At 36.1% G+C, this 230,686-nt stretch carries 198 protein-coding genes, 1 tRNA gene, 22 pseudogenes, 1 CRISPR repeat array and 4 other annotated features (2 of these 226 cut by a window edge); of the genes and pseudogenes, 38 read left to right on the top strand and 183 right to left on the bottom strand.

Features of this window, described 5'->3' with window-relative positions; genetic code table 11:
- From smc to AADV52_RS01790, 14 genes are all read right to left on the bottom strand, one after another.
- Positions 1 to 1,734 carry the 5' end (the start) of a chromosome segregation protein SMC gene (gene smc / locus AADV52_RS01855; RefSeq protein ID WP_014918601.1) on the bottom strand. The gene continues 1,836 nt to the left of window position 1, outside the view, so only the first 1,734 of its 3,570 coding nucleotides appear in the window; it begins with the start codon at positions 1,732 to 1,734; the stop codon falls past the left edge of the window.
- A 15-nt stretch (positions 1,735 to 1,749) separates the two neighbouring features.
- Positions 1,750 to 2,436, bottom strand: a complete 687-nt coding sequence (gene rnc / locus AADV52_RS01850) for a ribonuclease III (protein ID WP_003627561.1) — start codon at positions 2,434 to 2,436, stop codon at positions 1,750 to 1,752.
- 113 nt (positions 2,437 to 2,549) lie between these two features.
- Complete coding sequence (locus tag AADV52_RS01845; RefSeq protein WP_014918600.1) at positions 2,550 to 4,319, bottom strand: oligopeptide ABC transporter substrate-binding protein; 1,770 nt, start codon at positions 4,317 to 4,319, stop codon at positions 2,550 to 2,552.
- Positions 4,320 to 4,459: 140 nt separating this feature from the next.
- Complete coding sequence (locus AADV52_RS01840) at positions 4,460 to 5,866, bottom strand: ISLre2 family transposase (protein ID WP_126096175.1); 1,407 nt, start codon at positions 5,864 to 5,866, stop codon at positions 4,460 to 4,462.
- A 265-nt stretch (positions 5,867 to 6,131) separates the two neighbouring features.
- Positions 6,132 to 7,901 carry an oligopeptide ABC transporter substrate-binding protein gene (locus tag AADV52_RS01835; RefSeq protein WP_014918599.1) on the bottom strand — a complete coding sequence of 590 codons (1,770 nt, stop codon included), beginning with the start codon at positions 7,899 to 7,901 and terminating at the stop codon, positions 6,132 to 6,134.
- 224 nt (positions 7,902 to 8,125) lie between these two features.
- The gene (locus AADV52_RS01830) at positions 8,126 to 9,055 is read right to left on the bottom strand and encodes an ABC transporter permease (RefSeq protein ID WP_014918598.1); all 930 of its coding nucleotides are present in this window, start codon (positions 9,053 to 9,055) and stop codon (positions 8,126 to 8,128) included.
- A gap of 14 nt (positions 9,056 to 9,069) precedes the next feature.
- Complete coding sequence (gene opp4B, locus AADV52_RS01825) at positions 9,070 to 10,029, bottom strand: oligopeptide ABC transporter permease (protein WP_012212411.1); 960 nt, start codon at positions 10,027 to 10,029, stop codon at positions 9,070 to 9,072.
- A gap of 2 nt (positions 10,030 to 10,031) precedes the next feature.
- Positions 10,032 to 11,018, bottom strand: a complete 987-nt coding sequence (locus AADV52_RS01820) for an ATP-binding cassette domain-containing protein (RefSeq protein ID WP_014918597.1) — start codon at positions 11,016 to 11,018, stop codon at positions 10,032 to 10,034.
- 3 nt (positions 11,019 to 11,021) lie between these two features.
- Positions 11,022 to 12,056, bottom strand: a complete 1,035-nt coding sequence (locus tag AADV52_RS01815) for an ABC transporter ATP-binding protein (protein ID WP_014918596.1) — start codon at positions 12,054 to 12,056, stop codon at positions 11,022 to 11,024.
- A 121-nt stretch (positions 12,057 to 12,177) separates the two neighbouring features.
- Positions 12,178 to 12,420, bottom strand: a complete 243-nt coding sequence (gene acpP / locus AADV52_RS01810) for an acyl carrier protein (protein WP_014918595.1) — start codon at positions 12,418 to 12,420, stop codon at positions 12,178 to 12,180.
- 30 nt (positions 12,421 to 12,450) lie between these two features.
- Positions 12,451 to 13,452 carry a phosphate acyltransferase PlsX gene (gene plsX / locus AADV52_RS01805; protein WP_014918594.1) on the bottom strand — a complete coding sequence of 334 codons (1,002 nt, stop codon included), beginning with the start codon at positions 13,450 to 13,452 and terminating at the stop codon, positions 12,451 to 12,453.
- 20 nt (positions 13,453 to 13,472) lie between these two features.
- Positions 13,473 to 15,503 carry an ATP-dependent DNA helicase RecG gene (gene recG / locus AADV52_RS01800; protein WP_014918593.1) on the bottom strand — a complete coding sequence of 677 codons (2,031 nt, stop codon included), beginning with the start codon at positions 15,501 to 15,503 and terminating at the stop codon, positions 13,473 to 13,475.
- 1 nt (position 15,504) lies between these two features.
- Positions 15,505 to 17,166 carry a DAK2 domain-containing protein gene (locus tag AADV52_RS01795; RefSeq protein ID WP_014918592.1) on the bottom strand — a complete coding sequence of 554 codons (1,662 nt, stop codon included), beginning with the start codon at positions 17,164 to 17,166 and terminating at the stop codon, positions 15,505 to 15,507.
- 21 nt (positions 17,167 to 17,187) lie between these two features.
- Complete coding sequence (locus AADV52_RS01790; protein WP_003547910.1) at positions 17,188 to 17,550, bottom strand: Asp23/Gls24 family envelope stress response protein; 363 nt, start codon at positions 17,548 to 17,550, stop codon at positions 17,188 to 17,190.
- Positions 17,551 to 17,705: 155 nt separating this feature from the next.
- Between AADV52_RS01790 and rpmB the strand changes: the two genes are divergently transcribed.
- Positions 17,706 to 17,891 (top strand): 50S ribosomal protein L28, encoded by a 186-nt coding sequence (rpmB, locus tag AADV52_RS01785; RefSeq protein WP_014563392.1) that lies wholly within the window; start codon positions 17,706 to 17,708, stop codon positions 17,889 to 17,891.
- Between the two features lie 105 nt (positions 17,892 to 17,996).
- Here rpmB and AADV52_RS01780 read toward each other — a convergent pair whose 3' ends face one another.
- The 25 genes from AADV52_RS01780 to AADV52_RS01660 form a co-directional block, all read right to left on the bottom strand.
- The gene (locus AADV52_RS01780) at positions 17,997 to 18,302 is read right to left on the bottom strand and encodes a hypothetical protein (protein ID WP_014918591.1); all 306 of its coding nucleotides are present in this window, start codon (positions 18,300 to 18,302) and stop codon (positions 17,997 to 17,999) included.
- A 41-nt stretch (positions 18,303 to 18,343) separates the two neighbouring features.
- Positions 18,344 to 19,030, bottom strand: a complete 687-nt coding sequence (locus tag AADV52_RS01775; protein ID WP_014918590.1) for a thiamine diphosphokinase — start codon at positions 19,028 to 19,030, stop codon at positions 18,344 to 18,346.
- Positions 19,030 to 19,680: a ribulose-phosphate 3-epimerase gene (gene rpe / locus AADV52_RS01770; RefSeq protein ID WP_014918589.1), complete on the bottom strand. Its 651-nt coding sequence runs from the start codon at positions 19,678 to 19,680 to the stop codon at positions 19,030 to 19,032. Before rpe ends, AADV52_RS01775 begins: the two co-directional genes overlap by 1 nt.
- Before the next feature lie 12 nt (positions 19,681 to 19,692).
- The gene (gene rsgA, locus AADV52_RS01765) at positions 19,693 to 20,583 is read right to left on the bottom strand and encodes a ribosome small subunit-dependent GTPase A (protein ID WP_014918588.1); all 891 of its coding nucleotides are present in this window, start codon (positions 20,581 to 20,583) and stop codon (positions 19,693 to 19,695) included.
- Entirely contained in the window at positions 20,584 to 22,599 is a 2,016-nt protein-coding gene (gene pknB, locus AADV52_RS01760; protein WP_014918587.1) for a Stk1 family PASTA domain-containing Ser/Thr kinase, read from the bottom strand.
- A complete protein-coding gene (locus AADV52_RS01755; RefSeq protein ID WP_014918586.1) occupies positions 22,589 to 23,344 on the bottom strand; it encodes a Stp1/IreP family PP2C-type Ser/Thr phosphatase in 756 nt (251 codons plus the stop codon). Before AADV52_RS01755 ends, pknB begins: the two co-directional genes overlap by 11 nt.
- 4 nt (positions 23,345 to 23,348) lie before the next feature.
- A complete protein-coding gene (gene rsmB / locus AADV52_RS01750) occupies positions 23,349 to 24,713 on the bottom strand; it encodes a 16S rRNA (cytosine(967)-C(5))-methyltransferase RsmB (protein ID WP_080588351.1) in 1,365 nt (454 codons plus the stop codon).
- On the bottom strand, positions 24,664 to 25,608 hold the full coding sequence (gene fmt, locus AADV52_RS01745; RefSeq protein ID WP_014918584.1) for a methionyl-tRNA formyltransferase: 945 nt from the start codon (positions 25,606 to 25,608) through the stop codon (positions 24,664 to 24,666). Before fmt ends, rsmB begins: the two co-directional genes overlap by 50 nt.
- Before the next feature lie 13 nt (positions 25,609 to 25,621).
- Positions 25,622 to 28,021: a primosomal protein N' gene (priA, locus tag AADV52_RS01740; protein ID WP_014918583.1), complete on the bottom strand. Its 2,400-nt coding sequence runs from the start codon at positions 28,019 to 28,021 to the stop codon at positions 25,622 to 25,624.
- 49 nt (positions 28,022 to 28,070) lie between these two features.
- The gene (gene rpoZ, locus AADV52_RS01735; RefSeq protein ID WP_014918582.1) at positions 28,071 to 28,295 is read right to left on the bottom strand and encodes a DNA-directed RNA polymerase subunit omega; all 225 of its coding nucleotides are present in this window, start codon (positions 28,293 to 28,295) and stop codon (positions 28,071 to 28,073) included.
- Positions 28,296 to 28,297: 2 nt separating this feature from the next.
- A complete protein-coding gene (gene gmk / locus AADV52_RS01730; RefSeq protein ID WP_014918581.1) occupies positions 28,298 to 28,912 on the bottom strand; it encodes a guanylate kinase in 615 nt (204 codons plus the stop codon).
- A gap of 137 nt (positions 28,913 to 29,049) precedes the next feature.
- Positions 29,050 to 29,490 (bottom strand): ASCH domain-containing protein, encoded by a 441-nt coding sequence (locus tag AADV52_RS01725; protein WP_014918580.1) that lies wholly within the window; start codon positions 29,488 to 29,490, stop codon positions 29,050 to 29,052.
- Positions 29,483 to 31,165, bottom strand: a complete 1,683-nt coding sequence (gene recN / locus AADV52_RS01720; RefSeq protein WP_014918579.1) for a DNA repair protein RecN — start codon at positions 31,163 to 31,165, stop codon at positions 29,483 to 29,485. The genes AADV52_RS01725 and recN overlap by 8 nt, the downstream gene beginning before the upstream one ends.
- Before the next feature lie 10 nt (positions 31,166 to 31,175).
- Complete coding sequence (locus AADV52_RS01715) at positions 31,176 to 31,988, bottom strand: TlyA family RNA methyltransferase (protein WP_014918578.1); 813 nt, start codon at positions 31,986 to 31,988, stop codon at positions 31,176 to 31,178.
- The gene (locus AADV52_RS01710) at positions 31,989 to 32,858 is read right to left on the bottom strand and encodes a polyprenyl synthetase family protein (protein WP_014918577.1); all 870 of its coding nucleotides are present in this window, start codon (positions 32,856 to 32,858) and stop codon (positions 31,989 to 31,991) included. It abuts the gene before it with no gap.
- Between the two features lie 2 nt (positions 32,859 to 32,860).
- Positions 32,861 to 33,103, bottom strand: a complete 243-nt coding sequence (locus AADV52_RS01705) for an exodeoxyribonuclease VII small subunit (RefSeq protein ID WP_014918576.1) — start codon at positions 33,101 to 33,103, stop codon at positions 32,861 to 32,863.
- A gap of 2 nt (positions 33,104 to 33,105) precedes the next feature.
- Positions 33,106 to 34,449 (bottom strand): exodeoxyribonuclease VII large subunit, encoded by a 1,344-nt coding sequence (gene xseA / locus AADV52_RS01700; protein ID WP_003627596.1) that lies wholly within the window; start codon positions 34,447 to 34,449, stop codon positions 33,106 to 33,108.
- Entirely contained in the window at positions 34,439 to 35,287 is an 849-nt protein-coding gene (locus AADV52_RS01695; protein ID WP_014918575.1) for a bifunctional methylenetetrahydrofolate dehydrogenase/methenyltetrahydrofolate cyclohydrolase, read from the bottom strand. The genes xseA and AADV52_RS01695 overlap by 11 nt, the downstream gene beginning before the upstream one ends.
- 59 nt (positions 35,288 to 35,346) lie before the next feature.
- Complete coding sequence (nusB, locus tag AADV52_RS01690) at positions 35,347 to 35,739, bottom strand: transcription antitermination factor NusB (protein WP_014918574.1); 393 nt, start codon at positions 35,737 to 35,739, stop codon at positions 35,347 to 35,349.
- Between the two features lie 7 nt (positions 35,740 to 35,746).
- Positions 35,747 to 36,172, bottom strand: a complete 426-nt coding sequence (locus AADV52_RS01685; protein ID WP_014918573.1) for an Asp23/Gls24 family envelope stress response protein — start codon at positions 36,170 to 36,172, stop codon at positions 35,747 to 35,749.
- A 17-nt stretch (positions 36,173 to 36,189) separates the two neighbouring features.
- The gene (efp, locus tag AADV52_RS01680) at positions 36,190 to 36,759 is read right to left on the bottom strand and encodes an elongation factor P (RefSeq protein ID WP_041808691.1); all 570 of its coding nucleotides are present in this window, start codon (positions 36,757 to 36,759) and stop codon (positions 36,190 to 36,192) included.
- A gap of 83 nt (positions 36,760 to 36,842) precedes the next feature.
- Positions 36,843 to 37,952 (bottom strand): M24 family metallopeptidase, encoded by a 1,110-nt coding sequence (locus AADV52_RS01675; RefSeq protein ID WP_014918571.1) that lies wholly within the window; start codon positions 37,950 to 37,952, stop codon positions 36,843 to 36,845.
- Between the two features lie 109 nt (positions 37,953 to 38,061).
- Positions 38,062 to 38,352 (bottom strand): 50S ribosomal protein L27, encoded by a 291-nt coding sequence (gene rpmA, locus AADV52_RS01670; RefSeq protein ID WP_007125344.1) that lies wholly within the window; start codon positions 38,350 to 38,352, stop codon positions 38,062 to 38,064.
- Positions 38,353 to 38,370: 18 nt separating this feature from the next.
- Positions 38,371 to 38,682 (bottom strand): 50S ribosomal protein L21, encoded by a 312-nt coding sequence (gene rplU / locus AADV52_RS01665; RefSeq protein WP_003627604.1) that lies wholly within the window; start codon positions 38,680 to 38,682, stop codon positions 38,371 to 38,373.
- A gap of 14 nt (positions 38,683 to 38,696) precedes the next feature.
- Positions 38,697 to 38,777: a sequence feature (ribosomal protein L21 leader region), on the bottom strand.
- Positions 38,778 to 38,848: 71 nt separating this feature from the next.
- Entirely contained in the window at positions 38,849 to 40,216 is a 1,368-nt protein-coding gene (locus tag AADV52_RS01660) for a DUF2325 domain-containing protein (RefSeq protein ID WP_014918570.1), read from the bottom strand.
- Between the two features lie 138 nt (positions 40,217 to 40,354).
- Between AADV52_RS01660 and AADV52_RS01655 the strand changes: the two genes are divergently transcribed.
- Positions 40,355 to 41,380, top strand: a complete 1,026-nt coding sequence (locus AADV52_RS01655; protein WP_014918569.1) for a branched-chain amino acid aminotransferase — start codon at positions 40,355 to 40,357, stop codon at positions 41,378 to 41,380.
- 111 nt (positions 41,381 to 41,491) lie between these two features.
- Here AADV52_RS01655 and AADV52_RS01650 read toward each other — a convergent pair whose 3' ends face one another.
- The 6 genes from AADV52_RS01650 to AADV52_RS01625 form a co-directional block, all read right to left on the bottom strand.
- Positions 41,492 to 42,769 carry an ISL3 family transposase gene (locus AADV52_RS01650; RefSeq protein WP_108468180.1) on the bottom strand — a complete coding sequence of 426 codons (1,278 nt, stop codon included), beginning with the start codon at positions 42,767 to 42,769 and terminating at the stop codon, positions 41,492 to 41,494.
- A gap of 139 nt (positions 42,770 to 42,908) precedes the next feature.
- Positions 42,909 to 43,571 carry an HI_0552 family protein gene (locus AADV52_RS01645; protein WP_014918566.1) on the bottom strand — a complete coding sequence of 221 codons (663 nt, stop codon included), beginning with the start codon at positions 43,569 to 43,571 and terminating at the stop codon, positions 42,909 to 42,911.
- A 65-nt stretch (positions 43,572 to 43,636) separates the two neighbouring features.
- Positions 43,637 to 43,816, bottom strand: coding sequence for a 2-hydroxymuconate tautomerase (locus AADV52_RS01640; protein WP_003547962.1), 180 nt, complete (start codon positions 43,814 to 43,816; stop codon positions 43,637 to 43,639).
- A 70-nt stretch (positions 43,817 to 43,886) separates the two neighbouring features.
- Entirely contained in the window at positions 43,887 to 45,683 is a 1,797-nt protein-coding gene (locus AADV52_RS01635) for a DUF2207 domain-containing protein (RefSeq protein ID WP_014918565.1), read from the bottom strand.
- A gap of 122 nt (positions 45,684 to 45,805) precedes the next feature.
- On the bottom strand, positions 45,806 to 47,011 hold the full coding sequence (locus AADV52_RS01630; RefSeq protein ID WP_014918564.1) for a GH25 family lysozyme: 1,206 nt from the start codon (positions 47,009 to 47,011) through the stop codon (positions 45,806 to 45,808).
- 230 nt (positions 47,012 to 47,241) lie between these two features.
- A tRNA-Arg gene (locus tag AADV52_RS01625) sits at positions 47,242 to 47,315 on the bottom strand.
- Between the two features lie 153 nt (positions 47,316 to 47,468).
- Between AADV52_RS01625 and AADV52_RS01620 the strand changes: the two genes are divergently transcribed.
- Both AADV52_RS01620 and AADV52_RS01615 read left to right on the top strand, forming a co-directional pair.
- The gene (locus AADV52_RS01620) at positions 47,469 to 48,365 is read left to right on the top strand and encodes an alpha/beta hydrolase (RefSeq protein ID WP_014918563.1); all 897 of its coding nucleotides are present in this window, start codon (positions 47,469 to 47,471) and stop codon (positions 48,363 to 48,365) included.
- An 8-nt stretch (positions 48,366 to 48,373) separates the two neighbouring features.
- A complete protein-coding gene (locus tag AADV52_RS01615) occupies positions 48,374 to 48,730 on the top strand; it encodes an arsenate reductase family protein (RefSeq protein WP_012212044.1) in 357 nt (118 codons plus the stop codon).
- Positions 48,731 to 48,781: 51 nt separating this feature from the next.
- Here the strand turns inward: AADV52_RS01615 and AADV52_RS01610 are convergent, their stop codons facing one another.
- Positions 48,782 to 49,042, bottom strand: a complete 261-nt coding sequence (locus tag AADV52_RS01610; protein ID WP_014918562.1) for a hypothetical protein — start codon at positions 49,040 to 49,042, stop codon at positions 48,782 to 48,784.
- A gap of 84 nt (positions 49,043 to 49,126) precedes the next feature.
- A complete protein-coding gene (locus AADV52_RS01605; protein ID WP_014918561.1) occupies positions 49,127 to 49,729 on the bottom strand; it encodes an SHOCT domain-containing protein in 603 nt (200 codons plus the stop codon).
- A gap of 151 nt (positions 49,730 to 49,880) precedes the next feature.
- On the opposite strand from AADV52_RS01605, the gene AADV52_RS01600 reads away from it, so the two are divergent.
- Complete coding sequence (locus AADV52_RS01600) at positions 49,881 to 52,262, top strand: Xaa-Pro dipeptidyl-peptidase (RefSeq protein WP_014918560.1); 2,382 nt, start codon at positions 49,881 to 49,883, stop codon at positions 52,260 to 52,262.
- A gap of 51 nt (positions 52,263 to 52,313) precedes the next feature.
- Here AADV52_RS01600 and msrB read toward each other — a convergent pair whose 3' ends face one another.
- From msrB to AADV52_RS01535, 13 genes and pseudogenes are all read right to left on the bottom strand, one after another.
- The gene (gene msrB, locus AADV52_RS01595; protein WP_014918559.1) at positions 52,314 to 52,736 is read right to left on the bottom strand and encodes a peptide-methionine (R)-S-oxide reductase MsrB; all 423 of its coding nucleotides are present in this window, start codon (positions 52,734 to 52,736) and stop codon (positions 52,314 to 52,316) included.
- Positions 52,729 to 53,010, bottom strand: a complete 282-nt coding sequence (locus tag AADV52_RS01590) for a hypothetical protein (protein ID WP_014918558.1) — start codon at positions 53,008 to 53,010, stop codon at positions 52,729 to 52,731. Before AADV52_RS01590 ends, msrB begins: the two co-directional genes overlap by 8 nt.
- 115 nt (positions 53,011 to 53,125) lie before the next feature.
- A pseudogene (locus AADV52_RS01585) lies at positions 53,126 to 53,990 on the bottom strand (GRP family sugar transporter).
- Positions 53,991 to 54,163: 173 nt separating this feature from the next.
- Positions 54,164 to 54,928, bottom strand: a complete 765-nt coding sequence (locus tag AADV52_RS01580; protein ID WP_014918556.1) for an LPXTG cell wall anchor domain-containing protein — start codon at positions 54,926 to 54,928, stop codon at positions 54,164 to 54,166.
- Positions 54,832 to 55,422 (bottom strand): mucin-binding protein, encoded by a 591-nt coding sequence (locus tag AADV52_RS01575; protein ID WP_014918555.1) that lies wholly within the window; start codon positions 55,420 to 55,422, stop codon positions 54,832 to 54,834. The genes AADV52_RS01580 and AADV52_RS01575 overlap by 97 nt, the downstream gene beginning before the upstream one ends.
- Before the next feature lie 24 nt (positions 55,423 to 55,446).
- Positions 55,447 to 56,079 carry a mucin-binding protein gene (locus tag AADV52_RS01570; protein ID WP_126096174.1) on the bottom strand — a complete coding sequence of 211 codons (633 nt, stop codon included), beginning with the start codon at positions 56,077 to 56,079 and terminating at the stop codon, positions 55,447 to 55,449.
- Positions 56,045 to 56,239: a YSIRK-type signal peptide-containing protein gene (locus AADV52_RS01565; RefSeq protein ID WP_014918553.1), complete on the bottom strand. Its 195-nt coding sequence runs from the start codon at positions 56,237 to 56,239 to the stop codon at positions 56,045 to 56,047. The genes AADV52_RS01570 and AADV52_RS01565 overlap by 35 nt, the downstream gene beginning before the upstream one ends.
- A 324-nt stretch (positions 56,240 to 56,563) precedes the next feature.
- Complete coding sequence (carB, locus tag AADV52_RS01560; protein ID WP_014918552.1) at positions 56,564 to 59,752, bottom strand: carbamoyl-phosphate synthase large subunit; 3,189 nt, start codon at positions 59,750 to 59,752, stop codon at positions 56,564 to 56,566.
- On the bottom strand, positions 59,745 to 60,830 hold the full coding sequence (gene carA / locus AADV52_RS01555) for a glutamine-hydrolyzing carbamoyl-phosphate synthase small subunit (protein WP_014918551.1): 1,086 nt from the start codon (positions 60,828 to 60,830) through the stop codon (positions 59,745 to 59,747). Before carA ends, carB begins: the two co-directional genes overlap by 8 nt.
- Positions 60,830 to 62,107 (bottom strand): dihydroorotase, encoded by a 1,278-nt coding sequence (locus tag AADV52_RS01550; RefSeq protein WP_014918550.1) that lies wholly within the window; start codon positions 62,105 to 62,107, stop codon positions 60,830 to 60,832. Before AADV52_RS01550 ends, carA begins: the two co-directional genes overlap by 1 nt.
- Positions 62,107 to 63,063 (bottom strand): aspartate carbamoyltransferase catalytic subunit, encoded by a 957-nt coding sequence (locus AADV52_RS01545; RefSeq protein WP_014918549.1) that lies wholly within the window; start codon positions 63,061 to 63,063, stop codon positions 62,107 to 62,109. Before AADV52_RS01545 ends, AADV52_RS01550 begins: the two co-directional genes overlap by 1 nt.
- 144 nt (positions 63,064 to 63,207) lie before the next feature.
- Entirely contained in the window at positions 63,208 to 63,750 is a 543-nt protein-coding gene (gene pyrR, locus AADV52_RS01540; RefSeq protein ID WP_014918548.1) for a bifunctional pyr operon transcriptional regulator/uracil phosphoribosyltransferase PyrR, read from the bottom strand.
- A 166-nt stretch (positions 63,751 to 63,916) separates the two neighbouring features.
- Positions 63,917 to 64,840: a dihydroorotate dehydrogenase gene (locus tag AADV52_RS01535; RefSeq protein ID WP_014918547.1), complete on the bottom strand. Its 924-nt coding sequence runs from the start codon at positions 64,838 to 64,840 to the stop codon at positions 63,917 to 63,919.
- Positions 64,841 to 65,094: 254 nt separating this feature from the next.
- On the opposite strand from AADV52_RS01535, the gene pyrF reads away from it, so the two are divergent.
- The 7 genes and pseudogenes from pyrF to AADV52_RS01500 all read left to right on the top strand — a co-directional run bounded on the left by pyrF (position 65,095) and on the right by AADV52_RS01500 (position 74,462).
- A complete protein-coding gene (pyrF, locus tag AADV52_RS01530) occupies positions 65,095 to 65,799 on the top strand; it encodes an orotidine-5'-phosphate decarboxylase (RefSeq protein ID WP_014918546.1) in 705 nt (234 codons plus the stop codon).
- Position 65,800: 1 nt separating this feature from the next.
- On the top strand, positions 65,801 to 66,424 hold the full coding sequence (gene pyrE, locus AADV52_RS01525; protein WP_014918545.1) for an orotate phosphoribosyltransferase: 624 nt from the start codon (positions 65,801 to 65,803) through the stop codon (positions 66,422 to 66,424).
- A gap of 260 nt (positions 66,425 to 66,684) precedes the next feature.
- Positions 66,685 to 68,043 (top strand): annotated as a pseudogene (locus AADV52_RS01520) (ClC family H(+)/Cl(-) exchange transporter).
- Positions 68,044 to 68,253: 210 nt separating this feature from the next.
- Positions 68,254 to 70,878, top strand: coding sequence for a cation-translocating P-type ATPase (locus tag AADV52_RS01515; protein ID WP_014918543.1), 2,625 nt, complete (start codon positions 68,254 to 68,256; stop codon positions 70,876 to 70,878).
- 98 nt (positions 70,879 to 70,976) lie between these two features.
- Positions 70,977 to 72,308, top strand: coding sequence for a ClC family H(+)/Cl(-) exchange transporter (locus AADV52_RS01510; protein WP_014918542.1), 1,332 nt, complete (start codon positions 70,977 to 70,979; stop codon positions 72,306 to 72,308).
- A gap of 225 nt (positions 72,309 to 72,533) precedes the next feature.
- Positions 72,534 to 73,016: a matrixin family metalloprotease gene (locus AADV52_RS01505; protein WP_014918541.1), complete on the top strand. Its 483-nt coding sequence runs from the start codon at positions 72,534 to 72,536 to the stop codon at positions 73,014 to 73,016.
- A gap of 168 nt (positions 73,017 to 73,184) precedes the next feature.
- On the top strand, positions 73,185 to 74,462 hold the full coding sequence (locus AADV52_RS01500; protein WP_126096173.1) for an ISL3 family transposase: 1,278 nt from the start codon (positions 73,185 to 73,187) through the stop codon (positions 74,460 to 74,462).
- 57 nt (positions 74,463 to 74,519) lie between these two features.
- Here AADV52_RS01500 and AADV52_RS01495 read toward each other — a convergent pair whose 3' ends face one another.
- The 6 genes from AADV52_RS01495 to AADV52_RS01470 form a co-directional block, all read right to left on the bottom strand.
- Positions 74,520 to 74,816 (bottom strand): DUF4160 domain-containing protein, encoded by a 297-nt coding sequence (locus tag AADV52_RS01495; RefSeq protein ID WP_014918538.1) that lies wholly within the window; start codon positions 74,814 to 74,816, stop codon positions 74,520 to 74,522.
- Positions 74,809 to 75,102 carry a hypothetical protein gene (locus AADV52_RS01490; protein ID WP_014918537.1) on the bottom strand — a complete coding sequence of 98 codons (294 nt, stop codon included), beginning with the start codon at positions 75,100 to 75,102 and terminating at the stop codon, positions 74,809 to 74,811. Before AADV52_RS01490 ends, AADV52_RS01495 begins: the two co-directional genes overlap by 8 nt.
- A 132-nt stretch (positions 75,103 to 75,234) precedes the next feature.
- Positions 75,235 to 76,467 carry an MFS transporter gene (locus AADV52_RS01485; RefSeq protein WP_014918536.1) on the bottom strand — a complete coding sequence of 411 codons (1,233 nt, stop codon included), beginning with the start codon at positions 76,465 to 76,467 and terminating at the stop codon, positions 75,235 to 75,237.
- Between the two features lie 148 nt (positions 76,468 to 76,615).
- The gene (locus AADV52_RS01480) at positions 76,616 to 76,915 is read right to left on the bottom strand and encodes a hypothetical protein (RefSeq protein WP_014918535.1); all 300 of its coding nucleotides are present in this window, start codon (positions 76,913 to 76,915) and stop codon (positions 76,616 to 76,618) included.
- A 143-nt stretch (positions 76,916 to 77,058) separates the two neighbouring features.
- Positions 77,059 to 78,087 carry an SLAP domain-containing protein gene (locus AADV52_RS01475; RefSeq protein WP_014918534.1) on the bottom strand — a complete coding sequence of 343 codons (1,029 nt, stop codon included), beginning with the start codon at positions 78,085 to 78,087 and terminating at the stop codon, positions 77,059 to 77,061.
- Between the two features lie 87 nt (positions 78,088 to 78,174).
- Positions 78,175 to 78,468 (bottom strand): hypothetical protein, encoded by a 294-nt coding sequence (locus tag AADV52_RS01470; RefSeq protein WP_014563321.1) that lies wholly within the window; start codon positions 78,466 to 78,468, stop codon positions 78,175 to 78,177.
- 105 nt (positions 78,469 to 78,573) lie between these two features.
- On the opposite strand from AADV52_RS01470, the gene AADV52_RS01465 reads away from it, so the two are divergent.
- From AADV52_RS01465 to AADV52_RS01455, 3 genes are read left to right on the top strand one after another with little or no spacing between them, the layout of a single operon-like run.
- Positions 78,574 to 79,236 carry a serine dehydratase beta chain gene (locus tag AADV52_RS01465; protein ID WP_014918533.1) on the top strand — a complete coding sequence of 221 codons (663 nt, stop codon included), beginning with the start codon at positions 78,574 to 78,576 and terminating at the stop codon, positions 79,234 to 79,236.
- A 12-nt stretch (positions 79,237 to 79,248) separates the two neighbouring features.
- A complete protein-coding gene (gene sdaAA, locus AADV52_RS01460; RefSeq protein WP_014918532.1) occupies positions 79,249 to 80,130 on the top strand; it encodes an L-serine ammonia-lyase, iron-sulfur-dependent, subunit alpha in 882 nt (293 codons plus the stop codon).
- A 2-nt stretch (positions 80,131 to 80,132) separates the two neighbouring features.
- Positions 80,133 to 80,447 carry a metal-sulfur cluster assembly factor gene (locus AADV52_RS01455; protein WP_003631275.1) on the top strand — a complete coding sequence of 105 codons (315 nt, stop codon included), beginning with the start codon at positions 80,133 to 80,135 and terminating at the stop codon, positions 80,445 to 80,447.
- Between the two features lie 46 nt (positions 80,448 to 80,493).
- Here the strand turns inward: AADV52_RS01455 and AADV52_RS01450 are convergent, their stop codons facing one another.
- Genes AADV52_RS01450 through AADV52_RS01435 form a run of 4 tightly spaced genes read right to left on the bottom strand, consistent with a single transcriptional unit; the run spans position 80,494 to position 83,431 of the window.
- Entirely contained in the window at positions 80,494 to 81,354 is an 861-nt protein-coding gene (locus AADV52_RS01450) for a transporter substrate-binding domain-containing protein (RefSeq protein WP_007126420.1), read from the bottom strand.
- Positions 81,355 to 81,366: 12 nt separating this feature from the next.
- Entirely contained in the window at positions 81,367 to 82,107 is a 741-nt protein-coding gene (locus tag AADV52_RS01445; protein WP_014563319.1) for an amino acid ABC transporter ATP-binding protein, read from the bottom strand.
- Between the two features lie 9 nt (positions 82,108 to 82,116).
- Positions 82,117 to 82,791, bottom strand: a complete 675-nt coding sequence (locus AADV52_RS01440) for an amino acid ABC transporter permease (RefSeq protein WP_014563318.1) — start codon at positions 82,789 to 82,791, stop codon at positions 82,117 to 82,119.
- Positions 82,772 to 83,431, bottom strand: a complete 660-nt coding sequence (locus AADV52_RS01435) for an amino acid ABC transporter permease (protein ID WP_003627894.1) — start codon at positions 83,429 to 83,431, stop codon at positions 82,772 to 82,774. Before AADV52_RS01435 ends, AADV52_RS01440 begins: the two co-directional genes overlap by 20 nt.
- A 152-nt stretch (positions 83,432 to 83,583) precedes the next feature.
- On the opposite strand from AADV52_RS01435, the gene AADV52_RS01430 reads away from it, so the two are divergent.
- Positions 83,584 to 83,817 carry a hypothetical protein gene (locus tag AADV52_RS01430; RefSeq protein ID WP_014918531.1) on the top strand — a complete coding sequence of 78 codons (234 nt, stop codon included), beginning with the start codon at positions 83,584 to 83,586 and terminating at the stop codon, positions 83,815 to 83,817.
- Between the two features lie 387 nt (positions 83,818 to 84,204).
- On the opposite strand, the gene AADV52_RS01425 is transcribed toward AADV52_RS01430, so the two are convergent.
- From AADV52_RS01425 to AADV52_RS01380, 10 genes are all read right to left on the bottom strand, one after another.
- The gene (locus AADV52_RS01425) at positions 84,205 to 84,372 is read right to left on the bottom strand and encodes a hypothetical protein (RefSeq protein WP_003627887.1); all 168 of its coding nucleotides are present in this window, start codon (positions 84,370 to 84,372) and stop codon (positions 84,205 to 84,207) included.
- Positions 84,373 to 84,470: 98 nt separating this feature from the next.
- Positions 84,471 to 86,216, bottom strand: coding sequence for an oligopeptide ABC transporter substrate-binding protein (locus AADV52_RS01420; RefSeq protein ID WP_014918530.1), 1,746 nt, complete (start codon positions 86,214 to 86,216; stop codon positions 84,471 to 84,473).
- 324 nt (positions 86,217 to 86,540) lie between these two features.
- Positions 86,541 to 87,074 carry a hypothetical protein gene (locus AADV52_RS01415; RefSeq protein WP_041808687.1) on the bottom strand — a complete coding sequence of 178 codons (534 nt, stop codon included), beginning with the start codon at positions 87,072 to 87,074 and terminating at the stop codon, positions 86,541 to 86,543.
- Positions 87,075 to 87,113: 39 nt separating this feature from the next.
- The gene (locus tag AADV52_RS01410) at positions 87,114 to 87,461 is read right to left on the bottom strand and encodes an SLAP domain-containing protein (RefSeq protein WP_003627890.1); all 348 of its coding nucleotides are present in this window, start codon (positions 87,459 to 87,461) and stop codon (positions 87,114 to 87,116) included.
- A gap of 18 nt (positions 87,462 to 87,479) precedes the next feature.
- Positions 87,480 to 87,746 carry an IS66 family insertion sequence element accessory protein TnpB gene (tnpB, locus tag AADV52_RS01405; protein ID WP_014918529.1) on the bottom strand — a complete coding sequence of 89 codons (267 nt, stop codon included), beginning with the start codon at positions 87,744 to 87,746 and terminating at the stop codon, positions 87,480 to 87,482.
- Positions 87,743 to 87,919: a hypothetical protein gene (locus AADV52_RS01400; RefSeq protein WP_003633334.1), complete on the bottom strand. Its 177-nt coding sequence runs from the start codon at positions 87,917 to 87,919 to the stop codon at positions 87,743 to 87,745. Before AADV52_RS01400 ends, tnpB begins: the two co-directional genes overlap by 4 nt.
- Positions 87,920 to 87,983: 64 nt before the next feature.
- Positions 87,984 to 89,729, bottom strand: a complete 1,746-nt coding sequence (locus AADV52_RS01395; RefSeq protein ID WP_107775358.1) for an IS1182 family transposase — start codon at positions 89,727 to 89,729, stop codon at positions 87,984 to 87,986.
- Between the two features lie 189 nt (positions 89,730 to 89,918).
- Entirely contained in the window at positions 89,919 to 95,255 is a 5,337-nt protein-coding gene (locus tag AADV52_RS01390) for a mucin-binding protein (protein WP_126096172.1), read from the bottom strand.
- Between the two features lie 186 nt (positions 95,256 to 95,441).
- Positions 95,442 to 95,750 carry a hypothetical protein gene (locus tag AADV52_RS01385; protein ID WP_014918526.1) on the bottom strand — a complete coding sequence of 103 codons (309 nt, stop codon included), beginning with the start codon at positions 95,748 to 95,750 and terminating at the stop codon, positions 95,442 to 95,444.
- A gap of 226 nt (positions 95,751 to 95,976) precedes the next feature.
- Positions 95,977 to 96,426 (bottom strand): site-specific DNA-methyltransferase, encoded by a 450-nt coding sequence (locus AADV52_RS01380; RefSeq protein ID WP_014918525.1) that lies wholly within the window; start codon positions 96,424 to 96,426, stop codon positions 95,977 to 95,979.
- A 25-nt stretch (positions 96,427 to 96,451) separates the two neighbouring features.
- Here AADV52_RS01380 and AADV52_RS01375 point away from each other — a divergent pair.
- Positions 96,452 to 96,616: pseudogene (locus AADV52_RS01375) on the top strand (transposase); the annotation flags it as partial.
- 139 nt (positions 96,617 to 96,755) lie between these two features.
- Here the strand turns inward: AADV52_RS01375 and AADV52_RS01370 are convergent.
- The 9 genes and pseudogenes from AADV52_RS01370 to AADV52_RS01330 form a co-directional block, all read right to left on the bottom strand.
- On the bottom strand, positions 96,756 to 97,958 hold the full coding sequence (locus AADV52_RS01370) for an IS110 family transposase (RefSeq protein ID WP_107775409.1): 1,203 nt from the start codon (positions 97,956 to 97,958) through the stop codon (positions 96,756 to 96,758).
- 297 nt (positions 97,959 to 98,255) lie between these two features.
- The gene (locus AADV52_RS01365; protein ID WP_014918524.1) at positions 98,256 to 99,437 is read right to left on the bottom strand and encodes an SLAP domain-containing protein; all 1,182 of its coding nucleotides are present in this window, start codon (positions 99,435 to 99,437) and stop codon (positions 98,256 to 98,258) included.
- 438 nt (positions 99,438 to 99,875) lie between these two features.
- Positions 99,876 to 100,817 carry a restriction endonuclease gene (locus AADV52_RS01360; protein ID WP_014918523.1) on the bottom strand — a complete coding sequence of 314 codons (942 nt, stop codon included), beginning with the start codon at positions 100,815 to 100,817 and terminating at the stop codon, positions 99,876 to 99,878.
- A 302-nt stretch (positions 100,818 to 101,119) separates the two neighbouring features.
- Positions 101,120 to 102,298, bottom strand: a complete 1,179-nt coding sequence (locus AADV52_RS01355; protein WP_126096171.1) for an IS256 family transposase — start codon at positions 102,296 to 102,298, stop codon at positions 101,120 to 101,122.
- 120 nt (positions 102,299 to 102,418) lie between these two features.
- On the bottom strand, positions 102,419 to 103,186 hold the full coding sequence (locus tag AADV52_RS01350; RefSeq protein WP_014918521.1) for a hypothetical protein: 768 nt from the start codon (positions 103,184 to 103,186) through the stop codon (positions 102,419 to 102,421).
- The gene (locus AADV52_RS01345; RefSeq protein WP_107805700.1) at positions 103,179 to 104,561 is read right to left on the bottom strand and encodes a restriction endonuclease subunit S; all 1,383 of its coding nucleotides are present in this window, start codon (positions 104,559 to 104,561) and stop codon (positions 103,179 to 103,181) included. Before AADV52_RS01345 ends, AADV52_RS01350 begins: the two co-directional genes overlap by 8 nt.
- A pseudogene (locus AADV52_RS01340) lies at positions 104,548 to 106,002 on the bottom strand (N-6 DNA methylase). Before AADV52_RS01340 ends, AADV52_RS01345 begins: the two are co-directional and overlap by 14 nt.
- Positions 106,003 to 106,022: 20 nt before the next feature.
- Entirely contained in the window at positions 106,023 to 109,235 is a 3,213-nt protein-coding gene (gene hsdR, locus AADV52_RS01335; RefSeq protein WP_014918518.1) for a type I restriction-modification system endonuclease, read from the bottom strand.
- Positions 109,236 to 109,366: 131 nt separating this feature from the next.
- The gene (locus AADV52_RS01330) at positions 109,367 to 110,818 is read right to left on the bottom strand and encodes a TcaA 3rd/4th domain-containing protein (protein ID WP_014918517.1); all 1,452 of its coding nucleotides are present in this window, start codon (positions 110,816 to 110,818) and stop codon (positions 109,367 to 109,369) included.
- Between the two features lie 181 nt (positions 110,819 to 110,999).
- On the opposite strand from AADV52_RS01330, the gene AADV52_RS01325 reads away from it, so the two are divergent.
- Positions 111,000 to 111,506, top strand: a complete 507-nt coding sequence (locus tag AADV52_RS01325; protein WP_014918516.1) for a hypothetical protein — start codon at positions 111,000 to 111,002, stop codon at positions 111,504 to 111,506.
- Here the strand turns inward: AADV52_RS01325 and AADV52_RS01320 are convergent.
- The 8 genes and pseudogenes from AADV52_RS01320 to AADV52_RS01285 form a co-directional block, all read right to left on the bottom strand.
- Entirely contained in the window at positions 111,488 to 112,414 is a 927-nt protein-coding gene (locus AADV52_RS01320; protein ID WP_014918515.1) for a hypothetical protein, read from the bottom strand. The genes AADV52_RS01325 and AADV52_RS01320 overlap by 19 nt on opposite strands.
- 341 nt (positions 112,415 to 112,755) lie before the next feature.
- Positions 112,756 to 113,541: a hypothetical protein gene (locus AADV52_RS01315; RefSeq protein ID WP_014918514.1), complete on the bottom strand. Its 786-nt coding sequence runs from the start codon at positions 113,539 to 113,541 to the stop codon at positions 112,756 to 112,758.
- Between the two features lie 63 nt (positions 113,542 to 113,604).
- Positions 113,605 to 114,309 (bottom strand): oxidoreductase, encoded by a 705-nt coding sequence (locus tag AADV52_RS01310; protein ID WP_014918513.1) that lies wholly within the window; start codon positions 114,307 to 114,309, stop codon positions 113,605 to 113,607.
- A 19-nt stretch (positions 114,310 to 114,328) separates the two neighbouring features.
- Positions 114,329 to 114,736, bottom strand: coding sequence for an OsmC family protein (locus AADV52_RS01305; protein WP_014918512.1), 408 nt, complete (start codon positions 114,734 to 114,736; stop codon positions 114,329 to 114,331).
- Between the two features lie 18 nt (positions 114,737 to 114,754).
- Positions 114,755 to 115,927: an MFS transporter gene (locus AADV52_RS01300; RefSeq protein WP_014918511.1), complete on the bottom strand. Its 1,173-nt coding sequence runs from the start codon at positions 115,925 to 115,927 to the stop codon at positions 114,755 to 114,757.
- A gap of 45 nt (positions 115,928 to 115,972) precedes the next feature.
- A pseudogene (locus AADV52_RS01295) lies at positions 115,973 to 117,247 on the bottom strand (sensor histidine kinase).
- A gap of 7 nt (positions 117,248 to 117,254) precedes the next feature.
- Positions 117,255 to 117,788: pseudogene (locus AADV52_RS01290) on the bottom strand (response regulator transcription factor); the annotation flags it as partial.
- Positions 117,789 to 117,799: 11 nt separating this feature from the next.
- Positions 117,800 to 118,249: pseudogene (locus tag AADV52_RS01285) on the bottom strand (IS982 family transposase); the annotation flags it as partial.
- Between the two features lie 66 nt (positions 118,250 to 118,315).
- Here AADV52_RS01285 and AADV52_RS01280 point away from each other — a divergent pair.
- From AADV52_RS01280 to AADV52_RS01270, 3 genes and pseudogenes are all read left to right on the top strand, one after another.
- Positions 118,316 to 118,594, top strand: coding sequence for a hypothetical protein (locus AADV52_RS01280; protein WP_126096170.1), 279 nt, complete (start codon positions 118,316 to 118,318; stop codon positions 118,592 to 118,594).
- 62 nt (positions 118,595 to 118,656) lie between these two features.
- Positions 118,657 to 119,307, top strand: a complete 651-nt coding sequence (locus tag AADV52_RS01275) for a hypothetical protein (RefSeq protein WP_014918508.1) — start codon at positions 118,657 to 118,659, stop codon at positions 119,305 to 119,307.
- A gap of 142 nt (positions 119,308 to 119,449) precedes the next feature.
- Positions 119,450 to 120,308 (top strand): annotated as a pseudogene (locus tag AADV52_RS01270) (IS982 family transposase).
- A gap of 166 nt (positions 120,309 to 120,474) precedes the next feature.
- Here the strand turns inward: AADV52_RS01270 and AADV52_RS01265 are convergent.
- From AADV52_RS01265 to AADV52_RS01210, 12 genes and pseudogenes are all read right to left on the bottom strand, one after another.
- Positions 120,475 to 121,266 carry a SagB/ThcOx family dehydrogenase gene (locus AADV52_RS01265; protein WP_014918506.1) on the bottom strand — a complete coding sequence of 264 codons (792 nt, stop codon included), beginning with the start codon at positions 121,264 to 121,266 and terminating at the stop codon, positions 120,475 to 120,477.
- Positions 121,256 to 122,095 carry a hypothetical protein gene (locus AADV52_RS01260; protein ID WP_014918505.1) on the bottom strand — a complete coding sequence of 280 codons (840 nt, stop codon included), beginning with the start codon at positions 122,093 to 122,095 and terminating at the stop codon, positions 121,256 to 121,258. The genes AADV52_RS01265 and AADV52_RS01260 overlap by 11 nt, the downstream gene beginning before the upstream one ends.
- Positions 122,096 to 122,114: 19 nt before the next feature.
- Complete coding sequence (locus tag AADV52_RS01255; protein ID WP_014918504.1) at positions 122,115 to 123,119, bottom strand: YcaO-like family protein; 1,005 nt, start codon at positions 123,117 to 123,119, stop codon at positions 122,115 to 122,117.
- Between the two features lie 16 nt (positions 123,120 to 123,135).
- Positions 123,136 to 124,131, bottom strand: a complete 996-nt coding sequence (locus tag AADV52_RS01250) for a hypothetical protein (RefSeq protein WP_107775393.1) — start codon at positions 124,129 to 124,131, stop codon at positions 123,136 to 123,138.
- Between the two features lie 2 nt (positions 124,132 to 124,133).
- The gene (locus AADV52_RS01245) at positions 124,134 to 124,745 is read right to left on the bottom strand and encodes a hypothetical protein (RefSeq protein ID WP_227028465.1); all 612 of its coding nucleotides are present in this window, start codon (positions 124,743 to 124,745) and stop codon (positions 124,134 to 124,136) included.
- A 2-nt stretch (positions 124,746 to 124,747) separates the two neighbouring features.
- Positions 124,748 to 125,608, bottom strand: a complete 861-nt coding sequence (locus tag AADV52_RS01240; RefSeq protein WP_014918500.1) for an McbB family protein — start codon at positions 125,606 to 125,608, stop codon at positions 124,748 to 124,750.
- Positions 125,609 to 125,610: 2 nt separating this feature from the next.
- Positions 125,611 to 127,215 carry an ABC transporter ATP-binding protein gene (locus AADV52_RS01235; protein ID WP_241958329.1) on the bottom strand — a complete coding sequence of 535 codons (1,605 nt, stop codon included), beginning with the start codon at positions 127,213 to 127,215 and terminating at the stop codon, positions 125,611 to 125,613.
- Positions 127,216 to 127,239: 24 nt separating this feature from the next.
- Positions 127,240 to 127,560, bottom strand: coding sequence for a hypothetical protein (locus AADV52_RS01230; protein WP_013682684.1), 321 nt, complete (start codon positions 127,558 to 127,560; stop codon positions 127,240 to 127,242).
- Between the two features lie 327 nt (positions 127,561 to 127,887).
- Positions 127,888 to 128,746 (bottom strand): annotated as a pseudogene (locus AADV52_RS01225) (IS982 family transposase).
- A gap of 145 nt (positions 128,747 to 128,891) precedes the next feature.
- Entirely contained in the window at positions 128,892 to 129,887 is a 996-nt protein-coding gene (locus tag AADV52_RS01220) for an aldose epimerase family protein (protein WP_014918499.1), read from the bottom strand.
- A gap of 118 nt (positions 129,888 to 130,005) precedes the next feature.
- Entirely contained in the window at positions 130,006 to 131,469 is a 1,464-nt protein-coding gene (locus AADV52_RS01215) for a UDP-glucose--hexose-1-phosphate uridylyltransferase (RefSeq protein WP_014918498.1), read from the bottom strand.
- Positions 131,470 to 131,490: 21 nt separating this feature from the next.
- Positions 131,491 to 132,657 (bottom strand): galactokinase, encoded by a 1,167-nt coding sequence (locus AADV52_RS01210; protein ID WP_014563280.1) that lies wholly within the window; start codon positions 132,655 to 132,657, stop codon positions 131,491 to 131,493.
- A gap of 740 nt (positions 132,658 to 133,397) precedes the next feature.
- Between AADV52_RS01210 and psiE the strand changes: the two genes are divergently transcribed.
- Positions 133,398 to 133,805: a phosphate-starvation-inducible protein PsiE gene (gene psiE, locus AADV52_RS01205; protein ID WP_013854643.1), complete on the top strand. Its 408-nt coding sequence runs from the start codon at positions 133,398 to 133,400 to the stop codon at positions 133,803 to 133,805.
- 55 nt (positions 133,806 to 133,860) lie between these two features.
- Here psiE and AADV52_RS01200 read toward each other — a convergent pair whose 3' ends face one another.
- Positions 133,861 to 135,066: a metal-dependent hydrolase family protein gene (locus AADV52_RS01200; protein WP_014918496.1), complete on the bottom strand. Its 1,206-nt coding sequence runs from the start codon at positions 135,064 to 135,066 to the stop codon at positions 133,861 to 133,863.
- 12 nt (positions 135,067 to 135,078) lie between these two features.
- Positions 135,079 to 136,704: a peptide ABC transporter substrate-binding protein gene (locus AADV52_RS01195; RefSeq protein WP_014918495.1), complete on the bottom strand. Its 1,626-nt coding sequence runs from the start codon at positions 136,702 to 136,704 to the stop codon at positions 135,079 to 135,081.
- Between the two features lie 63 nt (positions 136,705 to 136,767).
- Positions 136,768 to 137,004 (bottom strand) — a binding site (T-box leader).
- Positions 137,005 to 137,217: 213 nt separating this feature from the next.
- Here AADV52_RS01195 and AADV52_RS01190 point away from each other — a divergent pair.
- Positions 137,218 to 139,092, top strand: coding sequence for a bifunctional metallophosphatase/5'-nucleotidase (locus AADV52_RS01190; RefSeq protein ID WP_014918494.1), 1,875 nt, complete (start codon positions 137,218 to 137,220; stop codon positions 139,090 to 139,092).
- Positions 139,093 to 139,164: 72 nt separating this feature from the next.
- Here the strand turns inward: AADV52_RS01190 and AADV52_RS01185 are convergent, their stop codons facing one another.
- Complete coding sequence (locus AADV52_RS01185; protein WP_013854648.1) at positions 139,165 to 140,394, bottom strand: MFS transporter; 1,230 nt, start codon at positions 140,392 to 140,394, stop codon at positions 139,165 to 139,167.
- 183 nt (positions 140,395 to 140,577) lie between these two features.
- Entirely contained in the window at positions 140,578 to 140,988 is a 411-nt protein-coding gene (locus tag AADV52_RS01180; RefSeq protein WP_409045158.1) for a PTS sugar transporter subunit IIA, read from the bottom strand.
- On the opposite strand from AADV52_RS01180, the pseudogene AADV52_RS01175 reads away from it, so the two are divergent.
- Positions 140,895 to 141,347, top strand: a pseudogene (locus tag AADV52_RS01175) (hypothetical protein); the annotation flags it as partial. The gene AADV52_RS01180 and the pseudogene AADV52_RS01175 sit on opposite strands and share 94 nt — an antisense overlap.
- On the opposite strand, the pseudogene AADV52_RS01170 reads toward AADV52_RS01175, so the two are convergent.
- The 9 genes and pseudogenes from AADV52_RS01170 to AADV52_RS01130 form a co-directional block, all read right to left on the bottom strand.
- Positions 141,292 to 141,606: pseudogene (locus AADV52_RS01170) on the bottom strand (NAD(P)-dependent oxidoreductase); the annotation flags it as partial. The pseudogenes AADV52_RS01175 and AADV52_RS01170 sit on opposite strands and share 56 nt — an antisense overlap.
- A gap of 225 nt (positions 141,607 to 141,831) precedes the next feature.
- Positions 141,832 to 142,015: pseudogene (locus AADV52_RS01165) on the bottom strand (D-2-hydroxyacid dehydrogenase); the annotation flags it as partial.
- Positions 142,016 to 142,025: 10 nt separating this feature from the next.
- Positions 142,026 to 142,127 (bottom strand): annotated as a pseudogene (locus tag AADV52_RS01160) (organic hydroperoxide resistance protein); the annotation flags it as partial.
- 65 nt (positions 142,128 to 142,192) lie between these two features.
- A complete protein-coding gene (locus AADV52_RS01155; protein WP_014918489.1) occupies positions 142,193 to 142,771 on the bottom strand; it encodes a hypothetical protein in 579 nt (192 codons plus the stop codon).
- A 444-nt stretch (positions 142,772 to 143,215) separates the two neighbouring features.
- Entirely contained in the window at positions 143,216 to 144,622 is a 1,407-nt protein-coding gene (locus AADV52_RS01150) for an ISLre2 family transposase (RefSeq protein WP_126096169.1), read from the bottom strand.
- 134 nt (positions 144,623 to 144,756) lie between these two features.
- Positions 144,757 to 146,042 (bottom strand): annotated as a pseudogene (locus AADV52_RS01145) (beta-galactosidase); the annotation flags it as partial.
- Positions 146,043 to 146,063: 21 nt separating this feature from the next.
- Positions 146,064 to 147,980 carry a PTS sugar transporter subunit IIA gene (locus AADV52_RS01140; protein WP_014918487.1) on the bottom strand — a complete coding sequence of 639 codons (1,917 nt, stop codon included), beginning with the start codon at positions 147,978 to 147,980 and terminating at the stop codon, positions 146,064 to 146,066.
- 266 nt (positions 147,981 to 148,246) lie between these two features.
- Positions 148,247 to 150,150, bottom strand: a pseudogene (locus AADV52_RS01135) (glycoside-pentoside-hexuronide (GPH):cation symporter).
- Between the two features lie 193 nt (positions 150,151 to 150,343).
- Positions 150,344 to 151,351, bottom strand: a complete 1,008-nt coding sequence (locus AADV52_RS01130; protein WP_014563270.1) for a LacI family DNA-binding transcriptional regulator — start codon at positions 151,349 to 151,351, stop codon at positions 150,344 to 150,346.
- Positions 151,352 to 151,577: 226 nt separating this feature from the next.
- Between AADV52_RS01130 and AADV52_RS01125 the strand changes: the two genes are divergently transcribed.
- The 3 genes from AADV52_RS01125 (at position 151,578) to galE (ending at position 155,501) form a co-directional block, all read left to right on the top strand.
- Positions 151,578 to 153,464 (top strand): glycoside hydrolase family 2 TIM barrel-domain containing protein, encoded by a 1,887-nt coding sequence (locus AADV52_RS01125; RefSeq protein WP_014563269.1) that lies wholly within the window; start codon positions 151,578 to 151,580, stop codon positions 153,462 to 153,464.
- Positions 153,448 to 154,404 (top strand): beta-galactosidase small subunit, encoded by a 957-nt coding sequence (locus tag AADV52_RS01120; RefSeq protein WP_014563268.1) that lies wholly within the window; start codon positions 153,448 to 153,450, stop codon positions 154,402 to 154,404. The genes AADV52_RS01125 and AADV52_RS01120 overlap by 17 nt, the downstream gene beginning before the upstream one ends.
- A 104-nt stretch (positions 154,405 to 154,508) precedes the next feature.
- Complete coding sequence (gene galE / locus AADV52_RS01115) at positions 154,509 to 155,501, top strand: UDP-glucose 4-epimerase GalE (RefSeq protein ID WP_003627059.1); 993 nt, start codon at positions 154,509 to 154,511, stop codon at positions 155,499 to 155,501.
- 271 nt (positions 155,502 to 155,772) lie between these two features.
- Here the strand turns inward: galE and AADV52_RS01110 are convergent.
- Positions 155,773 to 157,002 (bottom strand): annotated as a pseudogene (locus AADV52_RS01110) (IS110 family transposase).
- A 260-nt stretch (positions 157,003 to 157,262) separates the two neighbouring features.
- Here AADV52_RS01110 and AADV52_RS01105 point away from each other — a divergent pair.
- Positions 157,263 to 158,652 (top strand): annotated as a pseudogene (locus tag AADV52_RS01105) (IS3 family transposase).
- A 66-nt stretch (positions 158,653 to 158,718) separates the two neighbouring features.
- Here AADV52_RS01105 and AADV52_RS01100 read toward each other — a convergent pair.
- The 12 genes and pseudogenes from AADV52_RS01100 to AADV52_RS01045 all read right to left on the bottom strand — a co-directional run bounded on the left by AADV52_RS01100 (position 158,719) and on the right by AADV52_RS01045 (position 169,859).
- Positions 158,719 to 159,708: a hypothetical protein gene (locus tag AADV52_RS01100; protein ID WP_014918485.1), complete on the bottom strand. Its 990-nt coding sequence runs from the start codon at positions 159,706 to 159,708 to the stop codon at positions 158,719 to 158,721.
- A gap of 100 nt (positions 159,709 to 159,808) precedes the next feature.
- Entirely contained in the window at positions 159,809 to 160,714 is a 906-nt protein-coding gene (locus AADV52_RS01095; RefSeq protein WP_107775365.1) for an ABC transporter, read from the bottom strand.
- Positions 160,715 to 160,851: 137 nt separating this feature from the next.
- Positions 160,852 to 161,571: a hypothetical protein gene (locus AADV52_RS01090; protein WP_014918483.1), complete on the bottom strand. Its 720-nt coding sequence runs from the start codon at positions 161,569 to 161,571 to the stop codon at positions 160,852 to 160,854.
- A gap of 252 nt (positions 161,572 to 161,823) precedes the next feature.
- Entirely contained in the window at positions 161,824 to 163,161 is a 1,338-nt protein-coding gene (gene glnA, locus AADV52_RS01085) for a type I glutamate--ammonia ligase (RefSeq protein WP_014918482.1), read from the bottom strand.
- Between the two features lie 128 nt (positions 163,162 to 163,289).
- Positions 163,290 to 164,535: pseudogene (locus tag AADV52_RS01080) on the bottom strand (aminotransferase class I/II-fold pyridoxal phosphate-dependent enzyme).
- Complete coding sequence (gene miaA / locus AADV52_RS01075; protein ID WP_014918481.1) at positions 164,528 to 165,448, bottom strand: tRNA (adenosine(37)-N6)-dimethylallyltransferase MiaA; 921 nt, start codon at positions 165,446 to 165,448, stop codon at positions 164,528 to 164,530. The pseudogene AADV52_RS01080 and the gene miaA overlap by 8 nt, the downstream one beginning before the upstream one ends.
- A 78-nt stretch (positions 165,449 to 165,526) precedes the next feature.
- On the bottom strand, positions 165,527 to 165,928 hold the full coding sequence (locus AADV52_RS01070; protein WP_014918480.1) for a rhodanese-like domain-containing protein: 402 nt from the start codon (positions 165,926 to 165,928) through the stop codon (positions 165,527 to 165,529).
- A 58-nt stretch (positions 165,929 to 165,986) separates the two neighbouring features.
- Entirely contained in the window at positions 165,987 to 166,214 is a 228-nt protein-coding gene (locus AADV52_RS01065; protein WP_003627075.1) for a YqgQ family protein, read from the bottom strand.
- Positions 166,215 to 166,895: a rhomboid family intramembrane serine protease gene (locus AADV52_RS01060; RefSeq protein WP_014918479.1), complete on the bottom strand. Its 681-nt coding sequence runs from the start codon at positions 166,893 to 166,895 to the stop codon at positions 166,215 to 166,217.
- A gap of 20 nt (positions 166,896 to 166,915) precedes the next feature.
- Positions 166,916 to 167,476 carry a 5-formyltetrahydrofolate cyclo-ligase gene (locus AADV52_RS01055; RefSeq protein ID WP_003627079.1) on the bottom strand — a complete coding sequence of 187 codons (561 nt, stop codon included), beginning with the start codon at positions 167,474 to 167,476 and terminating at the stop codon, positions 166,916 to 166,918.
- A gap of 48 nt (positions 167,477 to 167,524) precedes the next feature.
- Positions 167,525 to 167,674 carry a 50S ribosomal protein L33 gene (gene rpmG, locus AADV52_RS01050; RefSeq protein ID WP_003548272.1) on the bottom strand — a complete coding sequence of 50 codons (150 nt, stop codon included), beginning with the start codon at positions 167,672 to 167,674 and terminating at the stop codon, positions 167,525 to 167,527.
- Between the two features lie 76 nt (positions 167,675 to 167,750).
- Positions 167,751 to 169,859, bottom strand: a complete 2,109-nt coding sequence (locus tag AADV52_RS01045; protein WP_014918477.1) for a peptidoglycan D,D-transpeptidase FtsI family protein — start codon at positions 169,857 to 169,859, stop codon at positions 167,751 to 167,753.
- A gap of 90 nt (positions 169,860 to 169,949) precedes the next feature.
- On the opposite strand from AADV52_RS01045, the pseudogene AADV52_RS01040 reads away from it, so the two are divergent.
- The 3 genes and pseudogenes from AADV52_RS01040 (at position 169,950) to AADV52_RS01030 (ending at position 174,885) form a co-directional block, all read left to right on the top strand.
- Positions 169,950 to 172,540: pseudogene (locus AADV52_RS01040) on the top strand (YfhO family protein).
- A 107-nt stretch (positions 172,541 to 172,647) separates the two neighbouring features.
- Positions 172,648 to 173,571, top strand: a complete 924-nt coding sequence (locus AADV52_RS01035) for an N-acetylglucosamine kinase (protein WP_014918476.1) — start codon at positions 172,648 to 172,650, stop codon at positions 173,569 to 173,571.
- A gap of 138 nt (positions 173,572 to 173,709) precedes the next feature.
- Positions 173,710 to 174,885, top strand: coding sequence for an IS3 family transposase (locus AADV52_RS01030; protein ID WP_230856764.1), 1,176 nt, complete (start codon positions 173,710 to 173,712; stop codon positions 174,883 to 174,885).
- Between the two features lie 77 nt (positions 174,886 to 174,962).
- Here AADV52_RS01030 and AADV52_RS01025 read toward each other — a convergent pair whose 3' ends face one another.
- Positions 174,963 to 175,358 carry an iron-sulfur cluster biosynthesis family protein gene (locus tag AADV52_RS01025; RefSeq protein ID WP_013854263.1) on the bottom strand — a complete coding sequence of 132 codons (396 nt, stop codon included), beginning with the start codon at positions 175,356 to 175,358 and terminating at the stop codon, positions 174,963 to 174,965.
- Positions 175,359 to 175,629: 271 nt separating this feature from the next.
- A complete protein-coding gene (locus tag AADV52_RS01020; protein WP_014918475.1) occupies positions 175,630 to 176,334 on the bottom strand; it encodes an NUDIX hydrolase in 705 nt (234 codons plus the stop codon).
- 340 nt (positions 176,335 to 176,674) lie between these two features.
- Between AADV52_RS01020 and AADV52_RS01015 the strand changes: the two genes are divergently transcribed.
- Positions 176,675 to 178,102, top strand: a complete 1,428-nt coding sequence (locus AADV52_RS01015) for a nicotinate phosphoribosyltransferase (protein ID WP_014918474.1) — start codon at positions 176,675 to 176,677, stop codon at positions 178,100 to 178,102.
- An 8-nt stretch (positions 178,103 to 178,110) separates the two neighbouring features.
- Positions 178,111 to 178,665 carry a cysteine hydrolase family protein gene (locus tag AADV52_RS01010; RefSeq protein ID WP_012211741.1) on the top strand — a complete coding sequence of 185 codons (555 nt, stop codon included), beginning with the start codon at positions 178,111 to 178,113 and terminating at the stop codon, positions 178,663 to 178,665.
- Positions 178,666 to 178,736: 71 nt separating this feature from the next.
- Here the strand turns inward: AADV52_RS01010 and AADV52_RS01005 are convergent, their stop codons facing one another.
- The 4 genes and pseudogenes from AADV52_RS01005 to AADV52_RS00990 form a co-directional block, all read right to left on the bottom strand.
- Positions 178,737 to 180,137 (bottom strand): FAD-binding oxidoreductase, encoded by a 1,401-nt coding sequence (locus tag AADV52_RS01005; protein ID WP_014918473.1) that lies wholly within the window; start codon positions 180,135 to 180,137, stop codon positions 178,737 to 178,739.
- Positions 180,138 to 180,219: 82 nt separating this feature from the next.
- The gene (locus AADV52_RS01000) at positions 180,220 to 180,993 is read right to left on the bottom strand and encodes a formate/nitrite transporter family protein (protein WP_014918472.1); all 774 of its coding nucleotides are present in this window, start codon (positions 180,991 to 180,993) and stop codon (positions 180,220 to 180,222) included.
- A 28-nt stretch (positions 180,994 to 181,021) separates the two neighbouring features.
- Complete coding sequence (locus AADV52_RS00995; protein ID WP_014918471.1) at positions 181,022 to 181,765, bottom strand: PAS domain-containing protein; 744 nt, start codon at positions 181,763 to 181,765, stop codon at positions 181,022 to 181,024.
- Positions 181,766 to 182,006: 241 nt separating this feature from the next.
- Positions 182,007 to 183,142 (bottom strand): annotated as a pseudogene (locus tag AADV52_RS00990) (glycerate kinase).
- Positions 183,143 to 183,269: 127 nt separating this feature from the next.
- Here AADV52_RS00990 and AADV52_RS00985 point away from each other — a divergent pair.
- Positions 183,270 to 183,533 (top strand): bacteriocin immunity protein, encoded by a 264-nt coding sequence (locus tag AADV52_RS00985; RefSeq protein ID WP_014918470.1) that lies wholly within the window; start codon positions 183,270 to 183,272, stop codon positions 183,531 to 183,533.
- Between the two features lie 60 nt (positions 183,534 to 183,593).
- Positions 183,594 to 184,976 carry an IS3 family transposase gene (locus AADV52_RS00980; protein ID WP_126096231.1) on the top strand — a complete coding sequence of 461 codons (1,383 nt, stop codon included), beginning with the start codon at positions 183,594 to 183,596 and terminating at the stop codon, positions 184,974 to 184,976.
- A gap of 57 nt (positions 184,977 to 185,033) precedes the next feature.
- Here AADV52_RS00980 and AADV52_RS00975 read toward each other — a convergent pair whose 3' ends face one another.
- The 8 genes from AADV52_RS00975 to AADV52_RS00940 all read right to left on the bottom strand — a co-directional run bounded on the left by AADV52_RS00975 (position 185,034) and on the right by AADV52_RS00940 (position 192,334).
- Complete coding sequence (locus AADV52_RS00975) at positions 185,034 to 185,330, bottom strand: helix-turn-helix domain-containing protein (RefSeq protein ID WP_080588348.1); 297 nt, start codon at positions 185,328 to 185,330, stop codon at positions 185,034 to 185,036.
- Positions 185,299 to 185,445 (bottom strand): type II toxin-antitoxin system RelE/ParE family toxin, encoded by a 147-nt coding sequence (locus AADV52_RS00970; protein ID WP_254262259.1) that lies wholly within the window; start codon positions 185,443 to 185,445, stop codon positions 185,299 to 185,301. The genes AADV52_RS00975 and AADV52_RS00970 overlap by 32 nt, the downstream gene beginning before the upstream one ends.
- 376 nt (positions 185,446 to 185,821) lie before the next feature.
- Complete coding sequence (locus AADV52_RS00965; protein WP_003627090.1) at positions 185,822 to 186,736, bottom strand: L-lactate dehydrogenase; 915 nt, start codon at positions 186,734 to 186,736, stop codon at positions 185,822 to 185,824.
- A gap of 63 nt (positions 186,737 to 186,799) precedes the next feature.
- Positions 186,800 to 187,276, bottom strand: a complete 477-nt coding sequence (gene greA / locus AADV52_RS00960; RefSeq protein WP_014918467.1) for a transcription elongation factor GreA — start codon at positions 187,274 to 187,276, stop codon at positions 186,800 to 186,802.
- Between the two features lie 76 nt (positions 187,277 to 187,352).
- Positions 187,353 to 189,767, bottom strand: coding sequence for a phenylalanine--tRNA ligase subunit beta (gene pheT / locus AADV52_RS00955; protein ID WP_014918466.1), 2,415 nt, complete (start codon positions 189,765 to 189,767; stop codon positions 187,353 to 187,355).
- 3 nt (positions 189,768 to 189,770) lie between these two features.
- Positions 189,771 to 190,820 carry a phenylalanine--tRNA ligase subunit alpha gene (pheS, locus tag AADV52_RS00950; protein WP_014918465.1) on the bottom strand — a complete coding sequence of 350 codons (1,050 nt, stop codon included), beginning with the start codon at positions 190,818 to 190,820 and terminating at the stop codon, positions 189,771 to 189,773.
- Positions 190,821 to 190,858: 38 nt separating this feature from the next.
- Positions 190,859 to 191,066: a binding site (T-box leader), on the bottom strand.
- A gap of 38 nt (positions 191,067 to 191,104) precedes the next feature.
- On the bottom strand, positions 191,105 to 191,455 hold the full coding sequence (locus AADV52_RS00945; RefSeq protein WP_014918464.1) for a winged helix-turn-helix transcriptional regulator: 351 nt from the start codon (positions 191,453 to 191,455) through the stop codon (positions 191,105 to 191,107).
- A gap of 111 nt (positions 191,456 to 191,566) precedes the next feature.
- The gene (locus AADV52_RS00940; protein WP_014918463.1) at positions 191,567 to 192,334 is read right to left on the bottom strand and encodes a TrmH family RNA methyltransferase; all 768 of its coding nucleotides are present in this window, start codon (positions 192,332 to 192,334) and stop codon (positions 191,567 to 191,569) included.
- A 97-nt stretch (positions 192,335 to 192,431) separates the two neighbouring features.
- On the opposite strand from AADV52_RS00940, the gene AADV52_RS00935 reads away from it, so the two are divergent.
- Genes AADV52_RS00935 through AADV52_RS00925 form a run of 3 tightly spaced genes read left to right on the top strand, consistent with a single transcriptional unit; the run spans position 192,432 to position 194,251 of the window.
- Positions 192,432 to 192,704, top strand: coding sequence for an acylphosphatase (locus tag AADV52_RS00935; protein WP_014918462.1), 273 nt, complete (start codon positions 192,432 to 192,434; stop codon positions 192,702 to 192,704).
- 46 nt (positions 192,705 to 192,750) lie between these two features.
- A complete protein-coding gene (yidC, locus tag AADV52_RS00930) occupies positions 192,751 to 193,713 on the top strand; it encodes a membrane protein insertase YidC (RefSeq protein WP_014918461.1) in 963 nt (320 codons plus the stop codon).
- A 49-nt stretch (positions 193,714 to 193,762) separates the two neighbouring features.
- Entirely contained in the window at positions 193,763 to 194,251 is a 489-nt protein-coding gene (locus AADV52_RS00925) for a YbaK/EbsC family protein (protein WP_014918460.1), read from the top strand.
- A gap of 36 nt (positions 194,252 to 194,287) precedes the next feature.
- Here the strand turns inward: AADV52_RS00925 and AADV52_RS00920 are convergent, their stop codons facing one another.
- From AADV52_RS00920 to purN, 34 genes and pseudogenes are all read right to left on the bottom strand, one after another.
- Positions 194,288 to 195,856, bottom strand: coding sequence for a HAMP domain-containing sensor histidine kinase (locus AADV52_RS00920; RefSeq protein ID WP_172997782.1), 1,569 nt, complete (start codon positions 195,854 to 195,856; stop codon positions 194,288 to 194,290).
- Entirely contained in the window at positions 195,834 to 196,550 is a 717-nt protein-coding gene (locus AADV52_RS00915; RefSeq protein WP_014918458.1) for a response regulator transcription factor, read from the bottom strand. Before AADV52_RS00915 ends, AADV52_RS00920 begins: the two co-directional genes overlap by 23 nt.
- A 163-nt stretch (positions 196,551 to 196,713) precedes the next feature.
- Positions 196,714 to 197,268 carry a DUF177 domain-containing protein gene (locus AADV52_RS00910; RefSeq protein ID WP_014918457.1) on the bottom strand — a complete coding sequence of 185 codons (555 nt, stop codon included), beginning with the start codon at positions 197,266 to 197,268 and terminating at the stop codon, positions 196,714 to 196,716.
- Between the two features lies 1 nt (position 197,269).
- Entirely contained in the window at positions 197,270 to 198,421 is a 1,152-nt protein-coding gene (locus AADV52_RS00905) for a nucleotidyltransferase (RefSeq protein WP_014918456.1), read from the bottom strand.
- Between the two features lie 5 nt (positions 198,422 to 198,426).
- Positions 198,427 to 198,774 (bottom strand): ribosome silencing factor, encoded by a 348-nt coding sequence (rsfS, locus tag AADV52_RS00900; protein WP_003627111.1) that lies wholly within the window; start codon positions 198,772 to 198,774, stop codon positions 198,427 to 198,429.
- A 21-nt stretch (positions 198,775 to 198,795) separates the two neighbouring features.
- A complete protein-coding gene (yqeK, locus tag AADV52_RS00895) occupies positions 198,796 to 199,389 on the bottom strand; it encodes a bis(5'-nucleosyl)-tetraphosphatase (symmetrical) YqeK (RefSeq protein ID WP_014918455.1) in 594 nt (197 codons plus the stop codon).
- Positions 199,370 to 200,026, bottom strand: a complete 657-nt coding sequence (locus tag AADV52_RS00890) for a nicotinate-nucleotide adenylyltransferase (RefSeq protein ID WP_014918454.1) — start codon at positions 200,024 to 200,026, stop codon at positions 199,370 to 199,372. Before AADV52_RS00890 ends, yqeK begins: the two co-directional genes overlap by 20 nt.
- 10 nt (positions 200,027 to 200,036) lie before the next feature.
- Positions 200,037 to 201,146, bottom strand: coding sequence for a ribosome biogenesis GTPase YqeH (gene yqeH / locus AADV52_RS00885; RefSeq protein ID WP_014918453.1), 1,110 nt, complete (start codon positions 201,144 to 201,146; stop codon positions 200,037 to 200,039).
- Positions 201,139 to 201,663 (bottom strand): YqeG family HAD IIIA-type phosphatase, encoded by a 525-nt coding sequence (locus AADV52_RS00880; protein WP_014563231.1) that lies wholly within the window; start codon positions 201,661 to 201,663, stop codon positions 201,139 to 201,141. The genes yqeH and AADV52_RS00880 overlap by 8 nt, the downstream gene beginning before the upstream one ends.
- A gap of 145 nt (positions 201,664 to 201,808) precedes the next feature.
- Positions 201,809 to 202,165 (bottom strand): 50S ribosomal protein L20, encoded by a 357-nt coding sequence (rplT, locus tag AADV52_RS00875; RefSeq protein ID WP_003627118.1) that lies wholly within the window; start codon positions 202,163 to 202,165, stop codon positions 201,809 to 201,811.
- A 43-nt stretch (positions 202,166 to 202,208) separates the two neighbouring features.
- Complete coding sequence (rpmI, locus tag AADV52_RS00870; protein ID WP_014918452.1) at positions 202,209 to 202,409, bottom strand: 50S ribosomal protein L35; 201 nt, start codon at positions 202,407 to 202,409, stop codon at positions 202,209 to 202,211.
- Positions 202,410 to 202,430: 21 nt separating this feature from the next.
- Complete coding sequence (infC, locus tag AADV52_RS00865; protein ID WP_080588347.1) at positions 202,431 to 202,964, bottom strand: translation initiation factor IF-3; 534 nt, start codon at positions 202,962 to 202,964, stop codon at positions 202,431 to 202,433.
- A gap of 25 nt (positions 202,965 to 202,989) precedes the next feature.
- Positions 202,990 to 203,101, bottom strand: a sequence feature (ribosomal protein L20 leader region).
- Between the two features lie 53 nt (positions 203,102 to 203,154).
- Positions 203,155 to 204,186: an aryl-sulfate sulfotransferase gene (locus AADV52_RS00860; RefSeq protein ID WP_227028462.1), complete on the bottom strand. Its 1,032-nt coding sequence runs from the start codon at positions 204,184 to 204,186 to the stop codon at positions 203,155 to 203,157.
- A gap of 69 nt (positions 204,187 to 204,255) precedes the next feature.
- A pseudogene (locus AADV52_RS00855) lies at positions 204,256 to 204,738 on the bottom strand (aryl-sulfate sulfotransferase N-terminal domain-containing protein).
- Between the two features lie 211 nt (positions 204,739 to 204,949).
- Positions 204,950 to 206,200: a DUF389 domain-containing protein gene (locus AADV52_RS00850; RefSeq protein ID WP_014918450.1), complete on the bottom strand. Its 1,251-nt coding sequence runs from the start codon at positions 206,198 to 206,200 to the stop codon at positions 204,950 to 204,952.
- A gap of 6 nt (positions 206,201 to 206,206) precedes the next feature.
- Positions 206,207 to 206,578 (bottom strand): ACT domain-containing protein, encoded by a 372-nt coding sequence (locus AADV52_RS00845; protein WP_014918449.1) that lies wholly within the window; start codon positions 206,576 to 206,578, stop codon positions 206,207 to 206,209.
- A 91-nt stretch (positions 206,579 to 206,669) separates the two neighbouring features.
- Positions 206,670 to 208,604 carry a threonine--tRNA ligase gene (gene thrS / locus AADV52_RS00840; protein WP_014918448.1) on the bottom strand — a complete coding sequence of 645 codons (1,935 nt, stop codon included), beginning with the start codon at positions 208,602 to 208,604 and terminating at the stop codon, positions 206,670 to 206,672.
- A 290-nt stretch (positions 208,605 to 208,894) separates the two neighbouring features.
- Complete coding sequence (dnaI, locus tag AADV52_RS00835) at positions 208,895 to 209,803, bottom strand: primosomal protein DnaI (RefSeq protein ID WP_014918447.1); 909 nt, start codon at positions 209,801 to 209,803, stop codon at positions 208,895 to 208,897.
- A 31-nt stretch (positions 209,804 to 209,834) separates the two neighbouring features.
- Positions 209,835 to 211,166, bottom strand: a complete 1,332-nt coding sequence (locus tag AADV52_RS00830; RefSeq protein ID WP_014918446.1) for a replication initiation and membrane attachment family protein — start codon at positions 211,164 to 211,166, stop codon at positions 209,835 to 209,837.
- A gap of 2 nt (positions 211,167 to 211,168) precedes the next feature.
- Entirely contained in the window at positions 211,169 to 211,636 is a 468-nt protein-coding gene (nrdR, locus tag AADV52_RS00825; protein ID WP_003627138.1) for a transcriptional regulator NrdR, read from the bottom strand.
- A gap of 2 nt (positions 211,637 to 211,638) precedes the next feature.
- Positions 211,639 to 212,241 (bottom strand): dephospho-CoA kinase, encoded by a 603-nt coding sequence (gene coaE / locus AADV52_RS00820; RefSeq protein WP_014918445.1) that lies wholly within the window; start codon positions 212,239 to 212,241, stop codon positions 211,639 to 211,641.
- Complete coding sequence (mutM, locus tag AADV52_RS00815) at positions 212,238 to 213,068, bottom strand: DNA-formamidopyrimidine glycosylase (protein ID WP_014918444.1); 831 nt, start codon at positions 213,066 to 213,068, stop codon at positions 212,238 to 212,240. The genes coaE and mutM overlap by 4 nt, the downstream gene beginning before the upstream one ends.
- Positions 213,069 to 213,076: 8 nt before the next feature.
- Positions 213,077 to 215,740 (bottom strand): DNA polymerase I, encoded by a 2,664-nt coding sequence (gene polA, locus AADV52_RS00810; RefSeq protein WP_014918443.1) that lies wholly within the window; start codon positions 215,738 to 215,740, stop codon positions 213,077 to 213,079.
- A 204-nt stretch (positions 215,741 to 215,944) separates the two neighbouring features.
- Positions 215,945 to 216,280 (bottom strand): annotated as a pseudogene (locus tag AADV52_RS00805) (DUF202 domain-containing protein).
- Positions 216,281 to 216,404: 124 nt separating this feature from the next.
- A CRISPR array of direct repeats spans positions 216,405 to 218,636; the repeat unit is 32 nt; unit sequence ATTTCAATCCACGCACTCACAAGGAGTGCGAC.
- Positions 218,637 to 218,797: 161 nt separating this feature from the next.
- Positions 218,798 to 219,088, bottom strand: a complete 291-nt coding sequence (gene cas2, locus AADV52_RS00800; RefSeq protein ID WP_014563208.1) for a CRISPR-associated endonuclease Cas2 — start codon at positions 219,086 to 219,088, stop codon at positions 218,798 to 218,800.
- Positions 219,089 to 219,097: 9 nt separating this feature from the next.
- Entirely contained in the window at positions 219,098 to 220,129 is a 1,032-nt protein-coding gene (cas1c, locus tag AADV52_RS00795; RefSeq protein ID WP_014918441.1) for a type I-C CRISPR-associated endonuclease Cas1c, read from the bottom strand.
- Entirely contained in the window at positions 220,126 to 220,782 is a 657-nt protein-coding gene (cas4, locus tag AADV52_RS00790; protein ID WP_012212133.1) for a CRISPR-associated protein Cas4, read from the bottom strand. Before cas4 ends, cas1c begins: the two co-directional genes overlap by 4 nt.
- 2 nt (positions 220,783 to 220,784) lie before the next feature.
- The gene (gene cas7c, locus AADV52_RS00785) at positions 220,785 to 221,636 is read right to left on the bottom strand and encodes a type I-C CRISPR-associated protein Cas7/Csd2 (RefSeq protein WP_012212134.1); all 852 of its coding nucleotides are present in this window, start codon (positions 221,634 to 221,636) and stop codon (positions 220,785 to 220,787) included.
- A gap of 2 nt (positions 221,637 to 221,638) precedes the next feature.
- Positions 221,639 to 223,612, bottom strand: a complete 1,974-nt coding sequence (gene cas8c / locus AADV52_RS00780) for a type I-C CRISPR-associated protein Cas8c/Csd1 (protein WP_012212135.1) — start codon at positions 223,610 to 223,612, stop codon at positions 221,639 to 221,641.
- Complete coding sequence (gene cas5c, locus AADV52_RS00775; protein WP_012212136.1) at positions 223,612 to 224,355, bottom strand: type I-C CRISPR-associated protein Cas5c; 744 nt, start codon at positions 224,353 to 224,355, stop codon at positions 223,612 to 223,614. The genes cas8c and cas5c overlap by 1 nt, the downstream gene beginning before the upstream one ends.
- A 14-nt stretch (positions 224,356 to 224,369) precedes the next feature.
- Complete coding sequence (locus tag AADV52_RS00770; RefSeq protein WP_014563206.1) at positions 224,370 to 226,904, bottom strand: CRISPR-associated helicase/endonuclease Cas3; 2,535 nt, start codon at positions 226,902 to 226,904, stop codon at positions 224,370 to 224,372.
- Positions 226,905 to 227,405: 501 nt separating this feature from the next.
- Positions 227,406 to 228,665: a phosphoribosylamine--glycine ligase gene (gene purD, locus AADV52_RS00765; RefSeq protein WP_014918440.1), complete on the bottom strand. Its 1,260-nt coding sequence runs from the start codon at positions 228,663 to 228,665 to the stop codon at positions 227,406 to 227,408.
- A gap of 12 nt (positions 228,666 to 228,677) precedes the next feature.
- Positions 228,678 to 230,219 (bottom strand): bifunctional phosphoribosylaminoimidazolecarboxamide formyltransferase/IMP cyclohydrolase, encoded by a 1,542-nt coding sequence (purH, locus tag AADV52_RS00760; protein ID WP_014918439.1) that lies wholly within the window; start codon positions 230,217 to 230,219, stop codon positions 228,678 to 228,680.
- Position 230,220: 1 nt separating this feature from the next.
- Positions 230,221 to 230,686, bottom strand: the 3' portion of a protein-coding gene (purN, locus tag AADV52_RS00755; protein ID WP_014918438.1) for a phosphoribosylglycinamide formyltransferase. 131 nt of this gene lie beyond the right edge of the window; only the last 466 of its 597 coding nucleotides appear in the window; its start codon lies off the right edge, out of view; it ends in the stop codon at positions 230,221 to 230,223.

Raw genomic sequence — 230,686 nt, 5'->3', positions numbered from 1 at the left:
ACGTAAGCCGTCTAATGGCAAAAAAGTGGCACGACCAGCTCTGCTGCGCTTCAATTGATTAATTGCATTCTTAGCACTGTTGCGGCTATCTGTAATCAAATCTTGAACGCCACCACCAAGCGCTGTAGTCATCGCTGCTTCCAGTTCAGCTGGAAAAGTAAGCAATTCCCCTACAGCACCAATTACGCCAGGAAAATCACTTAAGTGATTTAAGACATTACGAACACCGTAGTAATAACCCTCGTGACGTTTTTGAATGTTAATTAAAGCTTCATGACGTGCTTCAATTTTTTCCAATTTATTACGTTCATCATTAACTGTTTCTTGCAGACGTCTGATTTGTTCATTCAATTCCTTGCTTTGATCATTAGTCTCAGCAAAAGCAGTATTTTTATCCTTACGCTTAGCAGTTAAATTCTTGCCCTCAGTTCGCAGCTTTTCCAATTCTGCTTTGGCTTCAGTCAACTGCTTAGCCACATCATTGCTTTGATAAGTGGTGTCAGCCTTGCTGCGTTTTAATTCAGTATTTAAATTAATAACTTGATTATTAACTGCAGCTTGGTCTTGCAATAATTGAATATAGTCGTTACGACAATCTTCTAGTTTTTTATTTAATTCTTCTGGATTTTCGCTTAATTCTCCGATCAGCTTATCTCGTTTTTTTTGTAAGACCGCTTGTTGTTTTTTTAGACTAGCTTGATCTTTTTGCAAATTATCTAGATGAGCATTTAGTTCAACTAAACTCTTCTTCAAGGTTTCAACTTGATTTTGATATTCAATCTTAGTAGCATCATCAAACTGACGTGATTGTTCTGCCATTTGCAAATTGGCATTCAGATCAGACAATTGCTGCCCTAGCTTCAACAATTCATTTTGAACTTTTTCTCGTTCATCACGAATTTCTTGATATTCTGCACGCTTCTTAGAAACGGCATCTTGAGATTCCTTTACTTCAGCGTCTAATTTTGATAATAAGATTTTATTTTTATCAGCTGATTTTTGTACATCCTCTTTTTGCTTATTGATATCTTCAATTTCAAATGCTAATAAGCTTTTTAATTCTTTATCCAAACCAGCCTTTTGAAACTTGTATTCTTTAGCTAATGAACTTTGTTCATGAAGTGGCTCTAACCGGCCCTCAAGTTCCTTTACTAAGTCATTAATTCGAATCAAGTTATCCTGCGTCTTTTTAAGCTGGCCCTGTGCAGCTTCTTTTTGTTGTTTAAAGTGAAGTACGCCTGAAGCTTCTTCAAAGATCACACGGCGTTGTTCTGGACGAGAATTTAGAATTTGATCAACTCGTCCCTGTGAGATAATCGCCAAACTATTTTGTGATATACCCGAATCAAGAAAAAGAGTTCGTACATCCCGCATTCGCACTTGCTGTCCATTAATCAAAAACTCACTATCACCAGAACGCAAAATCTTTCTAGTAATTGAAACTTCATCCGCATCAAATGCTAATTCACGTTTTTGATTGTCAAAAATTAAGGTAACTTCAGCTTTATTTAGTGGTTTACGATACTGACTTCCAGCAAAAATGACGTCCTTCATGCTCATTCCACGAAGAGACTTAGCACTGGCCTCACCCATTACCCAACGAATAGCTTCAGTAATATTACTCTTACCACTACCATTAGGACCAACAATACCAGTTATTCCATCATTAAAATGAATGGTTGTTCTGTCAGCAAATGATTTAAAACCATCAAGCACTAATTCTGTTAATGGCACCTTTTAAAAATCCCCTTACTCTAATTTTTGTAAAGCTGCTTTAGCGGCTTGTTGTTCTGCAGCTTTCTTATTATGACCTTCACCTTGTGTTTGAACTTGATCATTGATCTTTAGCTCAACCACAAAGTGTGGTGGCAATTGTGATTCGCTAATGACTGAATATTCAATATTGACAGGTCCGTTTTGTTGCAACAATTCCTGCAAATCAGTCTTATAATCACGTGAGTCATCAAATTCACCCTTATCAATTAATGGATAAACGGTTAAATGTAAGAAATGTTGGACCGCTGGCATCCCTTGATCTAGGAATAATGCACCATTAAATGCTTCAAAAACATCTTCCAATAAAGTTTTACGCTTACGTGCACCAGCTTTTTCTTCACCATTTCCTAAGTGAATTTCATTTTGAAAACCACATTCAATCGCAAATTCAGAGAACCCTTCAGTTCTAACAATGTTAGATCTTAATCGGGTTAATTCTCCTTCATTCAATTTAGGATAATGACGGTACAAATAATCAGAAACAGCTAATTCAAGAACAGCATCACCTAAGAATTCCAATTTTTCATAATCACGAATCCCATCATTAGGATGTTCATTCGAATATGAAGAATGTGTAAATGCTTCTTCTAATAGCTTTTCATTATTAAATTCAATACTATATTCGTCTTTTAATTTCTTTAAAAATTTTGTACTTACCATAAAATTGCCCCTTTTATACCTTTAAATTATACCAGTTTTATACCTAAATTTTGAATGACAAAAAAGACTACTTCCAAAATTGAAGTAGTCTTTTAGAAAACTTATATTTTATCTTACTTGGCATAAGCTACATTGTACCAGTTAGGGAAGCCATTGCCCATAGAAGCTGATGGCTTAAGTGAGTAACCTGAAAGCTTCTTGTTAACTGCAGTAATAGTGTAGCTATTTGAAACTGGAATAACGTAAGCTTCGTCATCCATGTATTTTTGCCATTCATGGAATTTGTCCACTCTGTATTGATGGTTGAAGGCCTTTTGTGAGTCCATTTCTTCAAGAAGTTGATTATTCTTCTTGGTTACGAAACGTGAATAGTTCATTGGAGCCTTTTGACTGTAAAGGTCATTTGGTGATGGTTCACTTGAAAGCGACCAAGCACCCATGAACATATCAACTGATGGATCATCGTTTTGAACCTTGTCATAGAATGAGTTGAATTCGATCAAACGACCACCAGTCAACTTAACGTTCAAACCTTCCTTCTTCCATTGTTGGATGTAGTTTTGAACGATTGGTTCTTGGTTAGAACTACCAGTCATAGCAGCAAGACGAATAGTTAAAGGCTTACCATTAGGTTGTACACGATAAGTGCCCTTCTTCTTGAAGCCAGCTTTGTCCAAAATTTCGTTACCCTTCTTAATATTATAAGAGTAGCCCTTGACATCTTTATCGAAGTAGTCACCAAATTGCTTTGGAATTAAAGTCGGAACTCTAAAGCTTAAGCCATAAGTATAACGTTTAGCTACTTGATCAACGTTCATACCGTAACCAATAGCTTGGCGAAGAGCCTTGTTATTCATCTTGGAATTAGGATTCATAACATTTTCGCCCTTCTTAGCATCCCACTTACCTACTTTAAAGCCAAGGTATGAGTATGAAAGTGGAACAGTAGCGATAAAGTTAACGCCCTTAGTATTCTTAACATTTTGCCATTGTGAGTTGACAACTTGGATAACATCAAACTTATTGGACTTAATACTTTGAGCAACTGAATTAGGATTAATTACAGAAGCAGTGATCTTTGATAGCTTTGGCTTACCCTTGTAGTAATACTTGTTAGGTACCCAAGTAACAGATTGACCACGAACAACTTTTTCAAGCTTGTATGGACCAAAGAACAAAGGTCTCTTACGGATCTTATCGCTTGACATCAAGTCCTTGAATTTAACATCCTTTAAGTAGTGGTATGGAGCAGCAGCTTCCCAGATATAACCATTACCGCTGGTGTTCATACCAGGCTTCATAGTCTTAAAGTGAAGAACAACCTTACGGCCATTTTCACCATCTGGCATTTCAATACCAGAAATGGTATTCGACTTGCCATCATGATATTCTTGTAAACCAACCAAGTCAGCTAAAGCAGCAGTATAACGTTGTGACTTAGATTCTTTGTTAGCAATAATCTCGTAAGCATATTCGTAATCCTTAGCATTTACTTGCTTACCGTCTGACCACTTAACGCCTTTCTTAATGTTAATCGTTGCAGTTTTGGCCTTTTGGTCAATTTTAATAGTAGCTGCCCCTTTATCGTTATATACGTAGTGATCATCAGTACCGAAAAGTGATTCAGCACCATATTGCATTACTTCAGTATCAGTTGCAGAAGTTGAGAGTTCATCGTTGAAGATACCAGTAAATGGGGTATCAGTTTCAACAGCAACTTTAACAGTACCACCATTCTTGGCAGCCTTAGTTGGAACTGCTGAACTAAATTTAGCAGCAGTTGAAGCTTCGTTTGCATTAGAACCTGACTTACCACAAGCAGCTAATGTAAGTGCGACACCTGATAAAAGTGTAATACCAGCAAAAAGTTTTGACTTTTTCATTAGTAAAATTCCTCCAATACATGGAACAAGTTGACTAGTTCATATTATCACTATTACAAAAAAGTTACAATAGCATGAAAACGACGTAAGTGTCAATGTTTTTGCGGTAACCTAAAAACCATTAGTCTGACCTTAATTTCTTAATAATTTATGCGGTTTAGCATCCGATTGAATTTGCTTAAATAGCTGCTTCCAGCCGTTTGCGTTGTTAAAGCTCCGCGCTGTATGCCTAAATGACTTTCATGTCGCTTCTTTAGGCTATCACGGGCTGCCGCTTTTAATTCTTGCTCAGTTATTGCATTTATTTCTGAGCCTGCAAACTCGCTGCTTAGCCAATATTCCAGTTCATTGTTTTTGATGCAAGTCAGCACACGCAGAATCCCTTCGGCGCCATCCTCTGACCAGTATTTTCCTTGTCCTTTAACCCGATAGGTATACTTGCGGTGATTGCTTTCGCAGCAGCCTATTGCTTTAATTACTGGCAAATTGCGCATCTTAAACGGCTCAATATCAGCCCAGTGCCGATGAAGATAGCCGCGCAGACGCCTTAGGTTTTCATGATTTTCTGGCGTATTCAGTTCGTCAATCAGATTGCTTTCAATTGTATCTAAAATCACATCAGTCAAGCGACGATCGTACTTAAACTCAACTGCACTAATTAATTTGCCTTGCATAGCCGGCATAAAGCCCAGACGATCTTTAATCTTTTTATTCAAATGAAAGACATCCAAGAAGTGTTCGTGCTGCTTGCAGCGACCGACTATTTCATCAAAATCTTTTTTGGCATAGCCAGCGCCGCCATCGGCATTACTGATGATCAAAGTATCGCTTAAGTCATAGGTATTAGCTAAATAAGCTTTGATTTCTTGCAAGGCATTCAAGCGGCTTAAAGAAACGAACTCTTTGGCTTGAACTCTCTTTCTGCGCGTCTTGCTCACATTAATAATATCTTCACAGACTTGATAGCGGTGAAACTCCAGCCGCTTTTTGGTCCCTTTAATTACAACGCCATCGCCTTCAAGATAAAGCACTGGTACTTTTTTCTTTTGGGTAATGCCATCGTACCTTTCTTCAGACTGTTGCTGTGCCTTGATTTGCTTGCCCGCTTGAACAATCAGCTTACCAACTTGACTATGACTAATGTTAAAGCTAGACAGGGTATTAACAGCTAAGGCAGTATTGCGGTAAGTTGATACAGCACTAACCTGCAAAATATTTTTAACTGCTAAAACACTATAGCGCTTATACTTGTCATAGCCCATCAATTGATCCAACGGGTATTTTGCCTTCCTGCCTGGACAGACATATCTTCTGCGCCAGTAACTGATTTCGCCAAAAACTGTCACCACTGAACGCTTATTTTTCTTTTCAATCTGATAGCCTTGCTTTTTAGTTTCATCAACTAAACCAACATCAACTTCCTCTAGTGCCAGCTTCATCAACTCTCCAATCAGATCAAAGAAATAGCACATTAATGCCTTTTCACGGGCAAGAACATTATTTTCAGACTTAATAATTTTCACGATATCAGTTATAATAGATTCCATAAAAGACCAGCTTCTAATGTGTTTTTTTGGTTAACATCAGACTACTGGTCTTTTTGTTTTAGCTCAAGTCCAAATTCAACGGACTTGAGCTTTTTTTAATCCTTTATTCAGCTTACCGCAAAAAATTATACACTTAGAAAACGACAGGTATCTTTTTTAAGATATCTGTCGCTTTTTATGTTAGTTATTAGATTTTAATATGAAAGTTTATGTAAAGGATTATTTATTGTTTAGAATTTGGAGATTTTTTACTAATTTGGATAAATTACTTAGCGTAACCAACTTGGTACCATAATTGGTGACCGTTGTTGTTTTGTGATGGCTTAGTTGAGAAGCCTGTCAATTTACTGTTTACAGCACTGATGCTGTATGAGTTGCTCAATGGAACTACGAATGCTTGATCATTCATGTATTGTTGCCATTCATGGAATACCTTTACACGGTATTTACTATCAAATGACTTTTGTGAGTTCATTTCTTCAAGCAACTTATTGTTTTCTGGAGTTGCAAAACGTTCGTAGTTCATTGGTGAAGTTTCACCGTACATACTATCTTGTGATGGTTCAGAAGCCAATTGCCAAGCAGCTTGGAAGAAGTCAATATCTTTAGAATCGTTTTGAACTTTGTCGTAGAATGAGTTGAATTCCATCAGACGACCACCGGTTAACTTAACGTTAAGACCGATCTTGTGCCATTGTTGCAAGTAGTTTTGAGCAATAGCTTCAGCGTTTGGTGAACCTGACATGGTTGCAAAGTGAAGTACTAATGGCTTGCCATTAGGTTGTACACGCCACTTACCCTTCTTCTTGTAACCAGCCCTGTCCAATAATTGGTTAGCTTTCTTAAGATTGTAGTCATAGCCTTTAACTGAGCTATCGTGGTAAGCACCAAAGCCTTCAGGAATCAAAGTCTTGATATGGAAACTCAATCCTTGAGTATAACGTTTGTTAACTGCATCGACGTTCATTGCATAAGCAATAGCTTGACGTAATGACTTATTAGCAACCTTGGAGTCTTTATTCATTACGTTCTTGCCAGCCTTGGCATCGAACTTACCTACCTTAAAGCCAAGGTATGAATATGCTAATGGGACTTGAGCAACCCAGTTAACGTTCTTAGTATTCTTAACTTGTTGCCATTGTGAGTTAATTACACTAGCAATATCGAACTTGTGACTCTTAATAGCTTGTGAAGCTGAGTTAGGACTAACTACTTGAATAACAACCTTGTTAAGCTTTGGTTTACCTCTCCAGTAGTACTTATTTGGAACCCAGGTTACTGATTGACCACGAACAAGCTTATCAAGCTTAAATGGGCCAAAGTATAAAGGCTTCTTTCTGATTTGGTCACATGATTGAAGCTTATTAAATGGGACATCTTTTAAGTAATGGTATGGTGCAGCTGATTCCCAGAAGCAACCGTTACCACTGAAGTACATACTTGGTTTCATTTGCTTAAAGTGAATTACAATGGTACGACCATTCTCGCCATCAGGCATTTCAATACCAGAAATAGTCTTAGCTTTTCCTTCGTGGTATTCCTTCATACCTTCAATGTCTTCAAGAGTTGAATCATAACGTTGAGCTTGAGTCTTCTTGTTAGCCAAGATTTCGTATGGATATTCAAGGTCCTTCGCATTTACTTGCTTACCATCTGACCACTTAACACCCTTTTTAACAGTAATGGTTACTGTCTTAGCCTTACGGTCAAGCTTCATTGTGGCAGCACCTTTATTGTTGATCTTATATTGGTCATCGGTATCAAATAATGATTCTTCACCTGGAGCAGCTACGGTTGAATCATAAGCTGAAGTAGATAATTCATCAGAAAAGATTCCAGTAAATGGAGTATCTGTTTCCAAGGCTACTGTAACAGTACCACCTTGCTTGGTAGCTTTCTTTGGTGTTGCTGTTGGAAACTTCTTTGCTTCTTTAGCGTTGGAATTATTATTTTGTCCACTTTTACCACAAGCTACCAATGCTAAGGCAGCAGCAGATACAACTCCTACGGAACCTAAAACTTTTGATAATTTCATATATTATTCCTCCATCTAGGACATATTTCTATGAACTTATTTCTTTTCTATAATTTTTGAATCAAGTTGATGATTAAATAATACCACGTTATATTAGTTTTTCAATAGTTTTATGAAATTAATTTTAATTTTAATTTTATTTTACTAACATAACTTTATTATTATGATCAAGCAAAAACAGCTCTACCTTACGATAGAGCTGTTTTAATGTATTTATTAATATATTAATTTTCACGTTGTCTTGCGTCACCAGCACGCTGAAGAGCACGACCAACATAGTTAATACTCAATGAAATTACCAAAAGTAAAATTGTAGCTGGGAGCCAAAGCCATGGACGGTTAATAACGTTAACTGGGTCATCAGCGAATCCAATTAAAGTACCAAGTGATGGTGTTGTAGTGGGTAAACCATAACCCAAGAAGGATAAACTAGTTTCAATACCAATGTTACCAGCAATAGTCAAAACAACGTCGATGATAATCATTGATGTAATGTTTGGCAAAACTTCACGGAACATAATTTGGAAGTTGGATGAACCAGAAGTTTTTGAAGCTAATACATAATCACGATCACGCTGTGACAAAATGAATGAACGGTAGTAACGCGCCGTCGTCGTCCACCCGAACATCGCAATTAAGAATACCAAAGTTACGGCATTGTAGTTAGGAATAACAGTAGTCAAAACAATGATAATTGGCATTTGTGGCAAAATTTGAACAAAGTCAACTATTCTCATGATAATATCATCAATTACGCCACCGTAGTAACCTGAAACCAGACCAACAATTAAACCAACAATTTCAGTAATTACAGTAACTGAGATACCAATCATGATAGAGTTACGTCCACCCATAATGAGCAGTTTCAAAATATCACGACCACCATCGTCAGTACCGAGTAAGTGACCAGCTTCACCCCAACCATAGTAGGCATCAGCAATGTTCATTTCGGTAACTTGTGCTCTGTTTAAGAACAATGATCCACCAAAAGTGAACAATAAAATTAAAATAATGATGATTAAAGCTGTACAAGCAGACTTAGAACGTAAGATTTCACGTACCGCCACCTTGAATCCAGAAGGTGGAAGAGTAGCCTTTTGCTTAGCGTCTTTCTTATTTGCTTTCTTTGTAGCAGTTTCTTTCTTTTCAGCCATTTCTTCTCTCCCTCCTATTGAATTCTAATACGTGGGTCAATAATACTCATGATAATATCTGAAAGCAAGTTACCAATTAAGGTCAAAATACCAAAGATAAGAATCAAGGCAGTTAAAGTAGTGTAGTCACGTTGACTAATTGAGTCAAGGAACAACTTACCCATACCAGGGTAACTAAATACACTTTCAATGATCATTGAACCACTAAGAAGACCGGTAATCGTGTTACCTAAGAAGGCAGCGATTGGCAATAATGAGTTTCTTAAAATATGCTTATGGAAAACAACATTTTCAGGAACACCCTTACTACGTGCAGTTCTTACGTAATCTTCAACCTTGTTATCAACGATACCAGTTCTTAAGTACTGAACTGTTCCAGTAGTCGCAATTAAGGCATACAGAATAGCTGGGAAGATCATGTGATCTAATCGACTAAGAAGAACTCCCCAGAATCCGGATGCACTGGCTGATACGGAACCTGAGATTGGGAACCAACCTAAGGTAAATCCGAATAACCACAAACCTAAGATATAGAATACGAAACCTGGTGTAGCTAAAGTAATGTAGTTAAAGATTTGTACACCATTATCTTGCCATTGGTCTTGGTGACGACCAGCGGTAATACCAAGAGGAATCGCAATACTATAACTTAAAATAGTTGTCAAAAGTGATAACCAGAAAGTATTACTTGCACGATCAGCAATTAATGATGTTACAGGTACGTGCTGGATATAACTTGTACCAAGATCGCCATGGAACAAGTTTCCTACCCATCTAAAGTATTGAACGTACCATGGATCATAAAGTCCAGCAGCTCTTCTTAAAGCTTCGATTTGTTTAGGGTCGGTGTTAGGGTTAATTGATCCACTAAATGGGTCACCTGGCATCATCTTAGCAAGCAAGAAGACCAACAGACTCAAGATAATCAATTGTGGGATCATGATTAACAAACGCCGTAAGATTGTTTTCCACATGCTTAATCACTCTCCTTTTCTTCTCGTTCTTCGAGTTTAGCTTCTTGAGCCATGTCTTCAGGCAATGCTACCCAGTGCTTAGGTGCTACCTGTTGCAATGGATATACACGGCCATTCTTGTCATACCATTTGCTTTGATTTTCCTCGAATTCTCTTTCTACTTGTTCACGACGCTTCTTGTGTTCTTCACGATGTTCAACATCAACTTGAGGAATAGCAGAAAGAAGTCGCTTAGTATAAATGTGAATTGGGTGCTTGTAAATTTCTTCACGACTACCTAATTCAACCAAACGACCACGGTGCATAATAGCCAAGTTTTCTGACATGTGCTTAACAACACCTAAGTCGTGAGAAATGAAGAGATATGCAATGTTGTATTGTTGTTGAATATGCTTCATGAAGTTCAAAACCTGAGCTTGAACTGATAAGTCCAAAGCTGAAGTAGGTTCGTCAGCAACAATTAATTTAGGATTAGTAGCAACGGCACGAGCAACACCAATTCTTTGACGCTGACCACCAGAGAATTCGTGTGGGTACTTGTAAATTGCATCGCTAGGCATCCCTACGATGTCAAGCAAGTCTTGTACACGATCACGTTCTTGATCGGTAGTCAAATTTTCAAAGTTTCTAATTGGTTCAGCAATGATGTCTTCAATTCTCTTACGTGGATTCAAACTTGACATTGAATCCTGGAAAATCATTTGAACATCTTTGTTATAATCAAGCTTCTTACGATTGCTTGCCTTAGTGACGTCCAAACCTTTATACATAATTTGGCCGCCAGTAACTTTTTCAACCCCAACAATTGCTTTACCGGTAGTTGACTTACCAGAACCAGATTCACCAATCAAACCGTAGGTTTCGCCTTCGTTAATTGAGAAGTTTACACCATCAACGGCACGAACATAATCTGTAATTCTGTTCCAAAAGCCGGAGCGAATTGGGTAATAGACTTTTAAATCTTTTATTTGGATAATTTCTTTTGTCATAAATTACTCCCCGCTTGCTGCTGTTGCTTTTTGCGTACTATCTTCATCCTCAAAGTGGAATGTCTTCCAGCAGGTACATCTTACCCAGTGGCCAGGTGCTACTTCATGAACACGTGGTTCTTCTTCATGGGCACTTGCAGGAATCCAAGGAATTCTTGCAGCAAATCGATCACCAGTACGTGGCATATTCTTAAGTGATGGTACAGTACCCTTAATAACATGAAGGTCTTCATCAGTATCATCAGATTGAGGCATGGAATTAAGAAGTGATCTTGTGTATGGATGAAGTGGATTTTCAAAAATTGTCTTTACATCTGATTTTTCAACAATTTGTCCAGCATACATAACTGCAACTTCATCAGCAGTTTCTGCCACAACGCCCAAGTCGTGGGTAATTAAAATAATACCTGAATGTGACTGCCTTTGAATATCTTCAAGCAAATCCAAAATTTGAGCCTGAATAGTTACATCCAAAGCAGTAGTTGGTTCATCAGCAATAATTACTTCTGGCTTACATGCAATAGCCATCGCAATAACTACACGCTGACGCAAACCACCTGATAATTCGTGTGGGTACATTTCGTACATTTCTTCAGGTCTAGGCATTTCTACTTGATTAAACAACTCAATAACGCGTGCATGACGTGCCTTTTCATCCATATCAGTATGGTAATAAAGAGTTTCGGCAACTTGGTCACCTACACGCATTAATGGGTTCAAACTAGCAAGTGGATCCTGGAAGATCATCCCGATCTTATCTCCACGAATCTTGTTGAACAATGATTCATTCAAACCAACAAGGTTCAATTCATTATAAAGAATGTCCCCTGTAACTTTAGTATTCTTATGGTCGTACAATCCAATAATACTTGAGGCAATAGTACTTTTACCACAACCAGATTCACCAACAATGGCTAAAATCTCGTCGCGTTTTAAAGTTAAATTAATATCGTCCGCAGCATCATAGAACTTCCCTTGCAAACGGTACGCCGTATGCAGGTGCTGTATATCTAGTAATAGATCACTCTGCTTTTCCAAAGGTTATTCCTCCATTTATAGCTTCTTTTATTAAAAGCTGTTTAATCTTTTTTATTTATTTTCTAATTATAAACACAAAGCTGGTCGTATGCAAATAACGACACGGCTTTTTTTCAGAAAATTAACCTTGATGTGACTTAATATATGATACAGCGTCACCAACAGTCTTAATTTTCTCAGCTTCGTCATCAGGAATTTCTGAGCCAAATTCATCTTCAAGTTGCAAGATAAACTCAACTAAGTCGATAGAATCAGCATCTAGATCATTTGTAAAATTAGTATTTTCAGTAATTTTATCTTGATCCACATTAAAGTTATCGGCAATTAGGTTTTTGATTTTATTGAAAATTTCTTCTTCTGTCATACAAATTCTCCTTTTTAATAAACTATTGTACTATTTTGTAGCGAATTCGTCTTTAAAATCTTGCACCAAATTTTCTTTAATCATTTTATCAACTTGTTTTAAAGTGAAATAAATTGGACTTTCATTTGAACGACCATGAGTTTTAACAACCGGTGCATTAACGCCAAGCAAAACTGCGCCGCCATATTTAGCCGTATCAAACTTGGATTTGAGACTTGATAAAGAGCCCTTTACCATTAAAGCACCTAATTTAGTCATAACTCCGCCATTTAACAGGCTATCCTTCAAAAGATGCAAAATAACGCTAGAAGTTCCCTCAATATTTTTAAGAACGGCATTGCCAGTAAAGCCATCAGTTACTACCACATCTGCTTTGCCTAATAATAATTCATTGCCTTCGATATTGCCTTGGAAGTTAAGATCGCTGTCTTTTAATAGTTCATAAGCAGCTTGGTGAACATCATCACCCTTGTCGCTTTCAGAACCATTATTTAACAGCATGATGCGTGGATTTTGAATACCACGAATCTTTTCAGCATAATAAGATGCCATTTCTGCCCATTGAAGCAAAAATTCGGGCTTGCTTTTAGCATTGGCACCTACATCAACCATGTTAAAGCCATCATCACTATTTTGAACTGGCAAAGTTGGCATTAAACCTGGACGAGTAATTCCTTTAATACGGCCAATGATAAAAATACCACAAGCAAGAAGTGCCCCAGTATTTCCTAAAGAAAGAAGGGCATCTGCTTTTCCTTCTTTAACAAAATTGGCCGCTACAACCATTGAAGAATCTTTTTTTCTTCTAATTGCCTTAACTGGTTCATCTTCATCTGCAATGATTTCGGTAGTTGCAACTACGCCCAATTGATCATTAATTTGATCCGAAGGAATTAACTTTCGCAGTTGTTCCTTATCACCGAATAGCAAAAACTTAGTGTCAGGCATTTCAGCTTTTGCTTTTAAAACAGCTTCAACGATTGCTTCAGGCGCATTATCTCCGCCCATAGCATCAATAGCAATTGTTCTCAATATAAGTCACCACAATCTTTTTAAATTCTATTTTGTTCTAATTGTTTATATTCTAGCACTTGTTTAAGCGTTGGATAATCAGCTAATTTAGGATCTTGTTGAACTAGATCTCGGGCTACTTTTTGTGCAACAACCAAGGTATTGTAGTTATTAACTACATCCCCCACGCGAAATTCCGGCAATCCGGATTGAGCTTTACCAAAAAGATCACCCTCACCACGCATTTTAAGATCTTCTTCTGCTAATTTAAAGCCATCATTAGTGGCGGCAATTATTTTCATTCTTGCCTTACCAGAATCAGTTTTAGGGTCGGCTACAAATACGCAGTAACTTTGCGTCTTGCCACGACCAATTCTACCGCGAAGCTGGTGCAGCTGGCTTAATCCAAAACGATCTGCATTATAAATGACCATCATATTGGCATTAGCTACATCGACTCCAACTTCAATTACACTGGTTGTCACTAAGATATTGATCTCTCCACTTGCAAAAGCAGTCATAATCTCATCTTTTTTAGGCCCTGGCATTTGCCCATGAAGCAAAACCACCTTTTGATCTGGAAAATCATGACTTAATTTAGCATGCAATTCTTCAGCATTCTTTAAATCTAATGTTTCAGATTCAGTAATCAGCGGCGTAACAGCATAAATTTGAAAGCCTTGATCAAGTTGATCCTGCATTTTTTGATAAACATCTTTCATCTGACTGCTAGTTTTCCAAGATGAAATAATAGGTTTTCTACCAGCGGGCATGTGATGAATTTCAGAAACAGTCATGTCCCCATATACTGTTAAAGCAAGCGTACGTGGAATTGGCGTAGCTGTCATTGCTAAAATATCAGGTTGATCGCCTTTATTGATTAAAGCTTGTCTTTGTCCAACGCCAAAACGGTGCTGCTCATCAATAATTACCAAACCCAGCTTCTTAAAAATGACATTTTCTTGAATTAAAGCATGTGTACCAATCACCACATTAATCGTACCATCCGTCAATTCGCGATAAATTTCTCTGCGCTCTAATGTTTTGGTATTACCTGTTAACAAAGCCACTATTACACCCAATGGGCGAAGCAATTCATCAATCTTTTTAAAATGCTGCGTAGCCAAAATTTCGGTTGGCACCATCAAGGCAACTTGATAGCCTGCAGTAATTGCTGCAAATATAGCATAAACAGCTACAACCGTTTTACCTGATCCTACATCCCCCTGCAACAAGCGACGCATCTGACCAGATGATTGCATATCCGCAAATATTTCATTAACAACTTCTTTTTGATCATCTGATAATTCAAATGGCAAAGAAGACGTCAATTGAGTTATTTCCTTTAAATCATAATTCTTAGGATAGCCTGCTTGTTTGCCATCATGATTAGCCAAAAGTGCCAGCTGTAATTCAAAAATGAAAAATTCTCGAAAAATAGCACTTCTTTTAGCTAAATTTGCTTCAGTACTATTTTTAGGATGATGCATTTTTTGAATAATCTCTTGATCAGTTAATAAGCGATATTTTTCTCTGATATTTTCAGGAACAATATCACGAACTTGATCTAAAAAACCATCTATTGCCAAGTTAATTAAACTAACTAGCTTTTTTTGTTTAACATGCCGATTAACCGGATAAATTGGTGCCATGCCACTGTCATTTTCTTTGGCTGCAATAAACTTAAAAGCCGAAAGACTTTGCCGAGCAACATTATATTTGCCATAAATGGCTACTTCTTCGCCAATTTCAATCTTGCTCTTAAGCCATGGCTGATTAAAAAAATTGACCATGATTACATCATGGTCAATTCTCATCTTGAAACTTAGGCGGTTCTTTTTATAGCCAAAACGACTAACAAATGGTTCAGTTGCTGCAATTCCCTTTAGCACTACCTTTTGACCATCCATGATTTGATCTAAAGGCAACGTCTGCAATTCGTCATAGCGAAAAGGAAAATAAAAGAGCAAATCATAAATACTATAAATGCCTAAGCTACCTAAATCAGCCGCAGTTTTTGTCCCTACACCTTTTAAATCTGTTACAGGAGCAAATAATGCGTTTTCTATCATTTTATTCAACTGATACTAAGAAGAAATATACAGGTTGCCCACCGTCATGAATTTCAAATTCAAGATCATCATGACTAGCTTCAAGAGCTTCAACAACTTGTTGTGCTTCATCTTCGCTGGCATCACGACCATACATAATGGTGATGATTTCTGAATCGTCATCAAGCATCTTTTCGATCATTTCAGTAGTGGTCTTAATTAAGTCAGCGTTATCTACCTTAATGCTGCCATCGACGATACCAAGATAATCGTCTTTATGAATTTCAACATTATCAATTTCAGTATCACGAGTAGCTTGAGTAACTTCACCTGAAACCACAGTATCAAGTTCATCTGACATTGCTTCTACATTTTCATCTACAGATGCAACTGGATCAAATGAAAGCATAGCAGTTAAACCTTGTGAAATAGTCTTGGTTGGTACAATGCCTACTGGGATATCACTAACCTCGGCAGCTTGTTTAGCAGCCATAATAATGTTGCCGTTATTTGGTAAAAGAAGGGCCTTCTTAGCACCAGACTTCTTAATTGCATCAATAAAGTCTTGAGTGGATGGATTCATTGTTTGACCACCAGAAATGATGCGGTTAACGCCTTCGCTTTCGAACAACTTACGAATACCATTACCTGAGGCAACAGCAATAACTGCGAAATCAACTGCTTCTTGTTGTTCTTTATCTTGATCAACAATACTTTCGTGTTGAATTCTCATGTTATCAATCTTAATCTTGCCCAATTGACCAAATTGACTACCGTATTGAAAAACATCACCAGGATGTTCAGTATGTACGTGAACTTTAGCAATTTCACCATCTGAAACAGCCAAAAGTGAATCACCTAAACCAGATAAGTGCTTTCTGAATTCTTCAAGATCAAACTTCTTCTTATTTGGCACATCAGCATTAAGATCTACCATAATTTCAGTACAGTAGCCATTCTTAATATCTTGAGTTGACAATTGACTTTGAACTGAAGATTGGTGGTGCATTGCATTGATCATTTCATCCATTTCATTTTCATCTGGTTGATATTGATCTGCAAAGTTTTCACCAAGAATTCCTTCAAGGAAACCTTCATAAATAAAGAGCAAGCCTTGACCGCCTGAGTCAACTACGCCAACTTGCTTTAAAACTGGAAGCAAATCTGGAGTAGACTTAAGTGCCTTCTTAGCACCTTCAACTACAGCTTGCATTACTTCAGTAACATCATCAGTGTCATTAGCTTTATTGGCACCTTCTTGAGCAGCAACACGAGCTACAGTTAAAATAGTTCCTTCAACAGGCTTCATTACAGCTTTATAAGCTGTAGCAACACCGTTTGAAAAAGCATTGGCTAATTCTTGGGCTGTCAAAGTTTTCATCCCTTGCGTAGCCTTATAAAAGCCTCGAAATAATTGTGAAGTAATAACCCCACTGTTACCACGAGCACCCATTAACATTCCTTTAGCCAAGCTTTCTGTCAAATCCCCTACACTAGTGCTAGGATTCTCAGAAACTGCTTTTGCACCACTTTCAATGGTCAAATTCATATTAGTACCAGTATCACCATCAGGAACTGGGAAAACATTTAATGAATTAACAAATTCAGCATTTTTACCAATTCTGTGAGTGGCAACTCGTACCATATCTCTAAATTGCTTACTATCTATCTCATTTAAAACCACTATTCATAACCTCCGCTTGCGTTATTCGTCAAGTACCTTTACACTTTGAACGATTACATTAACGGCTTTAGTGTTAATTCCTAATTGATTAGAAAGATTAAATTTAACACTATCTTGAACATTCTTACTTACTTCAGAAATCTTAAGCCCATAGCCTACGATAATGTACACATCAACAGTGATTTCGTTATCTTCTGACTTGACAACAACACCGCGCTTATAATTGGCACGATTAAGAATTCCATCGAATCCATCACGAATGGCATTTTTTGAAGCCATTCCCACAACGCCATAATTAGACGTAGCTGCGCCACCAACAACAGTTGCGATTACACCGTTTGAAATATCAATCAAACCATCTTTTGTCTTGATCTTAACAGCCATGTTCTTCCTCCGTCTTATTATCTACATATACGATTATTATTTTATCATAGTACTGCCACAATCAATAAATAAAATACGTCTTAAAAAAGTTGAATTGCGGCAAAACATATGATAACCTAATTAAGTATGACACCATAATAAAGGAGGTTTAGCAAATGGCTAAAGATTACGTAACAGGTAAGAAGACCACATTCGGTAACAAACGTTCACACGCAATGAACTCAGCTCGTCGTGCTTGGAAGCCAAACCTTCAAAAAGTTCGCATTCTTGTTGACGGTAAGCCAAAGCGCGTATGGGTTTCAACCAAGGCTTTAAAGTCTGGTAAAGTTACTCGTGCCTAATAACCAGCCTTGCAGATTTATCTGTGAGGTTTTTGTTTGCAAAAAATAATGTGCACCATTCATGCACCAAAAAAGGACAGCTGTTTTTCAGTTGTCCTTTTTAATTTATTTCATAATATTATTATTTTTATCATCATCTGAAATTTCATCAGCTATTCTTTCCTTGATTGGAGTATAGGCATATTCAGTAATCAATTCGCCTAACTTAGTTGGCAAGCCTAAGTCTTGGTAAGTAACATTTCTGGCAAGACCATTAATAGTTGCTACTTCCTTCTTATTTTTCTTATCAAAAACGTGAACATGGTTCTTGTGCATGTAATTTTCTACATTTTGTTTTGCACGATCAAGTCTTGCTTCATAGCGGCCATCTTCAAAGCCAGCTACGTTCTTTTCAAAATCAATATATTTCATAACTATTTTTCGATTCTTTTTTCTTTATTTTAAACCTATTTTTAAAGATTATGAAAGCGATTAACATCTTTTGAATAAATTGCGGCAATCATTCCCAATTTAAAATTAATTTCAAATTGGGAAGTATTGGGTAAAAATTCATTCGAAGAAAATACTCGTGGATAATCTCCGGAATAATGATGCAATTCATACCTTGCACGCAAAATATTAAAATCTTTAATCGCTGCCAAACTAGCAAAACCAATATAAGGATAATCTGCTATTTTTTCTATCAGATGAAGCCCAGGATTGAAAAAGATTACTTTGTTTTGCTTATCTACTATTGAAACTTGTTCCGCAAACTTTCGCAAAGATGGATTGAGCAGCATTAATAAATTAATCAAAAAATGATCTATTCTGCCTCCCGTTGCACCATAAATATTCAGACTATTGATTCGATAATCTTCAAAAACGGTATGTAGCATCAATTCAGAATCAGTTAAGTCTTTGACTGGATTAGAATAGCGGATATCTTTTACATTGCTTTCAATCTTAGCCAAATCAGCCTTTTTTAAAGAATCAAAATCACCTAGTGCTAAATCAGGAGTTATTCCCAATTCTTCTAAATATAAAGACCCACGATCTACTCCAACAATGAGATCTCCCGCTTTTTTTGCATTCAAAAATTTTTCTTTAATATCAGCCGGCCACAAATCTGTTGGTCCACCTAATAATGCATGTACCTTCATTATTTAATAATTTTTTCTAATTTACGTACTTGATTAGCAATATTGCCGTTTTCATATAGATATGAACCTACAACAAAAACATCGGCACCAGCGTCTTTAGCGATTTTAATTGTGCGATCGTTAATACCGCCATCAACTTCAATAGGCATATTTGGACCCACAATTTCTCTAACTTGCTTGATTTTCTCTGGAGAATCGGCAATAAAACTTTGACCACCAAAACCTGGGTTAACGGTCATTACCAAAACTTGCTTAATTTTAGGCAAAAACTTTTCGATAACATCAGCTTGAACATCTGGTTTAATTGCCAAAACAGCCTCGACACCATTAGAAGCCAAATAATCAAGCCAATAATTCAACTTAGATTCACTCATAGCACCATAATGCAGCTCCATGATATCTGCTCCTGCAGCCACAAAAGCAGGAATAAGATCATCAGGATTGTTACTCATAAAGTGAATCTCGGCATCTGTCATAGGAAATTCACGCTTAAAATCACTAATCAGTTGTGGCCCAAAAGATAAATTGGGCACAAAATGTCCATCCATGATATCGATATGGAAACGATCAATTCCCACTGCAACAGCTTCTTTAATATTTTCTTTTAAGTTCAAATTATCTGCGTTCAAAATTGATGGCGCAATAATCATTTTCTTCTCCTATTATTTCAAATATTCAGGTAATCGGCCTTCACTAATTTCTGTTCGCATTGCCAAATAATCATCATAACGATGTTGCATTATTTGGCCTTCTTCAAGCAGCTTTTTGACTTCACAGCCAGGCTCTTTTAAATGCTGGCATCCTCTAAATTTACATTTGCTGCTAGCACGTTTAAACTCAACAAAATAGTTGCATAATTCGTTTAACTTAATTGGCGTTAAATCAATCGAAGAAAAACCAGGCGTATCGGCTAAAAATCCTTCGCCCAACTTAAACAATTCGACTTTCCTAGTAGTGTGCTTACCACGATTTAAACTAGCAGAAATTGCTCCTGTCACTTGATTAGCATCCTTCTTCAAATGATTAAGCAGAGTTGATTTGCCCGCACCGGATTGCCCAGCTAGCGTCCAAATTTGTCCTTCTTTAATCATTTGTGGAATCTTGACCTCTACATCATGGTAATCAGTAAACACGGGATAACCAATTTTTTGGTAATATGCTAAATCTTCTTTAATTTTAGCTAGCTTATCGCCTTTTAATAAATCAGGTTTGGATAAATAGATAGTGACCTTTACTTTTTGCCAAGAGAAGAAAGTTAAAAAACGATCTAGTAATTCTAAAGAAAAATCAGGTTCAACTGCAGAAATCACTAATAATATATGACTAACGTTTGCTACAGCTGGTCGGCCTATTCTATTAAACCGCGGTAAAATCTTTACCAAATAACTCATGCCTTGATCATCTATTTGAATTTCTACACGATCACCTACTGCAGGTTTTTGCTTTTTTTGACGAAAAACGCCGCGAGCACGCGTTCTAACGATACCCGCAGCAGTTTCCACGTCATAATAACCAGCAATTAACCCTACAACGGTTCCTTCTGCTAGTTTCATTTATTTTGTCACCTTTTCATTTAAAACAGTTTCTCTATTACGAACTACTCGTAATTGACCATTCCCATTCTTAAGAGAAAATGGAATTGAAAAACTCATATCACGTTTAATATACAAGTCACGATAGATATTACTTAACGAGTGATCATCATCTTTGATATAAATCTGAACATGATCACCTTTGCTGCTGTCTTCTTTATTAGAGGCATCTCCACTCTTGCTATCGGATTTATCATCCTTATTGAGATCGGTGCCTATATAATTAACAGTAAATGTCTTAGTAATAGTAGTATCTTTTTCTTCCTTTGGACCGCGTGAAACCTTAATTGTTACGGTAGATCCACGTTCCACCTTGGTACCAGCCTTTGGTTGCATTGAGATAACCAGGCCTTTTTCAACTTCATCAGAATATTCTTGATTAATCTGTAAAGTCAAACCATGTTCTTTAGCGTAGTCCTGTGCACTCTTCAATGAATAATTGTGCAGATCCTTCAAGGTTACAGTGTTTATCTTCGGCTTTACTTGTTTGCCACGAGAGACCACTAAAGTAATAGTTGTCTGCGTTGGTTTTACTTCTACCCCAGCAGCAATACTTTGAGAAATAATATTATCTCTAGCTACTTTATTTGAATACTGGTCTTCTCTAACTACATCAAAGCCTTGATTTTCCAGCTTTTCTGCAGCTTCATAATAATTATCCCCAACTACATTAGGAACTTTTACCATGCTTGAACCACTAGATACGATCAAAATAATAGCTTTTCCTTGATCCATGCTATTACCTGCAGCTGGTTTAGTACCGATGACATGTCCTTTTTTAATATCGTCAGATTGTCGCTTAACCACCTTGCCTATTTGCAAGCCAGCAGCTTCTAATTTCTTTTCGGCACTTTTTTCAGTTATATTGGTCACATCTGGAATATGCACTTGATGTGGTTTATTATTACTTCCACTTAGTGCAAAGATCATAATAAAGATAATTAATCCTGTAGCAATGATTGAAAAGATCCACCACCATTTATGGCTCTTTACATTCTGCCAAAAATCTTTTTTCTTTTCTTTTTTATCAGGTTTAGTTTCTTCGTCAGATTCTGTCGGCTGCTCTTTTTCTGGAGCTTTAAAGCCAGGCAAAACGATTGTTTTATCATTATTATTTCCATGATTAGGTACAAAAACCGGCTCGTCTGCCCGTTCTGGATCTAAACTGCTATCTAAATCAGCCTGCATTGCTTGAGCTGTAGCATAACGATCTCGCGGATCTTTAGCAGTAGCCTTTAAAACAACATTTTCTAAGGCTTGCGGAACACTATGATCCTTCTTTCGAATAGAAGGTATCGGTTCCTGCGCGTGTTTTAAGGCAATCGAAACAGGAGTATCACCATTAAATGGCACGGTTCCTGTAATCAATTCATACAAAATAATTCCTAAAGAATAAATGTCTGACTGCTTAGTAACCAACCCACCTCTAGTCTGTTCGGGCGACATATAATGAACTGATCCCATAACAGAATTAGTCTGTGTAACAGAGCTCTGATTCAAGGCAACCGCAATTCCGAAATCAGCAATCTTAATATTGCCTCTCTTATCCATCAGGATGTTTTGCGGCTTGAGATCACGGTGAATCACATTATGTTTATGGGCCAGAGCAACAGCGCTCAGGATTTTGTCCATGATGCGAATTACTTCATGCAAATCTAAAGGAGCATTTTGGCGAATATATTCTTTTAAATCAGGACCATCAACATATTCCATTACCATATAATGCAATCCATGATCAGTGCCTACATCAAGAACAGAAACAATATTAGGATGACTTAATTCACTCGTGGCTAAAGCTTCTCTTTTAAAACGAGCTTGAGTTTGAGGTTCATTTTGTAAATCTAACCGCAGGATTTTAACCGCAACTTTGCGTTGCAGAATAATATCTTCGGCTAGATAGACATTAGCCATACCGCCTTCGCCTAAAGTATCAATAATGCGATAGCGTTCACCAAGCAGATAACCTTTATCGATCACTGCTCTCGTCCTCCTTATTCCAAATTAGGCAAACGGTAATATTATCACCACCACCTAATCGATTGGATTCACTAATTAATTTATTGCATCGCTCTTTTAAGCTTAATTCTTTTGTAGCTAAAATTTGCTGTATTTGGGGATCACTAAGTGAATTAGTTAATCCATCCGTACAAAGCAAAATAATATCATTTTCGTCGAGCTTAATTTCCTTAATTTCAGGGTCAATTGTGCTAGATACGCCCAAGGCTTGAGTAATAATATTTTTTTGAGGATGGTGCTTAGCTTGTTCCTTAGTAATTTGCCTCATTTTAACTAATTCATTAACCAAAGAGTGATCCTCAGTCAATTGAACAAATTTTCCTTCAGAATAACTATAAGCACGTGAATCACCTAAATGAGAGATCAACGCATTATCCTTAAACGCAAAGGCTAAGACAATTGTGGTCCCCATCCCGTTTAAATCAGGAAATTTATCAGCTGTTTTTAAAATTATTTCATTTTCTGAATTTAATTGTACATCTAACCATTTTCGAGCAATATTGGCATCGGTAAAGTCCGTCATGCCAAAATTATGTCCTAAATGAGTTACGGCCATTGTGGAGGCAACATCGCCGCCTTGATGACCGCCCATACCATCACAAACAATCGCTAAGGTAACACCCTCACGATTCTCAAAAACTTGTACAAAATCTTGATTGCTTTTTCGTACCTTGCCGATACTTGAAGCGTATGCTGTTTCTATCAAAAATCTAACCTCGTAATCTAAATTTTGCAATGAAAAATCCATCATTGCCATCTTGATCAGGCATTATTTTTAACATTCCTGTCTTGGACTCAAGCTTGCTTAATGAAAATGGTTTTAATTCAAAACCAGGATGAATTCGCAAGAATTGCTTAACTACTTCTTCATTTTCTTCCATTGAAATTGAACAGGTTGAGTATACTAACTCTCCCTCTGCTTTTAACAATTTGCTAATAGAATCTAAAATCGTTAACTGAATTTTTTGTAAGTTTCTTAAATCTTGCAAACTTTTAGTATAACGAATCTCAGGTTTACGTCTTAATAACCCTAGTCCTGAGCATGGAGCATCAACTAAAATTTTAGTAAATTTGCCTGCTTTAAATATTTCATGTGCTTTTCTAGCATCACATGCCTTAGTTGTTACCTTATCTAAAACATGCATCCGCCGTGCATTTTCTTTTACTAAACGCAACTTCTTTTCATGAATATCTAATGCAGTAACATCACCGTGGATATTTTCGGCAATCTGTACGGTTTTACCGCCAGGTGCACTACATGCATCTAAAACATGTTCAGTTTGATTTTGATCAAAATCAAAAGCTTCTACCACTAAGCTAGCGGCTTCATCTTGAATTGTCAACTTTCCCTGCTCAAACAAATCATTCTCACTAATACCACCATGATTTAAGACGGCATCATTAAGAGATAAATTGGACCATTCTGGCTGATATCCTTCTTTTTTTAATTGATCAAAAACTTTGTTTCTATCTGCTAATGATGAAATTCGTACACTATTTTTAGCCGGGTCATTAATACTGCTCAAAACCGACTGAGCTTTTTGCATGCCCCAATTATCAATTAAATATTTAACTAGCCATTCAGGAACACTTTCCTTAATACTTAAATATTTAGTAGTATCTTTTTCATCGGGCAAAATCACGCCGCGTCTAATAAATGCACGCAAGATTCCGTTCACTACTCTATAGCCTGACGAATGATGTTTGCCAAACTGCTTAGCTAACTTGTTTGCTTCGTCTAGCACAGCACGATTAGGAACCTTATCCAAAAATATTATCTGATAAAGAGACATTAATAAAAGTGGCTTCAAATATTTTTCAGTAATTTTTGTTTTTAACAATCCCGTCAATTGATATTCCACAAAAAGACGATACTGAATCGTACCATAGACAATTCTAGTCGCTAAATTTTGATCTGCAATTGATAAGTCAGAATGCTTCAAACTATTATTCAAACTAATATTTGAATATGAGCCATTTTGTAAAACTTTAATTAAAGTCTCTAAGCTAATTGCACGGGCACTTTTATTTGTCGACAATTTCTTCTCCTGGGGCAAACTTGCTGCCTTGACCATTTAAAAAGTTCTTAATATCCATCTTCTTCTTGCCACTTGGTTGTACCTCAAGCAAGTTCAAAACAGTACCATCTGCAAAACTAATTGCAAAGCAGCCCTTATTAGCCACTACACAACCCGGCTTTAAATCAGTACTATCCTTAGCTACTTCTGCTTTCCAAACTTTAAAACGCTTGCCTTCAAGCATCATGTAAGCACCTGGATCTGGATTAAGAGCACGAATCATGTTATTAGCCTCAGTAGCTGTCATAGTAGGAACGATTCTTTCTTGCTCTTTAGTAATGTTAGGTGAAAAGACTACCTTATCTGGATCTTGTGGGATCTTCTTAACGCTGCCATCAATAATCGAAGGCAAAGTTTCTAATAACAAGTCTCTACCTACAATTGATAATTTGCTAAACAAAGTACCAGCATTATCATCTGGTTCAATCTTAATTGCCTTTTGAGAATAGATATCACCAGCATCCATCTTCTTCACCATTTCCATAATGGTAATACCAGTTTCTGCATCCCCATTAATAAGTGAATATTGAATTGGCGCACCACCACGATATTTTGGCAAAAGTGAACCATGAACGTTAACAGCTGCAATTTTTACTGAGTTTAAAAACTTAGTTGGCAAAAATTGACCATAAGCAGCAGTAACGATTAAGTCGGCATGCATATCAATCACTTGTTGCATTTCTTCTGAGCCAGATAATTTTACTGGTTGAAAGACTGGCAAATCATGCTTTTCTGCAGCAATTTTAGCTGGAGTCTTAGTAATTTTTTGCTTACGGCCTACTTTTTTATCAGGCTGAGTTACAACAGCCTTAATTTCATAATTATTTTTAATTAAACCTTCTAATACTGGAACAGAAAATTCTGGTGTTCCCATAAATATTACTGATGTCATCAAAGCATCTCCCTTACATTATTCTTTCTGGTTCATTATCGATAAAAATACTTAATCCATATTTTTTAGCTTCTTGAGCAGAATCTTGAACATGGTGTAACAGTTTATTCAAATTTGGCTCTTTTTTATATTTTACCAGTATTTGGTAATAATATTGATTTTTTACTCTAGAAATTGCACTTGGGGATGGTCCTAAGATTATCACTTGATTATTCAAATGCTGCAATAAATATCGTTTAATCTTAAATGCTTCTCTAGCAGCATTTTGCTCTTTTTTAGCAGCAACTGATATTAATACTGTATAAAAATATGGTGGGTAATTACCAACATAACGCATATGCATTTCATAACCATAAAATCTTTCATAATCCTGCGTTTGTGCCAATTGAATGGCATAGTGCTCTGGACTATAAGTTTGAATTAGAACTTCGCCTTCCTTGTCGGCTCGGCCCGCACGGCCTGCAACTTGCGTTAATAATTCAAAAGTTTTTTCCGATGCATTATAATCAGATAACCATAATCCCGTATCCGCGTTAATTACGCCAACTAAAGTTACATTTGGAAAGTCCAATCCTTTAGCAATCATTTGAGTTCCTAGCAAAATATCCGCTTCATGATTACCAAATAAATCTAGGATGCGTTTATAACTACCTTTTCTTCTGGTGGTATCAACATCCATTCTTAAAATTCTAGCTCCTGGCAAAAGTTCGTCAAGTTCTTCTTGAACTTTTTGGGTTCCCGTTCCTAGGAAACGAATCTTTGAACTCTGACAATTAGGACAACGAGTAGGTATTGGCTCTGTATGCCCACAATAGTGACATTGCATGCTATTAGTATCTTTATGCAAGTTAAGCGAGACATCACAATTAGGACATTTCAAAACAAAACCACATTCCCGACAGAGCATAAAATTAGCAAAGCCACGCCGGTTAAGCATTAAGATAACCTGCTCTTTTTTCTCTAGTCTTTTCTTAATGGCGTCAACTAATTCAACGGATAGATCAAATTGACCACCCGCAAATTGAACATGTTTAAGATCAATCAAATTAACTTTCGGTAATTTCTTGTGATTTGCGCGTTTGGTTAACCGCAATAAATGATAGATATCTTTTTGAGCGCGAGCACGACTTCCAAGCGATGGAGTGGCACTCCCTAGTACTAGTGGGCAATGATGATACTTGCTGCGCCAAATTGCCACATTTTTAGCATTGTAGCGCGGATTGGTCTCTTGCTTATATGATGATTCATGTTCCTCATCAATTACGATTAAGCCAATATTATCCAGCGGTACAAAAACTGCACTTCTTGCTCCAACTACTACTTGAATTTCGCCGCGGCGAATTCTGCGCCATTCATCATATTTTTCACCTTCAGATAAAGCACTGTGCAAAACAGCCACCTTATCACCAAAACGTGCTTTCACTTGTTTAACCATTTGAGGAGTCAACGAAATTTCTGGCACTAGCATCAAAGCATTTCTTCCTTGAGCTAAAGCTTGCCCAATTGCATGTAAATATACTTCAGTTTTTCCGCTGCCAGTAATTCCCTCAAGCAAAAAAGTTTCTGCTTTATGCTGATCTATAGCTTTATTAATTTGATTTAATGCAGTTTGCTGTTCATCGTTTAAAGTTACCGGAACCGGCTTTTCTTCATCTTCAAAGCCAGCTAAAGGATTACGATAAACTTCAACAGCCTTTCTTTTTAACCACCCTTTTTCAACGGCAGAATTCAAACTAGCTGTAGACAAACCCAATCCCTTTATTAAACTACTTTGACTTTTAGGATAATCATCTTTGTTTTCAATGATATCCATAATCAATTGCTTTTGCTTAACTGCATTTTGGCGCAAAGTATTATAAATTTTAGTATATTCCGCAGAATCAAGCGTCAATTCATATTGGTTTTCTTTTTTCTCTTTAGCCCTATTTTCAACAACATATTCTATTTTGGCATTATCACTTTTTAACAATTGATGAGCCTTTTTTATTTGCTTCAGATCCGTCATTTTGGATAAATCAACTGGATCACCTTGAAAAAAGGGTATCTGCTTTGCTTTTTCATTTGCAGGCACTAATAGTTTGCGATAACCTGCTCGCATTACCCATGGCAGCATAGCCTGCAAAATAGTTATTCTATATGAAAAAATATTTTGTGCTAAATTTTCAGATAATTTGATTAATTCCGGCGTAAGTGGTGGCATTTCATCTACTTTGACTAGTAAATCCTTCAGTTTGCCTTTAAATTGACTTTTTTCTTCTATACCAACCACAAAGCCTTGTACTTTTCTCCGACCAAATGGCACTATTACCCTTGAACCGATTTTTACATCTTTTTCTAATTCAGCCGGAATGTGATATTCAAAAATACGATCCGTTTGCTTAGCTGCAACATCAACAATAACCTGAGCAATCATCTAATCACCTGTAAAAAAGACCTCCACCCAAAGGATGAAGGTCAGTAAATTAGTCTTCGAGGTTAACCTCGGCATGAGCTAGGTCAACCGTTACTTTACCAGCGGCAATTTCTTCAAGTGCCTTACCCACTGCCTTATCACACTTGAAATGATCTAAAGTTGGTGGATCACCAGCTTCAAGTTCATGTGCTCTCTTAGCAGCAAGAACAGATAATGAATAACGTGAATCAACACGTGACAACAATTTATCAATTGATGGATAAGTAATTCTCATGATTAATCCTCCTTGACCATCTTGCGATAGTCACCAACTACACGTTTAACACTGACATGCTCTGCATCAACAATTGCCTTGATATGGTCTACTGCATTAGCAACTGTATCATTTACAACTGCATAATCATACTCTTCCATTTCCAAGATTTCATTTCGAACTTGCCTAATTCTACTACGAATTACATCTTCTGACTCGGTACCACGATGTTCTAATCGTAAATGCAATGTATGCAAATCTGGTGGAGTTAAAAAGATGAACACGCCATCTGGCATTTTTTCACGGACCTTAGCGGCACCGTTAACGTCAATCTCCAATAAAACGTCCTTGCCATCATGCAACATCTTTTTTACGGGACCTAATGGCGTACCATAATAATGTCCAACGTAATTATTATATTCTAATAACTCACCATTTCTAATAGCTTCTTGAAAACGTTCTTCACTTACAAAGAAATAATCTTTACCATCGACTTCTCCAGGTCGAGGCTTACGAGTAGTCATCGAAACTGAATACTCAAACGGAAAGACTTTGTTTTCAACAATAGCACTTTTCACAGTTCCCTTACCAACACCTGAAGGACCAGAAAGTACTAATAACAAACCTTTATCTGCCATGCTGAACTCCTCTTAGTAACTATTAATATATCTAGTTTGCACTAAAATCATTAGTTTTTCAAGTTTTCTCTTTTTGTAGTTCAACCGTAGACGTCCCAAGGTATTAGAAAAAGCAGGCTAATCACCTGCTTTTTGCTTTAATCTACCTTTTCGAAAGTTTCGCAAACTACTTCAGTGTTTTCAGTAAAAGTAGTATCCAAATCTTCTTCACATTCCTGTGCGAAAAATTTTTCATGAACTTTCCGCCAATACTCATATGAGCGATCTCCTTCGCCCTCTAAATATGCATGTTCAGCTGAAACGTTCTTAAACGGCATAATTTCAACGGTTTTGTTTTGAATTACACACACCGGTTCATTTTTACCATTTAAAACAATTGCATATTTTCCTACAACCGGCATGGCTCCATCAAGATCATATACGCTTGTAGTAGCAGTTTTTATGCCTCGATTGACCAAATCACTCAAGACATCGGCATCATGACTATTTCTACCAAAGGCAAAAACTTCTTCCAATTCTTCTGGATCAACATGATGTTTTTGACAAAAATTCATCCAAAAATCATTAATTTTATTCATCTTTAATACTCTTAATTAAATCAGCAGCATTCTCTTTAGCTGCATCTGTTACATCTTGTCCTGCCATCATCTGAGCAATTGCAGTGATGGTCTCTTCTTCACTCAACGGTCCTATTTGCGTAAAAGTAGAACCATCTTTTACTTGCTTAGCAACTAAGTAGCGTTGATCACCAGCCGCTGCAACTTGCGGAGAGTGAGTGATGGCAATTACTTGCTTGTCTCGACCAATTGAATGCATCTTTTTACCAATTGCCGCAGAAACTCGTCCAGACACACCCGTATCAATTTCGTCAAAAATCATTGTTCCCACTGGCTCAACATGGCTAAAGATAGCTTTCAATGCCAGAATCAATCTAGACTGTTCACCGCCAGAGACAATTTTTACCAGTGGCATTAAATCTTCACCTGGGTTAGGTGCGATTAAAAATACAATTGCATCTGTTCCTTTTGCTGTAAAAGTCTTGGTTTCTTCAAAATTAATGGAGAAACGTGCCTTTTCCATATAAAGGTCCGCTAATTCTTGCTTAATCTGCTCTTCTAGTGAATGGGCAACTTTTTCTCGAATCAAATGCAACTGTCTAGCTTCTTTAGTCATTTTTTCTTCGACTTGAGCCACTTCTGCTTGCAGCTTTTCTTCATCTAGACCACCAAATTCAAACTGACTAAGTTCTTTTTGCACTTTAGCATAAAAAGAAAAGACATCTGCCAAAGTTGGACCATACTTTTTCTTCAGTGAGTTCAATGTATCCATGCGATTAGTCACATATTGATAACGTTCTTCATCAAAATCTATCTGATCCATCAAATTAGACAATTCGCTACGCGCATCGTTTAAAGCATAAACTCCATCATCAACGGTTTTGGCAAAATCCTTAAATTTTGAACCAAATTCTGTCAAATCTGTTGCTGCATTTTGTGCATCCCCAAGCAATGTTGCAATTCCATGCTCGTCATCATCATACAGCTGCATAAAATAGTTGGCAGTATCTGCAATTTTTTGATAATTATTTAGCTCATTATATTCTTCTTCTAGCTTTTCATCTTCATCAGGATCTTCCAAATTGGCAGACTCTAATTCATCATTTTGAAATTGAAGAATATCTTGCTTTTGAGCTAATTCCTGTGCATCTTGACGCAAATGACGCAGTTGATTGGTTAATTTTTGCCAATGACGGTAGTCCTCTTGATATGCCGATAACTCTTCTTTAAAAGAATCAGGTGCGTAATCATCAACCAAATCAATTTGACGATCTTGGTCCATCAATATTTGCTGATCATGCTGACCATGAATATCGACTAAATAATTACCAATTTCACGCAAAATATTGATGGTTGTCAATTGACCATTAATACGTACTATATTTCTACCCTTGATGGCCAATTCCCGGCTAATTACCAATTGATCATCATCATGAGGCAAGCCATATTTTTCACATAGCTCTGCAATTTTTTCTTTTTGATTATCAAGTACAAATAGACCTGTAATTACAGCTTTTTGTTCTCCAGAACGGATCATCTCTTTTTGACTGCGGCTCCCCATTAATAATGAAACCGCATCAATGATAATAGATTTACCAGCACCAGTTTCACCGATAATCACGGTCATTTTTTCTTGAAAGCGAACTTTTAAGCTTTTAATAATCGCAAAATTTTTAATATCTAGTTCAACTAGCATTTTTCCACTCCTAGAGACTATTTACAGCACGTTCAACTACTTCTGCTGGCATACTTGACCACAAATTACGACCGCCATTAGCTTCATCTTTTTGTAAATGAATTAAAAATTCGATATTGCCTTTACCACCCTTGATTGGTGAATAATCTACATCTAAAACATTAAAGCCAATTTCCATTGCTTTTTGCATAGTATGTTCAATTACATTTTTGTGTACTTCATGATCATGGACAATACCATGTTTTCCAACGTTTTCTGGACCTGCTTCAAATTGAGGCTTAATTAAACAAACGGCATCACATTGATCTTTGAGAATTTCATACATTGGAGGCATGATCAAATCAAGAGAAATAAATGAAACATCTGTCATGGCAAAATCAGGCAAGCCCTGATCAAAATCAGCAGGCTTAGAATAGCGGAAATTCTGCTTTTCCATTACTACCACACGAGGATCATCTCTTAATTGCCAAGCCAATTGGTTATAGCCTACATCTAAGGCATATACCATTTTGGCACCATTTTGCAAAGCAACATCGGTAAATCCACCAGTAGAAGCACCAATATCCAAACAAATTTTATCTTTTAAATCAATATCAAAAACTTTTAATGCTTTTTCAAGCTTGAATCCGCCTCGAGAAACATATTTTTTGCCATCATCTTTGACATAAAACTTCTCGCCTTCAGGGAATTTAGTCCCACTCTTATCAATTCTTTGATGATTATGATCGGAAACCAAACCTGCCATAATTGCTCTTTGTGCAGTAGAACGAGAATGAAAAATTCCTTGTTCGGCTAATAAAACATCTGCTCTTTGTTTTGCCATTTACAACACCTTTTGATATAGATCCAAAAAACCAGCTAATACTTCCCCATTCAAGCCATGCAAATCATCTTTAGCTTGATCAATCAAATCCTTTAATTCTTTGCGGCTTTGATCAATTCCTAATAAAGTCAAAGTATTATTTTTACCCTCTTCTTTATCCTTATGAGTTGCCTTGCCGGCCTCTTCGCTTGTCTCAACGACATCAACCAAATCATCATAAATTTGATATGAACGACCAAAGGCCTTAGCAAAATCAATTAATTTTACTTGTTCAATATCACTAGCCTTGGCATAAACAGCTGCCATTTCCACGCTAGCTTGAATTAAACAGCCTGTTTTTAGCCATTCCATTTGATTGATAAATTTGGCATCGCCAGCAACACTTGCATTATTAGTTGAATCAATATCAAGATACTGACCACCTACCATGCCATTAGGCCCTACTGCTTGCGTAATAATATTGACCAATTGAGCAGATTGGCTGCCTTCTGCTATCCATTCAATGCCTAATGGTAAGAGTGCATCCCCAGCTAAAATAGCTTCAGCTTCGCCCCATTTTTTATGGCTAGTCAACTTACCGCGACGATAATCATCATTATCCATCGCAGGCAAATCATCATGAATTAATGAATATGTGTGAATCAATTCAATACCACAGGCAATTCTGATTTCAGGCTCATCTATTTTGCGCCCTAATGTATTCAATGTTGCTAAAAATAAAAGTGGTCTTAATCTTTTACCACCAGCCATAACTGAATAAGCCATGATCTGACTAATTTTTTGATTATCTACTTCTGAAGCTAAATGCTTAGCTAGATAATCATCAATTACTGGCGTCCAATCTTCTTTAAAATACTTAAATGCTGGCATAATTAATCCTCTGGAGCTGCTTCATTATTTGGATCTAATTTATGTTCAGTGCCATCGCTATCAATTAACTTAGCCACAGTTTCTTCTGCGCTAGTCAACTTTTTATCCAATTCACGACTAATCTTTACACCTTCTTGAAATTCCTTCAAGGCATCCTCAAGTGGCACATTACCATTTTCAAGATTAGTGACAATTTTTTCTAAGCTATTTAATTGTTCTTCAAAATTATTTTTCTTTGTTGGCATCTTTATTTCCTTACCTCTGTAACTGTTGCTGTAACTTCTCCATCTTTAAAATGAAGATTTAAATGATCATCTTTTTTAATCTGATCAACTGAGCTAACGGTCTCGCCCTCTTCATTAGTAGTATAAACAAAACCACGCTCTAAAGTCTTAAGTGGACTATAATCATCAAGTTGTTGTACTATTTTACTAAAATCGCTACGCTTGTTCTTTAAATAGTGCTTCATATTATCATTCAACTGCTTTGCCAAGAATTTTTCTTGTTGCTTCATCCCTGCAATTTGTTTATCTGGACTGACACTAAGCAAACGTTGTTTCAATAAACGATAATTTTGCAATGAATTATTTACTTTATTCTGAATACTATTTTGCAAACGCTGCTTCAATAAATCAACTTGTTGAATTTGTTGATCATAAAGTCTGGTAGGTTCTCTCATAATCACAGAATTCTTAATTCGATTCAAGCGATCTCGCTTTTGGTTAATATTATTTTGCATCCCTGCAATTAACCGACTCTGTAATTGATGAATTCCTGCCAACTCATCTGCCAAATTAGGCGTCGCATATTCAGCCGCTGCCGTTGGCGTAGCTGCACGTGCATCAGCGACTAAATCACATAAAGTGGTATCGGTTTCGTGTCCTACTGAAGAAATAACCGGCATTGGCATAGCATAGACTTGCCGCACAACTTCTTCTTCATTAAATGACCACAGATCTTCTAGCGAACCACCACCACGGCCAATGATCATGACATCATACTCGTCACCTTGTGCAGCAATTTGTCGCATCGCTTTTACTAATGAATCAGCTGCAGTATCACCTTGCACTTGTGCTGGGAACAAATCGATTTCGGCATGCGGAAAACGGCGATTGGCTGTAACCATAATATCATGAATAACAGCTCCCGAAGCACTGGTTACGACTGCGATCTTATCAGGAAAACGTGGCAACTTCCTCTTATGCTCCGGATTAAACAGACCTTCTTTGGCCAATTTAGCTTGAAGCTGCTTTAATTGTTCATAAAGCGCACCAAGTCCAGCTGGCTCCATATTTTCGGCATAAAACTGATATGATCCTTGTGGTCCATAAACGCTAACATAACCAACAACATATACTTTCATTCCTTCTTCAGGCTTGAATTTTACCTTATCAAAGTAAGAACGAAACATGACTACGTTAATCTTAGATTTTTCATCTTTTAATGAAAAATACTGGTGTGAATTACGGCGATAGCGAAAGTTGGATAATTCACCTTGCAAAAATACCTTATGCAAGTAAGGATCATTTTTAAACTTTTGCGTAATATAATAATTTAAATCTGTAACCGTTAAATATTTATTATCGGTCATTTTGTCTCCTAGTTAATTTAACTACTGCTTCCATCAAAAATTGTACGGTTAAGGGACCCACACCACCTGGAACAGGGGTAATATAACTGGCTTTTTCTTTGACATTATCAAAATCTACATCACCAACTAATTTACCATCAACATGATTCATACCAACATCAACAACAACTGCGCCATCTTTAACCATATCTGCTTTAACTAAAAATGCTTGACCAGTTGCAGATACCAAGACATCTGCCTTTTTAGTGATTTCGCCCAAATTCTTAGTTCTTGAGTGCGCAATGGTAACTGTAGCATTTTGTTCTAACATTAAAGCTGCTAAAGGCTTGCCTACGATATTGCTGCGGCCAATGATCACTACGTTTTTGCCTTCTAGCGGAATTTCATAATGCTTAAGCAAGGCAATAATTCCTTCAGCTGTAGCGGGTTCAACAAAAAGATTGCCCATCCAAAGATGACCAATATTCGCAGGAGTCAATCCATCTACATCTTTATTAGGATCAATTCTTTCTAGTAAGGCATCCGTATCGATTTGTTTAGGAGCTGGCAATTGCACCATTAAACCATTGATTGCTGGATCCGCATTTAATTTATCAATTAAAGCTATAGCCTCTTCTTGCTTAGTATCAGCTGACATTTGATAAATGTCTTGAATAATACCCATTTTTTCAGCTCGACGCTTTTTAGTTCGAACATAAATTTTGCTTGCAGGATTGTCCCCAATATTTATTACGCAAAAATGTGGCGTTATTCCCTCATCTTTTAATTTCTTAACCTTTTCTTTAAGATTTTGACCTAATAAATTTGCAAATGCCTTACCATCAAGAATTTTTCCCATTATTTTTCTCCTTATTACTAAAAAAATAGCCGGCAAAGCTGCCGGCTATTTAATCGTTATTAAACAAAGTTTGCTAACATCCCATTAATAAATGGTTTTTCTTTTGGCTCAGCAAATTCGTCACATAAATTTAAAGCTTCATTAACTGCTGCTTTAGGATCAATTTCATCACTATTCTTAATTTCAAAAAGTGCAACTTCCATAATAGCAACAACTATTTGACTTACACGTTCAAGACGCCAGCCTTTTTTCAAATGATTAGTTAATTCAGACTGTAAATCTTCACGATTTTCAAGTACGCCTTCAATTAGTTTCTTTGAATAGGCAGAAAGCTGTTTTAAATTAAGTGTTGCGACGACTTTTGCTTCCACATCTTCAGCAGATAAATCTGGTTCTTGATTAGCCAAATATACTGCTTGCATAGCAACTTTTCGACTTTCGTGTTGGTTCATTATCTCTCTATTTATCCTCCAGAAACAGCTCTGAGGTAGTTTCTTCAGCTTCTTTTTCATCTTCTGGAAAAGCTAAACCTACCACGTGAACATTGATTGACTTAAGTTCAAGGTCAGTCATTTGTAACAATTGAGCCTTTAATTCCTTTTGAATTTCCATCCCTACTTTAGGAACATTTACGCCACTTTCAAGGTAGACATAAACATCAGCAATTAATTTGTTGTCTTCGTCAACTTTTACATTAACGCCTTTGCCATGATCTTCACGACCAAGAAACCAATTAAGGCCTGACTTTAAGCTACCGCGCATTCCAGCAACGCCATCAATTTTTTCAGCAGCAATACCCAAAATAACTTCTAGAACACTTGGATCAATTTTAATTTGTTCGCTGTTTTCTTCACCACTTAAGAGAATTTTTGAACTATCTGCCATTTTGTTACCTCAAAAAACTACTTATTTGCACGTGATACGTATGTACCATCAGAAGTGTTGATAGTTAATACGTCACCTTCGTTAATAAAGAATGGTACGTTAACTACCAAGCCAGTTTCCATAGTAGCTGGCTTACCACCACCTGATGAAGTATCACCCTTGATGTTTGGTTCAGTCTTAGCTACCTTCAAATCAACAGTATTAGGCAATTGAATACCTAAAGTTTCACCATCGTGCAAGATTACGTTAACTACCATGTTTTCTAACAAGTAGTTAGCTTCATCCTTGATTTGTTCATTTGGAATAGCTAATTGATCGTAAGTTGAAGTATCCATGAATACGTAACTTGAACCATCATTGTACAAGTATTGCATTGACTTAGTTTGAATATCTGCAGTTTCAACCTTTGCAGTTGAACGGAAAGTATATTCTTGAACAGCGCCAGTTCTCAAGCTCTTAAGCTTTGAACGTACGAATGCACTACCCTTACCTGGTTTTACGTGTTGGAATTCAACAATACGCCATAAATCGTTATTGTATTGAATAGTTAAGCCATTCTTGAATTCGTTTACTGAAATCATTGTCATAATATAAGTCCCTCATTTCTACAATTATTATCTTACCAATCTTAGACCGTTTTGGCTATAACTTCGGCCTATTAAAATATTAACTATAATGAAATTAACTCATCTTTTGGCAAAGTAGATAAAGTTTCTGGCGTCTGATCATGAATTAAAATATCATCTTCAATTCTAACGCCGCCTTTATCAGGCAAATAAATTCCCGGTTCAACGGTATGAACCATATTATTGACTAACTTGGTTGTTTTAAATGGCAAAGCAGGTTGACATAATTCATGGATCTCAAGGCCGATGCCATGACCAATTCCATGACCAAAATATTTACCATAACCTTGCTGAGTTATGTAATCACGTGCTGCCTTGTCAACATCATGACCGGTATTACCAACAACAGCTGCCTCAATTCCGCGACGCTGTGCTTCATGCACAATATCATAAATTTTGTGCATTTCTTCATCAACTTCGCCCAAAGCAATCGTCCTAGTAATATCAGCAGCATAGCCATGATAAAAACTACCAAAATCGATGACAATCATGTCGCCTTCTTCAAGTTCTTTATCACTAGCTACGCCGTGCGCCCAAGCTGATCGAACTCCTGAAGCAACAATCGTTTCAAAGTCGGGGCCGTCTCCACCATTCACTTTAAAAAGATAATCCAACTTAGCACCGATTGCGCGTTCTTTTACGCCAGGCTTGATCATTGGAAAAATACCTTTGAAGCTTTCCATCGATATGTCAATAGCTTTGCGCAAAGCCGCAATTTCAAGTTCATCTTTTACATTGCGCACACGTTCAACTAATTCTTCAACCATTTCAAAATCAATATCTGGATTTAATTCTTTTAATTTTGAAAATTCACTCGCTGAAACGAATTCGCCTTCTACTAAGACTTTCTTGACATTCATCTTTTTAAGGGCATTAGTCAATTCTTCATAGTCGCTTGAATGTTTCATTACTACATCCATCTCGCCTGGAACTTGTGCTTTAATTTGACCTGCAAAACGCGAATCTGATAAAAGCGTTCTTTCACCATTAGCAGTCAATATTAATTGTGCTTCTTCACCGGTAAAATTAGTAAGATAACGATAATTAGCCTGATTAAAGATAATCATAGCATCTGCATTATGTTCCTTAATCAGAGCAGTAACCTGATTAATACGATTATTAATTAATGTTAGTAATTCTTGTTTATTTTCCATTATCAGAGACCTTCTTTGCGTGTGTTTTATTAATTATACTAAATCTCCTATGGAAAATACCATAAAAAAGACGGGTGGCACTAGCTACCCGTCTTATTTTATATCTGAATTACTTAGCTTCTTCAGCTGGGTATACAGAAACTTGCTTCTTGTACTTGCCAAGACGTTCAAACTTAACAACGCCGTTAACAAGTGCAAATAAAGTGTCGTCTCCACCTTGACCTACGTTTTTGCCTGGGTGAATCTTAGTACCACGTTGACGGTAAATGATAGTACCTGCGTGGATAGTTTGACCGTCACCAGCCTTAGCGCCTAAACGACGACCAGCTGAGTTACGACCGTTGGCAGTAGAACCGCCACCCTTGTGGTGGGCAAATAATTTCATACCTAAAATATTCATAATCATTTCACCTCTGAATTAAGCTTCAATCTTTTCAACTGTAACCTTAGTGTAAGGTTGACGGTGACCATACTTGCTGTGTGAGTGTTTCTTAGGCTTGTACTTGAAAGTTACAACCTTCTTTTCCTTGCCTTGCTTTTCAACTTTAGCAGTTACCTTAGCACCATCTACTAATGGAGTACCAACCTTAACGTCGTCACCATTAGCAACAAGGATAACTTCGTCAAAAGTTACTGAGCTGCCTTCTTCAGCATCAAGCTTTTCTACAAATACGCTGTCGCCTTCTGCAACTTTGTATTGCTTACCACCGGTCTTAATAATTGCGTACATTTGTACACCTCCGAAAAAATACTTAGACTCGCCGAACTGAGGTGCTTCTTACTCAAGAAGACTTCTAACCCCGAGCCGTGCGGTTGCAGATGTGGAGGTCTCCACAAATACAACTCTTATAGTTTACTACCTAAAAAATAATTTATCAATAAAAACAAGACAGATATTAATCATCTTTTGCTTCTTTATATTCAATTGTCTGCGTACCTTCATAAGCTGGCAATTTATTTTCTGCACGATACAGTGCTCGTTCAAATGATCTATAGCCTTTTGATGAAGAAACTGCAAATTTCACGCCATACTTTGAAGCAAATTCTTGAATGTTCCAAGTGGCATCGTGTGCAGCATATGCCGTCATCAAAATCACAATATCAAGATCTTTAATCTGTCGCTCCATAACTTTCTTTTTGCCTTCAAAAGCATTGATTGGAATAGGAATGCCGTTATAGCGATTTACGATACCTTCCAAAATTCCTTCGTTTTGATTATCGCCAATCGCAATACCCACTCGCTGGTAATGCAAATTCATATCCAGTTTAGTTAATTCTTCTGCAGCTTTGTCTTTATTCTTGTCTTTCTTTTTATAGGAAAGATCTGATTGTTTTGGTGGATCTACTTGATAAATCCAGCGAATTTGTACAGCATCAGCAGGATTTTTCTTAATGCGGACATCCCCTGTATACCAAGCCAAGTCAACAATTGAGCCATCTTCTAAATGAATGTTTTCGCCCTGATAATAACTTGAATCTGCTGGAATTGTGATTGCTTTGCCACGAATACGCAAATTTTCACCCTTGATATTACGCGTAATTGCTAGTTGACCAGTTCTGCCTTGCACAACGGCATAACGAAATTCTTCGATTGGATCATAATCACGCGTACGCAATTTACGATAACCAACCACACGCAAAATTTCTGCTTCATAGTTAGGATTATCCCGATCTTCTAAAGCCTCAACAATATCACCGCTTTTCAAATTAAGCGAATGAATTTGCGATTCTTTAATGCGATAAACAATTTGACCATCATCATTAATCAAATTACAGCCAGAAAGTGCACGAATAACCGTGTATCGTTTTCCTTTACGATAATCACGCTTAGGTTGTTCTTTGGGTTTCATCGCATCTTCAAAAATCTTCTTGTTGACTGCTTCTTTAGTTGTTTTCGATTTCTGAATTGCTTGATCAAGCTTTCCCAAAACATTGCCATACCGCTTACCTACTCCAGGAACAAAGGTTAATTTATGCAATGCTTCCAGTGATGTCTTCTTAGCTTTTTCATCCCCTGGTGTTTCAATCAAGCTAGTTAATCCCATTAGCAGCTGCTTAAATTGTTTTAAATCTGCATTACGCTGGGCTATTGACTGCGTATTGGCTTGTTTCTTTGGAGCAGTTTTAGCTTTAGGCTTATCTGCACTTCCACCATCAGCCATAGCGATAATTGCTTTAATAGCATTCAAGTTGTTAGCTAGACTCTTATCGTCTGCTTCAGTTTTATTTAAAATTACTTTGATATTATTACGATAATCGTACATACTTTCACCACTTTTTTAATTTAGCTATACTGTTCTATTTTTTACTTACTTTTAATATATATCAAATCTTTTGCTTTTTAACTTAAATATCACTATAATTTAACAAAAATGATACTGAGACAACGAGGAAGAAGAAACATGGCTAAAACTAATCTTGAAGACTTAGACTGGAATAAACTTGGATTTAAATACCACGATTTGCCCTATCGCTGGGTTGATGAATTTAAAGATGGTAAATGGCAAGGCGGCCACTTAACTCAAGATTCATCTATCACCTTTAACGAAGCAGCTGAGGAATTGCACTACGGACAAGAAGTTTTTGAAGGGCTAAAAGCTTATCGCAGAAAAGACGGCGGCATTAATTTATTTAGACCGGAGCAAAACGCCAAAAGAATGGCTGATTCTGCTAAACGACTTTTAATGGAGCCTTATCCAGAAGAAGAATTTGTTAAAGCTGTTAAGGAGGTTGTTAAGGCAAATCAAGACTTTGTCCCTCCTTATGGTTCTGGTGGTACGCTATATCTTCGTCCATTCATGATGGGGATGCAGCCAATCGTTGGCATTTCACCATCTGAGACATATCAATTTAGAATCTATGCCACTCCAGTTGGTGCTTTTATTAAAGGCCTTAAGCCAATGCCTTATGAGGTTAGCGACTACGATAGAGCAGCTCCTGCCGGTACTGGACAAGCAAAGACTGCTGGTAATTATGCCAGCAGCTTGATGCCATCATTAATTGCCAAAAAGAACGGCTTCGCTGATGCCCTTTATTTAGACCCAAAAGAGCACAAATATATTGATGAATTTGGTGGTGCAAACTTCTTCGGCATTACAAAAGACGGTCAGTTTCAGACACCAAAATCAGATTCCATTTTGCCATCTATTACTAAGCGTTCAATTTTAAAGATTGCCAAAGATCTTGGTCTTGATCCTATTGAAGCCAAAATTCCAATTGATGATGTTGATCGTTTCGTTGAAGCAGGTGCTATGGGAACTGCTGCGGTTATTTCACCTGTTGGATCACTTACTTACAAGGGTAAAAAGCATGTCTTTGGTGATGAAACCAAAGTAGGCCCAATTACCCAAAAACTCTATGATACTTTATTTGGCATTCAAGTTGGTGATCTAGACGACAAATATAATTGGACAGTTAGACTAAGTTAACAAAAACTAAGCTTTATGAAAATAAGGACTTATTTCGGTGTTGTCATCGAAGTAAGCCCTGATATTTGGGCTCTTTGTCAAATCCTGTTGATAGAGAGTAAATGAATAGAATCAGGCAACCATTAAAAGGCTGTTTGGTTCTTTTTCTTTGTACAGATCTTCTTCCAAACGAATTCTGGTTAAGAGATTGGTAAAATTGGAATAGCCAAAAGCTGTTCGTTCGATTTGTTTGATTTTGCGATTGAAGCCTTCAAGACAGCCGTTAGAATAAGGCAGGGCTGCTCCGTTAAGCACAGCTGTTAGATTATGCTTAAAGGTTAATAGTGTTTTGTGCATTAAAGTTCCAATTTGATCTTGGCAGTTGATTAACGATTTGAGCTCATGCGTATTGCCAGTTTCAACGGCTTGAATAAAGCTTTGCATCAGGTTATATGAATTCTCTAAAGCAGTGCTGGTGTTAATGCCTTCTGTAACTGCTTGTGCTTGAGTTAAGCAGTCTTTGTAATGCCAGTTGTAGCGAGGATGAACTTTTTCAAGCTCATCAAACTTCTTCAAGTATAATTTCCAGGGAGATTTGAGCAGCTGATACTGTCTGGATCTTTTATCAAAGGTCTTCATGACTTGGACTCTCAGTGAGTTGAAAGAACGCGTAAGCATTTGAATCATATGAAAACGATCGATGACAATCTGAGCGTTAGGAAAACAAGCTCTGACGATATCTTGATAGTAAAAATTAAGATCCATCGTGACCGTCTTAACGTTAGCTCTAGCTTGGGGCAAGAAACGACCAAAATACTTAAGCAGCGTCTTCTTGTAGCGAGTTCTAAGAATCTGCACGACTTGATGACTATCGCCGTCTAAGCAGATAAAGTGCAGCTGACGGTCGACTCCCTTAAACTCATCAAAAGCTAAATGAGCTGGCAGATACTCATAGCTGTCAAGGAAACGGTGAGAGCAGCTGCCTAAAACTCTTTGAACAGTGTTGACAGAAACATTGTTTTCGCTGACAATGCTGGTTATAGATCGGTCTTCAGTTAAAGCTGATAATACTTTAAGCTTGGAAGCATTAGAAATAGAACAGTATTTATTTACCAATTCAGACTGAGCCATAGACCAGCGCTCACAAGCGCGACATTTAACTCGTTGCTTAGCTAATCTGATAATGACCGGTAAACTTGCATTAGCTGTTGGATAGTGAATGTTGGTAATCAAATGGCCATTGTGTAAAAGATCCAAAGAGCCGCAGAAAGGACAAGCAGGTTGAAGCAATTCAGCTTCATAGATTTTATGCTTTTGCAGTTTGATCGATTTATAAAAATAATCTTTAAAAACAATATTTTCGTCTTTAACATCAAGCTCGAATTTAATACAATGATTAAGAGAGGACATAGAAATCACCTTTATTTATAAGAATTTGTGTGGAAACGATTTTTATTGAAGAGGACTATGTCCTCCTTTTTTATGCAATAAAAAACCTGTTAACAGCTTATCATATAGATAAGTCATCAACAGGAAAAATTATAGAGCCTTATTTTTTAACTGATTTTTCATATAAAGGCAACAGGTCTACAATCGCATTTGTAATAAAGTCTTCCATATTAACATCATGTTGTTGATCTCTGAAGACAAACTTGCCCACCAAAAATGTAGCATCTGACAACTCTGATTTAAATTGTTTTTGTATATCAGTTTGCTTTAAATAATCACTTAATTTTGTATGATCATCAAATTCAGAAGACATTTCACCATTCCAAATATACCAATTTTGCAAATCAATTTGTTTACTCCAACTAGGAATGTCAGCCAATAATTCGTTATATTGTTCAGGCGTAATTTTTCTGTTTTCACTCTGATAATGCTGGAACATTAAATATACTTGCAATTGCTTTTTATCTAGCATTACCCCAACACACGGATTGGCATCTGCTAAATCTTGCAAACGATATGATGCCCAGTAATGATCGCGCAAATTCCAGCCATTAGTCCAGCTCTCTACATGAACTTTAGCAAATTTTCCTGTCGGCAAGTTTTGTGCAACAGCCTGATTAACAGCCTTCCACGTTTGCCAAACGCCTTTAAATTCATCCTTTAATTCTGCTACCTCTGCTTCAGAATGTTGCATCTTAATTTTCTTAAAAGAGAATTCTGGTTGATCAAAAATCTGAAACATTTCTTCAGTTAATTGCGTCATATTTATCCCCTAATCCTAGAATGAAAAATAATCTTTTGCCAACGCAAAAGATTATCGCTAAACTATTAAGCTCTCCATTCGCCGCCTTGGCCGTATGAATGCTTGCCTAATTCATTAATGATCACATGGATATGTTCCTTAGGTGCACCAGTATTCTTATGTACAGCTTCAGTAACATCCTTCATTAAGTTAGTAATTTGTTCGTCAGAACGACCTTTAATTAATTCAATATGTACAAATGGCATAGTTTATCCTTCTTTCTTTTTTATTAATTATACAAGTTTTTCTGTTTTTTGTTTTAAAATTCTCAGCTGGTTAAAAAGCACCACCGCCGCTTCCGCCACCTACACCACCGGAGGAGCCGCCTGAAAAGCCACCGCTACCACCTGATGCAGAAGAAGAGCCATAAGATACTCCTTCAGAAAAACTGCTGGTAAAGTTTCTTTCAAAGCCATCACTGCCTGTGCTATAGAAAGAACTCCCCACAATAAATCCTGTCGCATCTAATTCATCTTGAGTAAATTCAAGTTTCAATTGCTTCAAAACCTTTTTTGACAAGCCGAAGGCAACGGCATATGGCATAATATCTTCCCACAAAATCAGATCGCCGACATCTTTCATCTTGAATCTACCAATATCATCAAGCATCTTTTCAAATCCACGAACTTGATCAGTTTCTAATGCACCTTTTTGAGTATACAAGCTAATTTTATGATTACCGACAAAGAAGGCAATGAATTCTATGACAATTAATAAAATTCCACCAATCACAACGCTAGCCATAGATGGCCCAAGTTGAAAAATTGCAATAATCCAGGCAGCAATACTAATCATAATTCCTACAATAGCTAAAGTACGGTAATGACTTCTAGCTATTTCTAATTCATGATCTAAAAAGCCAGCTTGTTCAGTCTGCTTGTATTTTCTCTTGCACCAATTATCAAATTTCTTACCTAATTTTCTGGAAGTGTAATTTCTTAATTCCTTGGTTGTAAAAGACTTTCTATCACCAACCTGATTGAATAAGAAATACAGCAAATCATCCTGCAAAATACTTTTATCTACCAGAGAAATGCAATAATTTGTCTTCTTTAAATGCTTAGTTTTGAATTCTTCAATTTTGATTTTCTTTTTAGCAGCAAGTTGCATCAAATATGCTGTAAGTGCCTTGGTATCTGGCCAAGCAGCATTATCTAAAATTTGAGCAGTCACTGGATCTACATTAGGAATTTCATAATTATGGGCAAGTTCTCCCTGTTTCTTAGGTTTAAAGCCCATTTTCTTACCAAAGAATCCTTTAACAATAACCACTAAGCCAGTAATCAAAGATACAAAAGCTAAGCCCCAGCCAAAGTATAATTTTCTTTTTCTTCTCTCATTAGCTTCTCTAGCTAATTGGGCCTCTTGTTTTTCAATTGCTTCTTTTTTATTTTGATCAACATAATTTTTATTTGCGGCCGTGACAGCTGTAGGGAAAATCGCATGTACTTCGATGCCAACATCACCAGCCACATCGTCTGCCTTCATAATAATTTTGCCTTTGTGCGGTAAAACCTGGGTATAACCATCTAAAGAACCATGTGCCCAAGCTTTTAATCCTTCTACTGATTCAGGAAAAACAACCGTAGCTTGCGCATGATCAATATCAGTATCCCAACCATTACCTATAATTTTAAAATTCAATTCAGCAGTATCTTTATAATTAGTAATTAAATCTAAAATTTTGTAGGAATATTCAACTTTAATCCGATTATCTTCAGAAATTCGATGAAAAACCTTAAAACGATAAGAATTATTTTCTTTAGTTAGCTGATAAGTGTTATTTTTCTTATTATTTGCGGCAATAACTGGTTGATCATTTACTTTTACTTGAATATCCTTAATTTTTTGTTTTTGCGTCAAATTTTGCCGATAGTATACACCGCGCGCATCACTATCAAAATCATAATAAATCTTCCGGTGAATCATTACTGAACCATTACGATTAACTTTTGCGGTAACATTCATGTCAGTAATATCATAATCAACATTGGCTTTTACAGGTTGAGCCCACATTGCAAAAATACTTATTAAACTAAATATCCCAATTAAACTTAAAAGTTTCCTTTTCATTGTTACCCTCCTTACTTTTCCAAGTTATTTGAAATAATCATATCTTAATAATGCAAAAAAGCGCAAGCAAATTCTGCTAAACGAATTCACTTACGCTTTTTAATTAGTTTTAATATCTATTTTTAAAAATTACCACATTTAACGTACATGTTCTTGCCAATACGGTAATAGCTCTTGCCATTGATATGTAATCTTGAGCCATATGTCTTAATTGGAGTGCCTTTTCTTAACACACGCCAGTTAGCACGAGAATAACCGTTATTCTTGTAAACATATGCATTATGCTTCAAGACACGAGAGTTACCTAAAACATTGCTTGCTATAATGTAACGATCTTCGCCAACTTTAAGTGCAGTCTTACCATTGTCAAGCTTAGTTGCTCCACCATAATAATTAATATTGGTGTAAGCAGCATAAGAACCACTGATACGTTCGCCCTTTTTGTTGTAAACATATGACTTCTTCATAATGTAGCCACTAGTAGCTGGTTCATTGTTAGTTGGCTTTGAACTAGTAGCTGGCTTACTTGGTGTACTGCTTGGAGCTTGTGAAATAGCACCATCATTTGAAGTTGTATTTCCATCAATTGATAAAGGAAGAACTGCAACGTTACCATCAACATTTAAGCCACGCCAATTATCAGTAAATTGCCAAATTGATACACCTTCCATTGATGGGAAGTAATTGAAATTAGGATTATCAATTCTGCCTGAGATAGCATATGATGCTACCCACAATGAGTTAGGATACTTAGCAATTACGCTATTAGTATCAATGTTGGTTCTCAAAACTGATGAACTTGCATAAAGAAGTGGCTTGTAGCCAGCTGCTTTAATTTGGTCCATAAATGCAATAATAGCATTAGCTGTTGGTGTCTTACCGCCATAAATATTATTGCCTTGACCAGTTTCGTAGTCACAAGCAATGTATGAACCCTTAGGCAAACCAAATGCTTGAGCTGCCTTAATAGCATAATTTGCTTCAGCAACTGCTGCACTACTATTTGAACTAAATGTAGCGAAATGGTATGCCATTGGCATCATATTATTAGAAATAGCCGTTGAAATTTGGCTAGATGCCTTAGGATTGCAGTAAGAAGTCCCTTCACTTACCTTAACAATGGCAAATTGGGAACCAGCTTGAGCGTGACTTGATAAGTCAGCGCTTTGGTAACTAGCAACATCCACGCCAAGAGCGCGAGCAGCTACAGAAGTAGTTGCAGCATTAACAGTAATTTGTGGTCTATTTACTTGAGTTAATGCTACTCCTGCTGTACCAAGAGCGGTTGCACATGCCAATTTCATAATAATCTTTTTGGTAGTCGTCAATCTTATTTCCCCCGTTATGCGAAAATAACATAAATTCACACTTATTGTTTTTTAAGAAATCAAATTTAGGATAATATCGTTAACAAATTTAGTCAACAGATTAAGCTTCAATGTAAGAGTAACTTAATTATTGTCACGAATTTGTATTATACAATATTTTTTGGTGGTCAAATGGTGGGCAGCCTAATTTAAGCACAAAAAAGCAATACACACAGTATTGCTTTCATCAGTGATCCGGGTGAGATTCGAACTCACGACCCACAGTTTAGAAGACTGTTGCTCTATCCAGCTGAGCTACCAGACCATTTCGTATGTTTGTATGTCCTCAACAGAACATAAATTATTATAGGGAATATCTTTAAAAAATGCAAGCATATTTTTCAAAAAATTATTTTTTATTTTAGATTTGAGTATAATTAATTGTGAAAGCGTTTGTTTTTAGAAAAGAGATTAAAATATGGAACTTACAGAAAAAATAAAGAATTTCCTCAATGAATATCGTAGTGGTTGCAAGAGAAGTGACGATCATCGTGATAGTGATCTTCCTCATGACATCCCAGAAGTTGAAAGAATCGACAATTTACCTTATGGTCCAGACGAAAAATGGCACACATTAGATGTTTATCTTCCTAAAAAAGAAAGTGCACCCTTCCCTGTCATTATTAATATCCACGGTGGTGGCTGGGTTTACGGTACAAAAGAAACTTACCAATATTATGGCATGGGTTTAGCTAAACGTGGTTTTGCCTTCATCAATCCTAATTACCGTTTAGCCCCAGAACATGCAGAATTTCCAGATGAATTAGATGATGTCGATCGCTACATGCATTGGGTTGATGATCACGCTGAAGAATACCGTTTAGATAGAAATAATGTCTTTATTATTGGCGACAGTGCTGGTGGTCAAATGGCAGAACAATACGTTAACATTTTAACCAATCCAGACTATGCCAAATTATTCTCATATAAGCCGCTTAACTTAAAATTTAGAGCAGTTGGCTTAAACTGTGCTGCCTCCTTCGTCTTAACTCCAGACAGCCTTGCAGGAGTAGAAAGTCTTTACTTTACTAAGAATGCCGTTAACAAATATCATGAACAATTAGATGTAGAAAAATATATTGATCATAACTTCTTGCCTACATTTTTGATTACTGCTAATAATGACTTCTTGCATGATATACAATTCACCCTCTTTGGCTTTTTGCTTGGTCGCGGGGTTCATGCTATTTGTAAATCTTATGGTGATGAAGATAATCCTCGCGGTCACGTCTTTTTCGTTAACCAAAAAGACAGAATCGCTGATATCGCTAACGACGAAGAAATCGAATTTTTCAGACAACACATGAATAAATGAGGTAAAGTATGATTAAATTCTATGGTTATAAAAGATGCTCAACTTCTAGAAAAGCACGCAAATGGATGGACGACCATCATGTTCAATATGAATTTCAAGATTTAGTTGAAGAGCCACCTAAAAAAGAAGATCTGATTAAATGGATGACTAAGTATCAAGATCGCGGTTTGAAATATTTCTTTAATACACACGGTCAACGCTATCGTGCAGACAATTTAAAAGAAAAAATACCAACGATGACGATTGAAGAAGCAGCAGAAATGATGTCACAAGATGGTAAGTTAATTAAACGCCCACTTGTCGTAGATGACCAGCATTTAACCTGCGGCTTTAAAGAAGATATATTTGAAAATACTTGGCTGTAAAAAATAACCCCTACAAGACTCTGAAAAATCTTGTAGGGGGTTTTCTTTACATTATATCAATTTTACGCATTTACTATGTTTATTCTTCATTTTGGCCCAACTATTGAAAAATAATGCTCCAAAACCAAGAACCATCAAAATGCCTAAGAAAATAATTGCATTAGTGGAATTAGCTACAACTAATTCATGTGCAGCGTTGAAATCTGCTGCTTCATTCATTTGAATAATCAGTCCTGAAAACAACATGGCTAAGCCGTTTAAGGTTAGCAAGCCACACAAGACTGTTAGGATTTTTACTTTAATAAGCTTCATAAAACCATGTCCTTTCTTAAATATAATTAGACAAATATTATACACGCTCTAAATTTATAATCAAGAAAGAGACATTATTTAATGCTATATTTTCAAAATTTGCTTTTTCTTAGCTTGAAATTCTTCTTCTGTTAAAATTCCTTGATCAAGCAATTCTTTCAACTTCTTAACCTGCTCAAGCTGCTGATCAAAATCATCATCTTCACCTTGAGCAATTTTGGACCACTTCTTAATATTATCGGCCAAAATATCAGCGGGAACTTTATTAATTGAATTAATATCTAAGCTCTGATTACCAACAATCAAAGATAATTCACCATACATAAGCTGATTCTTTAAGATGACACTTTTAACCTGTTTTAAATCAATAACTTCAACTTGCTCATCGCTATGCTTTTTCTTCAATATAATCAAGTTGCGATTGCTGCAAACAAGCATTACATTTTCACTATGCTCATTAATGCCAATAGCCGCATATTGAATTATCTCCTCATCTTTAACAGCTGCAATCAGCGGTGCTAAATCTTCACAAATATCAAACACTCCAGCATCAATTAACTGCTTTTTCAAGCGTTCAGGCAAAGCTAATTTATTAATTTTGACAATTGCTTGCTGTCCGCGCTGCTCAGCTAAAAATGATTGATTAGCATTCTTTTGTTTTTTACTAAATAAATCAAAAAGTCCCATAAAAATATCCTTAATAAATAAAATCTAATTACTTATATTATGGACTATTTTTATCTTACTTAAAATATTTCTTTATTGATTTCATTTTTATTGGTTCTCTCTCTTTAAACGGGTAAACTATAAGGTAATAATACTGACAAAGGAGAGAAATATGAAATATAACCAATATGCTTACGTTGAAACCGACTTTCAACAACAAGTTAAAGAATTAATCGATATCAACTTCTTACCTAAAAATTATCAAGACTGGGACTTCAGCAGTCTTTTAGCTAAATTAGTTAAAAATGCAATCGCTGAGGCTAAAACAGATGCCGCTAAAAATGCCAAACTTGCGGAATTTGCAGTTTCTGATCACCAGACCTTGGCTGATTTTCTTAAGGAAAAGCCAACAGAAATTGGTACCGAACAATTCTACAACGTAGCTCTGCAACTTCTTGGCTACCACGTCCACTACGACTATGATTTTGCTGATCCAACCGGTTTCATGCAAAGAAATGCTTTGCCATTTGTGCAAGACATCAGCGACAATCAAAAATTAATCTCTGCCTTTTACCGCTTGCTCAATACCCGTGCTAAAAACGGACAAATCTTGCTCGATGTGATGGCAGGCAAAGGCTACTTTACTCAATTCTGGGGTCAAAACAAGTTCAAGTTCTTCAATGGTAAATCTATCCCTGTTTTTGACACAAATAAGGTCATCCGTGAAGTCGTTTATGTCGAAACTGATCTTGATACTGACCATGATGGCAAGAGTGATTTAATTCAAGTTACTGTTTTCCGTCCTGCAGAAACTAATAAGGGCCTTAAAGTACCTGCACTCTACACTGCATCCCCATACTTTGGCGGAATCATCGCCAACGAAAAACGCAACCATAACGTTGACGAAAATCTCTCTGACTCTACCGAATGGAATGATCCACAATACGTTCACTCTCCAATCGTTAAGGCTGAAAAGCCAGATGGTTCAAGCCGTCCAGCTACAGAGGAGGCAGTGCACAAGTCCTCTTACCCATTAAACGAATACATGCTAGCTCGCGGTTTTGCTAGCGTCTTTGCTGGTGCAATTGGTACTCGCGGCAGCGATGGTGTCCGCATCACTGGTGCTCCAGAAGAAACTGAATCAGCTGCTGCAGTTATCGAATGGCTGCATGGTGATCGTGTTGCCTACACTGATAGAACCAGAACCGTTCAAACTACAGCTGATTGGTGCAACGGCAACATCGGTATGACTGGTCGTTCATATCTTGGTACTTTGCAAATCGCCATTGCCACAACTGGCGTTAAGGGTCTTAAGACTGTCGTTTCTGAAGCCGCAATTTCATCATGGTACGACTACTACCGTGAACATGGTTTGGTTATTGCTCCTGAAGCTTGCCAAGGTGAAGACCTTGATTTGCTCGCTGAAACCTGTCAATCAAACTTATGGGATGCCGGTTCATACCTTAAGATCAAGCCTGAATACGACAAAATGCAAAAGCAGTTGCGTGAAAAAGAAGACCGTAATACTGGTCAATACTCTGACTTCTGGGAAGCTAGAAACTATCGTCACCATGCAGACAGCATCAAGTGCTCCTGGGTCTCAGTTCACGGTTTAAACGACTGGAACGTAAAGCCCAAAAATGTCTACAAGATCTGGCAATTGGTATCCAAAATGCCAATGAAGCATCACCTCTTCTTGCACCAAGGTCCACACTATAACATGAACAATTTCGTCTCAATTGACTTCACAGATTTGATGAACCTCTGGTTTGTTCATGAATTGCTTGGTCTTGAAAACAATGCCTACAATCAATGGCCAACTGTCATGATTCAAGATAACTTGCAGGCTGACAAGTGGCATGAAGAAAAAGACTGGAACGATGAGCTAGGTCAAGAAAAGATTTACTACCCAACAGATGACCACGAGCTTTACCAAGATGGCAACGGCAAGGCTAATATGAGCTTCACCGACGTTGGCGGCACTGAATTTAAGAAGGCTGGCATCTCAGAAAACGACTGGCAATACAAGTTTATCTGCGGCGACGAAAAATGGGCTAAACCAAGTCTTCGCTTTGAAACTGACGAATTTATCCACCCTACTACCATCGTGGGTCGTCCAGAAGTTAAAGTTAGAGTTTCTGCTAGTCTGCCAAAGGGTGAGATTTCCGTTGCCTTAGTTGAACTGGGCGAAAGACAACGACTTACCGCTACTCCTAAATTCTTAATGCGTGGCGGACAAGAATTAGGCTACCGTTTTGGCACTGACACTTTACAAGAATTTATTCCAGATAAAAAGACTAAAGCCAAGTTGATTACTAAGGCTCACATGAACTTGCAAAACTTCAAGGATATGAAGAAGCCTGAAGCAATCGACGCCGATAAGTTCTACGACTTGGACTTCTTGCTTCAACCTACTTATTACACCATCCCATCTGGCAGCAAGCTTGCTTTGATCATTTATTCAACTGACCAAGGCATGACTAAGCGTCCGCTTGAAGATGAAACTTACACAATTGATTTAGCTAATACTGAAATCAAGTTTTATGAAAAATAATTAATCCTAACGAAAAGACAGGCATTCAAATCGAATACCTGTCTTTTTTTGCTATTCAAATAACTTTTTATACTCGCCATAACCCGTTTGATCAAGCTTATCATATGGAATAAATTTCAAAGCAGCCGAATTAATGCAATAACGCAAGCCGCCTTTGTCTACTGGTCCATCGGTAAATACATGACCCAAATGTGAATCAGCTTCGGGACTTTTCACCTCAGTACGTTCCATTCCATGAGATTGATCACGATGGTAGGTCAACTTCTTTATTGGCTTAGTAAAGCTAGGCCAACCGCATCCTGCATCATATTTATCTTGACTAGAAAAAAGCGGTTCACCTGATACCACATCAACATAGATACCTTTTTCATAGAAATCATCATATTTTCCAGTAAAAGGATATTCAGTTGCGGCTTTCTGTGTAACGTTGTATTCTTCTTCGCTTAACTTCTTCAGAGCTTCTTTATTAAACATGTTCGGTTCCTCCTGGGAAGAAATTATCGATTTTCTTTTCATAGATATCAAAACGATATTTGGTCAAAAATTCATTGGCTGGATCATAAATTCTTACCTGCAGCATTTCATTTTTGCCATTCATATGCACTTCTTTATTAGGCATGTCTAAAAATGGTTTAAAGGCAGCAATCACATTTTGGTATGAACTGTAAACATGCACATTTTGTTCAATTACTTCACCGTTTTTAGCATATCGCTGTGCACAGAGCACATATACAACGTTGTCATTCATAGAAAAGCCTCCTAACTTTAACTCTTTTTTCTCTTTCTTATATTTTAATGCATTTGCCTATTAAACAGATAAAAAAAGCAACAGATATCTAAATTAGACATCTGTTGCCAATTTTCTAAAATACTGAAGTTAAAACAGCACCGGCTACAATCAATACCAAACCAATTGCAGTATAGATGGTATCCCTTCTTAGTCTTTTGTTCATGTAAGAAGATGATACCACCAAGAGTTGAAATAACCACGCAAAGTTGTGACATAACGAAGGCTAAGTTAACACCGTTCATCTTTACTGAAACAATGTATGCAAGTGCTGCCACGGCATAAATCAAACCTGCAGGAATAACTTGATAACTTTCCTTTTCCTTAACAACGCCAATTTTCTTAGTTGCAAAGAGGTAAATTACTGTAGCAATCAACATACCGATGGTTTCACCAAAGAAAATCATGGTGTTGTCAACCTTCAAAGCCTTAGGAATTGAACTTGAAGTGATGTAACCCAAAGTGGTCAAAACCAAAACGATCGTAGTTGTTGTTTGATTCTTCTTGCCGCCTTCGGCAGTACCCTTATCAGTCAATGAAGTACATGCAACACCGATAATCAATGCCAAGATACCTAAGAAACCAAAGATCTTAGCTTGTGTACTTGCCCATTCGCCAAAGATTAATACTCCGACAAGTGGCACACCGATTAATTGCAAACCGGTTGAAATTGGCATTGTTTCAGAAACACCAACTTTAGAATAACTGTAGTACTGTCCGACCTGACCTATTACCCAGGCAGCTCCGGCAAGCATTGCCAACATAAAAGTTGTGCCATCAAAAGTTGGACGTTTAATCAAAGTCATTACCACACCAAAGATAAATGCACCAAGTACAGTACCTAAAATTTGGTGGTAAATGTTACTCTTCTTGACCCCAGCAACGAACATCGGCATAAGTCCCCAACCGATTGCTGGAATGAATAGAAATAAATAATTCATTAATTTATTCTCCCCTATGATTTGTAAAAAAGTTACAAAAAGCATTGTATCAATGAAAGCGGATACGTTGCAAACAAAAAATAAGTAAAATTTAAAACGCTTTACATGGAGGTACAAAAAAGGATTAAGCATCCCCAATCCTATGATCTAATGCGTAATCCTTTAATTATTGCTTAGTTTTTCTTCTTACGATTCAAACCAAAGATTGAAAGCAAACTTGCAAATGAAAGTGCAATTAATCCCATTACTGAATTATTGCTATCCTTTTCACCAGTTTGTGGCAAAGTATTAGTTTTATCTTCAGTTACTGAAGATGAATTACTCATTTCTTCACTCTTAGGCATGTTATTAGCTTGCCATTGATCGTGATTAGATTGCCACTCGCCACGTGCAGCATGATTTTCATTCCATTCGCTGTGAGGAGCATGATTCTTGTTCCAGTCTTCACTATGTGGAGCACTATTTGGACTCTTGTCAACAGTCTTCTTGATTGCCTTGATACTCTTCTTAGTTGATTTTTTAGAAGCAATCTTGGTTTCTGACTTGTCGCTCTTCTTAGAAGTCTTGTGTTGTTTCTTCTTTGGAGTCTTCTTAGTTTCTTCTGGCTTCTTCTCCTCTTTTTGCTTGCCAGGAACTTTATGCTCTTTTGGGTTCTTGGTTTCTTCCGACTTCCCTGGCTTTTTTTCTGGTTTCTTATTTAGATTTGGAGTTTTATCTTCATCCTTAGGTGGTTGTTGTTCTTTACCACCATCATCGCCACCAGGAGAGCCACCGCCATCTGGAACTACAGCAGTATAAGTAACCACAATTAGACCAAGATCAGTCTTATCTGAATCTGGATTTACCGAAATACCAGCAGCCTTAGCCTTATCAACCTTGTCATAACCAACTGCTTCTTTGAAGGAACTTCGCCCATTTCTGGCTTGTCTGAAGTCCAATCAGTATATCTTACTACCTTCTTAGTTACACTATCGATAATTGCCTTACGAGTAAAGGTTACGCTTTGTTTGTATACGTGAGTACTGTCTGGTGAACCATTTACATCTGCACCATCCTTAGTTGGATCAGAGACTTTATGATCTACTACCTTACCACCATCATTGTCGTCTTCGGTACGGCTATCAAGCACACGCACTTTCTTGTAACCATATTTAGTTAAATCAGGTGAGCCTTGTTCTGGGTATTCGGTGTGCTCACCAGTTGGAACCCAAGAAGCTTTGTTATCCTTAGTAGCAATGATTGGTTGTCCATTAGCAGCTTTCTTGATTTCAGGCTTACCGTCTTTATCTAACTTAGCAAAGCCATTTGGATCTACATAAAGTGCAGCAAAGCCTAAGAAGTTGCCGTTGAACAAGTCATAAAGTGGTACGCGAACGTAATCTACTGTTTGAGTAATATCAGGAACATCAGCCTTGATACCGTACTTCTTCAATTCATCTCTGACTAATTCGCCGGTTTAACCATCACGGTAGTAAATATGACGTTTTACAGAAGTTGTTTCACTCTTGATATCTTCCTTCTTAGTCTTATCAGTTGAAGGGGTAATACCGTGTTTGAAGTAAACATTGAAGTGGCTATCTTCTGTACCGTATTTATCACCCTTGGTGAAGTCACTCTTAACGAAGACATAGCCTTGCTTTTCAATATCAGAAATGCGCTTGTCATTATTGTTCAAGTGAATTTCGTTACCAGTCTTGCCATGATCATCGCTATCGTTATCAGTCTTACCGAGTTGCTCCTTATGAGCCATACCATTGGTAATATCCCAATAAGTGATATCTGCATTTACATCCTTGGTGTATTCAAGAGTTGCGTCGTAATGATCCTTCCAGTCCTTAGAATCAGAAGTTGGAACATCCTTTGCCGCTTTATCAGCATCTGTTTCAACTTTCTCTGCTGCTTCTTGTGTAGATTTAGTCTTATCTACTTCACTTGAGTTTTCTTTATTTTCATTTTGTACAACAGTCTTTGCTGATTGATCAGTTGCAGAAGCATCTTTTTGTTGATCGTCCTTTACTTCAGAAGACGCTTCATTTGATTGAGTTTGTTCTTCATCAGTGCTCTTTACCTGCACTAGCTGGTTCGCCATTTGTAACCCCATTTACGCTATCAGCTTGTACAGTTTGTCCTGCACCAAACAAGAAGGTCGTACCCAACAGAACGCTCGCCGCACCAACAGTCAATTTTCTAATAGAAAAACGTTGCCGTTGATTAGCAGTCTCTAGATTTAAGTTATGTTTTCTTCTCATTATTAAATTTTCCTTTTTAAGACATATATGTATATCAGACCATTTTCTGTATTTACAGGTACACCCCCACAAAAGAAGCTCGGTCCTGTGGACCTGAGCTTCTTACATAGGTCTCATTATACTATTAATTAAGTCTAATATTTAATATAAGATTCTTTATATTGCATCCCCACAATACAATGTTATTTATGGTTTTATAATGTATTGCTAAATCAATACGTTTTATATTCTATAAAAGTTATTTCATAAAATAAATAGCATTAGTAATTTTTTCTAAAAAATAAGGCTCCTGTTTTCACAGAAGCCTTTTCCAGTACGCTATTTCTATTTTAATGCATCAATAGCAAATGATCTGTTTTCTAGGGACTTGAGTAATGCGTCCGCAGTATCTAAAGCTGTTAATAACGGAACATTTTGCTGAATCGCCATTTGTCTAATAATAAACCCATCCGAATTCTTTTCAATATCATGCCCCATCGTATTGATTACTAAATCGATCTTTCCATCGCGTAATTCGTTCAAGATGTTATCGTCTGCTTGCTCATCTTCATGTACTTTTGTCACGAGTTCTACGTGCAGGTCGTTCTTTTTAAGGAAGTTGGCTGTACCCTTAGTTGCGAAGATTCTGTAACCGATCCGAGCAAATCTCTTTGCAATCGGCAAAATCTTTTCCTTATCTCTATCTTCAATAGTAAGAAGGACATTGCCATTTTCAGGTAGCTGCATCTTTGCACCTGCAAAAGCCTTGTAGAGTGCCTTAGCAAATGTATGATCACTACCCATTACTTCACCAGTCGATTTCATTTCTGGTCCAAGGTAAGAATCAACATCAGCTAATTTACTAAAGCTAAAGACCGGTGCCTTAACACTAATCATTGCTGGTTCTGGAGCTAAACCATCTGCATAACCTTGCTGCTCAAGACTTTCTCCCATGATCACGCGAGTTGCAACTTGCGCCATTTCAATACCGGTAATCTTACTCAAGAATGGCACCGTTCGACTTGCACGTGGATTTACCTCAATTACATAGACATCCCCATCGCGCACAATAAACTGAATGTTCATGATTCCCTTACAGTTCAAAGCTAAAGCTAATTTCTTAGTCACATCCGTAATCTTTTCTTTAACTTCATCACTAAAGGTTTGTGGTGGATAGACTGCCATAGAATCACCTGAGTGAACGCCCGCATGTTCAATGTGCTCCATAATTCCTGGAAGCAGTACTGTCTTGCCATCAGAAATTGCATCAACATCACATTCACGTCCATCAAGATAATCATCGACCAAGATAGGATGATCTTCTGCAATATCGGCGTGATCATGCAAATATTCTTCTAATTCATCCTTTGAATAAACGATCTCCATTGCCTTGCCGCCTAAAACATAAGATGGTCGAACCAGCACTGGATAGCCTAGTTGATCAGCTGCCTTCATTACTCCTTCATGCGTCGTTGCAGTCAAACCTTGTGGTTGATGCAAATGCAAGCTCTTAATAATCTGATCGAATTCTTCTCTATCTTCTGCTCGATCAAGATCCTTAACCGTTGTTCCTAAAATTTTAACGCCATGTCTTTCAAGACCGGCCGCCAAGTTAATTGAGGTTTGACCACCGAATTGCACGATCACGCCTTCAGGCTGTTCCAAGTCGCAAACATTCAAAACATCTTCTAAAGTCAGTGGTTCAAAGTAAAGCTTATCTGAAACCGAGAAGTCTGTTGAAACAGTTTCGGGATTAGAGTTAATGACAATGGCTTCATAGCCCATCTTTTGCAAAGCCTTAACCGAGTGAACTGTTGCATAGTCAAATTCTACCCCTTGACCGATGCGGATCGGGCCTGAGCCAATAACGATCACTGATTTCTTACCAGATTTTCTACTTTCATTTTCACCATCATAAGTGGAGTAAAAGTATGGCGTGGTTGATTCAAATTCGGCGGCACAAGTATCAACCATCTTATAAACTGGCACAATGCCATTAGCTTTTCTCAAATCTCTTACTTGATCAGGATATTCATGCCATAGTTTTGCGATCGTTTGATCACTAAAGCCATATTTTTTAGCTAGACGCAAAACGTCTAAGTCATCTGGATTTGCCTCAATTTCTTTTTCCATCTCAACCATGTGCTTTACAACATCTAAGAAATAGAAGTTAATCTTAGTTAATTCATGAACATCTTCAAGTGAATAGCCGCGTCTAAATGCTTCAGCGAGATAAAATAATCTATCATCTTGCGGTCTAACCAATTTTTGTTCAATTTCGTCATCGCTTGCCTTGTGTGCCTTAACTGAGTACAAATCTTTTTCATCAATTTCAAGCGACTGCACAGCCTTTTGCATTGCTTCTTCAGCTGTACGACCAATTGCCATAACTTCACCAGTTGCCTTCATCTGCGTTCCTAACACGCGGTCAGCTTTAGGGAATTTATCAAATGGAAAGCGTGGAATCTTGCAGACCACATAGTCAAGTGCTGGTTCAAATTCGGCATAAGTAGTACCAGTTACTGGGTTCTTGATTTCATCTAAAGTCATGCCGATCGCAATCTTAGCAGCCATCTTGGCAATTGGATAACCTGTTGCTTTAGAAGCTAAAGCACTTGAGCGAGAAACTCTTGGGTTGACTTCGATTACATCATAATCCAAACTATTAGGATCAAGTGCTAACTGAACATTACAACCACCTTCGATTTTTAATGCTCTAATCAGTTTTAAAGAACAATCTCTAAGCATTTGATATTCTTTATCAGACAAGGTTTGGCTTGGTGAAAAAACAATTGAATCACCAGTATGAATACCAACCGGATCGAAGTTTTCCATACAGCAGATGATCATCGCATTGTCACTTGAATCGCGCATTACTTCGAATTCGATTTCCTTGTAACCAGCAATTGATTTTTCAATCAAGCATTCCGTTACAGGAGACAATTCCAAACCATTTTTAGCAATTTCAGCTAATTCATCATGATTATGACAGATACCACCACCGGTACCGCCCATAGTAAAGGCTGGGCGCACAATGATTGGATAACCGATTTCATCCCCAAATGCTAAGGCATCTTCGACTGTCTTGACTGTCTTAGATGGTGGAACGGGCTCGCCCAATTTTTGACAAAGTTCTTTAAATTTTTCACGGTCTTCTGCTTGTTCAATTGAAGCCAGTTTGGTACCTAAAAGCTCAATATGGAGTTCATCCAAAATACCGGTTTTTGCCAGCGCTAAAGCCATGTTTAATCCCACTTGTCCGCCGAGTGTTGGCAAAATTGCATCTGGATATTCCTGACGGATAATTCTAGAAACTGAATCTACTGTTAAAGGTTCAATATAAACCTTGTCAGCGATTGTAGTGTCAGTCATGATTGTTGCCGGATTAGAATTGACTAAAACAACTTCATAGCCTTCGTCGCGCAAAGCCAAGCATGCCTGAGTACCAGAATAATCAAATTCTGCGGCTTGGCCGATAATAATTGGGCCTGAACCAATCACCATAATCTTATGAATATCTGTTCTTTTAGGCATGACGCTCTTCTTCCTTTCTTTGATCAATCATTGACATAAAATCATCAAATAGCGAATCTTCATCGTGTGGACCTGGCGTTGCATCTGGGTGAAACTGAACTGAGAAAGCAGGATACTTTTTATGTCTAAGTCCTTCCACAGTACCATCGTTAACTTCTTCATGAGTAATCATTAAATTATCTTTATCAATTGATTTGGCATCAACTGCATAACCATGATTTTGAGAAGTAAAACCAATGTGTCCGGTCGCAATCTCGCGGACTGGATGGTTAAAACCGCGGTGGCCAAACTTCATCTTGTAGGTCTTAGCACCATTAGCCAAGGCAAAAACTTGGTGACCCATGCAAATACCAAATAGAGGTACATGTTTTTCAACCTCTTTTACCATCTTGGTTGCCTCACTCATTTCCTCAGGGTCACCTGGTCCATTTGAAAGAAGAACGCCATCAGGATGCAAGTTTAATACTTCTTCTGCAGTAGCGGTATATGGCAGGACAATGCAATTGCAATCACGTTCAGCTAACTCGCGCAAAATGCTATGCTTAATACCAAAGTCAATAACCACGATGTTGCGCTTTGAACCTGGAACTGGGTAGGCGCTCTTAGTAGAAACGCGGCTAATCACACCTTGAGTAACATTTTTTTGTTTTAATTCCTGAACTATTTTTTCTGCGTTTTCTTTAGAATTAGCAATCTTGCCGCGCAATGTACCATGTACACGCAATTTTTTAACCAACTCTCGCGTATCGATACCTTGAATACCAGGGATATGCAGTTGCTTCAAAAATTCTGGCAAACTGCTTTGCATCCGCCAATTATCAGGGTGGCGTGCAACTTGGTGACAGATCACGCCTTTAATTTGTGGTTGCAAAGATTCATAATCGGCTAAGGTAACGCCGTAATTACCAATCAATGGATTAGTAAAAACCAAGATTTGATCCGCATAAGATTGATCTGTAATTGCTTCTTGGTAGCCGGTCATGCCCGTTGTAAAAACAACCTCACCAGTAGTTTCTCTATTACTACCAAATCCTTCACCAGTATAAATGCTGCCATCTTCTAAAATTAAATAGCGCATTAATCTTCTCCTCTTTGATATACAATTTCGCCATCAACCATTGTCATCACCGTTGCCCCATAAACTTTTTGCCCCGTAAATGGCGTATTGACACCTTTTGATTGATAATCTTTTTCTTGTAATTCAACTTCATGTTCTAAGTCAAAGATCGCAATATCTGCAGGACGCCCCGGTTCAAGCACCCCTGCTTTTTTTAAGCCAAATACCTTAGCAGGCTGATCACTCAGCCAAGACAACAACTGCTCTAATGTAAATACCTTATCTTTTTTAACAAATTTGGTATAAAGAGTGCTAAATGCTGTTTCACTACCGGTAATACCAAAAGCCGCATTTTGCATCCCGCCTTGTTTTTCCTGCTTTGCGTGCGGCGCATGATCAGTTGCAATTAAATCGATCGTGCCATCAAGTAATCCTACTAATAATGCTGCTTGATCTTCCTTGCTTCTCAAAGGTGGATTCATCTTGTAGTAGCCATTATCCTTAGGAATATCATCTTCAGTTAAAAGAATATGGTGTGGTGCTGCTTCACAAGTAACGTTAATTCCACGTGCTTTTGCCATTCTGACTAATTCAACGCTAGTCTTAGTTGAAACATGGCAAATGTGATAATGGACACCAGTTTTTTCAGCTAGTAAAAGATCTCTAGCAATCTGAGTTGTTTCAGCTAATTCAGTTACTGGTGGTAAATTCAGTTCTTTTGCCTTTTCTCCTTCATTAACGATACCGTGATTAAAAAGTGAATCATCTTGCGCATGTGCTGCCACGATTAGATCATTTTTCTTTGCTTCTTGCATGGCCAGATACATCGTTTGAGCCGTTTGCACGCCATGACCATCGTTACTGAGAGCAAAGGCACCAGCTTTTTTCAATGCAGCATAATCAGGTAGTTCATCTGTAGTCTCATTTTTAGTAATTGGTCCATATTGAAAAATGTGAACTACACCCTTTTGCTTATTTTCCTCGACCATTTTTTGCATCAATTCAGGCGTATCAGGAACCGGCGTCACATTTGGCATCGCACCGACTGTAGTAAAGCCGCCATGGGCCGCAGCTTTACTACCAGTTTCGATATCTTCCTTATATGTTTGTCCAGGATCACGGTAATGCACATGAACATCAACCAATCCTGGGCTAACCAATTTTCCTGTCGCATTAATAGCTTTGTTGCCAGTTAAATCGGTACCAATCGCTTTAATTTTTTGATCTTCAATTAATACATCGGCATGAAGCAAGCGGCCATTTTGATAAACCATTCCATTCCTAATTACTGTTTGCATTATTCAAGTCCTCCAAGTTTTCTGCCACGTAAAACTGCTTCTAGCATGGCCATTCTCATAAAGACGCCGTTTTCCATTTGGCGAACAAACATGCACTTGTCACTTTCTACCAGGTCACCACTTAATTCGACATCGTGATTAATTGGACCCGGGTGCATAATAATTGTATCTTTTTTCATTGCTTCATATCGTTTGTGATTAATACCGTATTTTTCATGATAACGATGTGCATCAAACTTCTTTTCATTAGGATCACCGCTATGACGTTCGTGTTGCACCCGTAGCAACATCATGACATCCATTTTAGGGATCAATTTATCAAGTTCTTCATGCTTTCCATATTGATCGAATTCTTCAGAGTACCAACATTCAGGACCGGAGAAGTAAACTTCAGCACCGAGTTTAGTTAAAAGTTCCATGTCACTTTTAGCTACGCGAGAATTAGTGATGTCACCGACGATTGCCACTTTCAAACCTTTAAAATGGCCAAAGTGTTCATGAATAGTCATCATATCAAGCATGCATTGACTAGGATGCTGACCTGAGCCATCTCCTGCATTAATCACACCGATGTTTAATTTTTGATGCTGCTTTAAATTAATCAAATCCTCGTAATATTCATTTTGTGAGTGGCGAATTACTTCAAGGTCGATGCCAAGTGCATTCATCACTAGTGAAGTGTCGTATAAGGTCTCACCCTTGTTGACAGATGAATGAGCTGGATCAAATGGGATGACAGTTAAACCTAGTTTTCTTTCTGCTATTTCAAAACTTGTGTGAGTTCTACTGGAATCTTCAAAAAACATGTTAGTGACATAGACCGGACTAGTTAACCTAGCTACAGCTCCACCTTTTTTGAAATATTCCGCACGCTTAATCAGAGCCTCAATTTCATCATTTCTTAAATTTTCAACACTAACAAAATGTGGTAAAGCAACAAGATTTAAGTTTTTCATTTTCTGTTCTTTCTATCAAAAAAAGCCTGAAGCATTTAATTGCTCCAGGCTTAATTCCGCATTTTTGTATACGAAAAACTAAGCAACCCTTCTGGCCCTCTCTGGAGTCAATTAAATGATTGATTATTTATCTGTTATTCTCTTTTATTTTGGTAAAGCCTTCAGTTCAACTGAATCTTTGCCATCTTTTTCAATTACATTAACTGCAACTTGTTCATCTGCAGAAGTTGGAATATTTTTACCAACAAAGTCTGCTCGAATTGGCAACTCGCGGTGACCACGATCAACTAAAACTGCAACTTTAATCAAACTTGGTCGACCGACATGCATGAGCGCATCCATCGCAGCTCTAATCGTACGGCCTGTGTAGATTACGTCATCAATCAAAACAACACGCTTATCATTGATGTCGATACCAATATTTTCTGAATTAACTACTGGATCTTGCTTAAGTGAAGCATCATGACGATCATCGCGGTAAAGCGCAATATCTAATTCACCAACAGGCACATCTACGCCTTCTAGTTTTTGAATCCGATCATGAATTCTGTTAGCTAGATAAACACCGCGTGTTTTGATCCCAACTAAAACTAGGTCATCAGTTCCCTTATTTTGTTCAATGATCTCGTAGGTAATTCGCGTTAATGCACGCTTAATTGCCAATGCATCCCATATTTCTTTTGCCATAAAATTCTCCTTACTCTGCCCATGAAAAAAGCTCCCGGCCTACATTGAGACTAGGAGCTTTTAGTAAAGTAAAACTATTTAAGCCTGCCTTGCTAGCCTCACGGGACTAATTTTAAAGGACATTCATTGCTTTAAAGTTACTGTAATTGAATATGTTTGTCAAGAGTTAATTAAATTTAACTTGACCGACTAAATCATTGATATCTTCAATGCCTAATTTTTCTAGTTCAGCTGGTAATTCTTCGGCAATATGCTTACTTGCCAGTTCATCGTTAAAATGAGCAGTCCCAACTGCTACGGCATTAGCACCAGCTAGCATAAATTCGATGACATCTTGAGCAGAATTGATTCCGCCCATCCCGATGATTGGCAAAGTTATAGCTTGACGGACCTGACTAATCATGCGAATGGCAATCGGCTTCACAGCTTCACCAGATAAGCCGCCCATGTTGTGACCTAAAAGGGGCTTTCTAGTTTTAATATCGATCCGCATTCCTAACAGAGTATTAATCATCGAAATCCCGTCTGCACCACCGGATTCGGCTGCTTTAGCAATCTCAACAATATCAGTCACATTAGGAGTTAATTTGACATAAATTGGCAAAGCAACTGCCATCTTAATCTTTTTGGTTAACTTTTCAACTACACCGGCATGAACGCCAAAACTCATGCCGCCTTGTGCCACGTTAGGACAGGACACATTAATTTCTAACGCATTGACTAAGCCAGAAGCAGACAACTTTTTAGCGACTTCGACATAATCTTCTTCGCTGTCTCCGCCTACGCTGGCCATAATCGGTAAGTTAGGATATTGATGACGTAACTTAGTTAATTTTTCACTAATTACCTGATCAACCCCGGGATTAGTTAACCCTACAGAATTTAAAACGCCATCTTCTAAGATCGCAATTTGTGGCTGCGGATTACCAGTCGTAGCGTGCGGCGTCGTTGTTTTAATCACCATTGCACCTAAGTCGTTTAAATCAAATTTTTGTGCGGCTGGCACATCGCCAAAACCAAAGGTGCCACTAGCCGGCATCACTGGATTCTTCAAATCTAGACCTGGTAAATTTACATGAGTATTAACCATAATTTCCCTCCAAAATGAATGCTCTCTGTCATTCGCTTATTTTTTAGAAATTGATTCTACACGCCTTTTATTTTTTTGCAAGGTCAAAAATTTGCTGTTGTATTTTCTAATCAGGGGTGTTAAACTTCACCTTGATCAAACTTTAAACGGTACAGAGAGACCGCAAGTTCAAAATATTGGCTTAAATTTATCTAGGGAAAGTCTATACCTGGTGTCTCTCTGCACTGGTATAGACTTTTTTGTATGGAGGGAAAATGAAACCTGTAATTGTTGCTTTAGACGTTGACAATCAAGAACAATTAACAAAAATCTTATCTAACTTAGGACAGCCGCAAGATGTTTTTATCAAGATTGGCATGGAACTTTTCTATCACACGGGTCCTGAATTAGTAAAAAAATTAGCTAAACAAGGCTACCAAATCTTTTTAGATTTAAAATTGCACGATATCCCCAACACTGTTTATCAAGCAGCAAAACAGCTCGCTAATCTCGGCATCACTTACACTACTGTTCATGCACTTGGTGGCAGCCAAATGATTCAAGCCGCAAAAGACGGGCTGATTGCGGGAACTCCGAATGGTGCAAATGTACCTAAACTTTTAGCTGTCACTGAATTAACTTCCATCTCTGATGAAGTTTTGCGTTTTGAACAAAATTGTGCTTTATCAATTAGTGAACAAGTAATGAGTCTTGCTAAAACGGCTAAAAAGTCAGGAGCCGATGGCGTAATTTGTTCACCACTCGAAGTTAAAGAATTACATCAGGCAATTGGTAATGACTTTTTGTATGTCACACCTGGCATCCGACCAAAAGGAAGTAGTAAAGATGATCAGTCCCGTGTGGCTACACCAGCTCAAGCAAGAGAATGGGGCTCAACTGCCATCGTAGTAGGTCGTCCTATAACCTTAACAAGCGACCCTCATGCAGCATACGAAGCAATTAAAAAGGAGTTTAATTAACATGCATCAAGATCAAATTATCAGTCAACTTATTCAAGAAAAAATTATTACTATTTCACCTGACAAACCATTTACTTATGCTAGCGGGATGCTGTCACCAATTTATACAGATCTGCGCTTAACTGTCTCTTACCCCGACTTGCGCGACATGATCGCCAGTGACTTAGCTAATTTAATTGCAAAAGAATTCCCTGAAGCAACTATTATCGGCGGAGTAGCCACAGCAGGCATTCCCCATGCGGCACTTGTTGCTGAAAAATTGCACCTGCCAATGATCTATGTTCGTCCTAAGCCAAAGGACCACGGTAAAGGTCGCCAAATTGAAGGTCGTTTTACTGCAAATGACAAGATTGTATTAATTGATGATCTGATCACTACAGGTGGCTCTGTTTTAAATGCAGTTAAGGTAACTGAAAAAGATGGCGGCAATGTCATCGGTGTTTCTTCAATCTTTACTTATTACTTGCCTGATGCAAAAGAAAACTTTGAAAAAGCAAACGTTAAATATGCACCGCTTCTTTCTTATCCAGAACTACTGAAAAAGGAAAATGAGTTTGGTCATATTACACGGGAACAATACCAAACATTAAAGACCTGGCATGAAGATCCATGGGCTTGGAAGTAACAAAAAAGGGATCAACTTTCAAAGTTGGTCCTTTTTTCATTAGATAAATTTTCTATTAATGTCAAGTTGAGTTAGCACATTAGAATTCAGTTTATTCAAACTGACATTTTCATGAACATCTATAGTTGGATCTGCTACTAAAATATTTTCTAAAATTAACTATCTTCATACATCAAAATATAATACTTTTTTCCCATTATTTTGCTAGGATAAAAGTGTAATAGTTGTTGTAAATATAAAAGATATGAAGATGTTTAAGAATGATAAAAAAAGCTACTCAAATATTACACCACCCATTTTCTAGTACTATTACTGGACGGTTGGTTCGAGCAATTACTGTAGGATTAATTACCGGATTAATAGTTAGTATATTTCGCTAGATAATCGATCATACTATGCAAATACTTTATTTTATTTATCCGCAAATGAGGGCCAACACTGTGTGGATAATTCCTTACATTATATTAATGATTGTAATTACCATTATTTTGGGTAAAATTATTGTCCCTTATCTTGATCAACTAGTAGGATCAGGGGTACCACAAATTGAAGCAATTTTCCTAAATGAAAACAAAATGCCTTGGTGGTCCGTCCTTTGGCGCAAATTTATAGGAGGTTTGTTAGCTATTTGTCCTGGACTAATGCTAGGACGTGAAGGTCCATGTATTGAAATGGGATCTATGGTTGGCCAAGGATTAGCAGAAACTGCATTTAAGTCAGATGGAGAAGAATTGCAAGAAATGCAAGAATGCGGTGTCGCCGCTGGGCTTGCGGCTGCTTTTAGCGCTCCAATAGCAGGTGCATTATTCTTAGTCGAAGAAATTTCTTTCAATTTTAAGCCTAAGAAAGTCATTGCAATCTTAGCAGCAACCTTCTCAGCCGATTTCGTCACAATTCTATTTTTTGGCAATCAACCATGTTTATATTTACCAGTTAACGGCTATCTGCCCCTTAAGATTTATTGGACTTTACCTATTATCGGCGTAGCATTAGGCTTGCTTGCATATGTATATCAATATACTTTGCTTAGCCTCAAGCCTTGGTTTAACAAGATTAAGAAAATACCGGCAATTTATCACAGCATCATTCCATTTGTTTTGATTATTCCTGTTGGTTTATGGAATGCACATTTACTTGGTGGTTCTCACGTTTTAATCGATGATCTTTTCAAAAATAATCTGGGAATACATGCGGCTACTTCATGGAGTTTTGTTTTAATTCCAGTTTTATTATTCGTCATAAGATTTGTCTTCTCCATGCTTTCATACGGCTCAGCTGTTCCTGGTGGTATCTTCATGCCGATCCTGGTTTTAGGAGCTATTCTTGGAATCTTTTGTGCAAATCTAATGATCAAGACTAATATTATTACTCCAACCTATTACCCACATATTTTGGTTATCTCAATGGCCGCATATTTTGGTGCAATTGAAAAGGCACCATTCACCGCTGTAATGTTAATCACTGAAATGGTCGGCACGGTTCAGCAAGTTTTACCAATGGTAATCACCATCTTTATTGCCTACTACGTATTAGACCTTCTTGGTGGTCAGCCAGTCTACGAAGCCTTACGTTTGCAAATGGATTATCACAAATTATCTGATAATAAAACAAAGAATTAAGATTTCAGTTGAAAAAAAGATACATGTATGATATAAATTTATTATACATATAGGGAGTAACCGACAAATAATTGTACTCATGGCGTCAAGTCACGAAAGCAATTTCCGCTGTGAGTTTAAATGGTGAGACTATTACATAAACGCTCTTAAGTTTATGCAGTAGTCTCTTTTTTGTTTGGGACTTACTGAAGTTTATTGGAGGGTCTTATATTGAAACAATATTATTTACAGACCAAAGCTAAAGTCTTAGAAGAACTAAAGACGGCTAGCGGTGGTTTGTCATCTCAGCAGGCTAAGGACAACTTAGCTAAGTATGGCAAGAACGTCTTAATTGAAGGCAAAAAGAAGACACCATTGCAGGTCTTTTTAGAACAATTTAAAGACTTAATGGTAATTATCTTAATTATCGCCGCTGTCATTTCTGCCTTTACTGGCGAACTTGAAAGTACTTTGGTAATTATCGCTGTCTTAATCCTGAATGCAATTTTAGGTACTGTGCAGCACATCAAGGCTGAAAAATCGCTTGAATCATTAAAGTCCCTGTCCTCGCCTAGCGCCAAGGTCTTGCGTGATGGCAAAAAGATTGAAATTGATTCAAAAGATGTTGTACCCGGCGATATTATGCTCTTAGAAGCCGGTGACATGGTCACAGCCGACGGCCGTATTTTGGACAACTTCTCACTGCAAGTTAATGAAAGTTCTTTAACTGGTGAATCAACCAACATTGATAAGGCAGATGTAGAATTTGATCACGAAATGCCGCTTGGCGATCGCATTAACATGGTTTACTCGAGTTCTTTAGTAACTTATGGTCGTGCTAATGTGGTAGTTACCGCCACAGGGATGAACACAGAAATCGGTAAGATCGCTTCCTTGATGAATGAAACCAAGGAACGTCGTACCCCATTGCAAATTTCACTGGATAAGTTCTCTTCCAAACTGGCTACAGCAATTTTAATCATCTGTGCTATCGTGCTTGGTTTGCAAATCTGGCGTGGTCAGCCAATTATGGATGCCCTGCTCTTTGCAGTAGCATTGGCTGTAGCCGCAATTCCTGAAGCTTTAAGTTCAATCGTAACCATCGTGCAAGCTATGGGTACGCAAAAAATGGCCAAGGAAAATGCCATTATTAAAAACTTGGCTGCCGTTGAATCACTTGGTTCAGTATCAGTTATTTGTTCTGACAAGACCGGTACTTTAACTCAAAACAAGATGACAGTCCAAGATATCTATATCGGTGGCAAAACCCTTAAGCCAAATCAACTTAATCTAGACAATCAATTGCACCGTTACTTACTATATGATGCAGTGTTAAACAACGATTCTAGCTTAGTTAATGGTAAGGGAATCGGTGACCCAACTGAATACGCATTATTAGAAATGTACCGCCAAGTACCTGGTATCGACTTAGGTGATAAAGGTTTAGGCATATCAGAAGAAGATTTAAGAGGACTGTTAACTCGTAAGCAAGAAGTTCCTTTTGACTCTGACAGAAAATTGATGAGTACTAAGCACCTGATTCATACAGTTCCTACTATCTTCGTTAAGGGTGCAATCGATGTCTTGCTTGATCGCTGCGTCAACATCAGATTAGATGATGAAGTTCGCCCAATCACTGAAGAAGATAAGAAGCAAATCTTAGCTCAAAACCAACACTTCTCAGAAAATGGTTTGCGTGTTTTGACCTTCGCTTATAAAGAAAGCGATGAAGATTTAACCCCTGAAACAGAAAACGGCTTTACTTTCATTGGTTTGGTATCTGAAATGGATCCACCTCGTGAAGAAAGTATTGAAGCTGTTGCCAGAGCTAAAAAGGCTGGTATTCGCACTGTAATGATTACTGGTGACCACAAGGTTACTGCAGTTGCTATTGCTAAAAAGATCGGCATCTTCAATGATGGCGACATGGCTGTTACTGGTCTTGAACTTGATAAGATGAGTGATGAAGAGCTTGGGCAAAAGATTGAAAAAATCGCCGTTTATGCTCGTGTATCTCCTGAAAACAAGATCAGGATCGTTAACGCATGGCAAAAGAAAGATCACATTGTTTCTATGACTGGTGACGGTGTTAACGATGCCCCTGCTTTGAAGAAAGCCGACATTGGTGTTGCTATGGGTATCACAGGTACAGAAGTATCTAAAGATGCTGCCAGCATGATCTTGGCTGATGATAACTTCGCAACTATCATTAAGGCTGTTGCAAATGGTAGAACTGTTTTTGAAAACATTAAAAATGCTATTATGTACCTGCTTTCAGGTAACTTGTCAGCCATCATCACAGTACTATTTGCCTCAATCGGTGGCTTCTCAGTTCCATTTGTCGCTGTGCAATTACTGTTCATTAACTTAGTTACTGACTCTCTTCCAGCTTTAGCAATCGGTGTGGAACCGGGTGCTCCTGATATCTTGGATAGAAAGCCACGTGATCCTAAGGTTGGTATCTTGAATAAGTCATTAGTTACCAAGGTAGGACTTCAAGGTTTGATCATTGCAGTCGGCGTAATTACCGCCTTCATGATTGGTCGTCAAACTAGTCCAGCTGTTGCATGTACGATGGCCTTCTCTACTTTGACATTTGCTAGATTGCTTCACGGTTTCAACTGCCGTTCACAACACAGCATTTTCAAGATTGGCTTCAAGAAGAACTGGTACAGCTTAGCTGCATTTGCCGTAGGTACTTTGCTTTTAGCATTAATCTTATTTGTACCTGCATTGCACGGGTTGTTTGCAGTAACTCCTTTAACTGGCAATCAACTTCTTTGGATTATTGGCTCAGCCTTAGCGCCAACCATTTTGATTCAAATTGTAAAAGTAATCAGTGAACAAAGAAGATAATTAGAAACGGTTCTGTTTTTTTGCAGAACCGTTTTTTTCTTGGGTATTTTTTTGTTAGGATAGAGATGTATTTAAATGTAATGAGGATATAACAAACAATGATAAAAAATGCAAAACAAATATTGCGAAGACCATTTACTACTAATATAACCGCTCGTCTCATACGTGCAATTGCAGTTGGTCTAGTTACTGGGCTGATCGTTAGTATCTTCCGTTGGATTATTGATCAAACAATGCAACTGCTTTATCGTCTTTACTCACAAATGGCAGCTCATCAAGTTTTGATTCTTCCTTATATTCTATTAATGATATTTATTACTTTTATACTAGGAAAAATCACCGCACCTTACCTTGATCAAGTTATTGGCTCTGGCGTTCCACAAATTGAGGCTATTTTTCTTAATGAGAACCAAATGCCATGGTGGTCAATTCTCTGGCGTAAATTTATCGGCGGACTTTTAGCAATTTGCCCAGGTTTAATGTTAGGTCGTGAAGGTCCCTGTATCGAAATGGGAGCTATGATTAGCCAAGGACTAGCAGAAAAGACTTTCAAAACCGATGCAGAAGGACTTAAAGAAATGCAAGAATGTGGTGTGGCTGCAGGATTAGCTGCTGCTTTTAGTGCACCCATTGCTGGAGCACTTTTCTTAGTCGAAGAGATTTCCTTCAGTTTCAAACCTAGAAAAGTTATTTCCATTTTGGCGGCCACTTTTTCCGCCGATTTTGTGACTATCCTTTTCTTTGGTAACAAGCCTTGCCTATACTTGCCAGTAAACGGATATTTACCAGTAAAAATATACTGGTCATTACCATTAATTGGTATTGCATTAGGCTTACTAGCTTATCTCTACCAATATGTTTTGTTAAGTTTAAAGCCATGGTTTAACAAAATAAAGAAACTGCCAGCCACCATTATTCCATTTGTCTTAATTATTCCCGTTGGACTTTGGAATGCTCGTTTATTAGGTGGTTCCCATGTACTAATTGATGATTTATTCAATAATAATCTTGGCTTACACCAAATCAGTTCTTGGAGCTTTATCACAATTCCTATTTTGCTCTTTATGATTCGCTTTATTTTTTCAATGCTCTCATATGGTTCATCAGTTCCCGGAGGTATTTTTATGCCAATCCTGGTACTTGGTGCTCTTTTAGGCATTATTTGCGCTAACTTATTGATTAAAGCACAGATCATCGCACCAATGTATTACCCACACATTTTGGTTATCTCTATGGCTGCCTACTTTGGAGCGATCGAAAAAGCCCTATTCGCTGCAATTATGCTACTAACAGAAATGGTAGGTACGATCCAACAAGTTCTACCAATGATTATCACAGTTTTCTTTGCTTACTACGTCCCCGATCTATTGGGCGGTAAACCAATCTATGAAGCTCTACGCTTACAAATGAATTATCATAAATTGAATTAAAGAAGCTATGCACGACTCTTGTCGCGCATTTTCTTTTGCTCTATATTGAACTTATATAGAAAGTAGCTGTGATTATGCGACACTTTAAATTTTTAAAGAAAATAATTGTTTTAACCATGTTATTAGGCGCAGTTGGTTCAGTGGAAATATTCTGTCCACCTACCAACGTACAAGCAACCGCACATAAAAAAATAAGAAACAAAAGAAAAGTTACTAAGATTAAAATTGATTCTGGCAGGAAAAACAGGAAAATCAAGCAAAAAAAAGAGCAAATCTAAGAAAAATCGTATTCCAACTGCGAATGTTTTAATCTACTTAAACTCTCATAATCCCGATTATGAATTAGTTCAAAAAGCACTGAAGGCATGGAATAAGACCAAAGCTTTTTGCTTTAGACAAGTTAAGAATCTTAAAAAAACTAATATTTTAATCACTAGTGGCAATTATGGTGAGACAACTTGGGCAGGAATGACTCAAATGGCAAATGTTCCTCGTGGATATCTTTATGGTTCGATCATTTACCTTAATGATTACTATCTCAATCAACTCAGTTCTCATATTCAACTAGCGGTGGCTGAACATGAATTAGGTCATGCACATAATGACACTGAACCATCTGTTATGAACCCAGCAGTATCAGATGAAAATGCCTATACTATTCAAAAATGTGATATTGAAGCAGTAAAAAGAATTTATCACAAGAGATAACAAAAATGGTTGTCATTTTGACAACCATTTTGGCTCTATAATTTTTCCTGTTGATGACTTATCTATATGATAAGCTGTTAACAGGATTTTTTATTGCAAAAAAGAGGACATAGTCCTCTTCAATAAAAATCGTTTCCACACAAATTCTTATAAATAAAGGTGATTTCTATGTCCTCTCTTAATCATTGTATTAAATTCGAGCTTGATGTTAAAGATGAAAATATTGTTTTTAAAGATTATTTCTATAAATCGATCAAACTGCAAAAGCATAAAATCTATGAAGCTGAATTGCTTCAACCGGCTTGTCCTTTCTGCGGCTCCCTAGATCTCTTACACAATGGCCATTTGATTACCAACATTCACTATCCGACAGCTAATGCAAGTTTACCGGTCATTATCAGATTGGCTAAGCAACGAGTTAAATGTCGCGCTTGTGAGTGCTGGTCTATGGCTCAGTCTGAATTGGTAAATAAATACTGTTCTATTTCTAATGCCTCTAAGCTTAAAGTATTGTCAGCTTTAACTGAAGATCGATCTATGACCAGCATTGCCAGAGAAAACAATATTTCAATTAATACTGTTCAAAGAGTACTGGGCAACTGTTCACACCGGTTTATTGATAGCTACGAATATTTGCCAGCTCATTTAGCTTTTGATGAGTTTAAAGGAGTCGACCGTCAGCTGCACTTTATCTGCTTAGACGGCGATAGTCATCAAGTCGTGCAGATTCTTAGAACTCGCTACAAGAAGACGCTGCTTAAGTATTTTGGTCGTTTCTCGCCCCAAGCTAGAGCTAACGTTAAGACGGTCACGATGGATCTTAATTTTTACTATCAAGATATCGTCAGAGCTTGTTTTCCTAACTCTCAGATTGTCATCGATCGTTTTCATATGATTCAAATGCTTACGCGTTCTTTCAACTCACTAAGAGTCCAAGTCATGAAGACCTTTGATAAAAGATCCAGACAGTATCAGCTGCTCAAATCTCCCTGGAAATTATACTTGAAGAAGTTTGATGAGCTTGAAAAAGTTCATCCTCGCTACAACTGGCATTACAAAGACTGCTTAACTCAAGCACAAGTAGTTACAGAAGGCATTAACACCAGCACTGCTTTAGAGAATTCATATAACCTGATGCAAAGCTTTATTCAAGCCGTTGAAACTGGCAATACGCATGAGCTCAAATCGTTAATCAACTGCCAAGATCAAATTGGAACTTTAATGCACAAAACACTATTAACCTTTAAGCATAATCTAACAGCTGTGCTTAACGGAGCAGCCCTGCCTTATTCTAACGGCTGTCTTGAAGGCTTCAATCGCAAAATCAAACAAAATGAGCGAACAGCCTTCGGCTATTCTAACTTTATCAATCTTTTAACCAGAATTCGTTTAGAGGAAAACTTGTTTAAAGAAAAAGAACCAAACAGCCTTTTAATGGCCGCTTGATTCTATTCATTTACTCTCTATCAACAGGATTTGACAAAGAGCCACCATTTTTTAATACTAAAGATAAAACTTTATTTTTTCAGTATCAAAATAAAGCTTCCATTTTTCATAAAGCTTCCATTTTTCGCAAATATACTCATACTGAGCAGATATAACATCACTTAACTTATTGATGTCGTGATTACTAATTTTACTTCCATTAGTAGCCAGAATACAACCATGATCACTTGTTAACCAGAATATAGTTGCATGTTTAGTAGGTCTTCCTTTAGAAACATGCACATGTATTGGTTCATTGTTTTCATTTGACCAAAAGTAAATCAAGTAACCAGAAACTGAAAACAAATTAGGCATTATTAATTCCACCTAAACGTGCATATTTATAAACCGTTGCTGCATTTTGATGTGAGAATTGTTCAAATTCCTTAATCTTTTTATCACTGAATCCTTCATTGAAAAGCCACTTATACTGCGGCAAAGCAATACGTGCTTCCCTAAAGCCATTTTTACACGGCTGTTCAAAATTTATCCAAACTGAGTTATCTTTCTTTATCTCTGAATGAGTGACTATCAATTCATTTGGAAATTCAATATATGGATAAAGCATTTTTTTACCTTTTCTTATGAAAAAATCTAACATAGTTTTCTCCTTTCTATTTTACCTACCAATATTTTTTACGCAAAAAAAGAGAACTTTTGCTTCATTTTTCATAAGATTTATAAATTTTTAATATTTAAAAAGCAGCTTCACACCAGTGTGAAACTACTATTACTAATTACTCATTTCTACTTCTTCATTTGTCTTCTCTTTCACTCTAAAAGTGACCATCATTACTATGAAACTAAGAGCAAAAGCAATCACATTGACCAACCAACCTAGACTATAAGAGCCAGTCTGATCAAAGAATAAGCCAATCAAATAAACTGAAGCTGACATAGCAAAGGCTCCAATCATATTGATAATTGAAAGGATATTGCTGTAATCTCTTTCACCCAAAATTTGTCTGATTAAATAAGGCAAAGCTACAAGACATACACCCTGTCCTAAACCTAAAATTACAGCTGAAAGAATCAATAGATTACTTTCTTTAAGCATCGCTTGACCAGCCCAGCCAATCACACCAAAGAGTGAGTAAATCAAAAGAACCAATTTTGCATTAAAGCGATCTAAAAAGTAACCAATAGAGATTTTCCCAATAGCTGCTCCAATCATCACACCTGATACTACAGTTGCTGCAGTAATTGGAGAAATACCAATATTAGTAATATGACCAGATATGTGTTGAACTGATCCAGATACAAATTGCAGAGCTAACATGGCAAAGGCTAATGCATAGAACACAGGCATTTTCAATGCTTGTTTCAGATCAAGACCACTTAAGTTCTTTCTCTTAATTTGTGTTTCCTTACCATATGCTGGAAATCTTTTGGAAGGTACTGGTTTAATTGAAAGAGCTAGTGGTACCAAGATTAATCCTAAAAGCAGTGCTTCTCCAACGAAGCCACCTTGCCATCCAAATTGCTTAATAATTTCCGCAATGATTGGATTAAAAATTGTTCCACCAAGTGCCGATAGTCCAAGAGAAATACCCATTACTGTACCCAATTTTTCATTGAACCATTTACTTAGTAAAACCGGAATTGATAAAGTAATAGCAATTGGCTGACAAACACCAATTATTATCCAAGCAAGATAAAAATGAAGCAAGTTATTGGCAAAAGCCAAGCTCATCATACTAATAGAAATTAAGGCAAAACATGCCGTTAATAACCAACGTAGATTACTTTTTGCCATAATTTTTCCTGCAAAAAGCAAAGCAATTGCGGCTGCCGCATTTTGAAAAGTCGTCATCAAGGCAACTTGAGCTCGACCTACTCCAAATTCATTACTAATTGGTCCAAAGAACAATCCGATCGTATTCACGATTAGTCCAAAACCAATCATTGAAATAAAACAACATACAATAAAAATCCACCAAGGAAATAAAGTCTTCTTCTGTGTCACTTCTTTTCCAACTTTCTAAAAATTATCTTTTTTTATTATAAGGAAAAATTGATTACTTGTGTTTTAAGAAAAGTTAAAATTATGTACGAAAAAATAAAGATATCTCTAACTTTTGAGACATCTTTATTTTCTAGTCTTATTTTTTAAATTAATTCTTTTTAAGGTATGGCTTAACGATTTCCAATAGTTCTTCCATTGCCTTCAAACTATCCAAGTTTTGAATTGAAAATGGTTTACCAGGTTCTGCAGGAGTACCATTATCTAAGAACAAATAAACATTCCCCTTAAATACGTTAAGATTTACACCCAATGTATCAACACTAGTATTAGTTTCACGAAGCATTAAAGCTGTGTAACACAAATTGTCCTTTAAATGATGATATACGCTCCAGCTATCTGAATTCTTAACGCTCTTTTCAATTTCTTGAATAATTTCTTGGTCCGTCATAACTTTTTCCTTTCTAAAACTTTTAATTTTTATTGATCTTTTTCTAGCTCAATCATAACATTATTAAGAAATAAGTTCGATCTAAAGACACGAAAAGGTACTAAAAGAAAATAACTTTTAGTACCTTTTAAAACCTATTTAAATTATCTATTCAACCATCTATTAACTAAACTCTTGTATTGTCCTAAAGTTAAAGAACCTTTATTATTTTTGCTTGAAGCATTATAAACATCGGCATAACCATAATTATTATCAGTCATATGAGCCATCCCCATAATACGGTGATTTCGGTTAACCAAATTAGTGTAGTGTCCTGCAACTTTATAACCATGAGCGCCCATTACTGCATCAGTGTATGCTTGATTATCCCAGTTTGGATGAAATTCAAGTGATTTCAAACTAGAATTCTTTCTAACATCTTCCTTCCAGTTATTCTTCTCGGTCATCCAAATAGTAATTGGCTCACTCCCAGCTGAGATGCTTTCCAAACTATCCTCATACTTATAGTATTGTGGGTGATGTACTCCACCTTGTTTTTGATAATCGGCATCAATCATTGAAATAGCAGTTAAGATTGGCGATACCTTTAGTCTTCTTGAACCAACTTTAGCTCTAGCTGAATTGGCATTCTCCAAATCTTGGATTGAAGCTTTAAGATTAGCAGCACTCGTAGCATCCTTGGCTGCACCCAATTTGACATACTTATTAAACCAAGATGGTGCACTCTGACTAGATAAGCTTCCCGTTCTAAGCAATTTAGCAGCAGTTCGAGCTTCACTTCTTTGTGCAGCTGACAATGACTTTTGACTAGCTAAAAAACTCATAAAACTTGCAGCATTTTTTTGATTAGAAACTGTAGCTGAAACAGATGAATTATTAGAATTGTTTAACTTTGAAGCAACACTAGATTTTTTCAAACGAGCATTACTTTTACGGATATATTTGTTAGCTCCAACCTTATAATAGCTTCTACCATGGATACGCTTAGATAAAGCATGACCAATATATGAGCCTTTCAAATAATATTTGCTTGTCCGATGACCACGGCTATTGTAAACAAAAGCTTTTGATCTAACTACGATACTAGCAGCAGATACTTTTTGACTACTAAAGTTAGTTACTGTACCTAACGATAATAATGCAATTGCTGAAATTAAAAATCTCTTATTCATCTTTTTTCCTCCCAAAATAATCTACATATTTTTACTCATATTCTAGCAGGAAATTAGAACTTCTTATATACAAATATAACCGTATAACTAAAATAAACTAGTCATATACTCGTTTATTGCGCGCTGTTGCATTTCTTCCCAGCTATTGAATCTAGTTTCTTTTTTAACAAATTGATCAACGATCTTTTTATCTAAATGATCAATATCTGGAAAACTCTTAGCTCCTAATTCCTTCACAAAAACATCAATAGTTACAAACGAAGTATTCTTTTGCATAAAGCGAGGATTAAACAAGTCCTCATAAGAAATCGCTTGGCGTGAGCCCTGTTCAGCCGCCACTTTTTTCAAATTATTCTTAAATTGTTCTTTTTCTTGATTCATTATTCCACCTCATTATTTTAAAAGTATACCACGAAAATATCTGTAAACTTTTCCTATTATAGTTATAATTAGAAACAGAATAAGTAACCCTTAGGAGTTGGTAAAATGGTTAACCGTTATAAGAGTGTTTTTGATATCATCGGACCTGTCATGGTTGGTCCCTCAAGTTCTCATACAGCCGGTGTAGTGGCAATTGGTCGAGCAGGAAATAAAATCTTTGGTGGCGTTCCTCCTAAAGTTACAGTCCACTATTATGATTCTTTCGCGCAAACTCATAGAGGACATGGCACCGACTATGCCATCGCTGCTGGTTTATTGGGAATGAAAACTGATGATCTTCGGGTGCCTCAAGCTATTGAAATTGCCCGAGAACAAGGTATGGATCTAAGATTCGTAGAAGAAAAAAGTGAAAGTCCTATTAACCACCCTAATACGGCGATCCTAGACATGTATGATGACCATAAGAAGATTAGGTTAGCCGGGTGTTCAATCGGTGGCGGTGCAATTGAAATTCGTCAAATTATCATGGATAGCGAAGAAATCATTCCTTCAGGAACTTTACCAATTATCCTATTTATTGATAAGACTAAGAACCTACAAAACGAGGAAAAGATGACAGAGTTGCTAAATAAAGAAGCACCTTTCAGAAAAAAACAGGTTTTCAAAGCAGAACATTGCAATATTTATGAATATGACATCAGGAATTATTTAAAACCAGCTTTAATCAGTAAATTAAAAACTACTTTTAAAACAGTAATCATTCTATAAAGCGAGACCAAAATGTATAACCATATTAAAGAAATAGTCGCAGATTCTGAAAAACTTCACTTACCGATCTCTGAATTAATTATCAGACAGGAAATCCAATTATCTGGCCTTCCTCGCGAAGAAATTTGGAATAAAATGAAATACAATCTTACAACCATGCAAAAGGCAGTCGAAAAAGGCCGGAAAGGTAATGGCGTTTTTTCTAAGACTGGTTTAACCGGTGGCGAGGCAGTTAAAATCAAAAAATATCGTGAACAACATAATACTCTCTCAGGCGATACTATAATGTACGCAGTCCAAAACGCCATTGCTACCAACGAAGTTAACGCAGCCATGGGCGTAATTTGTGCTACACCCACCGCTGGTTCTTCAGGTACTTTACCAGGAGTTTTATTTCTGCTTAAAAAGAGATTGAACTTAACTGAAGAGCAAATGATTCGTTTTCTCTTTACTGCTGGTGGCTTTGGTTTAGTTATTGCCAATAATGCAGAAATTGCCGGTGCCACAGGTGGTTGTCAAGCAGAAGTTGGTTCAGCTTCTGCTATGGGAGCTGCTGCAGCAATTGAAGCAGCTGGTGGAACTGCAGAGCAAAGCGCTCAGGCATTATCTATCGCTATGTCTAATTTACTAGGTTTAGTTTGTGATCCAATTGCTGGCTTAGTTGAAGTTCCCTGCGTAAAAAGAAATGCAATCGGTGCTGGAAATGCTTTAATTGCAGCAGATATGGCATTAGCGGGATGCACCAGCGTCATTCCTGCAGATGAATGCATTGATGCAATGAAAAAAGTTGGCCATCAAATGCCAGCATCCCTTCGTGAAACCGGAATTGGCAGCTTAGCCGGCACACCTACTGGTCAAGCAATCAAAGCTAAGATTTTTGGCAAGGATGTTTAAACATGCGTGATAGCGAAACAATCAAAAATGACATTATCAATCATCTAGCTAAGGTAATCGATCCTGAATTAAATATCGATATAGTCAATTTAGGCTTAATTTATGGTATCGATTTAGATGAAGATGGCATTTGTCTGATCAATATGACTTTAACTACCCCAGCTTGTCCACTTACCCAGTTTTTAATTGATAAAATCAAAGCAGAAGTAGAACAAGTAGAAGAAGTTAAAAATGTAGACGTCGAATTCGTCTGGTATCCTGTTTGGTCACCAAATAAGATGAGCGACACAGCTAAAAAATATTTTGGCATAGAATAAAGAGAAGTAATTCCAAGTTTGAATTACTTCTCTTTTCATTTTTGATTTACTTTAGCAAAATGTCGCTAGGCACAATTCCTTTACCAAAGTATGGTTTAAGTTCAATTTGATAATCTTTTTTGAAGAAACCTTCAGCAGTCAAACGATCGATTTGTTTATTAGTCCACTTCAGTAATGATTTGTTACCCTTCTTAACAGCAGGTGCAATAAATTGGTGAGGACCAATTGATCTAATTCCGACTACATATTGCGGATTCTTTTTAATCCAGGCATATAAGTAGGAGTTATCATCAGCTAATGCAGCTCCTCGCTTATTTTTCATTGCATTAAATTGCTGGGTTTCTGAATCAAAACGTAAAAGCTTTATTCCAGGACGGTTAGCAAAGTAGTTTTCACCCGTTGATCCTTTCAAAAGAATCAATTGTTTCCCTCGCAATTGCTTTTCACTGGTAATCGGGTGACTCTTAGGTGAAACGACACCAGTTGATACTTTCATGTAAGGATGGGCAAAATCTACTACTTCTGCTCTTTCTGGAGTCTTGGTAAAGTTGGCTAAGACCATATCTACTTTATTAGAATTCAATGCGTCAACCCGGTTATTTCCGTTAAGTTGGGTAAATCGTGGTTTCACACCTAATTCTTTAGCTAATTCTCGTGCAAGTCGCAAATCAAAACCAACCCGTTTACCTTGAGAGTTAACCCAACCATATGGTGGTAAGTCGCCATAAACACCAATTCGAATATAACCTCGACGCTTAATTTGGGTCACACTATTATTGTTACTCCAACCGCCACCACCAGCAGAACGAGCTAGATATGGTTTAGTTAAACCCATATAAGCTGAAGCTAACACTACGACAGCGGCAATTACACTAATAATAGTGTTGAATATCTTTCGTCCACTCATAGTTTCATCCCCCTAGAAGTCCATATCAGTGAGGAATTGCTGAGCTCTTTCAGATTGTGGTTCAGTAAAGAACTGTTCACAAGGAGTTTTCTCAAGAATCCTGCCTTTTTCCAAAAAGAGGACTTGATCAGCGACACGTTTAGCAAAGTTCATTTGGTGAGTAACTAAGACCATCGTCATATGATCATTTTCTGAAAGCTTTTTAACAATATCTTCAATACCACGAACCATTTCAGGGTCAAGAGATGCAGTAATTTCATCAAGTAGAATAATTTCAGGCTTCATAACTAAGGTACGGACAATTGCCACTCTTTGTTGTTGACCACCAGATAATTCTCGAGGATACGTGTCAGCATATTGATCCATATTTACCCGTTTTAACAAATGATGTGCTTCTTGTTCTACTTCTGCTCGATCCCGTTTTTGGACCTTTGTAGGTGCCAAAAGAATATTTTGCATTACTGTTAGGTTTGGAAAAAGATCATATGATTGAAAAACCATGCCAATCTTTTGTCGAATAGCTTGCCATTCTTTTTGAGAGGACTGGACCTTTTTACCATGAAAGACAATCTCACCATTTTTATAATTTTCCAAACCATTCAGTGTTCTTAAGAGTGTTGATTTACCTGAACCTGAGGGACCCAGAATCGCCAAAACTTCACCCTTTTTCAAATTAAAGCTAATATCGTGAAGTGCTTGCCAGTCACCATAAAACTTGTTTAGATGTTCCACTTTTAAAATTTCTTCAGTCATTTTTCTCACCTATTTTTGCTTTGCCATTAAACTCTTTGCCCATACTGATAAAGGATAATCCAGGATAAAGTAAAAGAAGAAGATCAAACCATAAACCCAGAAAACACCTGTTGGGAATTTTTGATTATTTGCTTCAATAATTTGTTGTCCAACATTGATAACATCCATTACACTGATCAACATTAAAATAGAAGTTGTTTTAATTACTCTTGTTGCCAAGTTGATTGTAGCTGGCAATTCCAATTTGAATGCTTGCGGTAACAAAACATATAAGAAAAGTTGCGTCTTGCTCAATCCTAAAGCTAGACCGCTTTCCTTTTGCGCTAATGGTACGGATTGCAAAGCCCCACGAACAATATCACTGAATTCCGCTGCTACCCAAAGCGAAAATGCTAAAACTGCCATCCAAGTGCCAGGCCAGTTAATATGCAAGCTTCTAGGCAAAATGTAATAAACCAAATAAAGTAGAACTACACTAGGTAAAATTCTAAAGATTTCCATGTAGACTCTTAAAATGCAACGAATGATCTTATTTGGCATTGTACGAAGAACGCCAAAGACAGTACCAATAAGCAATCCAATAAAAATTGACAAAGCAGCAATCCAAATAGATGTCCATAAACCAACTAGTAGTCGGTCAAAGTTGCTGCCGCTAAATAAGACATTAATCCCCGAATGCGCCATAACGAACTTTCCTTTCTAGCCAGTTTAAAAGTAAAATTACTGGAATCATAATAATTGCATACCCGATAACCAACATTAATAGATATTCATTAGACCGGTAATACATCCCGATCAAATCCAATGCCGTATTGGTCAATTCAGGAATCGCAATCACTGTAAAAATAGATGTTTCCTTAATTAGAAAAATCACATTGGCTGCCAAAGCTGGCATACTTAAGGCAAAACCTTGAGGAAATACAACGTATCTTGCTAATTGAAAGCGATTCATCCCTAATGCTTCGCCTGAATTAATCTGACTATCCGTTACACCTTGAAAGCCACCGGTAAAACCTTCTGCCATGTAGCCTCCACCCAGGAAAATCAAACCAATAATACCAGCGGTAACTGATGACATTCGCCAACCAATTACCGGTAATGCATAATACAAAAAGAAAAGTTGAATTAAAAGCGGTGTATTGCGTGCCAATTCGACATAAGCTGTTGCAATCTGACTTAAGATCGGGGTCTTAAAGTATTGCAGCAAACTTGCAATGACTCCAACAATGATTGAGCCAATAATCCCAACCAATGATAGCCAAACAGTAAGAACGAAGCCATGCCCATATGCTGGCAATGCCTGCTGTATAATGGTCCAATCCATTTACATACCTCTCATTCATTAAAATATCTTACTTTAATGTGAATAATAATAGTCTTATTAATATAAGTCAAATAAATTTTTAATTTTTGTTTATTATTTCAAAAAATCATATAATATTTAACAGATTTAAAAAAGAGGCGAGGAGAAAACAGATGTATGTTTATTATCAAATTGGCATCTTAGTAGGGATGATTGTAGTAGCATTTGCTATTCACATTTTACGTCAAGCTATTAATGGGAGTTCTCCGTTCATTATGTTTAATTACCTTTTTGCCCTATCAATTTCCATTGGTGGAATTTTTATTATTGTCGCTAGTTTAGCAGCTATGCAACCGCAGAATTGGTACACTAGCAGCCCTCTTGGGAGGATTTTAATTGCAAGTTAAAAAATGATCCATTACTTTAATTGGTAGTGGATCATTTTACTTTTATTCTATTCGACTAGTACCTGTTGCATAATTAAAATAATTTAAATCGAATACTTAACAACGTTTCTTAAATCGACTACAAAGCAAATCGCATAGATGAAACAGATAAACTCAATCAGACCATACTGTGATAACTTAACTAAGCCAAACAATAGCACAACAGCCAGACTAATAAAAATAAAGTCGAAACAATTGTTAATCCTCGACTATCAAAAGGATCAGGAAATTTATCTAATTCTTCACTTATTTCTTTAAGTTCTTGTGCCGATAGACGTCTAATTTGTTTATACTCTTTTGAAGCTATGAAGAAGTTGCCAGTAATTATGAAAATTAAAGCTAGTGTATTTAAATACACGTCCAAATCATGAGTGAGAGATTATTTTGAGCTCGTGCATGGGCTAAGAAGATAACACTAATTAAACCCAACGCATCCCCAAAAAGGCTCACTAAATACTTTCTACGTAATTTCTTTCTTACATCTTTATTTTCAACATCAATTATTTCTTTCTTCATAATCACTAAACCTACCCTTAAAAGTCATTGCAAGTTAAATTATAATGCGAACATATGTATGGATCTAGTGATTAGAGCAATCTTTTTCTATTCACAATTTATTTAGCATAGCCAACCTTGTACCAAACACTATTTGCAGCTGCTGGTTTTAATGAGTAGTTTACAATCTTATTATTGACTGCCTGAATTGAATATGAATTAGTCATTGGCACAATATAAGCTTCATCGTTCATATATTGTTGCCACCTATGAAAAGCTGCTACCCGGTACTTGTGATTGAATGCCTTAGTTGAATCAATCTCATTTAATAATTTATTGTTTTCCTTAGTAGCAAATCTAGAGTCATTCATTGGGTTAGTTTCGCTGTATATCCCTCTTGGTGAAGGCTCTGATGACAATGACCAAGCTGCCATAAACATATCAACATTTTTATCATCGTGGTCCAGTTTGTCGTAGAAGGAATTGAACTCAATTAATCTGCCACCAGTTAAGCTGACATGCAAGCCGATTTTATGCCACTGTTGAATATAATTCTGAATAATCGGCTCTTGCACTGCGGAACCTGTCATTGCGGCCAAGTGAATACTCAAAGGCTTGCCATTAGGTTGAACCCTCCATTTGCCTTTCTTCTTGTAGCCAGCTTTATCCAATAATTGGTTGGCTTTCTTTAAATTGTATGGAAAGCCTTTTGCATTTTTATCGAAGTAATCGCCAAATTGAGCAGGAATCAAAGTTGGCACTCTGAAAGTCAAACCTTGCGTGTATCTCTTTTCAACTTGATTAATATTCATGGCATAGGCAATTGCCTGACGCAAAGATTTATTGTTCATCTTGGCATTCTTATCCATGACATTCTTGCCATTCTCCCACTTCCCGACTTTGAAGCCTAAGTAACTATATGCAAGAGGAATCTTCTCAATAAATTTAACATCTTTGGCAGTTTTAACGGCTTGCCAATCAGAGTTAACTACATCTGCAATATCAAACTTGTGACTCTTAATCGCTTGGCTAGCTGTCTTAGTTGAAACAACTTGCGCCACAATCTTATTCAACTTTGGTTTACCTCTCCAATAATATTTATTAGGAACCCAAGTTACTGACTGACCTCTGACAACTTTGCTAACTTTATATGGACCAAAGAATAATGGATCCTTTCTGATTTGATCTGATGAAACTAATTTACTAAAAGGTACATCCTTTAAATGATGGTATGGAGCTGCTGTTTCAATGAAATAATCATTACCAGATTGCAACATCCCTGGCTTCATTGCTAAAAAGTGAATGACGATAGTTCTGCCATTTTCACCATCAGGATAAGTTATGCCTGAAATAGTTTTCGCTTTGCCATTGTGATAGGCTTTCATTCCCACAATATTAGCTAGAGAATCTGAGTACAGCAGACTGTTGGTAGCTTTGTTGGTAGTCATTTCATATGGATATTCCAAATCCTTAGCAATAACTTGCTTACCATCGGACCACTTAACTCCTTTCTTAACAGTAATTGTTACTGTCTTGGCTTTCTTGTCTAATTTAAAAGTAGCTGGGCCTTTATTAGTTATCTTATATTGATTATCAGTATCGAACAAAGCCTCATTACCAAATTGCATTACGTCTGAATCCACTTGATCAACTGATAACTGACTATCAAAAATTCCTTTAAAAGGAGTATCAGTTTCAATAGCATAGGTTAAAGTTCCACCCTGTTTTGCTGTCTTTTGTGGGGTTTGTTCAGGGAACTTCTTCGCAGTCTTGGCTGCATTCTTATTATTTTGACCACATGCAGCTAAACTTAAAGCTGCACCAATAAGTAAACCGGTAGTACTGATAAATTTAATAGCTTTCATAGTCATTTCTCTTTTCTAAAAAAATAAAAAAAGGCCCACATCCCAATTAAGGAATGTGAACCTTCATAGAATAATTAGTAAATCAATTATCTGAGATTAGGATCGCCACACACCATAATTTAGGATCACAAATAAACCATCATTTTGGTGGCGGCGTCGTAATTCTACTGTTAATGCGCTTTGTGATTCTAACATGATATGTGACTCCTTTCTTAAATGAATTTAATGTTATATTAATCTTTCTTTTAGCTGTTGTCAATAAATATTTTAGAATTTTTTATCGACATAAAAAGCACCGTCAAACGACAGCGCTTCAATATTTTTCTACTTTTCAGCTAACTTGGTAGCCTCTTCTGCAGTATTTTGAGTCTTAACTTTCAAACCTTTGAAAATAACATCACTCGCCTTTACATAAACACTACCAACATTTTGCTTAACCCAAGTGTATTGATATTTACTATGTGGATCACGCATTGAAAAAGTAGTACCAATTAAGTGATAGAAAAGTTCTGCTTTCTTTTCACTAGGTACCCAAATGTAACGAGCATAATCAACCTGATAATTGTTCTCAGGCAAAAAGTTGCCACGAGCTGCCTTTTCCAAATATTTGCCACCTAAATCAACTAACTGACCTTGATCATTGTAAAGTGGTGTAGTCTTTTCTAGGCCTTGTTTAAAAGTAACCAACGATTGAGTTGATTCCGCAAAATTATGATTATCATCCATGAAGAATCTAAAGCTAAAATTACCCTCATCTTCATCTGGATAATCACCTGCATCAGTCCAGTACAAGAATTGATCCTTGGTGCCAGCTATTCTGACATACAATTGTGGGTCAGTGTAGTCAGTATCGATCAAAACCTGATCAATCTTGACTTTGCTACCAGCATGAACAACTTAAGTTTCCTTTAAATCTTTGTTCAAAACATACATATCAGCACGGGGAATTACATAAGTTGGTTGCTTTGTGAAGACATATTGACCATTGATTTTACTTACATTCACTGCCTTAACGTAGCGACCGCCACCTAAAGCGTAGTAAACTTTCCCTTTAATCTTGTATTGTTTCAAAGCTTGTGGATCTTTATTAGAAGATTCACTTGGGTAGAAGAAGAAATCATCTGATGAACTAGCAGCTTTGACACTACCACTGTATGTCACTAAAGTACCTTGTCTTAAAGTACCTTGTTTCTTGATACGTTGACACTTCTTGTTGTAGACATAAGTGTTGGTTTTCAAGAACATTACATTTTTACCGGCAACTTAGCTTACATCTTTTGCCTTAACATAAGCACCGCTGCCAACGTAATAGTAAAGTTCACGTGAAGTTTCTGTCAATTTGCCAGCATATTTAATCTTTTGATTACGAGTTACAGTTGCCTTGCCACCACAGAAGATAAAGACTCGGCCAGAAAAAGGATCCAAATCAAATTCATCTTTAACTATGGCAGCCAGGCCATCGATTCCGCGTCTCATATCTGTTCGACCACAAACAATGTAGACCTGCCCCAAGTCATAAAGGTTAATCATGATAGGACCTTGCTCAAGATTTTGTTTAGGCCATCAGGATCCAAAGAGCTATAAAAATTCAGTTCAAGGTCATTCTTTTTCAGACTAAGCATCAAATTGTTGCGTGGCGGACGTGCCTTTTTTGGTCTTTTCGGATGATCCAGAGCCACGATTGACTGTTGTTTTTCAAGCATATTCGTTGCCTCCTTAAGTTTATGAAACAAGGATAGCCGAAAATTAGGAGCCAAAAAAGATACTTCAGTTTTGGACGCTTACCCTATTGACATTCTTGCCGACGTAGAGCCAAATAAAGGTGTCTGGGAAATAACCAACCCTTAGATACTGAAAAACGATCAATTCAACTCTTAATTTGAGTTTGATTGGTCGTTTTTTCTCTCTATTTTTATTTTTGAACAAAGAAAATTGGTCTTTTGACCATCTTCTGTTCCAATATTTGCTTAAATTCATCATCATGAAGGCTATGCCAACATCAGTTTCAACCTTCTTTTTGCCTCTTAAATGAGTTCGACGCATGCCAAAAACGTTCTTCAAATGTCCAAAAATTGGCTCCACATCATACTTTCTCATGCTGTAGATGTGCCTGCCTTCAGGACTCTGAAGAACTTCTTTGGCTTTTTCCTTTAAATACTGCCAGTTAGGATTATAGCGTACTTGGCGTTGACGACCACTTTTGGTTTTGGCTAGGCGTTCTAATTCTGGCGTTAGTTGGAATTCATCTGCTTCATAGACCTTAAAATCACGAACCTGACCAGTCGAGCGGTCTTTACGCTGACTATAATACTTAAAGTTGAACCTGACACCATTTTGATCAAGATAGTAATCATCTTTTTCATCATAGAACCAGTTAGCCAGCTTAGTCGGATCGTTGCGATATTTTCTGGTCTTTTCCTTTTCATACATAGTGTAGGGAATATAGTACTTCTTGTCTGGATATTCTTTCTCTAGCATAGAATAGTTGTAATCGCTGCCATAACCAGCATCGGCGACAATCTTATCGAACTTATCTAATATTGGCATCTGCTTTAAAAATGGTTCTAATGTCTTAAAGTCAGTTGGGTTAGGGTACAAGGCAAAGCCGACTACATATTGATCCGTTGTAGCGGCTTGAATATTGTAGCCTGGCTTCAGCTGACCATTCTTCATATGGTCTTCCTTCATATGCATAAAAGTCGCATCATGATCAGTCTTGGAATAGCTGTTGCGTCCAGCAAAGATTTCTTCTGCTTCTTCATATTTCTTCATGCGAGGAACATAGTCTTTTTTTAGCCTATGAAGCAGCTTTTTAAGACTACGTCTTCTTGCTTTTCTAAGCGAGCCGCCAGGAATTGCCTTAGGTTCTTGCTCAATTTCTTTAGTCAGCTTTTCAATCTCATCTTCTGTTTCTTGCGCTAGTTCTTCTAAGCCTTGACTGGTTTGTACCTTTTCTTGAGCCATTGCTTTGACTACTTCTTTGGCAATCAGTTCATCATAAAGTTCAACTGCTTGGCCTTTGAGCTTTTCATGGAACTTTTCAGCTGCCTTGCGCCAAACAAAAGTATAGCGATTAGCGTCAGCTTCAATCTTGGTACCATCAATAAAGATGGCGCCCTCATTGATTAGGCCTTCTGCTTCTAACAAATTGGTAAAGTAGAGGAAGCTTTTCTTAACCAGTTCATTGGCGTGATCACTAGACCTAAAGTTATTGATGGTATGATATGAAATCTTTTGGTGCTCTGCCAATACCATCATAGGCAGGTTTTCTTCCAGCATTAATTCAATCTTTCTGCCTGAAAATACTCTTCTGGAATATGCAAAAAGCAAAATCTTAAGCATCATAGCTGGATGATAAGCAGGCCGTCCAGTTTTAGCGGTATCACCCAGCAAAACATCTTCCGGAATAGAATCAACGAAGCAGCTGATTGTGTTGGCTAAATGATTGTTAGGGATAGTAAAGTCCAGATTAAGTGTTAAAGCAGTTTGGCCTGTGGTATAATTTTGATACATTGAGATTGCCTTCTTTCATTTTTGTTTTGTGGTGATTCAATAATATCAAGGAAGGCACTTAAAGTATAGAAAAAGAACGATGAAATCCGATAGGAAATCATCGTTCTTTTTTCATGTCCGAGAATTAGTTATTTCCCAGACACCCTCTTTAAATAATCTATATTCGCTACAGATATATTTATTTAATGGTTAATCATTACGACGTTTCTTGATACCAAGAAAACCGAGTAAACTTCCAAACATTGCCAACAAAATACCAATAAATGACATTGTTTGACTTTGACTATTGTTTTCACCAGTTTGAGGTAATTCTGGTGAATTAACAGCACCGTTGTTAACTTTAGATCCTGTATTAGTCGACGTATTGATTACTCCATTGTTAGTAGCGTTACTTGGCTGGGAAGGATTCCCTGGTTGGTTAGAACTGGGATTTCCTGTGTCCGTACCATTACCTGGCTTCCCCGGTTGATGGGGCTCAGTGCCGCCATTGTTATCTGTTTCGGGGTTCTTCGTGTAAACATAGGTAACAGTCTGATCCTGATCCGTAAAGCTCCCCGTAGGGTTCCCTTGGACTTCTTTGAAGGTGTAGCCTGGCACATCCTTTTGGGTCGTTGAATATGGATCGCCTACATTACCAGAAGCAATAACGTCATCAGCAATTGGATTGCCGTTTTCATCAACATACTTGGCTGTGACGTTACCGCCAGCAACTGGATTCTTGGCGTAAACAATGGTCTGAACATTATCCTTACTATCCTGCGTTAAGCCATCAACTGAATCGCTGGCTGGTTTACTTGCAGTATAGCCTGGAATTACCGGTGAATTCTTACTATCAAAACTCGTCTTGCCATTTTCGGCGGACCAGCCATCATCTTTAACAATCTTTCCAGTTACTTTGTCAACTTCGACCTGATGGTCAAAAGTTGTCGAGTCTGTTTTATCCGGTGCTGCTGTTTGGCCACCAACATATTGATAATGAATTGTTTGATTAACCGTCTTGGTTAATGAATTCTTATCAGTACCATCTGGCCATTTTGGTCCATTTGGATTGTCTGGATTAATTGGTTCTCCCGGTGTCTCAGGATTGCTTGGATTTACTGGTACTACAACGTGGTTGTAGTAAACATCCACTGATGCATTTTCATCGCCTGGGTTAACCGTTGTTTGGGCAACCACTGCCTTATCTGGAGCTGTATAGCCTTCACTACTTAAATCTGGTGAAGTTACTGCTGCCCAGTTCGTATCACTGTCCTTAGCGATCCATGCTTTGCTGCCATCAGTTTGGTCAACTGTGTTACCACCAGTCGTTGAATAGCCAATAATCTGACCCGTTACTTTGTCAACTATCGCCGTCCGGTTATAGGTGACTTGTTCCGTAACTTGTTTGGCAACTACCGCTTTTGTTTGCTTGTCATAGTAGTTAACTGTTCTGGTAATTGTTTGAGTCAATGAATTCTTATCAGTGCCATCTGGCCATTTTGGTCCATTTGGATTGTCTGGATTAATTGGCTCTCCCGGTTTTTCTGGGTTATTTGGTCCAACTGGCGTTGTACTATGTGTCAAGTGTACCTGGAAACTTTGAACCGTGCCGTCTTCTTTATACGTCACACCGCTTGTTGGGTAATTATCAGAAACTAACTTATAACCTGCATTTTCATATCCCGCAATCGTATCATTTGTTCGATATGGATCTGTTGAACCATAATTGCCAGTCAAGTCCTTGGTGCTTAACGTCTTGCCAGTTGTGTCATCAATGTAAGTTACATTCGCTGTCTCGGCATTTGGCGCATAAACAATGGTCTGCACATTGTCTTGACTATCTTGTGTCAAACCTGTTACTGCTGTACTGCTTGCTTGACTGGCTGTATAACCTGCAATCACTGGTGAAACCTTGGCATCAAAACTAGTCTTATCATTCTCGGCGGACCAGCCATCATCTTTAACAATCTTTCCAGTTACTTTGTCAACTTCGACCTGATGGTCAAAAGTTGTCGAGTCTGTTTTATCCGGTGCTGCTGTTTGGCCACCAACATATTGATAATGAATTGTTTGATTAACCGTCTTGGTTAATGAATTCTTATCAGTACCATCTGGCCATTTTGGTCCATTTGGATTGTCTGGATTAATTGGTTCTCCCGGTGTCTCAGGATTGCTTGGATTTACTGGTACTACAACGTGGTTGTAGTAAACATCCACTGATGCATTTTCATCGCCTGGGTTAACCGTTGTTTGGGCAACCACTGCCTTATCTGGAGCTGTATAGCCTTCACTACTTAAATCTGGTGAAGTTACTGCTGCCCAGTTCGTATCACTGTCCTTAGCGATCCATGCTTTGCTGCCATCAGTTTGGTCAACTGTGTTACCACCAGTCGTTGAATAGCCAATAATCTGACCCGTTACTTTGTCAACTATCGCCGTCCGGTTATAGGTGACTTGTTCCGTAACTTGTTTGGCAACTACCGCTTTTGTTTGCTTGTCATAGTAGTTAACTGTTCTGGTAATTGTTTGAGTCAATGAATTCTTATCAGTGCCATCTGGCCATTTTGGTCCATTTGGATTGTCTGGATTAATTGGCTCTCCCGGTTTTTCTGGGTTATTTGGTCCAACTGGCGTTGTACTATGTGTCAAGTGTACCTGGAAACTTTGAACCGTGCCGTCTTCTTTATACGTCACACCGCTTGTTGGGTAATTATCAGAAACTAACTTATAACCTGCATTTTCATATCCCGCAATCGTATCATTTGTTCGATATGGATCTGTTGAACCATAATTGCCAGTCAAGTCCTTGGTGCTTAACGTCTTGCCAGTTGTGTCATCAATGTAAGTTACATTCGCTGTCTCGGCATTTGGCGCATAAACAATGGTCTGCACATTGTCTTGACTATCTTGTGTCAAACCTGTTACTGCTGTACTGCTTGCTTGACTGGCTGTATAACCTGCAATCACTGGTGAAACCTTGGCATCAAAACTAGTCTTATCATTCTCGGCGGACCAGCCATCATCTTTAACAATCTTTCCAGTTACTTTGTCAACTTCGACCTGATGGTCAAAAGTTGTCGAGTCTGTTTTATCCGGTGCTGCTGTTTGGCCACCAACATATTGATAATGAATTGTTTGATTAACCGTCTTGGTTAATGAATTCTTATCAGTACCATCTGGCCATTTTGGTCCATTTGGATTGTCTGGATTAATTGGTTCTCCCGGTGTCTCAGGATTGCTTGGATTTACTGGTACTACAACGTGGTTGTAGTAAACATCCACTGATGCATTTTCATCGCCTGGGTTAACCGTTGTTTGGGCAACCACTGCCTTATCTGGAGCTGTATAGCCTTCACTACTTAAATCTGGTGAAGTTACTGCTGCCCAGTTCGTATCACTGTCCTTAGCGATCCATGCTTTGCTGCCATCAGTTTGGTCAACTGTGTTACCACCAGTCGTTGAATAGCCAATAATCTGACCCGTTACTTTGTCAACTATCGCCGTCCGGTTATAGGTGACTTGTTCCGTAACTTGTTTGGCAACTACCGCTTTTGTTTGCTTGTCATAGTAGTTAACTGTTCTGGTAATTGTTTGAGTCAATGAATTCTTATCAGTGCCATCTGGCCATTTTGGTCCATTTGGATTGTCTGGATTAATTGGCTCTCCCGGTTTTTCTGGGTTATTTGGTCCAACTGGCGTTGTACTATGTGTCAAGTGTACCTGGAAACTTTGAACCGTGCCGTCTTCTTTATACGTCACACCGCTTGTTGGGTAATTATCAGAAACTAACTTATAACCTGCATTTTCATATCCCGCAATCGTATCATTTGTTCGATATGGATCTGTTGAACCATAATTGCCAGTCAAGTCCTTGGTGCTTAACGTCTTGCCAGTTGTGTCATCAATGTAAGTTACATTTGCTTTCTCAGCATTTGGTGCATAGACATAAATAACCGTCCCATTATCTCCAGCTTTTGTTAGAGAACCCGTCGCTGGCAAACTTTTTGCTCCAGTGGCAGTACCATCATCCATTCTTACAAACGTATAACCGGGAATTTCTAATTGTCCTGTAGTATAAGTACCATTAACCTTAGCACCATTTGGATAAGTAACATCACCTTGAGCAATTTGTTTACCTTTTGTATCAACATACTTAACATTAACTGTCGCTGCTCGCTTAAAACCAAAACTAATTATTTTAAATTGCTGTAAATTCTTAGCACCACCAGTTGATGCACTGACAATCATTGCCATTTCTTGATCAGAATTCGGGACAGTCGTAGTCCAAGTTAATACCTTACCGTCTGTTGGGGTATACTTGATTGTTAATGTTCTTGTATCTCCATCATAATCAACTGTAAAATCATGAAATTGGCCGTTTACGTCAGACTTACTTAACGCTTGGGAAGTTCCAGGAACATCTTTAGCCCACCATCTTTGAACTGTTTTTGTTTTATCCTTATCAGTAGGAACTTCATCATTTTCAGTCTTAACAAATGTGCCATATGGAGCATTCATAGAATCCCCATTCCAACCAAAACCATTAGAGTCAGTTGGATCGATTTGGCTACCATCTTTATCAGACAGTGGAGCTTTATAAGTATTTGTCCATGTATCAAGCTTAAATCCCAGAGCATTTTGCAAGCCACCAATACCCAAGTTGCCACCAGCATTACCAATATCTGTGGTATTACCGTTATGAAAAGCAACGCCAATACCGTCAGCTCCATAAGGACTATTGGATCCTAAATTAACCTGACCAGTTAAAGTAAAACTAGTATTCATATCAATTTTACTCTTGAGAGAGAAATTTCCAACTTTATTATATTCATCTGGTGTAATAGTCACAATACCAGTATTTTGATCATAAGTGGCTGATCCGTTTAATGAAAAGTAAGCAAGAAAATTATCCTTAGTAACATGTGTTAGAGCTTCTTTATCAGTCGGCAAAGCCTTACTTACACTGGTCGTTTCAGTCTTTACTGCACTGCTGCTACTTGGACTAGTTGAATCGGTCTTACCAGTTACTTCACTATGAGTATCCTTAGAGTAATGATTTTGGTTTGGTACGTACTTGCCAGCAACATCTGCTGACTTGTCGCCTTGCGCACCTTTATCCGCGCCTGTGCCTGTACCTTGCGTGCCTTTGCCAGCACCTTGCGCGCCAGTTTGAGAACCTAATTGACTGCCTGATTTATCTGCACCAGTACCAGTTGCGCCTTTATCAGCGCCTTGATTCTTATCAGCACCAGCTTTTTCATCTTGCTTTAAAGATGAATTAAGCTGCGGCACCTCTTTCTTAGCTAAAGGCTGGCCAACTTTACCGTTTAAGCCGTTAGCAGTATTATTGCCCTTTTGTACAGATTTTGTTTGGTCTAGATCAAATTCAGCGGCATGTACCGTGTGAGCGTTATTAGCAACATCCGCCATCAATAAGGTACTGCCCAAGATTGCCCCGCAGAGACCTAAAATCGTCTTACGGAAGCCAAATCTTTGCTTTTTTTCTCCAACAACTAAGCGTTTATGAGCAATTGTTCTAATTTTCATGTTTTATAAATGTTTCCTTTCTAACAGTTCTACAAAAGTTTGCAAATTTTGTAGTTATGTTAGCAACCTGTTTAAGTTTTCTGTCTAAATTTAGGGTAGATTCGCTTAGATAAGCTACAAATCAACTATACCTCTTATTTTATGACTAAATCGTGCTGCCTTCAATACGTGCTGCCTTCAATACATTTAAATCTTGCCACTGCCTGCGCAACGGTCAAGAATAATATCTTTAGGTACGCGTTTAACGGCATCCATCACAAGCTCACCGGTTTTTTCAGCGTACGCTTCTGGTGTATAGAATGCACCCAAATCTTTCTTTGATAAGCAATCATTTAAGCAATCCATTAAATATTTGAATTTTTCATTGGTCTTGCCTTGATAAATGCCATCAGTATCATCAACTAAAATGGAATTGTCATTTTGATAATCAATACCATAATTATCAAAGAAATCCATTTGACCTGTGCGTTCTACTTCATAATGTATTTTTGCCATTGTTTATCTTCTTTCTGTTGTTTTTCTATTAATCCTATTTTTCTTTCGGGCCTGATAGTAAAAGACTGGGCTCCGTCATTTCCTACTTGTTTTGGTAGTCTTCGGAGTGATTACTTTTGATTAATAATCGTGTAAATTTATATTTTTCGTGCTTCATAAGGAAATGGGTGAGACGAAAATTTAGGTCTTAATTGGCTTTGCGGTTCAATTTCAAAATTAATCCTCATTATCTTTTTTCAGCATCCCCTTGATAATAATCTAAGATTACTTCTACTTTCCCAGAATTTAAATACATACCATAGTCTTTATTTAAATCTTTAAGACTATCATCGAAATATTTCTTTTCTAACTCAATAGAAATAAAATGCCTATTTAAATCAATAGCCGCCTTTGCTGTTGTAGCTAGTCCGCCAAAAGGATCTAACACATAATCATTCTTAAAAGAATAATATTTTATCACTCTTTCGGCTAATTCTTTTGGAAAAACGGCCGGGTGCCTTCTGTCCTTCGCAGGATTTATACGCCATATATTAGTAACTTCATACGGATCTTCTATTCTTGATGCTTCAACATCTTTTTGGTGTGGATTTTTCTTAATGAACCAATCTATTAAATGATCTGATTTCTTCCTATATACCATAATATTTTCAGTAACTGGAACAGCTTTATATTGCATAGGATGACGATCAGCTGCAAACCTTCTGCCTTATTCTAACGGCTGTCTTGAAGGCTTCAATCGCAAAATCAAACAAATCGAACGAACAGCTTTTGGCTATTCCAATTTTACCAATCTCTTAACCAGAATTCGTTTGGAAGAAGATCTGTACAAAGAAAAAGAACCAAACAGCCTTTTAATGACTGCCTGATTCTATTCATTTACTCTCTATCAACAGGATTTCTTATAGAATGTCAAGCATTACTACATAGAAAAAAAGAGTATACTAAACATAACCCCAAAAGTCTAGTCTTTTGGCAGTTTTTAACTTATTACGTGCTAAGCATTTATTAATGTATTGCCTTAGAATAATTATAAAGTTGATGCGTGTGAACCAAATTTATAATAGTACGATTCAAATGATTAGCACATGCTATTAAAGCTACCTTGTCATGCTTGTTAAAAGGTGGCTTTTTTAATTTGTAATAGTAATCGATTAAATGATTTTTAATTTTACCCTGATTTCTTAACATACTTCGAATCATATCTGTTTCAACAGCTCTGCCTTGACTACTGCCTCTACGGTTAATAGTATCACCCTTACCGTATTTACCAGACTGATATCTGTTTAGATCTAGTCCTAGGAAAGCATTGAGTTGCTTATAATTATCAAAGCGGGCAAGATCACCAGTAAATCCAAGTAACAGCGCACTGTTTAATTGACCGGCTCCTGGAATACTGGAAATAACTTTAAAATTATTCAAAGAAACAGCTGTCTTAATTAATTTGCTCTGAAGATAGGCTATTTTTTTATTGTAACTTTCTATTTCGTCACAGTATTCTGAAATAATTTCAATCTCTAAAGAGTCTGCTGGAACGGCAGGATAAGAGTCTTTAGCTGCCAACCAAACTTGAGCACAATAATTTTGAATTACATTTTTGTGTATTCGTCTGCTTACAGATTTATAAACTCTATCAGTCATTTCTTTAAGAGTTAACCCCACTAAAAAATCAGGATGACAATACATTCTAAATATTTGAAGAGCTAAAACCGCATAAGCATTTTTGAAAATTTGATTTAACTCTGGAAAAGTAAGCTCTAAACTAGAGCGAAGAAAATTAAGTATTCTGGTTCTACATTTAATTAATTGCTTATATCTCAAAGATAAAATTCGTAAAGATTCATACGGTGAAGAAGATTGTTTATTACAATGATTCTTTATTTCTGCCAACTGTGTTTTACCCAATAAAGCTAACTTAAACGAATCATTTTTGTCAGTTTTATTTCTTCTCAATGAAGCAATCCTTAATTTTGCTTCTAAAGGATTTAGTTCATAAAACTTAACCTTTTTTCTTTTCAGATAAGTAGTAAGTTGAGCTGAGTAAACACCTGTAGTTTCAAATATTATTATCGTATTGAATTTAATATACGAACTTAATATTTGAAAGCCGCTCTTATTATGCTTAAACTTAAAAGCTACTTTTTCCGCTTCTTCTGTTATCAAAGTTGCATGACTTTCACCTTGACTAACATCAATACCAATAATATTCACCTAATCACCCCATTTTAATCGATTGAGGCAAATATTCATTTTCAGCTCCATTTCTTGATTACACGATCTCTGAGATCCACACCCTTAATCTAGTTCGATTGAAAATAAATATTTATGGGCCCGTTTGACAGTCGAATTCAATATTCCATTCTGTTGTCGACCTCAACCTCAATCTAAGTATAAGAAAAAAGGTAGATAAAAACATCGTCATGTTTCTATCTACCTTTATACTTTAGGGTGTTTGACAAAGAGCCAACAAAAAACGCTATCCAAATTGAATAGTGTCCTTACTAATAATTAATCTGATTCTTCAGCAGCACGTGTTGCAGCAGTTTCAATAGTCTTAATAGGATTCAATCTAACACGGAAGTTAAAGTTGCCTACATAAGCGTCGTCTTCAAAGCCGTACTCACTGTAATCACCCCAAGAAACATAGTTAGATGTTCCCTTGATTCTGTAGAAAAGTTGTGCAATATCACCACTACCAAGGATAACTGGATCTAATGCTCTAATCTTTTGTCCCTTCTTAACAGATTGTTTTGTCTTTTTTAATTTTGAATTATAGATAAACAAGTCCATTTGGGGAACAATTGTAGTTGCACCACCATCACGAAATACAGGATTACCGTTAATGCGTCCAACGTTTATCGCCTTGATATAAGCACCCTTACCGATATAGTAGTAATCTTGGCCCTTAATCTTATAATTCTTAACTGCATATGACTTACTACCACTCAAATTTGTGTAGTAGTAATCATCAGACTTAGTCTTGGCGCGACGCTTGCCTGCGTAATTTACAATTGAATATTTAGGCAATACGCGCTGACCATTAAAGCTAATACGTTGACTTTTCTTATTATAAATAGCGGTATTGGTATTTAATTTCAAAACGCCTTTACCATTCATGGTATTAACGTTATTTGACTTAACATAAATTCCGCTACCTAAATTGAAATATGAATCAGGGTAAGTAACCCAGCTCTTACCAACATATTTAATTTTGCTGCCTTTAGTTAAATAAGCTTTGCGACCACGATAAGTTGATAGCCGTTGACCTTTACTGTTGTAAACATATGCGTTTTTAATCAAGCCAATTTCATTATTATTCCAGTTATATCTACCAACTGCTTTCATATCAACGTAACCACCATCGCCTAAATCAGCATAAGTCTTGCCTTTAATAATACTTTGTGGCATCCCATTAAGATTAATAAAGGCATTAACTTTTGGTCCTTGAATTATAGTTGGTTGACCATAAAAACGAATTGGCTTGTTAAAGTTAATGTTATTTTTATTAGCTATGCTTTTACCGTTTTTATTGTATAACATTGGTTGAGAATAGCTTTTAACGAACGTAATCTTATTTTTTAAAGTACTTGCTTGAACTATTCTAGAGTTTTGGCTTTGTCCTGTTAAAGCTGCAGGGACCATAAGCGCAGCTCCTGCCACAATACTCAATGCGATTCTTTTTAATTTCATAATAAACCTCCCTTATATTATTCTGTCACTATTTTGAACATAATTAAGTAAAAATTCTAGTAAGATTGCAAATTTTCTAAAATTTCATTACGCAACTTTTCAATTCTTTTAGGAGTAGATTGCCACATGAACTTATTTTCAAACCGATCGCAGTATGAATAATACTCTATATTTCTGTGCTTTTTGATAATCCCCACTTCGATAGACTTCTGCACCGATGTTTAATAATTCATCTGATTTTTCCATATTTGAACCTTCTACCTACTTTGTATTTAAGTTTTCTGTCATTACAGCAGCTTTTAAATCATGATCTATTTGCTCAAACTCTTTTTCGAGCTTTGAATTTTGTTTGATTTTCTTGTTAATATGCTTATCAATGAAACTTATTATTTATTTTCGACTCTTTCAAAAATTTCTTATTGTATCTCATCGATATAATCACTCTTCAAAGAAATCATCATCAATATCATATAGTTCATAAGTCTGTTGAACCTGAACACCAACCTTGTATTGCACCATCAAATTGGTTAACATCTCGCCGTCAACAAGAGCGATATTCAATTGCTTGGCTGCTTCCTTTGCACCACTAGTAAATGAAGAAGTAGTGATAAACACACCACGATCTGCTAGCTTACGTCTTAATGCACCAGAAAAGCTGTCGATTTCTGGACTACCAATTACATTATTTTCTGCATACCGCTTAACTTGAACATAAATAGTCTGCAATCCTAATGGATCTTGATTAATAATGCCATCGATTCCACCATCATTAGACTTTTGCGTTACCAATGACTGACCGTCGGTTCCTTTGTAGCCCATCTGATTCAAGAGTTGTACCATCATGTGTTCAAATTTGTATGGATCTGTACTGCGTAATTTAGCCAATAGTTGCTCAGTTAAATCACTAGCTTGTTTATCAAACCAATTAGAGATTTGCTTCTCTGTAATTTCAAAAGTTTGATCTTCTGAAATATCTTCGTCAGTATTGTTTTTCTCTTGCAGCTTTCGCTGGTGTTCAATATAGGCTGGCTGAGAATGTACTAGTTCACGGGTGATGTTGAGGCCGTACTTGTTTAAAATCTTTTTACCACTATCACTTATTTTATAAATACTTCTTCTAGATGAAACGAGTAATCCAGCTAGTTTTAAATCACTAAGAGCCCAACCTGCTCGATTAATTGCTACTAAATCATGATACTTAGATGCATATCTTAAATTTGCTAGCTCTTCAGGCAAGTTAATTTCCTTTACAACCGCTTCATCAAGTTCACGACCAATCCATTCGTCTTTGGTAGTAGCTATTTTTAACATAGGACCTAAAAATGCATCCCACGTTGGCATTCCGTTTTCGCTGTGTTTTAAAGTTTTGTAATCTATCATTGTTATTTTCCAAATATTAAAGAGCTTAATACCAGATTTTATAAATTAGGCTTATATCGTGATCAATTCTTTTAAAAAATTGATCACTATTTTTGTCATTAACTATATCATTCTTTTTCAATTCGTTTCGAATAGCCTTTAATTGATTCACCAAATTTAAATCATGCTTTATTTCTTTATCTATAATAAATCTAAAAACATCACTAATTTCCCTCAAAGTTATTAGAGAAATAGATCTTGAGAGACTGTCAAATCTTTTGTGTAAATAGATCTTTCTCATAGATTGATTTTTTATTCTTTATTTAATCAAAGTAAGATTCTAAGGTGTCCTGAACCTGACCAAAGCCTTTGTGAATTCGGTTGAAGTAGCGGTCATTGTAACTCATTACTTGGATGCCAATGAAAGTATCAAGCGACTGTTCAGTCGGAAACTCTGCTTTGGGCTTAGCCTTGCGCTTAATGACGCTGTTAAAAGATTCAATCATGTTGGTAGAGTAAATTGAAGCTCTGATCTGCTTAGGATAATTATAGAAGACCAGCAGGTCCGGCTCGATGTCTTTCAGGTTTCTTATGACATGATTATAACTCTTGTCCCATTTGGCATAGAAGGCATGCAATACATCAACAGCAGCTGCTTTATTGGCTTGCTGGTGAATCTGCTTGAATTCGTTCATAATTGCCCCGCGATCCTCCACGCGTACTTTAGCGCAGATATTACGCATGACATGAACCAAGCAACGCTGGAAATGAGCTTGAGGATAGGTCTTTGCCAGTGCTGTCCTCATGCCCACAACGCCATCTGAAAGAAAAAGCTCTACTTGCTCTAAGCCGCGAGACTTCATGCTTTGGAGCAGCTCCGTCCAGACTTCAATGTTTTCATTGGGCGCAATGCAGTAGTCGATAACTTCCTTTTGGCCATTAGGTTTGATGCCAATGGCAATATAGACAGCTTCACGTTCAAAAGTTTCTCGGCGCAGAGGAACGTAGGTAGCGTCTAGATAAACGCAGAAGAACTTATCGCTAAGCTTACGCTTGTGATAGGCCTCTACCTTGGGGATCATCTGCTTAGAAATATTGGATACTTGAGCGGGGCTGTAATGGCTGCCATACATTTTTTCAATCAAATCAGCTATCTCTCTGGTAGTTACGCCTTTGGAATATAGCTTGATAATCATACTTTCCAAGACATCGGAGTGCTGCTTGTAGTCAGGCAGCGTGTGCTGATGAAACAGGCCGTTGCGGTCTCGTGGCACCTGGATTTCAATTTCGCCAAACTGCGTATCCACCTTGCGAAAGTAGGCACCGTTCCTAGAATTGCCGGTATTCCAGCCAGCTCTGGCATAAGGATCATAGCCTAAAAACGCAGTCAGTTCAGCTTCTAACAAGTCATTAACTGCTTGTTGTAATTCTTTACGCAATAAATCATTAATTTTGTCTTGATTGAATAGAGCTTGAGCAATATTTTTGGTAAAATCATTCATGAAGGAGTTCTTCTTTCTGTATGTGTTTTTTGTTCAAACCAATCATACGAGAAAGGAACTCCTTTTTCTAATATTTTAAGAAATTAATTTAAGGAATCATTCATCCTTACACAAACTATTTTACAGTCTCGATCTTGAAGATTCTTGTGTATTTATTTCTTGTAAAACTTTATGGATTTTATTCAAATTTTTAAAAAGTGCTTCATTATCTACAATATGATCTTTTACCTCTAACGAAACTATTCTTTTTGTTAAAATATTGATTTTAATATCTTGCCCATATCCTAATCTATACGGCTTACGCTGCCAACCTGTTACATCATAAGTTTTAGAATAAATTTTAATTTTTCGAAATGAATTTTTTGCAACTTTAAATTCAATTTTTATATGTTTTAAGTCTTTATATTCATATTCATCCGTAACAACTATTGGTAAATTAAATCGAGTATACGAATTGGCCTTAAAAACTCCATGATTCTTCTCTGGTAGTTCTAAAAGATTACTATTTAAGGGATTCAAATAATGTACGAAATAAGTATGATCATCATTTAAATAAAAGTAAATCGCATATATTATTTCAAGTGGGTTTCCATTATCCGCATCATAAACTTTTAAATCATAATATGCTAAATCATTTGGTGATGGATTCACCACTGTCAAATATGTTAAAAAAGTATCAGTATAACTTATTTCTGGCGTACCGTCTTTTTTCATTGCAACAACAGAATTATTCATTGTAATTTCACAATTATTACCCCATTTAACTTTAAAAAAGGTTCTACTTTTATATGCAGTCCAAATAGATACTAACAATGCTATCAAAGATAATTTATTATCTATTACCCATTTAATTACTAATGTAAAATTACTTATTATCCATTTAATCATTAGAAATGCCTCTTAATATTTTCAATATTTGCTTTATTATTCGCTGCTGTTCATTTAATGGTGGAAGAGGTACAAACATACTTGCTAATTTACTTTTATTCAGAATTGGAAGTGTAGTAGCAGATGCTAGCCTATACATAGAAGATATAAAAAAGTTACTTAACATAAAGAAATGAAGAATCTCACTATTTAAAATTAATGGAGAAATATTGTTTATCTGTTGATTATATGCAGCTTTTTTATTAAGAACGTTATTTCGACCCAAATTACCAATACAAGTAATTAATATATCTCCTTTATGTGCAATTCTTCCCTTTTCTTCTCCTTCTTTTGAAAGAAATTCATCTGTATCATAATTAATTGCCATATTTTGAATATCAGCTGGCTTAATAAAGGAAAGATTCCCTCCATAAAATATTAAATTATTTTTTGATGGAGTATTACCGGTCGTTATTAAGCTCACATCCCCCAATCTAACCCATTCCCAACTATCAGGAATATCGAATGGCTTTTCATCATCCGTGATTGGTGGCAACGGCTTCGTCTTCTTGATCTTTTTTTCCTTGATCAGCTCTTGCTTCTCCGCCTTAATCTTCTTCAATAGCACACTAGCCGGTTCATCATTTGGATCTTGCTTAACCAATTTTCCTCGCATCGCCAAATCCAGCACCTTAGACTTCAGCAAAGTCTGAAGTTTCGCGTATTGTTGTGTAGATGTTTCGACTTTGCGAAGCAAAGCGAATAGCTGCGCTATTTTAGCAGCGATTCGACTTTGCTCTGAAAGAGGTGGCAAAGGGAATGGTAAATGTTCCATATTTGTTTTAGTAATATGCTTCATTGTGGAACCATGCAAGTCAGTTTCACCAACCACATTACGTTTATCTAATAAAAAATAGTATAAGAAGTTTTTATCAATAGCAGTATTATCATACTTTAATTTCCAAATGTGATAATGAAAAATTACACGACCACCATTCCAAATTTTAGGGCCAAAGGAAGCAGACCATGCATAAATTAAATCACCATTATCAATATATTTATTTGGATCTAACTTAAGATCTGAATAATACCAAGAAGAATTAGTAAAAAGATTACCTACCCTTAGAACTGGTGTAAATTTATCATCATTCAATAATTCATTCTTTTTATATGCTCTTCCATTATAAAAATTTACACCTGAGCCTAATATAATCCATTTCCATGACGCTGGAATATCATGTGGTTTTTCATCGCTATTCTTTAAATTATCTTTCTCCAACAACACACTCGCTGGTTCATCATTTGGATCTTGCGGCACCAATTTTCCCCGCATGGCTAAATCCAAGATCTTCTCTCTCAAAGCTTGAGCATCAAAATCTAAACTATTCGTCTTCACTATCGTCAATTCCTTCTAATGCCTTATTCAACTCTGCAATTGCTTCACTAATTGCCTTAGACTTTTCATTCATATCACTAAGAATTTCCTTCAATGACTTAGTTTCATGTTCTTCTTCATCACTCATCCATGAAATATCTAAGCTAGTATTCGGACGCTTCTTAATTTCATCAATCGTGAACTTGCGCCAGCGACCATTCGGATTCTTTTCTTTATCCCAAGTTTCTTTACGCTTAGAACGATCATCAACGCAGAACAACTTTTCAAATTCCGCAAAGTCTTTATCATTCAACGGATTACGCTTACCAAATGACCGCATCTGATGGCGCATATCATAAATCCAAGTTTCCTTAGTATTGTCCTTATCTTCTTCTCCGCGAGTGAAGAACAAGACATTAGTCTGTACGCCTTGAGCATAGAAAATACCAGTAGGCAATCTCAAGATAGTATGCAAATTGCACTTGTTAAGTAAATCTTTTCTGATTTCTTCACCAACGCCATCCGCAAACAAGACATTATCAGGAACAACTACAGCAGCTCTAGCCTTACCATCCCTCTTCAATGAGTTATAGATAATTTGCAAGAAGTTAAGTTGCTTGTTGGAAGTCTCGTATGTTAAGTCATCACGAGTAACACGTTCGCCACCCTTTTTAGTACCAAATGGTGGGTTGGTTAAGACAACATCGAAGTTCTTCATCCACTTACCATTAGCTGAAAGTGAATCACCTTGTTCAAGTCAACCATCCATACCATGTAAGTACTCATTCATAATAGCCAAACGGTGGGTATTAGGAACCAATTCCATTCCAGAAAAAGCTTCCTTAACTTGGAAATCATATTTCTCTTCTGATAATTCAGAATAATCATCAGTTTGATCCTTTAAATATTCATCAGCAGCCACCATAAAACCAAAAGTACCAGCTGCTGGGTCATTACAACGATCACCGATCTTAGGCTCTGTCATCTTAACCATCATGTTGATCAAGACACGAGGAGTAAAGTATTGACCTGCACCTGATTTAACTTCGTTGGCATTTTTCTCCATCAAGCCTTCATAAAGATCACCAAGGCCTTCTTCACGAGCTGACCACCAATCAAGATCATTAATATCTTTGATGATCTTTTCGAGGTTAGCTGGTTCATCAATCGCAGTAGAAGCATTAGCATAGATTGCATTAATGCGCTCACTCTTAACTACTTCTGGATTACCTAAATCAAGAAGCAGTTGACGATAGAAATTCTTTAATTCTAATCCTTCCTTATTAATTAGGTTATCCCAACGATATTTTTCAGGAATATCTTTTTCTTCGTCTTGTTCCTTACTCATCTTCAAGAACAAGATATAAGTCAATTCCGTAATGTAGTCTTGATAACTTACACCATCGTCGCGTAATACATTACATTCATTCCAAAGTTTTTGAACTATTTCTTGATTGGTCATACTCACTTACAAAAAACTCCTTAAACATATAAATTTTCATTCAATACATAAATAATCTGATCAGCATATTTAGGAAAAATCTTCTTAATTTGCTTATATCCACCCTGACGCTTGAAGTAAAAGTTATCATCAAAAGCATGCTCAGCATCTGGACCTAATACAGTAGAAGAAAGCAATTGATTTTCAATTCTCTTCAACCATTTCTTCTGCATGATGTTCCAGTCCGCCATGCCATAAACCTTCTGCATCGCATTATGAATTCTCACATCATGGTCAACCAGTTTCGATCCTGATGCGGCTTGCCTAATAAAGCTGATAATATCTGCTGTTGTCTGCTCATGTTTAGTTGTTTTCCAAGCAGATTGCAGATCATTTTCCTTAAATCCATTCTGCTCCAACTTTAACTTGATATCTTTCAACTCATCAAAAGTTAAATCCTTCGGTTTAGTAGCCACGATTTGCAAAGCAGGAATAACATTTACATTTTCTTTAATGAACTTATTAAAACTATCAATATAATCTTCCGGCTTGTTGTTACCTTGACCATAACCTCGTGCAGTTCCAATAACTTCATCCTGCTCATTATAGATAAACTGCTTTTTCGCTGGATGCACCTGATCAAGTTGTTCAAACTTCGGCCATTGCTTCATAAAGTCGGCTTTACTCATCTTGCTTAATTTACCGGCCCATTCATCAATCGATGATATTTCAGCTAAACGTTTAAACTTATTTCGTCCTTTATCATCAAGACGTTTAACTTTTCGTTCAACAGCACCGGCCATGTCAACCTGATACTGATGACTATCTTCAGCAATTTCAAAATAGTCTTCCTTATGATGCAAGAAATAATTTACATTATGGCCAGGATTTTGAACGACTGGCTTCATATTAGTTACCTTGTTCATTGCATCATAAATACCAACTGCATCAAAAATTCTAAATTTATCCTTATGGATCTCTGGACACAATCTAGTTGCACGTCCTAGCATCTGTTCATACAGAATTCTAGACTGTACCCTTCTTAAGAAGACAATATTAGTAATTGCAGGTACATCAACACCAGTAGTCAAAAGATCAACTGTGACAACAATATTAGGATAATCTTCATTTTTAAAGTTTCTAATTTCTTGGTTAGGATGACGAATAGAACCCGTGATTTTTTCAATCGCATCATCATCCACTAGACGGCCATCATCTTTAAAGGCCTTCTTCAACAAATCAACCACCATATCAGCATGTTCATCTGTTGCCGCAAAAATAAGAGTTTTACCTCCATCCCTATCCGTAGGATCTAGATAATTTCTAACTAGTTCATCACAAACTACCTTGTTAAAACTAGGCGTAATTACTCTATGATTAAAGTCTTTGATATCGAAATTCATATTATCTGGCAATTTTTCTTTATCGATGGTCTTTTCATCCTGATTAAAGACATCAACTTCTGCACCTTTTTTAAAATGAATTCCTTCTTTAGCTAATTTAGTTTGAATAATAACTGGTGCATCATGGTCAACCAAGTAGCCATCAAGGACAGCTTGTTGATAGCTATAAGAATATACTGGATTACCAAAGATTTCAGTTGTCTGTAATGCTGGTGTAGCAGTCATTCCGATTGCAGTAGCGTCAAAATAATCAACTACTCGACGGTACTGACTAACATATTCTTCTTGATCATAATTTTCATATTCTTGATCGCTTAGCCCTCTATCTTCTGCATAACCGCGGTGAGCTTCATCAACAATAATGAAATCATATTGACCAACTGAAGGCTTTTCAGAATTATCATCATTAAAGAATAATCTTTTAATCATTCCCTGAACAGTCGCAATTTGAATCTTAGTAGAAGCATCAGGCACTTTATCAGATAATTCTTTTAATCCATAAATAGAAGAAATCGACATTGTACCTATCTTATTATCTTTAATTGCATTAGCAGTTTGGCAACCGAGTGAATTTCGATCAACTAAATAAAGGATTCTTCTAGCTCTTTTATGCTTTAGCAAACGATACATTAACGAAATAGCGGTTCTAGTTTTACCAGTACCTGTAGCCATCGCAAGCAAGATACGTTTTTTTCCATCTTTAATTGCATTTTCTAAAGACTGAATCGCATCAAGTTGATATGGACGAGCTGCAAATTGCGGATAATCTTCATCATCTGCTAAATCTTTATTTGCTTCATCCTTATTCTTAGCAGTTAACTTTAATGCCAAATCCTCCGGAGTATGAAATTCTTCCAAAGCATATGCATTTTCTTTTGGATTACGTGCATCCCAGAACCAAATACCTGATTTTTCCTTATATTGTTCTAAATATGGACGACCATTTGCAGCATAAATAAAAGGAACCTTGTAATCACCCATCTCTTGCCCTATTAAATGGTAATCTGATCTAAATGGAACTTCCTTAGCATATTCTTTAGGCTGGGCCATTTGTCCTGCAATATCTTGATCCCATCTCTTTGCTTCAACAATGCCATAAAAATCTAACCCCTTAAAAAGTGCATAGTCAGCTCTTTGACCATTAGGAAATACCCATTCTGCAATCGCCATACTATGACCCTTTTGTGGTTCAGTTTGATGCTTCCAATTATTTAGTCTTGGTGTATCTGCTTCCCAACCTGCATTACGTAATTGGCTATCAATTAATTGTCTAGTTTCTTCCTCATTTAACGGATGCTTTTTAGCAAATTGAACATTTACCTTGCGTCTTCTTGTTCTTTCTTCCTCTGAAATAGTAATTTGTGGCCGGTTTTCTTGCAGCTGCTTAATTTTTTCTTCTAAAGCTTTAATCTTATCTGCTTGACTCTTTAATATATTTCTTTGATCAACTGGTGTAACATATTCAGGAACATCATTTAAATAAAAACTTTCTAAGAACCATTTCCAAACTAAATAAGCCTTTTGATCAATTTTTAAAGCTTCACCTTTGGTTGCGATAAATTGATTATCATGAGTAGCTCCATTCCGCTTACGTCTGATCTCATCTAATGCTAATAAAACTGCATCAGGATAGCCATTTCCGGAGTAACGCATCTTATCGATTCGTGCTTTTTGGTTCAACTCCCAATCGCCTAAACCATCTAAATGCATAATTTCTCTTGTTAATTGTTCACCAAAAGTACCAAAAACAGTTAAACTGCTTCTTGGATCTGAAAAAATCAAACTCTCAGCACTAGAAGCCAATTTAGCATATTCATGATAATTTTTATCTGAAGTATTAAAATTAGACATTCCAATTATCCTTACGTTAAAAATGCATACATATATGTTCATTTTACTCTGAATTAATTATTAAGAGCAAGTTCAAAAGCACCATAACAAAAAACTTGATGCCAAACTGACATCAAGTTTTCAATTATCTTTTACTTTGAACTGACAATGCGTCCACCGCCAATTGTTTTTATCTTAAGACCTTTAGAAGTAGACCTAGCAGAAGCACTTCTAAACTTCATAACTTGAACTCTCTTATAACGTTTACCATTTTTATTAAACGCAAAATTGAATTCTACAGAATATCGAATATCATTCAGTGACTTATTGTTAACAGTAATATTGGCATGATACTTAGTAATGTTAGGACTATTACGCCAATTACTTACTAAAGTTCTTAATTCAACATAACTCTTATTCTTACTGCCACCAATAAAATCTTTAGAGTTAGGATAGTTAAAATTATCTTCCAATAATTTACCAACATTTTTAGATTGCTGCCAATCTAATTTAAGTACAGCTACATTTTTGCTACCTTTGATAACTGCAGGTACATCCTTAACTTGCTTAGTTTTAACAAGTTTACCCTTCTGCTTTTTAGCTACATACATAGAAAACGGCTTGGTTAATGGTACATCTTCAAGAACAAGATTTCCTTTTTTATCTAACTTACCAATATTATGGTTATTTAGATAAAGCTTACCGTTCGGCATCCCTTGAACCTTAATCGTCTTAGCATTAAGGTTCACTTCAGCCGTTTGATCTTTCCAAACATTAACTGTTTTCTTAAACTTAGCTATTTGACCTAAATAAGAAGATTTTGCTTCTATATTATATGCACCAGGGAAAACCTTTTGCTTTTTAACAAACTTCATACCATTAACTGTAACAGTAGAATGGTGATAATCATTAACTACATTCAATTCATAGGTCGGCAATTGAACTACATACCGAGGGAAAAACAAGAAATAATGTCCCTGCTTAATTAGTTTAATTGGTAAGTTATTCTTACCCATCAAACTCTTTTTCAATTTCTTATATGCGGCAGGATTATTCTTATAGTATTCCTTTAATGGCGTTAAATTTTTAGCGGTAAGTGGAACTTTCCCGTTAGTTACTACGTTGTTAACCTCGCCATTCTTTAATCCAGTCTCTATTCGACCGATCTGAGCTTTACAACTATAGTAATTCGTACCAACCATTACCAAGATTGCTATTACAGCGACTACTATTTCTATTAAAATCGACCATTTAAAATGGAATTTTTTCTTTTTAGATTTAGGTAAAGGCGTTGGCTTTTTCTTAGGAGGAAGAGGACTCGGAATTATCTCATTTTTTTCTATTTTTTGTTTTTTATCTTCATTCGACTTAGAAACAGCCTTCTCTGGTTGCTTCTTTTTTTCAGGTTTAGTATCAGATTTTTCCTTTTCAGATTGAATCTTTTCTTCATCCTTTTTAGTCGATTCATTATTTTTTAATCCTAACAGCCCTATATTCACTGTCACCATTGTTTCATCATTATTAACTAAATTAAAATGACAAAATGGACAATACTTCTCCTCAGGGTCTACTTCTTTACCACAATTAGGACAAATTTTCTTCATTTTATTTTATACTTAATCACAAAAATATTATTATAACTACACTTATTATATCCTAATAACACTGTTTTTTTTAACAGAAGTAATTTTTTAGAAAAATTTAGCGAAAAACAGTTCCAATATTTTAAAAAATAACTATAATATCATGTTAGATAATTAATATAGAAGAGGTGAATATTTTATCATGAAGAATTACACCATTGATCACGACATATATTTAATGAACCACAAAAATGGTGACGTTTTAAAAGTAACTGTCAATAAAGAAGACTCAGTTAAGATTTTACAATTATATCGGCAAGATGGTCTTGGCAATTATTATCTTGATAAAAATTCACGGCTGAAAAAACAAGATAATTTGACCACTAAAGAAGATATTGTTAAAGCAAGTAAGAAAATTGGTGGTCACAATACTCATCATATTGATAAATGGCATCATCAAGTTGTTCCTATCTACAATGCTCAACATCAAATTACGGGCTTCAAGCCGAAGTTAGCCCTTGAGCACCATACTAGAATTCAAAATGCCAAAAGATATTTACGCCACTTAGATCATCATCATGTAATCTACTTGTCTACTACCAGCAGAAACACCTTGCTCAAGCCAATAAATTACCTTAAAGATGCAATTTATGCAGACCGTAACAAGGAAATGGTTTTAGCACATAAGATTCACAAATTAAGTCGATAATGAAAAACTCCTTTAGCAGATTTATTCCAGATTTTGAATGTCCAAATACGTTTAATTTGTAAATCCTTTTTACTAATCTGCATGATTTCTTCAGATTGAGAACTATGACGCAATAAATGGTCATTAGCAATCGCATAAATATATTTATGTGTGGCACTAAAAGCCTGACCATGTCCTAATTTAATATAAGGACTTATTTTTATTTTTGAAGCCAATCGTGTAAATTGTCCCCAAGGCAGCCATGGCAATTTCTGCATAATATAGCGATTAGGCACGTTTTTCAGTTTATAAACAACTATATGCGCACGTGTATTATGTGAGGCTTTATACATAGTTGCATACATTGAGCCATTTGAAATTGTCATTCCCTCTGGTACTGGTCCAACCATACCAGTTTGAGAGCGACCTTGACTTAAAGTAGCTGGCTGATAAAAATAAGTTTTTAACTTAAATGATCCACTTTTTAATACATGAGGCTTAGTTTCTGGAGCATAACTTGCGCCTTTTCCCCAATTACCTGAAGTTCTATAATGCTTGAACCAGCTGCTAGCACTCTTACCTGTCTGTTCAGGTTTATCTGCTACGCCAACTCCTTCTTGAGCATCCCCTCTTACTTCAACTACTGTATGAGCATGAGCTTTACCATAAGTAAATGTAATCTTATGTTCACTTGCAATATTAGACAAAACTTCATCTTGGGATGCTTTAACTTTATTAGGATTTACAACTGTTCCTGTCGAATCTGTAGCAAAGTTAATTGCATCTTTCGTAGGGAAAATATAATAAGGGTTATTAACCAAACTGATCTTTTTAACAACGCTAATTTTATTTTTTAAAAAAGCTCGTTGATTAAGCCAACCTGCTTTATGCCCATCAATCCAAACGAAATAATATTTCGACTTTCCCACTTTTTTACAGCACTTGCTTGAAAATTGCCATACTTAAACGTGCGAGCTAGCCCCACACTTCCTACTGGGCCTCTATGTGTCATCCCTTGATAAATTCGATAATTACTATTACCATTTATCATCTTAGTTTGAAACGAACTAAAACTTTTGGCTGAAACGGATTTGGGCCGAACCCAAAAAAGCATCATTAAACTTATAATGATGAATATCTTCAATTTTTTTATTAATATTTCTCCAATAATAATCCCTGTTATCATTGTAAGGAAATATCTACATTAATCAATACAAAAAAGCCGAGTTTCACAAAGAAAACTCGACTTTTTCATATATATTAAAAATTTTTAGTTTTCTACAATTAAGCTCTTAAGATCGTCTGATAACTTAACTGGTGCATATTTAGCACTTACCATCTTCAAAGCAGATGACTTAACATAGCGTTTCTTACCAATGTAAACGTATCTGGTCTTACCGTGCTTAACAATCATTGAAGACTTATATTTTTTACCCTTCTTGATCTTCTTTTTAGTTGCTTTGAAGTAAACTTTCTTTGATTTTCTAGTTTTCTTATAAGCATAGTAAATCTTTGCACCCTTCTTTGATTTAGGGGTAACAACGATATACTTCAAATCTCTGTTTTGGTAAGCTTCTTGAATAGCTTTAGCATCACTTTCAGCTTGTTTTACCCAATCTGCTTGACTTGGGACTGCAGTAGCAGCAGTTACAGCGCCAGCTGGAATAAAGATCATTGATTCTTTGCCATCAATTGCTTTATTTTCAACATAATAAGCAGGAAGTTGTTGACCTTCTGAACCTTGAGCAGTAGCTGTAAATGCTACAGAATAATAAACTTGGATAGTTTGTCCTTTAGTATATGTAGAAGCAACTGGCTTAACAGATTTACCATCTTCTCCTACAGCAAGTAAAGTTGGTTTATCGCTATTAATAGTTACAGTTACTGATCTACGCTTAACGCTAACTGTACCCTTTTTATCATTTGAATTCTTAGTAGTTGTTTGAGTAGTGTTAGCCGCATGTGCTGTTTGACTTAATACTGCTCCACTACCAGCTAAACTAGTAGAAAGCATTACAGCTGCAGCAATAGAAGTAAATAATTTCTTAGTTTTCATAGATTATCTCCCAATATAAACACTTATAGTTCTATTATAACACCTTTTATATTACATACTAGTTTAGTCCTTCACAAATAATTGACTGATTGTAGCCATATCTGCAGACTTAATATTAAAGTTAACTTGTGGATTTTCTATCATTTCACTTGCTTCAACTAACGGAATAATGCCTTTTTGATTAAAATAACATAATACTAATTCCATTGGAGAAGTATGATACTTATCTGCAATTTCTGCTAAAGCTGCAATATCACCCTTAACTGGTATTTCTACCTGCAATTTATTATTTTTCGCTATAGTAAGTAAATCCGTATCTTCACATTTTAAACGCAAAACATTAGGCTTGAATTTAATATTTTTTAATAGTGCTTCTAATGCATCTGCTTCATCTGTCTCAATTCCTAATGTTTTTACCCAACCTGTAATTTTCAGTTGTTCTAATTTCTGCCAAATCTGATTATTGCGTTCATTATCATCGCTTAAATTTAACAAACATAAATCTGCCTGATCAGCTATTAGATTAGCCCTGATGCTTTTTAAGTTATCGTGTAACTCTTTTCCCTTAGCTAACTTAGAGATCCTAACTTCAACATATAGTTGAGGATTTACATCTTTTATTTTTAAATTATCATCTACTGCACAATCCAGCAAACGATATCCTAATTTAGTGGCTTTCGTTACATCATCATCATTTTTAACTATTATGCCAGTTTTAGGCATTAAGCTTCCATCATTTAATACAACAGCTTCATCCAATAATGCCATTCATAATTACCTCTAAATTTTAAAATTCTACATAAATCTTAATAGCTTCTTTAAGTGTCTGATAAACAGTTGAAACATGCAAAGCATGCGCAATGAATTTTTCTTTCTCTTCTCGATTCATTGATGAATCAAAAGAAACCTTTATCTTCATCTCAGTTACAACTGATTTACCATGGCCCAAATTTTCTGTCTTAGCATAATTTTCTACATGAAAATTTTTCACATCTAATCGATGAATTTTAGTAATCATTCCAGCAGACATAGTTATACATGAATTAATGCTTCCACATAAATATTCTACTGGATTAGGACCTGCATCTTCTTTACTTCTTTTATCCGCATCACAAATAAAAACATGATCACGAGCTTGATTGGCAATTTGCCATTCTGTATTTTCTAACTTTGTTTTTACTAAATAATCACCCATAGTTATACCTCACTTAATTTAATGATGATCAATTGCACCATTTAAACGTTTACGCCAAACAAAATATACTAACAACATAACAGGAATTAGAACCAAATCAACTACATAGAACCATTTGACAGGCAAAATACTATCGATTACACCACTAATCATTGGGCCAAAAGACATTGCAATATCTAATCCCAAGTAAAACGTAGAACTAGCTAATCCTTGTTCTTCAACGGGAGCCAGCAAAAGTGCAGTGGATTGCAAAACAGAATAGATAATACCATATCCCATAGCCATACCAGCTGCAGCAAGAGCCATCTCCCCATTATTTTGCATAATGGCTAATAAACAAATATATGCAGCTGTAGAAATTAAACTAATCCAAAACCAAACACCAAATCTAACTGTATCAAAGTAACGCTTAAGTCCAATTCTAATGATTAACAAAACCACTGCATAAATCAAAAAATAGCTACCAACAGCTACAGATAAATGCTTTTGTTCAACATAAGTAACAATATCCGCTTGAGTAATGAAATAGGGAATAGCAAATAGTGTGGTTAAAATAGCCACTGGCAAAACATTCATTTGAATAATCTTGAAATGCTTCTCAGGTTGATTTTTCTTAACAATTGGCTCAGCGTGATTTCCAACAAATTGAATAGAAATCACCATTAATAATGCCGCAATTGCGGCTGCAATTAAGCTTTCTCGATAACCTATTTTTTGATAAATATTAATTGAAAGTGCTGGAGCTAATGCCATAGCTAAAGCATTCATTAAGCCATAAAAGCCCATAGCTTCTCCAACATGTTCACGTGGTACTAAAAATGCCAGCCAAGTAGTCATACAAACAGTACATAGAACATATCCTGTACCGTTGATCAATCTAAATAAAAGAAGCCAGCCACTTGAGGGCGTGAAAACATAACCTACTACACCAATTAAAATCAAAATTCCACCTATGAAGGATAGACGATATTTTGAAAATTTATCTGTCAAATTGCCAGCAACTGAACGCAAAAACATAGCAGCAATACTCATAATTCCTACAATTATTCCTGCAAAAACACTACTAGCACCCAAATTTTTGGCATAGCCATTAATTAATGGGTTAACGAGCATCGTACTAAACATAAAGAAAAACGATGCTGCCATCACTAACATAACATCCTTGGTATAGATTGATTTTTTCTCAGTCATTCTAGTCCCTCGATTCTGTATCCCATTATACAACTTCACGAAAAACTATTTAACACTTTTAAGACTGACAGTAAAAACAATATTTTCACCTTTATGGCTAACAGAAAGCTTCCCCTTAAAGACTTGAATCAATTCACGTGCCATCGCCAAACCAATGCCAAATCCGCCCTTTTTAGAATTATGTGATTCATCTTCTCGATAAAAACGATCAAAGAAATGACCATAATTTATATTTTTTCCTTCAGTATAAGTATTGCTTACTCGCAAGATCACATTTTTACTCCAAGTCCCTTTAGTTAACTCTACTCGTACCTTTCCATGTGGATCACAATATTTTTGCGCATTATCAAGCAAAATATTAACCACTTCGGTCAGGGAATGCTTTTCCGCAATTACATTTAATCCCTCACGAACCGAAACCTGATATGCCAAATCATTTTTCTTCATAATCGATTTAAAATCTTGAGTTGATTGTTCAACAATCTTTGAAAAATCAACTTTGCTTAAGGTTAATTAACCAGTTTCTCCGGCTCTAGCAAGTGAAATTAGCCGATTAACCAGCTTAGTTAATTTGTCAACTTGCTCTTTTGTGCTTTGATTCCATTCCGAATTATTACCAAGTATTTCTTCCATTTCCGTATTAGCAAAAATTACTGCTAAAGGTGTTTTTAATTCATGACCAGCATTAGTAATAAACTCCTGTTGCTTATGATATGTATCAGTTATTGGCTTGATTGCTTTACCTGAAACTAAAATTAAAACTAAGGCAAAAACAATTAATGCACCTATTCCTAAAACCAGTGCCACCCTAAATATCAACCAAAATCGTTGATAAATAAGTGTCTCATTCAAAAATATAATTAACGTTTCTCCCGTTGAATTAGTGGCAATACGATATGCATATTGATTCTGTCCTGCCTTAATACTTCCTTGCTTATCATGATTATCTAAAGCTCTTCTAGTAATACTTTCGATCTCAGTATTCTTAACCTTATAAACATTATTATCGTTAATTACATGAATACGTCGATTAGAATCAACAGTTACCGAAAAATATCGATATTGATAAACTGCTTCAGGATTATATTTACCTGCTAAGAAATTACGATTAATTGGATCATTTTGATTGCCAAAAGCTGGTTGGGCATTACGAGGGGAAAGATGGCCTTCATTTTTCACTAACGCAGTCAAAACTCGGTCTACCTCATTTTGATTCTGAATACGAGTAATCCCTACTAAGCTTCCTAAAGTAATCAGCAATACCATTAATAAAGCAGCAACAGAAGTCCCAATAAATTTCCAACGAAATTTTTGAATCATCTCTCACCTACTTAACTAATTGATAATTCCCACCTTTTATTCCATCGATAGTTATCGTACTTTGAATCGACTGTAATTTTTGTCTTAAATACGAAACATAGATCCAAACCACATCACTATTAGCATCCTCATCGTTTTTCCAAACATGACTAAGTAATTCTTCAGTAGATAATTCTTTTCCTTCATTTAAAATAAAGTAATCCATTAATTGCGTTTCTTGTCCATTTAGTCGAATAGAATTAGGACTCACTAATTCTTGTTCAGACACATTTAAAATAACATCCCCAATGCTTACTTCATTAGGAGTAAAATCATCTTGTCGTCTTTCTTTTGAACGTAATCTAGTCAATAATTCTTTTAATGAAAATGGTTTTGTCAAATAATCATCAGCTCCACTATCAAGACCAGTTACTCGATCATCGATTTCTGATTTGGCTGTCAACATTAAAATATATGACTTATCACCGCTTTTTCTAATCTCCTTTAAAGCAGTAATTCTATCCATTACTGGCATCATAATGTCCAAAATAATGATATCGTATACGCGTGGTGCTAGTTAAATCGTTCTAGACAATAAGCCAAATTATAAGCTAAAATTGCAATTTCCAACCAGCTTTGAAAGCCTATCAGACTACGTGCTCGATTGTTCTCGGCATTGTAATAGGTCAGAAGCGAAAAGCCGATTTCAATTGTTCTGCGAATAGCCATCAATTGATGATCATTGTGCTTTTTAGCTCCTGTCATATTTTTACGATATGGTGTCCAAAGTTCGTAACCCATTTGTTTTAGCTGTTGATGTAGTTCTTTGCCTAAATAGCCTTCGTCGCCAAGAAGATAGTAATTAGATGGATGGGTATTTTCCATCAGTTCAACTGTCTCCCTGGCATCATGAACTGATGCCTTTGTTACGACATAATCAAGAATGTAACCGTCATCGCTAACAATGGCATGAACTTTGAAACCATAGAAGTAAATTTTCTTGGTGGCCTTATAACCAATGTCAACAAAGGTTGTTAACTAGTGCTGAGAAGAGCTCTGAGTTGCAAAATAAAGTTGATAAGATTGAGAATGCATCACTTTGGCAAAGGATTACGAGGAAATTTGACTAAAAATAATAAAAATATTAATTTAGTGTTGATTTTTATTAAAAAGAATTATAATATAATAAAAATTTCAGGAGGTAATCTTATGAAAAAAGTGTTTTTATCTTTAGTCGTGTTGGCATCTGTTGGTGCAGGTCTTTTTGCTGGGACTCAGACAAAGGTTTCTGCTGCAACTTATAGAGTAAATCGTTTCATTCATACACTTCCTGGTGGTGATTGTGGTCAACATAATGTGCAAAATTAATAATAGAAATGGACATAATTTTAATTTAATTATGTCCATTTTTATATAAGGAGGTGAACTGGGTGAATAAAACTAAAAAATTTATTCGATCAAGACGAATTTCTGCCATTCTTCCTTGGATAGGAATGTTGGGTATGTTGTATTTGGTCTTTTCGCTGATTATGCATGGATTATTAGCATTTATAATTAATTTGGGATTTATAGCAAATTTTTATTACATAATTGATGAGTATAATTGGTTGATTGAAAGAATATCATTTGATTCTCAAAGGCTGATAGCAAATAAAAGAATGGGTATTAATCGTTTAGTTATGATAGTAAGTATAGTGATAGCTGTACTTAATACAATTATTTTAATATTGTTAAAGAGACAAGATTTTATTAGTTTTTGTGTTGGGCTCTGCTTTATTAGTGAAATTTACTTCGTAAGTCGTTTAATTGAAAACTTTCAAGTAATATTGCATATTGCATTTGATAGTTGGAAGAAATTTTATATTTTGGTTGTAATAGGTACTGCAGTTTCATCCAGTGTATATCTACTTTTATTGTGTTTTAGTATAATAGCTTATTTTATATATTTTGCAATTATTGGCATCATGTACGTGATAACATATTATATTTTAATAGAAATTCATGATAGGGTCGAAAATGATCTAGGTGGGCATAAATACTTTATAGATTTACCTGACAATCGATTTGGAAAAAGGGTTTAGTTCGTGAGATTTACAATTTTACGAACTAAAAAAGATATTAATCATAATACGCGTGGTGCTAGTTAAATCGTTTTAGTTAATAAAAAAGTCCAATCGGACTAGACTCAAGTTGTAGTATTCAATAGAAAAGAGTCTGATCTGATTGAACTGCCTTAAGCTTAAGCGTTTTAGTCATCCTAACACAAGTTAGTTTTAAAGATTTAGTGATAATTTGTCGGCACTGGTATCGTTTGTATGCACCGGCTGAGTTTACTCATCGGCGAAATATTGATCAAATTAAAACTACGGACAGTCTGATTTTGGCTTTACTTATCTGGCAAGCTAAGACAGGAATTGAATCACAAAGAAGATTCTGTGAATGTTTCAATTGTTTGTCACACTCACGTTTTAATCGGCGTTCACGTCAGCTATTGCAATTGATTTATCAGATACGGCAAGAAATGAATAAAAAGGTTGACCTGAATGGACAGTTTCTGATCATTGACAGCTTTCCGGTACCTGTTTGCCAACCAATTCGAAACTATCGTGCTAAAATTTTTCGCGGTTATGCCAACATTGGTTATAAGGCCACCAAGAAAATTTACTTCTATGGTTTCAAAGTTCATGCCATTGTTAGCGATGACGGTTACATTCTTGATTATGTCGTAACAAAGGCATCAGTTCATGATGCCAGGGAGACAGTTGAACTGATGGAAAATACCCATCCATCTAATTACTATCTTCTTGGCGACGAAGGCTATTTAGGCAAAGAACTACATCAACAGCTAAAACAAATGGGTTACGAACTTTGGACACCATATCGTAAAAATATGACAGGAGCTAAAAAGCACAATGATCATCAATTGATGGCTATTCGCAGAACAATTGAAATCGGCTTTTCGCTTCTGACCTATTACAATGCCGAGAACAATCGAGCACGTAGTCTGATAGGCTTTCAAAGCCGGTTGGAAATTGCAATTTTAGCTTATAATTTGGCTTATTGTCTAGAACGATTTAACTAGCACCACGCGTAGTAATCTGTAGCTTGATATAATTCCGTATTTACGCTACTTTAAATTAACATTTTTTCGAAACAATGATTGTAAATTTCTATCAAAATTTTACATCCATTCTTATGATAACATAATAAAAAAACTAAAAGTTAACTATCATCGTTTTCTGATACTCTTATCTTTCCTTACCAAAGAATTCTTCATATAGAACCATATAATCATTAAAATTTAAAGGACTATTATTATTTAAATAATCGATAAAATTCTTTTCAGCGAATCCACCTGAACATACAGAGCCAATATTTAAATAATTTGCAACTAGAGAAAGATTCTGAAATATATGTCCACATTCTAAATTTAAAAAACGATAACCACGGTCACCATACTTATATGTCATAAAACATGGATGAGTAATAGCATGAACTGAAAAAGCGCATTTTTCTGCTAACGTCAAAGAATAAGTGATTTTTTGATAATCTAATACATTAAAATTTAAATCTAACGGTAGTAATGAATTAGAATTTATATCGTATAAATATACACCATTCTTAATATTTTCTACATGATTAATTATAATAATTAGCTTTATTTCATATATTCCACCAGCAGAAGGAGTAGTAATTCTACCATAATTATTAAAGCCATAAGAAAGACCTATAATTTTACAAAAGTCTGTATAACTAATTAATTCATTAGAAAATTCTCTAGTGCTTTTTCTATTTAAAATAGCGTTTTCTAGTTCATTATTCTTATACTCTATATCTAGAGGTAATGACCCTTTTTTTCTCTTAGTATGTTTTGTAGTGTCAATAGTATGTAATCTATATTTTTCATCATCAAATGCTGCAGCAATTGATGTCTCAAACACATTACTATTCTGACTATTTAAACTCGTCTTAGCATTATAATACTTATATAGTGGTGTTTTATTATTTACCATAAAGCAAGATTCATCATTAATTTCCATTTTCTCTCACCCAAACAATATGCTTTTTTTTAAAAACTTGCGAATTATAATTATAAGAACAAATTGTATCTAAAATATTACAATTGTATAACTCACTATTGCTATCAGTTTCCCATTGTTTAATTTCATTTGCTAAAAAAACTACGGGTAATATATTAACTCTTCTAGAATAATGATAATCTACATATTTATACCTATGCTCCTCAGCATTAAGACTTAACATGCTATCATCCAGATTATTTTTATTAATCAATGGTCCATAAGAAAAATAATTTGAATTAGATACAACAGGAATCACCATTTTAGTATATTTTGTTATATCTTTTATAATCTTAGGACATAAATACCAAAAGATTGGACAAACTACATCATAATTATTAAAAGCAACCTCTTTATATATAGCTTCAAAATCTTGCAATTCTTCACATTCTAAAGCTAAGGAATCCGAATTTATGAAATTAACATTATTTTTAGAAAAAAGGTCTACTATATTAACATTATTTTTAAAATCATCTTGCGAAAAGTTTATCAACAGAACTTTTAAACTACTTTGTGATCTAATCTTTTCATATCCTGCAAAAATTAAAATCTTTTTATTTATCAACTTATTAATTACTATTTTTATTTTTGTAATTTCATTAGATTTATAATTTTTAATAGCCAATGCCCTATCTAAAGTTATCGCTTTTCTAAACACTTTAATCAAAGGAAAAAAATATTTTTGATAATTTTCTCCATGTAAAATTATTTTTTTATTATTTAAGAGCATTACACACGAGTGTTTATTTTCACTTAATATCTTTATTTTAGGATTTAATTGTAACAACATTTCACAATCACCTATGATTCTAAGGGAACGGAATAAAATTAATATTTCTATCCAAAGTTAATCCTGTCTTTTTTTCTACATTATCATAAATATTCTCGGTAAAATCTTTAACCGATAATGAAGGAAAATACCCAAGATCAAATATTTTGCTATTTTTTGCATTTGCGCATCTTTCTCGTTGATAGTTTTCATTAAAGAAAACCATAACATATGGATGCATCTTCCATTTTACTTTCATTTCATCTAAGATTTCTTCTTGACTTGAACTTTTATTCGAATTTATAGTCTGCTTTAAATGATGTTTAGCCAAAAAACTATATGCATTTAGTATTGTTTTCGTATCAAAAAGGTTAAAAATATCTTGATAATCTAAAAAAGAAGCAATATTTTTATTGTCTCTTCCAACTCGAATCTTTCTCAAGGGAAGTAATTCTCTAACTAAATTAGTTAAAGCTAAGATACTATTATTTCCTGAACCTATCCCAATTGTAAAATAACCACGCCCTATATATCCTATTCCTAGATACACATGAAACGTTTTTAATATTGAAATATTATAAACATGAATGTCTTGAAGAAATTTTGGAACAACAGAATTAAATAATGAATTATGAATTATTTCTGGGGCTTCACGCTTTGCAAGATAAGTAAGAATAAATGATTGTCGTTCTATAAATTCGCTTAATGAATTAAAAATGCATTCTTTGGAAGATCTATGACTACTTAATCCACAAGTATCATAAAAATACAAGCGTGAAAAGGAGGTATTTCTTAATACTTTTTCTTTTTTTTGAATCAAATCCCATACATGAAAAGACTCATTCATTAAATGATAATTTCTAAATAAGACTTGCCTTTCCATTCCTTCACCTATAGTTGCTAATACTGCTTTTCTATAAGATAAATTAGTTGCACCACAAACTGCATTTTCTGGAGGCATACTACAAAAGCAATCTGCCTTATATGAATTCAAGTATAAATTATCATTTATTTCATAGAAATAACTGTTATTATCTACTATCATAACTATAACTCTCTAACTAAACTACTATACAATCAACATGGGTTCGTAATGTAGAACATGGATGTTCTTTTAAAAATAAATTTGATTTTGAAAATAAAATATTTTCTTTAACTGGTGTACATTTTAATAAAGTAGGAGACATAGCACTAATTATTTTCGACCCTGGGTCATCGCCAAAAAAAGTATTTAAACATATACTTAAATTTTTAACTTCACGCGATAATTTTAATCTCAATATATTGTTATTATTTATATTTTTTCCTTTTAAATTATGTGCTATAAATTTGTTACTTTTAATAAATCTACAAGCTTCTTTATGTTCCAGCTCAGAAGAATCTAAATAAAGCGAGCCTCTTCTTAAATTAAACATATATATTATCTTAGCTTCTGCTATTGCATTTTTAACAGATTCATACATATAAGGAGAACATGAGATTCCAGTAGCTACTATATGATTATCTTTAATTGCAATATAAATCACAGTATAGTACAAAGATAAAGTTTGAACTTCAAAAAAATAATTCTCAAATTTCTCCATTCCTTCTCTTTTTAAAAAAAGATTAATAACACTGGAAATATTAAGTCTTTGCCCATTATTTAAATACCAAAAAAAATATAATTCATTCTTTTCCAGCAATTCAAAAATTGCTTTTTTTATTACTTTTTTTGAAATTGTACCTGCAGCAGTTCCTGTAGTATCTATATTGCCTATTTGAAGAGTATGTCCTATTCCCCAATCGATAGTCAAACATTTCTTAATTTTTAGATTTTCTAAATTTAAAGCAAAAGTTTTTCTATCTAAATATGAATAACAACTAAATCCTATTCGTTCAGAAAGTTCACTATACATTTTTCTAATTAACTGATATAGGTTCTTTCCCTGAGCAGATGTAGTATATGGCAATTCTCTGTTTTGATAATGTATAGTATAAACTGATCCTATTCCTGTTATACTATTATCTAAATAACTTGGATTAGAGAGATATATATAATCTAAATAATCTTTGAACATCTTCAACCCTCAAGATGAATACAACCTAAAATAATAATCTCATTTATGTTTAATCCAGCATTAAAAGATAATGCATTTAAATTGGTTTGAGCATTTATTCTTTCTACTTGTTCATTATTTAGGCATAATTTATTTTCTAACTCAACTTCAAGTACGCCTGCTTGTTTTAATGCTTTTGCTAATCCTGATTTTCCTAAAATAACTAATTTATCTAATCGACAAGCAATAATAAAATCAAGTCTTTTACACGAAGAATGTTTTTTAACCCAATTAGCAGATGTTACTTTAATTAACTTAGTTTCAGTACATAAATATGTACCCTTTGTTAATCCAAAACTATCATCGGAAAGATATAAATATAACGATATTACTTCATTTCTAGTATATTTAGATAATTTCTTCAAGGCGTTCTTTATTATACTTGAAAACTTATCTTTTAAATCATCATATTCACACGTTTTGTAGCTATCTATATATCTCAAATCATTGGATTCTTCTATATGATTTAATCTTTGAAGTTCTTTTTGCTGAAAATCCCACTTTTCTTTCTCAAAAAATGGCACATTACCTAGTTGAAATTCAAACTGTTTTTTAAAATAAAATTTCAGATCCATTTTTACTCCAAACAATTACACAATTCCCAATGAACACATTGATCAAAATTAGAGGATCCATTCTTATCAATTTCCCTATGTGTAGAGGTAAAAAATTCAATACGCTTACTATCCGCTAGTTCTAACGCAGCTTTTAAAATTTCCAAGTTCATACTTAAATTATTAAAATCATAAATTTTAAATTTTATGTTTTCGTTATAAATAATATCAATAACAGTTTGGAATGTTGGCATAGAATAAAATTTACCTGTAGACCTTAAACTAGAAATAAGCTCAGAAATAAAACATTTAGGACACGCATTTTTCCATTCATATTTATAAATGTTTGAAAAATAAAACTTGCTATTATATGGAAAAGCTGTACAATACAACGCATTTCTCTTTCTCAGATAATCACAGGCCCACGTATACTCATTTAGGTCTAATGGGCTAAAAATAAGCACAATTAATCTATCATTCAATAACTCATTAATTTTAGAAACAAATTCTTTACTTTGAAATGTATTTACATAGTTAAATTCTAAATTTGAGTTTTTTTCAGCTATAACTTTTAACATTAAGGAATACATTTTTTGACTATTAGTAAAAACAACAGTCCTTTTATATTCAAGGTTAAAATTTTTCTCTTCTTCAATTAATTGAGAATCCAATAAAAAATTTACAATTGATGCACATTGAGATGAACCAAAAAAATCTTTAATAAAATTTTCCGTAAACTTATTTTTATGTAATTCATCAAGCTTATTAAAAAAGGCAATAATGTTTTTATCTGTAAGTTGGCTTATTCCATTTTTATTCTGTACAACTGCATTATCAGAACTATTATTCAGAATAACGAACTGTGGTACTACGTATATTTTCATAACTATCCTACCTTAATAGTTTTACCTATTTTTTCAAATTGTAAATCATGACTTATTATTATAACGAGCTTTGTTTGAGCCATTTGTTTTAATAGATTTAAAGTATCATACTGCAATTCAGGATATATATTTGCAAGAGGCTCATCTAATAGGTAACAATCTACTTTTTCCTTTAAAAAAGCGGAATATAGTTTTACTAATTGAAGTTCTCCTGTCGACAATTCATCCATTTTTCTATCCAAAACTCTTTTAATATTAAATTGAGAGGAATAAAATACTTTTTTAAAAGCTTCATTTTGATCACTATTACTATTAGTATGTTTATCTCGTATATATTCAGCCACGGTACAACTAGGGAGAGGTACATCTTGAAATAAACAGCTTATATTATTCTCCCTTAATTTCTTTTTATTTATTAAATCAATATTTTCATTATTTATTAGGACTTCTCCTTCTTTAATCGGTGTATACAATCCAATTAAAGTCCTTAAAAATGTGGATTTTCCAATTCCATTTTTCCCTTTTATGATGTAAAGACCAGGGCTACTAAAGGTGCAATTCAATTTTTTAACAAATAAAGGAGAATTACGGTGAAGTGAAATATCAAAATCGTGTACATATATTGACTCTATTCTAGAAATGATTTTCTTACCATCCACTTCATTTTTTATTGACAATAATTTATTAATTCTCATCTTTGCTACACGAAATGATTCAAGTCCAAATAGAACAGAAAAGATCTCATCTACTTCTCCTAAAAGTTGATTAAAATATTGAAATAAAATAGAAAAAGAACCCACTGTCATATTTCCAGATATTACTGATAATCCACCATTAATAAATAAAATTAATTGAAAAATTAATTGAAAAATAATTTCGCTACTACTCATATTTAAATTAAGTAGGAAATCGCGTTTTGTAATATTTAAAAGAGATTTTTTAGTTTTACTCCATCTTTTACTTTCTTTATTTTCACGGTTATTTCCTTTTATTTCAATATACCTGCTTAGCCACTCGGTAAAACCGGAAAAATACTCATTGTAAGCTTGTTTTAACTTTAAATTTATTTCAAAAATTTTAGGTTTTAAAAATAAATATAAACAAATATAGGCTGGTAGTAATATCATTATGAGTAAAAAAAATCGTGACTTAGTTTTAAATATATAAACAAAGATTATAATAGAAGAAAATAAAATTGAAATAACCTGATTTATTGTATGAAATAGAAATGTTAATATTTCATCTGTATCTTCAGTAATTCTATCTGCAGTTTTAACAGGATCTTTTTTTATAACTTCTAATGTATCTTTAGAGTATAGTTCTTTAATTATAGAATCGTTAAAGTCTAAATTTATTTTTCTATATTTTAGAATTTGTATTTTACTTATAAAAAAAGATAAAAATAGTCTTATAAGATTCAAAACTATAATCACTATTATATTACGTATAAATGATACTCTATCAGCCTTATAAACGAGTGAATTAATTAGCATACCTTCTAAGTAAACATTAGATGTTTCGATACAGGTATTAATAATATTCATTCCAAGCAAAAGAATATAATCAAATTTGTATTTATTCCAGATCCTTTTTAGAAACATATGCATAAAACTCACCTGATAATATTAATGCTATAGAATAATATCTTCTACTGATTTTACTTGCTTATTTAGCGTTGTCGGTGCATCGCTACCTGCTCCGTAGCACATTGATCTACATTCAGCCCTACATGCCGCTTTACATGCTGAAGCACATGCCTTTCCACAATTGCTAGCACATGCCGAAGCACATTCACTACGACAATTTGATTTACATGCTGACAAACAAAAACTAATACATAAAAAACCATCTGGCTTCACTGCGTTTGAGTCTGTCTGTGAATTTGAAGAAGTTCCATATTTTGAACTAAGTGGTTTACCTACAACTGAACCACTTTTTTTATTACTTGGCATAATACTACCTCCTTATAAAAATTATTAATATTAAATACAAAAATTTCATTAATTTAACTTAAGTTATGGTTAACTTTAAATTAAATTAATGAAATTTTAATACCATTTTATTTTAATGTCAACATAATTTTTAAAAGATTAGATAAATCTTGTTGCGTAAAGTTGTTGTTTCTCTTAATTTTGTTTTTTGTCATGTTCCTCATCACCCATAAATTTTTTAAAAGCATATTTCTACCTACTTGCAGTTTTTCGATTAATTTATCAATTACTTCAATAATTTCTTGTTTTGCATTAATATCTCTTTCTATTATTTAAATACGCGTGGTGCTAGTTAAATCGTTCTAGACAATAAGCCAAATTATAAGCTAAAATTGCAATTTCCAACCGGCTTTGAAAGCCTATCAGACTACGTGCTCGATTGTTCTCGGCATTGTAATAGGTCAGAAGCGAAAAGCCGATTTCAATTGTTCTGCGAATAGCCATCAATTGATGATCATTGTGCTTTTTAGCTCCTGTCATATTTTTACGATATGGTGTCCAAAGTTCGTAACCCATTTGTTTTAGCTGTTGATGTAGTTCTTTGCCTAAATAGCCTTCGTCGCCAAGAAGATAGTAATTAGATGGATGGGTATTTTCCATCAGTTCAACTGTCTCCCTGGCATCATGAACTGATGCCTTTGTTACGACATAATCAAGAATGTAACCGTCATCGCTAACAATGGCATGAACTTTGAAACCATAGAAGTAAATTTTCTTGGTGGCCTTATAACCAATGTTGGCATAACCGCGAAAAATTTTAGCACGATAGTTTCGAATTGGTTGGCAAACAGGTACCGGAAAGCTGTCAATGATCAGAAACTGTCCATTCAGGTCAACCTTTTTATTCATTTCTTGCCGTATCTGATAAATCAATTGCAATAGCTGACGTGAACGCCGATTAAAACGTGAGTGTGACAAACAATTGAAACATTCACAGAATCTTCTTTGTGATTCAATTCCTGTCTTAGCTTGCCAGATAAGTAAAGCCAAAATCAGACTGTCCGTAGTTTTAATTTGATCAATATTTCGCCGATGAGTAAACTCAGCCGGTGCATACAAACGATACCAGTGCCGACAAATTATCACTAAATCTTTAAAACTAACTTGTGTTAGGATGACTAAAACGCTTAAGCTTAAGGCAGTTCAATCAGATCAGACTCTTTTCTATTGAATACTACAACTTGAGTCTAGTCCGATTGGACTTTTTTATTAACTAAAACGATTTAACTAGCACCACGCGTACTAAAATAAGCAAAAAGGATTGAAAATCAATGATTTCCAATCCCTCGTTTTTATTCAAACTTCCAGCTTACATTTCGCTCAAATTCTTCATTCGGCAATAATGTAATGCGACCTAAATCGCTATCTTCAGCTGGTGGAATTTGTGCTTCAAAAGTAATGCCAGCATATTGACCAAAGTCAGCAGTGTACTTTCCAGTATGATCAAATCCATTTCCAGTATAAATAATCAATGATGGGGCATCAGTATTTACAGTCACCTTATGATCTTCAGAACTTAAAACTGCACCAGGTTGATTACCATTCAAAATAAATGGATGATCCATCCCGTCTCTATCTTTGATTTGAGGATCGTCAGCTTCTAAAGCATCCCCAACACGTTTAGTCTTTCTAAAGTCAAAAGCAGTGCCAGCAACTTTCTCCATCCCGCGATCAGGCATTCCAGAATGATCAACCGGTAAATAATAATCGGCATTCATTTGCAACAACAAATCCTTAATATTATCTTTTTCACCCAAGGTAAAGTAAACATGATTTACCGGATTAAAAATAGTTAATTGGTCACTCACAGCATTGATTGAGTAATGCAAAGTATTATCATTATCCAATTCATATTTGACATGAATCTTTAAATTGCCTGGATAATCATTATGACCATCTGGATCCAATAAAGTTAAATCTACTCGTGCACTATTTTCACTACAAGAAGGCTTAAAATCCCAGACTTCAGTATCTGTACCAATTCCGCCGTGAATATGATTCTCACCCTCATTGATTGGTAATTGATGAGTTTCAAGTCCATGTCTCCATTGACCTTTTCTAACTCTACCAGCAATACGGCCAACTGTACCACCTAAATAATTTCTTTCTTGAGAATAATCAGCTGGTGAATTCAATGACAAAATCATATTCTCGTCATTAAGCAAAACTTTTTCTAGCGTTGCACCATAATTAAGCACCTTAACAATCATGCCATGATCATTTTCCAAAACGATCTCGCAAAGGTCCTTACCATCTTCTCTGCCATATTTATTAAAACTTGTTTTCATATTTTTGCCTTTTCTTTTTTGTATTCGTTTTCATTGCTATTATAAAGTATTTTTTATCAATCGCATATGAGTTACCGTTAACAAAAATCGAGACCCTCAAGGCCTCGATTTAATAACTTTACTTAATCTCTTTAGTCAAAGCCGCAATAAACTTATCCCAGCCTTCATCGCCATCTGCATCATTCTTAAATACGCCAGCATCTTGAAGAACTTGTTCAAATACTTCAACAAGTGATTGTTCCATCACTTGATCCACATTGTCCCAGCTAATTTCGTTTTCAGCCTTAACTTGATCAGCCCATTCTTTATGACTTGCAGCCATCTTATTGTCTTCACCAAGCCAGTATTTCTTTACTTCTTCAAGTTCACTCTTAAGTCGTCCTGGCAAAATAGCTCTACCCATAACTTCAATCAAGCCGATGTTTTCCTTCTTAATGTGCCACAATTGCTTGTGTGGGTGGAAAATCCCAAGTGGGTATTTCTCGCTAGTATTGTTATCACGTAAAACAAGATCAAGAACAAAATTCTTACCTTCACGGTGCATGATTGGAGTGACAGTATGATGACGTGTTTCACCTTCATATGCCTTAATATCACGCGCAGTATCAGAATAGTTATCCCAGAATTTAATAATCTTGCTGCCAAGATCAATCAAATCAAGTGAATTATCTGAAGTTAAACGTAAATCACTCATTGGCCAATCAACGAGGCCTGCCACAACTTTAGGATAAGAATCAAACATAATATTCTTCTTGATTCCAGCCTTCATCATTGGGAAAGTATGACGACCACCTTGATAGTGTTCATGAGCAAGCATTGAACCACCAACAATTGGTAAATCAGCATTAGAACCAACGAAGTAATGAGGGAAGATTTTTTCAATTTCAACTAAGTTAATCAAGGTCTGTTCATTAATCACCATTGGAATATGCTTTTGATCCAAGAAAATGCAGTGTTCATTAAAGTATGCATAAGGTGAATATTGGAAGCCCCATGGACGGCCTGCAATGTTCATGCGGATAATTCTTAAATTAGAACGAGCATTCTTACCATAACCACCTAAATAGCCTTCATTTTCAAGACAAAGCGCACATTGAGGATATTTCTTACCTGTTGCATGTGCTGCCGCAGCGATGGCCTTCGGATCTTTTTCAGGCTTGGATAAGTTAATTGTAATTTCTAAGCCGTGGCCTTTAGAACTAGTACCTGAGAAAACAACATTCTTAGCAATAGCTTCTTTTTTAACATAATTGTTGTCTTCACATAATTTATAGAACCAATCAGTGGCCTTTTCTGAAGACTTTTGCATTTTTTGCCAGAAAATACTATTGGTCTTAGATGGTGTTGGGGTAGCTAGATCATAAAGTTGATCATTTAGCACTTCACGAGAAGTGATGTCATCCGGAATTTTTTCATTCTTAACTGCTAAATCAACTAACTGCTTAGCTGCCGGTTGATCATTTTCTTCTTCGTCATGATCACCAACTAATGCTCTAATTTTATTAATGACATATACTCGATCTAATGGTTCGTAGGCTCCACTATTTATAACTTCATCCGCAAATTTTTCAATAATTTTCATAACTTTCCCTTCTCACACTAATTAAATTCTCTTAGTACCGTCAACGATTTCTGCATCATAGAAGCTTGCATCATAACCAACTGCATCACGATAAATCTTGCCGACGTTCTTCTTAAAGTTTTCAGCTTCAGATTTCTTAACGATCGCAATGGCACTACCACCGAAACCGCCGCCGATCATTCTGGCACCGAGCACGCCAGGTTGTTTCCATGAAGCCTCTGCCAAAGTATCAAGTTCCTTACCAGTTACTTCATAATCGTAGTGAAGAGATTCATGAGAAGCATTAATCAAACGACCAAGCTTTTCAAGATCGCCATCCTTCATAGCTTGAGTTGCACGCAAAGTTCTTTGGTTTTCGCTAACTGCATGACGAGCACGCTTGATTTCTGTTTCATCATTAATGAGGTAAGAATATTCATCAAAAGTATCGTTATCAAGCTCACCTAATGCCTTAATATCAAGCTTTTGTTGCAACTTCTTAAGTGCACGACCACATTCAGCAACTCTATCGTTGTAAGCAGAATCAGCTAAAGTATGTGGATTATTAGTAGCCATGATGATGATTTCGTAATCACCTAATGCAAGTGGTAAGTATTCATACTTTAAGGTGTTGCAATCTAGGAAAATAGCACTATCTTTTTTACCCATAATGCAGGCAAATTGATCCATAATTCCTGAATTCAAGCCAACAAATTCATTTTCAGTTCTTTGGCCCATCTTGGCTAAACTTACACGGTCAACATCTAAGTTAAATTCATCTTTTAAAATGATTCCCATTAGCATTTCAATGGCTGCACTGGATGAAAGACCTGAACCTGATGGCAAGTTAGCTTCGATGTACAAGTTAAAGCCATGATCAATACCATCATACTTTTCACGCAAATAAGTGATCATGCCCTTAAAGTAGTTAGCCCAGAAACGGTCTTCATCTTTTTCAACATTTGTGTCATCAATGTCAAATTCAACGATATCGCCGTCAACGTTGCCTGAGTAAAGGCGTACCTTTTTGTCGTCTCTTGGACCATAGACTCCATAAACACCTAAACTGATTGCGGCTGGAAAGACGTGTCCACCGTTGTAGTCAGTATGTTCACCAATTACATTAATTCGACCTGGTGAGAAAAATACATCCTTTGCCTTTTCGTTAGAAGTTGCTTCATATTTCTTAAGTAGTTCTTCTTTATTCATAAGTTTTACCTCAAATTTATCCTGTAATCGTTTTCAATATTTAGTATATACTCTTAACGCTATTTAGTAAATACTTTACTTTAACAAATAAAATATTTATATTATTTAGTTTATTGCAATACAAAATCTGATAATATCGCTTGAAGAAAATCAATTCTTTTCTTGTACTAAATTACTGATTAGGCATAATATAAATGTGTAGGCATTAATCCTAATGAGCGGTCGGCTCATGGTCAATCTGATACTTTTATAGGACGCAAGGGTCTAACGGGTTGCGAGGGCCAAAACTAATCTCGATATTAAATTGGGACGTAAGGGCCAAACGGGTGGCAGACACCAAAATAAACCGACCATGATTGGTTCACATTTTAATATGTGAACTCATTTTTTTGGGGGGAGAATGATGAATAGAAAATACAATTATAGAAAATTAAAACCTAAAGAATATAATTCTTTAAAACGTGTTATAAATGATATTTATCAAGCGGCTGCGTTTTACAACAATACTTTTATTAATAAAAAGGTTACATTTTATACTAAAAATACTTCAATTACTATAATAGCTTCTACTGTAAGTGTCAATATTTTTAAGTGTCAATATTTTTGTAATTATTATTTTGATTATGTCTCATTTAGTATATTTTCAAAATTTTAGCATATCTTTTATATTTAAGTAAAAATATACTTTCAGCCAGTAGTCGATTATAATGATGGCAGACTATTCAGAAAGCAGGATCAGTATGAAAGATTTCAATAAGTATGTCATCAAGTTTGCTCGTTTTTTACAATCATTATTAGTCATTGCCATCGGTTTATTAGGTGTTTTACTAATCATCCTTCTATTCCGCGATCTGATTCCGCTTTTCCAATTACTGCTTTCACCATCGATCAAAGAAAGTAACTCTGCTATCATGGATGAAATCATCGTCTTCTTCCTGTTCTTCGAATTCACCGCCATGATCATCTCTGCTTTGCGTCACCACGGCCATACTAGTATTAATTTCCTAATGGGTTTAGGCGTGACCGCATTAATTCGTAGCCTGATTACCGCTCACGGGGATGTCTGGGAAATCGTAGCTACTTCAGTATCGATTCTAATGTTAATCATTGCCATGGTGATTTTTAATAAACATATGAAAAATATGTAATTTAAGCTGAAAAAATAAGAGCTAAGTTCAATTGAATTTAGCTCTTATTTTCTATCTAAAATTTTCTCACCCCATGCTGGTACACTTGCTTATCTGCTTGCTCTACCGCGGCAACATCCCTAAGCGGATTATCTTTCAATACTAAAAAGTCCGCATACTTTCCTTCTTCTAAAGAACCATATTCATCATCAATCTGTAATAACTCTGCTGAACCTAACCCCGCTGCATGCAAAGCTTGATAATTACTTGCTCCTGCTCGAACAAGTTCAGTTAGTTCCTTAGCGGTACTTTCAAGAGGATTCATGAAGGTTCCCGCATCTGTACCCAAAGCCAGTTTTACTCCTGCCTTAATTGCCTTGCCTACATGTGGGTAGAATGCATCAACATGTTGACACATTTTTTGATATGAAAAATCAGTCATTTTTCCTTTACCGTAAACAGCAATTTGGTGACCAGCGATCAAAGTCGGTGACAAGAATGTTCCTTGCTGCTTCATTAATTCAATGTCGTCATCACTCACGTAAAAGCCATGTTCAACAGAATCAACACCAGCTATTACCGCATAGTGGATGCCCAGCCGACCTTCCGCATGTGCACACACCGTCATATGCTTGGAATGAGCTTCTGCTCCCGCCATTTTCATTTCTTCCAATGATAATTCGGTATCATCAATTTGATCGCCTTGCGACATGATCCCACCGGTCGCCATTAATTTAATATTTTCTGCACCTTTTTTGAACTGTTCACGAACTGCCTTGCGAACATCATCAGGTGAATTAACCAAATGAGAAACATTCAATTCATGATTTTCACCTAAAGGCTGATCAGCATGACCACCCAAGATAGAAATTGGCATCCCCGCTGGTCTCATTCCTGGTCCTTCAAAAGGATAATCATTTCGCATATTTTTCAGCTTTACATCTACATCAAAAGGAACGCCGCAACTTCTAATGTAAGTTACCCCACCTTTTAAACCGTTTTTCAAGTCCTTCAGTGCCTTATAAGTAACCAAAGTTTCGGTCTCTGGATAATGATCTTTGGCTGCATTTACCAATCCCACGTGAGTATGGGCATTGATCAAGCCTGACATGACATATTGTCCGTCTAAATCTACCTGTTGCTCAACCGCCACATTTAACTTTCCTGTACCCTTGGCAGTCAATTTTCCGGTCTCATTATCAACTACAAACCAAGCATTATTTAATAATTGTTCCCGATCACCAACAAATAAATTGCAATTTACAAAAGCTGTCTTAGTCATTCTTATTTTCTCCTACTTTGTAACAAAGGTATTTCTAAAATCAAAACTGCCGTTGAAGACTAAACCATGAACATTTCTTCTAACCATCCAGGCTTGACCATCATGATAAAGTGGGGTCAATGGTTGTTGATCGTCTAAAACTTGTTCTGCCTTTACCAAATCGGTTAAACGCTTTTTCACGTTCATTTCTTCACTTGAAAGAGTTAGATATTGATCATATTGTTTGTTAGACCATTTACCAAAGTTGTAATTTCCCCCACTCATCATTACGCTTAACATTGCGTAAGGATCGTTATAACCAGTTGTTAAGCCAGTAAAGTCAACGTCATATTTGCCGTTAAGCATGTTGCTCACTCTAGTAGTCTTAGGCATTGATTGAACATGAACTTCTACTTTTTTACCAAAAGTACTTTCAAGTTGACTTTGGACATATTCCATTACTTTCTTAGAAAGATCATCGTCATCCCCACCTAAAGTAAATTCAACCTTAGATTTGCCTAATTCCTTTAAGGCTTTATCAAATAAAGCTTGACCTGCTTTTTTATTAAATTCTGTATACTTGCTCGTAGCATTTTGCTCAGCAAAATATTTATTGAAGTTCATGCCATTAACTGTTTCTTGTGGAGCAGTAAAAGTGGTAGCTACAGTATTGGCTCCACCTACAGTTGAAGCGAGCTCTTTACGATTCAAGACCATTGAAAAAGCTCTTCTCAAGTTAACATTGGCCATATCTTTATTTTTGGAAACATTGTAAGTTAAATACTCTGTTCGATCGGATCTAAATACCCTGTAACCAGTTTGATGTTTCAATTGTTTAGAAGCCTGAGTATCAAGAAAGGCCCCGTCTAATTTTCCTGATTGATAAAGGGTATAATCTGTGGCTGGCGTTTTGACTACGGTGTAATTAACGGTATTTAATTTAACGTTTTTCTTATTCCAGTAATAATTGTTTTTCTTTAATTTCCAGCTTAAGTTTGAACCTGTCCAACCAGTACTTACAAATGGCCCGTTATAAACCATGTACTTCGATGCAGTACCATATTTTTTACCGTATTTCTTAACTGCTTTTTCACTTACCGGATTCCAGCTCGAAGCGGTTAAAGTTTTAAAATACGGTACTGGATGAGTTAAATGAACTACTAAAGTATGTTTATCCTTGGCCTCAACGCCCAAAGAAGTTGGAGATTTTTTACCAGCTACTACTTCTGGAGCGTTCTTAACTGCTTGATAATTATTTTGTTGCTGAGATTGGGTCTTAGGATCCATTACTCGTCTTAATGAATAGACAAAATCATTAGCTGTCACCGGTTCACCATTACTCCACTTGGCATCTTTTCTTAATTTAAAAGTCCAAGTCAGTCCATCTTTGCTTACCGTAGAAACGGTCGCCACACCAGGTTCAACTTTGCCATTATTGTCAACATGATTTAATCCTTCAAATACATTAGTTGCTTGTTCACTACTAGAAGTATCAACCATTTTATTTTGGTCAAGTGTCTGTACTTCTGAAGTAGTCATCCAAGTTAAAGATTTTTCATAATCTCGAGAATCAGCTTTACTATTCGAACAAGCTGCTAACATAGTCGCAGCGCTTGTTGTTACTAATCCACCTGCTAAAGCTTTTAACAATTTTTTCATAATGCTCCTCCATTTTTCCTTAGCTCGGATAAACAAAAAACGCCCTACTAGATCTACTTGATCTAATAGGGCGTCTCCACCTATTCTTCATCAATAACAAAGTTACTGACCTCATGCAGGTGCGGCCAATCAAAAATGATCGGCGATACGTCGCCGCTATAAAGGGCGGACCCTGAAAATACTAGTATCGTACTTCCTGCTCAAAGGTGATTTTCAAATAAAGCTTAACTATCTTCTTGCACCAACCGAAGACTCTCTGAAAATCGTGCTCTATTTTACTTTCCTTATCAAAGCTAAAATGATTTTTTTGTTGAAAATAATATTAACAGATTCTAATTTGATGTCAACATATTTTTTAATATCTGCATCATCCGCAAAAGTACTCACTTTTACGGATTTTCTTTTATCTTGATCCTCTGATTATCCGTATTTTTTCAGAACAATATTTTATATTTACTTATTATTCATTCGGATTATAATTAAATCATCCAGTTTTTAAAAAAGGAGATAAAAATGGATTTTCATTCACATCGTCTACTCAAATCATCAGCTGTCCTGCTTGCTTTATTAAGCATTTCAGCATTTTCATCCAACGTTTCGGCTAAAGACTCGGGCAATAATATTGAGATTAAAACTAATCTCGATTCTGCCACTGAACCCGAACAATCTGGTTGGAGCAGCAGTAAAAAGTATCGCCATGATATTCCGATTCAATTTTTAGGAATCAACGATTTGCACGGCGGTCTAGAAAGAACGGGCAATGCTTGGCTTGGCGCTACTAAATATCCTAATGCCGGCAGTGCTGTTCGCCTAGCTTCTTATCTTGATAATGCTCAATCATCCTTCCAGCGTGAAAACAAACATGGTCATACCTTCCGAGTCGAAGCTGGCGATATGGTTGGCGCTTCACCTTCAAATTCTGCCTTACTTCAAGATGAACCCACTATGCAGGCTCTCAAAGCCATGAACTTCAAGATTGGTACTTTGGGTAACCATGAATTCGATGAAGGTCTAGGTGAATTTCACCGCATCTTGGTGGGCGGCAAGCCGACTAAACATTATAATGCCGCCGAGATGGCCTATCCACACCGCAGCTCTGGTTTACAAATCGTAATTTCTAACGTAGTAAACCGTAAAACAAATAAAACACCGTACAATTTCAAGCCGTATTTAATCAAAACTGTCAAAGCTGCCAATGGCAAAAAAGTAAAGGTTGGCTTCATTGGTATCTTAACGACTACCATGCCGACTTTGACCACCTATAAAAATTATAATCCCTACAAATTTATCGATGAAGCGCAAGCAATCGCAAAATATGATCGACTACTTCGCAAAAAAGGCGTCAAAGCCATTGTTGTTTTAGCTCATACCGGTGTCGCTACACAGACTGACGCACAAACTAAACAAACTTCCACCTCAGGTCCAGTAGTAGATATCTTGCAAAAACTATATCGCATCGATCCTAAAAATTCTGTTGACCTTTACTTTGCCGGCCATTCACATCAATATGCTAACGCTACCGTAGGACATACTCATTTAGTACAAGCAATTTACTCAGGCGAAGCATACGACGATATTATTGGCTACCTTAACCCTAAAACTCATGATTTTGCTGCTAAGAGTTTAGTAGCTCACATATTCCCAGTATTGTCAGCCAAGCAAGATCCCACTGTAAAAGATAATGCCAAGGTGACGGCAATTGTTAAAGATGCAGACCAGCGCACCGCTCAAATTGTTAACCAAAAAATTGGCGAGGCAGCGATTGCTAAAAATCTAACCGGCCGTGACAAAAATAATCAGTATTTTGAAAATGAAACCGGTGATCTAGTCTGTGATGCTCAACTTGCCGGCGCTCGTGAAGCAACTGCTAAGCAAAACTTACATGTTGATTTTGCGATGACCAATGGTGGCGGTGTCAGAGCTGGTCTTGCAGTAAAGCCAGACAAATCAATTACTTGGGGCGCCGCTCAAGATGTACAGCCATTTGGCAATATTTTGGATGTCGTTTCGATGACCGGTCAACAAATTTACGATGTGCTTAACCAACAATACAAGAACTTTGGAAACGGTCATAAGACTTATCTGTTAACGGCTGGCTTAAAGTATGATTTCACCAAAAATGACGATCAGACGCAACCATTCAAGGTAACCAAGGTATATGGCAATGATGGCAAGCCAATTGATTTGCATAAAACTTATCATGTCGTGATCAACGAGTTTCTCAAAGGTGGCGGTGACTATTTCAATCAATTTAAGACTGCCAAACAAGTTGCGACTGCTGGTGTAGATACCGATGTATTCGTGAAATACATTAAGGATCAAACCACAGCCGGTAAGCCAATTACGGCTCCTAAATTAGACCGCAAACATTTTGTCGCTGGTAAATAATTCAATTAATTAAAAAAATAAGAGTTAGGTCTCACTTCAAAATAGAGCCTAACTCTTATTTTTATTTTTCAATTAATGCTTAACTGTCAATCTCTTTAACCCAGGCAGGCTGATCATTACTACAAAACTGATAATGTAAAGAGCTGATAGGAAACCCATGACTACCGTCAAACTATAGTGATCCATCAAGATGCCAATTACCACTGATGAGAAACCACCGATTGCTCGACCTACATTGACAATGATATTATTAGCCGATGACCGAATTTCCGTAGGATACAATCTACTAATCACGGCACCGTAGCCACCAAACATCCCATTTGAGAAGAAGCCCATGACAGCACCAATTACCAGCAAGCTCGCCATGTTTTGTGCCAAAGCTAACACATAAACCATCACGGCTGAGCCAATCAAGAAAATTGCAAAGGCACGCCGTGGGCCAAAGTAATCAAAGATTGAACCGAAGGTCATCATTCCAACGCTCATCCCAATAATAGTGGCAATCATCCACAGACTTGAGCTAGATACATTTAAATTCAATTGCTTTTGTACAATCGTTGGTAACCAGTTCATTAAACCAAAGTAACCGGCAATTTGAACGGTCATCATTACCATTAAGCCTAGACTTTGCAGGGCTAAGCGCGGTGTACTGAACATCTTCTTCACTACATCAGTTAATAAAGAACCTTTTTCATTATTTTTGGCTGCTAAAAATTGATCACTTTCATGCAAATGCTTTCTAATAAATACAGTCAAAACTACAGGCACAATTCCGACTAGGAACAACATATGCCAACCTAAATGGGGAATAATCCAAGCTGCTACTAAGGCGGCAATAATTGCACCAATTTGTCCACCAACTGCTGCGATTGAAGTCATTTTACCAATCTGATGACTCTTAAAGTTTTCCGCAATTAAAGCAATACCGACTCCATATTCACCACCAGCACCAATACCAGCAAGAAAACGGAGGGCATAAATCTCATAGATATTGTTTGCAAAAGCCATCAAAGCAGTGGCAATAGCAAAGATCAAAACCGTGTGTGAAAAAGTTTTAACCCGGCCAATCTTGTCACCCAAGATACCAAAGCAAATCCCGCCAAACAGCATCCCCAAGTTAGTGATTGAGGAAATCAATCCTGCTGCGCCACCTGACAAGTGTAAGTCGGCAATCATCGAACTCATTGCAAACGATAAAAAAAGCACATCCATGTTCTCTAGTGCGAATCCAGATGAAGTAGATGCAATAACCCACTTCTGGTTTTTACTTAGTCCATGACTGTGCGTATCAATTATATCCATTTTTAGCCTCCAAAACGAACGCTCTCTGTCGTTCAATTATTTCTTCGATTCCCCATTCTACTCGTTTTATATTTTTTAACAAGGGGGAATTGGGTTAGATGAATATTTTTAGCTTTAACAAAATAAGAGCTAAGCTCATTAACTTAGCTCCTATTTCATTATTGAAGAGGAAATTATTTTTTATTATTTTGTAGTTATTTCAAACACATTATGATGTACTTCTACCTGATCACCTGACTTAACCAAGTTTTTGGCATTAGCAACATAATCATTAGTATTAGTAATCAAGGTTAAAACTACAGGATCTTTACCCGCATCTTTAATTTGCTCCACGTCAGCTGTTGCAAGCAAGGTATCCGGCGTAACTTGATCGTCTTCCTTAACATGCATGGTAAATGGCTTACCTTCAAGTTCAACGGTATCTAATCCAAGATGGAGCAAAACTTCTAATCCTTCTGCTGTCTTAATCCCGATAGCATGTTTAGTCTTAAAAATTGATTCAGGGCATGATGAGATGGCAGGGGTTCTATTTATCTGATCATACTGCCGCTTTAAGCCAACAGAACCAGCAGTTGAATGAAATATACGTTCCACGTCCGCAACAATCCTTATCAGTAATTACCGAGGTATTGGCGGACGCATATCAGCGTCAGCAACCAGTGACCATTCAATTCAAAACGGTTGACCAAAACAACCGCCATTTACCAGATATCACCACCTTGATCCATGGCTACAATGCCAATGATATTGTGATTGACGCTGATCGGTTTATCCCCCCCCCCCCCAAAAAAAAAAAAAATTTTCTAAAAAAAAAAAAAAAAAAAAAAAAAAAAAACCCCCCCCTTTTTTTTTTTCACCATTTTTTTTCCGCCCCTTTTTTTTTTTTTTTTTTTTTTTTTAAAATTTTTTTTCAATTTTGGAAAAAAAAAACACAAACCATTGCCAAAAATTGAAAACGTTTTTCAGATCTCCTGATAAATATGCTTTTATATTATCAACAGTCATATGCAACAACCGTTCTCTTGTCTCATATGGGGCCCAAGCAATATGTGGGGTAATATAACAATTTTGGGCCTGTAATAATGGGCTATCACTAGCAATGGGCTCCCCTTTAACAACATCAGTGGCGTAGGCATAAATTTTGCCTTCATTCAAGGCATTCTTGATGTCCGCTTCATTAGCCGTTTTTCCCCACCCACGAAACAGAATAATAAAAAAAACCCCCCCCCCCCCCCCCCTTCAACAAAAAAAAAAAAAAAAACACCCCCCCCCTCCCCCCCCCCAAAAAAAAAAAAAAAAAAATTTTTTCCCCCCCCCCCCCCCCCATTTTTGGTATTTTTTTCCCCCCCCCCCCTTTTTTGGGGGCCCCCCCCAAAAAAACCACCACAAAACCCCCCCCCCCCATTCCCAAAAACCTCCAACCTGATTTTTTTCCAAACCCCTCCTGATCCAGGGGTGTTTTGTGTGTAATGACGATATCAGCATATTTAATTCGTTTTATGATTTCAGCGTTATCGTTAACTGGTGTACGATCATATAAAGTGCAGTCGCCCAATTTTTGCAAGCTTTTCCAATTTAAATCTTTGTTTAGTTCATATCCATCTAAAAGAACAATTTTCATAGTGTTACCCCCCTATCTTTTCAATGTTTACGTTGAAAGAGTGGTTTGGGCTATGTGACTCACCAGAACGTCCTCCAGTGTTAATCATGGTTGTTGTATATACTTTCTTCATTTGATGACCTCCTTTGATGACCTCCTTGAAATAATCGCAGCTTTCGTTAAACGCAAGCCACTCGACTAACGACTCATACTTGAAGCCATCTTAATGGCAGTTTCGGCTGAACGTGCAGATATTTTATACAAGATGGCACCTTCTTGCCAAGTAATAGTTTGGTTTAATCCATTATCAGTGACATCAAAGTTGCCTGCCCCAACTTGGCTCGGAATGGGAAGCGAGTACTGGTTAAACAATGCTACCAGTTGTTTGCTCATAGCAACTGGATCTTGGCCCATGACAGGTGAGGCATGTACTGTTACCGACCAGCGACCTGCTTGCCATGTGAGATAAGCTTGTCCAGCTCCTCGATCAATAGTCCCCTGAACACCACTCCCAAGATCAATGACCGGTAACCCAGTCTCTTGTGCGTGGTGATTAACCGCGGTCACTGCAGCCGCTGTGGAGACATAGGCGGTTTTATTGAATGTTGCATAAGGCGTTTCGCTAGCTAAGGTGCTGGCATTAAATTCCTTGGCTGTAGCTCCAACACTATAATAAACCGTATATCCGTATGCATTACTAATATAGTGCATATTCAAGCGCTTATGATTTTCGTTCAACCCATCAACAGTTGGCTTTTTTGTAGTCCCAATTGCCATAGACAACCTCTGATTGAGCTCTTGAATTCGAGAATCTGTAGTATCCTCTTTTACTGATGAGTTCTTTGATGATATTGAACTAGCCACAGTAGATGAAGAACTAGAAGACATTTTCTCTTTTGCAGAATTAGATACCTTCGTAGCGGAACTAATGGATGTCGATGGTGTTTTAGAGTTGGTACTAAGCTTCGAACAACCTCCGATTAAAAGGCATGCTGTCAACGTTGTGATAACAATCTTGCCCTTCATGTGACATTCCTTCTTTCCATTGTTGTGTCACGGCGTCTCTAGATTGGATTAACTGCCCACATGGTCCGAAATTATTATTTATGATTATAATAACATAAAGCAATTTTAATTGTGCAAAATACGTTTTTTTAAAATTCGACGTAAGTGTCAATATTTTTGCGGTAGGCTATTAACCATTAGTCTGACCTTAATTTCTTAAATATTTATTTGATTTATTTTTCTGCTAAAATCGTTTAAATAGCTATATCCTGCTGTTAAGCTTTCAATGGCGCCGTGATGAATGCCCAGATGAGCTTCATGCGTCTTTCTTAGGCTGGCACGAACTGCACCTTTCAATTCTTCCTGATCACCAATATCGAGCTGTCCACCTGCAAACTCACTGCTAAGCCAGTATTCCAGCTCTTTGTTTTTAATGCAAGTCAGTACACGCAGAATTCCTTCGGCACCATCTTCTGACCAGTATTTTCCTTGCCCTTTGACGCGATAAGTATATTTACGGTGATTGCTTTCACAGCAGCCAATTGCCTTAATTACGGACAAATGACGCATTTTGAATGGCTTAATATCCACCCAGCGACGATGAAGATAGCTGCGCAGGCGCCTTAAATTCTCATGATTTTCTGGCGTATTCAGCTCATCAATCAGATTGCTTTCAATCGTGTCTAAAATCACGTCAGTCAAGTGACGGTCATATTTAAACTCAACTGCACTGATCAATTTGCTTGGCATAGCCGGCATAAAGCCTAAACGGTCCTTGATCTTTTTATTCAAGTGAAAGACATCCAAGAAGTGTTCGTGCTGCCGGCAATAGCCAACTATTTCATCAAAGTCTTTCTTGGCATAGCCAGCACCGCCATCGGCATTACTGATGATTAAAGTATCGCTTAAGTCATAGGTATTGGCTAAATAAGCTTTAATTTCTTGCAAAGCATCCAAGCGGCTTAAAGAAACAAACTCTTTGGCCTGTACTCTCTTTCTGCGCGTCTTGCTTAAATTAATAATATCCTCGCAGACTTGATAGCGATGAAATTCCAGTCGCTTCTTGGTGCCTTTAATCACAACGCCATCGCCTTCAAGATAAAGCACTGGCACCTTTTTCTTTTGAGCAATACCATCGTATCTTTCCTCAGACTGCTGCTGTGCTTTAATCTGTTTGCCTGCTTGCACAATCAGCTTGCCAACTTGACTATGACTAATATTGAAACAGGAGAGAGTATTAACAGCTAAAGCAGTATTGCGGTAAGTTGCCACGGCGCTAACCTGCAAAATATCCTTCACTGCCAAAACACTGTAACGCTTATATTTGTCATAGCCCATCAGCTTATCCAGTGGATATTTAGCCTTTTTGCCAGGACAAGCATATCTTCTGCGCCAATAGCTGATTTCACCAAAGGCAGTCACAACTGAACGCTTATTTTTCTTCTCGATCTGATAGCCTTGCTTTTTAGTCTCTTCAACTAGACCAGCATCAACTTCTTCTAGTGCTGCTGTCATCAATTCTCTAATCAGATCAAAGAAATAGCACATTAATGCCTTTTCACGGGCAATAACATTATTTTCAGACTTAATAATTTTCACGATATCAGCTATAATAGATTCCATAAAAGACCAGCTTCTAATGTGTTTTGTTCTTAACATCAGACTACTGGTCTTTTTGTTTGAGCTCAAGTCCAAATTCAAAGGACTTGAGCTTTTTTAATTAATTATTCAACTTACCGCAAAAAATTATACACTTAGCGATAATAATCAAGAATCGAATCAACATAGTCCATGTCTTGGCTGATTCCGTCAACATATTCATATGACCAGAAATTACTCCAGTCAAATACGATTCCAACTTTAGCATTAATTGTTGAGCCTAAAATCGTTGAATCGGCTCTTTTTAATTTATAACCTAAATCTACTAATTCTTTAAATACTCTGGTATCTGTTCTTTGTGAATGTGCAATTACTGCACTATGAAATTTTTCTGAGCCACCGATAGCTTGTTTTAATTGAAAGAATTGAACGGTATCTGCACCATGAGCCACCACGGCCTGCAATTCGGTTGCCGCCATTTGTCCAGGTCTCTTAAAGGACTATACTGCCAGTTAACCTGTGACGGAGCTGACTCCATTAACATGAATGGCTGATGTTTCAAGCTACGCATCAAGTCATATAAAAATGCTGGTTTATATGTAGGTGCATCGTAAGTAGGATAAGAATCATAAGAAATAATATCTTGATCTTTAGCCCACTTTTGATAGTCAATCATCTTATTTGGTAAGCTATGGAAATTGGTAGTCACAGGAGTCTCAGAATCATGTTTTTTAATAATTTGCTTTTCCATCTTAAACAGATTTTGCAAACTTTCTGATTGAAAACGCAAATAATCAATTGAAAGACCCGCAACAATAGTTTCACTGCCTTCGGGGCCCCATGCATCCCCTAACTCATTTGGAACTACAATTTCATTCCAGTCATAGATAGTATGGCTCCAAACATTCATATTCCATGCTTTGTTTAAAGCATCTAGAGTCTGATACTTATCCTTCAGCCATTTACGAAATTCATGTTGACAATTCTCACAGTAGCAATTGCCACCATACTCATTATTTACGTGCCAAACAACAATATTAGGATTATTTTGATAATGCTTAGCTAATTCTTCAACTAAATTACCAGCTAATCTTTGATAATTTTTGCTATTCGGGCAAAAGTTGTATTGCTGACCAAAAACATGTCGTCTGCCTTGATAATCAATTCTGGCAACATCTGGATACTTTTTAAACATCCAAGCCGGCATTGCAGCAGTAGACGTACCAATTACGATATCAAAGTTCGCATCTGATAATTTTTTAACTACTTTATCTAGCTCGGAAAAATCATACTTACCTTCTTCAGGTTCAAGCAATGCCCAAGAAAAAATATTGATTGTAGCTGAATTAATATCTGCTTTTTTAAAAACTTGAATATCTTTAGACCAAGTGTCTTCAGGCCATTGATCCGGATTATAATCTCCGCCGTATAAAAACGTGTTAATGCTTTTGTCATTTTTCTTTCTCTACTTAAATTGTACATCTACTACTTTTTCACCATGTTTAATATCTTTACCAGCTTGAATAGCACCAGAATTTTGAATTCTACCTGGTTGAGTATAGAATATCACGATCGTGTCTTTATAACCATTGTTAAGAACCAAATCACGATCAAACTCAAGTAATTTATCGCCCTTTTTCACTGTTTGACCATCATCGTAGAAAGTTTCAAAGCCTTCTCCACGTAAATTGACAGTACCCAATCCTACATGGACAACAACTTGTAGTCCATTTTGTGACACAATCTCGAATGCATGCTTTGTACCGAAAGTAAACTTGATCGTTCCATCAAATGGTGCATAAATTTGACCACTGCTTGGCTCAATTGCAAATCCTTTACCAGGGAATGGTTTACCATCTTCATCAACAACAGAAGACATTTGCATTAATTCACCATCAGCAGGTGCATAAATAGTTACTTCTTTTGTTCCTGTATCTACTGAAGTCTTCTTTTCAATCTCGCCTTGTGCAAGTTTACTCTTCAATTCTTCAATAACTTGTGCGTGTTTCTTTTCACTCAAAGTTACTTTGAGTGAAAATACTACAATAGATAAAACTGCCAAAGCTAAAGGAATATATAAAGCCATCATATTAAATGTGTTAATACCTTTGCTCGTCATATCTGCTGCAGTAGCTGATCCAGTCATCCCAGCTGCAATTGCCACATAACCAACTAAGGCATTTGAAACAGCACCAGCAAATTTATCAATCATTGGACGAACAGCTAAAACAACGGCTTCATTTCTTTGACCAATCTTAAGTTGACCATATTCAATAGCATCAGTTAAAGTTAAAACAGTTACCAACAGAGCGAAGTTAATATTGAATAAAACTAAGCCTAAATCCATTAAGAAGACATTGTTATGACCAAAGATAAATAGGACATATGCTAATACCATACAAGTTTGGCCTGCAATAAACAACCATTTTCTTGGAATATATTTGTTCAAAACTGGGAAAGATGGATTAATGCAGCAACCAATAATTGTTGCAATTATACCTACTACCCAGAAATCATTTGGCTTGCCAATTACAAACTTGTACATGTAGAACAAAACACCATTAGTAATTACAGCAGCAAGTGAATACAATAAGTAAGCTAAACTTGGCCACAAAATTTGATCATTATGGAAAATCGCACCAAATACTTGACGCAAAGTGGTTTTCTGTTTGGCCGAATCTCTAATAATGTTGTGCTTTTCTTTAGTACCAAAGCAAACAATCAAGGCACAAATAATTGCTAAGGCTGAAATTACGGCCGCAAAGGCGAACCAGCCAGGAGCTCCTTCTTCGTGTTTGCCAGTAACCGCGTAAGTTACACCGGTAACCAGTGGCACAACAATAATTGGCAAACTATTCCAACCAATAATACCTGAAAAGGCACCAAGTGAAGTATAAATACCACGTTCATGTGAATCTTCACTCAAAGCTGGAACCATGCCCCAGTATGAAACATCTGATAATGAATAGAAAACATCAAAAGCGATGTAAATCAACACAAACAAAATTGCAAAAAGGATCCAATTCTGTTGTGCTAATCCAAAAATACCAGTAAATAGAATAAGTAATAATGCTGCACTAACAACAGTACCTATTAAAATCCAGGGCTTGAATTTACCCCATCTTGTTTTAGTATTATCAACAACATTTCCTAAAATAGGGTCAATGACTAGTTCGATAATTCTTACTAGTACCATTAATCCAGTAATTAAACCTATTAATTTATCAGCAACGGATTGATTTAATCCGCTAAACATTCCACTAGTAATAAAAATAATAAAATATGTACTCATTACACCATAAAATGCTGAGTGCCCCAAATTGCCCAGACAAAATGATGCATAGGAAACTATTTGTTTCCCCGAAACTTTATGATTATGCATGATAATTCCTCCCAAGATTCCTTTTTAGAAATCGCTTACACGAAGTAATTTATCATTTTTTTTTGTTCTAGTAAAATATTTATTTAGATTTACTAAGCTATTTACTAAGTATAAATATTTAAAGAAAAGGCTTATTTACGTCATTCTTTTTTAAAAAAGGCTTATAAAAAATTTTTTTCTTTACCAAAACGTTTACTTAACACTAAAAGTCATTCTTTTTTATACATGTAAATCAATATTTAAATTTATGCTTACATCAGTTTCCTCTACTTAAACTTCACTTCAACCACCTTTTGACCATGTTCAACAACTTTACCTGCCGAAATTTTACTCATTTTTTCTACTCTACCAGGTTGAGTATAGAAAATTACTATCGTATCTTTATAACCATTTTTTAGTGCTAAATCACGGTCAAATTCTAATAGCAGTTCACCTTTTTTAACAATTTGTCCATCATCATAATATGACTCAAATCCTTCACCACGCAAATTAACTGTGCCAAGACCAACGTGAACTATAACTTGCAGACCATTTTCAGTTACAATTTCAAACGCATGCTTGGTACCAAAGGTAAACTTAATTTTGCCATCAAATGTGGCAAAAATTTGCCCACTGCTTGGATCGATTGCAAAGCCTTTACCAGGAAATGTTTTGCCATTTTCATCGATTACTTCAGACATAGTCATTAATTTACCATCTGCAGGTGCATAAATGGCAGTCGACTTTACATTTGCTGCAGGTAAATTGCCATCTTCGATCTTCCCTTGTGCAAGTTTACTCTTTAATTCTTCAACCACTTGAGCGTGTTTCTTTTCAGATAAAGTTACCTTGCTTATAAAAATGATAATAGCTAAAACTGCCAAAATTAATGGCACATATAAAGCCATAATATTGAAAATGCTAATATCGTGACTTGTCATATCTGCTGCAGTTGCTGAACCAGTCATGCCTGCCGCAATTGCTACATATCCTACTAGCGCGTTTGAAATAGCACCGGTAAATTTATCGACCATTGGTCGAACAGCTAAAACGACGGCTTCATTTCTCTGACCACTTTTCAGCTGACCATATTCGATGGCATCAGTTAATGTTAAAACAGTTACTAATTGAGCAAAGTTGATATTAAATAGAGCTAACCCTAAATCCATTAAAATGACGTTATTGCGACCGAAAATGAACAACCCGTATGCCAAAATCATACAAATTTGACCGCCAATAAATAGCCATTTTCTTGGAATATATTTAAAATTGGAAACAATGGACTAATGCAAAAACCGATTAATGTGGCAATGACACCAACAACCCAGAAGTCATTTGGTTTATTAATCACGAATTTGTACAGATAAAACATTACCCCATTTGTAATTACATTAGCCAATGAGAACATCAAATAAGCCAAACTTGGCTATAAAATCTGATCATTATGGGAAATTGCCCCAAATACTTGACCTAAAGTTGTTTTTTGCTTGGCAGAATTTCTAATTAAATTATGTTTTTCATTAGTTCCTAAACATACGATTAATGCACAAAGAATAGCTAAGGCTGAAATAACCGCCGCAAAGGCAAACCAACCAGGAGCCCCTTCTTCATGCTTGCCAGTCATTGCATAAGTTACACCGGTAACCAGTGGCACAACAATGATAGTTAGTCCGTTCCAACCAATTGCACCTGAAAAAGTCCCCAAAGCAGTATAAATACCACGTGCGTGTGAATCCTCACTTAAGGCTGGAACCATGCCCCATCTGATAAGGAATAAAAAACGTCAAAACCGATATAAATGATTACAAATAAAATTGCAAAAAGAATCCAACTCTTATGTGCCAAGCCGAAAATACCGGTAAAGAGAATTAGCAGTAATGCGGCACTAGCTACCGTTCCAATAAAGATCCAAGGCTTAAACTTGCCCCACCTTGTTTTAGTATTATCAACGATGTTCCCCAACACTGGATCAATTACTAACTCTACAATTTCTTACTAAAACCATCAATGCAGTAATTAAGCCAATTAACTTATCTGCAACTGAATGATCTAGTCCTGTAAACATGGCACTAGTGATAAAAATAATAAAATACGTACTCATTACGCCATAAAAAGCTGCGTGTCCTAAATTCCCCAAACAAAAGGACGCATAGGAAATGACTTGCTTTCCTGAGATTTTATGATTATTCATCTTTTTCCTTCCTCCCCAATGAATCTCTGCAAGCGTTTGCATGAAAGCGATATACGCTCTTTTGTTAACTAAGTAAATCCTTTATTTATTATTACTAAATGGTTTACTTGCAAAGCAAATAAAAAGAGAATGTGAGCTGTTCACATTCTCTTTTTTATTTTCTATCAAAAAATATTTTTCTTTACTAAAAAATTTACTTTTCTTGGGGAACGAAGCTTTTTCGTACTACCAAATTAGTGTTCATCCGGATATCAATCTTTGGTCGATCTGGACGAATAATCAAATGAGTCAAAGTATCAAGTGCCATATCAATCATTTCTTGTTGATTAATGTTGAACGAAGAAAGTGGTGGTGAAACATACTTAACCACATTGCTATTATTAATACTTAAGATCTTAGTATCTTTTGGTACATTTACGTTTTCTTCGTTAAAGGCTTGTAAAACGCCAACGGCTAAAGTATCAGATGCAATTAAAAATGCTTCAGGTAAATCATTTTTGTATTTAGCCAAAACCATTTTTCCCAATTTATAACCATTTTCAACGCTAACCGGTCCTTCAACGCATGTCCATTTAGTATCCATGCCTCTAGTTTTCATGTATTCAACAAATGTAATTGAACGCAAATCGTTTTCCTGAATATGGTCATGCTTAGGGCCAACGCCACCGATAAAACCGATCTTGTTAATGCCATTTTTGATAAACAAATCAATAGCATTTTTAACCGTAAAAGGCAGATTAGGGCGAATTGAATCAAATAATTCGGGAGCTGGATTGGTATCAACAAAAACACCATTAGGCAAAACTTTATGCAGCTTAACCAACTGGGCGTTTTCAATTGGCTCCGCCCCTACTCCAATAAATCCTTGGAACAAAGAAGCGTTCTTGATTAAATCTTCTATGTCATAAAAGGTTTTCATCTTCAGCGCATCTCGCTCTACAGTTGAAACTAATGCTTGTTTCAACGAAGTGAAATACTCATCCTGCAATTGTTCCTTATGATTTACTCGATAAAGTAAAGCAATTGTGGGCTTGATTTTCTTTTCTTGATGATCTTCCCAATAGCCCAATTTATTAGCAATCTCCAAAATTTTATTTTTGGTATCTGCAGTAATAGACAAATTAGGATCATTATTTAATAAACGTGATACTGTCGCTGGAGAATAGCCTGATTCCAGCGCAATTTCTTTAATTGTTCTCATAATTATTTCTTTTCTATTTTTATAAATTCTCTTTCTTTATTATACAAAATATTTACTAAATTCCAATAAATAAAGGTTCTATTATCTGCATGTATTCAGTCTTTATAGCAAGTAAATCTTATTAAATATTGTAAATAAATTCTTTATTAGTACTAATAAATTGTTTATTTACATGCTATAATAAAAGCGCTTTCGAAATATATTTTAATAGAAATGAGGTCATATTATGCAAGCAAATATCAATTGGCTAGATAATCCTGAGGTATTCAGGGTCAATCAATTGCCCGCACACAGTGATCATCCCTTTTTTAGAGATTATCGCGAGTGGCAAAAGCAACACAGTAGCTATCAACAAAGTTTAAATGGAAAATGGAAATTTCATTTTTCCGCTAATCCTATGGATCGTCCACAAGATTTTTATCAGCGTGATTTTGATTCTTCAAATTTTGATTCGATCCCAGTTCCAAGTGAAATCGAATTGAGCAACTATACTCAAAATCAATATATTAATGTCCTCTTTCCTTGGGAAGGCAAAATCTTCCGCCGCCCAGCTTACGCTTTAGATCCTAATGATCATGAAGAAGGCTCATTTAGCAAAGGCGCAGATAACACAGTCGGTTCATACTTGAAGCGATTTGATTTAAGCTCAGCCTTAATTGGAAAAGATGTTCATATTAAATTTGAAGGCGTCGAACAAGCAATGTATGTATGGTTAAACGGGCATTTTGTGGGCTATGCGGAAGACAGCTTTACTCCTTCAGAATTTGATTTAACGCCATATATTCAAGACAAAGATAATCTTTTAGCAGTAGAAGTTTTTAAACACAGTACTGCATCTTGGCTAGAAGACCAAGACATGTTCCGCTTCTCTGGCATCTTCCGCTCAGTTGAACTACTAGGTATCCCCGCTACCCACTTAATGGACATGGATTTGAAACCACGAGTTGCAGATAATTATCAAGATGGCATCTTCAACCTTAAGCTTCATTTTATTGGTAAAAAAGCCGGTTCATTCCATTTATTAGTCAAAGATATTAAGGGGCATACTCTTCTGGAGAAAAATGAAGATATCAAAGAGAACGTTCAAATTAATAATGAAAAATTCGAAAACGTGCATCTTTGGAATAACCATGATCCATATCTTTATCAGCTTCTAATTGAAGTTTATGATGAACAACAAAACTTGCTAGAGCTGATTCCTTTCCAATTTGGCTTTAGGAGAATTGAAATTAGTCCAGAAAAAGTTGTTTTGTTAAATGGCAAGCGTTTAATTATCAATGGAGTTAACCGACATGAATGGGATGCAAAACGTGGTCGCAGCATAACAATGAGTGATATGACAACTGACATTAATACTTTTAAAGAAAATAATATTAATGCTGTTAGAACATGTCACTACCCAAACCAAATTCCGTGGTATTATCTTTGCGATCAAAATGGCATTTATGTCATGGCCGAGAATAACCTTGAATCACATGGTACTTGGCAAAAAATGGGAAAGATTGAACCTTCTGACAATGTACCAGGTTCGATTCCGCAATGGAAAGAAGCAGTGATTGATCGAGCACGCAATAACTACGAGACTTTCAAGAATCACACCTCTATTCTCTTTTGGTCACTTGGCAACGAATCCTATGCTGGAGACAACATCATCGCAATGAATGAATTTTACAAATCTCACGATGATACACGCTTAGTTCACTATGAAGGCGTAGTGCACCGTCCCGAATTAAAAGATAAAATTTCAGATGTTGAAAGCTGTATGTATTTACCACCTAAAAAGGTTGAAGAATACTTGCAAAATGATCCACCAAAGCCATTTATGGAATGCGAATATATGCATGACATGGGCAATTCTGACGGCGGCATGGGTTCATATATCAAATTACTTGATAAATACCCTCAATACTTCGGTGGATTTATCTGGGACTTTATCGATCAGGCATTATTGGTTCATGATGAAATTAGTGGACATGATGTTTTGCGTTATGGCGGCGATTTTGATGATCGTCATTCAGATTATGAATTTTCTGGCGATGGTTTAATGTTCGCAGATAGAACACCAAAACCAGCTATGCAGGAAGTGAGATACTATTATGGATTACACAAATAATCAATTGCATATCATTTATGGGGATGCCACATTTGGCGTTAATGGCAAAGATTTTCAATACATCTTTAGTTATGAACGCGGCGGACTTGAATCGTTAAAAGTACACGGCAAGGAATGGCTTTATCGTGTACCTACTCCTACTTTTTGGCGAGCAACTACAGATAACGACCGAGGCAGTGGATTTAATCTAAAGGCAGCTCAATGGCTCGGAGCTGATATGTTTACTAAATGTACTGATATCCATTTAAAAGTAGACGGACATGACTTTGCCGAACTGCCTATTGCGCCCTTTAACAACAAATTTAGCAATCACGAGTATGCAAAAAGTGCTGAAATTTCATTTACCTATCAAACTTTAACTACTCCTGCAACAAATGCAAAAATCATCTATAATATTGATGATGTCGGTCACATTAAGGTTACAATGCGTTATTATGGTAAGAAGGGATTACCACCCCTGCCTGTAATTGGTATTCGATTGATTATGCCAACGGCTGCTACAGGATTTGATTATGAAGGTTTATCCGGTGAAACTTATCCTGATAGAATGGCTGGAGCTAAAGAAGGTAAATTCCATATCGATGGTTTGCCAGTTACCGAGTATTTGGTTCCGCAGGAAAATGGAATGCACATGCAAACTAAGAAGTTAACCATTAATCGTGAAACCACACAAAATAATGTAGATCGTACAAATGAAAAGTTCAGTCTCTCAATTCAACAAGCAGAAAAACCATTTAATTTCAGTTGTTTGCCTTATACTGCTGAGGAGCTTGAGAACGCTACTCACATTGAAGAACTACCACTTGTTCGCAGAACCGTGTTAGTAATTGCAGGTGCAGTTCGCGGCGTTGGAGGAATTGACAGCTGGGGCACTGATGTTGAAAGTGCTTATCACATTAATCCAGAGTTAGATCATGAATTTTCATTTATTCTAAATTAATTTTTAAATATTTTATTGTAATTAGTAAATCAGTTACTAAATTGTGCGTTATAATGTAATCGATTTCAGTAAAAGCTAATAACTGTTAAAGGAGTTTACTACACATGAAAGTTTTAGTTATCGGTGGTGCGGGCTATATCGGCTCACATGCTGTTCGTGAATTAGTTAAGGAAGGCAACGACGTAGTTGTCTTAGATGCTTTATATACCGGTCACAGAAAAGCTGTTGATCCTAAGGCAAAGTTTTATCAAGGTGATATCGAAGATACCTTCTTAGTATCAAAGATTTTGCGCGACGAAAAGATTGACGCTGTAATGCACTTTGCAGCTTACTCACTTGTTCCAGAATCAGTTAAAAAGCCTCTTAAGTATTACGACAATAACGTTACTGGCATGATCTCATTATTACAAGCTATGAATGATGCCAACGTTAAGTACTTAGTCTTCTCAAGTTCTGCCGCAACTTACGGTATTCCTAAGAAGTTGCCAATCACTGAAGACACCCCACTTAACCCTATCAACCCATACGGCGAAACCAAGATGATGATGGAAAAGATCATGGCTTGGGCAGATAAGGCTGACGGCATTAAGTACACTGCTCTTCGTTACTTCAATGTTGCTGGTGCTTCAAGCGACGGTTCAATCGGTGAAGACCATGCTCCAGAAACTCACTTGATTCCAAATATTTTAAAGAGTGCTATTTCTGGTGACGGCAAGTTCACTATCTTCGGCGATGATTATGACACTAAAGACGGTACTAATGTCCGTGACTACGTTCAAGTAGAAGACTTGATCGATGCTCACATTTTGGCATTGAAGCACATGATGAAGACCAATAAGTCAGATGTCTTCAACTTGGGTACTGCACATGGTTACTCAAACCTTGAAATTTTGGAAAGTGCTAAGAAGGTTACCGGTATCGACATTCCTTATACTATGGGACCACGTCGTGGCGGCGATCCTGACTCACTTGTTGCTGACTCAACTAAGGCAAGAACTGTTTTAGGCTGGAAGCCAAAGCATGAAAACGTTGATGATGTAATTGCAACTGCTTGGAAGTGGCACAAGAGTCACCCAAAGGGCTACGAAGATAAGTAAGATTATTATTTCTATACAACACGCTGTTTAAACTATTTCTATTATCTAAAAAACACGCTATCAAATGTAGTGACCCTCGAAATTCGGACACGAATCTCGGGGGTTTTTCTACGTAAAGTCAAGTATCATTAGGTACTTGGCTTTGTTTTTTACCTTGATTTTTATCTTTTAGTATTTGAGGGGCAATTTATTTAAGAATTAAATCTATGACAAATAAGCCTATTAATTATGCTTTTCTTTAATAGGCTGGGGTATAATGTCTTTAGATCAATTAATTACGGCAAAAGTCTTTTTGGTTATGTGTGGCTACGCTGTAATCATATAATTGGTCGTTTTGGATCAGGGCATATATGGTTCTGATCAGTTTATGAATTGAAGCAATAGCGATTTTCTTGAATCCTTTGGTTTGAGAAGATCGCTTTTTGCTTTCATAATAGTCGGCAATATGGCATGGGTTGGTTTTAGCTGCATTGTCTATCTGTCCAATGGCCCGATAGAGAATCTTTCTGGCTACGGCATTGCCATGCTTAGTAATACTTAAGCTTGAATCCATTTCACCTGACTGGTATCTTCCCGGATCAATACCGATAAACGCATTAATCTTATTGGGATTACTGAATCTGCGCATATCGCCTAACTCTGCTAACACTCTGACTGCAGTAGTTTGAGCAAATCCAGGAATGCTTTCAAGTATTTCAAGATCTCTATTTGGCAGCTTTTTAGCTAAAGCTGTCATTTGATTGATTATCCTTTCCCTTTGACTGCTTAATACGAGCAGACGATCTGCATAGTATCTTGCTTGTTTTGTTTCAACGCTACCATTTTCGACAACAGGATAGCTTTTATGAGCCAATTCTAAAAGTTTCTTGGCAGTTTTTTGTGCGTGCTTGTTGCCAAAGCCTTTTAACGTAAGCAGCCAGCGAACAATCTGCTCCTTGTCAGATTCAAGAATACTTTCGCAATGTGGATATTGCTTAATTATCTGCCAATAATTATTGCCTTTAGAATTACTAAATAAAGTCTCAATTTCAGGAAAAGTCGACTGCAGTGCCTGGTGAAGACGATTCTTAGCCATTATCAAATCTGAGGTTAATTGATCATAGAACCTGCTTAAAGCATTGAGCTGATGATATTCTTCAGCCTGCAATTGATTAACTGGATGATGATAAAGTTTTTAAATTAGTGCTAAGTGATAAGCATCATTGCGGTCAGTCTTGTTGTGGCGTAATCCCTGATCCATTTCTTTCTTGGCCTTTAACGGATTAAGAATGATATAATCGTAGCCATAATCTTCAAGAAAGGTCTGTAGTCTGCGCGAATAAACGCCGGTTGCTTCAAAGATAATTTGTGGATGAATGGCAAATACATGCAATTCTTTTAATAGCTGCAAGAAGCCTGGCCGATCATTGGTAATCTCAAACTCATTCTTGCTTTCACCGATTAATTCACACACTGTTGAAGCAGACTTGCTTACATCAATACCGAATACAACTTTCATCATTAGCCTCCCAATCCAGCAGTAAAACATTTTTGCTTAAGAACTCGGATCTAATTTTCTAAACTCGACATCTAGGTGCCCACATTCTTCGAAGAGATTGCCAAATTCCTATGCAAAACTGCCAGTTTATTATACGACATCACGTGTCTAAACCCCCGAAGGCATATTGTTTTACTGCTATCTCAATTCTACAAGAGAATAAAAATAGTGAATCAATTATCCCGTCGGATAATCAATTCACTATTTAGCTTAGAATGTTTATTATGTCCAAATTAACCAAACAAGATAAAATTCATATTTTTGAAGAATGGACTTTAGAAGATAAACGTGGTACTTACTTAAACAAAAAATATGGAGTAAATATAGCCAATATAAATTATTTAGTAAGCTTAATTAAAATGCATGGCTTGTCTATTCTTGATAAATCTTATGCACATTATTCTAAGGAATTTAAAGAGCAGGCAATTAAAAGAGTGCTTTAGGAAATGAAGCAATTAACGCTGTAGCGCTTGATTTAGGCTTAGCTAGCAGAGGTATGTTAGGCAATTGGATTCGCTCTTACAAAGAATAATGTCGTTATCAAGAAGAAAGGACGACGAACCCATGAGCAAGAAAAAGCTGAACGAATTAGAGCGGCTCAAGCAAGAAAACGCCAAGCTGCGTAGCCAGAATTTAAAGCTTACTGTCGAAAACGCATATATAAAAAAATTGGATGCCTTGGTTAAAAAAAGAAAGAGCCAACCAAAACAGAAATAGCACAAGCTATTACCGAATTGAGGCATGAATTGGGGCTCGCTGTGAAGAAGATCATCGAGATTATTAATACCAATGAAGATCTGCCACACATTTCACGCAGTAATTACTACGATGCTTATACTCGTGATGACAAAGACCAGGTTAATCATGGCGATGTGATGGCGCGTATTCAGGAAATCTATGATGAGATTAAGAATCGCTATGTTGCCCCAGGTTATCGCCGTATTACGCATATCTTGCATCGTGAAGGCTATCAAATTAATCGCAAAACAGTTAATCGTTTAATGCGCAAAATGGATCTGTATGGTTATGTAATGAAGCGTAGACATCCATATAGCAGCTATCAAGAAGATATTAAAGGCAGAATCAAGCCAGACATAATTAAACGCAAATTCTTTGCTTTAAGACCAAATATGAAATGGTATACCGATATTACTGAATTCAATCTTAAAGGTAAGAAACTTTATTTATCGCCTATTATTGATGGCTGTGGACGTGATACAGTTGCTTATAATATTTCTCGTCATCCTAATCTGAAACAGGTGATGTCGATGTTGAACGATGCTTTTAAAACTAATCAAGCATTAAATGGTTTAATCTTTCATACAGATCGAGGCTGGCAATACCAGCACAAGGCTTACCAACACGAGTTAGCTATTCGAGGCATTGAACAAAGCATGTCTAGGAAAGGCTGCTCTCCAGATGATGGCTTAATGGAGGGCTTCTTTGGCATTCTTAAACGAGAAATGTTCTATGGTCAGGAGAATAAATATGACTCGCTTGACGAATTAGAACAAGCTATCAGAAAATATAAACGATTACAATACAGAGAGAACCAAAAACAAACTAAAAGAACTTACTCCGATAGAATATCGGAATAAGTCCTTAACCGCATAATATCAACAAAGTGTCCGAAAAATGAGGGCCACTACAATAATCGACGTCTTTTTCAATATTTATAATCTAATACTTCAAATCGCTAAATTGCTTATTAGAATTCTTCTTTGCAAGAGCTTCGCTCTTCCAGTAAACAGCATTAGTGCGACCATTTGAATTAGCTGAAACAATCACACTTTGACCATCTTCAGTATGTGGTGCTAAGTAGGTGCTACCTTGTCCTGGAGTTTGGCCCATATTAGTAAAACTATAGAAACTAATACCATTAATAGTAGTTTGTTTCATATAGCCATCTGAGGTGCTTGAACCGCTGTTTTTAGCTTTAACATTCATGCTAAAACCAGCTTCATCATTAATCTTATTATCAGTTACAGTTAAAGTATCAATATTGCCATTACCTGTATCAGCAGTGTACCAAGTTCCTTGAAGTGATGAAGGAATTACGCTAGCACTACTATTATTAGTAGTCTTTTGTGTATCCTCATCACCTGCTAATTTAACATTCAATTGTGTCTTTTCAGCTAATTGCTTTACTAAATCAGCATCATTCTTTTGGTTAAGGTAAGCAACAATATCCTTTAAACTAGTTGTGCCTAAATTACGTTGTTTAACGAAAATAGTAACTTGCTTGTCAGCACCATCGCCTGCTAACATGTAGCGCGCATTGCTACTCTTGCCAGTACCACTGACTTCATAAACATAACCATCATTATCAGAAGTAATGCCTGTAGCGTCTTTGCTTCTAAATGCTACACCTAAATTACCTTGTTTAGCTGCATTAACGGCGATCTCCCAAGTGTCACCGTACTTTTGTGCTGCATAAACTGCAATAGCACTAGCAGTGGTTTTATAATCCATCTTGCTTGCAGATAACTTAGTATACGTATCCTTATTCTTGGAACTAGCTGTTGAAGTATTAGAATTATCACTTGAATTTTTAGCAACTTTACTTGTCTTAGATTGTGATGATTGTGTATGGCTTTGTGTAGTTTGACTGCATCCCGCTAAAGTTAAAGCAGCAGAAATTGCAACCAATACAGTTAATTTATGTTTCAACAGAATTTCCCCTTTTCTTTATTTCTATTGCTTTTCCTAATGATATTATGAAAAACAATAAATGCCAACTTTTAAGGCAAAAATTTCCTAAAACTTATACTTACTTTAAGCTTTTAAATTCAGCATTAACATTATTTTTGGCAATTGCTGTAGATTTCCAATATGAATTCAAGGAATCACCAGTATCCACACTATAAGTTACTACTGCTAAATTTCTGCCATTTTTTTGTAAAGTATACAATAAACCAAAATTTTGTGCACCTAGACTTTGAACATGATAACAGTTGACTCCATTAATATTCTCAATTCTAGCTCTAGCCCAATGCTTGGTTTGCTGGAAAGATGCTGTAGTAACACTAGAAGCAGATATTCTATGAATTTCTTCACCATCAATAGTATGGGCTGTAATTACTAGCTTCTTGCCCCTCCTATTGTGCCAAGTACCACGTAGCTTTTTAGGGATAAAGGCTAAACCAGCATCCCCTTTAACTCCATATTTATCCGAAGTGATTCGAGCACCTACCACAGTATTAGCAGCTAATTTTTTAACTTCTTCAAATTTTTGATGATCATTTAAATAAGCCAAAATCGAACTCAAACTAACAGTGGCTATTTTCTTTTTATGGTTAAAAAACGAGACTTTATTTTTCTTCAATGTGTAGAAAGTGTTCTGTTCTTTTCCGTTGCCACTGATCTGATAAATATAGCCTTGTCCTTTAAAAATCCGACTAAAACCTGTTCTGCTTTTAATGCTGATGCTTAGGTGTTTTTTAGTTGCTTGTTTGTATGCATCTTGCCATTTTCCTTTATAATTCATGGCTGCATACATTGTAATCGCACTAGCTTGTGATGTCTTGGTTAAATTATTAGCAGTTAATTTCTTTGAAACTTGCCTTTGAGTATTGTTGTCGACATTTTTATTATACTGAGCGGAATTTTGACTACAAGCACTAAGATTTAGAACCGTAGCTATTAAAAAAATCAATGTTAATATTTTTTTACTCATTGCAATACTTTCAACATTCTTCCTGATAATACAAAAATACCCCTAAATGAATTAGGGATACTAATTAGCTTTTATATTATATAGCATTTTACATTACAAAACTGATTTTGTTAATTCATTAAGGCTTTTTTATAAAATTAATTCATTTCTCGATAATGTAAGTCATGAAACTTCTTTCCGGCATATTTTTGAGCTAACTCTGGTGTCTTCCAATATACCGCATCGGTCCATACACCGGCACCTCCAGCTGATATTAATACAGGCTGGCCTTCTTCTGTATGAACAGCATAAAACTCACCATCACCAGCCGTTTCATTCCAACCATAGATGTTGTAGTACAGCTTATTATCCTTCGGCTTACTTTCGGGCATTTTAAACTTAGAGATAGTTGCACAGTGCTTGGTTTTAGCCCAATAAGCTTTATCTTCGCCGCGATCACGATCAGGTTTCATCTTATGAAGTTCTGTCGTAACCGTATGCCCATTTTCTGTTTCTTCAATAGTATGATCAGTAAAAGTTACGGTTGCTTTTTCATGATTATCGTATGAATACCAAGTTCCTAACATCTCTTCAGGTGCATTATCTAACCCTCTATCGCCTGCTATTTTAGTAGTATTAGAGCTATTTGAATTATCATCATTTGTACCTAGATCTACATCGTTGGCTATTCTTTTAACAAGACCAGCACTATTATGCGTATTCAAATATTTAAACATTTTATCTATCGTAGTTGATCCCAACTTGGTTTGGTTATCATAGATAAAAATCTGCTCATTATCTAATGTATAACATGCTTCACTATTTTGCTTATTGGCACTTGCATTCTCTTTAGGAGTAAGCTTTGCAGATAATCTCACTCCATCTTAATTTACTGTTTTCTTAGAAGAATGACTTTTGACTACAGATATTTTCTTTTCTTGATGATGCGTTTTATGACTAACAGGACTGCATCCTGTCAAAAGCAGCAAACTACAACAAGTAATTAACCCAACTTTAATTTTCTTATTCAACTTTTTTCTCCATTGCTATAATCGAAACGTCTATTTTTGATTATACAACAAAAAATCCTCATAGCTTCAAACTATGAGGATTCCATTTAATTAACTATTTTACCAGTTCATGTAACGTTGACGTTCCCAATCTGAAACTGATTGTGAATACTTAGACCATTCTAATTCCTTAGATTCAATAAAGCTATGAGTTAAGTGATCGCCTAAAGCAGACTTAATTAAATCATCTTTCTTAAATGCCTTAATAGCATTGTGAAGAGTAGTTGGTAATGGCTTGATGCCATGTTCTGCTCTTTCTTCTTCAGTCATTTCAAAGATGTTTTCTTCAACTGGCTTCATTGGCATCTTTTGTTCCTTGATACCGTTAAGACCTGCAGTCAAACATGCAGCAAGCAAAAGGTATGGGTTAGCAGTTGGATCAGCTGAACGCATTTCCAAACGAGTGTTAATTTCACTAGCACTAGGAATACGTACAAGTGGTGAACGGTTCTTAGCAGCCCATGCAATGTATACAGGAGCTTCAAAACCTGGAATCAAACGCTTGTATGAGTTAACAGTTGGGTTACCAATTGCAGTAATTGCACGAGCGTGTTCCAAAATACCATTCAAGAAGTAAAGTGCAGTATCTGAAAGGTGGAATTCACCATTTTCATCGTAGAAGACGTTATGCTTACCCTTAAAGAGTGACATATTATTGTGCATACCATTACCAGCTTGGCCTTCAACAGGCTTAGCCATAAATGTAGCAAACAAACCGTGCTTTCTAGCAATTTGACGAGCAACCATCTTGAAGGTTTGGCATCTATCAGCAGTAGTCAAAGCATCATCGAATCTAAAGTCAATTTCTTGTTGACCGTCACCCACTTCGTGGTGAGCTGCTTCAACTTCAAAGCCAATGCCTTCAAGAGTTTCAACAATCTCTCTACGGCATCTTGCACCTTCATCATCTGAAGTCATGTCAAAGTAAGATGCATGATCTGGAACTTCAGTAGTCCAATTGCCATTTTCATCTAATTTGAAAAGGTGAAATTCCATTTCAAAACCAATATCAAATGTGTCAAAACCTGCATCCTTCATTTGACCAACAACACGCTTTAAGTTGTTTCTTGGGTCACCTGCAAAAGGCTTGCCATCAGTTGTATGAACTGAACAAATCAAACGACCGATCTTACCACCGTGTTCATCGCCCCAAGGTAAAACTGTCCAAGTTGAAAAGTCAGGATATAAAACCATGTCACTTTCTTCAAGACGAACAAAGCCATCAATTGAAGAACCATCAAAACGAATATCATTGTTTAAAACTTTGTCTAATTGGCTCTTAGGCACTTCAACAGCCTTTTCAGTACCATTAATATCAGTAAAGCAAAGACGTAAAAATCTAACATCCTTGTCTTCAACTTCTTTTCTAATTTCTTCTGCAGTATATTGTTTACTCATAGTTTATCCACCTATAAAAACAAAAATATTAAATTGATATAGTCCTATGATTTATTTTTATCTCCTAGAACTGTCTAATACAATAGCAGACCAATTTGCAAATGTCAAATTGGTCTAGTAATTTTTATTTATTTTTGATTTAAAAATTTATCCCTTACCGCGTTAATAACAGCCACTTTGTCATGTGCATAAGTTAAGCCGCCTTGCATATAAACTGCATAAGGTGGTCTAACTGGACCATCTGCAGAAAACTCAATAGTTGAGCCTGATACAAAGTTTCCAGATGCCATAATAATTTTATCTTCATACCCTTCCATTGGAACTGCTTCTAGTGTAACGAAAGAGTCAATTGGAGAATTTTTCTGTACTTCTTGGACAAATTTAATCATCTTGTCAGGATCATTAAAGATGATTGTCTCAATAATATCGCTACGCTTTTCATCCCACGCAGGAGTGACATTCATTCCCATCTTGGCAAACAATGCGGCCGCAAAAATCATGCCTTTTTCAGCCATTCCGGTTACATTAGGAGCCAAGAAGAAGCCCTTAAAAATCATGCAAATTGCCGATCGTTGCACCTTCATCAGTGCAGCCTGGAGCAGTCAGCACGAGTCGAGCATTCTCTACTAAATCCTTTTTACCGACAATATAACCGCCCATCTTGGCAAGACCACCACCAGCATTTTTTATTAAAGAACCAGCCATTAGATCTGCGCCATATTCCGTTGCTTCATGCTTTTCAGAAAATTCACCGTAACAATTATCGATAAAGACAATACTTTGCGGACTAACCTTTTTGACAAAAGCAATCATTTCTTTGATTTGATCAATGGTAAAAGTTTTACGTGTTGAATAACCACGTGAACGTTGAATAGCTACAACTTTAGGTTGATCGCGACGCAAAATCTTTTCAGCTTCATCATAATCAACCAAATTGTCTTTCAGCGGAACATATGAAAACTTCACGCCTTTTTCAGCTAAAGTACCGCGCTTATCATCCGTCAAGCCAATTACTTTTTGCAAAGTATCATATGGCATCCCGTTAAATAAGTTAAAGTATCACCATATTTTAAATTGCCATTTAATGCTGTAAACAAAGTATGCGTACCCGAAACAAATTGAGGACGCACTAATGCATCTTCTGCATCAAAAACTTGCGCATAAATTCGATCTAATTTGTCACGGCCAATATCGTCATCACCATAACCCGTAGCGCCGTTTAAATCAGCTTCTGCCACACTATTATCTTGAAATGCTTGTAATGCCTTTACTTGGTTATAAACGATCTGATCCTCAATTTCAGCCAATTTAGGAGCTATCTGTTTATCTACTTCTTTTACTATTTTTTTGCAATTCATCTGGGATATTATTCATTCTTCCATGCCTCTACATTTTTAATAATTTTGTCTTCATAGTCAGGGTCATTCAGTGGATCAAACCAATTAACCGGTAATTGATTTCTGAAATAAGTAAGTTGTCTTTTAGCATAACGCCTAGACGCGGTTTTCAATTGTTCAACACACTCATTTAAAGTCTTCTCACCTTCAAAATAAGGGAAAAACTCTTTATATGCGATAGCTTGCAACACCTGATGTTCTTTATCTCTATTTTGATAAATAAATTTTGCTTCTTCTAGCATTCCCTTTTGCATCATTCGATCAACTCGTAAATTAATGCGGCAATAAATTTCTTGCCTATCAGAATTTAAACCAATGATTAAATAATCATATCTAGGTTCAATCTTTTTTTGCTGTTGTGAGAACTTTTTACCAGTTCGATCAATTACCGTTAATGCCCGCATTGTTCTGCGAGAATTAGGAACTGGAATTTTTTTAGCAGCTTCAGGATCTTTTTCATTCAAAATGTCCCATAATTTTTGTGGACCATTTTGTTTTAAATAATCTTCCCATTTTTGAGAAGTTCCGCTGTCTTCTTCTTTTCTTTCACCCAACTGCATCTTATTCAACAGTGCATTAACATAAAAGCCTGTTCCCCCAGCCAAAATGGGCAACTTATTTTTCTCCCCAATATCGTTAATTGCTTCAGTTGCTTCATCCACAAAGTCCTTGACAGAATACTCATCAAATACCGATCTTGTGTCAACTAAATAATGTTTAACTTCTGCTTGCTCTTCTTTAGTTGCTTTAGCTGTGCCCACCTCTACTTCATGGTAAACTTGCATAGAATCTCCAGAGACAATCTCACCATTTAGTTTTTTTGCCAAGGAAATTGCTAAATCAGTTTTACCAATTGCAGTAGGCCCTACTATTGCTAATACTTTTTTCATATCATCATCTTTTCAATTTAATTTTTGATACAAAAAAGCACATTTAGGCTACTACAGCTCTAAATGTGTCTTCTTTTATTAATATTTAGACTTCTTAGTTCTACCGTCCCAAGTTTCAAAACCACCTTTAAGCCAGTGGATTGAAACAAAGCCCTTCTTCTTCAAGAAACGGGCAGCTCTTAAAGTAATTGTGTTTGAATCTGAGTAAAGATAAACTGGCAAATCACTTCTAAGTTTATTATATTGATATTTAAGCATTGTATATGGCAAGTTACGGGCACCATCAATATGCTTGCGCTTAAATGGTTCTTTTTCACGCAGATCGATAATTTGTGCCTTGCGCATGCCTGCCTTAAATTCTTCGTTAGTCAATTCGCCGCCCATAGACTTGGCTTGGAATTTATTCCATCCCCAAATACCTACAAAGACCAAAATAATGGCTAATAGAACTAAATCTAAGATAATTAAAAAACTCGACATTGACCTTAATCTGCCCTTCCATAAAAACTTACAAATATAATGATACAGCTAAACTAATTTACTTGCTATCCTTTTTCTTTTTATCTTTCTCTTTTAATTCTTCAATTCTGTGTTCTCTTCGTAAAATTAATTTCGCTATCATGTAATCGTGTTGATCAATCAAACCAGCTTTATTGATATTATCAAGTTCAAGTGCCATCAACTCAATATCCCAGATTCTTTTGCCAACATGAACCAAAATACCATATTTTTCTAAAAGTTGTTGTACATCATATAAAGTCTTCATTTAAAAGCTAATAACCATTCCTGTTCTAACAGTCCATACTATATAAACAATCAAAACAGCTCCCGCTAAAACGCGCCATTTAGTATTACATGTCCGCATTACGCGATCGCCCAAGATGATAGCCAATAAGAAACCAGTTATTAAGCCACCGATATGACCCCAAATATCAATACCAGGTACAAAAATATCAAGTGCTAGGTTAATCAATGCTAAAACCAAAGCTTGTCTTCCTAAAAAGCTAATCATCGGATTATGTAGATTACGCAAGCCGATAGCGACCATCGCTCCAAAGAGTCCAAATAAAGCTGTTGAAGCCCCCGCACTTAAGCCGCGATCGGAACTAAAAGCCAAACTAAATAGGTTACCACCTATTCCGGCTAATAAGTACGTAACTAAAAAGCGGACATGTCCCATAATTGGTTCCATATATTGTCCCATGTAATAAATGATAATGGCATTAGAAACCAAATGCATGACACCAATATGCAAAAATTGAGCAGCAAATAAGCGCCACCATTGATGACCAGCGACAACTGCATAATTGTTCATCGCTCCCATTTTCATTAAAACATTAATATTCTCAGAACCGCCTAAAAAGACTTCAATTAAAAAGACTATTAATAAAACTATTAAAATTCCTAAAGTCACAAATGATTGTAAGAAGTTAATTTTTTGCTTCATTCCAGCCTCCCTTAAAGTAATTAATATGTTTCAGTAGTTATAAGTGTCTGAACTGGCACATCTGTTTTTTCAACTGGCCATTCAGCATGTTGAAATTGCATCTTAGAGTTTACTAATGACACAGTTGTAGGATTATATTTTGCCAAAAATCGATCATAATATCCACCGCCAAAGCCTAAGCGAACATGGGAATCCTGTGCAAATGCTAATCCAGGAACGATCACTAAGTCTAAGTGATTATTAATCTTGGCATCTGTATCAACAATTTCTTCTACGCCAAAACTAGATTTTTTTAATTTACTCATATATGTGTAATGCAAAAAATTTAAAGTATGATTTTGATCGTTCTCAGCTTTAGCTAAATATACTTCCTTGCCCTCATCCCACAGATGGGCAATTATTTCAGAGGTATCTATCTCTAAAGGCAACGAAGCAGTTATCCCAATAGTCTGACTATTTTTGATTAAATCTGTTGCCATTAGCTTTTTAAGCAAAATTGTATCTTCTAATTTTTTATCTTTAGTTTTAGCAAAACATTTTAATTTTTCGATTTGTATTTTTCTTAATTCTGATTTTTTCATTTTTTGCCTATAAAAAATAGCAGGCACACAACCTGCTACTTTGATTTATTACTTAGTTTCACGGTGAAGTGTTGCGCGTCTTTCAACTGGGCAATACTTCTTCAAAGATAAACGTTCCGGATGCTTACGCTTGTTCTTCTTAGATAAGTAACTTCTATCGCCACATTCGGTGCATTCTAAAATGATGTTATCTGCCATTTTTTTCACCACCTACACTTTTATTCTGACTGTACTAGAATAGCATTTTTCAAACAATTTGACCAGTGTTAATTATTTATTTTGTTGAATGAAGTTTAAAATAATCCTGAATCATTGCTTTAGCTACCTGCAAAGTATACTTCCCTTCCATGTCTGGATCAAGTCCTGGGAACACTACAGCTACTGCTAGTTTTGGATTTTTAGATGGAGCATACCCAATGAAAGTAGCGTTAATCAACTCAATATTATGCTTTCTATTAGGGTGTTCAGCATCATAGTAGAAAGTTTGAGCAGTACCAGTTTTACCTGAAACTGATGGCTTAACATCCTTCAAGTAGTGAGCAGTACCCCAGCCGTTAGTACCATGTACTACACGCCAGAAACCTTCTCTAACTACGTTCAATTCATCTGAAGTCCATGGAATAGACTGTTGAACATTAGGTTTCTTATTGTAGTTAATATAAATCTTCTTTCCGTCTTTGCCTGTCTTACCAACAGACTGCACAATATATGGCTGCATTCTATAACCACCATTAGCAATCGTAGATACATATTGAACAAGCTGAATTGGCGTATAAGCATCATAGTTACCATAAGCCAAGTCAAGTACTGAACCAGAAAGAATATTTCCTTTTGAATTGAAAGATTTACCTTCAATTCCGGCAACTTCACCAGGAAGGTCAACACCAGTCTTTTGACCTAGACCAAACATTGCAAAGTTTCTTCTTAAAGTATTAAAAGCAGTGTCTGGCATATGGATGTAAGTCTTAGGTACATATTTTGCGCCAACCCAATTCATAGCTAAGTGCATCATGTAAATGTTACTTGAAACTTCCAAGGCAGTCTCAGCATCCAATGAACTGAAAGTTCCGACTGGATATACAGATTTCTTAACTGGTGAACCTGGAAGATAGATTGGCGTATCAGGCAAAGTATTGTTAGTAGGAGTAATAACCTTATTAATCAAACCACCAGAAACTGTAGCACCCTTAACTACGGATCCCATAACGAATGATTGATTAATTACACCTAAAGCATTATCGGTTACCTTGCCTGTATTCGTATTACGATTAAGCCCAGCCACTGCTAACAATGCACCAGTATTTGGATTCATTGCAATAGCATAGGCACCATTAGAATAACGAGCTGCTCCTGCACCAATAGCTGAACTATAAATTTGCTTCAAAGATGCTTGAACTTCTTTTTGATACTTAGCGTCAATTGTCAACATTAAGCTGGCACCAGCCTGCCCATCATAAACAGTCTTAGTCTGTTGAATATTACCGTTAGACTTAGTAGTTACCTTGCTGGTTGACTTAGTTCCCTTTAATAGAGGCTCATATTCTTCTTCTAGATATGAAGTACCTACTCGATCATTACGAGAATAGCCATTTCTCAAATAGTATTGCAAGTTGTCACTAGGCAATCCAGATTTTTCAGTAGAAACTGAACCAATAATACTTTGGATAGAAGAACCGTTTGGATATGATCTTTGCCAATCGGTTCCGATACCAACACCTGGCAATTCTGATAGGTGTTCACCTACTTGAGCGATTTCCTTATCGGTTAAACCTTTATTTTTGATATAAATAGTTGATAAAGTATAAGCACCTGAAATCTTATTAAAGATCAATGCCGCTGTTTTTTGCTTTTCAGTTAACTTAGGATTCAGTTTCTCAACATAAGCAATCGCTGCTTGGTAAACCTCAGAATTAGTTTTCTTGTTACCATTTGCATCTACTTTAGCTGATTTAGGCAATTTAGCTGTAATCTTGGTATTGTTATCACCATCTGCTAAATAATAATCAGCAACCATTTGCTTTGTCGGCTTTTCATCTGTAATCTTAATGTAGTTGCTTAATGCATTCGAAATTTGATATATCTGCGTCGTAGTGGTTGATGCACTCTTAGTATAGGTGATCGCATTAGTAGCCTTATTCCCTACCAATACATGTCCTTTAGCATCATACATCACACCACGAGGCACTTGATTTGAAACAACTGTCGAATCAGATTGTTGTACTTCTGCTTTAAAGCGAGATCCATATACCAGCTGTAAATAAGCTAGTTGTCCGATCAACATCGCAAAAAGCACAAGAATAACCCCTACAATGATTCGCATTCTTATTGGAGTAGAAGACTGCTTATTTGAACCAGTCCCACTATTTTTTCTAAAATAATCCACGTATATCGTCCCTCACTAAAACTGTATGTATTTTAACAAAAACTGAACGTTAATTCTACGATTGAGAACGGAGCTTAGCTAAATTTTAAGATGAATAATTATTTTAATATCCATAAATTATTTACTACTAAAAAAAATCTTCTTTTTTTATTAAGTTTTATTTTACCTGGTTTGATTTTCTTCAGCTACTTCTTCTATACAAAAAATGGCGTTTTAACAGTAGACCTAGGTCAACAATATGTTGATTTTTTAGCTTTTTTGAGACACAACTTATTCTCACATCCCCTTCGTCTAATTTATTCTTTTTCAAATGGCCTAGGTGGATCAATGCTAGCTACGGACGCCTATTATCTTTTCAGTCCATTTAATCTATTATTATTTTTATTCCCACAGAATTTCTTGGCTCAAGTCATTTTAGTAATTATTGGATTAAAAATCGCTGCGGGTGGTCTAACTAGTTATTACTACTGGCAGCAAAAAACAGCTAAGCCTTTCTATGCCTTAGCTACAAGTAGCGCCTACGCATTATCTGGATATGTTATCGCCAACCACTTCAACTTAATGTGGTTAGATTCAGTAATACTTTTGCCTCTTTTAATTAACGAAATTGATCATATTTTAATGCAAAAGAAGAACCATTTAGTTTTAATCACATTTCTGTTATGGTTTACCAACTTTTACACTGCATTTATGGCACTAGCATTCGGCTTTCTATATTTACTGACTAAAATTTTCTCTTTTAATAAAAAAAACCAATGGACTATTTTTAAATCATATCTAGCAAAAAGTATTTTAGGCTCTTTTTTAGATGCTTTTATGCTATTACCAGTTTTTGTAGAGATGTTGCAAGGGAAGGTTGCTTCTTCCGCAAATTGGTCATGGGGATTTCAATTTGTTCCATATAATCAAATAGCAAAGTTAGCTGACGGTGCTTACAATTTTCACGAAATGCAAGAAGGGATGCCAAACATCTTCATCCCTCTCCCATTTTTATTGCTAACTTTTTTTATTTTCTAAGCAAAAAAATTAATTGGAAACCCAAGCTAGCTAATGGCTTATTGCTCTTATTTTTAATTGCTTCATTATTTTGGACACCACTAGTTTTATTATGGCATCTAGGCCAATTTCCTGTTTGGTATCCTGGTCGCTTTAGTTTTGTCTTGATCTTCTTAGCTTTAAACTTAGCAATTACTGCATTAAACCAGCAAGAAAATGTTAAATTATGGCAAATAGCACCATTAGCGCTTATTGCTTTAGGACTGATCCTTTTTGTCACATTTAATGATCAATCATTTGATTTCTTAAACGAAACCGCTCAAATTGCTACAGGTGCTTTTTTAGCTCTAGGATTATTATTTGTCGCTTTTATTTATAATAAAAACAACTACGCATCTGCCTTCTTTTATTTAATCATCGAATTAGAGTTAGTAATTAACCTCGTTTTATCATTAGGAAATTTAGCATATCAAAAGAACTACGATTATCAAAATTTTGCCAAAAATACTACACAAGTTACTAACTATGAGGCTAAACACGACAAAGGATTATACCGAACGGAGAAAAGCTTTTATCGCTCTGACGATGATCCATTCAGCGCTAATTATTATGGCCTCAGCAACTTTAATTCCATTTCTAACCAGCATGTATTGTCATTATTAAATAATTTAGGCTTCCTTAATAATAGCAATTCTTATACTAATTTTGGTGGGACTCCAATCACTGACGACCTCTTTGGGATTAAATATTATATTCTTCCTAACGAAGAAATCACTTCTCTTAAAAATAAGCAGCAAATGAAGTATGACAATAAAAATCAGAGAATTGATGTCGGTGACTATCATTTACAAAAGCGATTTAACCAATTAATTCTGATGAAAAATAGTTCTGCACTGCCGCTCTTATTTTTATCACCGACTACTACCAGAAAAGTAAAATTTGATCCTACTAATATTACTAAAAATCAAACTCAACTTTTACAGGCTGCAACTGGTAGAAATATCAATCTTTTTCATCATGTAATTTGGCCTGATCCTAAAAAGATTAATGTCTCAAGTTGGGATGGTGGCTGGATGCAATATTCCAAGAAGAAAAAGAATCAGGAAGCTCGCTTAATCTTCAACCTTAGACCGCAGACGAATTCATCATATTATCTTGAACTTCCTGGTGATATTGATGACAATGCTATTGATATGTACATTAATGGTAGCTACATTAATCTTACAGTGCGTGACTCCAATACTCGACTAATCAATTTAGGAAGTCGACAACGGGGACAACGCATTCAAATTGAAATCACTTTGAAAAAAGACAACTTGGATTTAAATGCTGCAAATTTATGGCGTTTAGACACCCCAAAATTAGTTCAGGAAATGCGTTCATTTAAGCAAAATCAACCGCAGTTTACTCAGCAGTCTGCCCTAGTACTTAAATCCAATCATTTTTCTACAAATAAAAAAATGACTATGAAATCTACTATTCCCAACAGTTTTAACTGGTTAGTACTTGATAATGGAAAAATCCTTCGAAAGAACAAAATTTTATTTGCTGATGCTTTTTTGAATTTCAATCTTAATCAAGGCAACCATCAAATAACTTTAATTTATATTCCATGGATTTTCATAATCGGTTTGATAATCAGCTTAATATCCGTATTAATTTTTATAAAAATAAACAAAATATAAGTGTTAACGCTAACATCAAGAAATAATACTAGACCTATAATATAAAAATGTAATAAAATGAATACGTTATCATTTGGATAAATTAATAATAGAAAGAAGATTTGAATATGGCTCTTACATACCAAATTGGTGTAGATGCTGGCGGTACTCACTCAACTGCCATTGCATATGACGAAAACGGCAAGGAACTTGGTCGTGCAGAAGGCGGTCCAGGTCAAATTAACGCTGATTACGAAGGCGGAATCAAGAATATCTCCGATACTATTAATGAATTGTTAAACAAGATTGACGGCGACTGCATGCGTGTTTTAGTAGGTATTGCTGGTCTTTCTGTTGTTGGTAACGCACCAGAAGTTGCTGCTACTATTTCATCAAGAATCAACAACTTACCTACTCGTGCTATTACTGACTCACTCTTGGCACTTTATGCTGGCCTTGAAGGCGATGATGGTGCTCTTGTTATCGCCGGTACTGGTTCAGTTTACAACGGTTTGCAAAACGGTCACTTAATTGCTGTAGGGGGTTACGGCAATATCTTAGGTGATGAAGGTTCAGGTTACGCTATTGCACGTTCAGCTATGCAATCTGCACTTCTTAGCTGGGACAAGCGTGAAGATAACGCACTTATTCCAATGTTTACTAAGTTATTCGGCGTAGAACATATGGATGAATGTACCGCTAAGTTCTACAGAATGTCTAATCCTGAAGTTGCTGGAATGGCAGTTCACGTTGCTAAGCTTGCAGATGAAGGTAGCGATGATGCAATTAAGGTCATCCAACGACAAGCTCACTTATTGGCTCGTGACATTATCATTGGTCTTGATCGTTACGAAGATCCAAAGCCAATGAAGATTGCTTTAACTGGTTCAGTTTTAGCTAACAACGAAATGATGAGAGGAATCATTGAAGACGAAGTTAAGGATAAATATCCTGATGCAATCTTCTCTATTTCAAATGGTGAAAACGCTCGTGCCGTATTATTCGATAAGAGTAAGGATTACCGTTACTTCACTAATCACGAAGATCGTTAATTTAAAATAAATAAAAAGCTCACGGCTTTTACAAATTGAAGTGAGACCTAAAAGTGAGACACTTTTAGGTCTTTTACTATGTCTAAATTTAATAAAGAACAAAAGATAGAAATTTATCGTAAATAGAAAGATGAGAAAATCTCAATCAGTCAGTTGTCAAAAGCATATAAAATGAACTTAGCTAATCTGGATTACATGCTTAGATTGATTGATATGCATGGAACAAATATTTTAAATACTAGAAAGCGGGTTTATTCTAAGAAGTTTAAAGAACAAACAATTGAACAAGCTATCTTTGGTACTAAGTCAGATGTTCAATTATCTCTAGAATTAGGTTTCAAAAGCATTGGCATGCTTAACAATTGGCTTAGAGAATACAAAGAAAACGGGTATAATTTTATTATCAAACAGAAAGGACGTCCTGCCCGTGGTCAAAGAGGGTCAAAAATCGCGCAAGGAACTGGAGAAAGAGATCCAAAAGCTGAAAGAAGAAAACTTGCGATTGCGTATTGTGAACGAATACGTAAAAAAACTGAAGGCCTTGGATCAGGAAAAAAATCAGAAGAGATAGCTAAGCTTATTGCCAAGATCAAAGAAATCTTTAATCACCATCAAGGCCGTTATGGCTATCGCCGAGCAGCGCTGCAGCTAATTAAAGAAGGCTGGAACATTACTGAAAAAACAGTTCGCTACTGGATGCATAAACTAGGCCTTAAGGGCATTAGACGCAATAAGCGCAAATACTCGAGCTATAAAGGTACTATTGGCAAAATAGCACCTAATTTGATTCATCGTGATTTCTTTGCGCCAATGCCTAATATGAAATGGTATACTGACATCACTGAATTTCACCTTAATGGTGAAAAGCTATATTTATCGCCTATTTTGGATGGTTGTGGAGGCGATATAGTTTCTTATTCTATTTCAAGACATCCAGATATGGATTTAGTAATGACGATGCTTGATAAAGCTTTCGTTAAAGAAACAGCTCTTAATAACTGCACTTTTCATACTGACCAAGGCTGTCAATATCAGAGTCCCCAATACCAACGTGCCTTAAAACTTCAGGGCATTACTCAAAGCATGTCTAGAAAAGGCAATTCCATGGATGCTGGTTTAATGGAGAACTTCTTTGGTCTGCTTAAAACAGAGATGTTTTACGATCAAGAGTACAAATACCATAGCCTTCAAGAATTAACTCAAGCTATTAAAGAATATATTGAATACTATAACGAAGAAAGGATAAAGAGCAGATTAAAAGGCTTAACTCCGAAAGAATATCGGAATCAAGCCTCTATTAATCCTGTATTTTAAACTGTCTAATTTTTAGGTCTCAGTTCAAATAAAACTTAACAGTTCTTATTATTCTCTTTAGCAATTACAGTAATCTACTAGCAGTTTCGTGATTCAGTCATCACAACATGGTAATTGGCCTTTAATAAAGCCGGGCCATCGCCGATCATGACGCTTCCGTCTAAAAGCTGGGAATCGTTCTTTAACTCTAAGCCACAGTTAACATAATCTAAATGAAGGTTATCTTGCAATTCAGCCAAATCATAATCAGAAGTATAAATTTCTACTCCCTCATTGTTATGCAAAACAACGGGGTAATCCTTATCGGGGTGATCAAGCTTTATAATTGAATACATCATCCCCATTGAACAAGCACCGCCTTTGATAGAGTATTTACCTCCTCCATCATCACAAATCAATAATAAGGGATGTCCTGCCAAACCTCTTCTTTTTAAATAATCTAATGCCCGTTGTGTAAATTTGATTTTAGCCATTTTTATCACCTCTCTAACTATTATCATAGTCAGATTTTAAAAGAATAAATTGACATAAGTCAATAATTTTAACTTTTTAGCAGTTAAAGAAAGCAATGACTGAAGATAAAATAAGAATTAAACCAACAATAAAAGCCAGAAAAGAAATAAACTTAACGGTTTGGGGATGGTTCTTGCTTGGCTGGTAATGATTAAAGATTGTTAGAATAATTTCAAAAACAACCAAAATAAATCCGATAATTGAAATAAAAAAAGCTTTTACCTCCCTGCTCTACACTAATTTAAATAATTTTGGTGGCCTGCCAGAGCGTTTAGCGGAAGCAGTTCCGACTTCCTTGAATATCTTTTTGTGTGTTTTCTTAAAATTAGAATTATCAATTTTATCAACGCTGGTTTGTCTAAAAATAGCGTAAACTTCTCGTGCTTGTCTTAAGGTGAAAGTTGGACCTAATATTTGTAAAATCGTTGGTTGATAATCAAGCTTATTGTTAATTCTTTGAATAGCTGTATTAATGATCTCTGCATGATCAAAAGCTAATTTCGATTTAGCGTCAAGTTGCAATTTAATTTGATCATTCATTAAAAAGAATTTCTTTTCTTTAAAGTTAAAAGAAAACCAACGTGCTTCAATAGCTCCATAATCAGCTTTAAGCTTGGGCATGATTGGTAAAAAGGTCATATATGCCAAAGCTAATGCTCTTTCACCGGTTACTCTTTTAGGATTGGTGAAAGTAGCTAATTGTTCTGTTGCACTATCTGGAATTAAAACACCAATCTTATCTTTAATTAAGCGAATACAAGCAGCTTCGGCACTCTCGTTGCTTCGCAAAAGTGTTTCAGGCAATGCCCAACTTTTCTTGAATGGGTCACTAGCTCTTTTGACAAGTAAAATCTGTGGTAAATGAGTCTTGGAATTAAAACTCCATATAATATTTGTAATAGTAATTAAAGGTCGAGCAACAATTTTTTCAGGCATAATTTCACTTCCAATTTTAGTGTCTCTTAATTAAATTTTAGCTTAATGAAATCAAAAAAGGAATATAATTTAACATCTGCCAAGAAAAGAACTACGATGAATGTGGCTGAACAAAAAAGCCTTCCTCCTAGAAGCGTAATAAACAATTTATTATATTTTCTTCATATATTTATTTAGTCAAAAGCAGTGGTCAAATTTGATCACTGCTTTTTTCTGGTTAAATATTAACTTGCAGTTTAGGTAAAAAGTACTATAATCAGGTTAAATAAAAGTAACTTAGCCTTTTATATTTGAACTTATTAAAGTAAATTTTACTTAAATAGATAGGAAGCTTATTATTATGTCACATGAAATGTTGACAGATCTTTATGAATTTTCAATGGCAAATGGCTATTATCAAACCTTGCCTCATGACAAGCAAGCACGTTTTGATGTCTTTTATCGCAATGCACCTGATGAAGATAGCTTTGTGCTTAGTGCTGGCTTAATGCAAATTATTGAAGAAGTTAAAAATTGGCATTTTACTAAGGAAGATATTGATTATCTCCGTGCACTTAATAAATTTTCTGACGAATTTCTTACTTTTTTGAAAGATGCTAAAAATAAATGTACCATCAATGCTATGACTGAAGGAACTCCTCTATTGCCTCGTGAACCAATTTTGACAATTTCAGGTCCACTTATTGAAGTTCAACTTTTAGAAACTCTGGTATTAAATATTTTTAATCATCAATCTCTAATTGCTACTAAAGCTTGGCAAATTACCCATGCTGCCCAAGGTAGAGCTGTAATGGAATTTGGAGCTCGCCGTGCACAAGGCCCCGATGCAGCTACTTATGGTGCTCGGGCTGCGGTAATTGGCGGTTGCACTAGTACTTCAAATGTTCTTGCTGGTCAAAAATTTAATATTCCAGTAGCTGGGACAATGGCACATGCATGGATTGAAAGTTTTCCAGATGAACTCACTGCTTTCAAAGCATGGGCAAAAATTTATCCTGATACTGCTTCCCTACTAGTTGATACATATGACGTTGTAAAATCAGGTGTTCCTAACGCTATTAAAGTATTTCAAGAACTTAAAGCGCAAGGACATCGACCATTAAGTATCCGCATTGATTCTGGTGATATTACTCGTTTAGCTAAAAAAGCTCGGCAAATGCTTGATGATGCAGGTTTATCTGAAGTTAAAATTACTGCTTCCAATGCGCTTGACGCTCATATTGTTAAGTCATTACTTAATGAAGAAGCTCCAATTGATAACTTTGGTATTGGTGAACGTTTAATCACTAGTTCATCAAGTCCTGTACTAAGTGGTGTTTATAAAATGTCCGCTCTTGAAAACAAAGGCCAATGGGTCCCTAAAATCAAGATTAGTAATAGCCGAGAAAAGATTACTTTGCCTGGTAATAAACAAGTTTATCGCTTATATTCAAGAAATGACCCTAAACATGCTTTCGCTGATATTATTGCGTTAGCTGATGAAAAATTAAGAGATAAAATTACAGCTATTGATTCAGATGTTCATGCTACCAATGATGTTGTAACACTTACCGACTTTACTGCTCGTCCATTACTCCATCAAGTATTAGCTGGTCAAAAAGCTGCTCCAATTGAAACAGATACTTTTGCAATTCAAAAATATGCTAAAGAACAAATTGCGGAATTGCCTGAAGAAACTAAGCGCTTAGTTAACCCTGATCATTATCCTGTATATCTAACTAAGAAATTAGCTGATTTACAAAAGAAATTAATTGCGGAATACAAGTAGGTAAAATTATGAATAATGAAGCTTTATTAATCATTGATTATACTAACGATTTTGTAGCAGATAAAGGTTCTTTGACTTGTGGCTTGCCAGCTCAAAAGATAGAGAAGCAAATTGTATCATTGGCTGAACAATTTTTAAAAGAAAATAAATGGGTGATTCTTCCAACTGACCTGCACTTTAAGAATAATCCTTATCATCCTGAAACCAAGTTGTTCCCTCCTCATAATTTAGGTCATACTTGGGGACGAGAATTTTATGGTGAATTGCAAAAATGGTATGAAGACAATAAAGATAATGATCATGTCTTAATGCTTGATAAAACTAGGTATTCTGCCTTTTGCGGTACTAATTTAGACTTATTTTTGCGGGAAAGAAAGATTACCACTCTTCATTTAACTGGTGTTTGCACCGATATTTGTGTTTTACATACGGCCGTTGATGCTTACAATAAATGCTATAAATTGGTTGTTCATAAAAATGCGGTTGCTAGTTTTGATGAAACTGGCCATAAGTGGGCGTTGAATCATTTTAAGACTTGCCTAGATGCCAAAATAATTGATTAAAATATAAAAAAGAGTTGAGATCAATATTTTCAATATGTATTGTTGATCATCAACTCTTTTTGTTTAAAGCTCTATTTTAAAGGAAAAATCTTGTCAGGATTGATAATTCCGTTTGGATCAAAGACTTTCTTTATCTCACGAAGCAAATTAGTATAATCCTGGCCATAATAATCTTCAAAATAAGCTTGACGAGCATAACCAATACCATGCTCTCCTGACATGTTTCCGTCAACTTCTCTTGCTTTCTTATAAAGTTCAGAAATTACTTTTTTGCTCTTTTGAGCGAAAATATCTTTTGAATCTTTATCAGAACAAAGATAAATATGTAGGTTACCATCACCAGCATGGCCGAAACTTGGAATTCTCATTTTAACTTCTGTTTCTAATTCCTCAATTCTAGTTAATACTTCTGGAATTTTATTAATCGGAACAGAAATATCTACTTCATCCACCATAGGAGTAGAATTTTGAATAGCAAGCAAGAGTTCTTCTCGCGCTTTCCAAATTAGTTGTGCTTTCTCAGAACTTGCTTCTAAAATTACAGCTTGTTTACTACCAAATCTAGTAGTAGTTTTTAAGGCCTGCTCTAGCTCAGCTTTAATCTCCTCTTTTGTAAAAGCATCTAAACCTAAAATAATGAAGCCTTCACCTTTTTCAGGGAATTTTTGATGAGCATATTTTTCCCATAAGTCTAGTACTTGGCGGCCCATAAATTCTACAGTTGTTGGTACTACGCCAGAAGCTAAAATAGCTGGTACTGATTTTAAAGCATCTTCTAAACTAGAGAAGGGTATTAGTGCATTAATCGTTTCTTTTGGTCGAGGATAAAGACGCATGGTGACTTCGGTCACTATACCTAAAGTTCCCTCAGATCCAATGATTAAGTCTTTTAATGAATAACCAGAAGAAGATTTAACAGCTTTTGCTCCGAAAACGTAGCTCTTCCCATTAGCCAAAACGACTTTTAACTTACGAATATGTTCTCTAGTTACACCATACTTAATTGCCTTTAGACCACCGGCATTGGTGTTGACATTACCACCAATTGTAGCCCAATGCATTGCTGGAGCGGGCATATACGTAAACGGTTTATCAGCCAAGAATTCCTCAATATCTTTTAATCTGATACCTGCTTGAACCGTCATTGTTAAACTGTTAGGCTCATAAGCCAAAATTTTATTCATTTTAACCATATCTAAAGAAATACCACCATGTATTGTTAGATTGGCTCCCATTAGACCGGTTGAGTTACCACGAGGGACTACTGGGATATGGTGATCGTTGGCATACTTAACTACTTTTTCAGCCTCTTCATTAGTAGTTGGCTGAATCACAAGTTCAGGCATTGCTCTGACTGTTTTAAACTGATCATGATCCCAGTGAACAGTTGGTTTTGTGATGAACCGTTCTTTATTAGCAATAAATTCTCGTAAGTTTTTAATATCAGTTTGTGTAAGTGTTTCATGCTCCATTGTTGTCACACCTCTTATTTATTTCTTGATAAAAAAGCAGTGATCTTTAACGACCACTGTTTTTGCTTAAATGAGGACTAAATTAATTATTTTTATTCCGGCTGCTTAGCCAGTAAGGCAATGCAACGAAAACAATTCCGCCGATCATATTACCTAAAGTAACCCAAAGCAAATTGTACCAAAGGCCGCTTATTGAAATAATTCCTGCTGCTTTAGCTGGATTCATCAAGGCTACTACTAGTGTAGTCATATTAGCCACAGAGGGGTCAAAGCCTGATGAGAAGAAAGCTAACAAGCACCACCAAACCATAATCAATTTAGCAGTATCATCTTTAGTTTGAAAACCTGACCAAACGGCTAAGCAAACTAAGATATTACATAAAATACCTCGTAAGACTAACTGTACCGCTGGTGCTGACATTTTTGCTGCGGCAGCTTTAGTAAAAGCTGCTGCTACAAGAGGCAAATCAAGACCTGAGGCGGTAAAAATCCAGCTTAATAAAACAGCACCAACTAAGTTACCTAACCAGCAAATTAGCCAAAGGATAATTGCTTGACCGATATTTACTTTTTTCTCTAGAAGACCAGCTCCCATGACAAAATTATTTCCAGTAAATAATTCAGCGCCAGGGATGATAACTAGACTCAAGGCAATTCCGAAGATAAGACCTTTAACAAGGTTAGCTGCCGGATTTGTCCCTAGCTGACTTCCTACTGTGAAGGCTAATAGAATACCGAAACCGATATACATTCCGGCTAAAATTGACAATAAAAAATAACCCATCGGGTTATTTTTTAATAAATTGAATTTTTTGCTGGCTGCATTAGCTGCACCAGCAAAGGCTTCTTGATACATTGTAAAATCTCCCACATCTTTTATTTAATTAGTGCTGTGAAGCACCAGTTGAAGTATCTGGCTTCTTTTCCTCTTCCTTTGCTTGTGCTGCCTTGGTAGAAGCACCTGATGAAGCATCTGGATCAGAATTGCGCCGGTAAGTTGCACCGGTAGAAGCATCTTCATCAATAACTAATTTTTGACCAGTAGTTTCACAGAAATATTTAACAAGTGGGTATAAATCTTGTACCCATTCGTAAATACCGGCATAATCGCCATTGTCGTCTTCAACACGCTTATAGTAATGAAGTACCAGTTTCTTTAAATTACCGGTCGGAACTGGCATGTAAACTTCATCATGACCGCTTTCCTTAGTGCGAAGAGCATGAACAACTTTCTTAGCATCAGGAATGACATCACGAACATCTGGGTGAACAGCTCCCATGGTGTCACCTACTTGTTCTGGCTTTCTACCAGCAAGCATCTTGTAATTTGGATCAAGAGGACGGTTGTACCATAAGAATTGATTATTATCATCGACAAAAGTCATTTCACCAATTGTATTTCTAAGCATCCAATTCAATTGGTTAACAGTAAGAAGACCAGCATCAAGTTTTACGTAATCGTTACCTTCAGCTGCGTTTACCTTTTTTGCGGCCTTGTTTAACCAATCTGGATCATTTTTTTCAATCCCATCAACTGTGGTACCAGCTTTAGCTTTACCTTGAGCATTAAACTCTTCTTTTAAATACTCATCACTATTCATATCTTGTAACCATTTTGATTCTGCCATAATTATGATCTCCCTTTATAGTAATAGTTATTTTTTAATTTCTACATCATTAAAATAGCATCACTTGTAAGGGCTTGCAAATGTAAAAATCTTGATATTTTATTGACATAGGTCAATTTCACAAAATATGTTATTCTTTACTCGTTTTTTAATGAAAAAGCTATTTTAGTGGGTTAAATGAGATCTGTTTTTAAAATTTTACTTGTGGATAAAATTTTAAAAGTCAAAAAAATATTTTTTGTTATTTAATTATTTTTAGTAAACGAACAATATTTTCAGTAGTTCGGGTAATATTTTTTGGCCCATTATGTAAGGCAGTTGGTAAATCACAGGCACCAGGCAGAATACTAAAGAAAGCTGTAAAACCGCTGTCATACAAAGTATCAATCCCTTTACCCAAAAAACCTGCTAAAGAAATAACTGGTTTGTGATATTTTTGACCTAATTGTGCTACTCCAAAAGGCGTTTTTCCAAATTTGGTTTGAAAATCTGTTCCACCTTCACCAGTAAAAATGTAATCAGCATTTTTAACTTTATCTGCCAGCTTCGTAATTTTAATTGCAATTTCAACACCTTTATGCATTTCATAATTAGTGAATGCCATAAAACCAGCACCAAGGCCACCCGCTGCTCCAGCACCAGGCAGTTTTTCAATATTTTTATGTAAATCATGGTTAATGATCTTAGCATAGTGATGTAAATTATTATCAAGTTCTTTCACCATTGCCTTTGTAGCACCTTTTTGTGGGCCAAAAACAGCTGACGCTCCATTAGGACCAGTTAAAGGATTAGTTACATCACTAGCTAGAATAATCTTGCAGTCTTTTAGTTGAGGAATTAGATTATTAGTATCAATTTTGCTTAATTGCTTTAAAGCGCCACCGCCAATAGGTAATTCATGATTGTTCTTATCTAAAAGATGGATACCTAAAGCTTGCGCCATTCCAGCTCCACCGTCATTAGTCGCAGAACCACCCAAACCAACAACAATCTTTTTAACACCTTGTTTAAGGGCATCTTTAACTAATTCACCAGTACCATAAGTCGTGGTAATCAAAGGGTTTCGTTTTTGTTTTGGTACCATCTCGAGTCCGCTAGCTTTAGTCATTTCAATTACCGCAGTTTTATCATCACCTAATAAACCGTAATAAGTTTTTACCTTTTGTCCTAAAGGTCCGGTCACTACAACAGGTATTTTTCTCCTTGAGTGGCATCAACTAATGAATCAACTGTTCCTTCGCCACCATCTGTCATTGGAACACTGATAATATCAGCCGTGGGATCGGCCTTTTTAATGCCTTTACTCATTGCTTCGCAAACTTCTTTAGCTGTCATACTTTCTTTAAATGAATCTGGTGCAAGTACATATTTAGTCATAATGCGATCTTCCCTTCTGTTTAATTTAAGATTAAAGCATGTAGAACTTGAGTTGCAAGTATTTTTGATCTTTACATGTAAGCGGATACGAATAGCGGTATAATAAAAATAGAAAGAAGGCATTATTATGAGTGCTCAAGATCAAGAATTCATTATTAGAAATAAAATCAGAGATATTGTTAACCATGACAAAGAGGTTAAACAAAATGCAGAATTAATGCAGATCTTTCATACAGCTTATGCACGTAGGGATGCTGGTAAACCAATGAAACGAGTTGCATTGGCGCTTGATAAGTCTTTAGCCGGCTACATTACTTCTCATGGGAAAGAAAAAACACCGAATAGTGTCCTTGATTTACATAAAGAAATGCTTAAGTTATCTGACATATAAAATAAAATGTCTGGGAAATGAAGTGAGACCTAAAAGTGAGACACTTTTAGGTCTTTTACTATGTCTAAATTTAATAAAGAACAAAAGATAGAAATTTATCGTAAATGGAAAGATGAGAAAATCTCAATCAGTCAGTTGTCAAAAGCATATAAAATGAACTTAGCTAATCTGGATTACATGCTTAGATTGATTGATATGCATGGAACAAATATTTTGAATACTAGAAAGCGGGTTTATTCTAAGAAGTTTAAAGAACAAACAATTGAACAAGCTATCTTTGGTACTAAGTCAGATGTTCAATTATCGCTAGAATTAGGCTTCAAAAGCATTGCCATGCTTAACAAATGGCTTAGAGAATACAAAGAAAACGGGTATAATGTCATTATCAAACAGAAAGGACGTCCTGCCCGTGGTCAAAGAGAGTCAAAAATCGCGCAAGGAACTGGAGAAAGAGATCCAAAAGCTGAAAGAAGAAAACTTGCGATTGCGTATTGTGAACGAATACGTAAAAAAACTGAAGGCCTTGGATCAGGAAAAAGATCAGAACAAATAGCTAAGGCAATTACTGATCTAAGGCATGAATTCAAAGTCAGCTTGGACTATGTGCTAGAAGCAATCGCTGAGCATCCAGAACTGCCCATAATTGCCAGAAGCTCTTACTACAAGATCATTAAAAGAAAGCCTAAAAAGCCTAAGCGTCCTAAGCTTATTGCCAAGATCAAAGAAATCTTTAATCATCATCAAGGCCGTTATGGCTATCGCCGAGTAGCGCTGCAGCTAATTAAAGAAGGCTGGAACATTACTGAAAAAACAGTTCGCTACTGGATGCATAAACTAGGCCTTAAGGGCATTAGACGCAATAAGCGCAAATACTCGAGCTATAAAGGTACTATTGGCAAAATAGCACCTAATTTGATTCATCGTGATTTCTTTGCGCCAATGCCTAATATGAAATGGCATACTGACATCACTGAATTTCACCTTAATGGTGAAAAGCTATATTTATCGCCTATTTTGGATGGTTGTGGAGGCGATATAGTTGCTTACTCTATTTCAAAACATCCAGATATGGATTTAGTAATGACGATGCTTGATAAAGCTTTCACTAAAGAAACAGCTCTTAATAACTGCACTTTTCATACTGACCAAGGCTGTCAATATCAGAGTCCCCAATACCAACGTGCCTTAAAACTTCAGGGCATTACTCAAAGCATGTCTAGAAAAGGCAATTCCATGGATGATGGTTTAATGGAGAACTTCTTTGGTCTGCTTAAAACAGAGATGTTTTACGATCAAGAGTACAAATACTATAGCCTTCAAGAATTAACTCAAGCTATTAAAGAATATATTGAATACTATAACGAAGAAAGGATAAAGAGCAGATTAAAAGGCTTAACTCCGAAAGAATATCGGAATCAAGCCTCTATTAATCCTGTATTTTAAACTGTCTAATTTTTAGGTCTCAGTTCAAATTGTAGAAGTCATGGGCTTTTTTTATTGTTATGCAATTACAATTCTCATAGTTTTATTCATTGCACTTGCAAGTTTAGAAAGCGTTTTGGTACTCGTACTGTATCCACGTTCAATACGAGCTACTGTACTTTGAGGTACCCCAGCTTTTTCAGCCAGTTCACGTTGCGTTAAGCCTGCATCTTCTCTAGCCTTTAAAAGTGCAACTGAGCTACTAAACTGAGCCATATCTTTTTCAAATGCTTTTTTAAATTCAGGATTTTTCATTTTTTCTTGAATTACATCATCAATACTCTTACTCATAATTTTTCCTTTCATAATATTCATTTCTTATATCATGAGCATGCTTAATTTCTCGAAGAGGCGTCTTTTTAGTTGTTTTTGTAAAACCATGCGTAATTACGTACTTACCATCATCTACGTGAAAGTACAAGCCTCTCATCCGTTTATTAGAGAATCTAGCCCTAAGTTATATCTGAATCAATCACTCCTATCCAATGTTGCTGAACAGCGACACTTATACCATTAAGCTCTACTTGCTTAATAAGTGATAACAATTTTGCCTGTTCCTTAACTGTCAATGAATTCAAATACTCATAAAATTCATTATGCCCGTTTAAACGCTCGTACATTTCAAATTTTAGCTTTTTTGCACATTATTTCCTTTCTATGATAGCAAATATACTATCAGATTCATATACATAAGAATTAAAATTTACCTCCCACTATTTATTACGCAAAAAAATTTTTTAGAGAAATTAAAAAAAGACGAGAAATTACTCAATGTAACTTCTCGTCTTCTTATCTGAATTGATATTTTATTTTTTCTTTAATTGATCTAAGTGTTCCTTGATCTTATCAGCAGCTGTTTCAAGTTTTTCTTTTTCTTCTGAAGTAAGCTTCAATTCAATTTCTTCTTCAATCCCATCACGGCCAATAATTGCTGGATAGCCAATGTAAGTCTTATATTCTGGATTATACACTGAAACAGGGCAGTATAAACGTGCGTCGCTAAATACTGCTTTTACCAAGCGAACTGCACAAGTAGCAATCGCATAACTAGTGTAGCCTTTACCGTTGGCTACGATAAATGAGTTCTTGTTTGATTGTTCACTGATCTTTTCTTGTTCCTCTTCACCAAATAATTGGAAAGCAATCTTATTGTTAACTCTAATTGTTGACCAAGCAGTAAATTGTGAAGAACCATGTTCACCCAAAACAAAACCTTCTACGTTGCGTGGATCTTGTCCTAATTTTTCACCAATGATTCTTTGTACTCTTGCAGTATCAAGGAAAGTACCAGTACCGAAGACACGATTCTTCTTTAAGCCAGTAGTTTCTTGCAAAATTTGAGTAATTGCATCACAAGGATTAGAAATATTAATCAATACTCCATGGAAGCCAGATTCTTTGATATCTGCTCCAACTTCCCTAGCATTTTTAGCATTTAATTCAAATTCGCCAAAACGATCGCCGGTCTTAACTGAAGCTGCAATATCACCAAAAGCAGTAATAATAATATCAGCATCTTCAAGACCATCCCAGTCTTGTTTTCTTACATTAACATAAGTATCATTTCTAGCTAATGTATCGTGCAAATCATTGTATTCAGCATTTACTTTATCTTCATTTTTATCGATTAAAATTAAATCATCTACCATGCCATGAGTAAACAAAGTATATGCAACAGTTGCACCAACATGACCCATTCCGATAATTCCTACTGTTCTCATTTTTTAAAACCTTCTTTCTAACAAAAAAGGGAGCTAGTTTTACCTAACTCCTCTTCTCAATTATTATGCTTCAACATTGTTAATTACAACGTCAAATTGACCACCAGGAGTGGTAATTGATACAGTTTCACCCTTCTTCTTGCCCAAAAGTGCTTGTGCAATTGGTGAATCATTTGAGATCTTGCCATTCAATGGGTCAGACTCATCACTACCTACAATAGTATAGGTTTCAGCATCATCTGTACCAACTTCAGTATAGGTAACAGTCTTGCCAACTGAAACTTCATTAGGATCAACACTGTCAGCATCAACAACTTGTGCATACTTAAGCATGTCTTCTACTTGAGCAATTCTGTCTTCTACGTGACTTTGTTCATCCTTAGCTGCATCGTATTCAGAGTTTTCTGATAAGTCACCGAATGAACGAGCAACCTTAATACGTTCAATAACTTCTGGACGCTTAACTAACTTTAAATTCTTTAATTCTGCTTGAAGTTTTTCCTTACCTTCAGCAGTCATTGGATAAGATTTTTCAGGCATATTATTTTAACTCCTCAGAAATTAAATTCTCTTTGCATTGATCAATGATATTGGTTTACAGCACTAAAGTCAACCTTTAACGTACTTTAATATCGAGATCATTTTCAAGACCTGCTCTGATCTTGTCCATTGCATTATTTACGACCTTATCAGTTAAAGTATCTTTTCTATTCAAGAAGGTTAAATTGTAAGCTAAACTCTTCTTGCCAACTTCAATGTGACTACCCTCGTAAACATCAATCACCTTAAGGGCAGTTAAATACTTACCAGCATTAGATTTAATGACATTTTCAACTTCTTGGTTAGTCACATCTTTGTTAACTAACAATGAAAGGTCACGTTCAATTGCTGGGAACTTAGGAGCTGGAGTTGCAGTCATTCCCTTAGTAAGCATTGGAATAATCACATCTAAGTTAATTTCATAACCATAAAGTTCTGAACCGCGAAGAGCCTTGTCAGCAAAAGTTACTGCATGAGCAATCATACCGATCATACCAACATATTGCTTATCAATATAAATAGCAGCGGTTCTAGTTGGGTGCATCCCTTCAATACCTTCAGCCTTATAAACTACCTTTTCTGGGTTAATACCAATTGCAGTGAACAAGTTGGTTAATTGTCCCTTTACAAAGTAGAAGTCCACCTTTTGAGTCAAGTGTTGCCAGTTTTCTGCAAAAGTATTGCCTGAATATAAGGCTGCTAAGTGTTCATGTTCATTAAATGTTCCACCATCATGATCATAAACACGACCTTGTTCAAACAATGCCAATTGAGTTTGCTTTCTAGCAAAGTTGTAGCTAGCCGCATCAACCAAACCAGTCATCAAGTTTTCACGCATAGCGGAGCGACTTGAGTTAAGTGGCATTTGAACCTTGACTAAGTCCTTAGGATCCTTAGTGTAACGAACTGCCTTTTCTGGTGAAGTTAATGAGTAAGAAATAGCTTCCATCAAGCCTTGTCCTTCGACAATAGCTTTCATGCGACGCATCATTTCTTCTTTTTCTGAGTAACCACCGTGAGTTTCAGCCAAAAGTGGTTGAGTTGACTTCAAGTTATCGTAACCATAAATACGACCAGCTTCTTCCACTAAGTCAGCTGGAATAGCAATATCCCATCTTCTATTTGGAACATGAACTGCAATATCATCACCATCATGTTCAACCATGAAACCTAAACGATCAAAGATCTTAATCATGTCCTTAGCACTAATTTCAGTACCTAACACATAATTAATGTATGAAACAGTAGTCTTAACTACAACTGGCTTACGTTTAGTATCAGTAGCCTTAATAATACCTTCATCTACAGTTGCATTTGCATCGTTTCTAAGCAAAAGTGCTGCCATGTTAATTGCCTTTTCAGTTGCATCCCAGTTAACGCCTTTTTCATAGCGGCTAGAAGCTTCTGTACGGTTTGCATGACGAAGAGCAGCTTTTCTTACTAAAGTTGGATCAAAAATTGCAGATTCCAAAATTACATCAGTAGTTTCAGCAGTAATTTCTGAGTTAAGACCGCCCATGACACCAGCCATCATAACTGGCTTTTCACCATCAGTAATAACGATATCATTAGGATCAAGGTCTACTTCTTTTTCATTTAATAAAGTAAGCTTTTCACCCTTATTAGCCAATCTAACTTCAAACTTACCATTTGCAAAAGTCTTTGCATCATAAGCATGCATTGGTTGACCAGTTAAAAGCATGATGTAATTAGTTACATCAACCACATTGTTAATTGGACGAATACCTGCGTTCCAAAGACGTCTTTGCATCCAAAGTGGTGATGGTTGAATCTTAACACCAGTTAATTTACGTAAGTAAAACTTAGGTGCTAATTTTTCGTCAACTTTGACATCAAGAGTATCTGTCCAATCTGGGCCATCTTCTTTTAAGACAACATCTTCTACCTTAGGCTTTTGATCAACAATTGCACCAACTTCATAAGCTGAACCTTCCATACTTAAAGTATCAGCACGGTTAGGAGTAATATCGAAGTCTAAAATGTAGTCGTCCATTCCAAGAGCTTTATAAATATCTTGACCTGGCTTGACATCTGCATCCTCCGGGAAGACATAAATACCGTTTGCAAATTCTTCTGGTACAACACTGTCACTAAAGCCAATTTCTTGCAGGCCACAGATCATACCATAACTTTCCATGCCGCGGATCTTGCCCTTCTTGATCTTTTCATTGCCAGCAATGCGAGCACCGTGAAGAGCAACGATAACCAATTCACCAGCAGCCACATTAGGAGCACCACAAACAATTTGAAGTGGTTCGTCTTCACCAACATCAACGTGAGTTAAATGTAAGTGAGTACCTTCAACGCCTTTACAATCAAGCACCTTACCGACAACTAGCTTTTTAAGTCCTTCTTCTGGGTGCTTAACATCAGCAATTTCAACACCAGTACGGGTAATCTTTTCAGCTAAGTCGTGAGGATCTTGATCTAAATTAAGAAAATCTTGTAACCAATTGTATGAAACTAACATAAATTAATTTTCCTCCTTGCGGAATTGCTTCAAGAAACGAACATCGTTAGTGTAGAAATCACGAATATCGTCAATACCGTACTTCAAAATTACAAAACGGTCTAATCCCAAACCGAAGGCAAAACCACCGTAAACAGTTGAATCAACACCAGCGTTTTCTAATACGTTAGGATGAACCATACCGGCACCTAATACTTCGATCCAACCAGTGTATTTACAAATTGGACAACCTTTACCATCACAGTTAAAGCAAGATACGTCCATTTCAACTGATGGTTCAGTGAATGGGAAGTAACTTGGACGAAGACGAGTAGCTCTATCTTGACCGAAGACGTGCTTGGCAATCATTTCAAGAGTACCCTTTAAATTGCTCATTGTGACATTCTTATCTACTACCAAGCCTTCCATTTGCATGAATTGGTGTGAGTGAGTAGCATCGTCATCATCACGACGGTATACCTTACCTGGACCAACCATCTTAAGAGGACTCTTAGAAAAATCATGCTTTTCCAACACTCTTGCTTGGTCACCTGAAGTTTGAGTTCTAAGCAAGTCTTCACCATCAATATAGAAAGTAGCTTGCATATCACGTGCTGGGTGATCTTTTGGCAAGTTCATCATTTCAAAACAGTAGTGATCAGTTTCAATTTCGGGACCTTGCACTACTTTATAACCCATACCGATGAAGTAGCTTTCCAAATCATCCAAAATAATATTGATTGGATGCTTTGAACCTAAATGTCCTTCACGACCTGGTAAAGTAACATCAATTTTTTCGTCTTCAAGCTTCTTAGCTAAAACTGCCTTAACAATTTCCGCCTTAGTAGTGTCTAATTGCTTGTTAAATAAATCGCGTAGTTCATTAACCTTTTGCCCTACTTCACGTCTATTTTCTGGGGCAACATCACGCATAGAGTGCAAAATCTTAGTTAATTCACCCTTACGTCCAACTAATTTAACTCTGACTTTATTCAAAGTCTGTTCATCAGTAGCCTTTTTGATTTCTGCAAGACCTTGCTCATGAAGCTCTTTTAACTTATCAAATAAGTCCATTAATTCTTTCCTTTCAAAACAAAAAGGCTCCGTCCCTCAATAGGGACGAAGCGTCGCGGTACCACCCTAGTTTGGGCATTCTATGCCCACACTCAAGTTTTCGTTAACGGTGAAATACCGGAATTGATTAGATTCTACTCCCAAGATGAAATTCACAATTAACTATTCTACCTTCTCTTTCAGCTTATCAAAGAAGACTCTCTGTTCAGATAATTAACTGTTACTAGTCTTGATCTCAGTAATTAACTATTATGATATTTCTTTTTGCTTATTCTTGCAAGTCCTTAAGCCCATTTATCGGCCCAATTATGTACTTGATTAAAGACTGGTTTAAGTTCTACCCCTTTTTCAGTTAAACCATAGGAAATAATTCCTGTATCTTTATCAACACTTCTTCTAACGATATCATCTTTTTCAAGTTCTTTAAGTCGTTCTACCAAAACTCGATCTGAACATGCCTCAATGCAGCGAGCAAGGTCCTTAAAACGCATATCTTCTGTATCACATAAAGAACTAATAATTAAGCCATTCCATTTTTTGCCGATTATTTGAAAAGCATTAATAAAGTGACCACACAATTCGTAGTCTTCAGGTTTACAAGGAGCGCTCTCCTTTTTTTCTTTGACTTCTTGCATAAGTAAATCCTCCATAACCATATAATTTCAACAAAGATATTAACATATATTATATTTTTGTTTTAACCTGACTTAAATTATTATAAAGAATCTACTTACTAAATACAAGTACTATACAAAGTGATAAATCATAATTCCTGCTGCTACAGCCGCATTGAGTGATTCCGCCTTACCCTTAATTGGGATATACAATTTTTCATCGCTCAAACTAGCAATTGTAGAACTAACGCCATGAGCTTCGTTACCAATAATTAAAGCAAGTTGCGGTACCTTTTCAAAATCAGGTAATTGCTTGGCAGTTTTGTCTAACATACTTGCATAAACTGGGATAGCCGCATCCTGAAAATCAGCGATGACGTCAGCTAAATCACGCTTAATTAAATCAATGTGGAATTGACTACCTTGCATTGCTCGTTGAGTTTTAGGATTATATAAATCTGCACTTTCTGGTGACAAAACTACCCCATCAAAACCTGCCGCATCAGCTGTTCTAATGATAGTTCCGACATTACCTGGGTCTGCTAGATTATCAAGTAAAACCCACTTACCATAATTAAATGGAAATTCACGTGGTTGATCAATTTTTAGTACCATAAAAATTTCTTGTGAATTCTTGGTACTGCTTAAGTGACGTGCAATTGCTTTATTGATCAAAATGACATTTTTACCACTTAAGTCGACATCATAATCTTCTTCTGCCTTGTCGAGAGCTTCTTCAGTACCCAATAAATATTGGTACTTTTGGCCAGATTTAATAGCTTCATCAAACAAATGAAAGCCCTCAATTAAGTAACGGCCTTCTTCATCACGATACTTCTTTTGCTTTAACTTAGCTAACTTCTTTACTGTTGCATTATTGACTGAACTGATTTGTTGCATATTTTTCTCCTTCTTTGATTCTCACTATATTATAGAGGATAATTGAACATGGTAAAATTAAAGATGATATTGATTGAAAAAACGAGAGGAAAATACTATGGAAACAAGAAAATTAACTGTCTCTGGTTTAGTACAAGGGGTTGGCTTTCGCTGGAGCACTATGGCACTAGCAAATAAAATGAACATCCCTGGCACTGTTAAAAATAATTCGGATGGCACTGTTACTATTTACTTACAAAGTACTCCTGATAAAATAGATCGTTTTATTGAAAAATTGCCATCTACCTCAGGATTCGCTCATATTGAAAATATTGATCAAGAATCTGTCCCAAATGTGGAACAAATGCATGATTTTCATGTATTATATTAGAGATACATATTTTATTTACTATAGAAACTAAGTGGTGATTTATTTAATGAAGAAAATCAAAAAATATACAGGAGTCTTAGCACTTTTAGTCGTTGCTGTTCTTGTATTAAGTGCTTGTGGCGCTACAAACAATCCTAATGTTGCACCTCATAGTGGTATTTATGGTTGGGTTTACCAATGGTTAGGCCGACCATTGCAAAATATCATGATTCACACGGCTCATATGGTCGGCGGCGATAACGGTGCAGGTTGGGGTATTGTGATTATTACCGTTGTCGTTCGTTTAATCTTGATGCCTTTAATGCTTGTTCAACAAAACAAAAGTGTGCGTCAACAAGAAAAGATGGCTCGTTTGCAACCACAAATGAAATTAATCCAAGCTGCAATGAAGCACAAAGGCATTACTCCTGAGCAGCAAATGACCTTGTCAGGTTGGCAAAGAGAACTTTATTCTAAGAATGAGATGTCATTAACTGGCGGAATTGGCTGTTTACCATTGATCATCCAACTGCCAATTATGTGGGGTATTTATCAAGCGGTATTCTACTCACCACAATTGGCTAATTCAACATTCTTTGGCATTTCACTTAGTCAAAAATCTGTTGTCTTAGCTATTATCGCGACTATCTTTACTGTGATCCAAGGATACATTTCATTAATTGGTATTCCTGAAGAACAAAAGAAGACCATGCAATCAATGATGATCTTCAACCCAATTATGACTTTATTCTTCAGTTTATCCTTCTCTGGTGCTTTGGCATTATACTGGGCTGCTGGTAACCTAGTTATGATCATTCAACAAGTTATCGTTACCTTTATCCTTACACCAAGCGTTAAGAAGCACGTAGCTGATGAATTAAAGGATAAGCCTGTCGAAGTTGTAGTTACTAAAGAAAAGGTTTCTGATTTGTTTAACACTAATTCTGGTAATAGTACTACTAGTCAAGCAAAGAAGGAATTACACCAAGACTTGCGCAACCGCAATAAGGGTAAACAAAAACATAAATAATAAAATTTAGTCAGGATTTTTCCTGGCTTTTTTTGATAAAGGAAAAACTATGGATAGCCAAGAATTACTTAGCTTATTAGACAAACACGACGTTACCTATCAGGCATTCACCCACCCTGCGGTCTCAACCTCCAAAGAAGCTGATCAATATTTAAAAGATGAGACTTTTGTCAAATGTAAAAATCTTTTTATCAAGACACGAGATAAAAAATCATACTTTTTAGTAATGCTTCCCGAAAACAAAAAAACAGATTGGAAGAAGGCGCAGAAAGAATTATTTACTTCTAGTTTAACCATGGCCGATGAAGATGAATTAATGGAGAAATTAAAGGTAAAAAGAGGTTTAGTATCTCCGTTCAGCCTTTTAAATGATGAGACCAATACAATTCCGTTGGTCATTGATCAAGAAGCTATGGAAGAAAATAATTTTGTGGGTGTACATCCTAATGACAATACCAAAACGATCAGCTTGCAATGGATCGATTTGGCACGTATTTTGAGTAGCTATGGGCATCTGGTTGAAGAAAGATCGTTTTAGATAGAAAAAAGGCAGTTCGATTGAACTGTCTTTTCATTATTCTAAATTACTTTTTGGCAATTCAGAATTTTCATTTAATTTCTTCAACTTAGCAGCCTTCTTTTTAGAAAGAAGTGGGAAGGTCAACTTAAATTGACTTCCTTGTCCTTCAACAGACTCTACGCTAATTTCACCATGATAACTATCTACCAATTTATGGGCAATAGACAAGCCTAAGCCATTGCCGCCCTTTTCACGAGTTCTTGCCTTATCGACACGATAGAATCGATTGAAGATCTTCTTTTGGTCTTCCTTAGAAATACCCTCACCAAAGTCTTGAACAATAATGTTAACTTCTTTTTTAGTTAAACCAGCAGAAACATTAATTTGCTTAAGATTAGTCGAATATTTAATCGCATTATCAATCAAAATCACTAGCAATTGTTCCAAATGGCCGTGATATATTTGAATTTCAGTATCTTGAGGTAAATCATCCTCATCAAGTCGAATTTCAAAATCAGGATGAACCATGGCCAAATCTGCCACCACTCGTTTAACCGTATCATAGACATTCGTTACTTCATGTGGATACTGCACATCAATTTGTTCAGCTCTAGTCAAATCAAGCATTTCCTGAATCAAGTGCTTCATCCTATCTGCTTCTTGCAATGAGGCCTTAATTGACTCATCTAAAATCTGTGGATCATCTTTACCCCAACGTTCAAGCATATTCAAATGTCCCTCAATTACAGCCACAGGAGTCCGCAATTCGTGTGAGACATCCCCCACAAATTGCTTCTGTTGTTCAATATAGCTCTGCATCCTATCAAGCATTTGATTAATTGAAGCAGCTAAATCCTCTAATTCATCATCACGATTTAATTCTTTAATTCTTGCTCCACTATTAGGATCGGCATTGACTTCCTGGGCCACTTTAGACATTCGTTTAATCGGCTTAACAACATTGAATACCAAAATATATGACGTCACTACAAACACGACAATTGCAATAATCGAGATTGCAACCATCGAATGCAATAAGTTCTTCATCAAGCTATTGTAGTAGGTCATATTGTTAGAAACTACAATGTATCCCGTCAACTTATTGTTTACAGATGAATAAACCTTTTGGTACGTCAACAAAATTTGATGTCCATTGCGTTTAACCAGTTCGTTTTTTGATACTTCTTTAAAAGATTTAAACTTAGGAGTTACATTTCCATTAGTAAAAACAATTTCACCTTGTTTATTATAAACGGCCGCGTTAATATCTGGATTAGAAATAGAAGCAATCAAATTATCACTAAATGCATTATTAGTACTATCTTTGTCACTAATCGCTGGTTCTCCCTTTAAAATTCGCCTGGTAGCTGGCGAAAGAGACGGTATTACATTTGATATCTCCAATTCATCAGGAATAGAACTTAATGTTCTATCCAGCGTAGTAACTACATTTAATGACATTTCCTCTTGTTGATCTAATGACTGCCGACTAACAATTTGATAAACAACAACAGAAAATATGACAAAAGAGACCGTAATCGTTAAAGCAACGATACTTACCCATCGCACAATTAGCGATGAATGTTTGGTCTCTTTATTCTTATTCTTGGTCATCGTCTTCATCTCTTACCATATAACCGGTACCACGAACCGTCTTAATGTAAGATGGTTGTCCTGGAACATCGATTTTATTACGCAAGTAACGAACATAAACTTCTACAACGTTAGTTTCAATATTAGATTCTGGGCCCCAGATCTTGTTAAGCAATTGATCACGACTAACAACATTATTTTTATTTTCGATTAAAGTCATCAATAAGTTGTATTCACGCTTAGTTAAATCAATTGCCTTGCCATCTCCACGGCGAACAATACGGTTGGCAGTTTCGATTGTTAAATTCTTAAATTTTACAATCTTTTGCTTAGCACCGGTAACCTTAGAAGCATCTTTTTCGATCTTTACCCGGCGTAAAACAGCACGCAAACGAGCAAGAAGTTCTTCAATTGCAAATGGTTTAACAATATAATCATCTGCACCATGGTCCAAACCAGAAACACGATCAATAACAGAATCGCGTGCGGTCATCATAATGATAGGAGTAGTCTTTACCTGACGAACACGACGAGCAATTTCTAATCCATTCAAGTCAGGCAACATTAAATCAAGCAGGATTGCATCAAAGTCTTGATTAAGAGCATCTTCAAGTCCTTTACGACCATTATTTTCTACTACAGTTTCATAATTCTCGTGTTGTAATTCCAACTCCACAAAACGAGCTAAATTTTTTTCATCTTCAATAATTAGAATTTTTGCCATGTTAATTCAATTCCTCATCGATCAATTTGGTTCTTTAAATACTAACAAATATATTAAAAAATGTTTTTATAATTAAAGGATACTTTAAAAGTGACCTTAAAACAAGATAAAAAAACAATCAAAGCTAAAATTCTTTGATCGTTTTCAAGCCATTTAGATAATTTTACTTTTTCTTATTATTTTCATTGTTATCAAATAAAACCTTTAATTTTGCAAATGCTGGATTTACTTGATTCTTCTTTCCTTCTTCAAATGCTGATTCAGAAACGACTTCCCAACCTTGACCCTCAGGATAGATATTCTTTTCCTTTTCTTCTGGCGTCAAGATAGTGGTCGGAATATTAAGTAACATATTATCTTCAATTGCTGTCTGTAAATCAATTACATCATTATCAATTTTAACAATCGTATCATTATCTTCAAGTTCTTCTTTAGTCGGTTTACGATCAATATAATTTTCTGTAAAAGTAAAATCTTCATGATACTTCACCGGTTGCAAGCTTCGACTTGATGGAATTACTAAATCAGCCGTAACATGAAAATTACCAGTTCCAAAGGGCTCTTGATAAAATAGATCTCCAGAAACATACACGTTCTTGGCATCAATTAAGAGATCTTTACTTCTCTTAAAAAATTCTGGTCGCATTTCTACATCACGTTCAATGTGTGTCAATGGCTCAGAACAATTTCTTATTTTAGAAAAACTAAGTTCTAACATATTACACCTCAATTGGTCGTTGACCAAAGTTTTGATCAACACCCATTATTTGTTCAAATAAACGATCTGTTCTAACTTGTAAAGCGAGCGAACCGCTTTTAGCGCTGCGCTTATCTACTTTAGAGATAATCTCAGTTTGAAAATCTTTTCTATTCTTCTTTAAATATTGACGTCCAGTTTTACTAAAACCTAACAGCATCAGGGATTCTTCGTTGAAGCTAGCAATCATATCATCTTGAGTAACATTCAACAAAGTATAAAGACTCAATCTACGCAAACGAGAATACGTGTACCGCTTAGACTTAATCCTACGTAAAAATTCAGTGAAATCACGTGACAAATGGATTTCTTGTTTCATTTTATACTCTAAGCCTTCACTCATTTGATAAATTTGTCTTAAATCATCAATTGAAGAAGATTCAATTCGATATTTTAAAAATGGATACAGCAAATTCCAATTAGGATAAATTTCTTGCTTACTCAATTCAATTGCTTCCGCTTTAGGCACCCAATATTTTAAATTGCTTGTATCTTCACCATGAAGCAACAAATTTCTAATAGCACTGGCGCTTTGAACTACGCCATTTCGCTGTAAAAGATCATCATGTCCAGCCCCAATTCTATTGACGGGATGCAGCTTCAATGGTGAACCTAAATTATGATTAGCTACTGCATAAGCCAAACCTAAGATTGCATTAGGCTGATTAACTTCATGACCTACCTCACGAGCTACCATCTGATTATACTGGGTCGAATATGTTTGACTATAATCCTTAAAATCCATGTGATTTTGAGGAATTTCAGCAATCTTACTACCCAAATATACAAAATTCAAGTTAGCATTTTCAACACCAAAAACAAGATCTGTTACGCCCAGTTTAGCTAATTGCTCAATATTGCCTAATGAAAACAAGTCAGCTGGTTCCACCGCAGTTGAAAAAGGCGTTTCAAAGACCAAATCTGCACCAGATTGAAGTGCCGCTTTAGCCCGTTGCCACTTACTCATAATTGCCATTTCTCCACGCTGCACATAGTTACCAGACATTACGACCACAATTGGATCATTGCCAGCAATCAACCGTGCCTGATTTAACAAGAATTCATGACCACTATGAAAAGGATTAAATTCTGCAATAATCCCGACAACACTCATTTTTATTAATCTTCCTTTAATTCAACTTGTTTACCATTAGCCCATAATTTTTCAAGGTTATAAAATTCACGAGCTTCTTTGGTAAAGACATTAACAACTACATCACCCAAGTCAAGCAAAAGCCAGTTTGAATCTCTAGTACCTTCAATACGGTAATCAGTATATTCATTTTCATGTGCTGCTTCTACGATTGAATTAACAATAGCATGAAGTTGACGGTTAGAACCTGCACTGGTAATTACATAATAATCAGCTAAGATGCTAATACCACGCATATCATAAGCTTCAGTATCTTCACCGTGACGATCACTAATTGCTTTAGTTGTAAAATCCAAAATTTCTTTACTAGTCAAATTCTTTCTCCTTTATATAAACTATTTTGTACTCCAAACGTTATAAGCTGCTAGAGTACGTGGATAAACTTTATTTCTTTGTTCAATTAAAAAACTTAAAGTATGAGCTAATTGATAGCCTACTCCTTTATCTAAGTTGGCATAGGTTATTTTTCTTGCTTCATCAACACCTGGAAAATCACGACCGGGTTCAATAAAGTCCGCCATAAAGACAATTTTATCTAAGGTGGTCATCTCTACATCCCCAGTAGTATGACGACGAATAGCCATCAAAATTTCAGGATCTCGGATCTTTAAATCGCGCTCAACAAAGTACGTACCAACAATTCCGTGCCAAATTGCTCGATTCCAATTTAGTAAATCAGGATCAAAATCTTGATCCTTAATTACTTTAACATATTCTTCTACAGGCACCTGCTTTGCGTAATCATGAACAAAACCAGCAAGTGCTGCCTTATCTTCATCATAATTATTCAGCTTAGCTAACTTACGTGAAGTCTCGCTAACTCGAACACAGTGCTGAAATCTTTTATCATCCATATTTGCTTTTTCTTTAGCAATGATTTCAGCACTAGATAATGGTGAATATGTCTTTTTAAAAATTAGTTTCGCCAAGATAAAGCCCCTTTTCCACAATATATTTTCTAACTGCTTCAGGTACTAAATATCTAATTGAAGTGCCAGTAGCTACTGAACGACGAATGGCTGTTGAGCTCAATTGAATATCAGGTGCATCAACCCAAATCATTGGGTACTGCGAATCCTGCGGATAACCTGGGCGACGAATACCTACCAAAGTAACTAATTTAGCTAAGGTAGATGCTTCTTTCCAAGTATGGAAACTATTTACCTGATCGCTACCCATAATTAAATAATAATTATTCTGAGGTGCTTTTTCCTTTAGATAACGCATCGTATCAACAGTATATGAAACACCGCCACGGAATAATTCCAATAGCTTGACCCTAAACTTAGGATTGTCTTTTGTAGCCAAATCAAGCATAGTTGCACGATCTTTAGCCGAAGTCAGCGGTGCATTCTTATGTGGTGGAATATTATCTGGAATAAACCACACTTCATCTAAACGCAACTTGGTCATTGCCTGTTCTGCAGCTACCAAATGGGCAATATGGACTGGATTAAAAGTACCACCCATAATCCCAATTTGACGTCCTCTACCATTTTCTTGCTCTAACTCAGCTTTTTCCTTAACAGTTGGTGCTTCTTTTTCAATACACTTTGGATTAACCATACGCAAACCTCTAAATTAATGCACGACGAATACCTAACCCAATACCATCTGGAGTATATGTTTTAACTAAACAGCCTTTTGGCACAGTCACAAAACCAATGCCTCCAAATAAGAGATCGCTCTTAAATTCGGTCTTAAATTCCTTGCCTTTAAGTGGAGCCATTTGATCATCCGGAGATGGAGGAGTCAATAACTCGCCTTTATGTTTTTCATAAAACGCATCCGCATTGGTAGTCTTAGTACGATGAACATACATATTGCGTGCTACATAAACCGTAAAACTAGTTGATTCACCCTTAAGATAATCAATTCTTCCTAGCCCTACCAAAAATAAAGTATTGCCTGGCAAAAGTTGGTAAGTTGCTGGCTTCAATGGCTTTTTAGGTGAAATCAACTCCAAATCTTTTGCATTTAAATGTGTAGCTAATTGATTGTCGGTCATAATTCCCGGAGTATCAATCAAAAAGTGTCCATTTTCAAGTGGAATTTCAATTTGATCCAATGTGGTACCTGGGAAACGTGACGTTGTGATCAGATTTTGAATATTACCCATCATATCAATGATCGCATTAATTAAAGTTGACTTACCAACATTAGTCGTCCCTACAAAGTAGACATCTTTATCTTGAGACTGATCATTAATATATGAAATCAAACTTTCTAAATTTAATTTCTTCTTGGCAGAAACTAAGAAAATATCTTTAGGATAAAGCCCCATACGGTTGGCTTCTTGTCTCATCCAATCCTTAATTTTGCTTTGTTTAGAATTTTTAGGGAAAAGATCGAATTTATTTCCAACAAGAATAAAATCGTTGTTTCCCACAAAACGCTTTAAAGATGATAACAAGGAATTTGAAAAGTCGAATAGATCAACAACATTGACGATTAAAGCCTTCTTTTCAGCTAATGAATTAAGCAAAGCTAGAAAATCATCATTATTCAAATCTACCGGCATAATCTCGTTATAGTGACGCAATTTGAAGCAACGTTGACAATAAACATCTGTATTTTCTTCATTTTTTGCTTTTTCAAGAGCACTCTTAGGCAGATAACCCGCTTTTTGTGGGTCATCAGATTGAAGAACCGCTCCGCAGCCAATACAAATAATATCCTCATCCATTTTGTAAATTCTCCTTAAAGGTTACTCGGTGTGATAAACCAAGAAAGAAATAGATAATCTTTTCAAAAAAGCGATTAATTCGCGTATTCCATTTATCAGTTTCTACTAATGGTTTTACTAAAACAGTTTCAACTCCTGCTAAATTTCCAGCTTGCATATCAGTAATAAGCTGATCACCAACCATCATTACTTGATCTTTAGCTAACTTCATTTCTTCGCGTTTGCGCGTAATTGCAAAAGGCAATGGCTTACGAGATTTAGCAACGAAATCAATATGATATGGATTCAGCACTTTACCTACTCGCTGAGCATTGTTATTAGAAATAACCACCAATTTAATACCAGCTTTAGCAAGTTTTTTATTAAAATTATCCATCTCTTTAGCAGTTTCAAATTTATTCCATGCAAGCAATGTATTATCTAAATCTGAAAAAACTGCTTTTATTCCCATTTCATTCAATTTGACGGGGTCCAAATTATAAATTGTATTTATTGTATATTTTGGTCTAAATAACATAAAAACTCTCCATTTTCTCTCATTCTTTATAATATCAAAAATGGAGTTACATTAGAAATTTTTGTTTCATTAATATCGAAAAATAATATTTTAGCGAAAAAAATAGAGATCAGGACTATCTCCTGATCTCTATTTCTAATGATAATTAGTTCAATGCCTTCTTAGCAGTTTCTGCTAATTGTGCAAAAGTCTTTGAATCGTTGTAAGCAATATCAGCTAACATCTTACGGTTCATGTCAACACCAGCTAACTTTAAGCCGTGCATTAACTTAGAATATGAAATATCATTTTGTCTTGCAGCTGCGTTAATACGAGCAATCCACAACTTTCTGAATTCGCTCTTACGTCTTCTACGGTCGCGGAATGCGTACTTGTATGAAACGAATAATTGAGTGCTTGCAGCCTTAAATTGCATGTGCTTTGCGCCGCGGTAACCCTTGGCAAGCTTCATGACCTTCTTACGACGTTTACGTGTTACAATTCCACCTTTAACTCTTGGCATTTAAAATTCCTCCTACTATAGTCAGTCTATCAAGAACTAATAATTAGTGCATTTGAGCAAGCATTTGCTTAATACGCTTCATGTCGCTACGTGAAACCATAGCAGCCTTTCTCAAGTGACGACGTTGCTTCTTAGTCTTACCATGGAAACGGTGACCAGTAAATGCGTGGTGACGCTTTAAACCACCATTTGCAGTTCTCTTAAAACGCTTAGCAGAAGCGCGGTGTGTTTTCATCTTTGGCATATTCCTATTTCCTCCAATTAACTACTTTTTCTTTTTGTCCTTATCACTCTTAGGTGCTAACATCAAGAACATTGAACGGCCTTCCATCTTAGGCTTACTGATAACATTAGCAATATCTGAAGTTGCTTCAGCCATCTTTTCAAGAACTTGTTGACCTAATTCCTTGTGAGTGATGGCACGACCTCTAAAACGAATTGATACACGGACCTTAGCTCCTTCTTTAGAAATGAACTTACGAACATGCTTCAATTTAGTTTCAAAGTCGTTGCCTTCAATAGTTGGACTCAAACGAATTTCTTTGACACTAACTGTATTGGACTTTTTACGGGATTCTTTAAGTTTCTTCTGTTGTTCGAAACGATATTTACCGTAGTCCATGATACGTGCTACAGGTGGTTTAGCATTAGGTGAAATAAGAACTAAATCTAAACCAGCATCACTTGCTTTATGTAAAGCTTCGCTCTTAGATACAACACCAACTTGCTGACCATCTTCATCAATTAAACGAACTTCGCGTGCACGAATTCTTTCGTTTAAGATTAAACTTTTTGGTATGATTATTCACCTCCGTGTTAATTTGAGGACAAGAAAAAGGCGGGATAAGTATCACCCGCCTTTAATCAACAGAAATTATCGATCAGCCCAGAGGTTAACTTAACTTAGGCGAGAAGCGGGAGCTTCTTCTTGTTCTCAACTAGGTGTATTATACGCGTTTAAACTACTCGCGTCAATACATGATGTGCAATTATTTAGTTACATCAAAAACATAGTTATCAGGATAGAATTGCATTCTATATGCCAGATATACATAAGTCATGTCCTTAGCACTATTAGTAATTGTCAAATTGAATACTTGATTTCCATGTGCATCAACTTCAATTATGTTACTCTCTTTACCCTTGTTTTTAAAGCCAAAATTGATTAAAGTGTTGCCATTCTTCAAGCGTTGCGCATAACCAATAACTTCGGTAAAGTTTTGTTTACCCAAATTCTTACCGTAGCTCCAAACTTGTTTGATCGTCTTTTTCTTCGTATCGATTTGATATTCTGTAGCAGCAGAGAAATTGCCACTTTGCTTCTTATCACCATTAGTTACAGCAATATTATTATCATAAAGCAGAATATCTAATTTGCTTCCCGTTTCTTTTAATAAGTAAACTCCATGTTGACCACCTGGGTATTTTGTTCCCTTGCTTGGTTTTAAGAGATGCTTATGGAATGAACTAGGCCATTCTTTAGTTGGCTTGCTAGTAAAAACCCAATTAATTTTCTTAGTTTGATAGTTCATTGACCAAATAATATCTTGATTACGTGCAGATAGCAAAATGTTGCCTGTTTTCGCATCATAATCAATTGTATTAATAGGGAGCCAATCCATTAGTCCTAATCCACTACTGGTATTATCGTTAGCCTTGATCTTACTCTTTTTGTACATTGATTCTGGGAAAATTTTCTTAAAATCAATTACTTTAACGATCTTACCAGTATTAGGATTAAGCTCAGCAATTGTGTCTTCTACATACTTGCTACCATCATCAATAGTTAATAGCCAATTACCATTAGGCACTTCTGCCACGTCATGGTGAACTAATGATAAGCCAGCAGTTCTGGCATAGCTACCACCTAAAGTCTTATCAAAACTAAATTGACGATATACGCGTCCCAAATAGTCGGTTTCAACTAACATATTGTATTTTTCATCGCCAGATTTGATCTTATTGAATAATAAAATATGACCATTATTCAACTGTTCAAAAATATGCTCATTCCAGCGCAAATAGTACCAACGTACTTCGCCATCACCATCGACAGCAAAAGTTTGTTTAGTAGTTCTATTTAAAACGGTCTACTCATTTGAACCTAAATTCATCTTAGCCTTATCTTTGACAGTGACTTTAATTGGAAAGCTTCTAATCCATTTAGGTAAATTAGCCGTTTTAATTTTAAAAGTCTTGGTCTGTTGATTTCCAGATTCATCCGTCATCGTTACTTCAACAGAATTATCGTAACCAGCATACAAACCTACGATTGGTACTTAGTGATTGGTTTGATAACCCTTCACTTCATTTTTAATGGTAGTGTTGGCACTTTTTCCAATTACCCGGTAACTAATTTTGGTAGGTTGATCTGTATGAAAAATCATTAGTGCTGTTAATGGTGAATTTTCATAAGGATTAACCTTAATATATGGATTTTCCCAAGAATATTGTTGACTCCGTACAATATCCGCATATTTGGCAGTTAAGGCATCATTACTTGAATTTACTACTTTCTTAACACCTAAATTTTTAATAATTTGACTATCACTTAACTTAGTTTTTTTTTGCATTGCCATTTTTCTTCTGTGCTAAAACTGTTTTCGATTGTTCATGCAACATCACAACAGGCATCGTCAGCATTAACGAGCCCATTGCGAGTGCAAGTAAAATTTTATTACTTTTCACCAAAATTTTTCCTTTAAAATAAACCTATCAAGTTTATTCTAATATTCGTATATTACAAAATATTAACAGAGAAATGACTTAAGAAATAATTAACGCTTATTCTTTCTCGCTTTCTTGCACAAACTCCACTAAATTAATATTTGGATATTTTTCTTTAATTTGCTTTACTAATGCCTTCTTCTTTTTAGCAGAAATGTTTTTCTTTAACTCAATCAAAGTAATTTGCTTATTCTTATTATCACTAACTGCTGTAACAGAAGAAATTGCAGGAGACAATTTTTCAATTTCTTGATTATGCTTTTCTTGTTCTTGCTGTCTTTCTTCATTCGCCTGTTCTTGCTCACATTGACGCTGATTAAGAATATTATTTACTTGTCTATCTAATTGGTTCTCCGCGTTAGGATTTACTTGCGCCACTTGAACAATATTAAGTGAGTATCCTTTTAAATTATATTCTGCCAAATTAGCTTTAGCAGCTTGAATTTTTTTAGCGTTAATCTTTTTACCAGAAACAGTCAAATTAATAGTTTTCTCTTGCGAATCAACATTTTCTTTAATTAGATCAACATCGCCCAATTCATGAGCAACTAGATTTTGCACATTTTGATCGACTAAAGTCTTGTTTACCATGTGACCAGCAGAAAGAACATTTGGAATAATCAAGATAATTACTACTAAGACTATTCCAGTTTCTTTTAAAGTTGGTTTGCGAAAGAAACTAAGTCCAGGCTGACCCGCAGAATGACTTAGCCACTTCATAATCTTTACACCCAAAAATGCTGTTAAGGTGATGAATACGCAGTTAATTAAAAATAGGTAACCTGATCCCAAAAAGTACTTAAGATTGCCCGCTGCAATCGAATATCCCACTGTACAAAGTGGTGGCATCAAAGCTGTAGCAATTGCTACACCAGGAACAATATTGTTTGCACCTTTTTTACGAGCACCGATAATTCCAGCACTGCCACCAAAGAAAGCAATCATTACATCCCAAATAGTAGGTGAAGTACGGGCAATAATTTCCTGGCTAGCATAAGTCAACGGAGAAAAATGAAAATAAATCGTCGATGCAACTAAACTAATAACGATTTCTGCTAACAGTGAGATAGCACCTTTACGCAAAATATTTGTGTTATAAAGCGCTAGTCCTGTACCAATTGCCAAAAGTGGGCCCATTAAAGGTGAAATGAGCATAGCCCCAATAATTGTTGCCGTTGAATTTACGTTTAACCCAATACTGGCAATAAAGATCGCACAAGTTAAAATAATTAAACTTTCTATATTTAAAGTACCATCTTCACTAATTTTGGTAAGAAATTGTGGGCTTAAATAGTTTTTTCTACTCATTTTTTCTTATTTAATCTCATAATTATTTTCTGACAAAATTTTTATAGCTGAATCAAAATTATTATCTTTAACTAAAATATAATCAGTATTAAAAGTTGATACAGCAAAAATAGAAATACCATTATTAGCTAATAATTGCGCAATTTTAGCTAAAATTCCAATTAATGAAAAATCTAATTGTCCTTCTATTTTGAATGCACGCCAACCATCTTCCCGATTAATCGTTTTGCTTGGAGCATTTTTATTTTCGCAGACTAAAGATAATTCTTCATCAGTCTTGGCAAAAAAATAAAAATCATTTTTTAAATTTAAATTTTTAATATCACTTAATTGACAAACTGTTAATTGATACGGCAACTTCTTAATAGTTAATTTCATATATACTCTCCTTTATCATATTTTTCTATTAAAACACAAAAGGGAACGTATACCCAATGCATACGTTCCCTTTACTTATCTAAATCTTTAATTAGTTTTCACGTGAGTATGACTTAACGTCAGCGTCAATTTCGTTAATGAAGTCATCAAGACTCTTAGAAATTTCTTCATCAGTACCGTAACAACGTACGTTAACCTTGCCTGACTTCATTTCTTCGTCACCTAATACCAAAGTGTAAGGTACCTTTTGAGTTTGTGATTCACGAATCTTGTAACCCATCTTTTCGTTTCTGTCATCAACTTCTACTCTGAAGCCGCGCTTAGCAAGTTCTGCACGAACCTTTTCAGCGTATTCGCCGTGAGCTTCGTTGTTAACTGGAATAATTTCAGCTTGAACTGGAGCAAGCCAAGTTGGGAATGCACCCTTGTAAATTTCAGTTAAGTAAGCAATAAATCTTTCCATAGTACCAACAATACCACGGTGAATCATAACTGGACGGTGTTCTTCACCATCTTTACCTACATAAGTTAAACCGAAACGATCTGGAAGCATGAAGTCAAGTTGAATAGTTGACATCGTTTCATCGTTACCCAAAGCAGTCTTAGTTTGAATATCAAGCTTTGGACCGTAGAATGCAGCTTCACCTTCAGCCTCAACGTAGTCAAGGCCAAGATCATCCATAGCACCCTTAAGCATCTTTTGTGACTTTTCCCACATTTCGTCATTTGCAAAGTACTTATCAGTGTTCTTTGGATCACGGTATGAAAGTCTGAAGTAGTAATCAGTAATATCGAAGTCCTTGTATACGTCCATGATCAACTTCAAGATCTTAGCAAATTCAGTTTGAACTTGATCAAGAGCTACGAATGTGTGACCATCGTTCAAAGTCATTTCACGTACACGTTGAAGACCTGACAAAGCACCTGATTTTTCATATCTGTGCATCATACCAAGTTCAGCAACACGAAGTGGAAGATCACGGTATGAACGGATGTGGTGCTTAAAGATTTGAATGTGTGAAGGACAGTTCATTGGACGAAGTTCAAGCATTTCACCATCACCCATGTCCATTGGTGGGAACATGTCATCACGGTAGTGTGCCCAGTGACCTGAAGTCTTGTAAGCATCAAGGTTCATAAGTACTGGAGTGTAAACGTGTTGGTAACCGTCTGCTACTTCACGGTCAATGATGTAGCGTTCAACAACACGACGAATAGTAGCACCCTTTGGCATCCAGTATGGAAGGCCTGCACCAACCTTAGGATCTACGAAGAAGAGGTCAAGGTCACGACCAATAGTTCTGTGGTCACGTTCCTTAATTTCTTGACGACGCTTAAGGTCAGCCTTTAAATCAGCTTCCTTAAAGAATGCAGTACCAAAGATTCTTTGAAGCATTGGGTTTGATGACTTACCTAACCAGTAAGCACCAGCTACTGACAATAACTTAAATTGCTTAATCTTACCAGTGTTTGGAAGCAAAGCATCGAAGCCAAAGTCAACAAAATCACCAAGCTTGTAGGCATCAACAGTATCGCCTTCAACTTTAGCAAGAACTTCGCTCTTGAACTTATCATTCTTGTAAAGATCTTCAAGTTCTGACTTAGCAATTTGAACGTGTTCAATCTTTTCACCGTTCTTAATTACCTTTTGCATAGCTTTTTCAAGCTTTGGTAATTCACCAACTTTAATTTGGTCATCCTTATCAGTATCAACATAGAAGCCGCCTTCGTCAGCTACATGTTCACCTAAACGAAGTTCAGGATATTCACGCTTAGCTACAGCTTCAAATACAAAAGCAGCAGTAGCACGTAAAACATCTAAGCCTTCTTCGTCTTTATTAGTGATAATAGCAACTTCGCTGTCACTATCAAGCTTGTAATCAAGGGGCTTAAGTTCACCGTTAACCTTACCAGCAACAGCAGCCTTACCAAGTGAAGTTGCAATGTTGTGAGCTAAGTCAGCAATAGTTAAACTTTCTTCAAAATCTTTCTTTGAGCCATCAGGCAAAGTAATTGAAAAACTCATATTTTCCTCCAGAAAAATTATAATAAAAAAAGTCCCAGTGCAAGAATGCACTGGGACGTTAATTAGCGTGGTTCCACCCGAAATTCAGGTTAGCGTAATCTAACCTCTTTATGGATTGATAAAGGCATCCAACCTAAAATTAACAACTTTGGGAATAAGCAATTGGGGTGATTCTCTATTGAAGAACTTCCAGAACAAGGTTCTTCTCTCTGAATCGAAAACCATCATGTCTCGCTTAATTAACTCTCATTATACGCACGAAACTTTCAGATGCAAGACCTTTTTCAAAATTAATGCAAAGAATTTCTTCTATCAGGTCCAGAAACTACTACTTCTTTAGCTAAAAAGCGTACACGTTGCATCAGTCTTCTAGCCTTTACCGGATCAGTGGCATTGCGGGTTTCTTCAAAATGAGATTCTAATGCTTCCATATCCAAGTTAGATGAAAAAAAGGTCGGTAAAACATTATCCATGCGCGCCTGTAAAATTACGCCTAATACATCATCTCGTGACCATTGACTAAGACTTTCAGCACCAATATCATCTAAAATCAATAAATCGCATTCAGATAAACGACGAATTTCACTTTGCAAGCTATTGTCATCAAAATGACTTGCCAAACCTGCAATAAAAGTAGGCACGTGTAAAAAGACCACATTTTTATTCATATTTGTAACTACATAATTAGCCAATCCCGCCAAAATATATGTCTTGCCTACACCATAATCTCCCGATAAATATAAGCCTTGCACATGAGGATCTTGCTTGTATTTTCTCAAGAAATCGTAGATTAAAGTCAAAACTTGCTTACGATCATCATTTACATCAATTTCACTTAAACTTACATCATGCAGGCGAGTTGGAACATCAATTAATTGCAATCTTCGTTCAGCTGCTTGCTTGCGATCTTGAGCTAATTTTGCCTTGGTAGGAACATACCGAATATCGATTACCTTGCCGTTTAAAAATAATTGGGGCGCATATCCTGCCATCACTTTATTTGCAGTATGTTTTTGAGAATAATATTCGTATAAATTAGACATACTGTTTTGAACCATCTTTTGATCGATCTTATTTGCATTTGCAGTGAGAAACGCTTGCACATCAGGATCATGCAAAGCCTGACTTATCAAAGATTGCTCATCGCCTAAATTGCGTTCTTTTACAATCTTTTTAATTACCTTGTCAATTGGCTCCATTTTTTCACCTACTTCCAATTATTTTTGACTTTTATTTATTGTTCAAATCTTTAAATAAATTCTTCAGTTGCTCAGTAGAAATGCCAGCATCCCTATCAGCCTTTTTCTTGCTCCAGTCAGTGCCTTTTTCAACTCGCTTTTGATAAGTTCGAACTGGTCTCTTTTTGCCAAAACTATTGCGCCGTTTTTTCACATATTGCAAAGCTTGTACCGCTGTGGCAACACCATGTTGGAGCCAATCGTTAGCAATTTTATAAGCTAAATTCGAGCTCACCACGGTATCATATGTTAAACATGTATAAGTCAAAATATTAATCAAATCTTCAGGCAAACCGTACTGCGTATGCAAATTATTAATGATCTGCTTCTCATTAGCACTAGTTATACCGCCTTTTTGCGTTTTAAGTTTATACAAAAATTCGGCAGGCGAACTCTCATTAGCTGCTTTTAATAGTTTTTTATCATTATCGTCCATATCTTTAATTGCAGCTAGTGCCTTTTTCCGACCTTCATTTAATTGAGATTGTACATTTTCTCTTGTATTGGTTCTCTTATAATTTTCAGCTAAAGTATTACTGATATCACGCATATTTAAGCTATAAGAGCCATGAAGACACGGCAAGCTTTCATCTACAAATTCTTTTTCTGACAAGCCATATGTTTGAATCAAACCACGAATTTGTTCTTTGTTAAGATCAATTTCACTAGCTGGAATCTGATATCTGCTATATTCTTGCTTAATGAAATCCCAATCAATACTATCGTGATCATTCACTTTAGCAGTTTCAACTTCATGAACTTTATTTTCTTGAGCAGCTTGCACTACATCACTAGATGGAGTAATCGCTTCATCGCCAGGCAAACGAAAAACGTCAAAAAAGTTAGCAGATACATCTTTCGCGTTTTTTATCGGCTTTTCTTTTAACTTAGCATCTTGAGCAAAAGCGTGACTTAAATCATGAAAAGTCGGTACACCAACTTTTTCTTTTAATAGACTAGCCAAAAGTGGCGTTGCAAAAAACTTATCTGCAGCTGGGACTTGCAACAATTTAAAGACTAAAACATTATTGAACACATTATCAGACAAAAATGTTTGGACCAATCCCACAGCCTCTAATTTATGCAGTGAATTAAATAATTGCTTTAAGCTGCAGTCTAACTGCTCTTGTAGCGAATATATCCCCTTAGAATCCGAAATGATGCCATAAGGATCATAATTTTGAATCAAAGTTTGATATAGTGCTACTGCCACTGCTCCTACTAATGGTTGATATAGCTTAATCAAAACTTTTTCATCTTCAGGAAAAAGTCTGACACGATTAGCCACATAGTAAAGATGCTTGGGATCAGCAGTCTCAAACATGACTAATTGCCCTTACCTTTCTTAGCCATCATATCTTCCATTGTCTTCATGAAGCTAGACATGTCTTTAAATTCACGATAGATAGATGCAAAACGAATATAAGCCACATCATCAAGATCAGCTAATTCGTCCATAACGTATTGTCCAATCTTTTTAGAAGAAATTTCACTAATGCCTTGTTTTCTTACTTTATTTTCAACATGGTCAACTAACTGCTCGAATTGATCACTGCTGATTGGACGCTTTTGACCTGCAGCCATTACGCCATGCAAAATTTTCTTGCGATTAAATGGTTCACGCGTACCATCATTTTTTATTACGAGCAAAGGTGCTGTTTCAATTCTTTCAAAGGTTGTAAAACGAAAGCCACAATTTTCACACTCTCTGCGTCGTCTGATTGCACGGTTTTCATCACTAGGACGTGAATCAATAACGCGGGAGGCATTTTGATGACAATTTGGACATTCCATAGCTATTCCTCTTCCCTGATCTTAATTAATATCTGTTCTAGTTTATTTTCTAATTCTTTTATTTTACCAGTATTTGCAACTACAAAATCGGCCATTTTTTCTTTTTCAACTAACGGCATTTGACTATTAATGCGATTAATTGCTTCCTGATCAGTTAAATTATTGCGCTTTTTCAACCGCTCAATCTGCAATTGTTCAGGAAGCGTAATTACCAGTACGCCATTAGCTACATGTTTTTTGTCTAATCCTGCTTCAAAATATACTGGTACATCTAAAATAACAAGAGCAAAATCTCGATATTCTTTTATCTTTGCTACTGTTTTATCGAAAATTAAGGGATGCGTCACCTGATTTAATTCAGATAGTGCTTGTTTGTTGCTAAAAACTAATTGCCCTAACTTCTTACGATTTATTGTTTGATCGGAATTTAAGTACTCCATCCCGAAATGATCTTTTATTGCCTGCCAAGATGCGTTGCCAGGTTCCATTAATTCATGGGCAATTTGATCACAATCAATAATTGGAATATTTTTCTTTCTAAAAAAGTCATCAGCTGTACTTTTACCAGTAGCAATTCCACCCGTTAATGCTAATACATAACTCATTTATAAATCACCTGACAATGAGGGCAAAAAGTGGTACCTCGACCATTAACCTTAATTTTTTCAAACTTCGTGCCGCAAACCGAACAAGGTTCACCTACATGGCCATAGACTTGCAACTTACTTTGAAAGCCGCCAACTTGACCATTTGCATTTAAAAAGGAATGGACAGTCGTACCTTGCAATTTAATCGCTTCGGTAATAATTTGGTTAATCTGATCATGCAATTCAATTACTTTTTCAGCAGGGATTTTGTTAGCCTGACTCAAGGGATGGATCTTAGTCCGCCACAAGACTTCGTCAACATAAATATTGCCAAGGCCGGCCACTACTGACTGGTCAAGCAAAGTATTTTTGATATTTTTCTTCTTACGTTTTAAGCCATTTACCAAATATTCTGATGTAAATTCAGAACTATTTGGTTCATAACCTAATTTGCCAATCCCTGTAGTTTGCCTTTCAGTTCCAGTTAAAATTAATTGCATCCGACCAAACTTGCGCACGTCATTATACCGTAAGGCTGTTCCATCCGTAAAAATAAACTCAACATGATCATGTTTATCTTTAGGCGCATCAGATGTGGTTAGATGGTACTTCCCTTCCATTCGCAAATGAGAAACAATCGTCAAATTGTCACTCAAACGAATAAGCAAATACTTAGCATAACGATCAATATCAATGATTTTTTTACCAGGTAATTCAGATAAAAACTTTTCATGATCTGTCGCTACGATTTTGGGATACCACAAAATCACTTTTTCAATAGTTTTTCCTTTAATTAAAGGAATCAAAGTTCTTCGAACCGTTTCAACTTCCGGCATTTCAGGCATTTTATCACCTACTTTGCATCATACCAATTGTGTCCCCAACCAGAATCAGCAATCAAAGGCACATCTAACTTAACAGCTGATTGCATTACTTCAGGTACAATCTTTTTAATTGTTTCCAGTTCATCCTTTGGTACATCAAAAATCAATTCGTCATGTACCTGCACTACCATTTTAGTCTTCAAATGAAGTTCATCTAACTTCTTTTGCATATTGATCATAGCGATTTTGATAATATCGGCAGCTGAACCTTGAATTGGAGAATTAATGGCGGTTCTTTCCGCAAAAGCACGGACAGTGTATTTCTTAGCATGAATATCTGGCAAATATCTGCGGCGATGCATGATCGTTTCCGCATAGCCCTTGTCACGTGCTTCTTGTACTGCTTTATTCATGTAATCCTTGATTTGAGGATATTGTTCAAAATAATTATCGATAAATTCTTGCGCACGTTTCCTAGAAATACCTAAATTCTTGGACAAACCATAATCGGAAATACCGTAGACGATACCGAAGTTAACTGCCTTGGCGTGACGACGCATCAGTGGTGTTACCTCATCCGGTGACTCCAAGTGGAAGATCTTCATCGCGGTGTGTGAGTGGATGTCATACCCGGTCTTGAAGGCTTCTTGCATGTTTTGATCACCAGAAACATGGGCGAGCACACGGAGTTCAACTTGTGAGTAGTCACAAGAGAAAATATAGCCATCAGGATCACTTGGGACAAACGCTTTTCTAATCTGCTTGCCTTCCTCAGTACGAGTTGGAATGTTTTGCAAGTTAGGATCAACACTAGATAAACGTCCAGTTGCAGTTAAGGTTTGTAAATAGCGCGTATGAACACGACCATCAGGTTGGATTACATCAAGCAAGCCCTTAACATAAGTTGATTGAATTTTAGCAATTTGACGATAATCAAGAATTTCTTTAACAATTGGGCTTTGTGTCTTCAATTGATCGAGCACTTCAACTGAAGTTGAATAGCCTGTCTTGGTCTTCTTCAAAACTGGCAAGCCTAACTTTTCAAACAAAATATGACCTAATTGTTTTGGTGAGTTTAGATTAAATTCTTCCCCAGCTTGTTGATAGATTTTCTTCTCTAAATCCTGCAACTTCACGGCAAATTCATTTTGCAATTGGATTAAAGTACTTGCTTCGACCTTCATACCATTGATTTCCATCTTAGCCAGTACTCGAGCAGTTGGAATTTCAATCGTATCAAACAAATCATCTTGTTCGTGGTCTTTGAGCTTTTCAAGCAGAGTCTTCTTGAGTGATTCAATGGCGTTGACCTTGGAAGCTAAGTGGTTGAATAATTCATCATCGTCATCAGGGATGTGTTCACTCTTACCTTTGCCGTAGACTTCAAGGTCAGTCTTAACGGAATAATCCCCATAAAGATGGGCAATTTCACCAAGATCATTAGAGTTGTTTTCATTATTAACTAGATATGAGGCTAAAAGCATATCATAATCAAGGCCGTGCGTATGAATGCCTAAACGATGGGCCCCAACCATGGATCTCTTTAAGTCAAAGACGTTCTTCTTGATCTTTTCATCTTCTAAGATGTGCTTGATATTGTCTTCTTCAAGCAAGTCCACGTCTCTTGAAACATAAATCTTGTCGTTGATCTTCAAGCTAAAGCCGACAAAATCTGCTAAGTGGTAGTTAGCGCCGAGCATTTCTAGATAAAATTCAACAGTGTCTTTTTCAGTGGCTTTAACATCTTTAACATTGTCATCGTTTAAAACAGTGTATTCTACTTTTTCAACTTCGGCACCATCTTGACCGGCACCTGAAGCATTAAGTTCTGCCAAAAACTTGCGGAAGTTCATCTTTTCGTAGAATTGCCACAGCTTTTCATAATCAACTGGCTCGCGTTTTACGTCATCAATATCAATGGTAACTGGTGAATCACGATCAATCGTGGCAAGTTTTTTAGCTAAAAAGGCCTTGTCTTTATCACGAATTAAACGTTCCTTACGCTTAGATTTTTTCATTTCATCAATATGATCGTAAAGATTTTCTACTGAACCATATTCCTGAATTAAATTAGAAGCTGTCTTAGGACCGATGCCTTCAACACCTGGGTAGTTATCAGAGTTATCACCCATCAAGGCCTTCATGTCGATGAATTCGGTTGGAGTGACGCCGTTAACTTCCTTCATATGTTCTGGTGTATAAGCTTCAAGTTGAGAAACACCAGACTTGGTTACTTCGACAGTCGTCTTGTCGGACGCAAGTTGGGTCAAGTCGCGGTCACCAGTTACGATCGTGGTTGTGAACCCGGCCTTTTCACCCTTCGCAGCAAAAGTACCAATGATGTCATCTGCTTCATAATTCTTCAATTCATAAGTTTTAATACCCAAGTCATGCAGCATTTCTTGAATGTAAGGCATTTGTTCGAGCAACTCTTCTGGAGTTTTCGCACGTCCACCTTTGTATTCACCATACATTTTTGTTCTAAAAGTGACTTTTCCTGCATCAAAAGCTACCAATACGTGGGTTGGATCAACGTCTTTTAAAAGGACATCGAGCATGTTCTTAAAAGCGTAAATGGCATTAGTGTGCAGGCCATCCGGACTCTTGAAAGATTCTAGTTGACGATAAAGAGCGTAAAAGGCTCTGAAAGCTACAGAGTTACCATCGATTAGAAGTAATTTTTTATCTGCCATTTTATTCCCCTTTTATAAAAATTGTTCTCTATACTTACTTATCTATTTTACCAGTTTCAAGGGTAATCTTTTAATAGGAAGTTTAATCGAAAAGAAAAAATAAGAAGTCGAGTATGATTATCTCGACTTCTTATCTTTATTTATAGTTAATTGATTGATTTATGAATTTCTAGAGAAGGGGAAATTGTTTTATTCATATAAGAATCATTTGAAACGGATCTTTTCCGTTCCGGAAGCATTTTGATCTAACTTTTTAATTTCTGCAATCTTTTTCTCATAGTCTTCGATTACCAGAGTGACATTCTGCCGTCCGCGCCAAGAAGCATAGCCAAAAGCAAACATTCCTAAAACACCGGCGACCATCAGAATAATTCCGATTATAAAGAGCCACATAGTTGATTGATGGAAATAGTAAATTAAAACCAAACCAATCGCACTAACTGTTAAAAAGAGTTGGAATCAATAGCCTAGATTGCGAAGCATATGTTTTTGATAAGCAACTTCATTTTGATAGCCTTTTTGCATCTCTTCGATTGTCATCTGAATAATCTCCTCTTAATAATTAGTACTTCAAGCCTGGGTTGAAGAAGCCGACTAATACACCCACAAGTGCATCACAAGGAGTGCGACACGACTTCACTGGCAAGAGTGCAATGGACCTAAAATTTCAATCCACGCACTCACGAGGAGTGCGACAACTATATCAGACTTACATGCCATCTATTCAAAAATTTCAATCCACGCACTCACAAGGAGTGCGACTCACAGAATAAAATCGACCCGTTGGCAAGCTTGATATTTCAATCCACGCACTCACAAGGAGTGCGACGTGACTGTGATCTAATAGCGTCTAGCGTCTCAGTATTTCAATCCACGCACTCACAAGGAGTGCGACCAAAGGCTGATTCACTTGAAAAGCAATTAGCCGATATTTCAATCCACGCACTCACAAGGAGTGCGACGGTTTCCGCACAGTACTTGGATGTTCCAGTTAGTATTTCAATCCACGCACTCACAAGGAGTGCGACCGTAATCCAATTAAAGCGTTGACCACATATGGTGTATTTCAATCCACGCACTCACAAGGAGTGCGACAGACTGGAATTTCTAAAAATTGTATCCATCTTCTATTTCAATCCACGCACTCACAAGGAGTGCGACGATAGCCCACAGGCGGCATTTGACGCATCTAAAGCCATTTCAATCCACGCACTCACAAGGAGTGCGACTTTACTTGGAAACAGTTCTGCAAACTATGTTCTTTATTTCAATCCACGCACTCACAAGGAGTGCGACCGGTGGTAAAACGCTAACAGGTGGTCTTGATTCTATTTCAATCCACGCACTCACAAGGAGTGCGACAAGTAAATATACTAATTGGCAAGACATTCGTAAAATTTCAATCCACGCACTCACAAGGAGTGCGACTTCGGTTAATCTATTGCCTAACGTTTGATCAGGTATTTCAATCCACGCACTCACAAGGAGTGCGACAAACCGGCAATGACATAATTAGAGCCGTTGATGCTATTTCAATCCACGCACTCACAAGGAGTGCGACCTAACCAATATTCAGCAGGTATCCACACACCTTTATTTCAATCCACGCACTCACAAGGAGTGCGACGCATTTGTGGATTATAAGTTGGCAAGTGTTTGTAATTTCAATCCACGCACTCACAAGGAGTGCGACGTCAGCCAGTTCATATGCTACTAAGTATGCTTTAGATTTCAATCCACGCACTCACAAGGAGTGCGACTGAGCATTTAGGATCATCTGTTGTTCCGAATAATCATTTCAATCCACGCACTCACAAGGAGTGCGACTTCAAAGCAAGAGCAACGTGCTGAGCAGATCAGAGATTTCAATCCACGCACTCACAAGGAGTGCGACCGGTTCATCTATCTAAGGATCATAAGTATTCTAAATTTCAATCCACGCACTCACAAGGAGTGCGACTTGGGACTGTGTGTGCTTGCACTCTTCCACATCTTATTTCAATCCACGCACTCACAAGGAGTGCGACTAAATCATCATCTGCAATACCTGTCGATTCACTTATTTCAATCCACGCACTCACAAGGAGTGCGACGGCTCACTAAGTCACTAGGAGCAGAAGACGAAAAAATTTCAATCCACGCACTCACAAGGAGTGCGACTAAGCAATTATTGCCCCTATGATTAGACTTAATTATTTCAATCCACGCACTCACAAGGAGTGCGACGTTCTTACTCAAGACCCTGCAACTTTTACTACAATGATTTCAATCCACGCACTCACAAGGAGTGCGACTGTCATTCCATGTAGGTGCTAAGCTAGGTGGGTAATTTCAATCCACGCACTCACAAGGAGTGCGACTGTAAAAAATCATCGGTTAATTTTCTAACAAAATCATTTCAATCCACGCACTCACAAGGAGTGCGACACCATTAACTTTGACTGACATATATATTTCCTTTCATTTCAATCCACGCACTCACAAGGAGTGCGACTGGCGCAGTGACTGGAGTAATGCCAGTAATGAATTATTTCAATCCACGCACTCACAAGGAGTGCGACTATTTATCTTCAAAGCCAACGGCAGTATCTCCTGAATTTCAATCCACGCACTCACAAGGAGTGCGACGTATTAGTAGCAGTAGTAATACCTGCATAACGATATTTCAATCCACGCACTCACAAGGAGTGCGACTATATTTTAGAGTTTGTGTTTCAGTCCTTACAGAATATTTCAATCCACGCACTCACAAGGAGTGCGACCCGTTAGGATCTTTGACATCAAGATAGAGCTGAACAATTTCAATCCACGCACTCACAAGGAGTGCGACATTCTTCAATGCTGTCTTTTGTTCATCAGTCATTATTTCAATCCACGCACTCACAAGGAGTGCGACCGCAATATTTAGATCATGATTTCAATTCATTTCTAAATATTGGGCTTCAAATTAACTTACCCTGATAAAAATATATTTTTTATCAAAAGATCACTTTTCACCTGTTTAAAATTGGTGCGAATCTTCACTAAAAGCATGTTCACATACAGTTCGCACCGATATCAAAATATTACAGGCGATTCTAAATTTATAACCTCTTTAATTCCATATGACTTAATTCTATTTTTATAATTCTTCCCTAAATTAAAAAAATACAAACTATCTTGGCTATCATCGATTTCGTCTAGTAGTCTTTCTTTCATCAACTCTAATTGCATCGAATTAACTTTACATTCAAAAACGGAATTTTGAACTCGTTGTCCATAATCTAAGCATATTTTGGCTACATGACGTAACCTTCGCTGACCAGATTTACTTTCCGTATTAATATCGTAACTAACTACTACCATCATGCTGCATACCTACTTCCACATAAACGGTGGGTATTCGTCAAGATCTCCTCGCAAATACCTAGCCAGAAGTTGAGCTTGTGCAAACGGTACAAGCCCCCATTCTATCTTTTCCTTCAAAAAAGGGTGTTCTAGTTCAGATATTTTATTATCTTGCCATTTTGCTAAAAATGATTTTCTTGCATCATCTGTTAACAAATATGCACCATCTGCTTTACAAACAAAATCAGAAGCATGAATTTCTTTTTTATTAACTAACCTAAGAACAAATCTATCAGCAATAACCCCACGTAGTTCTTCCATAAGATCAAGCGCTAAAGATTTTCGACCAGGTCGGTCTACATGCATAAAGCCCTCATAAGGATCCAACCCATTAGTAGTTAATGCATCTGCACATTCATTAGCTAATAACGAATAAGAAAATGATAATAGAGCATTTAGCCGATCAAGTGGCGGCCTTCTACTTCTCCCATGATAAAAGAAATCATCTTTTTGATTGATTATCATATCATCGAAAACTGAAAAATAACCATTGGCTAATGAACCCTCTAGTCTTCTTAAACTATCAATAGTATCAACTTGTTGTAAATCTTTAAGACCATTCTTCAAATTTTCAGAAATAGATTTAAATTTATCCCTATCAATCTGCATCCCATGATCACGAATGAATCTCTCAATTATCCATCTATGGTTATACACTTTACCAATAATCATATTCTTCGCAATAAGTAATGAAGCTGCATCATTTTCGGAATTAAAGAATTGCGTTTTTCTTAAATAGACATTTCCAGTTGGTTCACCAACCACACGTCCTTTTAAACGACCTGTCCTAGAAAGAAATGAAATGCTTATGTCTTGTTCAAGACACTTCTGCATTAAACTGGGACTAACGCCAGAATAGCCAAAAGTTACAATTGCTTCAAAATTTTGTAGTGGCAATCTTCCGACTGCATTATTTTTTATCTTAACAACTACATTATTACCATCAGAAGATAAATATGAATCTGGGGTATTAATGTATAATGTATTCAATAATTGTCTCATTGATTTAACTTCCTACTGATATAGTTACTTACCGATTCTCTTTTTAATAATTCCGGCAAACATATATCTCTAAGTGAGCATGACTTACATTTTTTCGTCACTTTAACTTTCGGAGTATATTTTTTCTCCCAATAGTAATGCATTTCGCTAATAACCTTTTTAAGTTCAGTCCGCAATTCTTCAGAAAATTCTACTTTTTCACGATGACGCGTTCTTCCATAATATAAATAACCATAATCTAAGTGACAAAATAGCATCTCTTCGAGACAAACTGCTTCTGCTAATACCTGTAACCGATCAGAATCATCTATTTTAGATTTTCCATGCTTATATTCAACAGGGATAGGCAGATATTTCTCCTTTTTACCAAATACTTGAACACCCTTAGTATCCTTCTGAAACTCGACAACATCAAAGATACCAGTTAATCCATATTCCTGAGAATGAATTGGCATTGCACGAACTACAAATTTACTTCCTCTAGTTTCACTAATATAAGGATCGTCTGCTTTTTCATGTAATCTATTACCTGAAACCGTTAAATAATTATCTGCCCATTGATTTTCAATATGATCTAACGCCCATTGCCTTTTGCAAAATACAAAATGCTGAATACCTGAGATCATCAAATAATCTTTTTCATCATAGGACATAATTAACCTTCATAAATTTGCTCATTTTCTTTCATATCTTCCGGAGTTTTATCGATAAACTCAATATCATCTAGTGATCTAGGTGCATTTGGTTCATTATTATTCTTAATTTCAACCGCACGGTTCATTTCTGCAGGAGAGTGTTGTCCTAACTTGCTATTGTGCTTCCACCAGTAAACTCTAAGAACCTCCATACTACCTGCTGGACGAGCTGATGATTCATCATTTTCAAATAATGTCTCTAAAGCTTTATGAATTGATTCTGCATCATCATCAGAAAAGCCGGTCTTCTCAGCCAATTGTACGTTAATACTCCCGCCAAATTCATAAACTGCAAAGTCAATGCTATATTTCATCCCCATAGTATCAGATGATTTTTTATCGCCAGTGGTTGAGTTCACTGATTTAGTAATTTGCATCTCATTAATAAAGATTGGTGAAATTGAACGAGCGGTTTGAATCGAAACTGGACCACGTACCCCAACAGAAAGCTTATCTCCCTTAAATGCAAATACTTGACCAAAACTTCTAACATCCATCCAATTTTTGCAAGCAACCTCTGCGTACTTATCTGCATCTTTAGCTTTGGCAGCCTTCTTTATTGCATCAATACTATCCGCACGATCCTTCAAACTCTTAAATCCATCGTCAGTTCTATCGGCAGATTGCACAAAGATCTTATGTCCCATATCTTGAAGACGATTACGAATCTTCCGTTTAATTGCAACATCAGAAATTTCACCAAAACCATCATTAGTTTGGCGAGGACGATTACCATTTAATGGATCACCATTTGGATTAGCACCATGAACAGCAACATAAACTTTAAAATCAATTTTATTACTTAAAACCATGACTATTTATCTCCTTTTTCTTGCTCTTTTTGCTTTTTTTCCGAATATTCTCTTATTTTTCTAAACCAATCTACTTTTTGTTGACTATATCCAATTAAGAATTTTCCATCTAATGGATCATTTAATCGATTGATATTTTCCTCATTAATTTGTAACTTATCAAAAATATGATCAATTAAAATTTGTCCTCTTCTATTTCCTTTACTTTGCTTGAAGTAAGGTTGAGCATTCATATAAATGGTTTTCCAAGTATCAGCAGGTCGTTGTGCAAATGCGGACATGTATCTTTGAGCATTTGTTGGTCTATCAACCTCTTTATTTTTTAGCGCATCCCCCTCTAAAACATCTGCAACTGCAAGAAGTCTGCCATAAAGGTAGGATCTATCATTTATTTCATCATTTAGCATCGCTTTTATTCCTTCATTTTCATACCAAATTTTTAGCAACTTACTTGTAAGTCGTACTATTGGTTGCCATCCAATAAATCGAGCTTCAGGATCCTTAGGATTAAAACTTAAAGGTCGAATAGCTTTATTATATAGAGGCATAATTATGCCTCTTGGAACTATTTGTGAACCTAAAATTACACTTATTAATTCAGAAATCGTATTTTTCTTTAGATCGTCATTAGCTTTCGATCCATGAATCATATTTGCAATTGTTCTTAAACTATAAGGTGGATCTACAAATTCACCTGCTTTATTTTGAATAAACAGTGATATTTTTCCATACCAACTTGATAGTTTACGAATATATTGATTTAAATCTAATGCTTGATAAGATACAATATCTGCTCTACCCGGGGTAGACGTATCAATCTGCATTAAATAAACTAAATCTTCCAGATTATCTCCATTAAGTTCAATGCCTTTAACCAAGCTATTGTAATAGCTTTTAGCCAATCTCTCATTTGTATAAGATTCCGCTTGATCTGTATTATATGTCGACGTCAAAATCTTAAACATAGGACTAGTTTGATTATCAATCATATAATTTTGCTGTTTTCGTCCCCATGCTAAATAATAGCGGCCACCTATTGAGAATCCTTGCTTATCAATCAGCCATCTAAGAGCATGATGGGCCTTTTGTGAATTTAAATAACCAATTGTAGCAACTTCGTCCGAATTTAAGAGCCGACCCTTAAAAGTATAATTTGTTGTATCATTTGCTGAGATTAGCTTAGCATTACTTGCAGATGGAATTATTCCTTTTGGATGATTATCTGTTAGTATTGCATCATTATTACAATCCACATAATCTACACCAGTATCATTTCTTAGGGTAGTTAAATAATATTTCCCCCAGGCTTCATATAAGTCAGGATCTTCGAAGCTGCGATCCAGCCCTAATCCACGCACATTAAATCTAACAAAACTTCTGTCTAAATCACCAGTAATAGCCTTATACACTGCCGGTTTTTCTTCTTTACCTGTCCACTTCATTGGTATCGCACTTACTTGTTTTATTTCATCACCAAATAAATGTGCTTTAAACAATAAATCAGCAAAGATATCATTTTGGCTAACATACGTGTAAATCGCATTAACTTGTTGCCTTACTCTATCTGAACTATTTTTATTATTAACATATTCAACAAAGCCCTTTAACTGATTAATGTAATCAGAATAATAATGTGAATCTTTATCCTTATTACTAATCTCTGGATAATAGTCCTTAGCTATGTATTTCAAAGTATCATCAATCGGCATTGGTGCACTGCCACTGGAACGAGATGCTGACTTTAAAGTTGCAGGTATAATAGTACGTTGATTATCCTTTTCATCGATGACATCCGCGCCTTTAAATCCTCCATCTTTATCCAAATTAATTTGAATAGGAATATTAACTGCAATATGCGAAATTGGAACTAAAGTAACGGTCTTCGTTTTTTCTTTACCAACAGAAACTGTTTCTGCCTTTCCAGCAATAGATTCATTATCGTCATATACTTTGGCCAAATCAGATATCCAATTCATCAACTATCACCTTCTAACATTTGGCTATATAATTGATCTACAGATTCTAAGTTTTCACCTTTTTTAAACTTTTTGACTTGAAGTTCATGCAATGGCTTATGAACTGGACAGTCTTCTGGTCTGATAAAATCAACTACACCCTTTTTCATAACAACATTCCACAATCTTGCTTTTAACATAGAATTACCAGTTTCATCTGGATAATCAAAGCCATGAAACATTGTTCCAAAAAGTCGGTCATCAGAATTATCGTAGTAGCCTTCTCCTTCTCCAAATTTGCATGGTTCAACATATCCCTGACACTCTCTAGTGCCCAAAAAAACATCTCTACGACCGCCACGTTTAATACAGCGCTTCATTATTGCCAAGTGTTTCTTTATATTTCTATCCTTAGCTAAATCTAGACGATTCATATTAAATTCAAAATGAGCTAAAACCTGATATTCAACATCTTTTAAATAAGTATATCGGGCTAAGTCAGAGGATCGACTATTATTATATTTAAAGAGTCTCATGTCCTTTGCCTCAACTAAAATTGGTTTCATTACTCTAACTTTATCAATATGAATAACGATGGTTGGTTTCCAATATACGCTTTCCGCTATACCTTTTAAAGCTTGATACGTTGGAATTGAATATGTAAATTTCTCTCCACCCAATCTCATAATGGGATCAGTGAATAAAGCCCAATCACCAAAGACTTTATATGAAAAACTTGGGGACTTAATTATTTCATTCAGCATTCTGTCCTTCCTTTCTAAAAAATACTTTTCTCAATTTGTTTTCTATCTCCTAAGACCAATTTGTTGTATGCATATGGTCTAAAAGCATAGATCACTTCGTTTCCTACTTGACATAATGTGTATATATCACCTTCTTCAAATAGTTGATTGAATTTGTTATCGTATAAATTAACAATGTAAGGCTGTGCATCTTTAACTAGCATAATTAAGCTATTGATATCTTGATTTCCGTTTAAATCAGCTATTAATTTTTCCCCTTTATCACCATACGGTGCTAGAACTGATTTAGTATTATTTTTAATAACTTGAAAGTATTTCGCTATTGTTTCACTGCCTGAAAATTGCGTGAGTTTTTCAAACTTGGAGGCATCTTTTCTTTTACTCTGATATGCAAGTTCATGTACATTCTTAATACCATCAATATAATTTTCTAGATTAATGCCATTAGTTGGATATGACATTGTGCTTGCAAGCTTTGAGTAAAACATTTCAAAATACTTTTTAATCACATTTGCATTTAGAAAATCATCGGCTTTTATACCCTCACTAAGTAATTCAAGCACTTGATCTTTACCTGTTTTGACTTCATTAAGTTTAGCAATATGTTCCTCAGAAGGATCCATATTGAGTAAATAAACTTTTCCGAGTTTCAATTCATTATTTCTATTACATCGTCCTGCAGCTTGAACAAGTGAATCCAAACCAGAAAGTGATCTAAATACACATTCAAAACTAGCATCAACACCGGCTTCGATTAGTGGAGTTGAAATACAAATTACTCGCTTGCCTTCCTTAACTAAATTAAGAACGTTTTTAATTCTTTCTTTTCTATCGGCAGGACACATATTAGTACTCAAATATTCAAGCTTAATTTGATCACTGATACTATCAAATTTGTTTTTTAAATTTGAATATATTTTTTTAGTAACATCAATCGTATTAAAAATACCTAATATCGATTTGAAGTTCTGTGACTTTTTAAAAATTAACTCAGCAGCTTGAATCGAATTTAATACTAGATCAATGCCATCATCATTTTGTGTTTTATCGATAAACTCCACCCGTTTAAATTGCTGCTCATGTTCAATTAAATTGGGTATAATTTCATGATCTATATTTAAATCTAGCTTTTGTTTAACTTCCTCAAGAGCTGGCTGTGTCGCAGTACAAAGTAATACATTTGTATTACCAAAATTCTTTAAGAAATTAACTGCCTCATTAAACATATCAAGACACTTAATTGGTACTTTCTGAACTTCATCAAAGATAACAATCGAATCACAAAGATTATGAAATCTTCTCCTATGTTTTGTCCCTGAGGCAAAAATAGAATCTAGGAACTGAACCATAGTAGTTACAATTATCGGTGAATCCCAGCTGTCTTCAGTAAGATCCAAGGCATTCGTTGTTTCTTCACTCTTATCAGCAACTTTTTGAGAAACATTACTATGAAATTCCAGAATATTTTGTGAGTCATCTTTATTATCATTCAAAAACTTTCTTATAACTTCAGAATTTTGTTCAATGATGGTTATGTATGGAAGTACATAAATAATATGTTTTTTATGATAAAGCTTGGCATGTTTCAATCCAAATCTTAGTGAGGTAAGCGTTTTACCAGAACCTGTCGAAGCTGACAAAGTATATATTCCCGATGGCCTTTCAGCTGCTTGATCGCATTCTTCAGATATTTCAGCTCGCAATTGATTAATTTTACTATTATCATTTTTATTTAATTTATGTAATTTACCAACTAATTTTGAATAATATTTTTCAAACAGTTCAGTATTATCTGAAAAGTTAGGATTTTTTGAAAGTTTAAATGCTGTTGCGTCTGTTCTATCGGCATCTAGAAGACATGAATATACGTATTCGGAAAGAAAGTATTTAGCTTGTAATTCCAACATTACTTGCTTATTATTTTTCGCATTTTCATTCAAAATTTGCTCTGTTTTTAATGTTACTTTGTTACGTATTTTTGAAATAAATGCCTCATACTCATCGAATGCTAATTGAAAATACTTAGTGAATTTTTCTTCAGTTATAACATCCTTGTAAAATAACTCTTTACATTTTTTTAATTGTCTTTTCTTTTCTTCATCATCCTTAAATTTTTCTATTCTATTTAGAAAAGGACTCATTAAGTCAGGGTTTATATAATCTTTTAACCCTAAATAATTATGATGAGAAAAAATAGCATTTTCTAAAATACCTCCAAAGTCTAAAAAATCATAATAATTCTCTTTTTCAGAAAAATTTTCACTAATAAAATCTCTTAAAAAAATTGCACCAAAACTGGAATGATCAATACTACCTTTTTTTGATTGATCACCTTTTCTAGTAGATTCAATGATATATTCTTGAAATTTACTTTGATATTTACCAAGATCATGTAAAATTCCAGCCAAGCCAGCAACATGTTCAAGTGATAAATCTGATGCATATTTTTCTGCATACTTTTGAGTATTCAAAAGATGATCTCTGAGAGACTGTGTCTCTATGGTATTATTTTTTAATTTTTTGGTATGACCAATAAAATTTCCCACCATATATTTTATCTCTTTCTTAATAATTCTTCTCTTTCTAACCGTGTCCAGTATAATTTGGATCTATTTAATTTTCAATACTAAAACAAAAGACACACATAAAAAATGTGTGTCTTTACTCAATTTGTACAAGGTTAAAAAGAATTTCAATCCACGTATCTTTAACAAATACGAATCGTAATTAAGTTAAATTAACTTAATATACATTGTCATATTAAATTTGCTAAATATAAAAGTCAATTGAATTAATGAAGCATTGTACAAAAAAATTTTTAGCAAATAAAGCAGACGCTATATAATCGTCTGCTTTAAATTATATGGATGATGGGAATTAAACTTATTTTTAATAAGCCTGTCTTGCCCGTTAGACGACTTATCCTTAGAACCTCCACTCACGTGGAGAAAAATATATTATCGATCCCATTGCCATGACCAAGTGTTCGTATTAATTATATCAAATCCTACCAAAACAAAAAAGCCCCAACCGGGACTTTCTTCAAATATCTAATCTCTCAAAGCACGATTGCCAATATCATGGCGGTAGAAGCAATCTGGCAGATCAAGCTTGCTCAAATATGAATAAACATTATCTTGCGCCTGGACCAAATTGTCAGCTTCCGAAATCACCATAAACAGGCGGCCGCCATCACCTGTCAGATTATCCAAATCACCTTTCACGTTGGCATAATCGATATAGGTATTAGTACCTTCAGGCAACTTGCCGATCTTCACATTAGGAGCCGGATGCGTTGGATAGCCTTTGCTGCAGACAACTACGCCTAACACTGACTGATCGTTTTCTTCAATTTCAGGCAATTTTTCATGATTTACTGCTGCGTCAATCAGTTCCGCAAAGTCATTTTTAACACGAGGCAAGACAACTTGCGTTTCAGGATCGCCCAAGCGGACATTATATTCAATGACCTTCGGACCATCCTCAGTTAACATTAAGCCAATGTACAAAACGCCGCAGTAATGATAATTACCTTGAACTAAACCATTCATCGTGGGCTTCACGATCTCGTCAATCATTTTTTGCCGATCTTCTTTTTTCAGCTGTGGCAAAGGAGAATATGATCCCATGCCGCCGGTGTTTGGCCCCTTGTCGCCATCGCCAACTCGCTTATGGTCTTGCGCCATTGGCAAAATGGTAAATTGGTCTTCCGAAACAACCACAAACATGGAATATTCAGGACCAACCAAGCATTCTTCAAGCACAACAGCAGTTTGACCACCAGCAAACATTTCTCTGATCGTTTCTTCAGCGACGTCTTGATTCTTAGCAATGGTTACGCCCTTGCCACCAGCCAAGCCATCTTCCTTGATAACTACTGGAAAATCAAAGTCCTTTAACCCGGCAATACAGGTTTCAGCGCTGGTGAAAGTTTCATGGCGAGCAGTTGGAACATCATATTTGTTCATAAAACGCAGAGCGTAATCCTTTGAACCTTCTAGTTGGGCTGCTCTTTGGTTAGGACCAAAAATCTTTTGTCCTGCCTTTTCAAATTTATCGGTAATGCCAGCACAAAGGACATTTTCTGGTCCAACAAATGTCCAATCAACATGCTTACTTTTGGCAAAATCCAGCAGACCATCAAGATCAGTTTCTTCAATTGGTACAGTTTCAACGCCAATTGTTTGCATCCCCACATTGCCCGGTGCACAATACACAGTCTTAACATGTGGGCTCTCCTGCAGCTTCTTCGCCACGGCAAACTCGCGTCCACCCGAACCAACAACTAGTAAAACTAAATCATCTTTCATCGTTTTCACCAATTAGTGTCTAAAGTGACGGTAACCTGTAAATACCATTGCAACGCCGTACTTGTCTGCCATCTCGATTGAGTCTTTGTCGCGAATGGAGCCACCAGGTTGAACGATCGCCTTAATGCCATGTTTAGCCGCATATTCCACACAATCATTGAATGGGAAGAAGGCGTCTGACGCAAGGACTGCGCGGTCATCAATGGCATCCCCAGCATGGTTGATCGCAATCTTAGCCGAATCAATTCTGTTAGGTTGACCAGCACCTACGCCAAGAGTTCTTTCATCGTTTGCAACCACAATCGCATTAGACTTGGTATGTTTTACTGCCTTTAATGCAAACATCATAGTCTTGAGTTGGGCTGCAGTAGGCTCAGCCTTAGTTACAACCTTCCAGTCATCGGTATTTTCAATCAAAGTATCTTGTTCTTGTTGCAAAATACCACCCATGACTGAAACGACTTCTGGACGAGTCTTCTCATTTTCCTTACTAAAGTCTAATTCAAGCAATCTGACATTCTTTTTCTTTTCCAAAACTGCAAGTGCATCGTCGTCAAAGCCTGGTGCAATAATGATTTCCAAGAAAATCTTGTGCATCTTTTCGGCAGTAGCTAAATCAACTTTTCTGTTTAAAGCGATTACCCCACCAAAAATTGAAACTGAATCGGCTTCATATGCACGGTCCCATGCTTCTTCAAGCGTGTCGCCGCGGCCGATACCACATGGATTCATGTGCTTCATTGCCACAACAGTTGGTTCATCTTGAAATTCACGAATGCAGCGGAGTGCTTCATCAGCATCCTTGATGTTGTTGTAAGAAAGCTTCTTGCCATGCAATTGATGTGCTTGCAAAATCGAGAAACTCTTTGGAATCGCATCTTCGTAAAGCCAGGCTTTTTGGTGTGAGTTTTCACCATAGCGCATCTTTTCCTTCAGATCATAAGTCAAAGTCAACTTTTCAGGATCTTCAAGGCCAACTTGCTTGGTTAGGTAATTTGCAATAATTGCATCATAAGCGGCAGTTGCTCTAAACACCTTAGCTGCTAATTTTGCTCTCGTTTCAAGCGTGGTGTTGCCCTTTTCTTCGATTTCCTTCAACACTAAATCGTAGTCAGCTTTATCGGTTACAACAGTAACATCTTGATAGTTCTTTGAAGCTGCACGCAATAAACTTGGACCACCGATATCAATATTTTCGATTGCTTCTTCTCTAGTAACATCTGCCTTTTCGATCGTTTGTTTAAATGGATAAAGGTTGACGCAAACTAGATCAATTGGCTGAATGTTTAATTTTTTCAAAGTTGCCATGTGTTCAGGATCGTCTCTTTTAGCAAGAAGTCCGCCGTGAATATATGGGTTCAAAGTCTTTACCCGACCGTCCAAGATTTCGGGGAAATTAGTAACTTCTTCAACGCTGATTGTCTTGATACCAGCTTCGTCTAAAGTCTTCTTGGTACCACCGGTAGAAATAATCTCATAACCATTTCTAACTAAGCCTTTAGCAAAATCTACCAAATTGGTTTTATCGCTGACACTGATTAATGCACGTTTCATTTTAGTTTTCTTCCTTTTCCATTCTTTGACTTAATACTTTTTTTAACGTAGCTGGAAATAGTTGATGTTCTGTTTCATGGACTCTTGCCTCAAGCGTCTCAACCGTATCATCTGGATAAATTGGGACAGCCTGTTGAGCAATGATAGGCCCATGATCCAAATGGGCATCGATAAAATGCACCGTCACGCCGGTTTCTTTTATCTTACCTTGCTTGTAATCTTCAAAAGCTCTTTCGATTGAATTGAGGCCGGGATAACTTGGCAATAAGGCGGGATGCAAGTTGATAATTGCATTGGGATATTCGTTTAAAATCGTGGGTCCAACCACCCTAAGATATCCGGATAAAACAATGAAATCAATTTGATAATCCTGCAAAACTTTTAGCAGGCGCTTTTCATAAGCCGTCTTGCCGCCGCATTCTTTAACGGAAAATGCTTCATGCGGGATGCCTAATCTCTCGGCTCTT

It is taken from the genome of Lactobacillus helveticus, from assembly GCF_046109915.1.
Lineage (GTDB): Bacteria > Bacillota > Bacilli > Lactobacillales > Lactobacillaceae > Lactobacillus > Lactobacillus helveticus.
The sequence above is the reverse complement of the archived record's forward strand: the minus strand, read 5'-3'. Positions and strand labels throughout refer to the sequence as shown.

What these genes read in the sequence shown, in the direction of transcription:
- AADV52_RS01150 (WP_126096169.1), bottom strand. Translation starts at nt 144,622, where the DNA reads ATGGAATCTATTATAGCTGATATCGTGAAAATTATTAAGTCTGAAAAT.
- AADV52_RS01325 (WP_014918516.1), top strand. Translation starts at nt 111,000, where the DNA reads ATGAAGAATTACACCATTGATCACGACATATATTTAATGAACCACAAA.
- AADV52_RS01655 (WP_014918569.1), top strand. Translation starts at nt 40,355, where the DNA reads ATGGCTAAAACTAATCTTGAAGACTTAGACTGGAATAAACTTGGATTT.
- nrdR (WP_003627138.1), bottom strand. Translation starts at nt 211,636, where the DNA reads ATGGAATGTCCAAATTGTCATCAAAATGCCTCCCGCGTTATTGATTCA.
- AADV52_RS01710 (WP_014918577.1), bottom strand. Translation starts at nt 32,858, where the DNA reads ATGCCAGCATTTAAGTATTTTAAAGAAGATTGGACGCCAGTAATTGAT.
- recG (WP_014918593.1), bottom strand. Translation starts at nt 15,503, where the DNA reads ATGATAGAAAACGCATTATTTGCTCCTGTAACAGATTTAAAAGGTGTA.
- AADV52_RS01025 (WP_013854263.1), bottom strand. Translation starts at nt 175,358, where the DNA reads ATGGCTAAAATCAAATTTACACAACGGGCATTAGATTATTTAAAAAGA.
- AADV52_RS01125 (WP_014563269.1), top strand. Translation starts at nt 151,578, where the DNA reads ATGCAAGCAAATATCAATTGGCTAGATAATCCTGAGGTATTCAGGGTC.
- dnaI (WP_014918447.1), bottom strand. Translation starts at nt 209,803, where the DNA reads ATGGAGCCAATTGACAAGGTAATTAAAAAGATTGTAAAAGAACGCAAT.
- cas5c (WP_012212136.1), bottom strand. Translation starts at nt 224,355, where the DNA reads ATGCTGAATGAAATAATTAAGTCCCCAAGTTTTTCATATAAAGTCTTT.
- pyrE (WP_014918545.1), top strand. Translation starts at nt 65,801, where the DNA reads ATGCATCAAGATCAAATTATCAGTCAACTTATTCAAGAAAAAATTATT.
- AADV52_RS01300 (WP_014918511.1), bottom strand. Translation starts at nt 115,927, where the DNA reads ATGACTGAGAAAAAATCAATCTATACCAAGGATGTTATGTTAGTGATG.
- AADV52_RS01235 (WP_241958329.1), bottom strand. Translation starts at nt 127,215, where the DNA reads ATGCATATGTTTCTAAAAAGGATCTGGAATAAATACAAATTTGATTAT.
- purH (WP_014918439.1), bottom strand. Translation starts at nt 230,219, where the DNA reads ATGAAACGTGCATTAATCAGTGTCAGCGATAAAACCAATTTGGTAGAT.
- rpoZ (WP_014918582.1), bottom strand. Translation starts at nt 28,295, where the DNA reads ATGAGAATTACTTATCCATCAATTGATAAATTGTTGTCACGTGTTGAT.
- carA (WP_014918551.1), bottom strand. Translation starts at nt 60,830, where the DNA reads ATGCGCTATTTAATTTTAGAAGATGGCAGCATTTATACTGGTGAAGGA.
- rpmB (WP_014563392.1), top strand. Translation starts at nt 17,706, where the DNA reads ATGGCTAAAGATTACGTAACAGGTAAGAAGACCACATTCGGTAACAAA.
- AADV52_RS00925 (WP_014918460.1), top strand. Translation starts at nt 193,763, where the DNA reads ATGGATAGCCAAGAATTACTTAGCTTATTAGACAAACACGACGTTACC.
- AADV52_RS01545 (WP_014918549.1), bottom strand. Translation starts at nt 63,063, where the DNA reads ATGAAAAACTTAAATCTTGTTGCTTTACCACATTTTGTTAGTGTTGAA.
- AADV52_RS01195 (WP_014918495.1), bottom strand. Translation starts at nt 136,704, where the DNA reads ATGAAAAAATTGTTAAAAGCTTTAGCAGGTGGATTAGTAACAACAAGC.
- AADV52_RS01185 (WP_013854648.1), bottom strand. Translation starts at nt 140,394, where the DNA reads ATGGATATAATTGATACGCACAGTCATGGACTAAGTAAAAACCAGAAG.
- AADV52_RS01010 (WP_012211741.1), top strand. Translation starts at nt 178,111, where the DNA reads ATGAATAATGAAGCTTTATTAATCATTGATTATACTAACGATTTTGTA.
- AADV52_RS01410 (WP_003627890.1), bottom strand. Translation starts at nt 87,461, where the DNA reads ATGTTCTTGAAAACCAACACTTATGTCTACAACAAGAAGTGTCAACGT.
- AADV52_RS01705 (WP_014918576.1), bottom strand. Translation starts at nt 33,103, where the DNA reads ATGCCAACAAAGAAAAATAATTTTGAAGAACAATTAAATAGCTTAGAA.
- AADV52_RS01395 (WP_107775358.1), bottom strand. Translation starts at nt 89,729, where the DNA reads ATGTATCAAAATTATACCACAGGCCAAACTGCTTTAACACTTAATCTG.
- AADV52_RS01650 (WP_108468180.1), bottom strand. Translation starts at nt 42,769, where the DNA reads ATGTCCTCTCTTAATCATTGTATTAAATTCGAGCTTGATGTTAAAGAC.
- rpe (WP_014918589.1), bottom strand. Translation starts at nt 19,680, where the DNA reads ATGATTATTGCGCCATCAATTTTGAACGCAGATAATTTGAACTTAAAA.
- AADV52_RS01685 (WP_014918573.1), bottom strand. Translation starts at nt 36,172, where the DNA reads ATGGCAGATAGTTCAAAAATTCTCTTAAGTGGTGAAGAAAACAGCGAA.
- AADV52_RS01430 (WP_014918531.1), top strand. Translation starts at nt 83,584, where the DNA reads ATGTATGTTTATTATCAAATTGGCATCTTAGTAGGGATGATTGTAGTA.
- hsdR (WP_014918518.1), bottom strand. Translation starts at nt 109,235, where the DNA reads ATGTCTAATTTTAATACTTCAGATAAAAATTATCATGAATATGCTAAA.
- rpmI (WP_014918452.1), bottom strand. Translation starts at nt 202,409, where the DNA reads ATGCCAAAGATGAAAACACACCGCGCTTCTGCTAAGCGTTTTAAGAGA.
- yidC (WP_014918461.1), top strand. Translation starts at nt 192,751, where the DNA reads ATGAAGAAAATCAAAAAATATACAGGAGTCTTAGCACTTTTAGTCGTT.
- AADV52_RS01790 (WP_003547910.1), bottom strand. Translation starts at nt 17,550, where the DNA reads ATGGCTGTTAAGATCAAGACAAAAGATGGTTTGATTGATATTTCAAAC.
- AADV52_RS01190 (WP_014918494.1), top strand. Translation starts at nt 137,218, where the DNA reads ATGGATTTTCATTCACATCGTCTACTCAAATCATCAGCTGTCCTGCTT.
- mutM (WP_014918444.1), bottom strand. Translation starts at nt 213,068, where the DNA reads ATGCCTGAAATGCCGGAAGTTGAAACGGTTCGAAGAACTTTGATTCCT.
- AADV52_RS01280 (WP_126096170.1), top strand. Translation starts at nt 118,316, where the DNA reads ATGCATCACTTTGGCAAAGGATTACGAGGAAATTTGACTAAAAATAAT.
- pyrF (WP_014918546.1), top strand. Translation starts at nt 65,095, where the DNA reads ATGAAACCTGTAATTGTTGCTTTAGACGTTGACAATCAAGAACAATTA.
- AADV52_RS01330 (WP_014918517.1), bottom strand. Translation starts at nt 110,818, where the DNA reads ATGAAGAAAATTTGTCCTAATTGTGGTAAAGAAGTAGACCCTGAGGAG.
- AADV52_RS01350 (WP_014918521.1), bottom strand. Translation starts at nt 103,186, where the DNA reads ATGATTAAATGGATAATAAGTAATTTTACATTAGTAATTAAATGGGTA.
- AADV52_RS01420 (WP_014918530.1), bottom strand. Translation starts at nt 86,216, where the DNA reads ATGAAAGCTATTAAATTTATCAGTACTACCGGTTTACTTATTGGTGCA.
- AADV52_RS01640 (WP_003547962.1), bottom strand. Translation starts at nt 43,816, where the DNA reads ATGCCATTTGTACATATTGAATTAATTAAAGGTCGTTCTGACGAACAA.
- AADV52_RS01675 (WP_014918571.1), bottom strand. Translation starts at nt 37,952, where the DNA reads ATGGAAAATAAACAAGAATTACTAACATTAATTAATAATCGTATTAAT.
- rpmG (WP_003548272.1), bottom strand. Translation starts at nt 167,674, where the DNA reads ATGGCAGATAACATCATTTTAGAATGCACCGAATGTGGCGATAGAAGT.
- AADV52_RS01435 (WP_003627894.1), bottom strand. Translation starts at nt 83,431, where the DNA reads ATGGATTGGACCATTATACAGCAGGCATTGCCAGCATATGGGCATGGC.
- AADV52_RS01660 (WP_014918570.1), bottom strand. Translation starts at nt 40,216, where the DNA reads ATGTACGATTATCGTAATAATATCAAAGTAATTTTAAATAAAACTGAA.
- acpP (WP_014918595.1), bottom strand. Translation starts at nt 12,420, where the DNA reads ATGACAGAAGAAGAAATTTTCAATAAAATCAAAAACCTAATTGCCGAT.
- AADV52_RS01570 (WP_126096174.1), bottom strand. Translation starts at nt 56,079, where the DNA reads ATGGCGAACCAGCTAGTGCAGGTAAAGAGCACTGATGAAGAACAAACT.
- AADV52_RS00890 (WP_014918454.1), bottom strand. Translation starts at nt 200,026, where the DNA reads ATGGTTAATCCAAAGTGTATTGAAAAAGAAGCACCAACTGTTAAGGAA.
- AADV52_RS00935 (WP_014918462.1), top strand. Translation starts at nt 192,432, where the DNA reads ATGGAAACAAGAAAATTAACTGTCTCTGGTTTAGTACAAGGGGTTGGC.
- AADV52_RS01425 (WP_003627887.1), bottom strand. Translation starts at nt 84,372, where the DNA reads ATGAAGAAAGAAATAATTGATGTTGAAAATAAAGATGTAAGAAAGAAA.
- coaE (WP_014918445.1), bottom strand. Translation starts at nt 212,241, where the DNA reads ATGAGTTATGTATTAGCATTAACGGGTGGAATTGCTACTGGTAAAAGT.
- AADV52_RS01240 (WP_014918500.1), bottom strand. Translation starts at nt 125,608, where the DNA reads ATGAAAATATACGTAGTACCACAGTTCGTTATTCTGAATAATAGTTCT.
- AADV52_RS01005 (WP_014918473.1), bottom strand. Translation starts at nt 180,137, where the DNA reads ATGGAGCATGAAACACTTACACAAACTGATATTAAAAACTTACGAGAA.
- AADV52_RS01035 (WP_014918476.1), top strand. Translation starts at nt 172,648, where the DNA reads ATGGCTCTTACATACCAAATTGGTGTAGATGCTGGCGGTACTCACTCA.
- carB (WP_014918552.1), bottom strand. Translation starts at nt 59,752, where the DNA reads ATGCCTAAAAGAACAGATATTCATAAGATTATGGTGATTGGTTCAGGC.
- AADV52_RS01355 (WP_126096171.1), bottom strand. Translation starts at nt 102,298, where the DNA reads ATGAATGATTTTACCAAAAATATTGCTCAAGCTCTATTCAATCAAGAC.
- purD (WP_014918440.1), bottom strand. Translation starts at nt 228,665, where the DNA reads ATGAAAGATGATTTAGTTTTACTAGTTGTTGGTTCGGGTGGACGCGAG.
- gmk (WP_014918581.1), bottom strand. Translation starts at nt 28,912, where the DNA reads ATGGCAGATAAAGGTTTGTTATTAGTACTTTCTGGTCCTTCAGGTGTT.
- cas7c (WP_012212134.1), bottom strand. Translation starts at nt 221,636, where the DNA reads ATGGTTTTAAGTAATAAAATTGATTTTAAAGTTTATGTTGCTGTTCAT.
- cas4 (WP_012212133.1), bottom strand. Translation starts at nt 220,782, where the DNA reads ATGTCCTATGATGAAAAAGATTATTTGATGATCTCAGGTATTCAGCAT.
- recN (WP_014918579.1), bottom strand. Translation starts at nt 31,165, where the DNA reads ATGCTAGTTGAACTAGATATTAAAAATTTTGCGATTATTAAAAGCTTA.
- AADV52_RS00770 (WP_014563206.1), bottom strand. Translation starts at nt 226,904, where the DNA reads ATGGTGGGAAATTTTATTGGTCATACCAAAAAATTAAAAAATAATACC.
- rsgA (WP_014918588.1), bottom strand. Translation starts at nt 20,583, where the DNA reads ATGAAACTAGCAGAAGGAACCGTTGTAGGGTTAATTGCTGGTTATTAT.
- AADV52_RS01615 (WP_012212044.1), top strand. Translation starts at nt 48,374, where the DNA reads ATGATTAAATTCTATGGTTATAAAAGATGCTCAACTTCTAGAAAAGCA.
- AADV52_RS01600 (WP_014918560.1), top strand. Translation starts at nt 49,881, where the DNA reads ATGAAATATAACCAATATGCTTACGTTGAAACCGACTTTCAACAACAA.
- AADV52_RS01140 (WP_014918487.1), bottom strand. Translation starts at nt 147,980, where the DNA reads ATGCATAATCATAAAGTTTCGGGGAAACAAATAGTTTCCTATGCATCA.
- pyrR (WP_014918548.1), bottom strand. Translation starts at nt 63,750, where the DNA reads ATGGCAAAAGAAATATGGGATGCATTGGCAATTAAGCGTGCATTAACG.
- AADV52_RS01255 (WP_014918504.1), bottom strand. Translation starts at nt 123,119, where the DNA reads ATGATAGTAGATAATAACAGTTATTTCTATGAAATAAATGATAATTTA.
- polA (WP_014918443.1), bottom strand. Translation starts at nt 215,740, where the DNA reads ATGGCAGATAAAAAATTACTTCTAATCGATGGTAACTCTGTAGCTTTC.
- AADV52_RS01220 (WP_014918499.1), bottom strand. Translation starts at nt 129,887, where the DNA reads ATGAAAACAAGTTTTAATAAATATGGCAGAGAAGATGGTAAGGACCTT.
- AADV52_RS01315 (WP_014918514.1), bottom strand. Translation starts at nt 113,541, where the DNA reads ATGAAAACTAAGAAATTATTTACTTCTATTGCTGCAGCTGTAATGCTT.
- AADV52_RS01550 (WP_014918550.1), bottom strand. Translation starts at nt 62,107, where the DNA reads ATGCAAACAGTAATTAGGAATGGAATGGTTTATCAAAATGGCCGCTTG.
- AADV52_RS01605 (WP_014918561.1), bottom strand. Translation starts at nt 49,729, where the DNA reads ATGGGACTTTTTGATTTATTTAGTAAAAAACAAAAGAATGCTAATCAA.
- cas1c (WP_014918441.1), bottom strand. Translation starts at nt 220,129, where the DNA reads ATGAGACAATTATTGAATACATTATACATTAATACCCCAGATTCATAT.
- AADV52_RS00985 (WP_014918470.1), top strand. Translation starts at nt 183,270, where the DNA reads ATGAGTGCTCAAGATCAAGAATTCATTATTAGAAATAAAATCAGAGAT.
- fmt (WP_014918584.1), bottom strand. Translation starts at nt 25,608, where the DNA reads ATGACATCAGTAATATTTATGGGAACACCAGAATTTTCTGTTCCAGTA.
- thrS (WP_014918448.1), bottom strand. Translation starts at nt 208,604, where the DNA reads ATGAGTTTTTCAATTACTTTGCCTGATGGCTCAAAGAAAGATTTTGAA.
- AADV52_RS01535 (WP_014918547.1), bottom strand. Translation starts at nt 64,840, where the DNA reads ATGGTTAATACTCATGTAAATTTACCAGGTCTAGATTTGAAGAATCCA.
- AADV52_RS01305 (WP_014918512.1), bottom strand. Translation starts at nt 114,736, where the DNA reads ATGGGTGATTATTTAGTAAAAACAAAGTTAGAAAATACAGAATGGCAA.
- AADV52_RS01450 (WP_007126420.1), bottom strand. Translation starts at nt 81,354, where the DNA reads ATGAGTGGACGAAAGATATTCAACACTATTATTAGTGTAATTGCCGCT.
- AADV52_RS00915 (WP_014918458.1), bottom strand. Translation starts at nt 196,550, where the DNA reads ATGGCAAAAATTCTAATTATTGAAGATGAAAAAAATTTAGCTCGTTTT.
- rnc (WP_003627561.1), bottom strand. Translation starts at nt 2,436, where the DNA reads ATGGTAAGTACAAAATTTTTAAAGAAATTAAAAGACGAATATAGTATT.
- galE (WP_003627059.1), top strand. Translation starts at nt 154,509, where the DNA reads ATGAAAGTTTTAGTTATCGGTGGTGCGGGCTATATCGGCTCACATGCT.
- AADV52_RS00980 (WP_126096231.1), top strand. Translation starts at nt 183,594, where the DNA reads ATGTCTAAATTTAATAAAGAACAAAAGATAGAAATTTATCGTAAATGG.
- AADV52_RS01000 (WP_014918472.1), bottom strand. Translation starts at nt 180,993, where the DNA reads ATGTATCAAGAAGCCTTTGCTGGTGCAGCTAATGCAGCCAGCAAAAAA.
- AADV52_RS01310 (WP_014918513.1), bottom strand. Translation starts at nt 114,309, where the DNA reads ATGGCATTATTGGATGAAGCTGTTGTATTAAATGATGGAAGCTTAATG.
- AADV52_RS00880 (WP_014563231.1), bottom strand. Translation starts at nt 201,663, where the DNA reads ATGTTATTTAGACCAAAATATACAATAAATACAATTTATAATTTGGAC.
- AADV52_RS01465 (WP_014918533.1), top strand. Translation starts at nt 78,574, where the DNA reads ATGGTTAACCGTTATAAGAGTGTTTTTGATATCATCGGACCTGTCATG.
- rsmB (WP_080588351.1), bottom strand. Translation starts at nt 24,713, where the DNA reads ATGGTCAAGGCAGCAAGTTTGCCCCAGGAGAAGAAATTGTCGACAAAT.
- rplT (WP_003627118.1), bottom strand. Translation starts at nt 202,165, where the DNA reads ATGCCAAGAGTTAAAGGTGGAATTGTAACACGTAAACGTCGTAAGAAG.
- AADV52_RS01455 (WP_003631275.1), top strand. Translation starts at nt 80,133, where the DNA reads ATGCGTGATAGCGAAACAATCAAAAATGACATTATCAATCATCTAGCT.
- AADV52_RS01590 (WP_014918558.1), bottom strand. Translation starts at nt 53,010, where the DNA reads ATGAATGACAACGTTGTATATGTGCTCTGTGCACAGCGATATGCTAAA.
- rpmA (WP_007125344.1), bottom strand. Translation starts at nt 38,352, where the DNA reads ATGAATATTTTAGGTATGAAATTATTTGCCCACCACAAGGGTGGCGGT.
- AADV52_RS01820 (WP_014918597.1), bottom strand. Translation starts at nt 11,018, where the DNA reads ATGACAAAAGAAATTATCCAAATAAAAGATTTAAAAGTCTATTACCCA.
- AADV52_RS01390 (WP_126096172.1), bottom strand. Translation starts at nt 95,255, where the DNA reads ATGAAAATTAGAACAATTGCTCATAAACGCTTAGTTGTTGGAGAAAAA.
- cas2 (WP_014563208.1), bottom strand. Translation starts at nt 219,088, where the DNA reads ATGATGGTAGTAGTTAGTTACGATATTAATACGGAAAGTAAATCTGGT.
- AADV52_RS01055 (WP_003627079.1), bottom strand. Translation starts at nt 167,476, where the DNA reads ATGAAAAAATCAGAATTAAGAAAAATACAAATCGAAAAATTAAAATGT.
- greA (WP_014918467.1), bottom strand. Translation starts at nt 187,276, where the DNA reads ATGCCTGAAAAATCTTATCCAATGACTGCTGAAGGTAAGGAAAAACTT.
- AADV52_RS00970 (WP_254262259.1), bottom strand. Translation starts at nt 185,445, where the DNA reads ATGAGAGGCTTGTACTTTCACGTAGATGATGGTAAGTACGTAATTACG.
- AADV52_RS01725 (WP_014918580.1), bottom strand. Translation starts at nt 29,490, where the DNA reads ATGAATAAAATTAATGATTTTTGGATGAATTTTTGTCAAAAACATCAT.
- AADV52_RS01510 (WP_014918542.1), top strand. Translation starts at nt 70,977, where the DNA reads ATGATAAAAAATGCAAAACAAATATTGCGAAGACCATTTACTACTAAT.
- AADV52_RS01645 (WP_014918566.1), bottom strand. Translation starts at nt 43,571, where the DNA reads ATGACGCAATTAACTGAAGAAATGTTTCAGATTTTTGATCAACCAGAA.
- AADV52_RS01260 (WP_014918505.1), bottom strand. Translation starts at nt 122,095, where the DNA reads ATGTTGTTACAATTAAATCCTAAAATAAAGATATTAAGTGAAAATAAA.
- AADV52_RS01445 (WP_014563319.1), bottom strand. Translation starts at nt 82,107, where the DNA reads ATGACTGAAGAAATTTTAAAAGTGGAACATCTAAACAAGTTTTATGGT.
- AADV52_RS00920 (WP_172997782.1), bottom strand. Translation starts at nt 195,856, where the DNA reads ATGAAGACGATGACCAAGAATAAGAATAAAGAGACCAAACATTCATCG.
- glnA (WP_014918482.1), bottom strand. Translation starts at nt 163,161, where the DNA reads ATGAGTAAACAATATACTGCAGAAGAAATTAGAAAAGAAGTTGAAGAC.
- AADV52_RS00965 (WP_003627090.1), bottom strand. Translation starts at nt 186,736, where the DNA reads ATGAGAACAGTAGGAATTATCGGAATGGGTCATGTTGGTGCAACTGTT.
- rplU (WP_003627604.1), bottom strand. Translation starts at nt 38,682, where the DNA reads ATGTACGCAATTATTAAGACCGGTGGTAAGCAATACAAAGTTGCAGAA.
- AADV52_RS01155 (WP_014918489.1), bottom strand. Translation starts at nt 142,771, where the DNA reads ATGGCAATTGGGACTACAAAAAAGCCAACTGTTGATGGGTTGAACGAA.
- AADV52_RS01095 (WP_107775365.1), bottom strand. Translation starts at nt 160,714, where the DNA reads ATGAGTAAAAAAATATTAACATTGATTTTTTTAATAGCTACGGTTCTA.
- AADV52_RS01840 (WP_126096175.1), bottom strand. Translation starts at nt 5,866, where the DNA reads ATGGAATCTATTATAACTGATATCGTGAAAATTATTAAGTCTGAAAAT.
- AADV52_RS00940 (WP_014918463.1), bottom strand. Translation starts at nt 192,334, where the DNA reads ATGCAACAAATCAGTTCAGTCAATAATGCAACAGTAAAGAAGTTAGCT.
- AADV52_RS01400 (WP_003633334.1), bottom strand. Translation starts at nt 87,919, where the DNA reads ATGCTTGAAAAACAACAGTCAATCGTGGCTCTGGATCATCCGAAAAGA.
- AADV52_RS01475 (WP_014918534.1), bottom strand. Translation starts at nt 78,087, where the DNA reads ATGAATAAGAGATTTTTAATTTCAGCAATTGCATTATTATCGTTAGGT.
- AADV52_RS01215 (WP_014918498.1), bottom strand. Translation starts at nt 131,469, where the DNA reads ATGAAAATTATTGAAAAATTTGCGGATGAAGTTATAAATAGTGGAGCC.
- priA (WP_014918583.1), bottom strand. Translation starts at nt 28,021, where the DNA reads ATGATTGCTCAGGTTATTGTTGATGTTGCAGCTAAGCAAACGGATCGT.
- AADV52_RS01830 (WP_014918598.1), bottom strand. Translation starts at nt 9,055, where the DNA reads ATGGCTGAAAAGAAAGAAACTGCTACAAAGAAAGCAAATAAGAAAGAC.
- AADV52_RS01835 (WP_014918599.1), bottom strand. Translation starts at nt 7,901, where the DNA reads ATGAAATTATCAAAAGTTTTAGGTTCCGTAGGAGTTGTATCTGCTGCT.
- AADV52_RS00975 (WP_080588348.1), bottom strand. Translation starts at nt 185,330, where the DNA reads ATGAATATTATGAAAGGAAAAATTATGAGTAAGAGTATTGATGATGTA.
- AADV52_RS01245 (WP_227028465.1), bottom strand. Translation starts at nt 124,745, where the DNA reads ATGGATCTGAAATTTTATTTTAAAAAACAGTTTGAATTTCAACTAGGT.
- xseA (WP_003627596.1), bottom strand. Translation starts at nt 34,449, where the DNA reads ATGACCGATAATAAATATTTAACGGTTACAGATTTAAATTATTATATT.
- AADV52_RS01635 (WP_014918565.1), bottom strand. Translation starts at nt 45,683, where the DNA reads ATGAAAAGGAAACTTTTAAGTTTAATTGGGATATTTAGTTTAATAAGT.
- AADV52_RS01495 (WP_014918538.1), bottom strand. Translation starts at nt 74,816, where the DNA reads ATGCCTAATTTGTTTTCAGTTTCTGGTTACTTGATTTACTTTTGGTCA.
- AADV52_RS00830 (WP_014918446.1), bottom strand. Translation starts at nt 211,166, where the DNA reads ATGTTTGAGACTGCTGATCCCAAGCATCTTTACTATGTGGCTAATCGT.
- msrB (WP_014918559.1), bottom strand. Translation starts at nt 52,736, where the DNA reads ATGTTTAATAAAGAAGCTCTGAAGAAGTTAAGCGAAGAAGAATACAAC.
- AADV52_RS01070 (WP_014918480.1), bottom strand. Translation starts at nt 165,928, where the DNA reads ATGTCGAGTTTTTTAATTATCTTAGATTTAGTTCTATTAGCCATTATT.
- AADV52_RS01565 (WP_014918553.1), bottom strand. Translation starts at nt 56,239, where the DNA reads ATGAGAAGAAAACATAACTTAAATCTAGAGACTGCTAATCAACGGCAA.
- sdaAA (WP_014918532.1), top strand. Translation starts at nt 79,249, where the DNA reads ATGTATAACCATATTAAAGAAATAGTCGCAGATTCTGAAAAACTTCAC.
- yqeH (WP_014918453.1), bottom strand. Translation starts at nt 201,146, where the DNA reads ATGGATGAGGATATTATTTGTATTGGCTGCGGAGCGGTTCTTCAATCT.
- AADV52_RS01200 (WP_014918496.1), bottom strand. Translation starts at nt 135,066, where the DNA reads ATGACTAAGACAGCTTTTGTAAATTGCAATTTATTTGTTGGTGATCGG.
- AADV52_RS01360 (WP_014918523.1), bottom strand. Translation starts at nt 100,817, where the DNA reads ATGATAGATTACAAAACTTTAAAACACAGCGAAAACGGAATGCCAACG.
- AADV52_RS01610 (WP_014918562.1), bottom strand. Translation starts at nt 49,042, where the DNA reads ATGAAGCTTATTAAAGTAAAAATCCTAACAGTCTTGTGTGGCTTGCTA.
- AADV52_RS01480 (WP_014918535.1), bottom strand. Translation starts at nt 76,915, where the DNA reads ATGACGGACCAAGAAATTATTCAAGAAATTGAAAAGAGCGTTAAGAAT.
- AADV52_RS01365 (WP_014918524.1), bottom strand. Translation starts at nt 99,437, where the DNA reads ATGAAATTAAAAAGAATCGCATTGAGTATTGTGGCAGGAGCTGCGCTT.
- AADV52_RS01620 (WP_014918563.1), top strand. Translation starts at nt 47,469, where the DNA reads ATGGAACTTACAGAAAAAATAAAGAATTTCCTCAATGAATATCGTAGT.
- AADV52_RS01470 (WP_014563321.1), bottom strand. Translation starts at nt 78,468, where the DNA reads ATGAATCAAGAAAAAGAACAATTTAAGAATAATTTGAAAAAAGTGGCG.
- AADV52_RS01490 (WP_014918537.1), bottom strand. Translation starts at nt 75,102, where the DNA reads ATGTTAGATTTTTTCATAAGAAAAGGTAAAAAAATGCTTTATCCATAT.
- tnpB (WP_014918529.1), bottom strand. Translation starts at nt 87,746, where the DNA reads ATGATTAACCTTTATGACTTGGGGCAGGTCTACATTGTTTGTGGTCGA.
- AADV52_RS00850 (WP_014918450.1), bottom strand. Translation starts at nt 206,200, where the DNA reads ATGAGTAGAAAAAACTATTTAAGCCCACAATTTCTTACCAAAATTAGT.
- efp (WP_041808691.1), bottom strand. Translation starts at nt 36,759, where the DNA reads ATGACAATGATTTCAGTAAACGAATTCAAGAATGGCTTAACTATTCAA.
- AADV52_RS01065 (WP_003627075.1), bottom strand. Translation starts at nt 166,214, where the DNA reads ATGAAGACTTTATATGATGTACAACAACTTTTAGAAAAATATGGTATT.
- nusB (WP_014918574.1), bottom strand. Translation starts at nt 35,739, where the DNA reads ATGAACCAACACGAAAGTCGAAAAGTTGCTATGCAAGCAGTATATTTG.
- AADV52_RS01775 (WP_014918590.1), bottom strand. Translation starts at nt 19,030, where the DNA reads ATGAAGGTACATGCATTATTAGGTGGACCAACAGATTTGTGGCCGGCT.
- pheS (WP_014918465.1), bottom strand. Translation starts at nt 190,820, where the DNA reads ATGGACTTATTTGATAAGTTAAAAGAGCTTCATGAGCAAGGTCTTGCA.
- AADV52_RS01130 (WP_014563270.1), bottom strand. Translation starts at nt 151,351, where the DNA reads ATGAGAACAATTAAAGAAATTGCGCTGGAATCAGGCTATTCTCCAGCG.
- AADV52_RS00845 (WP_014918449.1), bottom strand. Translation starts at nt 206,578, where the DNA reads ATGAAATTAACTATTAAGAAGTTGCCGTATCAATTAACAGTTTGTCAA.
- psiE (WP_013854643.1), top strand. Translation starts at nt 133,398, where the DNA reads ATGAAAGATTTCAATAAGTATGTCATCAAGTTTGCTCGTTTTTTACAA.
- AADV52_RS01845 (WP_014918600.1), bottom strand. Translation starts at nt 4,319, where the DNA reads ATGAAAAAGTCAAAACTTTTTGCTGGTATTACACTTTTATCAGGTGTC.
- AADV52_RS01250 (WP_107775393.1), bottom strand. Translation starts at nt 124,131, where the DNA reads ATGTTCAAAGATTATTTAGATTATATATATCTCTCTAATCCAAGTTAT.
- opp4B (WP_012212411.1), bottom strand. Translation starts at nt 10,029, where the DNA reads ATGTGGAAAACAATCTTACGGCGTTTGTTAATCATGATCCCACAATTG.
- AADV52_RS01120 (WP_014563268.1), top strand. Translation starts at nt 153,448, where the DNA reads ATGGATTACACAAATAATCAATTGCATATCATTTATGGGGATGCCACA.
- AADV52_RS01230 (WP_013682684.1), bottom strand. Translation starts at nt 127,560, where the DNA reads ATGCCAAGTAATAAAAAAAGTGGTTCAGTTGTAGGTAAACCACTTAGT.
- AADV52_RS00995 (WP_014918471.1), bottom strand. Translation starts at nt 181,765, where the DNA reads ATGGCAGAATCAAAATGGTTACAAGATATGAATAGTGATGAGTATTTA.
- AADV52_RS01060 (WP_014918479.1), bottom strand. Translation starts at nt 166,895, where the DNA reads ATGAAGCAAAAAATTAACTTCTTACAATCATTTGTGACTTTAGGAATT.
- AADV52_RS01020 (WP_014918475.1), bottom strand. Translation starts at nt 176,334, where the DNA reads ATGCCTGAAAAAATTGTTGCTCGACCTTTAATTACTATTACAAATATT.
- AADV52_RS01380 (WP_014918525.1), bottom strand. Translation starts at nt 96,426, where the DNA reads ATGCAATATAAAGCTGTTCCAGTTACTGAAAATATTATGGTATATAGG.
- AADV52_RS01695 (WP_014918575.1), bottom strand. Translation starts at nt 35,287, where the DNA reads ATGGGAAAAATTCTTGATGGTAAGGCATTTGCAAATTTATTAGGTCAA.
- AADV52_RS01500 (WP_126096173.1), top strand. Translation starts at nt 73,185, where the DNA reads ATGTCCTCTCTTAATCATTGTATTAAATTCGAGCTTGATGTTAAAGAT.
- miaA (WP_014918481.1), bottom strand. Translation starts at nt 165,448, where the DNA reads ATGAAAAAAGTATTAGCAATAGTAGGGCCTACTGCAATTGGTAAAACT.
- AADV52_RS00910 (WP_014918457.1), bottom strand. Translation starts at nt 197,268, where the DNA reads ATGTTAGAACTTAGTTTTTCTAAAATAAGAAATTGTTCTGAGCCATTG.
- AADV52_RS01715 (WP_014918578.1), bottom strand. Translation starts at nt 31,988, where the DNA reads ATGGCAAAACAAAGAGCAGATGTTTTATTAGCCGAACAAGGAATTTTT.
- AADV52_RS01440 (WP_014563318.1), bottom strand. Translation starts at nt 82,791, where the DNA reads ATGGCGCATTCGGGGATTAATGTCTTATTTAGCGGCAGCAACTTTGAC.
- AADV52_RS01015 (WP_014918474.1), top strand. Translation starts at nt 176,675, where the DNA reads ATGTCACATGAAATGTTGACAGATCTTTATGAATTTTCAATGGCAAAT.
- AADV52_RS00945 (WP_014918464.1), bottom strand. Translation starts at nt 191,455, where the DNA reads ATGCAAGAAGTCAAAGAAAAAAAGGAGAGCGCTCCTTGTAAACCTGAA.
- AADV52_RS01265 (WP_014918506.1), bottom strand. Translation starts at nt 121,266, where the DNA reads ATGGAAATTAATGATGAATCTTGCTTTATGGTAAATAATAAAACACCA.
- AADV52_RS01385 (WP_014918526.1), bottom strand. Translation starts at nt 95,750, where the DNA reads ATGGCAAAAATACATTATGAAGTAGAACGCACAGGTCAAATGGATTTC.
- AADV52_RS00905 (WP_014918456.1), bottom strand. Translation starts at nt 198,421, where the DNA reads ATGAGTGTTGTCGGGATTATTGCAGAATTTAATCCTTTTCATAGTGGT.
- cas8c (WP_012212135.1), bottom strand. Translation starts at nt 223,612, where the DNA reads ATGAATTGGATATCTGATTTGGCCAAAGTATATGACGATAATGAATCT.
- AADV52_RS01210 (WP_014563280.1), bottom strand. Translation starts at nt 132,657, where the DNA reads ATGAATAAAGAAGAACTACTTAAGAAATATGAAGCAACTTCTAACGAA.
- pheT (WP_014918466.1), bottom strand. Translation starts at nt 189,767, where the DNA reads ATGTTAGTTTCATACAATTGGTTACAAGATTTTCTTAATTTAGATCAA.
- AADV52_RS01780 (WP_014918591.1), bottom strand. Translation starts at nt 18,302, where the DNA reads ATGAAATATATTGATTTTGAAAAGAACGTAGCTGGCTTTGAAGATGGC.